The 229,704-nt window shown below is 71.5% G+C and carries 197 protein-coding genes and 8 pseudogenes (2 of these 205 only partly in view); 114 read left to right on the plus strand and 91 right to left on the minus strand.

All coding sequences use genetic code 11. The annotated features are described in order from the left end of the window. The 3 genes in view from DDQ41_RS24815 to DDQ41_RS24825 are tightly spaced (at most 3 nt apart) and all read left to right on the plus strand, a layout consistent with a single transcriptional unit that may run on beyond the window. A protein-coding gene (locus DDQ41_RS24815; protein WP_109296467.1) for a helicase-related protein crosses the window boundary here: on the plus strand, positions 1–93 show its end. It extends 3,039 nt beyond the left edge of the window; the window shows 93 of its 3,132 coding nt (coding positions 3,040–3,132); its start codon lies beyond the left edge, outside the window; the stop codon is at positions 91–93. Further along, the gene (gene drmB / locus DDQ41_RS24820; RefSeq protein ID WP_109296468.1) at positions 90–1,928 is read left to right on the plus strand and encodes a DrmB family protein; all 1,839 of its coding nucleotides are present in this window, start codon (positions 90–92) and stop codon (positions 1,926–1,928) included. The genes DDQ41_RS24815 and drmB overlap by 4 nt, the downstream gene beginning before the upstream one ends. Positions 1,929–1,931: 3 nt before the next feature. Next, complete coding sequence (locus tag DDQ41_RS24825) at positions 1,932–3,020, plus strand: DEAD/DEAH box helicase (RefSeq protein WP_109296469.1); 1,089 nt, start codon at positions 1,932–1,934, stop codon at positions 3,018–3,020. A gap of 623 nt (positions 3,021–3,643) precedes the next feature. On the opposite strand, the gene DDQ41_RS32655 is transcribed toward DDQ41_RS24825, so the two are convergent. Together DDQ41_RS32655 and DDQ41_RS24835 are read right to left on the minus strand one after the other, a co-directional pair. Beyond that, positions 3,644–4,210 carry a hypothetical protein gene (locus tag DDQ41_RS32655; RefSeq protein WP_262508555.1) on the minus strand — a complete coding sequence of 189 codons (567 nt, stop codon included), beginning with the start codon at positions 4,208–4,210 and terminating at the stop codon, positions 3,644–3,646. Beyond that, positions 4,211–4,558 (minus strand): hypothetical protein, encoded by a 348-nt coding sequence (locus DDQ41_RS24835; protein WP_109296470.1) that lies wholly within the window; start codon positions 4,556–4,558, stop codon positions 4,211–4,213. Positions 4,559–4,730: 172 nt separating this feature from the next. Here DDQ41_RS24835 and DDQ41_RS24840 point away from each other — a divergent pair, with 172 nt between their 5' ends. Then, positions 4,731–5,000: a winged helix-turn-helix domain-containing protein gene (locus DDQ41_RS24840; protein ID WP_109296471.1), complete on the plus strand. Its 270-nt coding sequence runs from the start codon at positions 4,731–4,733 to the stop codon at positions 4,998–5,000. Positions 5,001–5,222: 222 nt separating this feature from the next. On the opposite strand, the gene DDQ41_RS24845 is transcribed toward DDQ41_RS24840, so the two are convergent. After that, positions 5,223–6,161 (minus strand): phosphotransferase family protein, encoded by a 939-nt coding sequence (locus DDQ41_RS24845; RefSeq protein WP_162602725.1) that lies wholly within the window; start codon positions 6,159–6,161, stop codon positions 5,223–5,225. 114 nt (positions 6,162–6,275) lie between these two features. Here DDQ41_RS24845 and DDQ41_RS31450 point away from each other — a divergent pair, with 114 nt between their 5' ends. From DDQ41_RS31450 to DDQ41_RS32090, 3 genes and pseudogenes are all read left to right on the plus strand, one after another. Continuing rightward, positions 6,276–6,425: a hypothetical protein gene (locus tag DDQ41_RS31450; RefSeq protein WP_162602726.1), complete on the plus strand. Its 150-nt coding sequence runs from the start codon at positions 6,276–6,278 to the stop codon at positions 6,423–6,425. Positions 6,426–6,652: 227 nt separating this feature from the next. After that, on the plus strand, positions 6,653–7,312 hold the full coding sequence (locus DDQ41_RS24850; RefSeq protein WP_109296473.1) for an MSMEG_1061 family FMN-dependent PPOX-type flavoprotein: 660 nt from the start codon (positions 6,653–6,655) through the stop codon (positions 7,310–7,312). Between the two features lie 308 nt (positions 7,313–7,620). Beyond that, positions 7,621–8,126: pseudogene (locus DDQ41_RS32090) on the plus strand (DUF6461 domain-containing protein); the annotation flags it as partial. A gap of 46 nt (positions 8,127–8,172) precedes the next feature. Here DDQ41_RS32090 and DDQ41_RS24860 read toward each other — a convergent pair. Further along, positions 8,173–8,361 carry a hypothetical protein gene (locus tag DDQ41_RS24860; protein WP_174720322.1) on the minus strand — a complete coding sequence of 63 codons (189 nt, stop codon included), beginning with the start codon at positions 8,359–8,361 and terminating at the stop codon, positions 8,173–8,175. A 742-nt stretch (positions 8,362–9,103) separates the two neighbouring features. On the opposite strand from DDQ41_RS24860, the gene DDQ41_RS24865 reads away from it, so the two are divergent. After that, positions 9,104–10,054, plus strand: coding sequence for an IS5 family transposase (locus DDQ41_RS24865; protein ID WP_109294922.1), 951 nt, complete (start codon positions 9,104–9,106; stop codon positions 10,052–10,054). 7 nt (positions 10,055–10,061) lie between these two features. Here DDQ41_RS24865 and DDQ41_RS24870 read toward each other — a convergent pair whose 3' ends face one another. Beyond that, positions 10,062–10,604 (minus strand): hypothetical protein, encoded by a 543-nt coding sequence (locus DDQ41_RS24870; protein ID WP_109294923.1) that lies wholly within the window; start codon positions 10,602–10,604, stop codon positions 10,062–10,064. Positions 10,605–10,752: 148 nt separating this feature from the next. On the opposite strand from DDQ41_RS24870, the gene DDQ41_RS24875 reads away from it, so the two are divergent. Together DDQ41_RS24875 and DDQ41_RS24880 are read left to right on the plus strand one after the other, a co-directional pair. Further along, positions 10,753–11,739, plus strand: coding sequence for an AAA family ATPase (locus tag DDQ41_RS24875; RefSeq protein ID WP_109296474.1), 987 nt, complete (start codon positions 10,753–10,755; stop codon positions 11,737–11,739). A gap of 133 nt (positions 11,740–11,872) precedes the next feature. Then, positions 11,873–12,220, plus strand: coding sequence for a hypothetical protein (locus DDQ41_RS24880; RefSeq protein WP_109296475.1), 348 nt, complete (start codon positions 11,873–11,875; stop codon positions 12,218–12,220). 183 nt (positions 12,221–12,403) lie between these two features. Here DDQ41_RS24880 and DDQ41_RS24885 read toward each other — a convergent pair whose 3' ends face one another. Further along, positions 12,404–14,092, minus strand: a complete 1,689-nt coding sequence (locus tag DDQ41_RS24885; protein WP_109293617.1) for a hypothetical protein — start codon at positions 14,090–14,092, stop codon at positions 12,404–12,406. A 50-nt stretch (positions 14,093–14,142) separates the two neighbouring features. Further along, entirely contained in the window at positions 14,143–15,063 is a 921-nt protein-coding gene (locus tag DDQ41_RS24890) for a hypothetical protein (RefSeq protein WP_109293616.1), read from the minus strand. 72 nt (positions 15,064–15,135) lie between these two features. Between DDQ41_RS24890 and DDQ41_RS24895 the strand changes: the two genes are divergently transcribed. After that, the gene (locus DDQ41_RS24895; protein WP_109293615.1) at positions 15,136–15,435 is read left to right on the plus strand and encodes a helix-turn-helix transcriptional regulator; all 300 of its coding nucleotides are present in this window, start codon (positions 15,136–15,138) and stop codon (positions 15,433–15,435) included. A gap of 199 nt (positions 15,436–15,634) precedes the next feature. Here the strand turns inward: DDQ41_RS24895 and DDQ41_RS24900 are convergent, their stop codons facing one another. Beyond that, positions 15,635–16,171, minus strand: a complete 537-nt coding sequence (locus DDQ41_RS24900; RefSeq protein ID WP_162602623.1) for a hypothetical protein — start codon at positions 16,169–16,171, stop codon at positions 15,635–15,637. 157 nt (positions 16,172–16,328) lie between these two features. On the opposite strand from DDQ41_RS24900, the gene DDQ41_RS24905 reads away from it, so the two are divergent. Next, on the plus strand, positions 16,329–16,955 hold the full coding sequence (locus tag DDQ41_RS24905; RefSeq protein ID WP_109293613.1) for a DNA topoisomerase subunit B: 627 nt from the start codon (positions 16,329–16,331) through the stop codon (positions 16,953–16,955). A gap of 115 nt (positions 16,956–17,070) precedes the next feature. On the opposite strand, the pseudogene DDQ41_RS24910 reads toward DDQ41_RS24905, so the two are convergent. The 7 genes and pseudogenes from DDQ41_RS24910 to DDQ41_RS24940 all read right to left on the minus strand — a co-directional run. Next, positions 17,071–17,697: pseudogene (locus DDQ41_RS24910) on the minus strand (hypothetical protein); the annotation flags it as partial. Next, positions 17,694–18,152, minus strand: coding sequence for a hypothetical protein (locus DDQ41_RS24915; RefSeq protein WP_109296476.1), 459 nt, complete (start codon positions 18,150–18,152; stop codon positions 17,694–17,696). The gene DDQ41_RS24915 and the pseudogene DDQ41_RS24910, both read right to left, overlap by 4 nt. 40 nt (positions 18,153–18,192) lie before the next feature. Continuing rightward, the gene (locus DDQ41_RS24920) at positions 18,193–19,305 is read right to left on the minus strand and encodes a hypothetical protein (RefSeq protein ID WP_109296477.1); all 1,113 of its coding nucleotides are present in this window, start codon (positions 19,303–19,305) and stop codon (positions 18,193–18,195) included. Next, entirely contained in the window at positions 19,298–19,981 is a 684-nt protein-coding gene (locus DDQ41_RS24925) for a glycosyltransferase family 2 protein (protein WP_262508556.1), read from the minus strand. Before DDQ41_RS24925 ends, DDQ41_RS24920 begins: the two co-directional genes overlap by 8 nt. Before the next feature lie 5 nt (positions 19,982–19,986). Next, positions 19,987–20,505: a hypothetical protein gene (locus tag DDQ41_RS31935; protein ID WP_174720240.1), complete on the minus strand. Its 519-nt coding sequence runs from the start codon at positions 20,503–20,505 to the stop codon at positions 19,987–19,989. Between the two features lie 166 nt (positions 20,506–20,671). Continuing rightward, a complete protein-coding gene (locus DDQ41_RS24935; RefSeq protein WP_109296478.1) occupies positions 20,672–21,220 on the minus strand; it encodes a hypothetical protein in 549 nt (182 codons plus the stop codon). An 8-nt stretch (positions 21,221–21,228) separates the two neighbouring features. Continuing rightward, the gene (locus DDQ41_RS24940) at positions 21,229–22,221 is read right to left on the minus strand and encodes a hypothetical protein (protein ID WP_262508557.1); all 993 of its coding nucleotides are present in this window, start codon (positions 22,219–22,221) and stop codon (positions 21,229–21,231) included. Between DDQ41_RS24940 and DDQ41_RS32660 the strand changes: the two genes are divergently transcribed. After that, positions 22,220–22,354: a hypothetical protein gene (locus DDQ41_RS32660; RefSeq protein ID WP_262508558.1), complete on the plus strand. Its 135-nt coding sequence runs from the start codon at positions 22,220–22,222 to the stop codon at positions 22,352–22,354. The genes DDQ41_RS24940 and DDQ41_RS32660 overlap by 2 nt on opposite strands. A 77-nt stretch (positions 22,355–22,431) precedes the next feature. Here DDQ41_RS32660 and DDQ41_RS24945 read toward each other — a convergent pair whose 3' ends face one another. From DDQ41_RS24945 to DDQ41_RS24980, 8 genes are all read right to left on the minus strand, one after another. Continuing rightward, positions 22,432–23,394 carry a hypothetical protein gene (locus DDQ41_RS24945; RefSeq protein ID WP_262508559.1) on the minus strand — a complete coding sequence of 321 codons (963 nt, stop codon included), beginning with the start codon at positions 23,392–23,394 and terminating at the stop codon, positions 22,432–22,434. 7 nt (positions 23,395–23,401) lie between these two features. Continuing rightward, positions 23,402–24,916 carry a VirB4 family type IV secretion system protein gene (locus tag DDQ41_RS24950; RefSeq protein WP_109296479.1) on the minus strand — a complete coding sequence of 505 codons (1,515 nt, stop codon included), beginning with the start codon at positions 24,914–24,916 and terminating at the stop codon, positions 23,402–23,404. Positions 24,917–24,941: 25 nt separating this feature from the next. After that, entirely contained in the window at positions 24,942–25,406 is a 465-nt protein-coding gene (locus DDQ41_RS24955) for a DUF6238 family protein (RefSeq protein WP_109296480.1), read from the minus strand. Positions 25,407–25,539: 133 nt separating this feature from the next. Then, a complete protein-coding gene (locus tag DDQ41_RS24960) occupies positions 25,540–27,012 on the minus strand; it encodes an SCO6880 family protein (RefSeq protein WP_109296481.1) in 1,473 nt (490 codons plus the stop codon). Positions 27,013–27,093: 81 nt separating this feature from the next. Further along, complete coding sequence (locus DDQ41_RS24965) at positions 27,094–28,470, minus strand: SCO6881 family protein (RefSeq protein ID WP_109296482.1); 1,377 nt, start codon at positions 28,468–28,470, stop codon at positions 27,094–27,096. 36 nt (positions 28,471–28,506) lie between these two features. Beyond that, on the minus strand, positions 28,507–29,202 hold the full coding sequence (locus DDQ41_RS24970; RefSeq protein WP_109297931.1) for a hypothetical protein: 696 nt from the start codon (positions 29,200–29,202) through the stop codon (positions 28,507–28,509). Further along, positions 29,199–29,513: a DUF6112 family protein gene (locus DDQ41_RS24975; protein ID WP_064068923.1), complete on the minus strand. Its 315-nt coding sequence runs from the start codon at positions 29,511–29,513 to the stop codon at positions 29,199–29,201. The genes DDQ41_RS24970 and DDQ41_RS24975 overlap by 4 nt, the downstream gene beginning before the upstream one ends. A 141-nt stretch (positions 29,514–29,654) precedes the next feature. Beyond that, positions 29,655–30,782 (minus strand): C40 family peptidase, encoded by a 1,128-nt coding sequence (locus DDQ41_RS24980; RefSeq protein WP_109296483.1) that lies wholly within the window; start codon positions 30,780–30,782, stop codon positions 29,655–29,657. A gap of 508 nt (positions 30,783–31,290) precedes the next feature. Here DDQ41_RS24980 and DDQ41_RS24985 point away from each other — a divergent pair. The 19 genes and pseudogenes from DDQ41_RS24985 to DDQ41_RS25075 all read left to right on the plus strand — a co-directional run bounded on the left by DDQ41_RS24985 (position 31,291) and on the right by DDQ41_RS25075 (position 46,401). After that, on the plus strand, positions 31,291–32,046 hold the full coding sequence (locus DDQ41_RS24985; protein WP_109296484.1) for a DNA-methyltransferase: 756 nt from the start codon (positions 31,291–31,293) through the stop codon (positions 32,044–32,046). Between the two features lie 213 nt (positions 32,047–32,259). Further along, the gene (locus DDQ41_RS24990; protein ID WP_162602792.1) at positions 32,260–32,817 is read left to right on the plus strand and encodes a DUF4913 domain-containing protein; all 558 of its coding nucleotides are present in this window, start codon (positions 32,260–32,262) and stop codon (positions 32,815–32,817) included. Then, positions 32,814–33,296 carry a hypothetical protein gene (locus tag DDQ41_RS24995; RefSeq protein ID WP_109296486.1) on the plus strand — a complete coding sequence of 161 codons (483 nt, stop codon included), beginning with the start codon at positions 32,814–32,816 and terminating at the stop codon, positions 33,294–33,296. The genes DDQ41_RS24990 and DDQ41_RS24995 overlap by 4 nt, the downstream gene beginning before the upstream one ends. A gap of 17 nt (positions 33,297–33,313) precedes the next feature. Beyond that, positions 33,314–34,018 (plus strand): hypothetical protein, encoded by a 705-nt coding sequence (locus DDQ41_RS25000; protein ID WP_109296487.1) that lies wholly within the window; start codon positions 33,314–33,316, stop codon positions 34,016–34,018. A 15-nt stretch (positions 34,019–34,033) separates the two neighbouring features. After that, complete coding sequence (locus DDQ41_RS25005; protein WP_109296488.1) at positions 34,034–34,777, plus strand: hypothetical protein; 744 nt, start codon at positions 34,034–34,036, stop codon at positions 34,775–34,777. Positions 34,778–34,921: 144 nt separating this feature from the next. After that, positions 34,922–35,275, plus strand: coding sequence for an SH3 domain-containing protein (locus DDQ41_RS25010; protein ID WP_262508560.1), 354 nt, complete (start codon positions 34,922–34,924; stop codon positions 35,273–35,275). A 101-nt stretch (positions 35,276–35,376) separates the two neighbouring features. Beyond that, entirely contained in the window at positions 35,377–35,865 is a 489-nt protein-coding gene (locus DDQ41_RS25015) for a hypothetical protein (protein WP_109296489.1), read from the plus strand. Next, complete coding sequence (locus DDQ41_RS25020; RefSeq protein ID WP_109296490.1) at positions 35,862–36,311, plus strand: hypothetical protein; 450 nt, start codon at positions 35,862–35,864, stop codon at positions 36,309–36,311. Before DDQ41_RS25015 ends, DDQ41_RS25020 begins: the two co-directional genes overlap by 4 nt. Before the next feature lie 10 nt (positions 36,312–36,321). Continuing rightward, positions 36,322–36,732: a hypothetical protein gene (locus DDQ41_RS25025; RefSeq protein ID WP_109296491.1), complete on the plus strand. Its 411-nt coding sequence runs from the start codon at positions 36,322–36,324 to the stop codon at positions 36,730–36,732. A gap of 40 nt (positions 36,733–36,772) precedes the next feature. Continuing rightward, entirely contained in the window at positions 36,773–37,618 is an 846-nt protein-coding gene (locus DDQ41_RS25030; RefSeq protein WP_109296492.1) for a winged helix-turn-helix transcriptional regulator, read from the plus strand. Further along, a complete protein-coding gene (locus tag DDQ41_RS25035) occupies positions 37,615–38,133 on the plus strand; it encodes a regulator (RefSeq protein ID WP_109296493.1) in 519 nt (172 codons plus the stop codon). Before DDQ41_RS25030 ends, DDQ41_RS25035 begins: the two co-directional genes overlap by 4 nt. Next, positions 38,130–39,365 (plus strand): MFS transporter, encoded by a 1,236-nt coding sequence (locus tag DDQ41_RS25040; protein ID WP_109296494.1) that lies wholly within the window; start codon positions 38,130–38,132, stop codon positions 39,363–39,365. Before DDQ41_RS25035 ends, DDQ41_RS25040 begins: the two co-directional genes overlap by 4 nt. A 36-nt stretch (positions 39,366–39,401) precedes the next feature. Further along, entirely contained in the window at positions 39,402–39,704 is a 303-nt protein-coding gene (locus DDQ41_RS25045) for a hypothetical protein (protein ID WP_109296495.1), read from the plus strand. 48 nt (positions 39,705–39,752) lie between these two features. Next, positions 39,753–40,982 (plus strand): ATP-grasp domain-containing protein, encoded by a 1,230-nt coding sequence (locus tag DDQ41_RS25050; protein ID WP_262508561.1) that lies wholly within the window; start codon positions 39,753–39,755, stop codon positions 40,980–40,982. Further along, positions 40,979–41,850 (plus strand): annotated as a pseudogene (locus DDQ41_RS25055) (DUF317 domain-containing protein). Before DDQ41_RS25050 ends, DDQ41_RS25055 begins: the two are co-directional and overlap by 4 nt. Positions 41,851–41,875: 25 nt before the next feature. Beyond that, the gene (locus DDQ41_RS25060; protein WP_109296496.1) at positions 41,876–42,361 is read left to right on the plus strand and encodes a hypothetical protein; all 486 of its coding nucleotides are present in this window, start codon (positions 41,876–41,878) and stop codon (positions 42,359–42,361) included. A gap of 34 nt (positions 42,362–42,395) precedes the next feature. Further along, positions 42,396–43,439, plus strand: coding sequence for a SpaA isopeptide-forming pilin-related protein (locus tag DDQ41_RS25065; RefSeq protein ID WP_109296497.1), 1,044 nt, complete (start codon positions 42,396–42,398; stop codon positions 43,437–43,439). Positions 43,440–43,831: 392 nt separating this feature from the next. Continuing rightward, complete coding sequence (locus DDQ41_RS25070; RefSeq protein WP_449451406.1) at positions 43,832–45,070, plus strand: phosphoribosyltransferase-like protein; 1,239 nt, start codon at positions 43,832–43,834, stop codon at positions 45,068–45,070. Positions 45,071–45,345: 275 nt separating this feature from the next. Beyond that, complete coding sequence (locus DDQ41_RS25075) at positions 45,346–46,401, plus strand: reverse transcriptase family protein (protein ID WP_262508683.1); 1,056 nt, start codon at positions 45,346–45,348, stop codon at positions 46,399–46,401. Between the two features lie 234 nt (positions 46,402–46,635). Here DDQ41_RS25075 and istB read toward each other — a convergent pair whose 3' ends face one another. The 5 genes from istB to DDQ41_RS25100 all read right to left on the minus strand — a co-directional run bounded on the left by istB (position 46,636) and on the right by DDQ41_RS25100 (position 53,583). After that, positions 46,636–47,409 (minus strand): IS21-like element helper ATPase IstB, encoded by a 774-nt coding sequence (gene istB, locus DDQ41_RS25080; RefSeq protein WP_109296500.1) that lies wholly within the window; start codon positions 47,407–47,409, stop codon positions 46,636–46,638. After that, entirely contained in the window at positions 47,409–49,004 is a 1,596-nt protein-coding gene (gene istA, locus DDQ41_RS25085) for an IS21 family transposase (protein ID WP_109296501.1), read from the minus strand. The genes istB and istA overlap by 1 nt, the downstream gene beginning before the upstream one ends. Before the next feature lie 156 nt (positions 49,005–49,160). Next, entirely contained in the window at positions 49,161–50,282 is a 1,122-nt protein-coding gene (locus DDQ41_RS25090; protein ID WP_109296502.1) for a hypothetical protein, read from the minus strand. A gap of 345 nt (positions 50,283–50,627) precedes the next feature. Further along, positions 50,628–52,163 carry a gamma-glutamyltransferase gene (locus tag DDQ41_RS25095; protein WP_109296503.1) on the minus strand — a complete coding sequence of 512 codons (1,536 nt, stop codon included), beginning with the start codon at positions 52,161–52,163 and terminating at the stop codon, positions 50,628–50,630. A gap of 106 nt (positions 52,164–52,269) precedes the next feature. After that, positions 52,270–53,583: a hypothetical protein gene (locus tag DDQ41_RS25100; RefSeq protein ID WP_109296504.1), complete on the minus strand. Its 1,314-nt coding sequence runs from the start codon at positions 53,581–53,583 to the stop codon at positions 52,270–52,272. Between the two features lie 232 nt (positions 53,584–53,815). Here DDQ41_RS25100 and DDQ41_RS25105 point away from each other — a divergent pair, with 232 nt between their 5' ends. The 3 genes from DDQ41_RS25105 (at position 53,816) to DDQ41_RS25115 (ending at position 55,395) form a co-directional block, all read left to right on the plus strand. After that, complete coding sequence (locus tag DDQ41_RS25105) at positions 53,816–54,163, plus strand: DUF317 domain-containing protein (protein ID WP_162602730.1); 348 nt, start codon at positions 53,816–53,818, stop codon at positions 54,161–54,163. A gap of 104 nt (positions 54,164–54,267) precedes the next feature. After that, positions 54,268–54,558, plus strand: coding sequence for a hypothetical protein (locus DDQ41_RS25110; RefSeq protein WP_109296506.1), 291 nt, complete (start codon positions 54,268–54,270; stop codon positions 54,556–54,558). Between the two features lie 15 nt (positions 54,559–54,573). Continuing rightward, entirely contained in the window at positions 54,574–55,395 is an 822-nt protein-coding gene (locus tag DDQ41_RS25115) for a DUF317 domain-containing protein (RefSeq protein WP_109296507.1), read from the plus strand. A 150-nt stretch (positions 55,396–55,545) separates the two neighbouring features. Here the strand turns inward: DDQ41_RS25115 and DDQ41_RS25120 are convergent, their stop codons facing one another. The 10 genes from DDQ41_RS25120 to DDQ41_RS25170 all read right to left on the minus strand — a co-directional run bounded on the left by DDQ41_RS25120 (position 55,546) and on the right by DDQ41_RS25170 (position 64,863). Further along, complete coding sequence (locus tag DDQ41_RS25120; protein ID WP_109296508.1) at positions 55,546–56,247, minus strand: hypothetical protein; 702 nt, start codon at positions 56,245–56,247, stop codon at positions 55,546–55,548. A gap of 78 nt (positions 56,248–56,325) precedes the next feature. Then, complete coding sequence (locus tag DDQ41_RS25125; RefSeq protein WP_109297934.1) at positions 56,326–56,769, minus strand: hypothetical protein; 444 nt, start codon at positions 56,767–56,769, stop codon at positions 56,326–56,328. A gap of 99 nt (positions 56,770–56,868) precedes the next feature. Further along, entirely contained in the window at positions 56,869–57,741 is an 873-nt protein-coding gene (locus tag DDQ41_RS25130; protein WP_109296509.1) for a DUF3800 domain-containing protein, read from the minus strand. A gap of 151 nt (positions 57,742–57,892) precedes the next feature. Continuing rightward, complete coding sequence (locus tag DDQ41_RS25135) at positions 57,893–59,617, minus strand: relaxase/mobilization nuclease domain-containing protein (RefSeq protein ID WP_109296510.1); 1,725 nt, start codon at positions 59,615–59,617, stop codon at positions 57,893–57,895. Then, positions 59,614–60,240, minus strand: coding sequence for a hypothetical protein (locus tag DDQ41_RS32665; RefSeq protein WP_262508562.1), 627 nt, complete (start codon positions 60,238–60,240; stop codon positions 59,614–59,616). Before DDQ41_RS32665 ends, DDQ41_RS25135 begins: the two co-directional genes overlap by 4 nt. Before the next feature lie 317 nt (positions 60,241–60,557). Further along, complete coding sequence (locus DDQ41_RS25150) at positions 60,558–60,749, minus strand: hypothetical protein (RefSeq protein ID WP_007491133.1); 192 nt, start codon at positions 60,747–60,749, stop codon at positions 60,558–60,560. After that, the gene (locus DDQ41_RS25155; RefSeq protein WP_109296512.1) at positions 60,746–62,470 is read right to left on the minus strand and encodes a hypothetical protein; all 1,725 of its coding nucleotides are present in this window, start codon (positions 62,468–62,470) and stop codon (positions 60,746–60,748) included. Before DDQ41_RS25155 ends, DDQ41_RS25150 begins: the two co-directional genes overlap by 4 nt. Beyond that, a complete protein-coding gene (locus DDQ41_RS25160; RefSeq protein WP_109296513.1) occupies positions 62,467–63,108 on the minus strand; it encodes a WhiB family transcriptional regulator in 642 nt (213 codons plus the stop codon). Before DDQ41_RS25160 ends, DDQ41_RS25155 begins: the two co-directional genes overlap by 4 nt. A 160-nt stretch (positions 63,109–63,268) precedes the next feature. Beyond that, positions 63,269–63,964, minus strand: a complete 696-nt coding sequence (locus DDQ41_RS25165; RefSeq protein WP_054100443.1) for a zinc finger domain-containing protein — start codon at positions 63,962–63,964, stop codon at positions 63,269–63,271. Positions 63,965–63,966: 2 nt separating this feature from the next. Beyond that, entirely contained in the window at positions 63,967–64,863 is an 897-nt protein-coding gene (locus DDQ41_RS25170; RefSeq protein WP_109296514.1) for a helix-turn-helix domain-containing protein, read from the minus strand. Between the two features lie 685 nt (positions 64,864–65,548). On the opposite strand from DDQ41_RS25170, the gene DDQ41_RS25175 reads away from it, so the two are divergent. The 4 genes from DDQ41_RS25175 to DDQ41_RS25190 all read left to right on the plus strand — a co-directional run bounded on the left by DDQ41_RS25175 (position 65,549) and on the right by DDQ41_RS25190 (position 68,515). Next, positions 65,549–66,001, plus strand: coding sequence for a helix-turn-helix domain-containing protein (locus DDQ41_RS25175; protein ID WP_109296515.1), 453 nt, complete (start codon positions 65,549–65,551; stop codon positions 65,999–66,001). 180 nt (positions 66,002–66,181) lie between these two features. Continuing rightward, on the plus strand, positions 66,182–66,736 hold the full coding sequence (locus DDQ41_RS25180; protein WP_109296516.1) for a secondary metabolite protein: 555 nt from the start codon (positions 66,182–66,184) through the stop codon (positions 66,734–66,736). Continuing rightward, entirely contained in the window at positions 66,733–67,932 is a 1,200-nt protein-coding gene (locus DDQ41_RS25185) for an MAB_1171c family putative transporter (RefSeq protein WP_109296517.1), read from the plus strand. The genes DDQ41_RS25180 and DDQ41_RS25185 overlap by 4 nt, the downstream gene beginning before the upstream one ends. After that, on the plus strand, positions 67,922–68,515 hold the full coding sequence (locus tag DDQ41_RS25190) for a phosphatase PAP2 family protein (protein ID WP_167450279.1): 594 nt from the start codon (positions 67,922–67,924) through the stop codon (positions 68,513–68,515). Before DDQ41_RS25185 ends, DDQ41_RS25190 begins: the two co-directional genes overlap by 11 nt. 108 nt (positions 68,516–68,623) lie before the next feature. On the opposite strand, the gene DDQ41_RS25195 is transcribed toward DDQ41_RS25190, so the two are convergent. Continuing rightward, positions 68,624–69,193 (minus strand): peptide deformylase, encoded by a 570-nt coding sequence (locus DDQ41_RS25195; RefSeq protein ID WP_109297936.1) that lies wholly within the window; start codon positions 69,191–69,193, stop codon positions 68,624–68,626. A gap of 741 nt (positions 69,194–69,934) precedes the next feature. Here DDQ41_RS25195 and DDQ41_RS31455 point away from each other — a divergent pair. Then, positions 69,935–70,408 (plus strand): hypothetical protein, encoded by a 474-nt coding sequence (locus tag DDQ41_RS31455; protein ID WP_162602731.1) that lies wholly within the window; start codon positions 69,935–69,937, stop codon positions 70,406–70,408. Here DDQ41_RS31455 and fxlM read toward each other — a convergent pair. The 18 genes from fxlM to DDQ41_RS25290 all read right to left on the minus strand — a co-directional run bounded on the left by fxlM (position 70,392) and on the right by DDQ41_RS25290 (position 87,894). Next, on the minus strand, positions 70,392–72,482 hold the full coding sequence (fxlM, locus tag DDQ41_RS25205) for a methyltransferase, FxLD system (protein ID WP_109296518.1): 2,091 nt from the start codon (positions 72,480–72,482) through the stop codon (positions 70,392–70,394). The genes DDQ41_RS31455 and fxlM overlap by 17 nt on opposite strands. A gap of 18 nt (positions 72,483–72,500) precedes the next feature. Continuing rightward, the gene (locus DDQ41_RS25210; protein WP_109296519.1) at positions 72,501–73,760 is read right to left on the minus strand and encodes a lanthionine synthetase C family protein; all 1,260 of its coding nucleotides are present in this window, start codon (positions 73,758–73,760) and stop codon (positions 72,501–72,503) included. Beyond that, entirely contained in the window at positions 73,747–76,845 is a 3,099-nt protein-coding gene (locus DDQ41_RS25215; protein WP_109296520.1) for a lantibiotic dehydratase, read from the minus strand. Before DDQ41_RS25215 ends, DDQ41_RS25210 begins: the two co-directional genes overlap by 14 nt. 86 nt (positions 76,846–76,931) lie before the next feature. Beyond that, complete coding sequence (locus DDQ41_RS25220) at positions 76,932–77,111, minus strand: FxLD family lanthipeptide (RefSeq protein ID WP_109296521.1); 180 nt, start codon at positions 77,109–77,111, stop codon at positions 76,932–76,934. A gap of 37 nt (positions 77,112–77,148) precedes the next feature. Continuing rightward, positions 77,149–77,280: an FxLD family lanthipeptide gene (locus DDQ41_RS25225; protein ID WP_011031314.1), complete on the minus strand. Its 132-nt coding sequence runs from the start codon at positions 77,278–77,280 to the stop codon at positions 77,149–77,151. A 106-nt stretch (positions 77,281–77,386) separates the two neighbouring features. Further along, complete coding sequence (locus tag DDQ41_RS25230; protein WP_007491159.1) at positions 77,387–77,566, minus strand: FxLD family lanthipeptide; 180 nt, start codon at positions 77,564–77,566, stop codon at positions 77,387–77,389. 195 nt (positions 77,567–77,761) lie between these two features. Continuing rightward, the gene (locus DDQ41_RS25235) at positions 77,762–78,229 is read right to left on the minus strand and encodes a DUF6082 family protein (RefSeq protein ID WP_054100456.1); all 468 of its coding nucleotides are present in this window, start codon (positions 78,227–78,229) and stop codon (positions 77,762–77,764) included. Between the two features lie 74 nt (positions 78,230–78,303). Then, the gene (locus DDQ41_RS25240; protein ID WP_109296522.1) at positions 78,304–78,879 is read right to left on the minus strand and encodes a DUF6624 domain-containing protein; all 576 of its coding nucleotides are present in this window, start codon (positions 78,877–78,879) and stop codon (positions 78,304–78,306) included. After that, positions 78,876–79,526, minus strand: a complete 651-nt coding sequence (locus DDQ41_RS25245) for a hypothetical protein (protein WP_109296523.1) — start codon at positions 79,524–79,526, stop codon at positions 78,876–78,878. The genes DDQ41_RS25240 and DDQ41_RS25245 overlap by 4 nt, the downstream gene beginning before the upstream one ends. Further along, positions 79,523–79,996 (minus strand): LuxR C-terminal-related transcriptional regulator, encoded by a 474-nt coding sequence (locus tag DDQ41_RS25250; protein ID WP_262508563.1) that lies wholly within the window; start codon positions 79,994–79,996, stop codon positions 79,523–79,525. The genes DDQ41_RS25245 and DDQ41_RS25250 overlap by 4 nt, the downstream gene beginning before the upstream one ends. A gap of 137 nt (positions 79,997–80,133) precedes the next feature. Next, the gene (locus DDQ41_RS25255) at positions 80,134–81,387 is read right to left on the minus strand and encodes an acyl-CoA dehydrogenase family protein (protein WP_109296525.1); all 1,254 of its coding nucleotides are present in this window, start codon (positions 81,385–81,387) and stop codon (positions 80,134–80,136) included. Positions 81,388–81,473: 86 nt separating this feature from the next. After that, the gene (locus DDQ41_RS25260; RefSeq protein WP_109296526.1) at positions 81,474–82,115 is read right to left on the minus strand and encodes a GAF domain-containing protein; all 642 of its coding nucleotides are present in this window, start codon (positions 82,113–82,115) and stop codon (positions 81,474–81,476) included. Further along, positions 82,115–82,705 (minus strand): GTP-binding protein, encoded by a 591-nt coding sequence (locus DDQ41_RS25265; protein WP_162602732.1) that lies wholly within the window; start codon positions 82,703–82,705, stop codon positions 82,115–82,117. Before DDQ41_RS25265 ends, DDQ41_RS25260 begins: the two co-directional genes overlap by 1 nt. A 43-nt stretch (positions 82,706–82,748) precedes the next feature. Next, complete coding sequence (locus DDQ41_RS25270; RefSeq protein WP_109296527.1) at positions 82,749–83,156, minus strand: DUF742 domain-containing protein; 408 nt, start codon at positions 83,154–83,156, stop codon at positions 82,749–82,751. Next, a complete protein-coding gene (locus tag DDQ41_RS25275; RefSeq protein WP_109296528.1) occupies positions 83,153–83,665 on the minus strand; it encodes a roadblock/LC7 domain-containing protein in 513 nt (170 codons plus the stop codon). Before DDQ41_RS25275 ends, DDQ41_RS25270 begins: the two co-directional genes overlap by 4 nt. 68 nt (positions 83,666–83,733) lie before the next feature. Further along, entirely contained in the window at positions 83,734–85,248 is a 1,515-nt protein-coding gene (locus tag DDQ41_RS25280) for a sensor histidine kinase (protein ID WP_109296529.1), read from the minus strand. 26 nt (positions 85,249–85,274) lie between these two features. After that, positions 85,275–87,176 (minus strand): glycoside hydrolase family 15 protein, encoded by a 1,902-nt coding sequence (locus DDQ41_RS25285; RefSeq protein ID WP_109296530.1) that lies wholly within the window; start codon positions 87,174–87,176, stop codon positions 85,275–85,277. Between the two features lie 232 nt (positions 87,177–87,408). After that, positions 87,409–87,894 (minus strand): DUF6415 family natural product biosynthesis protein, encoded by a 486-nt coding sequence (locus DDQ41_RS25290; protein WP_262508564.1) that lies wholly within the window; start codon positions 87,892–87,894, stop codon positions 87,409–87,411. 189 nt (positions 87,895–88,083) lie between these two features. Here DDQ41_RS25290 and DDQ41_RS25295 point away from each other — a divergent pair, with 189 nt between their 5' ends. Both DDQ41_RS25295 and DDQ41_RS25300 read left to right on the plus strand, forming a co-directional pair. After that, positions 88,084–89,472 (plus strand): tetratricopeptide repeat protein, encoded by a 1,389-nt coding sequence (locus DDQ41_RS25295; protein WP_174720323.1) that lies wholly within the window; start codon positions 88,084–88,086, stop codon positions 89,470–89,472. Between the two features lie 72 nt (positions 89,473–89,544). After that, positions 89,545–90,027 (plus strand): SAM-dependent methyltransferase, encoded by a 483-nt coding sequence (locus DDQ41_RS25300; protein WP_109296532.1) that lies wholly within the window; start codon positions 89,545–89,547, stop codon positions 90,025–90,027. A gap of 194 nt (positions 90,028–90,221) precedes the next feature. Here DDQ41_RS25300 and DDQ41_RS25305 read toward each other — a convergent pair whose 3' ends face one another. Both DDQ41_RS25305 and DDQ41_RS25310 read right to left on the minus strand, forming a co-directional pair. Continuing rightward, positions 90,222–90,758 (minus strand): ATP-binding protein, encoded by a 537-nt coding sequence (locus tag DDQ41_RS25305; protein ID WP_162602733.1) that lies wholly within the window; start codon positions 90,756–90,758, stop codon positions 90,222–90,224. 360 nt (positions 90,759–91,118) lie between these two features. Further along, positions 91,119–91,760 carry a TauD/TfdA family dioxygenase gene (locus DDQ41_RS25310; RefSeq protein WP_109296534.1) on the minus strand — a complete coding sequence of 214 codons (642 nt, stop codon included), beginning with the start codon at positions 91,758–91,760 and terminating at the stop codon, positions 91,119–91,121. A 168-nt stretch (positions 91,761–91,928) separates the two neighbouring features. On the opposite strand from DDQ41_RS25310, the gene DDQ41_RS25315 reads away from it, so the two are divergent. From DDQ41_RS25315 to DDQ41_RS32675, 9 genes and pseudogenes are all read left to right on the plus strand, one after another. Beyond that, positions 91,929–92,372, plus strand: a complete 444-nt coding sequence (locus tag DDQ41_RS25315) for an NUDIX hydrolase (protein WP_109296535.1) — start codon at positions 91,929–91,931, stop codon at positions 92,370–92,372. A 6-nt stretch (positions 92,373–92,378) separates the two neighbouring features. Further along, the gene (locus DDQ41_RS31940) at positions 92,379–93,560 is read left to right on the plus strand and encodes a helix-turn-helix domain-containing protein (RefSeq protein ID WP_174720324.1); all 1,182 of its coding nucleotides are present in this window, start codon (positions 92,379–92,381) and stop codon (positions 93,558–93,560) included. A gap of 261 nt (positions 93,561–93,821) precedes the next feature. Then, complete coding sequence (locus DDQ41_RS25325) at positions 93,822–95,321, plus strand: helix-turn-helix domain-containing protein (protein ID WP_109297939.1); 1,500 nt, start codon at positions 93,822–93,824, stop codon at positions 95,319–95,321. Further along, a complete protein-coding gene (locus tag DDQ41_RS25330) occupies positions 95,318–96,034 on the plus strand; it encodes an HAD family hydrolase (protein ID WP_381310085.1) in 717 nt (238 codons plus the stop codon). Before DDQ41_RS25325 ends, DDQ41_RS25330 begins: the two co-directional genes overlap by 4 nt. A gap of 1,091 nt (positions 96,035–97,125) precedes the next feature. Continuing rightward, positions 97,126–97,332, plus strand: coding sequence for a helix-turn-helix domain-containing protein (locus DDQ41_RS25335; protein WP_079080635.1), 207 nt, complete (start codon positions 97,126–97,128; stop codon positions 97,330–97,332). A 185-nt stretch (positions 97,333–97,517) separates the two neighbouring features. After that, positions 97,518–98,477: a tyrosine-type recombinase/integrase gene (locus tag DDQ41_RS25340; protein ID WP_262508565.1), complete on the plus strand. Its 960-nt coding sequence runs from the start codon at positions 97,518–97,520 to the stop codon at positions 98,475–98,477. 335 nt (positions 98,478–98,812) lie between these two features. Further along, positions 98,813–99,529 carry a DUF4839 domain-containing protein gene (locus DDQ41_RS25345; protein ID WP_109297941.1) on the plus strand — a complete coding sequence of 239 codons (717 nt, stop codon included), beginning with the start codon at positions 98,813–98,815 and terminating at the stop codon, positions 99,527–99,529. Then, positions 99,522–100,185 (plus strand): annotated as a pseudogene (locus DDQ41_RS25350) (ABC transporter ATP-binding protein); the annotation flags it as partial. The gene DDQ41_RS25345 and the pseudogene DDQ41_RS25350, both read left to right, overlap by 8 nt. Beyond that, a pseudogene (locus DDQ41_RS32675) lies at positions 100,166–100,488 on the plus strand ((2Fe-2S) ferredoxin domain-containing protein); the annotation flags it as partial. The pseudogenes DDQ41_RS25350 and DDQ41_RS32675, both read left to right, overlap by 20 nt. Before the next feature lie 164 nt (positions 100,489–100,652). Here DDQ41_RS32675 and DDQ41_RS25360 read toward each other — a convergent pair. Beyond that, positions 100,653–101,927, minus strand: coding sequence for an argonaute/piwi family protein (locus DDQ41_RS25360; RefSeq protein WP_109296537.1), 1,275 nt, complete (start codon positions 101,925–101,927; stop codon positions 100,653–100,655). A 67-nt stretch (positions 101,928–101,994) separates the two neighbouring features. Here DDQ41_RS25360 and DDQ41_RS25365 point away from each other — a divergent pair, with 67 nt between their 5' ends. Continuing rightward, positions 101,995–102,945 carry an IS5 family transposase gene (locus tag DDQ41_RS25365; RefSeq protein ID WP_109294922.1) on the plus strand — a complete coding sequence of 317 codons (951 nt, stop codon included), beginning with the start codon at positions 101,995–101,997 and terminating at the stop codon, positions 102,943–102,945. Positions 102,946–102,952: 7 nt separating this feature from the next. Here DDQ41_RS25365 and DDQ41_RS25370 read toward each other — a convergent pair whose 3' ends face one another. Together DDQ41_RS25370 and DDQ41_RS25375 are read right to left on the minus strand one after the other, a co-directional pair. Then, positions 102,953–103,495 carry a hypothetical protein gene (locus DDQ41_RS25370; protein WP_109294923.1) on the minus strand — a complete coding sequence of 181 codons (543 nt, stop codon included), beginning with the start codon at positions 103,493–103,495 and terminating at the stop codon, positions 102,953–102,955. Positions 103,496–103,735: 240 nt separating this feature from the next. After that, on the minus strand, positions 103,736–104,362 hold the full coding sequence (locus DDQ41_RS25375) for a DNA topoisomerase subunit B (protein ID WP_109293613.1): 627 nt from the start codon (positions 104,360–104,362) through the stop codon (positions 103,736–103,738). Between the two features lie 157 nt (positions 104,363–104,519). On the opposite strand from DDQ41_RS25375, the gene DDQ41_RS25380 reads away from it, so the two are divergent. After that, on the plus strand, positions 104,520–105,056 hold the full coding sequence (locus DDQ41_RS25380) for a hypothetical protein (RefSeq protein WP_162602623.1): 537 nt from the start codon (positions 104,520–104,522) through the stop codon (positions 105,054–105,056). A 199-nt stretch (positions 105,057–105,255) separates the two neighbouring features. Here DDQ41_RS25380 and DDQ41_RS25385 read toward each other — a convergent pair whose 3' ends face one another. Beyond that, entirely contained in the window at positions 105,256–105,555 is a 300-nt protein-coding gene (locus DDQ41_RS25385) for a helix-turn-helix transcriptional regulator (RefSeq protein ID WP_109293615.1), read from the minus strand. A gap of 72 nt (positions 105,556–105,627) precedes the next feature. Between DDQ41_RS25385 and DDQ41_RS25390 the strand changes: the two genes are divergently transcribed. Next, entirely contained in the window at positions 105,628–106,548 is a 921-nt protein-coding gene (locus DDQ41_RS25390) for a hypothetical protein (protein ID WP_109293616.1), read from the plus strand. A 50-nt stretch (positions 106,549–106,598) separates the two neighbouring features. Then, positions 106,599–108,287, plus strand: a complete 1,689-nt coding sequence (locus DDQ41_RS25395) for a hypothetical protein (RefSeq protein ID WP_109293617.1) — start codon at positions 106,599–106,601, stop codon at positions 108,285–108,287. A 487-nt stretch (positions 108,288–108,774) separates the two neighbouring features. Here DDQ41_RS25395 and DDQ41_RS25405 read toward each other — a convergent pair whose 3' ends face one another. The 7 genes and pseudogenes from DDQ41_RS25405 to DDQ41_RS25450 all read right to left on the minus strand — a co-directional run bounded on the left by DDQ41_RS25405 (position 108,775) and on the right by DDQ41_RS25450 (position 118,719). Next, on the minus strand, positions 108,775–110,088 hold the full coding sequence (locus DDQ41_RS25405) for a DUF4365 domain-containing protein (RefSeq protein ID WP_109296539.1): 1,314 nt from the start codon (positions 110,086–110,088) through the stop codon (positions 108,775–108,777). 269 nt (positions 110,089–110,357) lie between these two features. Next, positions 110,358–110,852 (minus strand): annotated as a pseudogene (locus tag DDQ41_RS32945) (nucleotidyl transferase AbiEii/AbiGii toxin family protein); the annotation flags it as partial. 1,909 nt (positions 110,853–112,761) lie between these two features. Then, positions 112,762–113,603, minus strand: a pseudogene (locus tag DDQ41_RS33250) (DUF7676 family protein). A 424-nt stretch (positions 113,604–114,027) separates the two neighbouring features. Next, positions 114,028–114,237, minus strand: coding sequence for a hypothetical protein (locus DDQ41_RS32695; RefSeq protein ID WP_262508567.1), 210 nt, complete (start codon positions 114,235–114,237; stop codon positions 114,028–114,030). Positions 114,238–114,384: 147 nt separating this feature from the next. Beyond that, positions 114,385–115,107, minus strand: coding sequence for an ABC transporter ATP-binding protein (locus DDQ41_RS25435; protein WP_262508568.1), 723 nt, complete (start codon positions 115,105–115,107; stop codon positions 114,385–114,387). Next, positions 115,097–115,606: an iron chelate uptake ABC transporter family permease subunit gene (locus DDQ41_RS32700; protein ID WP_262508569.1), complete on the minus strand. Its 510-nt coding sequence runs from the start codon at positions 115,604–115,606 to the stop codon at positions 115,097–115,099. Before DDQ41_RS32700 ends, DDQ41_RS25435 begins: the two co-directional genes overlap by 11 nt. Before the next feature lie 86 nt (positions 115,607–115,692). Next, positions 115,693–118,719, minus strand: coding sequence for a CHAT domain-containing protein (locus tag DDQ41_RS25450; RefSeq protein WP_162602734.1), 3,027 nt, complete (start codon positions 118,717–118,719; stop codon positions 115,693–115,695). 99 nt (positions 118,720–118,818) lie between these two features. On the opposite strand from DDQ41_RS25450, the gene DDQ41_RS25455 reads away from it, so the two are divergent. Together DDQ41_RS25455 and DDQ41_RS31460 are read left to right on the plus strand one after the other, a co-directional pair. Then, positions 118,819–119,169 carry a hypothetical protein gene (locus DDQ41_RS25455; RefSeq protein ID WP_109296541.1) on the plus strand — a complete coding sequence of 117 codons (351 nt, stop codon included), beginning with the start codon at positions 118,819–118,821 and terminating at the stop codon, positions 119,167–119,169. After that, positions 119,166–120,041, plus strand: coding sequence for a hypothetical protein (locus DDQ41_RS31460; protein ID WP_162602735.1), 876 nt, complete (start codon positions 119,166–119,168; stop codon positions 120,039–120,041). Before DDQ41_RS25455 ends, DDQ41_RS31460 begins: the two co-directional genes overlap by 4 nt. Before the next feature lie 165 nt (positions 120,042–120,206). Here DDQ41_RS31460 and DDQ41_RS32095 read toward each other — a convergent pair. Continuing rightward, positions 120,207–120,314, minus strand: a pseudogene (locus DDQ41_RS32095) (DUF6411 family protein); the annotation flags it as partial. A 450-nt stretch (positions 120,315–120,764) separates the two neighbouring features. Between DDQ41_RS32095 and DDQ41_RS33105 the strand changes: the two are divergent. From DDQ41_RS33105 to DDQ41_RS25475, 3 genes are read left to right on the plus strand one after another with little or no spacing between them, the layout of a single operon-like run. Next, the gene (locus tag DDQ41_RS33105) at positions 120,765–121,040 is read left to right on the plus strand and encodes a transposase (protein ID WP_109296543.1); all 276 of its coding nucleotides are present in this window, start codon (positions 120,765–120,767) and stop codon (positions 121,038–121,040) included. 9 nt (positions 121,041–121,049) lie between these two features. Further along, positions 121,050–121,310 (plus strand): ribbon-helix-helix domain-containing protein, encoded by a 261-nt coding sequence (locus DDQ41_RS25470; RefSeq protein WP_109296451.1) that lies wholly within the window; start codon positions 121,050–121,052, stop codon positions 121,308–121,310. Beyond that, the gene (locus DDQ41_RS25475; RefSeq protein ID WP_109296452.1) at positions 121,307–121,750 is read left to right on the plus strand and encodes a PIN domain-containing protein; all 444 of its coding nucleotides are present in this window, start codon (positions 121,307–121,309) and stop codon (positions 121,748–121,750) included. Before DDQ41_RS25470 ends, DDQ41_RS25475 begins: the two co-directional genes overlap by 4 nt. Positions 121,751–122,119: 369 nt before the next feature. On the opposite strand, the gene DDQ41_RS25480 is transcribed toward DDQ41_RS25475, so the two are convergent. Then, positions 122,120–122,659, minus strand: coding sequence for a hypothetical protein (locus DDQ41_RS25480; protein WP_162602736.1), 540 nt, complete (start codon positions 122,657–122,659; stop codon positions 122,120–122,122). A 131-nt stretch (positions 122,660–122,790) separates the two neighbouring features. Between DDQ41_RS25480 and DDQ41_RS25485 the strand changes: the two genes are divergently transcribed. Next, positions 122,791–127,641 (plus strand): hypothetical protein, encoded by a 4,851-nt coding sequence (locus tag DDQ41_RS25485; RefSeq protein WP_109296545.1) that lies wholly within the window; start codon positions 122,791–122,793, stop codon positions 127,639–127,641. 142 nt (positions 127,642–127,783) lie between these two features. On the opposite strand, the gene DDQ41_RS25490 is transcribed toward DDQ41_RS25485, so the two are convergent. After that, the gene (locus DDQ41_RS25490) at positions 127,784–129,196 is read right to left on the minus strand and encodes a M20/M25/M40 family metallo-hydrolase (RefSeq protein ID WP_167450223.1); all 1,413 of its coding nucleotides are present in this window, start codon (positions 129,194–129,196) and stop codon (positions 127,784–127,786) included. After that, positions 129,193–130,164: an Lrp/AsnC family transcriptional regulator gene (locus DDQ41_RS25495; protein ID WP_262508684.1), complete on the minus strand. Its 972-nt coding sequence runs from the start codon at positions 130,162–130,164 to the stop codon at positions 129,193–129,195. Before DDQ41_RS25495 ends, DDQ41_RS25490 begins: the two co-directional genes overlap by 4 nt. 117 nt (positions 130,165–130,281) lie before the next feature. Here DDQ41_RS25495 and DDQ41_RS25500 point away from each other — a divergent pair, with 117 nt between their 5' ends. The 6 genes from DDQ41_RS25500 to DDQ41_RS25525 are packed head-to-tail and all read left to right on the plus strand — an operon-like array spanning position 130,282 to position 138,070. Then, positions 130,282–132,366, plus strand: coding sequence for a S9 family peptidase (locus tag DDQ41_RS25500; protein ID WP_109296547.1), 2,085 nt, complete (start codon positions 130,282–130,284; stop codon positions 132,364–132,366). A 17-nt stretch (positions 132,367–132,383) separates the two neighbouring features. After that, positions 132,384–134,294 (plus strand): ABC transporter substrate-binding protein, encoded by a 1,911-nt coding sequence (locus DDQ41_RS25505; RefSeq protein ID WP_162602737.1) that lies wholly within the window; start codon positions 132,384–132,386, stop codon positions 134,292–134,294. A 14-nt stretch (positions 134,295–134,308) separates the two neighbouring features. Beyond that, positions 134,309–135,274, plus strand: coding sequence for an ABC transporter permease (locus DDQ41_RS25510; protein WP_109296549.1), 966 nt, complete (start codon positions 134,309–134,311; stop codon positions 135,272–135,274). Positions 135,275–135,297: 23 nt separating this feature from the next. Further along, positions 135,298–136,260 (plus strand): ABC transporter permease, encoded by a 963-nt coding sequence (locus DDQ41_RS25515; RefSeq protein ID WP_162602738.1) that lies wholly within the window; start codon positions 135,298–135,300, stop codon positions 136,258–136,260. After that, positions 136,257–137,282, plus strand: coding sequence for an ABC transporter ATP-binding protein (locus DDQ41_RS25520; protein ID WP_109296551.1), 1,026 nt, complete (start codon positions 136,257–136,259; stop codon positions 137,280–137,282). Before DDQ41_RS25515 ends, DDQ41_RS25520 begins: the two co-directional genes overlap by 4 nt. Continuing rightward, complete coding sequence (locus tag DDQ41_RS25525; RefSeq protein ID WP_109296552.1) at positions 137,279–138,070, plus strand: ABC transporter ATP-binding protein; 792 nt, start codon at positions 137,279–137,281, stop codon at positions 138,068–138,070. The genes DDQ41_RS25520 and DDQ41_RS25525 overlap by 4 nt, the downstream gene beginning before the upstream one ends. A gap of 67 nt (positions 138,071–138,137) precedes the next feature. On the opposite strand, the gene DDQ41_RS25530 is transcribed toward DDQ41_RS25525, so the two are convergent. Next, positions 138,138–139,109: a threonine ammonia-lyase gene (locus DDQ41_RS25530; protein ID WP_262508685.1), complete on the minus strand. Its 972-nt coding sequence runs from the start codon at positions 139,107–139,109 to the stop codon at positions 138,138–138,140. Positions 139,110–139,370: 261 nt separating this feature from the next. On the opposite strand from DDQ41_RS25530, the gene DDQ41_RS25535 reads away from it, so the two are divergent. Next, a complete protein-coding gene (locus DDQ41_RS25535) occupies positions 139,371–140,258 on the plus strand; it encodes a LysR family transcriptional regulator (protein WP_109296554.1) in 888 nt (295 codons plus the stop codon). Between the two features lie 388 nt (positions 140,259–140,646). Here DDQ41_RS25535 and DDQ41_RS25540 read toward each other — a convergent pair whose 3' ends face one another. Then, positions 140,647–142,233 (minus strand): (2,3-dihydroxybenzoyl)adenylate synthase, encoded by a 1,587-nt coding sequence (locus DDQ41_RS25540; RefSeq protein WP_109296555.1) that lies wholly within the window; start codon positions 142,231–142,233, stop codon positions 140,647–140,649. 526 nt (positions 142,234–142,759) lie between these two features. Between DDQ41_RS25540 and DDQ41_RS31465 the strand changes: the two genes are divergently transcribed. The 8 genes from DDQ41_RS31465 to DDQ41_RS25580 all read left to right on the plus strand — a co-directional run bounded on the left by DDQ41_RS31465 (position 142,760) and on the right by DDQ41_RS25580 (position 165,045). After that, positions 142,760–143,509, plus strand: a complete 750-nt coding sequence (locus DDQ41_RS31465; protein ID WP_162602739.1) for a thioesterase II family protein — start codon at positions 142,760–142,762, stop codon at positions 143,507–143,509. Between the two features lie 7 nt (positions 143,510–143,516). Next, positions 143,517–144,602: an isocitrate/isopropylmalate dehydrogenase family protein gene (locus DDQ41_RS25550; protein WP_109297943.1), complete on the plus strand. Its 1,086-nt coding sequence runs from the start codon at positions 143,517–143,519 to the stop codon at positions 144,600–144,602. Continuing rightward, positions 144,599–146,011 carry an FAD-dependent oxidoreductase gene (locus DDQ41_RS25555; protein ID WP_109296557.1) on the plus strand — a complete coding sequence of 471 codons (1,413 nt, stop codon included), beginning with the start codon at positions 144,599–144,601 and terminating at the stop codon, positions 146,009–146,011. The genes DDQ41_RS25550 and DDQ41_RS25555 overlap by 4 nt, the downstream gene beginning before the upstream one ends. Beyond that, the gene (locus DDQ41_RS25560) at positions 146,002–146,334 is read left to right on the plus strand and encodes an antibiotic biosynthesis monooxygenase family protein (protein ID WP_109296558.1); all 333 of its coding nucleotides are present in this window, start codon (positions 146,002–146,004) and stop codon (positions 146,332–146,334) included. The genes DDQ41_RS25555 and DDQ41_RS25560 overlap by 10 nt, the downstream gene beginning before the upstream one ends. A gap of 375 nt (positions 146,335–146,709) precedes the next feature. After that, a complete protein-coding gene (locus DDQ41_RS25565) occupies positions 146,710–154,488 on the plus strand; it encodes a non-ribosomal peptide synthetase (protein ID WP_109296559.1) in 7,779 nt (2,592 codons plus the stop codon). Positions 154,489–154,496: 8 nt separating this feature from the next. Further along, positions 154,497–164,057 (plus strand): non-ribosomal peptide synthetase, encoded by a 9,561-nt coding sequence (locus DDQ41_RS25570; protein WP_109296560.1) that lies wholly within the window; start codon positions 154,497–154,499, stop codon positions 164,055–164,057. 49 nt (positions 164,058–164,106) lie between these two features. Further along, positions 164,107–164,319, plus strand: a complete 213-nt coding sequence (locus tag DDQ41_RS25575) for an MbtH family protein (protein ID WP_109296561.1) — start codon at positions 164,107–164,109, stop codon at positions 164,317–164,319. 243 nt (positions 164,320–164,562) lie between these two features. Continuing rightward, a complete protein-coding gene (locus DDQ41_RS25580; protein ID WP_109296562.1) occupies positions 164,563–165,045 on the plus strand; it encodes a winged helix-turn-helix domain-containing protein in 483 nt (160 codons plus the stop codon). 56 nt (positions 165,046–165,101) lie between these two features. On the opposite strand, the gene DDQ41_RS25585 is transcribed toward DDQ41_RS25580, so the two are convergent. Next, complete coding sequence (locus DDQ41_RS25585) at positions 165,102–165,833, minus strand: tryptophan 2,3-dioxygenase family protein (RefSeq protein WP_162602740.1); 732 nt, start codon at positions 165,831–165,833, stop codon at positions 165,102–165,104. 188 nt (positions 165,834–166,021) lie between these two features. Here DDQ41_RS25585 and DDQ41_RS25590 point away from each other — a divergent pair, with 188 nt between their 5' ends. Next, positions 166,022–167,209: a cytochrome P450 gene (locus DDQ41_RS25590; RefSeq protein WP_109296564.1), complete on the plus strand. Its 1,188-nt coding sequence runs from the start codon at positions 166,022–166,024 to the stop codon at positions 167,207–167,209. Here the strand turns inward: DDQ41_RS25590 and DDQ41_RS25595 are convergent. Further along, positions 167,179–168,990 carry a non-ribosomal peptide synthetase gene (locus DDQ41_RS25595; RefSeq protein WP_245990626.1) on the minus strand — a complete coding sequence of 604 codons (1,812 nt, stop codon included), beginning with the start codon at positions 168,988–168,990 and terminating at the stop codon, positions 167,179–167,181. The two genes, DDQ41_RS25590 and DDQ41_RS25595, sit on opposite strands and share 31 nt — an antisense overlap. Positions 168,991–169,263: 273 nt before the next feature. Then, a complete protein-coding gene (locus tag DDQ41_RS25600) occupies positions 169,264–170,064 on the minus strand; it encodes a TioE family transcriptional regulator (protein WP_216365033.1) in 801 nt (266 codons plus the stop codon). A gap of 57 nt (positions 170,065–170,121) precedes the next feature. Here DDQ41_RS25600 and DDQ41_RS25605 point away from each other — a divergent pair, with 57 nt between their 5' ends. The 16 genes from DDQ41_RS25605 to DDQ41_RS25680 all read left to right on the plus strand — a co-directional run bounded on the left by DDQ41_RS25605 (position 170,122) and on the right by DDQ41_RS25680 (position 189,459). Continuing rightward, the gene (locus DDQ41_RS25605; protein WP_109296567.1) at positions 170,122–172,578 is read left to right on the plus strand and encodes an ATP-binding cassette domain-containing protein; all 2,457 of its coding nucleotides are present in this window, start codon (positions 170,122–170,124) and stop codon (positions 172,576–172,578) included. Between the two features lie 394 nt (positions 172,579–172,972). Then, a complete protein-coding gene (locus tag DDQ41_RS25610) occupies positions 172,973–173,911 on the plus strand; it encodes an NAD(P)/FAD-dependent oxidoreductase (RefSeq protein ID WP_109296568.1) in 939 nt (312 codons plus the stop codon). A gap of 67 nt (positions 173,912–173,978) precedes the next feature. Next, positions 173,979–174,962: an ATP-binding cassette domain-containing protein gene (locus DDQ41_RS25615; RefSeq protein ID WP_109296569.1), complete on the plus strand. Its 984-nt coding sequence runs from the start codon at positions 173,979–173,981 to the stop codon at positions 174,960–174,962. After that, entirely contained in the window at positions 174,959–175,777 is an 819-nt protein-coding gene (locus tag DDQ41_RS25620; RefSeq protein ID WP_109296570.1) for an ABC transporter permease, read from the plus strand. Before DDQ41_RS25615 ends, DDQ41_RS25620 begins: the two co-directional genes overlap by 4 nt. Positions 175,778–175,883: 106 nt before the next feature. Beyond that, positions 175,884–176,600, plus strand: coding sequence for a class I SAM-dependent methyltransferase (locus DDQ41_RS25625; protein ID WP_217364449.1), 717 nt, complete (start codon positions 175,884–175,886; stop codon positions 176,598–176,600). Positions 176,601–176,651: 51 nt separating this feature from the next. After that, positions 176,652–178,022 (plus strand): DoxX family protein, encoded by a 1,371-nt coding sequence (locus tag DDQ41_RS25630; RefSeq protein ID WP_109296572.1) that lies wholly within the window; start codon positions 176,652–176,654, stop codon positions 178,020–178,022. A gap of 273 nt (positions 178,023–178,295) precedes the next feature. Next, positions 178,296–179,678 carry an FAD-binding oxidoreductase gene (locus DDQ41_RS25635; RefSeq protein WP_109296573.1) on the plus strand — a complete coding sequence of 461 codons (1,383 nt, stop codon included), beginning with the start codon at positions 178,296–178,298 and terminating at the stop codon, positions 179,676–179,678. A gap of 179 nt (positions 179,679–179,857) precedes the next feature. Continuing rightward, positions 179,858–180,334 (plus strand): hypothetical protein, encoded by a 477-nt coding sequence (locus DDQ41_RS25640; protein WP_109296574.1) that lies wholly within the window; start codon positions 179,858–179,860, stop codon positions 180,332–180,334. A gap of 354 nt (positions 180,335–180,688) precedes the next feature. Then, positions 180,689–180,970 (plus strand): polyprenyl synthetase, encoded by a 282-nt coding sequence (locus tag DDQ41_RS25645; RefSeq protein WP_109296575.1) that lies wholly within the window; start codon positions 180,689–180,691, stop codon positions 180,968–180,970. Then, positions 180,963–182,015 carry a polyprenyl synthetase family protein gene (locus tag DDQ41_RS25650; protein WP_109297944.1) on the plus strand — a complete coding sequence of 351 codons (1,053 nt, stop codon included), beginning with the start codon at positions 180,963–180,965 and terminating at the stop codon, positions 182,013–182,015. The genes DDQ41_RS25645 and DDQ41_RS25650 overlap by 8 nt, the downstream gene beginning before the upstream one ends. 279 nt (positions 182,016–182,294) lie before the next feature. After that, positions 182,295–183,458, plus strand: a complete 1,164-nt coding sequence (locus DDQ41_RS25655) for an oxygenase MpaB family protein (RefSeq protein ID WP_109296576.1) — start codon at positions 182,295–182,297, stop codon at positions 183,456–183,458. A 343-nt stretch (positions 183,459–183,801) separates the two neighbouring features. Further along, positions 183,802–184,686: a helix-turn-helix domain-containing protein gene (locus tag DDQ41_RS25660; RefSeq protein WP_109296577.1), complete on the plus strand. Its 885-nt coding sequence runs from the start codon at positions 183,802–183,804 to the stop codon at positions 184,684–184,686. After that, on the plus strand, positions 184,683–184,880 hold the full coding sequence (locus tag DDQ41_RS25665; RefSeq protein WP_109296578.1) for a DUF397 domain-containing protein: 198 nt from the start codon (positions 184,683–184,685) through the stop codon (positions 184,878–184,880). Before DDQ41_RS25660 ends, DDQ41_RS25665 begins: the two co-directional genes overlap by 4 nt. Before the next feature lie 249 nt (positions 184,881–185,129). Continuing rightward, on the plus strand, positions 185,130–187,193 hold the full coding sequence (locus DDQ41_RS25670; RefSeq protein ID WP_262508570.1) for a right-handed parallel beta-helix repeat-containing protein: 2,064 nt from the start codon (positions 185,130–185,132) through the stop codon (positions 187,191–187,193). Further along, a complete protein-coding gene (locus DDQ41_RS25675; RefSeq protein WP_262508571.1) occupies positions 187,190–188,161 on the plus strand; it encodes a cupredoxin domain-containing protein in 972 nt (323 codons plus the stop codon). Before DDQ41_RS25670 ends, DDQ41_RS25675 begins: the two co-directional genes overlap by 4 nt. Positions 188,162–188,166: 5 nt before the next feature. Then, positions 188,167–189,459, plus strand: a complete 1,293-nt coding sequence (locus DDQ41_RS25680) for a hypothetical protein (protein WP_109297946.1) — start codon at positions 188,167–188,169, stop codon at positions 189,457–189,459. A gap of 208 nt (positions 189,460–189,667) precedes the next feature. Here the strand turns inward: DDQ41_RS25680 and DDQ41_RS25685 are convergent, their stop codons facing one another. The 3 genes from DDQ41_RS25685 to DDQ41_RS25695 form a co-directional block, all read right to left on the minus strand. Further along, a complete protein-coding gene (locus DDQ41_RS25685; protein ID WP_109296580.1) occupies positions 189,668–190,048 on the minus strand; it encodes a hypothetical protein in 381 nt (126 codons plus the stop codon). 321 nt (positions 190,049–190,369) lie between these two features. Further along, the gene (locus DDQ41_RS25690) at positions 190,370–191,374 is read right to left on the minus strand and encodes a MerR family transcriptional regulator (protein ID WP_109296581.1); all 1,005 of its coding nucleotides are present in this window, start codon (positions 191,372–191,374) and stop codon (positions 190,370–190,372) included. After that, the gene (locus tag DDQ41_RS25695; RefSeq protein WP_109296582.1) at positions 191,361–192,050 is read right to left on the minus strand and encodes a HEAT repeat domain-containing protein; all 690 of its coding nucleotides are present in this window, start codon (positions 192,048–192,050) and stop codon (positions 191,361–191,363) included. Before DDQ41_RS25695 ends, DDQ41_RS25690 begins: the two co-directional genes overlap by 14 nt. Before the next feature lie 671 nt (positions 192,051–192,721). Here DDQ41_RS25695 and DDQ41_RS25705 point away from each other — a divergent pair. The 10 genes from DDQ41_RS25705 to DDQ41_RS25750 all read left to right on the plus strand — a co-directional run bounded on the left by DDQ41_RS25705 (position 192,722) and on the right by DDQ41_RS25750 (position 202,401). Further along, positions 192,722–193,024: a DUF427 domain-containing protein gene (locus DDQ41_RS25705; RefSeq protein WP_109296584.1), complete on the plus strand. Its 303-nt coding sequence runs from the start codon at positions 192,722–192,724 to the stop codon at positions 193,022–193,024. Between the two features lie 405 nt (positions 193,025–193,429). Next, a complete protein-coding gene (locus DDQ41_RS25710; protein ID WP_262508572.1) occupies positions 193,430–194,005 on the plus strand; it encodes a MauE/DoxX family redox-associated membrane protein in 576 nt (191 codons plus the stop codon). A 10-nt stretch (positions 194,006–194,015) separates the two neighbouring features. Further along, on the plus strand, positions 194,016–195,590 hold the full coding sequence (locus DDQ41_RS25715) for a radical SAM protein (protein WP_109296585.1): 1,575 nt from the start codon (positions 194,016–194,018) through the stop codon (positions 195,588–195,590). Next, on the plus strand, positions 195,587–196,378 hold the full coding sequence (locus DDQ41_RS25720; protein WP_109296586.1) for a class I SAM-dependent methyltransferase: 792 nt from the start codon (positions 195,587–195,589) through the stop codon (positions 196,376–196,378). The genes DDQ41_RS25715 and DDQ41_RS25720 overlap by 4 nt, the downstream gene beginning before the upstream one ends. A 371-nt stretch (positions 196,379–196,749) precedes the next feature. After that, positions 196,750–197,238 carry a hypothetical protein gene (locus DDQ41_RS25725; RefSeq protein ID WP_109296587.1) on the plus strand — a complete coding sequence of 163 codons (489 nt, stop codon included), beginning with the start codon at positions 196,750–196,752 and terminating at the stop codon, positions 197,236–197,238. A gap of 191 nt (positions 197,239–197,429) precedes the next feature. Continuing rightward, the gene (locus tag DDQ41_RS25730; RefSeq protein ID WP_262508573.1) at positions 197,430–198,152 is read left to right on the plus strand and encodes a Crp/Fnr family transcriptional regulator; all 723 of its coding nucleotides are present in this window, start codon (positions 197,430–197,432) and stop codon (positions 198,150–198,152) included. 248 nt (positions 198,153–198,400) lie between these two features. Beyond that, positions 198,401–198,982 (plus strand): redoxin domain-containing protein, encoded by a 582-nt coding sequence (locus DDQ41_RS25735; protein WP_109296589.1) that lies wholly within the window; start codon positions 198,401–198,403, stop codon positions 198,980–198,982. 6 nt (positions 198,983–198,988) lie between these two features. Beyond that, on the plus strand, positions 198,989–199,882 hold the full coding sequence (locus DDQ41_RS25740; protein WP_109296590.1) for a cytochrome c biogenesis CcdA family protein: 894 nt from the start codon (positions 198,989–198,991) through the stop codon (positions 199,880–199,882). Positions 199,883–200,392: 510 nt separating this feature from the next. Next, entirely contained in the window at positions 200,393–200,665 is a 273-nt protein-coding gene (locus tag DDQ41_RS25745; RefSeq protein WP_245990636.1) for an alpha-amylase, read from the plus strand. A 986-nt stretch (positions 200,666–201,651) separates the two neighbouring features. Next, positions 201,652–202,401, plus strand: coding sequence for an aldehyde dehydrogenase family protein (locus tag DDQ41_RS25750; RefSeq protein WP_109296592.1), 750 nt, complete (start codon positions 201,652–201,654; stop codon positions 202,399–202,401). 370 nt (positions 202,402–202,771) lie between these two features. Here the strand turns inward: DDQ41_RS25750 and DDQ41_RS25755 are convergent, their stop codons facing one another. Beyond that, on the minus strand, positions 202,772–204,847 hold the full coding sequence (locus DDQ41_RS25755) for a SpoIIE family protein phosphatase (RefSeq protein WP_109296593.1): 2,076 nt from the start codon (positions 204,845–204,847) through the stop codon (positions 202,772–202,774). Positions 204,848–204,976: 129 nt separating this feature from the next. After that, positions 204,977–207,451: a SpoIIE family protein phosphatase gene (locus tag DDQ41_RS25760; RefSeq protein WP_109296594.1), complete on the minus strand. Its 2,475-nt coding sequence runs from the start codon at positions 207,449–207,451 to the stop codon at positions 204,977–204,979. Positions 207,452–207,959: 508 nt separating this feature from the next. On the opposite strand from DDQ41_RS25760, the gene DDQ41_RS25765 reads away from it, so the two are divergent. From DDQ41_RS25765 to argF, 7 genes are all read left to right on the plus strand, one after another. Continuing rightward, positions 207,960–208,373 carry a cell division protein SepF gene (locus DDQ41_RS25765; RefSeq protein ID WP_109296595.1) on the plus strand — a complete coding sequence of 138 codons (414 nt, stop codon included), beginning with the start codon at positions 207,960–207,962 and terminating at the stop codon, positions 208,371–208,373. A gap of 488 nt (positions 208,374–208,861) precedes the next feature. Next, positions 208,862–209,233, plus strand: coding sequence for a nucleotide pyrophosphohydrolase (locus DDQ41_RS25770; protein ID WP_109296596.1), 372 nt, complete (start codon positions 208,862–208,864; stop codon positions 209,231–209,233). Positions 209,234–209,358: 125 nt separating this feature from the next. Continuing rightward, positions 209,359–209,916 carry a DUF6099 family protein gene (locus DDQ41_RS25775; protein WP_223179124.1) on the plus strand — a complete coding sequence of 186 codons (558 nt, stop codon included), beginning with the start codon at positions 209,359–209,361 and terminating at the stop codon, positions 209,914–209,916. Between the two features lie 274 nt (positions 209,917–210,190). Then, on the plus strand, positions 210,191–211,114 hold the full coding sequence (locus DDQ41_RS25780; protein WP_109296598.1) for an LLM class F420-dependent oxidoreductase: 924 nt from the start codon (positions 210,191–210,193) through the stop codon (positions 211,112–211,114). 87 nt (positions 211,115–211,201) lie between these two features. Continuing rightward, complete coding sequence (gene mmuM / locus DDQ41_RS25785) at positions 211,202–212,140, plus strand: homocysteine S-methyltransferase (protein ID WP_109296599.1); 939 nt, start codon at positions 211,202–211,204, stop codon at positions 212,138–212,140. Positions 212,141–212,786: 646 nt separating this feature from the next. Then, complete coding sequence (locus DDQ41_RS25795; protein WP_109296600.1) at positions 212,787–214,037, plus strand: arginine deiminase; 1,251 nt, start codon at positions 212,787–212,789, stop codon at positions 214,035–214,037. A gap of 229 nt (positions 214,038–214,266) precedes the next feature. Beyond that, entirely contained in the window at positions 214,267–215,271 is a 1,005-nt protein-coding gene (argF, locus tag DDQ41_RS25800) for an ornithine carbamoyltransferase (protein WP_109296601.1), read from the plus strand. Between the two features lie 110 nt (positions 215,272–215,381). Here argF and DDQ41_RS25805 read toward each other — a convergent pair whose 3' ends face one another. After that, entirely contained in the window at positions 215,382–215,777 is a 396-nt protein-coding gene (locus tag DDQ41_RS25805) for an ATP-binding protein (protein ID WP_109297948.1), read from the minus strand. A gap of 521 nt (positions 215,778–216,298) precedes the next feature. Between DDQ41_RS25805 and DDQ41_RS25810 the strand changes: the two genes are divergently transcribed. Together DDQ41_RS25810 and DDQ41_RS25815 are read left to right on the plus strand one after the other, a co-directional pair. Continuing rightward, on the plus strand, positions 216,299–217,126 hold the full coding sequence (locus DDQ41_RS25810; protein ID WP_109296602.1) for an enoyl-CoA hydratase family protein: 828 nt from the start codon (positions 216,299–216,301) through the stop codon (positions 217,124–217,126). Continuing rightward, entirely contained in the window at positions 217,123–219,792 is a 2,670-nt protein-coding gene (locus DDQ41_RS25815) for a bifunctional salicylyl-CoA 5-hydroxylase/oxidoreductase (RefSeq protein WP_262508574.1), read from the plus strand. Before DDQ41_RS25810 ends, DDQ41_RS25815 begins: the two co-directional genes overlap by 4 nt. Positions 219,793–219,838: 46 nt before the next feature. Here DDQ41_RS25815 and DDQ41_RS25820 read toward each other — a convergent pair whose 3' ends face one another. Together DDQ41_RS25820 and DDQ41_RS25825 are read right to left on the minus strand one after the other, a co-directional pair. Beyond that, positions 219,839–220,654 carry a PaaX family transcriptional regulator gene (locus tag DDQ41_RS25820; RefSeq protein WP_109296603.1) on the minus strand — a complete coding sequence of 272 codons (816 nt, stop codon included), beginning with the start codon at positions 220,652–220,654 and terminating at the stop codon, positions 219,839–219,841. Positions 220,655–220,658: 4 nt separating this feature from the next. After that, positions 220,659–222,299, minus strand: a complete 1,641-nt coding sequence (locus DDQ41_RS25825; protein ID WP_109296604.1) for an AMP-binding protein — start codon at positions 222,297–222,299, stop codon at positions 220,659–220,661. 143 nt (positions 222,300–222,442) lie between these two features. Here DDQ41_RS25825 and DDQ41_RS25830 point away from each other — a divergent pair, with 143 nt between their 5' ends. Both DDQ41_RS25830 and DDQ41_RS25835 read left to right on the plus strand, forming a co-directional pair. Then, on the plus strand, positions 222,443–223,585 hold the full coding sequence (locus DDQ41_RS25830) for an acyl-CoA dehydrogenase family protein (RefSeq protein ID WP_109296605.1): 1,143 nt from the start codon (positions 222,443–222,445) through the stop codon (positions 223,583–223,585). Further along, positions 223,582–223,980: a RidA family protein gene (locus DDQ41_RS25835; protein ID WP_109296606.1), complete on the plus strand. Its 399-nt coding sequence runs from the start codon at positions 223,582–223,584 to the stop codon at positions 223,978–223,980. The genes DDQ41_RS25830 and DDQ41_RS25835 overlap by 4 nt, the downstream gene beginning before the upstream one ends. Positions 223,981–224,629: 649 nt before the next feature. Here DDQ41_RS25835 and DDQ41_RS25840 read toward each other — a convergent pair. The 4 genes in view from DDQ41_RS25840 to DDQ41_RS25855 are tightly spaced (each overlapping or abutting the next) and all read right to left on the minus strand, a layout consistent with a single transcriptional unit that may run on beyond the window. Then, positions 224,630–226,372, minus strand: a complete 1,743-nt coding sequence (locus DDQ41_RS25840) for an ABC transporter ATP-binding protein (protein ID WP_109296607.1) — start codon at positions 226,370–226,372, stop codon at positions 224,630–224,632. Further along, the gene (locus DDQ41_RS25845) at positions 226,369–227,232 is read right to left on the minus strand and encodes an ABC transporter permease (RefSeq protein WP_109296608.1); all 864 of its coding nucleotides are present in this window, start codon (positions 227,230–227,232) and stop codon (positions 226,369–226,371) included. The genes DDQ41_RS25840 and DDQ41_RS25845 overlap by 4 nt, the downstream gene beginning before the upstream one ends. Beyond that, a complete protein-coding gene (locus DDQ41_RS25850) occupies positions 227,229–228,182 on the minus strand; it encodes an ABC transporter permease (RefSeq protein WP_109296609.1) in 954 nt (317 codons plus the stop codon). Before DDQ41_RS25850 ends, DDQ41_RS25845 begins: the two co-directional genes overlap by 4 nt. After that, positions 228,179–229,704: the 3' portion of an ABC transporter substrate-binding protein gene (locus DDQ41_RS25855; protein ID WP_109296610.1), read on the minus strand. The gene runs 154 nt beyond the window's last position; only the last 1,526 of its 1,680 coding nucleotides appear in the window; its start codon lies beyond the right edge, outside the window — the gene reads right to left on this strand; its stop codon occupies positions 228,179–228,181. The genes DDQ41_RS25850 and DDQ41_RS25855 overlap by 4 nt, the downstream gene beginning before the upstream one ends.

Consider the following 229,704-nt stretch of genomic DNA (forward strand, 5'->3'; position numbering starts at 1 on the left):
TTCGAACAGCACGGAGGGCTGTGGGACACCCTGCACTCCATGCGCAGCGTGGACCGCGAATGCCAGGTGACGGTGAAGGGAGCCGACCAGTGACGCGCAAGCTCCGGGTACGACAGGCCCAGACGGTGCTGCCGTTCGGGGTCGGCGCGGTCTTCGACATCCAGGGCGAATCGTTCGTCGCGACGGGCATCGGCGACTGGCCGCGGCAGCGCCGGCCCGTGGCCTCCCCGCGCCTGGCCGCGCGGCTCGGGGTGAGCGGCTTCTTCGCGGCGCCCGCCGCGCTCGACGACCGCTTCGACCGCGCCGACGCCCCCGGCGCGCCCTACATCCGCTTTCCGGCCTGGCTGTTCTGCGGCTCCTGCCGCCGCATGGTGCGGTGGCGCATCGCCGACGAGAAGCCCGGCACCCCGCCGAGCTGCCCGTCCTGCACACCGGTGCGCCGGCTCGCCCCGATGCGCTTCGTCCAGATCTGCGCCGCCGGACACCTCGGCGACGTCGACTGGTGGTTCTGGGCGCACGCCCGGCTCGACGCCGCAGCCCGGCAGTCCTGCGGCTCGCGCGAACGCCTGCGGTTCCGGGTCGCGGACCGCGTGACGGGCCTGGAAGCCCTGTCCGTCTCGTGCGCGGCACCCGGCTGCCGGGCCTCCCGGGACCTGCTGGACATCCTCGGCACGCACGGCATGCGCTGCTCCGGGAGGAACCCCTGGCAGCGGCTGGGCGAAGCCGTGGACTGCGCCAAGCCCGTGCAGGTCGTCCAGCGTACGGCCGGCAACCTCTACTACCCGCTGGTCCACTCGGCGCTCTCCCTCCCCGAGACCGACCTGCCTGCCGCGGGGGAGGAGGCCCTCGCGGAACGCGTCCGCGAGAGTGAGTACTGGGTGCTGCTCTGCAAGACCGCCGGGACCCCGCGGGCGGAGGTCCTCCGGGACATGATCAAGGAGGACACGGGCGTGGACGACGGCCTCCTCGACGCGCTCCTCGCCGAGGAGACGGGAACCGGTACGCCGGCCCGGACCGGCACCGCGGACGCCGCGCTCGCCGCGGGATCCGACCTGCGCCGTGAGGAATGGGCGGCGCTTACCGCCGCCGAACCGCCCCTGACCGGCGACTTCTCGATACGCGGCACCACCCTCGGACTCGCCGGGGAGAGGACCGGGCCATGGGCCGGGCTGCACCGCCGGACGGGACGGATCGTCCTCGCCGACCGGCTGCGCGAAGTCCGCGCCCTGTCCGGCTTCAGCCGGGTCTCCCCGGACGCCGCCCTCGTCCCCGCCGACACCTCGCGCAAGCTGCGCTGGCTGCCCGCGGTCGAGGTCTTCGGCGAGGGCGTCCTGATCACCCTTGACGCCGACGAGCTCGCCGCCTGGGAAGTCCTTCCCGCCGTCCGCTCCAGGGTGGCCGGGCTCCGGGCCGACCTCGACCGGTCCTTCCAGAAGGACCGGCTCCAGGCGCTGACCGGCCCCGAACTGCCGCCCCGATTCGTACTCCTGCACAGCCTGGCCCACCTGGTGGTGCGCCAGCTGTCCTTCGAGTCCGGCTACGCCACGGCCAGTCTCCGCGAGCGGGTGTACGCCCGGCCCGAACACGGCCAGTGCGGGATCCTCGTGTACACGGCGGCCGGCGACGCCGAGGGCACGCTGGGCGGTCTCGTGCAGCAGGGGGAGCCGCCCCGGCTCGCGGAGACGCTGCTGAGGACGGCGGAGGCAGCCGCCTGGTGCTCGGCCGATCCGCTGTGCTCGGAACACACCGGTCAGGGCTTCGGCAACCTCAACCGGGCGGCCTGCCACGCCTGCGCGCTGCTCCCCGAGACCAGCTGCGAGACCGGGAACACCCTGCTGGACCGCGCGCTCGTCGTGGGCGGGGGAGGCATCCCCGGATTCTTCGAGCCGATCGTGGCCGCCGCCCGTGCGGCGGCCGCCCGGGAGTGAGCCATGACCCTGACGTACCTCGATGCGACGCCGGCCCAGCGGGCCCTGCTCGACGGGCTGCCGTTCGACGGGAACCACCTGGTCAACGGGACGCCCGGGAGCGGCAAGAGCCTCCTGGCGGCGCAGCGGGCCGTGATGCTCGCCCTGACCGGCACCCGTACCGTCCTGCTGACCCGGTCGAACCTCCTGCGGCAGTCGCTGTGGCCGCTGGTGTCGGAGCTCTGCCTGGACAGCGCGGACGTCGGGGTCGAGACGGTGCACGGCTGGCTCGCCCGCTGGTACGGGCCGGACGCCCCGCGGACCGACGACGGATGGTTCGACTGGCCCGCCTTCTACGAACGGGCGGTCCTCACCGAAGAGGACGGCCCCGTTGCCCTGGTCGTCGACGAAGGGCAGGACCTGCCACCGGAGTTCTACCGGCTTTGCCGGATGATCGGCGCGCCCACCACGGTGTTCGCCGACGAGTGCCAGCGGCTGACCGAATCCCGCTCCACCCTGGACGAGATCGCCCAGGGGCTGGGCAACTGCTCCGTCCACGATCTCGACGGCAACCACCGCAACACCCGGCAGACGGCGGAGCTGGCCGCCTGGTTCCACACCGGCAGGCACCCGCCCGCGCTGCCCGGCCGTGACGGACCTCTGCCTCGGCTGCATGCGCTGCCGCACCCGGGAGCGGTGACGGACCTGCTGATCGGGCTTGCCGAGAGGCAGCGCAGCCACACCGTCGGAGTGGTGGTGCACTCGACCCGGACGCAGTTCGATCTGCTGTCGCGCCTGGAACGCAAGGCCCCCCGGCTGAGGCCGCAGACGTACACGGCGCAGGCGACCGGCGGCCGGTACCGCACGCTCGACCTCTCCCGCCCCGGCATCGTCATCGTCCACCGGGCCAGTGCGAAGGGGCTGGAGTTCGACACCGTCGTGGTGCCGGACACCGAGACGGACGCAGCCGTGGACCCCTCCTCGGCGGAGCTGCGTATGACCTACTACGTGCTGGCCACCCGGGCGCGTCACGCACTGCACTTCGTCCATGCGGGAAACCAGGAACCGACGCATCTGAAGGCGATCCCCCGCGATGTGCTGGTCCGCGGGTAGGGCCGAGGCATACCGGTGGCGTACGGGGCAGGCGCGACAGCGCCGGAAGAGGCGCGGCTTTTCTTGCACCTCAGATGGGTTCGGGGCTGATCTCGGCCGGTGGTCGGCGCCGCGGGGCTCGACCGGACCCCTGACGGGCCGAATCCGATCTTGCCGAAAATGAAGCTCGTTTGACGCCCGGGACCCGAATCAGTCCGCACACGGTGGGGTCAAACCCAGTCGGACCAGCGGTTTCTCGCCCTTGCGACGTGTCAACGATGACGGAGTGAGTGGCGATCCTGGAGCGCGCCGAGAAGGGCTGCTGAACTGCGGCTTTGTCGAGTCTGCGTTGCATGCGTTACGGGCGATGTCTGACGCATGTCTCACGCATGTCTGACGCACGTGACGCACGTGCGGCCTACTTGCTGACGTGTCGTCAGCGACAGAAAGCCGCCCTCCCGGCCGGCATGACATCCGGGCTGGAAGGGCGGCTTTCTGCTGTGCGGATACCCATCGTGTGCCGTCTCCCGCCGCATCCGCGGTCAACGGTGATGTGCCACGCTCTGTCCAGGTGCCCCGAGTCGCCCAGGCCCGCCAGGCCGCCCGGGCCACCGCTGACCCCTCGGTGCGACCGCGGGCAACGGTCAGCGCCCCTGTCTCTCCTTCACGGTGGGCACGACACCGCCCTCTGCCGGCACCCCGGGCCCGTCGTCCGGGTCATCACCGCGGTCGCGGTCGCGATCACCATGGTGCTCGGCTCGTCGGTCACCGCGCCTGTCACCGCGCTCGTCGGACCGGTGGCCGCCACTGCCGTCACCGGTACCGCCGTCGGGACGGCCGGTGTGGACGGGGAGGCGCATGCCTCGGGACTCGGCGACCCGCACGGCATCCGCCAGACACTCGGCGAGCCTGATGCCGGCGTATCGGACCTCGCCGTACGGGGACATGGGGTCGGCCAGAACCTTCCCCGCGTCCGCCAAGGTCTGTCTCCCCACCGCCAGTTGCTCGGCCTCCACGTCATCGGCGAACCTCGACAGGTAGCTGCCGGGGTCGTCGGTGACCAGATGGCACGGTTTGCCCTCGGGGGACGACCAGGGCAGCAGACGCCCGGGAACGGCGAGGTCGGGGCCGGGGAGTGGCGCAGCGTCCCGCTTCCGCGCGGGGGCGGAGGCCCTGGGGGACCCCGCCGACGGGTTCTTCGAAGGCTCCATTCAGGCGGTCACCCCTTCGGCACCGATCACATGCCGGTCGAGCTCGATGCCCAGGTCGGCGGCGAGAACGAGGGTGACCCTCCGCCGCCGCCGGAGCGTGCGCTCCCGATCACAGGCGAGGAGGTAGGGGCGTACGAGGGCGCTTGCCCCGCCGTCCAGCGGGACGCCGAGGCCGTACGGTGACCGGGCGGTGGGCAGACGGTCGGCAGGCGGACCGGGACGGATCGCCTCCGTCCGCGGCGCGGGTGCCGGGGGCGCCGGGCGGGCGGGGGTGCGATGCCGCCCGGCGCCGGGGCCGAACCACAGCCCCAGCAGCCACGCGGCTGCCCTGCGGATAAGGTCGTGCATGTCGACGCTCCTCGAAAGCGTTGGCCGTGCCCCGGGAGGTCTGGCCACCTCGCCGGGGTCTCGTCGTCCCGACCATACCGTTAACTGCGTCCCCCTGCACACCTCCGCGTCTCACCGCGTCGGGACGCGTTCTGCATCTGCGTGACGCATCGGGGTGCGCCACGGTGTGGGTATGAGCGACCTCCCGCGCTACGAGTACGTCAAACTCGCCGACACCATTGCGGCCGATATCACGTCCGGCAAGTTGCCGCAGGGCGCCGCGCTACCCGGAGAGCGGGCCATGACGGAGCTGTACCGGGTGAGCATCGGGACTGTGCGCAGGGCCGTCGCGGAACTCCGCAAGCGGGAACTTGTCGCCACGCTGCCTGCGAAGGGGACCTACGTCATCGGAGCACCGCAAGCGCGTCCGGACACCCAGACCGACGACGAGCCAACCGACTGAATCCCCCTCTCCGGCATACCCGGATCGGCGCTACAGCATCGAACTACCTCCGCAGCCGTCCAACCTCGGCGTCGCCGCCCCGGGCCCACCCACCATCCCGTATCCAGGCAGCGTGAACGTCGCGCACCGCGCACCAGGCGAGAGCGGCGCGCTGGAGCGCACGCCACCCGTCCCCCTCGCGGATGCGACGCTCGCGTCCCGCTTCGCGTCGCCGGACTCGCCTCAGCCCAGCAGCGCTCGTACGATGTCGGGCCGGTTCAGGGCCGCCGCGCACCAGGCGAAGTGGCCGTCCTCCCCGGCGGCGTCGTACGCGTTCGCGGTGACCAGCGCGTACGCCGCGCGGTAGACCAGGAGCGCCTCCCGCTCGCAGCCGAGTCGCTCCTCGATCCGCGCGTACAGACCGAGTTCGGTCTCCAGGGCGCGCTCCCCGTACATGTCGAAGATCGAAGCCGCGACCGAGGCGTCGAACACCGGGTCCCCCTCGGTGGTGAGGAAACCCCAGTCGAGGACCGCGGTCGGGGAACCGGCTGCGTCCACCAGGACGTTGCCGGGAGTCAGGTCGCCGTGGACGACGGACCGCCGGCCGCTGTCGACCTCGCACAGACGGCCCCGCAGCGCGGTCACCTTCTTGTCGAGGTCCTCGACGGCCGGTTCGAGCACACCCCTGAACCGGGTGACGCGACGCTCGGCCAGCGCGTGGAGGGCCATGGGGAAGTCCTCGGCCGCGTCGTAGAGCGAAGCCTCCTCGTCCATGACCGGCATGGCCCGCCCCTCGGGCAGCGGCCCGCCCGTCCCCAGCCGGGACAGCACATCGAGGAACGTCGACTGCGCCTCGTCGACGGTGACACCGCCGCTCTCCACGTGGTCGGCCAGGGGGGATCCGCCGAGCCGCCGCTCGATCGTGACGCAGCGGCCCTCGACGACGTGAACCTCGTGGATTCGCGGGACCTCGAACCCGAAGGGACGACCGGCCAGCGCGTCGTAGAACGCCCGGGTCCGCCGCAGGGCCGTCGCCGACTCGCCGAACCAGACCTTGGCGACCCGGTCCTGGTCGATCTCGTAGACCAGCCCTTCCATCCCACGGCCGAGCGGCCGGGGGTCGGCTCCCCGGATCCAGCGGCGCACGAGACGGGCCGCTTCGTCATGGGTGGGGAGGTGCATCAGCCCGCATTCTTCCGGGAGTTCCGATCCTGCTCGGCGATCACCCGTTGGGCCGGCCGCCTCTGGCATCGTCCCACGTGGAACAAGAAGCGGAGCCGCCGAGCCACGGCATCCGTGGCAACGGTCACGGACAGCAGCGGTCAGGACCGCGAGGTCGACGATGAGCGCGACTCGAAGATCTGCACCCAGGAGCCGACGCCCGGCTACCCGCCCGACGGTGGCGTCATCCGCCTGGGCGCCGTATTGACAGGCGAGGACTGCTGACGACCGAACGCCGGCGGTCGCCCTTGACGCCCGGACTCCCGTCGCGCCGTCCAGAGCGAAGCGAGTTCCGCGGCCAACCCGCCCGGACATCGGTGAGACAGCCCGCAAGAGCCACGCGGGGGGACGCCGCACGGGCCTCTTCGATCGTCACACCCCGGTCACCGTGCGTGGTCGTCTCCAAGTCCCGGCCCCACCGACCAAGATCAGTCGTAGGTAGGCTCCCGGAGATGACGACATCACTTGCCGGCAGTGCATTCGACTCGCTCCGCCTCGACGCCGTGCCCGACCGGGAAGCGCTGCGCCGAGTCTACGAACTCCCCGGCGCCGCGGCCTCGCGCAAGCAGATGAACGAACTCACCGAGCAGACGCGGCGGTTGATTGGCTGCTCATCACTGGTCCTGGTCGCCAGCGTGGACGCCGAGGGCAACTGCGACGTTTCGCCGCGCGGCGGCCCCGCCGGATTCGTCTCCGTGCTGGACGCACGAACGGTGGCGATACCGGACGCAACCGGCAACAAGCGACTGGACACCCTGCAGAACGTCATAGCCACCGGGCGGGCCGGTCTCCTGTTCGTCATACCCGGGCGAACCACCACCCTGCGGCTGAATGGCCGGGCCTGCGTCTCCACCCGCCCGGAGCTACTGGCGCAGCTGACCGCAGTGGGCAAGCCGCCGGCCAGCGCGCTGGTGCTGGGGATCGAGGAGGTCTACCCGCACTGCCCCAAGTCGTTGCTGCGCAGCGGGGCCTGGAAGCCGGAGCAGTGGCTGCCTGCGGATGCCCAGCCGACCTCGGCCGAGGTGACGCTGGCCCAGCTCCGGATGCCGGAGCTGACGATCGCCGACATCGAGCAGACGGAGGCGGACTCGTTGAAGTACCGGTACGAGTAACGGGGCGATCTCCGGGTGAACACGAGCCGGCCCCCGCCGCGTGGTGGTGCGGGAAGGCCGCGAAGGCCTCTGTCAGCGGCGCCGTGGATGATCGGGCGCATGACACATGGTTCCCGAGACGCCTTTCGCTCCCTCGGCTCGCAGCATCTTTCGCCCGACTCGTGGTGTTTGCGTGCTGTTCACGAGTGGGGATGACCAGGGACTCGCAAAGCGTTTGGAGATCGCTTCCCGCGAGGCGCGTGATCGCTTCCCACCCTGCTGGCGGCCGACCTCCTCCGCTGTCCGACGCAGGGGCGAGGATGTCCGGCATGACGAAGACCGGAACGGACCACGCGTGGTTCGAGAACGACTTTCCAGACATCGCCGAGGCATACTGTTTCACCTTGGTCCGGGGTCTGTCGCCGACTGAGCTGATGTCCCGGATAGTAGGACGACCGGCTGAGCCCTTGCGAGGGTTATCCGCAGTCGTCGACGCCGCCTTCGCGCAGTACGACCCAGAGGAGCAAGGCCGTCGGCTGATGGCCATGACTGCGGTGGGAGCCTGGACGCCGCTGATCGAGCCCAACGGCACCTCGGGGTCACAGAAGACCGAGCACTGTCGGCCTCCGCCGGAGCCAGCTGGGTCTCCCACTTCGTCAACGTCAACGTCAACGGCGTCGGCATGTTCCTCTGGGCAGAAGACCAGGTCCTGCGCCTGTCCTTCGACCCCATGTTCCCGGAGGGCCGATGGGGCACCGAACCCGACGGCCTCCTCGGCGTCGTGGAGCGGATAGGCTTCCATCTCGATGAGGAGACTCCGGAAACGGATCTGTCCTCCCCGGCAGCGTTCGCTCTGGCGGAACACCTGACCGGCATCGCCATCACTCCGGTGTTCGGCGTTGATAGCCGTGCACCTTCGCCGCCGGCGTGCGGCACACCGGACATGGCACCGCCACGTCCCGGGTCCGGTCCGAGGCCACCACCGCGTCGCTGCCGTCCCCCACGTCCTCGACGACCGGCGCCGAAAGTCCCGAAAACACTGTCCCTATTGGGGAGTTGATATCCACCACAAGATCATGATCAAGGGCGGCTACTCGGCGTCACCACCGACTACGGGCCAGAGTCGATCGTTCTACAGTCCCCTACCAAGGACAACTCGCCCTCGCGGCGTGTCCGCAGCCACCCACCCATCACTCAAGAAGCAACGCACCCCGGCCGTGATGCTGCGGGCGCCCGCTGACCCTCATTGGGGATCCGAAAGCCTCTCTGACCTGCTGTTCTAGCGCCTGCGTCCAGGGTGACATGTTTCCGATGACCCACCACGTAGAGTGCGTCGCGATCCTTGAACCGGCCGCAAAGGGCTCCTGACCTGCGGTTTTGTGCGTGCGCATTATGTGCGTTGTGGGCGTTACGGGCGATATCTTGACGCTGAAATGACGCTCGTGACGCTCATTTGACGCTCGTTCTGATGGGGTGTCAGGCCCGTTGTGTCGCTGTTCAGGCGCTTGATGGCCACTCTGTGGGGCGGGTTGGCCGCATGGGTCTGATCGACAGTGCGCTGCTACGGGCGGTGAGCGGGAACGTCCAGGCAACACTCTGCCGCCTCGAGCCGTACGATGCAGGCGGCACAGGTGCCCATCGGCTCCTGGGTAGACCTCTCTCACTAGCTGTTTCTCAACCGTCGGGCGTTCGATGACGTCCCGTACGGTGTCCTGGATCAGGTGACGGAGTCCGGGAGTGGGCATGGGAACGGGGCCCTGTTCATAGCGTGTCGGTTGTCTAAGCCAGCCACGCGAGGAACAAAGCCCCGTCATGCAGAACGCTACCGTCGTCCTGTCCGATCGTCCGTTGCCCGACCTGCGGTTCGCCGCGGAGTGTGACTGTCTCGCTCACTTGTACGGCAATGCCGGTGACCGGCCGCTGCGGGCCCGCGTCTACGCGACCGATCTGACGGACGAGGAATGGCAGATCGTCCGGCGGGTGATGCCTGTGCCGGGCTGGCTGTGTGGCCGCGGGGGCAACCCGGAGGGTTTCTGCCACCGCGAAATGATCGATGCGGTGCGGTACTTCGTCGACAACGGCATCAAGTGGAGGGCGATGCCGCCCGACTTCCCGCCCTGGTCGGCCGTCTACGCATTCCAGCATCGCTGGCACACGGACGAGCTCCTGGACGTGCTGCACGAGAGGCTGCGGGAGCAGGTACGCATCGTGGAAGGGCGGGACGATCCCGAGCCGAGTGCGGCGATCGTCGATTCCCAGTCCCTGCGCGGCGCCTCCACCCTGACCGGGGAGCGGCGCGGGTACGACGGGGCGAAGAATGTGTCGGGTTCCAAGCGTCACATCGCCGTGGACTGTCTGGGTCTGCTGCTGGTGGTGATGGTCACCGCCGCGGACCTGCAGGACCGCGACGCGGGTGTGGCCCTCCTGGAACGGGTGCGTTCCCTGTTCACGCGGGTGCGTCTGGTGTGGGCCGACAGCGGCTATGCGGGCGCCCTGGTGGATTGGGCCCTGCACGCCCTCGGCATGAAGGTCGAGGTGTCCCGCCGCGGCGACGACAGAGCCGGCTTCGTGGTGATCCCGAGACGTTGGGTGGTCGAGCGCACGTTCGCCTGGCTGGTGAACTGCCGTCGCCTGGTGCGTGATTACGAGCGCACCGCCGCCGCCCACGAGAGCTACGTGAAGTGGGCCATGGTCACCCTCATGACCCGCCGCCTGGCCGCCGCGGACCACGAGGCGGCCGCCGGACGGGCCCGGCGGGTGTGAGCGCCCGTCATCCTGCCGCGGTGAACTCCCGGCCGTCGGCGCTGGTCAGCCAGTCCCGCTGGACGAGCCGCTTGAGCTGACAGCGCACACCCTCCTGCCGACTGCGACCGGCCCCCTCACCGAACAATGCCTGGGCCACCTCCCGAGCCCGCACCGGTTCCTGCGCTTCCCTCACGAACTCGACGATCTTCGAGTAGAGGCCGGGCAGCCTGCTGGGATCGGAGTCCTCCTGCCGTTGCGGCACATACCGCGACTCACCTCCGGCTCCGGTTCCAGCGCCGGCACCTGCGCCGGCAGGGCTCCCTACCTCCGCGTCGGCCGGCGCCTCCCTGTTGTCGGACGGGCTGCAGGAAACAGCAGCCACACCGGCATCACCGCGCAGTTCCTGTTCGACCTCGTCCCAGATCTCGCTGCCGATACGCCAGCGGGCGATCTCCCTGTCCACCTGGGCCGCTTCCTCCTCCAGAGCGGTGATCCGCTGCCGGAGCTCGACGGCACGGGCTTCGAAGGCGCGCAGTCGGCGCGTCATGACAGCGGCGGGCGTGGGCACAGCAGAACCTCCGGGCTCGGCAACGAAGACACCACCACCCTGCACACCCGCCCACGAAGATCACAAACCGCAAACATGCAGCTCAGACACCTGATCGGTTGAGAAACAGCTAGTCACAGATAGCTGGCATCGGAAGGGTGACAGGCGTATGGCGGCAAACGCCGAGCACCTGAAAGCTCTCGTGCGAGCGCACGCCGAAGCCAACGACGACCTCTTCTATAGCGTCGCCCTGCAGGTGGCGGCAAAGTCCGCTCGCCAGGGGCAGGGGAAGTTCGCTGTAGAACTGCGTGAGCTGGTTGAGAGCGCGCAGCAGAAGCAGAGCAGAGCCGGCAGCCGGAATGCCGCAACCCCGGTCGTGCAGCCCCGCGGCGAGCTCACCAGCCTTCTGACAGCGGGCTACCCAGACACCCAACTTGACGACATGACCCTGGACGCGGGGCTACGAGCGTCTCTGGACCGCGTGCTGCACGAGCAGCGTCAGCGCGCCCGGCTGGAGCGTTTCGGCTTCACTCCAGTGCACCGCATCCTGCTGTCCGGCCCTCCAGGAACCGGAAAGAGCATGACCGCCGCAGCATTGGCCGGCGAGCTCAAGCTGCCGTTGTTCACCATCCGCCTGGACGGGCTGATCAGCCGGTTTATGGGCGAGACCGCAGCAAAACTGCGCCTGGTTTTCGACGCGGTCGCGCAGACCCGCGCTGTCTACTTGTTCGACGAATTCGATGCCCTCGGCGCCGAGCGAGCGGCAGGCAACGACGTCGGCGAGGCCCGCAGGATCCTGAACTCGTTCCTGCTGTTCCTGGACGAGGCTCCTTCCGAGAGCCTGGTCGTCGCCGGCACCAACCACCACCAGCTTCTGGACCGGGCGCTCTTCCGCCGCTTCGACATGATCGCCACGTACGGCGCCCCCACGCCCGAGCAAGCCGTGGAGGTCATGCGCCGACGGCTAGCCGGGATGGATACAGGCACAGTACGGTGGGACGCCGTGACAGACAGTGCATCCGGTCTGAGCCATGCCGAGCTGGTCAAAGCGGCGGAAGCGGCAGCCAAGCGGGCCATCCTGGCCGGCCGAGACGTAGTGGACGAGCAGCTGCTGCTGGAAGCGCTGAGCGAGCGGCACGCCTCCCACCATGCCTGAGCCCGCAAGAGCGACTCCGCACTTGGTGGTGCCCTGGCGGGCCGCCACACTGACCCCGCGCTCCGAACCCTCTGGCGGAGGCGGACCTGACCTAGCCCAACGCGAAGACCGTCACGGGCACGCTGCTGCGCTGGTGGACGGTCTTGAGAAGGCCGAACGCGAGTCGGCCCAGCTCATCCATGAGACCCCCGACGCGTTCCAACCTGACGGTTTCGCCGTGCGGATCGAAGCAGCGCGTGACCATCCGCTGTCGCTGGAGCGTCTCGACGGCTCGGGCCTGACCCTCATGAGCAGCCATCCGCAGACCGACGACGGTCCGCAGGATGCGCTGGTCTGGGTCCCATTCGACAAGGTCACCTCGTTCACGCAGCGGATCCGTGCCTTCACCGAGGACACCGACGGGGGCAACCCAAAGCAGGCCCCTTTGGGGACTGTTCTTGAGTTCGCTCAGGAGTGGTTCACGAGATCCCGTCCGATCTAGTCGATTGGGCGGGATCTTGCGGTTTTCGGGGGCGGTTCGGAGGTCGGCCGGGGCTGAGGGGCGGTTCCGGGGCCTGCGGATGGGGCCTTCCGGGGGTGACCGATGCCGTGGAGCGCACGGTGGTGCGGCTGCGGGACCGGGAACGTCTCGTGGCGGTGGTTGGTGTGGCTGTTCACTTGCGGATCATCGTGGTGTGCCGGGTGGGAGGCGTCCGATCGGCCGGGCCGCGGAACGGTCCGGTGGGGTGAGCGGAAGCTCTTCGTAGGCGGTGGCGGGCAGGTGCTCGCCTCGGGTGGTCTGGCAGAAGGCGTCCAAGATTGCCAGGTTCGCGATGGTGATCATGAGCGTGACGAGGAGGGTCTGGGCGACGCGGCCGTGGGCGAGCCGGTTCTTCGGTTCGGAGATGTCGACCTTGTGGCCCTTGAGGATTCCGTTGATCCCCTCGTTCTGAGCCCTGACGACCTTGAAGGTGTCGCGCCAGGTGTCGGTGAGGTAGGGCAGGTCCTGGCGGAACTTGTCCATGGTGCCCAGGTCGCCGGGGTGGATCGTGATCGAGTGCTGGCGGCAGATGTCCGGCGGGGAACCGGCCGCGTGGGGCGGGATGGTCACGGTGGGGCGGGCCGCCGGGTGCGCCTGTGTCTGTCGTGGGTCGGTGAGATCGATGGTGCGTGGCGGAGTGCGGGCGGGTGGTCTGCGCGGGCAGTTGACGGTGGGCGAGGTGCCGGTGGCGGGGCAGGCGAGCCGGATGGCCCCGCCCTCGTCGGGGCCCTGTTTGAGGTGGAGGAAGTACGGCTTGCGGTTGTTGATCTGTGTCTTGGTGAGGTCATCCGGCCGGCGGGCGGTTTTGTCGTCGAGCCGGTGGGTGGCGTTCGCGAGTGCGGGTGGGACGTGGGGGCAGGTGAGGGTGCCGTCGATCATGACGGCGCCGCGGTGGCTGCCCTGGATGCCGCGCTGGTCCTGCTTGTAGTCCAGGGCGAGCCGGTAGCCCAGCTTGCGGGCGGGCAGGGCGAAGGTCTCGGGGCGGGCGTCGGTGTAGAGGCGGTCGACGGCGAGTGTCCCGGCAGGGAGTTGGAGCCTGGTCAGGGGTGTGAGCAGGGTGATCGCGTTAGGGCCGGTGCGGACACCGGGGTAGTCGACGACCAGGCCGAGCGCGATCTGCGCGTCGCGCCCCGAGTGGGGGCGGGAGGCGGCCGCGAGAGCGAGGTGCCCGCTGAGGCCGAAGGTGGGTTCGTTGGAGCCGCCGGAAAAGTGCCAGCCCGCGGTGAGGTCGACGGAGGCCAGGTTGCGTTTGGTGCTGGGCGGCTTGTGCCAGGAGGCCAGGGCGGTGGCGTCGATGCCGACGTCGCCTCGCCAGTGCTTCAGTGCCCCGCAGCGTCGGGCGATCCGGATCGTGTTGGTGATCAGGGCGGTGCAGATCTGCTGCAGCACGGCCCTCTTACGCATGTGTTCGGGATCATTGTCTTCCCAGGCGGCCGCGAAGGTGGCGGCCTCGTCCAGAGGCAGGCGGCGGCGTCGGTCGCAGCGGGCCACATCCAGTGCGGTGGTGACGCGGTCGAAGGCCCGGTAGACGCGGCGGGAGAGGGCCAGCCGGGCCCGGGGGCCGGCGGTTTCGCCGGGCTTGATGCCGAGGCGGCCTTGGGCGGTGGGCGAGAGGCTGAAGGTGAGGATGCGCCAGGCTTCGGCCAGGGTGGCCTTGCCGGTGTAGTGGACGGACAGCAGCAGTCCGGTCAGCACGGTCCGGGGCGCAAGGCCGGCAGGGCCGGGCCGCCCGGACAGTTCGCCGTTGATCAGGTCGAGGGCGCCGGAGCCATCCAGCAGCGCGGCCAGCTGGAAGACCTTCGAGTCCGGGATGCGGGCCGGGGCGTCGGTCACCGGCCGCGGACGGCTGGAGCGGCCGGCCGGATGGTCCGGCGGCGGGGCCCTCACTGCTGGCCTCGCAGCAGGCGGGCCGTCTCGCGGTCGCTGAGCGGGGGCACGAAGTGCTGGTAGCGGGCGAGGGAGGCGGTCGAGGCGAGCCCGGCCGCGGCCGCGATCACTCCGGGGTCGATGCGGCGGCGCATCAGGGAGACGATCCAAGAAGCCCGCAGGCGGCGGGCGTTCAGCTTCGGCAGGGGTGTTGCGGGCCGGTGCTGGTGGGTGAAGGAGGCGATCAGGTTGTCCGGCGGCGGGTCCTTGTGGCCGGGGCGGAACAGGAAGTCGTCCCCGGCCTGTCCCGCGAGCTCGGCGAGGATCTCTTCCCAGCCGGCGTGGGCCACCAGGAGCCGTCCGAGCACCGCGGCGTCGAGTACGCAGGCGCCGGAGCGGGTGCGGCGGATGTCCGTCCCGCGCAGTCGGGCGATTTCTCCCGGTGCGAGTCCCATCCCGTCCGCGAGCGCCATCAGGGCCAGCGCATCCGACCGCGCCCGGGGGCGCAGCTGCCGGGCCCAGGACCGCAAGGCGGCGATCTCTTCGTCCTCATAGGGCGCCGCGGGCGCCGGCGGAGCGGACAACTTCAGCCCCTCCTGCCCGCCATCGTCGAAGACCAGTACCTCTCTCACGCGCCGCAGCCAGGTGCGGTAGGTGCGCAGGGTGCCAGGCTTCAGGCCCGCGCAGCCGGTCAGCACGAACGCGTCGATCGTCTCGTTCTTCAGCCAGGCGGCCGGCTCACGGGCAACCCCCCGCCCCTCTGCCCAGACGGCCAGCCGGGCGACAACGTGCAGCAGGTCCACAACCGAGTAAGGGACACGCTCGACGGTCGCGGTAACCACCGCCTTCACCAGCGGCCCCACCTCAACCCAGCAGGCGGGAGCCTCCCGCGGGGTGTACGCGTCGATGACCGAAGACGTCGCCAGGTCCAGTGCCATGAACCACGAGTAGCGGCAGGACAACCTGCCGCCCAAGTCGCGTACGACATCAACAGACAGGAGCGTGGAAGCATGGTCGGAGGCAGCGCGCGCTCCCGCGCGCCCAGGGAATGCACCCAAGATCCGGAAGCCTGGCCCCACGCGGTCGTCGACGACGTCGCCGCAGCAGTCGTCCAGACCATCGCCCGCCGCCTCGCCGACGCTCTGCGCGAACGCGGTCTGAGCCGCCGCGGTGCCGCTGACCTGCTGGGGGTCAACCGGCAGACCATCGCCGACGTGATCGAGGGCCGCTGCTGGCCCGATGTCGCCACGATCGCCCGCCTGGAGACGGGCCTGAACACCCCGCTGTGGCCCCCGCTTGCGCGCCGGTAGGTGTGCAGACATGCCGCCAAAGCCCTCCCGGCCCGGCCAACAGACTGCAATTCCCGCAGGCCAGAGCCCAGTTACGGCCCGGCGAACCCAACACGGCGCAACAGCACTAACCTGTCGGACGCGCGAGCCTCTTCTTCATGGTCCAGGGCGCTCACGCAACCCCAGGCGCCGCCGGGACGGCCATCCCGACGGCGCCGCCTCACACGTCCCCGCCCGCAGCCTCCACGACCGCACCCGCCGACGCCGGATCCCCGACCCCGGGCGCGATCGCGAACAGCCCCACCTGGTCCTCGGTCAGCCAGCCCTGCTTGACCAGCCGTTTCAGCCTCACCCGCATCCCCTCCACCGGCCGGTGCTCCGTTCCCGCGCCGACCGCCTCGCAGATTTCCCTCGACCGCAGCGGCCGCCCCGCCGACGCCAGCGCGAGCACCACGTCCTCACTCACCCCGGCCAGCACCTCGCCGTCCCCCCGCGTCACCGGCGCCGAGACCACGGCCTGCGGCCTCCTGGCCGCGGCCACCGCCACCGGCGGCAGCCCGGCCGCCGGCTCCCCACCGCCGGCGTCGTCCTCGGCCAGCAGTTCGGCCACCGCCTCCTCGGCAACCGCCCACCGCGACAGCTCCGCTTCCTCGGCGGCGAGCTCCTTCTCCAGCGCGGCGATCCGCGAGCGCAGGTCCTCCACCCTCGCCCGCGACCGTGACGCCCTCGCCCTCAGCCTCTCCAGCAGCGATGCCATCAGCCGCCCCCTTCACCCCAAGGCCGACGCCCGCCAACTCGCAGACAAGGGAGCCAAGTTGGCGGCACTCCCCTCACACTGTAGGAGGTGATCATGGAGTGGGGCAGGCCGGACCCACACATCCCGCGCCCGTGATCACCGGCTCCATACTTCTCGGATGGACACACCAAGGGCTTCCTGGCGCAACACCACGCACGACTGGGCGAGCACCGTCGACCTCGACCACCTTGAACACATCCGCCAAAACCCCGCCGTATTCGCCCCCGGCGGCCTCCGGCACCTGGTTCTCGAAGTCATCGCCTATGCGGCGGACGAGGCCGAGTACAGCAACAGCGGACACTGCCGCATCACGCTCCACTCCGACGGCTCCGTAACCATCGCCGACGACGGACGGGGCACCGACACACGCCTCGACGAACACGGCCAGGCCGTGAAGAAGCCGGTCATGGCGACAAAGGACCTCCGCTTCTTCGACCACCCCGACACGCTCCCACTGCCCGACACCCACCCCCGCCGGGGCATGTCGGTCGTCGCCGCACTCAGCACGTGGCTCGTCCATACCAACCGCCGCCGCAACGGATCCTGGACCCAGCGATACGAACACGGCATCCCCACCACCGACCTGGAACCGATCACCGACGACGGCACGACCGGGACCGCCGTCCATTTCCTCCCCGACGAGCCCCTGCGTACGGCTCACGACTTGACGGCCGACGACCTGGCACGACTCACCGCGGCATGGCCACAGCTCTCCTCCAAAATCGACGACCGGCGCACGGCCTGAGTCATCCCCCACCGCGCGCAACCCCCTGCCGCCGGGCAACGATCTACCCCGCAACGGGCAACGATCTCTGCAACCCTTCCGAACCCCCTGATCAAGCCCACTCAAGAACAGCCCCCAGGTGGGCGAGGGTGATGGGCTGCCCGTCAGCGGCGTACCACGACTCGGTCAGCTCCAGCTCGCCTCGCTGCCGCGCGGCCTGGGCCCGCTCAGTCCACGCCTGCTGTTCGTCATCGGTCAGCGGGGCCTTGTGATGCTGGTGCTGGTTCTGATCGGCGAGGTCACTGGCGATGAAGCCGTGGTCCGCCCAGGCAGCGAGGTGGGGCCACAAGGCCGCATGCTGCGCGCGTTCGGCTGCCGAGCCGGGGGCGGCGGGCCGGTCGAGCGCCCGCCGGATCTCAGCGGCGGAGACGGCGAGACCGTCCAGCACGGCCCGCCACCCGGCCAGGTGTCGGGCGGGCGGCAGCTCGTCGAGCGCACGGCGGGCGGCATCGAGCAGTGCATCGGCGTACGGGGCGAGGTGCGTGGCGTACGCCTCCACGGCCGCCTTGTCCCGGAGGGCGCGCGCGGCTGCCGCGGCGCCTTCGTGGACGGTGCGGCCGTAACGGTCGCGGGTCATGTCGAGCGCGACCTCGGTCTCACGGGCGATGACGGACAGCCGTAGTCGGAAGTCGCGTGCGCGCGTTGCCAGGTCGGGTTCCACGGGCAGCGGGGCTTCGGGGGCCGGGTCGCTTCCGGGCGTCATCGGGATCGCCCGCTACCGGAGGCCGTCAGGTGGACGGTCGGTGCGTAGGTGGGCTTCGGCGGAATCGGCCGGGCCGACGGAGACGAGGTGGTGGGCGCCGTGCCGCGCTGTGTCGTGCGGCCGGCGGCGGCCTGCGCGAGACGGCTGCGGCGTTCCAGGAGCCCGTTCGGCAGAACGGGCCGCGGCGGGCTGGCCGAAGCGGCGGGGTCGAGAGCGATGTCGGCGTGCACGGCGTAGCCCTGGCGCCGCAGGTCGTGGACGGCCTGGCGGGTACGGCGAGGGCCGTCCCGTTCCGGCTCGCTGAGCCTGAACAGCCCGGGCTCGTCGGGGACGGGTTCGAACTCTTCGCGCAGCAGGAACCACTGGGCGAGGTGCGAAGGCATGAAGGAAGTGAAGGAAGCGACGAAGCCGTGTTCTTTGTGGGTGCCGAAGACGAAGTGGGTGCCGGGTTCCAAGAGGGCGGGCAACTCCTCACGAGGTCGGTGGTTGAGCAGGTCAGCGGCGGGGGGCCGGACGGGCCGCAGGCAGAGCGCGCAGCGGCGCGGACACCGCGAGGGCCGGGCGCCGGTGCGGTGCGCTCACGCGGGCCTGGCGCAGGAAGGCTTCTCCATCGGTGAGCCAGGTCTCGATGGCCGGCCACGCCCGCGCGCGGCGTTCCCGGGGTGGGAGAGGCCCGCTGTGGACCGCCGCCTCCAGCAGAACCTCGGCGTCGGCCACGGCATCGGCCAGGCGGGAGAGCGCGGCGGCGTCCTGTGGCCATGGGCTGCGGGCGGGCCGGCACCGGTCGAGCAGAGCCGGGGCGTGGTCCACGACGGTGAGGAAGCTGCGCCAGGCGTGGTCGAGGAAGTCCTCGGCCGCGGCGCCGAGGGCATTGACGCTGAGGGGGGTGGCGTCGCTGTAGTGGGCGGAGGCGGCCATGGCCTGCCAGGTGTCGCGCTCGGAGCGGATGTGCTGGAGCACGGTGGAGATGGCCGCGGTCCGGCGGGCATGGACGGCCTGCTCGTAGGAAGGGAGGTACCGGTCGGCGACGGCCTGGGCCGCACGTCCGGGGAAGGGCGGCAGGACTATGCTGCGCGGGGCGTGCGGATCGCCGTAGCCCTCCTCCAGCCCCTTCGGTGCGAAGGCGCCGACGAGGTAGTCGAGTTGGCAACCTGGGCGCTCGGTGAGCAACAGGGTGGTGCCGTGCACCATGTCGGTGAGCGTGGCGGCGTAGGGGATCCGCTCGGTCTGGAGGGCGCGGCCGAGTTCGCCGCTGTCCCATATCCAGGGAACGAGGTCCTCCTGCCAGAGGGGGTGGGAGTAGATCTCGACCGTCGCACTCCACTGGCCGGGCAGAAGGCGCGCGATGTCGCGAGCGGCGTCGCCGATGAAGCGCCGGCTGCTGGTGGACACGCTGGTGCGGTGCCGCTCGGCGCAGCTGATCAGGCCGGCCACCGTGGCGCGGGAGGCATCCGCGTCGTCGGCCGGAAGGCGGTAGACGCCTGCCTCGCCGCGGTGGAAGCCGGACTCCTCCAGCGCCGTGTGGGCCCAGGGGTACTGCACGCCGCCGGCGATGGCGACGATGCCGGCATCCCGGCTGTAGGCGAGGACGATGTGGGCGTCACCCACGGGCGAGGGCCTCGCGGCTACGAAGGGCGGCCCGCAGGCTGAGTCCGTAGCCGTGCGCGTGCTCGCGGGCCGCCGCCTCCAGCTGGTCGTACGACGCCTGCTGCGTCATCTGCCCCGGGTGCTTGCGGTACCGGTAGACCGGCAGGCGCAGCATGATCCCCGGGGCGAGGGCCGTGACGCCGACGGCCGCCATGTAGTCCTCGCCCTGGACGAGGCCGCCCATCGGGGCCGCTCGTACGAGGTCGGTGCGGGCGAGGATCGTGGTCGGCCCGATCGGGATCGTGTCCTGCGGCCGTGGCCAGTAGTTCATGACGTCGCCGGCCTCGTGTCGGCCTGGCGGCGTGGGGCAGCGCCACAGCGTGGTCGAGCCGTCGGGGTACAGGTCCTCACTCCAGCCGGCGCACCAGCCCACCCCGGTGGATTCGAGGGTGGACAGCCGTGCCGTCATGGCGTCGTCGGTGAACTCATCATCATCGTCGGCCCAGTTCAGGTACTTGGTGCGGACCTGGGTGAGGGCGAGGTTGCGGGCGCAGGCGGCGCCGACCGGGCGGGGCAGGGCGAGGGTACGGATGCGCGGGTCCGCCGCGAGAGGGGCGGGCAGACGGCTCGGGTCGGCGCCGTCGAGGGCGATCACTGCCTCCCACGGCACGGACTGCCGGGTCAGGCTGGCGTGCATGGCGGTCAGGTAATCGAGGCGGTCCTCGCGCAGGCGGCTGGCGATGACGACGGTGATCGGGGGCGTGGGCAGGGAAATCTCCGGGAAGCGCGGGCGGGAAGGGTCAGCGGCGGGCAGCGGTGCGGTGACCGACCGAAGGCGAGGTGGGGGCGGGACGGGCCGGTGGCGCGGTGGCCGGGGCGGGGGGCAGACCAGTGCGCCGGGTGGTTGCTGAACCGGGCGCGGGGGTCGGTGGCCCACGCGATGACGGGACCGGCAGCGGCGTGCAGCACGCTGATCACTTCGATCCCGTGGGGGCGAAGGATGTACCCCCACTGCACGTCCAGATCGGCGGCGGTCTTCTCGGTGACCGTCATGCGGACCGGCGGCGAGCCGTCGGGGGTGACCAGGTGGTCCAGGGTGCTGCTGGACCACTGTTCACCGCCGGTCAGCGCCGAGAGGATCTCGGGCGGGGCACCATCCAGGAGATCAGTGCCCAGCTCGTCCCATCCCACGGCGACGCCATCCACGAGATACCGCGCCATGGCCTCGACGTCACGGCCGAACCGGTACCGGTGTGCGGCGAGGAGGATGGGCAGTTTCTCGCTCGGCTGGCCGTCGAGATGGATGTATATGCCGGTGTAACCGGTCTCGGTGGGGCGGGCGATGAAGGAACCGGTCGACAGGAGGGGCCTCCAGGGCGTTTCAGGATCACCGGCTGGGTGCAGGGCCGGCGGGCGGAACGTGCGGCGGGGTCGGGGGGAGGGCCGTCGAGGCCCGAGCCGGGCCCCGCGGCGGGAAGTTCGGCGTCGGCGCCGGGTCGTACGCAGCGCGCAGAGTCCTGAGATCGGCCTCGTCCGCGATGGCCGCCACGGACAGGCCGCGGCTGGCCGCCTCCATCAGGAGCTTGGGCGGCGAGCCCTTCACCGCGCCGCGGTGCCGGCCGCGCCACTGGGCGGTGGCGAAGAGGTAGTCGCTCACCGCCCGGAGTGCGGGTTCGGCGGCATCCAGAAGATGCTGGGTGACGGCGCTGACCTCGGCAGGGGTCTGGGCCGCGGCGAGCGCGGCCAGGTAGGGGGCGAGGTCAGGGCTGGGCAGGGGCTTGTCCGGCAGCGGATGCTCCGCGAGGAACGCTTCGGAGTCGCGCCGCGCCCACCGGAGCAGATCACCGCGGGTGGCGATGCCGTAGCGGGCGGCGGCGATCTGGTCGGCGTCGCGGCCGACGTTGTCGTACAGCTCGAAGTCGGGGTCTTGGGGCACGGGTCCTTCTAGACGGAGGTGCTGGAGCCAGCGGCCTTGGCGTCGGTGCGTCGGCAGCCGTAGCCCAGGAGGCTGGGCGGCTCCGGCGTGCTCGGGACGGCGGCGATGTCGGAGCAAGTGAACGTGTAGGTGAAGGCAGGGCTGGGGCTGGTGCCGAGCCACGCGCGGTCCTGCTTCTCCGGCACGATCCCCAGGCCCGGGGCGGTCACCGCGTCGTGCTGGGTGTGGGTGTGGGAGAAGATCACGAGTGCGCCCGAGGTGGTCTTCAGCGCGTACGCGTCGGCGAACTGCGGGTCGGCGGCGGCGAAGCGGGTGGTGCCGCGCGGGCCGAACTTCCGGGTCGTCTCGTCGTGGACCTTGATCTGCCGCTGGGAGGCTGTCGACGGGTTGAAGACCTTCTTCCCGGTCGTCTCGCCTCCGGTGGCGAAGTTGTCGGTCACGGCGGAGCGGAGCACGCCGACCGGCGCGGCCAGGGATTGCGAGGCGGCGTCGACCGCGGTGGCGTACCCGTCGTTGTCGAGCACGATCTGCGGGAGCTGCTTCGGATCGTCTATGTCGACGGTGGCGACCATCTCCCACTGCTGCTTGGACTTCGTGCTCTCCGCCAGGATCAGGACGCGGGCGTACTGCTGCTGGCTGCCGGCCCGGGTGACGGCGGCGAACCACCGCTGCTGTCCGTCCTTCAGGCGCGGGATGTAGAGGTCGGTGGCGGCCAGGTCGTACGACCACGGTCGGTACGGCTCACGATCGGCCTGGGGCAGGGCCTCGTCTTGCTTGATGTCGGCCAGCGACATCGCGTATCGGGGTCCGCCCTCGACGGTGTCGAGAAGAGCGCGGTCCTGGCTCTGGCGAGCGAGGTTGTTGGTCTTCGAGTAGTGGGTGAGAGCTTCGCGCGCCTGCGCCTGGGTGATCGAGGGGACCGGCGTCGGCTTCGGCGCAGTGCTGGCTGTGGGGGGCTGCTTGGACTCGGTGGTGTCGCTGTCGTTGGTGCAGCCGGTCATGGCCAAGGAGGCAGCGACGGCACAGGCGATCAGCGGCAGGGCGTTGCGGGTGATGCGGATGGGGGCTCCAGTGGTGCTCAGGGCGGACAGGCCGACGCGTGCGGTGGACGTGGCTGCCGGTGTGGCGGGATGAGGGACGAGGCGCGGTCACCGACGCAGTGCCGACCACGTCGGGTGCACCGGCCCGCAGCGCGGCGAGGTAGCCGGGCGTCAGCGTCTCTGCCGAGGCTGTGCTGACGGGAGGGCGGGCAGGCGCGGCGTACGGGGCGGGGCCGCTGCAGGCCGGCGTGCCGGTGGAGTGGTGTTCAGCGCCCGCATTCGGTCCTCGGCAACGTGCAAAACTTCCCCGAGGTTCCGGATCTCGGCCGCGGCGTCGGCGAGGTCGTACGACAAGTCGAAGCCGTCGTCCTGCTCGGCTTCCTTGGCCTTCTCCCCGGCGGCTTCGAAGAACTCGCCGAGCCGCTCCAGCAGGCCGTCGGTCGGATCCAGGATCTGGTGCAGCATGGCGGCTGCCTCCGCATGCGACTCGGTCCCGTTGAGCCGGTCGGTGAGAGCGAGGAGGGCGTCGCCGTAGACGTACGCGGAGGTGCGGCCCAGGCGGGGGGAGAGGTCCGGAGACTCCTGTGCGCGGGGCTGTGAGGCTGTGGACACGAGCGGGCCTTCCGTGGACGAACGAGGAACGGGCAGCAGCCCGAGCTGGGTGAGCCGCTGGTCGATGGCCTCGACCACGTGCTTGGCGCTTCCGCCGTCACGTGCTTCGGGCCGCTCAGGGGCACCAGGGCCGGTCGATGGGGTGGAGTCGTAGATCACCTCGAACACGGCGTGGTCATCGGGGTGTTGGCGGGTCACGATCCAGCCCTCGGGGTCCCCGGGTGGACGGTTGGAGGAGGGCTCCTGCGGCGGGCCGATGATCAGGTAGCTGCCGTCGGTGAGCGCGACGTGCACGATGTACGCGCTGAGTCCGAACTCGATGTCGCACTCCAGCCCGCGCTGCCGAAGGGGCGTGGTGATGTGCGCGTGGCGACGCCACAGCTCCTGCCACCAGACGGTGTTCACGTTGCCGTGGTCAGGCAGTGGAGCGAGCGAAGCCGTGACAGGCGTACGGCGGGTGCCCAGGGAGTCCTTGCCGTCAGCGTCGCGAGGTATCAACTCGCCCGGGATGTTGGGATCCATGAGCCTCTCAATGCATGCGGGCGTCGGTGTCGAAGAGCGCCAGCTCGTGGCTGTGTAGGAGGTGCTGCACGATGAAAGATCGTCCGGCGACCTTCCACAGGCCACGCCCTCGGTTGAGGTGGGCAATGGCGTCCATCTCGACGGAGGTCAGGCCGAGCAGGGAGGCCGCGGCGTGGAGCTGGTCGGTCTCCTGGCGGTAGATGATGCGGGTGCTGCAGTCGGCGAGGAGGCCCTCGGCCAGGGCGCGGCCCTGGGATCCGGCGTCGCCGGCGGTGAGCAGGTCGCTGAGCCTATGGATGACCATGAGGTTGGCGATGCCGAGGCCGCGGCTCAGCTTCCACTGGGCCTGCATGCGCTGCAGCAGGCCGGCGTGCCTCATCAGGCGCCACGCCTCGTCGTACACGATCCAGCGTCGGCCGCCGTTCGGGTCGGAGAGGGCGGACTCCATCCAGGCGGAGGCGCACGTCATCGCCAGGACCAGCGCCGTGTCGTCGCCCGAGCCGCCGAGTCGGGACAGGTCGATGGTGAGCATCGGTGCGCTGGGATCGAAAGCGACGGTGGAGGGGGCGTCGAACATGCCGGCCAAGTCGCCGTGGACCAGGCGGCGCATGGCGTGGGCCAGGTCACGGGCCGCGTCGCCGAGTTGCCCCGACACCATCCCGGCGGCCTCGTCGAGCGCGCCGGAGTTGTTGAGGGTGGCGGCGACGTCACCGAGGAGCGGGGTGGTCTTGGTGTCGGCGGCGCGGGTGACGACGGCGTCGAGGGCGATGTCCAGGGCCGTGTGCTCCATGGGCATCAGGTCCCGGCCCAGGACCGTACGGGCCAGGGAGCCGAGCAGGAGAAGGCGCCGTTTGCGGATCTCGCCGACCCAGTCGACCTCCGTGACGCCCGCCGGGCGCGGGGCCGCGTCCAGCGGGTTCAACCTGCCGGGCAGTTCGGGACCGAGAGCTACGGATCGGCCGCCGAGGGCTTCCGCCACTGGCGTCCACTCGCCCTTCGGGTCGCATGGAACGTAGACGCGGTACCCGAAGGCGACCGACCGCAACGCGAAGGACTTCGCCAGGGCGCTCTTGCCCTGGCCGATGACGCCGGCGAGCAGGATGTTGGGGTTGGTGAAGCCCTCGACCTTGCCGTACAGCGCGAAGGGGTCGAAGACGAACGACGCCTCGGCGTGCACATCGCGGCCGATGTAGATGCCCTCGGCGCCGAGGCCGCCCTCGGCGAGGAAGGGGTACGCGCCGGCGGCCACGGCGGTGGTCATGCGGTGTGCGGGAAGCTTGAGCCGGTTCTTGCGGGCGGAGGCAGGGCCGGGGCGTCCGCTCGGGGGGTAGAGGGCCGCGGGTGTCTCGTGCTCGGCGTTTGGGCTGTCTGCCGTGTGGGCGCTGGCTTCGGCGCGGGCCTTGGCGGTGGCCTCGGCGAGCTGGCGGCGGGCGGCCTTGCGGCTGGCCCGGTCGGTTCCGTGGGGAGTGAACAGCGGAGACGCGGAGGCGCGGCGGGCGCGGCGAGCGGGCCGGTGGCTCATCGGGGGCCCTCGATTCTGCGGGTGCTCATTGCACGCAGGCCGTGGTGTGCGTACGGAGGTCGGTGGGGGTGGTCTTGCGCCGGATGATGTGTCCGGCGGTGAGGTGGCGTTGGCAGATGGTCAGCACGGGCGGCCCCTCGGGCAGTCGTTCCGGATGGCACGCGCTCGCCTCGGCGCCTTCTGCCGCTGCGTTGATGGGCAGCAGGTGGAAGGCCGAGTGGATCTCGGTGGTGGCCTGCCACATGCGGGTGTGCGCGGTTGCGAGGTGGCGGCCGGCGGCGGGGTGCGGTGGCCGTGTGGACTCGGCGAGCCGGTCGAGGAGCTGGTGCAGGGCGGTGAGGTGGGCGTGCAGCACGTCAAGGTGCAGGCGGTCCACCGGCGCGGGCGAGGTGGCGTCCTGCCGTGCCAGAGCACGGGTGTGGTGGCGGACTCCGGCGCTCGCGGCACGGAGGTAGGGGTGCGCGTCTTGTGGACGCGTGGGAGGGGTCAAAGGTGGTGGTCCTTCCTGCCGAAAGGCAGGGGCGGCAGGCAGCGGTTGCTCTGCCGCGGTGTGATCGAGAAGGGACGGTTCAGGATTCTGACCATCGGGCACCGCTCGCTGCTGGCGAGAAAGTGGGGCCAGGTCACAGGGCTGTGCGGGCGAGCGGCAGCGCGGTGAGGGTGAAGGCGTCGGGCTGCTGGTAATTGAGCCGTCGCAGGTCAACGCCCGAGGTGACGGCGCTGGTCTCGATCTGCGCGCAGGCCGCGTCGAGGAGGGCGTCGGTCTCGGCCGTGACGGTGACCAGGCCGGTCAGGGCCACGTCTGCGTGCCCGGCGATGAGCTGGCGCTCTCGCATCTTGACGTCGGCGTACTCGACGGAGTCTTCCTCGCTGTCGACCTGCCCCCGGCGGGCTCGCTCGTTCGCGTCGGCGATGATCGCGGCCTTTTTCCGCTGGACGTCCCGCAGCGCAGACTCGAGCCCCTGGGGCGCGTATATAAGGGACAGGCTGCGCCGCACTCCGGCCGTGAACATGATCCCGTGCAGGAAGCCCGCGCCCATTTCGGTCCTCGGCCAGTTCTCCACCCAGTACGTGGCGTGGCGGGCGGAGTCGGTGGCCAGCCGGTCGTACTCCTCGACCTGGACGACGGGCCCGGCGGCTGCGGGGTCCGCCTCGGCGCGGCCGGTCTCGGACCACTGCTGGAGCGCGGCGAGGGCCTTGGGGTCGTAGGCGGTGCGGATGACGGCGGCGATCTCCCGCGCGGTCAGCCAGCCGGTGACCATGAGTCCGGCGTTCCGGGCGGCCTGGGCGATGGACGCGGTGGTCTGCTCCATGACGGTGAACGCGCCCGGCAGCCCGCCGCCGGCCTGGCTGATCAGGCGCTTGGCGGCCTTCAGGTCGAGGGAGATGGCGAGGTAGGTCTCGTGCGGGGCGGCGGCGGGGCCGGCCGAGGCGACGAGTTCGGAGTAGATCTGTCCGGCGACCGGGGTCTGGGGCTGCCCGTTCTGGGTCCAGTGGCGGGTGAGGGTGTCGCCGCTGTCGGGGACGGTGCGCTCCAGGACCTGCACGGTGGCGATGTGCCCGCTCCGCGCGATGCCCGCCAGGGCCCGTCCCCAGCTGGCCACGTTGTGGTTCTGGGTGGCGGGGTCGAGGAGGGCGAAGGCACGGCTGCTGACGCGGGCGATGGCGGTCAGGGTCTGCCGGTGCGGGTCGTGCACGGCCGCGGCGCCGTTGGCCGAGTCGCCCGGGGTGACCACCTTGAGGGAGGCGGCGGTGCCGGGCAGATGAAGGACGCCTTCCTGCCGCGGCCGGGTGACGGGCCGGGCGAGCCAGAGCGTCTGGCCGGAACGCCGGCGCTGGGCGAAGCGCGTGACGATCGGTGCCCAGTCGACCAGGGAGCGGCCGTGCCGTCGGATCGCGACGAGAGCACCCGACGCGGCCCATAGCGGGGTCAGGACGACGGCGCCGAGCAGCCCGGTGGAGAGCACCGTCATCAACAGCAGTGCGAGCGTGCACGACACGAGGACGAGTTGAGGGAGGGAGAGGCCGAGGAGGATGCCGCGACGGGACCGGTGCGGGAATTTCACCGTGACCGGGGCGACGGAAAGGTCAGTCATGGGGCGGGTCCTGGAGGCGCGGGTGGGGACCCGGGAGCGGGGCGCGAACGTACGTCCCGCCCCCGGGAAGCGGGCAGAGGATCAGAGGCCGGACGGGGGCGGGAGCTGGCCAGCCGTTCCGCTGGTCGTGGAGTCCTGTGAGCCGGAGGTGGGTGGTGCGCCCTGGGGCGGCGGGGTCGGGGTGGGGGGAGCGGACTGCCATCCGCCGCCCTGCCCGGACGCAGCGCTCGGTCCGGACTCACCCGGGCCAGGAGTGCCGCCCACCTGGCTGCTGGTGTCGTCGGAGACGTTCGTCGGCGGGGGCTGGACGGCCTTTTCCAGGCCGGACTTGAGGGCATCGCCACCGGGCGAGACGCCCGTACCGCCGCCTTGCGCGTCTTCCGTGCCACCGCCTCCACCGGTCGGGTGGGAGGCGATGTCGCCGGGGAGGCCGCCTCCGCCTGCGGCGTCGGGGCCTTGGGGAGCGGCGCTCGCTCCGGCTGCCGCGCCGCCGGTTCCGGCGGTGGCGGCTGCCGCCGCGGCCTTGCGGGTGGCGTTCTCGGCGTGTGCCTTGGCGACTTGGGCTCCGGCGCCGCCGGCGCGGTGGATGGACTCGCCGTCGGTTCCGTCGGCAGCCCAGTGCACGAATTTGAACACCGCGTACGGGCACAGCAGCACCAGGACCATGATCACGATGCCGGACATGACGTCGGCGAGAGCGCCGATGCCGTCCTTGGCCTCGGTCTTGCCCATGGCGGCGATGCCGAGCACGAAGATCACGGTCATCAGGAGCTTGGAGACGACGAGGGTGGCGGTGGCTTCGATCCAGCCCTTGCGCCAGCGGCGTGCGACCTCCCAGCCGCCGCCGGCGCTGGCGAAGATCGCCAGGGTGACCATGACGAGGATGCCGACCTTGCGGACCATCATCACGCACCAGTAGAGGAAGGCGCCGATGGCGGCGCCGAGACCGGCGACGACCGGGACGAGCCAGCCCAGTCCGGCCAGGGCGCCGATCTGGCTGACCTTGACGATGCGGCGTACGGCCGACTCGATGTCCAGGCTCGCGGCCTTGAACAGGCCGTCGGAGATCGCGTCGACCACTTCGACGGCGACCGTGGTGAAGGCGATGGCGCAGAAGGCGAACAGGACGCCCGACATCGTGCCGGTGAATGCCTGGGTGAGGGCTTGGCCGTCGCGTCTGATGGCGGCCCGGACGAGCTGTGCGCAGAACGTCGCGACCAGCAGGACCAGGCCCAGCGGCAGCAGCATCTCGTAGTTGTCGCGGAACCAGCCGGCGTTCAGGTCGACCTTGGTGGTGGTGTTGACGGCCTTGGCCGCCAGGTCGGCAGCAGCGGCGGCCAGTTCACCTGCCGACTTCGCCATCCAGTCGCCGATGGCCTTGCCGGGATCCGATGCGAAGTCGACCGCGTCGCCGACGGCGCACAGCTTGTCTGCCAGGGGGAAATCGCAGAAACCCACGGGAGGTTGCCGCTCCTCTCTTGTGTCAGGCGCGGGTCACTGCGTGACGCTCGGAGCGATGGCGGCCAGGGCGCAGTCGTGGTTGGGCCGGCACTGCACGGCCAGGGTCACGGCGCGTTCTTCGGCTCCGCCGCCGCCCTTCTTCCAGGCGATCTGCTGCTTGCCGTTGACGGTGACGACGTAGATGTACGCCTTGGTGATCGCGGAGGGATCCTCGGCGAGGGCCTGCTTGAACGCGCCGGGGTAGTGGCCTTCGGTGACGCTGGCGGTGGCGTGCTGGTCCTGGTCGGCCATCCGCGACCAGAGGACCGGATCCGGGACTTGGCCGGAGACGGACGCCCAGTCGGCGTACTTGATCTCCTTGGTCATCCAGGCGTGCATGCCGGCGAGCTGCTGGTCGCGGCTGGTGTTGCGGGTGTCGTAGGACCACAGCATCTGAGCCACGGCCTTGGCGTAGGCGACCGGTTCGGCGATCTGCGGGGGCTTGGGCACCGATCCCGATCCGGCAGTCGGCTTCGGGGCGGCTTCGGAGGAGGACGGGCTGCTCGCCGTCGGCGCGGGGGCGGCGTGGTCCGGACCCTCGTGGCCGCTGCCGTTCCCGCTGAGCCACGCGACGGTGGCGGCTGTGGCGAGCAGGACGGTGACGACCAGAGCGACGATCGCGATCCGCTTGCTGGCCGACCAGCCGATGCCGTACGAGGACAGGGAGAGCGAGGGGAATCGTTTCATCAGTGGACCTGCGAGCCGAGGGCCGAGAAGAACGCGACGATTCCGTTCGCGGCGCCCAGGCCGAGAGCGGCGCCCGCGGCGACGACGGCGCCCTTCTTGCCGTTGGCCTCGGCCTGGTGGCCACCGGTGTGGTGGCCCCAGGCCCACACGCCGAGGGAGACGGCGAGAGCACCGACGACGGCGATGATCCCGAACATGTTGATCGAGTTGACGACGTTCTTCAGCACGGCGAGGCCGGGCAGGCCGCCGCCCGCGGGGGTGATGCCGGGATCGAAGGCGAGCTGGATGACGCGGTCTGCGAGAGGGAGGGGCATAGGTGTGGCGAGGCTCCTTGCGAACGCAGGCCAGGCGAGGGGCCGGCGGGAAAGGGGGAAGCGGAGGGGGAGGCGCGCTCGGAGCGCGGGAAGTGGCCGCGTCGGCGGCCCGCCCGGAGCGGTGTCCGGGCGGGAGCGGCGTCAGAGGACGCGGCGGGCGGCGAGGATGTCCCAGTCCTTGATCGGAGTGATCCGGACGGGCTTTCCGGTGCGCGGGGCCTCGATCACGAGGCCCTCGCCCATGTACATGCCGACATGCTCGGGGCGGCTCGCGGTGCCGCGGCTGAAAACGAGGTCACCGGGCTGGAGGTGGCTGGGGGAGACAGCCTTGCCTTCGGCGACCTGCGTGTATGTGGTGCGGGTGAGGGTGATGCCGGCGTGGGCGTACGCCTGCTGCATGAGCGAGCTGCAGTCGCAGCGGCCCATCGGGTCGGGGCCGTGCGCGTTGGTGCAGCTGCCGCCCCACTGGTACTGCGTACCGAGCTGGTGCATCGCCCAGTTGAGGGCTTTACGGGCCTTGGGGTCGGCATCCTTGGGGATCTTGTATCCCTTCGGGACGCTGCCCTCGGGGATGCGGCCGAAGCCGGATCCGTCCTGGGACGGAGCACAGCCGGTGGTGCCGGTGGCGGACTCCTGGTCCGGCTCCTTGTCGTCCTTGTCCTTGCCGGTGCTCGGGAAGGTCTTGGCGATGGCTTCCTGCAGCGCGGTGGCCAGGTCCTCCCACTGGGCGTACGCGTCCGGGTAGCCGGACGCCTGGACCGCCTGTGCTGCCTGGGTGACGGTCATCTGCTGCCACCCGTCGACCTTGAGCAGCGCCTTGTAGAAGCGCTCGCTCGCGTAGACGGGATCGCGGATCTGCTGGGCGGTGCCCCAGCCCTGAGAAGGGCGTTGCTGGAACAAGCCGAGCGAGTCCCGGTCTCCGTAGTTGAGGTTGCGCAGCCGCGACTCCTGCATCGCCGTGGCGAGCGCGATGATCTGGCCCTTCTTGGGCACGTCGAGGCTGATGCCGGTGGCCACGATGGTCCGCGCGTTGGCGACTTGCTCGGCGGGCAGATCCAGGCCCTCGATGTGAACGTCCTTGCCGGACGCGCCGTCGAGGATGTCGGTGACGTGTTTGGCGACCTCGTCGGAGTCGATACCGGTCAGGCACCCGCTGAAAGAGCCGGAGGTCTGCACGGCTTCGGCGGAGGAGGCCATCATCATGGCCGTTCCGGCGAGCAGCAGGGGGGAGAGGAAGACGACGCCGATGCCGGCGGCGACCGCCTTCAACCGGCGCGGACCGCTCGTACGTCAGCGGGTTCGGGCATGGGTGGGGAGCAGGGCGTCATGAACGTGTCCTTCAGGGTGCGGTGTCCGGCGTGCCGCGTGCGCGTGGCGTATCGGAAGGGCGCGGCAGCCGGGGTGGGCGATCGGGAGGCCGGTGCGGGGGAGTTGCCGCTCGCTCCGCGTGGCCGGGTCGTGAGCTAGGTGTGCCGGGGCAGGGGGTACCTCCGTGAGGCGTGGTGGGGAGTAGCCAGCGGCGGTGTTCGCCGGGCGGTTCAAAAACAGTAGGCCCGGATCGGCGGCTGACCAAAAAGTCGGCACGAGGTGCCGGAATCCGGCACCTCAGCACCGGACTTCTTGGTCGTCGGCGTATTCACCCCTACAGTTTTTTAACTCCCCTCGCCCTCCTCAGTCTGCGGCCCGGGCTTCTCCATGCCCAATTCCGGCCTTCGAGGACTCGTATGCGAGACGGGAATTTTCCTCCGCGCTTCGACACCCGAATTGGGGCCTCTCTTTGCCTTTTTCCCTTCACCAGGGCGACGCTCTCAGCGTCCTCGCCGGCCTGCCGGACGACTGCGTCGACTCCGTCATCACCGACCCGCCGTACAACTCCGGCGGTCGAACTGCGAAGGAGCGGACCACCCGCTCGGCGAAGCAGAAGTACACCTCCGCCGACGCCCAGCACGCCCTGCCGGACTTCACCGGCGAGAACATGGATCAGCGGTCGTACGGCTTCTGGCTGACGCAGATCATGACCGAAGCCCACCGCCTCACGAAGACCGGTGGCACCGCGCTGCTGTTCACCGACTGGCGACAGCTTCCTGTCACGACGGACGCGATCCAGGCGGCCGGCTGGCTCTGGCGCGGCGTGCTGGCCTGGCACAAGCCGCAGGCCAGGCCCCAGCGCGGGAGGTTCACGCAAAACTGTGAGTTCATCGTGTGGGCCTCCAAGGGTGCGATCGACGGCTCCCGCAACCCCGTCTATCTACCGGGTATGTACTCGGCTTCGCAGCCCTCGGGAGCGAAGCGCCAGCACATCACGCAGAAGCCCGTCGAGGTGATGCGCGAGCTGGTCAAGATCAGCCCCGAAGGCGGCACGGTGCTCGACTTCTGCGCCGGCTCCGGCTCCACGGGCGTCGCCGCCCTGCTGGAGGGCCGCGACTTCATCGGCGTGGAGAAGACCGAGCACTACGCGTCCATTGCAGCCGACCGGCTCACCGAGACGGTCCGCGAAACCCTCACCCAGGACGCCGTGACCCTCACGGTCTGAGGACGCGGGCACGCTGTGTCATCCCGCCATGGCGCCGTCAGTCCGTCGACCGGTGCGCACATCACTGCTTTCGCTTTCTCCTTTTTCCGCAGCTCGTAGGAGGCCGCGCGTTCCATGTCTGAATCCGTAGAACCCTCGGAATGCGGGGAGTTGGAGCCGGTGCGCATTCCGGACCCCCACCTGGAGGGAATCGAGGCGAGCGTCCGCAGGCTGATGGAGCAGTCGGCGCAGCACGCCCAGCAGCTCGACCATCTCGCCGCGGCCCCGGCCCCGGCCGGATCACCGTTCGCCGCGTTCGGCATGCCGGGGCTCGGCGGACCGCCTCCGGCTGCGCCGCCGGAGCCGCGCCCGATTCTGGAACTGGACGGGGAGGAGCGCGAGGACGAGCTCGACGCCTTGTCCGACTGGGTCGACGACTTCTTCCTCCCGGTCTACGGGGCGGAGGTCACCACCGCGGCACCCTGGTGCCTGCAGTGGCAGGAGCACGACGACGTCGTTGCATGGCTTCACGCCCTGTGGCTCGCATACCAGCAGCACAAGGACCCCGAAGCCGGGCTCTCCGGCCTGTTCGTGTGGCACCGGGACTTCCTCACCCACGCCATCGCGGCGATCCGCGCGCCGGGCGGTCCGCTGTCGGCCTGCATGACCTCACCCGAGCGTCCCGCCCACCGGCTCCTGCCGGGCCCGCCTCCCTCGACACGTACGGAGATGGCGACGGCGAGCGCGGCGGAAGCCGCCGGGTCCCCTGAGCCGGACGAGCCGACGTCGTGAACGGTGGCCAGCAACCGGCTTTCGGCCTGAGCTTCGACCCCCGAGCCCTGACCGATCTCCTCCAGGCGCCCAGCGACATCCGCGATCTCACCCTCGCCTACCTGCAGGAAGTCGTGAACGCGCAGCGCTTCGGGCTCCGGCTCACCGGCGACCTGGAGGGCTACCGCAAGCTGTTCGTGGACTCCCGCAAGGACTGGCGCGTCGTCTACGGCGTCCGCCCGGCGCCCGCAGAGTCCACGCACCAGCGGGAGATCCACGTCGTCGCGGTCCGGCCGCGTGCGGGAAACGACGTCTACGACGAGGTCGGCCGCCGCCTGGGGATGCCCCGCCGGCCGCTGAGCGCCCGCACCCACGCGGCACGCTCCCGCTCCCCGCAGCTCACGACCCGTAGCCCCGCACCGCGGCCCGGTCCGTTTCCCTCCGCGCTGCCGGGCCTTCCCCGCCCCGCGCAGAACCCCTCCCACCATCACACCCGCTGAACAACGGAGCCACGCCTATGCCCCCTGACCCCGCGCCGGCAGCAGCCCGGCGTGCGGTGTCCCCACTCGACCATCGCATCGAAGCTGTCACCGGCCTGGACGTCGACACCCTCTGGGCGTACCGCGACCGCGGCGTCCTCGACGAGGCACATGCCCACCTGGTCGACCGGCACCGCGAGCTGACACAGGCCGAGACCGGCGTTACCTTCTACCGCGTCCTCCTCCACCGCCTGTCCAACGGCGAGTTTCCCGTCGACAGCGCCCTGCTGACGCGCATCGACCGCACCGTGGACCAGCTGGAGGAAGCCGCCACCGCCCGCGACGCCGCCGTCCGGAAGGTGATCACCGCCTTGGACCCCATCGAGCGCGCGGCCACAACGGCCTCGGCGCCCAGCGACAAGCCGCTGTCGACTGCGGACCAGGCGGCGCTGCTCGCCATCGCCGGCGGCGCCAAGCTCTACGAGCACCTCCTGACCGGCCGGATGTCCGTGACCACTGCCTCCGGCACCCGCATCCCTTTCGCCGAGTTGCAGCCGCTGGAGGACGCCGGCCTGGTTTCCCGGGACACCAGCCACCCGGTGCACGCCGGCCAACCCGTCGCACTGACCGACGCCGGACGCGCCGCACTGTCCGCCGCCCGCCGGACACCCACCACGACCCAGGCGCCGAAGCCCCCGGCGCGGTCGGGGGCCTGGCCGTCCACACCCGTACGTCGGCGCTGAACTCCCGAAAGGCCCTTGTTGTCCCCCAGCGAACCGGCATCCGCCCGGAAGCCCCTGCCCGCCGTCGAATTCGACGTGGACGACCTCGATGCCGATGAAGAAGTCTCACTCGACTTCTACCGTCAGGTCGAAGTGCGGTCAGACATGCTCGTCCCCCTCGCGGAGCACCACGCCGGCGTGCACAGCTACTACGTGCTGTTCGACCGCACCGCCACCTGGGGCCACCCCGGCATGCCGCAGTACGTCGCCGTGCACCTGCTACGTGACCAGGAAAAGGAGACGTTCACCTTCGAGAAGGAGCTGCTGCCGCTGCCCGTGATGGCGCAGTCCTGGCTGATCCATCGCGGCTGCCCGGCCGGCGCCATCGCCCTCAACCCCGAACTGGGCCCGCCGCCGGCGGACGAGGCGACGCGGGCGCTGGAGCAACGCCTCGCAGGCGACGGCGACCACTACGCGATGGGCTACTCCTACAGCCGCGACGACCCGGACGACATGGTCACCGTCGTGGCACTGCGCGCGCTCGACGAGCGAGCCGCCTCCCCGTTCCGCGTCGTGGTCGAGGAAGTCGACACCGACGCGTGGACCCACACCCTGCGCGAGGGCGGTTTCGCCACGGTCGAAGAGGCCCTTCAGTGGTGCAACGACCGGCTCACCGGCGAGGCCGGCCCTCTCCCGCCGGTCCGCCTGGCCGCGTCATTCACCCGTCCAGCTGCCCTGCCGAAGGCCCCCGCTCCACGCCCGCCCGGCCGCTCACGCTGAATCCCGGGGCGACCGGCGCGGCGAAACATAGCCGACGATCGCCGGTTAGCCAAACCGGCGATTCTCCGGATTCTTATACAGCCGCCGGGACAACCTCGCGGAACCTTTCCCCGCAATGCCTATGCCTCATGGAGGTTCTTCCGCATGCGCTCCACCCGAATTGCCATATCCGCCGCGATGCTCGGCGCACTCGCTCTGCCGGTGCTGTCCGCCACCACCGCGAATGCAGCCCCCGTCGCCACCGCGGCAACCGCCGTGCCGGCGAGCAGTTGCTCGTCCCTCCCGCCGCTGCCGTACGAGGTGCACACGAAGGCCGTGACCATCCGGTCCAAGGCCACCACGAAGTCCACCGCGGTCGGAGTGCTCTACCGCAGCCACAAGTTCACCGTGCACAAGAAGAGCGGAAACTGGCTCTACATCACGGACAAGACGACCGGCGTAAAGGGCTGGGTCTCCGGCACGTACGTCTACCGCGACGTCCGAATGTGCCTCAGCTGACCGGCCCGCAGCAGCAACCCGCCTACGCATAGCCGAGTTGCCCGACCGCTCGTTTCCCTGCCCCTGCAGTTCCAGGTGCTGCCTTCCGGAAGGAGCTCCCCTTGTCCGACGACACACCCGATGGCACTGAGGATGTCGTGGGCGTGCTCACCGAACGGATCGAAGCCCGCTTCGGAATGGACATCCATCAGTTGAGGGCCGCCGTCGGCCTCAAGCCGACCGCGAATCCTGACGCCACCCAGGTCGTCAAGTGGCACAGCCTTCTCGTCGACTCCCAGGCCGTCCTCGACCGAGCAGAGGACGACCTCCTCGCCGCGCTGGAAACGCAGCCCAGTGAAGTCGACGACCCGACGATGGACCTCGCCCAACGCGTCAACGCGGCCTTCACGGCACGCGACGGCCGGGCCCTGGTCGTGCGGTGGCTTCTCGATCCGGACGCTCCGGGCAAGAAGGGCCTCGCTGCCGAACGCCTGGCCCGTCTCCATCGCGGAGCCCGCAAGGGCCCGGCGGTGCAGACCAGCGCTCCGCACCGCCCCGCGGTCGCACCTGCGCCGGCGTCGGTGCCGCAAGCGGGAAGGGTCGTCCTGTGAGCGTCCGGCTCAAGTCCAGCACCGTGGACGGCCGGCTGCAGGAGATCTTCGGCGCCCCGGTCGTCGAGCTGTACGCGACGGCTATCGGCCCCGATGCCCCTCCCGCGCTTACCCGCGCCCTGGAGCTGCGCTCCTTCCTCGCCCTGGCCGAGGAGCAGGTCGCCCGGGTCCGCGACCGCGTGCACGAGGCGATGGCACCCGACCGGGACATGGGCGAGCTGTCAGCCGCTGACCTCCGCTTCGACGCGCAGTGGCTGGAGGCGGCGCTCGATGCCCGCGACGGCTACCGCGCCGCGCTCGGCGAGCTGCTGCGCACCATGCCTCCGCCCGACCGGCAGCCCCGCCCCGTCCGCACGGCGCAGCCCGTGGTCGCCGCCGTCCTGCCCCCATCCCCCGCCGCTCCGGCACCCGCGCGTGCCGGGGCGGCGAGGGCCCGCCGACCGTGAAAGCCCCCGCTTGCCCCACTCGACGTCCACCGAGATAGCCGGACGGATCGAGGACCTGTACGGCGCACCGCTTGCCGAGCTCAAAGCCCACGCTCAGGACCAGCCGGCCGGCATGCTCTCCGCCCTCCTCGGCATGCACGACGACCTCACCCTCGCCGAGCGCAGCATCGACTTCCACCGCGACCGCCTCGCCCAGCTCATCCACCCCGAGCGGCAGATCGGCGGACCCGAGGTCTCCCACCTTCTCGACGGCGCCCGCCGGCTCGCCGAAGCGGTCGCAGTCCGCGACGTCCAAGTCAAGTCGGTCTCCGCCGTTCTCCAGAGCCTTGCCCGCGTCCCCGCGCCTGCACCGCCCCCGGCCACCGCGCCAGCTGTACCCGCCCCGCCAGTCCCGGCCGTGAGCCCTGCACCAAGCCGCTGACCCGCGGGCATCCCCCTTCACCCACCCAGGAGTTCCTCCCTTGGCCATCACCGGTCTGCCCCCTGACACCGACGCTGACATCGCGCGGGTCACCGAGGCGCTCGCCATGATCACTCCGCGATGGAACGTGCGGATCCTGCTGGCCCTGTCCGGGCCGCCGCTGCGGTACAGCGAGCTGGCGGCCAAGGTGTCCTGGCTGCAGAACGGCCAGCTCCACCCCAAGCTCAAGTCGCTGTGCGACGCCGGCCTCGTCCAGCGCACCGAACACACCTCGCGGCACGTCACCTACGGACACACCGACCGCTGCGCAGCCCTTCTGCCGGTGCTGCCACTGATCGTCACCTGGGCCGAGGAGCACCTCGAGAAGGCGGACCGCCCGCTGCCCGCGATCGAGCAGATCGAGGACAGCCTCACCCTGCTCACCCGGCGGCACGCCGCCGCCATCCTGTGGGTGCTGAAGTCCCGTGAAGAGGTCAGCGGCCGGGCGCTGGCCAGGATCATCATGCCCAGCAGCGACTGGACCAACATCTACCCGCCGCTGCGGCAGCTCGTGGCCGACGGCCTGGTCGACACCGAGGGCATAGGCCAGCCCTACCGCCTGTCGGTGGCGGGCGACGGCCTGGGGCCCGTCTTCGGCGCCCTCTCTGCGTGGTCCGCCGGGCACCCCCTCACCCATGCTGTCCAGCACCCGGTCTGGGGGCGCCCGGGGGCCGCACCCCCGCCGAAGCCGTGGGTCAGCAACGTGTCCCTGCCGGCTCCCACAGCCTCGTCGGCTGTCCGGGCTGCAGGGGCCTCTCGCCCGACGTGGCAGATCCGCGACCTGTTCTCGCACACCGCGACCGCCCGCCCGAAGGCGGCGCTTACGGCGGGAGGTCCGCGCCGATGACCGCCTCCCTCACTCCGGCCGAACTCCGCAACGCCTTCGCCCTGCTGTCCTCGCCGGGCCTGATCCGGCTGATCACCGAGATCGACGACAACGGGCCGATCCCGCCGAGAAGGCTCGCCGGCACCCTGCCCGACCTCTCGGCGCACCACCTTCGCCGAACCACCCACGTCGGCCGCGCGCACGGTCTCGTCCGGGTCGCACCCGGCGCCGGCCTTGCCCTCACCGAGGCCGGCTCGGAGCTGGCCGACTTCTACGACGCCACCGCCCGCTGGGCCCGGCGCCACGCCTACCCGGCCGCCGTCTGCAGCTTCACCACCCGCCTCCAGCACTCCCTCAGCCTCCTGGCCGTCGCACTCGTCGCCGACCGCGCCGATGGCTCCCACCGTCCAGCAGGCGAGGGCACGCCCACCATCGAGGCCGAGGCGGGTCTGTTCAACCCGCGCGCTCTGCTGGTCCAGTGGCTGGACGCCAACCCGCAGGTCACCGTGGGCCTTGAAGCAGAGCTGGTCGCGTGAGCGGAGGCGTCACCCCCCGGCACGCCCAGCACACCGCGGGACTGCTGCGCAGCATCTACCTGCCGCGCACGGTGGACGCCCTCGCGTTCGCCATGTCCACCTACGGCATCCCGCTCCTGGTGCTGGTCACCACGCGCTCCGCGGCGTTGACGGGCCTGGCGTTCGCCCTGGAGTGGGTGCCCAGGTTGGCAGCATTCGGGTGGGCCGGCGGGATTGTTGACCGGCGCGGGGCATCAGTCGTCTTCTTCCTCGCCTCCCTCGGCCGCGCGCTGGTCGTCGCCGCCGGCGCGATCCTTCTGTACCTCCACCCGTCCGGCGCCGTGGCGAGCGTGACGGTGATGGCGCTCGCCGCCGTGACCGGGGTGCTCACCGAGTTCAGTTACATCGCGGCCGAGACCGCGGGCGCAGCCGCCGGCCGCCGAGCGGGTGGGCAGGCCCACCGTGTCCAGGCCGTGCTGCTCGGGATCGACCAGACCGCCACCCTGGCCGGCCCGGCATTGGCAGGTCTGCTGCTGCTCGCCGGACCTCCGCAGATGCTCGCGGTGATCACGGTGTTCTCGCTGCTCGCCGCGCTGCTCGCGCTGTGCACACCGCCGTCGCCGATCCCCCCGGCCCGCGCAGCGAAGGGCAACACGGGTGCGGGGCTGCTCACTGGGTGGCGGACCATTCGGTCTTTGCCCGCGCTCGGCTGGCTTGTGACCGGCCTGACCCTGTCCAACCTCGCCATCGGCTTCCTTCAGGCGGCCGGTCCGGTGATCGTCGTCAACCACTATCGGCAGTCGGCCACGGCTGTCGGTCTGGTCTGGTCTGCCGCTGCCGGAGCGACGCTCCTCAGCGTCACGCTCTGCCGGTTCGCGATCGACCGCCTGGGCCTGTGGCCGGTCGGTGCCGCCTGCGCCGCCTTCGCCTCGCTCGCCACCCTCGCCGCCGCACAGGCCCCCGACTACCTGTCCTACCTGGTCCTGGTTGCGGTCCTGATGGCCGCAGAGGGCGGCATGACGGTGGTCCTGCGCACACTGCGCTCCCGCCTGATCCCCCCGGAGAAGTTCGGCAGCACCTTGTCGGTGACCATCCTCATCCTCCTGCTGCCCTTCCCCGTCGCCGGCGTGCTCACCGCGATCACCCCGCCCGACGCGCTCGGCCACGTCATCACCGCGTGCGCCGTCCTGCAGGCCCTCGGACTGATCCCGGCCTTCGCCCGCCTGCGCACCGATCCCGCCCTGCGCACCTGACCCGTTGCGCTTCCCCAGCTTGTGGAGAACTTCCCTATGCCCGCTGCCTGCTCCAGGGCGAACCGTACGAGCGGTCGCACCATCACCGAGCAGTTCCACGCCTTCGACGCACAGAACCCTCACGTCTACCGCGCGCTGGAGCGCATGGCCGCCCGTCGCCTTGCCGCCGGCGCCACGCGCATCAGCCTCAAGGACCTCTTCGAGGACCTGCGCCGACAACTCCCGTACGGCGTCCCCGGGCTGAACAACAACTTCACCGCCCTCTACGCCAGGAAGCTGATCGCCGCGCATCCCCACTGGACCAGCGCGTTCGAGCTACGCCGCCGTCGTGCCGACTGACAGCCCGCCTTCCCGTACTGCCGTCCAACGATCCGGAGAACTCCTTCTTTGTCCGCTCGCCCCCTCCTGCTCGTCGTCGCTCCCGGCGATGAGACCTATCGCGGCTACTGCCTTGAGCAGGTGGCCGCCGCATACGACGTCGTCCTGCTGACGGGCACCGAGCCGTCATGGGAGAAGCCGTACATCGTCGACCACGCCGTCGTCGACCTCCACGACGACGCCGCGCTGCTCGCCGCGGGCCGGGCTCTGGCGGCACGCCACGAACTCGCCGGCGTTGTCACCTGGCAGGAGTGGCACCTCGTCTCCACCGCCCGCCTTGCCCGCGCGCTCGGTCTGCCCGCGAACTCCATCGAGGTGATGCGGGCCTGCCGCAACAAGGGCACCGCCCGTGCGCTGTTCGCCCGCCACGGGGTGCCGTCGGCCGCCTCGATGAAGGCCCGCACCCTGGCGGAGGCCGGACGGGCGACGGCGACCATAGGCTTCCCCGCCGTCATCAAGCCCGCCGCGTTCGCCGGCAGCATTGGCGTGATCCGCATCGACCGCCCCGAGGAACTGCCCGCCGCATTCGAGTTCGCCTCCGCCGGAGCGAGCCAGAGCCGCGAGGACACCGGTGTCCTGGTTGAGGAGTACCTCGATGGCCCGGAAGTCTCCGTTGAGTGCGTCACCCACCGCGGTGCAACCACTGCCGTCGCCGTGACCCGCAAGAGCCTCGGGCCCGCCCCGTACTTCTACGAGACCGGGCACACCGTCGATGCCACCGACCCGCTTCTCGCACAAGTCGCCCCGGTGGCCGCCGCCGCGGTCAAAGCCCTGGGGATCACCGACGGCGCGCAGCACGTCGAGATGCGCCTGGTCGGCGGCCGGCCCCGGCTGATCGAGGTCAACGCGCGCATCGGCGGCGACTTGATCGGCCACCTCGTTCGTCTCGCCACCGGCATCGACCTGCCGAAGGCCGCCGCCGATCTCGCCTGCGGCCGAACCCCGGACCTCACCCCCACTCACCGCCAGGCCGCAGGCATCCGCATGCTCTACCCGGCCGCCTCCGGCACGCTTACGCAGCGGCAGGTCAACCAGCCGTACGCCGCCCACACCCCGTGGCTGCGGCAGGTGCAGTGGATGCGACACGTCGGCGACCTGCTCCTCCTCCCTCCCAAGGGTGACCTGTTCACCGCCCGCGCCGGGTTCTACATCGTCACCGGCCGCGACACCGCCGAGGTCAATGAGCGCCTCGAGATGGCCGCCGAAGAGATCACCGTGACCACGCGGGCGGAACGATGAGCCACCAGCCCGACGCGCGCCACGACATCGACGGGAACGTCTACGTGTCCCCGCGCTACCTCGCCGCCAGCAACGGGATCGGTGACCCGGCCCTCGCCCCGCTCCTCGACCTCGGCTGGGACGTCCAGCACGACGAGGACGGCAATGTGTATGTGAGCGCGCCCGACCGGCGCGTGCGCCTGGGCTACCTGCCCGAAGGCGAGGACGACGGGCTCTGGCGGATCAACGCCTACCGCGATCCGTTCGGGCCGCCGACGTGGGGCGTCTGCTTCAACGATCGCACTCCCACCGAGTTCGTGGCCGCCTTCACCACCGCTCTCGCCACGGCGTACGAGCAGGGGCCGGACGCCTACCTCGCCAGGCCGGCCGCCGGGAGCGACGTGCACGATCCCTTCCTCGCCGTCGCCCCTCTCCTCAAGCAGCGCTGGCAGATCGACCGGCCCCGCTGGGGCGTCTTCGCGGTCCACGCGCCGGACGGGCTCGCCGGAATGAGTTCACCACCGGCGACCTCGACCCGGAAGCCGAGCTGACCACGCGCGACGCTCGCTGGCAGCTGTGGGCCGGCAAGTCCATCGACCGCCCCGCCTGGTACGCCACCGCCAGCACCGACACCCCCGTCGCCCTGCTCACCGCCGTAACGCAGTGCGTCTCCGACCCGGCCGCGCTGCCCCGTTGGCGTCAGGACACGCTCAGCTACATCCAGGGCATGGCCCAGCTCACCCCGATCCTGCCGCCCAGCCCGTCGGCCCCCACCCCGCTCGACGTGCAGCGGGCCGTCACATCCCGCCGCCCGGCCGCGCTCCCCGCGGCCAGCGTCCCGCGCTGGAGCACAACCAGCCGACCGGGCCTGCCCGGCCCGCGCCGGTAGCCGCCCCGTTGACCAAAGGATCCTCTTGTCCCTGCACGCCCCGGAGTTCTTCGCCGAACTCCGCCTCCCCTTCCCCAGCGGCACCACCGTAGGCAGCACGTACTACGCCACTCCCATCGCGGGCGCACCCCTACGACTGCAGATCGGCTTCACGGACACGCAGTACAGGAACGCGTACGGCGGCCTGCGCCTGACCGTGACGCACATCGAACGGGGCACGATCGACGCGGTGGCGCTCAGCTTCGCCGAGCACGGCACTTTCCGCCGCCGTCAGGGGGCCTTGCACCAGCGCAACATGCCCCACACCTTCAACATCACGCTCGCCAGGCCGGGGCAACCCGCATGGGAAGGGGCCGACTTCACAAGGCTGCGCGATGCCATCGAGCAGTACACCGCCGTCTGGTTCCCCGGCGCGTGGACCGCGTCCGCGTCGAGCCGCACTGTGGGCAGGACCGCCCACAAGGTGCCTGCCCCGCCGCCCGCGCCTCCGGTCGCTGGCCGGACCCGATGAACTCCCACTACCTGATCAAGGAGCACCTCTTCCCGTGCACGCTCGTATCCTCCGTGGCGCCGTCCGATCCGCTGCCGTCGCCGCCGCGGTGACCGGCACCCTCACCTGGGCGCCGACCGCGACCGCCCAGTCGTCCGAGCCGACGCCCTCGACCTCCGCTGCCTCCACCGAGACACCAGCCCCGGATGCCGGCAGCATCGCGATCACCAAGAAGGACGCGGCCGGGGACGTCCTCCCCGGCGCCGAGTTCCTCCTGCTCGACTCCACCGGCAAGGAGACCAGACGCGGGAAGACCGACGCGCAGGGCAAGCTGACCTTCCCCGACCTCGCTCCTGGTGTGTACCGGCTGAAGGAAACGTCCTCCGGCAGCCCGCTCCACGAGGTCGTCGCCGACCAGGACGTCATCGTCACCCCAGGCGCGACCACACCGCTGACGATCACCGACCCGTTCAAGGCCGCCAAGGTCCTCCTCCAGGCCAAGGACGACAAGACCGGAAAGCTGCTGCCCGGCTCCACCGTGAACATCGGAACGGGCAGCGAGACCCTGCTCACCCTCACCACCGGGTCACAGGGCACAGCCACCGGAGAACTGCCCGTGACCAGCCGAAAGGCCGACTTCTGGGTGAAGCAGATCAAGGCCCCCGCCGGCTACGACCTCTACAAGCCGTCGAAGACGTTCACCGCAGGCCCCGGCGCCCCGGTCACCGTGACCGTCACCAACGCCAAGACCGCCACCACGCCGAAGCCTGACCCTTCGGTTGAGCCGACGTCCAAGCCCACCGGCACCCCGTCCACACCTGCGGACAGGCCGAGCGACAGCGGAACCGGGGGGACGAAGCCCTCCCCGACGGGAACCAGCACGCCTAACGCCATCTCCTCGCCCAGCGCAGCAGCCGGGCTCGACGACAACACGACGAAGACTTCGGCCGGCTCCCTCGCTCACACCGGCGCCGACGCCACCCCGTGGATTGCCGGCGGCGCGGGTCTCCTTGTCGTCGCAGGCGCCGTCGCCCTGGTCATCACCCGCCGTCGTACGCCGGCCGAGCCCGAGCCGGACGACAACCGCGAGACCAAATAACCGAAGACCCCACCATCAGCAGGCCCCCGGGACGCCGCCCCGGGGGCCTGCTCACGTCTACCGACGCCGGCCCACCCGGTCCACCTCCCCCACGACCGCCACACCGCCCAGCGGAGCCCCCACAGTCGGCCGAAGCCTGCCCACTGCGGAGGAGCTGGGGAGACGAGCGTGCCGCCGACGATCGCTTCGATGGTGTCGCGGCGGCGGGCACCCTCGATGGGCGTCAGCTGACGGCCTGAGACTCAGCGGACTTGCGTGAACTGCGAAACGCTAACTTCCGGTCTTGGGGCAAGCCCATGGGCCCAGAACTACGCCCACACAGGCTTGGGCAGTCGCTACGGTGGGGTACGCCAGCTCAGATGCGGAATCCGGTACAAGGGGGCGCGGTGCACATGCGTGCCGTGAGGGAGCCAGCGAGGCCAAGCGAAACCCATCAGGGGATCGAGTGGCTGTCCAACTTCGGTCCCAGGGACACTGACACGGCTCAGCAGTTGCTCGACAGCCTGCATATCGTGTCGGAGACGACGTTCAGGCAGGGGCTGCGGGAACATCTGGGGTCAGTCCTAGCTGGTGAAGCCAGCATGGAGAAACCGGCGGCGCTGTATGGCGTCCGCTCGTGCAAGCCGACGGACACGATGTTCATCAACAACGTGTCACCACAGGTTTCCGGTGGCGATGGCGGCGGTAGCGAGTTGATCGTCCAGAACATCATCCGCGATGTGCAGCGGAGCCTGGACACCTCCGTTGTGACGCGCAACGCCATGACGATTGATCTTCTTCGGGCGCGTCGTGCCCGGAGCCTATTGTTCGTTTCTGACTACGCCGGCTCCGGCGAGGAGTCTCTGGCGTACGCGCGGGCCTGGCTGCGTAATGCGACGGTCCGCAGCTGGCGCTCCCTGAAGTTGGTCCGGATGCACCTGGTCCTCTTCGCCGCAACAACCACCGGACTGCGGCGCATCCGTGCCAGTGGGCTGTACGACGGGGTGTCGGTGCTGCACCGCGGGATGGACTTTCCCTCGGCTCAGTGGCATACGGACGAGCTCTGGAGGATCAGGAAGCTGTGCGAAGACTACGCACGGCGGCCCGAAGACAGTGCAGGCTGGTCGGGCAGCGAGGGGCTGCTCGTGTTCGAGCACACCGTGCCGAACAATCTGCCATCCATCCTGCGCCAATCCCGGGGCCGGACTCGGCGTCCCGACGGGAAGTGGGCACCGTTCTTCGAGCACCGCACTGCGCCGCCGGGGCTCATGCGCGACCTCGTCGGATACCGGCCAGAGCGCAACGCAGAACTCGGGCTGCGTGGCATGGGGCGAGTCCAGCCGACAGGATCGGGCAAGCTACACGTGCGCTATCGCGGCGGCATCAGGGACCTTGTTGAGGTCCTTGGCCACATCGCGAAAGGCCATAGGCACCCCGAACAACTGGCGACCGATGTTTCGGTCTCAGTTCCGATGGCCAGAAACCTCGTCTTGCAGGCCCAGAAGCTGGGTTTGGTGGACTCTCAAACGCGGCTTACCGACGCAGGGTGGAAGGAGCTGCGGGCAGTCAAAGCGAAGCCCCGGGTCGTCGTAAGCCGCTTGCAGGGCAGTCAGGAGCCTTACTACCCTGGCACCTTGCGGGAGAGTCGGTGACGGCCTAGCGCAATCGACGAGGTCATCGTCGAGTCAACGATCTGCACTTGCAGGTCAGGCTGCGGTCGTGGGCCGCACGCTGTGGACAAGCTGTCGAACGCCTGGATGGTGCGAGGCGCACGGTCTCCTACGTGGCCTGGCGCGCGACTCGCACCACCCGCCGGGGGCGGGATACACCGAAGGTAGGCCACCCCATCGACTCTCCCGCACACTACCGGAGTCTCGGCCGCAGGAACGGCATCACTTCCTCAGTCATCGACGAGGCTTTGGAGCAGATGCAACGAGTCCGAAGTCAAGGACTCACACCTGTATTGACGCTGGGGCACCTGGCCCATCAGACAGGCGCGCCATACCTCTACCTACGGAAGATCGTCCAGAGGCGACAGGACCCATACACCGAGTTCTCCCGCCCCAAGCGTGAGCCCGGCAAATCTCGCACAATCGCTTCCCCTGCGCCCGTATTGATGGACGTACAACGCTGGCTCCTGGGCAACGTATTCAGCCGGATACCGACGCACGGGGCGAGCTACGCCTACCAGCAGGGACGCTCTGCCGTGCAGTGCGCGCAGCTTCACCTTGGTGCCTCGTGGTTACTGAAGTTCGATCTGCATGACTTCTTCCACTCCGTCGACGAGCGTGCAGTTCAATCGATCCTGCGGGCGGTCGGCTACAACAGTCTCGTCTCCTTCGAAATCGCCCGCGTCTGTACCCGCGTCCCGGGCGGAATCACCTGGCCGCACTTCAGGAGTGCATACCAGGCCATCCCCGGCTACAGTGCGCCGGTCCTGGGCTACCTCCCACAGGGAGGCCCCGTGAGTGGCGCCGTTGCCAATCTGGCCGCCCGCTCACTGGACGAGGCTCTCTCATCCGTCGCCGACCGGTACCGCATGACGTACACACGCTACGCGGACGACATGACCTTCTCTACCTTGAGAAGCCTCGACCGCTCCACGCTCACACGCTGCGTCTCCGAGATCTCGGCAACGGTGTCCGCCTCCCAGTTCCGGCTACACAGGAAGAAGACCCGCGTTGTGCCGCCGGGTGCCCGCAAGATCGTCTTGGGTCTCCTCGTGGACGGCGAGAGACTCCGACTGCCGCGGCACACGAGAAGGGGACTCGAAGATCACGTCCGCGGCGTCGCCAAGTTCGGGCTTGGGGCCCACGTCGAGCACGCTGGCTACAGCTCCCTACAAGGGTTCGTCAACCACATCGACGGGCTGCTTGCGTACGGGCATGGTGTGGACCCTGCGTGGTCGAAGCCACTGGCTGCCCAGTGGGAGCACCTGATGAACGCTGCGGGTCTTACGGCCCAGGAACGCCGCCTCTGGTGAGCAGAAGTCGGCCTTCCCCATCGTGCAGGCCATCTGCACGTCTTATGAGCGGGGGTGCTGCGAGATTTCTCGACAAGACGAACTGCGATCCATCAACGTTCAGTGAGATTCGCTAATGGTTGGTGCGACAGGACAGGGATCGGCTGTGACTCGTGATGTGTGAGTGCTGTGGACGATCGCGTATTTCCCCGGGGCTGAGTTCACGTAATTCCCCAGCCCCGGAGGTGGTGGAGGTTACTTGATCTTGGGGTCGGCTGGCTTGCTGGTGGGGTTCTTGGGTCGCTTGTTCGGACGGTAGCTGGGGCCGTTCATGATGACCTGGTGGCTGGTGTTGATGAGCCGGTCGAGGAGGGACTCGGCGACGACGGGGTTGGGGAAGAGGGGATACCAGTCGCTCGGCGCCCGGTTGCTGGTGATGATCAGGGACCGGCCCTGCCGCTCGGAGACGAGTTCGTAGAGGTCGTCGGCCTGGGTGGCGTTGAGCTGGCGCATCGCGAAGTCGTCGAGGATGAGCACGTCGGGACGTACCAGTTCGCGGATCCGTTTCTCCCACGTGCGGTCCGCGTGTCCGCCAGCGAGGTCCGCGAGGACGCGGCTGGTCTTGGCGAAGCGGACGTGGGCGCCCTGGCGGACAGCGAGGTGCCCGAGGGCCTGGGCGACGTGCGTCTTTCCGACGCCGACCGGGCCGAACAGAATTACGGACTCGCCGGCGTGAAGCCAGCGTAGGGCTCCCAGGTCGCGGATCTGGGCGGCGGGCAGTTTGGAGGAGGCGTTGAAGTCGAACTCCTCCAGGGTGACCTGCTGCTCGAACTTGGCCCGTTGCAGGCGCCGTTGAAAGGCGACGGTCTCGCGGCGGGTGATCTCGTCCTGGCAGAGGACCTGGAGGAAGTCCAGGTGGCCGAGCTCGCCGCCGTGGGCCTGGGCGAGGCGGGCGTCGAGCGTCTCCAGCATGCCGGACAGTCGCAGGGTCTTCAGCGACTCGCGCAGGGCGGCGTCCATCACGGTCATCAGGCTTCCACCTCGGCTTCGTCGCGGTCCTGGTCGTCATGGGTGTCATCCGCTGGGCCGGGGGTCGTGACGGTGGCGAAGAGCCCGGCCGGTCCGTGGAGGAAGGCCGCGGCTCCGGCATCGCCGCTGGTCTCGGGCTCGGGGTCGGTCTCGGTGCCGGCGATGAGGATGCCCTTGATGGTGCGGTAGGACGGGTCGCCGACCGCGATGGCCCTGGCGCAGGCGGCTTCCAGCCGCGTCTCGCCGTACTTCTTCCGCAGCCCGAGGACCCCCTGGGCGGCGCGGAGCCGGTAGAGCGCGTTGACCTCCAGCAGCTGGTCGATGACCTCGCGGCAGGCGTCGCCGATGGTGCTGGCCTGGGTGCGGCACCAGACCGGCGTGCGCATCTGGAAGGCGATCTTCTCGGGTGGGTAGTCGTGGCGGTCGGTTCGTTTGCCCTGGTCAAGAGCCGCGTGTGTCTTGACCAGTTCGCCGTCGTGGAAGACCTGCACCATCGTGGCAGTGGTGCGGACGTCGACCCTGCGGCCGATCAGCTTCCAGGGCACCGAGTAGAGGGTGCGGCCGACCTTGATGTGGATGTCCGGGCCGACCGTCGCGGTCGACCAGCGGGCCAGCACGAACGGCGTCTGCGGCAGGGGCAGCAGCTCGGGTGCCTCGACGGCCTCGAATACCGCCATCGGGGCGGCCCCGGACAGCGGCCTGCAGGGCCGCTGGCCTGCGACCTGCCGGCTCCAGGTGACGGCCTCGGCCTGCATGTGCTCGATGGAGGTGAACTCCCGTCCCCGCCAGAACGAGTCGCGGACATAGGGCATGGGTCGCTCGACCCTGGGTTTGTCCTTCGGCTTCGCCGCCCGGGCCGGGTCCACCAACGCGCCGTAGTGGGCTGCGAGTTCGGCATACGCCTTGTTGATCTTCGGGTCGTAGAGATCGGGCTTGTCGACGCCGGTCTTGAGGTTGTCAGGGACCAGCCGGCGCGGGACGCCGTCGAAGAAGCGGAAGGCCGCGACGTGCGCTTCGGTCCAGGCGTGCTGGTCCAGGTGCAGGACCGGCCGGACGAACATGTGGCGCGAGCAGGGCAGCACCATCACGAATGCCCAGACCCGGTGCCGCTTGCCGGTGCGCGGGTTGATCCACTGGCCAAGGAAGCCGTAGTCGATCTGGGCCTCCGAGCCGGGCTCGATCTCGTCGCGCAACACGGTGACCTGCGATCTCGCCACCTCGTCGGGCAGCGTGGCGTGCACCCAGCGACGGAACGAGGAGATCGACACCTGGAGTTTGTGCTCGTCCCGCAGCCGCTGGTGGATCGTGGAGACGGTGACCGTCCCCAGCAGGTTCTTGATGTAGTCGCGGTGCTTGTCGATCTCCGGCCACGTGACCTGCCGAAGCCGCTTGTCGATCAGCCCCGGGAACCACTCCTTGATCAGCTTGGCCCAGTCGGCCTCGCTCATCGGCGGCCCGCCCGGGGTGATCCCGGATGCCTCCGCCGGGGCCAGGTACTTCCTGACCGTCTTGCGGTCCACCCCCAATGACGCGGCCAGCTCGCTCTTCGAGCGACCCGCGTACCAGTGGACGTAGATCTCGGTGATGTCGACCACGACGAACGTTCTCCTCGCCATCCGGGCCGCCTATCGGCCTGCCGAACCGCGGAACGAGGTACACGGGCGCCTCCGCGACGACCAGGTCCCTCGATCCCGGCCTCCGCGCTACCCATGGCCAATCAGGAGAATTCGTGATGGGGAATTACATGACGCTCAAACCGCCCAAGATGGGGAAAAACTTGATCGTCGACAAGTGCTTCTCAGCGAAGGTTGGAAACGGCGCGGACCGGCCTGCGAAGTAGTAGATCCACCACGCTCGAGCCAGTGGTCGACCCAGGCGGGCACGGAGAGGGCAAGCTGCTGCTGGGCGGCGTGGATCGCAGGGCGGTGCTCCTGGATCCATTTCAAGCGGTCGCCGCGGCGCTGGATGGCGCGAACCTCCAGCACTCCGGGCCGCTCGGCTAGGCCGGCAGCGACGGTGGTGCACTGGTCGCTGTAGCCGGGCGGCAGATGGCAGGCGCAGTGTTCGTCCACGGAGGCGAGGGGCAGGCCCCAGCCGGGTGCCGCGAGCAGCGCCATCAGCCGCCGGTGGCTGGTGGCGCCGGAGCCTTCCGCGAACGTGGGGTCGATGATCCAGCGTTCGCCACCGCCGCGTTCGTGGTGGCCAAGCCAGCCGGTCACGGCCAGCGGTGCCCCGAGGGTGCGGATAAGGCCGACCCGGCGCAGCAGCCCGCTGGTCAGCCAGGCCGATGCCGCGGTGCTGCGGCGGCTCGGCCGCCGGTAGGGACGCTCGGCCGGGTGCCACCGGGCCGGCAGGTCGCGGTGGCACGGCGTCATGCCGTAGGCGCCCATCTGCTGGTCCTGGACGTCGACCGCGCGCAGCCACTCGTCGGGGTCCAGACCCAGCAGGGTGACGGAGGCGGACGTGTCCAGCACGCGGAGCATCACCTGCCCGCGCTCGACGTGGGTACGTGCCCCGGGCACCCCCTTGATGTCGCCGTACTCGTCGGCGCGCGGCAGCAGCGCCTCGGCCAGGTCCAGGGCCTGGGTCTCGTCCGGGTCGCGCCGGTCGACCGGGTCGGCCTCGAATCGGATCAGGAGGCGGTCGGAGCGCGGGTCCACGTATTCGATACCCCAGGGGTGCAGAGTGGTGATCCGACGCCATGCCAGTGCGGCCATCACCCGAGCCTCCAGGAGCAGTTGGTCGACGTCAGGCTGCGGGATCAGCAAGGATCCAGGCGCGGCGGCCTCGACCCGGCGCAGGGCGGACTGCCAGGGCAACCCGGTGTACAGACGCAGCAGTTCGGCGCGACGTTCGACGGCGGTTGTCTTCATGACTCGGAGTCCCTCAACACCGCGGAGCCGTCCCGACACAGCGCGCGGCGGAGAGCCACGAGGAACATGCGGACCGTGCAGCGGTGCCGGCCGAGTTGGCTTCTCCACGGCGTGCTCGATGTCGGGTCGAGCACAGGGCAGGGACCCCGCCGGGCCCACCGCTCTGGATTTGACCACAGCGACCGGGGGCCCCTGGTCGCCGGGGTGACGCGCCGCCGCGTCACCCGAACGTTCGCAGGGGGGTTGATCGAAACATCGAGGGGATCCTGTCTGCAGGCGGAACGCGCGGCCACCTCTGGTGCTCAAAGTGGCCAACTGGGCGCGGCTCAGTCACATCGCCACGGGCTAGGCGCGGATCGGGGGCAGGTCGTAGCGGCTGACGGCCAGGTACGTCTCCGGGGTCGCCGCTTCGAGAAGACCCTCGTTGCCCTCCAGGTCGAGCTCCGGCTCCTGGGGACGGCGCAGCAGGTCGCTCCAGTCGCTCGTCGCACCCCGCTCGTAGGCGTCACGGAGAAGGGGGCGCAGCCGGGGGCGGGCTTCCTCCTGCTGCTCGCGGAAGATCCGCCGCTGGGTGAGTCGCTGTTCTTCCTGAGCATCCTCGCTGAGCCCCTGGTCGACCGCCAGCTGGTCCTCGGCGCGCAGCCCCGGGGTGCGCCGGGCGATGGCGAGATCTTCCTCGTGGAGGCGCTCGCAGGCGGCGAACAGCTTCCGGGACATGCCTAGGTGGACCTCGGTTCCGGGGATTCGACAGGTGAGGAAGTCGTCGAGCCCCAGGGTGCGGATGCCCGCGCGCAGGGTGTGCTGCTCGACGTGGGGCGCTGCTCCGCGGGCGTCAGCCCGCAAGGCGAGGGTAAGGTCGTCGTCCTCCAGAGGGGTGGTCAGCCCGGAGCGCCGGTGTCGGGAAGCGCGGTCGGCCAGCACCGGCACCGTGCGCAGATGAGAGGCGGGAGCCGAGCGCAGCGCCAGGTAGGCGAGCATCTGGGCGCGGGCCGCGCCGATGAGCGCGTCGTCGCTATCGCCGAGGTGGTCTTCGAGGTTGCCCGGGCTCGCCGCTGCCTCGTCATCGGTGCCGGATCCGTCCGGGTGGAGCGGCGGCTGGCCGGGGTGCAGGTCGTGGTCGATGGTGAGGAAGAGGTCGTCTCCGGGCCGCACGGACGCTCCGACCAGGACGGTGCGGTGCGCGTACGAGCCGAGTATCTTGCTGCCAGCCTCCAGTTGCGCCCACCCCTTGCGGAGCGTGCCAACGCCGACGTTGCCGCCCTTGGCCTCGATCAGCCAGTACATCTCCTCCGCCTCGTGCCGTCCCCACAGGTCGGGCAGCTTCTTCTTCGGGTCCTTGAAGGTTTCGCTCAGGGCGGGGATGGGGCCGCCGAGTTCGAGATGTTCGGTCTGCCCGAGGCCCAGCAGCGAACGGCAGGCCCACTCGGTCATCGTCATGCCCAGCCGGTAGGCGGCGGCGTTCTTCGCCGTGCGCTCAGTCCCGTGCGCGTAGACCGGGTTCAGGGTCAGGCGCCGGCCCTTGGCGCCTGGTACGGGGTGCCGCGGCTTAACGGTGTGAGCGCCGAGGTAGGCGTACAGCGGGGAAACCCGGGCGACGAGTTCCCCGTGCGCGTACTGCGGCTGGTTCTGCAGGTGCGGGGTGATATCGCGGCCGACCTCGGTGGCGGCCTTGATGATCTCGCGCCACGTGGTGGTCGGGGCGTACCAGCCGTCCGCTGCCGGAAACCCGTCCGATCCGGTCCACGCCTTGTGCTTGTTGGTCCGCCACTGCCTCTTGGGCTTGTCCGCGGGTCCGTTACGGAACAGGACCGGTATGTCAAAGCTGTCGGCGTAGGTGAGCGGTGGCTCGTCGGGGACGTGTGCGGGGATCATGGGGTTCATGGGGATTACCCTGGCACGGGCCTGGGCCCTCCCGAGGGCCGGGCGGTGGGCTGCCGATCTACATGGCTGTTGTTGGCCTGCCACCCGTCTCCTGGTGTTGTACCGCTCACGGCCGGTCGGGCCAGAAGATCGACAAGGGCAGTCGGATGGAGGGCAGCTGTACCGCCTCGATCGGTCCGAGAACGGCTGCCGCGGCGCGAAGGGCTTCGTTGTAGGAGCCGGAGCCAAGGACTTCGGCGGAACAGGCAGGACAGTCTCCGGGGCGTCGGGCGTGACCAGCACCGCTATCCCTGGAGCCTCGGACGTGCGCGAAGGCGTCGTCTGGGAAGTCGGCCCGCACGGCATGCCAGATCCCGACGCGTTCGTCGTCGGGTAGCCCGGCCGCTACCGCCGGCCGCATCGGCGGCAGCAGGCGTTCGTGGTCCTGGACGAGGAACACTCGGTCAGTGAAGTCGACGCTGTCCACCTCGGGGCGCTCCTGCTCGAGCCACGCCCGGGCCTCCTCTCGGGTGCCCGGTCCCCACAGGTATTCCATGGGGAACCGTGTGGTCTCGTAGCGGGTGTCGAACTCCGCCCAGTGAGCGTCATTCCAGCGACTGCCCGGGATGAAGGGGATGGCCCGTACCACGACGTGCTGGTACTCGTCGCTCTCCTGATCTTCCGTGGGGTCGGGGGCGGTGAGCGCGTCGGCGGGCTCCATCCGCGCCCGCCCGGAACCGTTCCAGCTCAGTACGGCGATCTCCCGGTGGAGAGGTGCCGGGTACAGGCGCCCGTCGGAAGTGGCCTGCCCCCACAACTGGTTGATCAGCTCCGCCAGATCCCGGACCGTCCGGGCCGCACCGACGGGGGTATCGACATGGTGGCCGGAGGGATGGGCAACGTAGTTACGCAGCTTGGCCAGTGCGTCTTCGACCGCGCGGCTGCGCCGCCCGCGGAGCAGACCCGCCGTGCGCGCCCACAGGCGGAGCCCGTGAAGCATCCCGTTGAACTCGATGGCGTGGGTGGCGACGACCAGCTTCGCACGTTGCCGCGTCATCCTGTCCGAGCGCTTCTTGACGTCGTCGTACGACGTGACGGTGTAGGAGACGTCCGGGGCCTGGGGGAGACGGAAGGTGATGGTGCCGGCGCACCACTCCATGAAGCGGTCGCGCAACGCCTGCTCGTAGATGAGGAGCGCCTGGTCGCCGACCATGGTGTACACGTCGTAGCACAGCACGCCGTAGGCGAAGACGGTGCGCAGCCGCTCGAAGGAATCGCGTGTTCCTGCCGCGACACCCTCCGCAAGGTCGCAGTCGGCGATCTGCCGCTGCTGGAACTCCGCAGCGTTTTCGGGCCTCATACGGCCGCCGAGTCCCCAGGGGTTGAACGCCAGCGACAGATCGTCCGCGGCACGCAACTCCTCAAGCGGCCGGATCTCCATGTACTCCTCCTCATGATGGGAAACGGGCCAGCATGCACCTCTGGGCCCCTGGTTGGCCACCCCTTTCCTTCAGGTGACTTCGTGAGATCGACGCGAAAAGGGAGCGGAAGGCAACAGTTCGCCGGCGGCAGACAGGAAAGCGCGCGGAAAGACTGGCCAACGCGGGCGAGACCATGTCAACGTAGACGACCTTGCAAGAAACCCCAGGTCAAAGAGGTGATTGCCCGTGGCCATGGCTCCCGTTGGACCCGGTTTCTCCACCACCATCGAAGCCCTGCGGCTACGCGAGTGGAAGCTCGGTCCTGGCCAGCCCACGCTCGTCATGGACCAGTTCTCTGCGGAGGACTTCAACCTCATCGTGGACGACCGTGCGGACGTGCACGTCAGCAGTAAGGACGGCCGGTTCTACCTCGGCTGGTTCCCGCTCGGTCGCCCTGGCACCGACGGCGAAGGATGGAAGATCGCCGTCAGCGGCACAGCCAAGGTGCGCGGCTACCACCTGTCCTTCGACACCGAGACGCCGGCCGACATCGTCGCCGCTGCAGTGGCACGCGTGCTGGAGACCTCACGGCGGGTGTGACACCGCAGGGGTCGGCCGAAGACCTCACCCGAGGCCGGCCACCCGACTCCCGATGGCAGGCCCGTACCACCGCTCACCGTTTTCCCCACACAAGGAGGCTGTTCGTGACGCATCCCGAGATGACCGTTGACGAGCTCATCGACCTGCTGTCCGCCTGTGACCGGAGCGCTCCGGTCCGACAGGCCATGAACCCGTTCTTCCCCATGGCCCATCGCCTCGCGCAGGTCGTGCAGTCCGTGGACGAGACCGGCCGGACCGTTGTCTACCTGGCAGAAGGGCGGGACGAGGACACACAGCTCGGCCATCTGCCGCCCGAGGTCGCCGTCGCCCTGGCCTGGCAGGGCGCCGTCCAGGCACCACCGCGCCGCCCCCGACGAACCGCCGGCGGCAAGTAGAACCGCACCGAGCCTTTGGAGGCGCCCCTGTACCCCGACTTCCCGCTCGAACCGTCCACCCCGCCCGGCGGCCATCCCGCGTTCTGGGTCGGTCCCCGGCACCTGGCCGGTGACGACAAGCGCCTCTACGACACCGTCGCCGATACGCTCGCCGGCCTGGGCTGGACGAGCCTGACGATCGTCCGCGGTCGCCACGAGCCCGACGAAGCGGATGAGGACCGCCAGGTCCTGCGCAGCACCGTCCTGCACATCAGCCCCGACACCCTCCGGTGGGCCCAGTGGAGCCTGGCTGACGAGCCGTTCCACCTGGGGGATCTGCCGATCGCCTGGCAGATCTCCGCCCGCGCGGACACAAGCAGCCCGCTCGCTCAGTGGTCGGCCTACTTCACCCTCGACGTCCCCGGCGAGTCCGCGGCCGACTTCCTCGTCGCCCTCGATGCCCGCGACCAGCCCGCCGAGCCGATCGCCGGCCCCGAGCTGGTCCTCGACGCCGTCGCCGCACACGGCTGGCTCCGCGACATCGACCAGCCCCAGGCGGCGGCGACGGACCCGACGTTCACCTCGCACATCAGCCTCGGCGAGGTGCCGCCCCTCATCCAGGACGCCGACCCGCGCGCCCTGAACACCGAGGCCGACGAAGTGGGACCGGCTGGGTGGCAGGCGTGGGCCGAGCCCGCGCTCGGCGCACCGTGCCTGTGGGCGGTGTCCTTCGGCGCCAGCGTCCCGCATGATCTCGTCGCGACCTTCGCCGCCTCCCTCAGCTCGACCGCGCCGGTCCTGCGCCGGGTGCTGCCCGAGGCCACCCAGGAGCGGCTCCTGCGCGCGCCGGCCATCTAGCGCTCTGCGGCCCCTTGCCCCCGACGTACACCAGCCCGGCCTCCCGAATGGAGGCCGGGCTTCTTGCTTCTCGGGTAGGGAACGCTTGTACGCGCCACGCGCTGCTGCCCCCGACCGGGACGGTCGGGGGCAGCAGCATGTCCAGGCCGGTCAGCCGACTCTTTCCGCCTTGGCGAGAGCCTTCTCAAGGTGACGGTCTACGAGGGCCGGGGAGCCCGAGACGATCAGCAGCAGACTGCCGTCGCGGATCGCGGTCTGCTTCACCACGGTGCTTTGCCCTCCAGCGGAGAACGTCAGGAGTTGACTCCACTGCTCGTCCCCGAGCTGGTGGGGGGCGGGCAGCTTCTGCGAGGCCATGTCGATCGCAGTGCCGCCCGCGACGACCTGATAGGTGGGGCAGCCGGTCATGGCGTCGAAGATCCGGCCGATGCCGTAGGACAGCTTGTTCGCGCTGTCGCTGTACAGCTCCTCGGTGACCTGCGAGTTGCTGCCTCCGGTGTAGGTGAAGGTGGCCTTCGCCTTGTGCGGGAAGGTGAGCGAGCCGCCGGTTGCCGCATCGCCGCCCAGCTCGCTCAGAGCCGTACAGCCAACAACGGTTACGTCGTCGCGCCGTGACGGACGCTCCGGCTGGCGCAGGTAGCCGCTGCCGAGGTCGCTCTCGTCGAGCAGGCGCGTCTTCAGCGCGGCCGAGGACAGCGGGGCGGCGTCCTGGTCGGCGCCGGCTGACTTTACGACCTGGGCGGAGGAAGCGGCGTCGGGCTTGGCCCCGGCGGTGCCGGTGGAGCAGGCCGGTAGGGCGAGCAGGGTGACGGCGGTGAGGCCGACGGCGGTGGTGGCGACGCGAACGCGCATGAGGAACTGACCCCTTGGTGCTAGGCGACGGGTGGTCAGTGCGGGCCCGCGGGCCCGGTGGGGTTGTAGGGGTGGGGGTCAGTGGCCGAGGTGGCGCAGGCAGTCCTCGAACGTGGCGTGCGTCGCGTCCGCCGGCCCGGCGCTCCGGTTGTACCAGGCCGTGTCGAGGCGCATCTCCTGCTGCTGGTGGCCGGCCCGGCAGCGCAGCCAGATCTGGTCGCGGGTGGAGAGGATGAGCCAGTCCCGGTACGCGCCGCACGCGGCGCAGGCGACCATCTCGCCGTCGAGGACGAGCGGCTGCGCCCAGGGCATCATGCGGCCGTCGAGCTGGTCGTGGCTGGGCACCCGTAGTTCCGGCGGAAGAAAGTCGTCCACCACGGCGGCTGGCTCGCTGTGATCCGGCTCGGCCGGCGCCCCTCCGACCCCTAGTGGGACCTGGTCCTGCAGCCGCGCCGACAGCTCGAAGAATCGGCGCTGCGCCTCGCTGGGCTCCTTAACCCGACGGCGTATCCGGTGAAACACCCTGACGTCCTCCCTTGCCTCTCCCTGCACGCGTCATGATCGTGCCCCCAAGCGAGGGGCGGCTTCAATTCACAAAGTCAACAGCCACGCACGAGGGGGTTACACGCCACCTGGCCGCTTGGACTCGGGGGTCGGCAGGCCGTCGTGATTCTGGAAGAGACGCCCTGGCTGGGAGAAGGGCGAGTCAGTCGGCCCGATGGCGTAAGCGATACCGTTCTTGTGGTAGTCGGTCTCGCCAAGCACCCAGAAGTACAGGTCGATGAGGGGGTCTCGCGGGACGAGTGCGAGGCCGGAACCGCCAATGCGTCCGTAGGCGTTGCGGCGGGCGAGCGGCTTGAGCAGCTCAACGAGCTCCAAGCCGTTGGGTAGACCGGCGATGGCGGCGGTGGTCGCGGCAGTCACGAGGTCGGCGAGCTGCAGGTGCGGGACGTGATCGGATGGGGCGGTCACGATGGGCATCACCACGCGGTCCGGCTTCACGTAGGCGGTGCCGACCGTGGTGAGGTCCAGCGCCTCCGACAGCCACTTCGCGTGGTCCTTGCTGCCGCCGCCAGGTACGTCGGCGATTACGACGCCACGCTCGTCAGTGGTCTGCAGCTCCCTTTCGATTCGCTCGTATAGGTAGCCCAGGATCGTCGTGGCCACCTCCTTCTTATCCCAATCTGCTCGGCCGCGGTCCCAGATCACCACGGCCGTACGGACGCCGCACTGCCCCGCAATCTCCAGCATTCGGCGGCGCGCGCCCTTCACTACTTCACCGCCGGAGTTCGCCAGCCAGCTACCTTTGAACGGCTTCCACTTGAACTCCTCGCCGTCCGGCATGCCGATCTCGGACCGGAGCTGGTCGATCGCGCGGCTGTACACCACCATCTGATCCTCCGGGAACATGACAGCGCCCACCGACACGAGCTCGCCGAGGTGGTCCCGACGAGGGCGCTCCTGCCCGCTGTCGTCGATGAAGATCAGTTGCACTCGTTCTCTCCCGTCCCTGGCCGAGCCGCATCGGCCTGCGTCGCCCTCTTGGCGCGGGCATTCGGCTCAGGAGCGTACGACGGGCCCTGGCGGAAGGGAGCCGCGGGCCCTCGCCGATCTCGACCGCCAGCTGCTCCGTTCTCCGGAGGGTTCAGCGTATGTTGCTCACTGCCTCTTGGCCGCGATGACGGCCAGGTGAGACGGGGCGGGATGCGGCTCGGCGCTTCGCCTTGCCCTGATCGGGGACTCGGGAGGCATCGGCAGGCAGATCGGCCAGCCGCCGCAGCCGCCAGACCAACACGTCACTTACCGAGTCCGCGGTGTCGAGTTCCCGGCGTCCTACGGCCTCGGACAGAAGAGCGACTGGGTCATTGCCAGCGGCTTCGGCGTCCGTGATGGTCGCGGCCAGTGCGTACCAGCCGGGCTCGGCGAGGATCTGCTCGGCCAGCCCGGGCAGCGCCTCGCGCAGCAGCACCGTCTGCCGCTGGAGCAGCGCCCGGTTCAGGCGCCGCCCCCGCTGGTAGAGCACGCCGAGAGGCTGGGCGGCAGCCTCCTGGTAAGCGGAGCGCAGGTGCTCGGCGGCCTGACGGGCGGCGGCGGCCTGCTGCGCGTGGCCCTTCCTCGCGTGCCAGTGCACGGCGGCGGTGATCAGGAAGAACAGCATGTCGATCGCCATCGCGGTGCTCGCACCGTCCTCGCCGCGCCCAAGGGCGGGGCCGCCGTGGACGAGGTCGCGGGCCGCCTGCCGCAGTGCCCGGTCGTGTCCGCGTACGGCGCGGACGTGGGAGCGCGAGGCCCGTTCGAAGGCCGTTGCGGCGTCTCGCAGTTCGCGGCGGGTGTGGGCGGCGGACGTCTTCGCCAGGGCGTCTAGGACTTCGCCGGCCGCGGCGATGTGGGCGGCGGCGACCGCGTCCTCGCCGTGTTCGACGACGAGCACGGCCTGCCACGCGGCCGACGCCGTCCTGCGGCGGGCAGCGGCCGGACTGCCTCGCCACGTACGGACTGCATCCTCCTGCCGGCGAGCGGGGTCCTTCTGGGCGCCGCCGGACCAGCGCTCCCGGATGCGAGGCAGTGAGAGGTCGGGGGCGAGGCGCGCGCCGGGGTAGAACACCGGCTCGCCGTCCTTGTTCCGGTCGTCGGGAAGGGCGACCTTGTACCCGAGGAGGTCCCCGGAGGGCGCGACGCGCTTGCGGATCAGGAGGCCAGCAACGGCGAGCCGGTCGAAGAACTCCTCCTCGCTCGTCGCGCCGGCCACCGCCCGGCGTACCGTCTCGCGCAGTTCTTCGCGGGCAGTGCGCTCGCGACCCTGGCGTTCGGCTTTGTGGCGCTCGGCGCTGGTGGGCCGTTGAGCAGCTGTGCCGTCGCCGGGGGCGACCTCGTGGAGTCCGAGTTCCCGCTCGATGAGCCGGGCTTCGGCCTGGGCACGCGCGCCGGAGCGGTAGTCGTCGGGGCGACGGCCGTCCTCTCGTACGAGGGTGGCGACGATGTGGATGTGGTCGTCCGCGTGCCGTACGGCGGCCCAGCGGCAACCGGGCTGTCCGTCGCCGGGATCGATGCCGGTGGCGGCGACGATGCGGCGGGCGATGTCGGCCCACTCCTCGTCGGACAGGATCCGGTCGCGCGGATCGGCGCGGACGGAGGTGTGCCACACGTGCTTGGCTGGACGGGCGTGCTCGGCGAGGGCCATCACGGGCTGGTCGAGGAGCTGCTGGAGGTTCTTGAGGGTGGCGTTCGGGTCGCGGCCGGGGTCGGGCGACATGCCGTCGAAGGAGGCCACGAGATGGGGGTCGGTGTGTTCCTCATGCTTGCCCGGGCCGTAGAGGTAGGCCAGGAGCCCGATGGTCCGGGAACCCGAGGAGTTGACGCTGGGGATCATGAGCCGCGGCGCTCGATCAGCCGTGCGGCGGCTTCGTGCGCGGTGTCGGCGGCACGCCGTACGGCGGCGACGGCCGCTTCGAGCTGGGGAGCGTCCGCACCGGAGTTGAGCGCCTTGACTGCCTGGTTGAGGTTGCTGCCGGCCCAGCCGAGCCGCCGCCGGCTCTCGAACAGGGCGGTGATCACTTCGCGCTCGTCGGCGATCTCGGCGCTGGTGCGGTCGAGGTCGCGGGCGGCGGCGAGCGCGGAACGGGCGAGGAACCCGGCGAGGGACAGGCTGCACCGGGCGGCGGCGGACTTGATCAGGGCGAACTCTTCTTCATTGAAACGTGTGTTGGGCTGGTGCAGACGCTTCTTCTCGGGCGGCTGGCGCGGACGCTGGCGGGCGCGAGCGGCGCGCTCTCGGCGGGCACGGCGATCGGTCTGCTTCTCCTCCTGCCCCGGCTTCGCCCCGCCCTCGGTCGAAGACGGAAGGACCTGCGCCCCCCGGTGCAGGTTCTCTCCCGCCCCCTCGGGGGCGGGTTCGGCGGAAGCTACGCTTCCGCCCCAACTTGCTCGCCCCGAGACCGAGTTGGAGCCGGGATCAGGTTCCGGGCTGGTGCCGTTCTTGGGCGCGTTCGTCATCGGGATTCGGGCCTCGTAGAGCGGGTGCGTTGCTGGATGGTTGCGGCCAGCGCGAGGACATCGGCTGGGCTGGCAAGGACGCGAACCGGTCTGTTGGGACGGTCCTGGACGAGCCACTGCCCGGTCGGCGTGAGGACGACGGCGTGGAGGAGTTGCCGGCGGACCAAGACGTCCGCCCAGGCACCGGCTTCGGCGGTGGTGGGCCCGGAAAAGCGAGGGGGACGAGGAATCATGGCGTACCTCCTAAGCGGGGCGGTGGCCCGGCGTGGAGCCGGGCCACCTTTACGGATACGGGCTTTGAGCTGGGATTTGCCGGTTCAGCCGCACTCGGGGCAGCGCCCGACGTGGCTGTTGAGCGCGCGAGCCATCCGCTGTTTCGCCGAGGCAGCCTGCTTCGCACTGGACTTCGCCGCCGGCCTGCCCGCATGCCGCTCGGAGTGAGCGAGCATGAATCCGATCTCGCGCTCGTACTCCGCGCGGACCGTCTTGAACTGGTGGCAGGTCTTCATCGGGCGGTGCTCCTCGTCGTCTTGATGTCCGCGTTCCGCAGCTCCTGGAGGACCAGGCCGAGTCGGTCGTTACCGACACCCGTCAGGCCCTGGCGGCGGATGATTTCGCGCAGCTGCACTCGGGTGATCGCGCCGTTGCCGTCCCGTTCGAGCAGAGCCGGCACATGGGGACGCACCTCACGGACAAGCTGGCGCTCGGATTCACCCAGCTCGCGTGCCTGGCGCTCCGTCTGCGAGCGGGACCGTGCACGCCGGTCCTTGTTCTTCGACCCGGTCGTCCTGGCCGGCTTCCGGCGAAGCGGGACCTTGTGACCTCGGTCCTGGGTGGTGTCGGTCCCGGACTGTGGGGCGGTCGGTCCTCGGTCCTGGGTGGTGTCGGTCCCGGACTGTGGGGCGGTCGGTCCTCGGTCCTGGGTGGTGTCGGTCCCGGACTGTGGGGCGGTCGGTCCTCGGTCCTGGGTGGTGTCGGTCCCGGACTGCGGGGTTGCCGGTCCCCGGCCCTCGGGGGTCGCGGTCCTCGTCTGCGCGATGCCCGGTCCCCGATGATCCGGGTCCTGAGCTGCTACTTCTCGCGTGCTGTGGCCGGTCCTCATGGCCGCTGCGTCCCGAGCTGCGGCTTCCGGTCCGGCGAGTTCGGTCCCTGGGACCGCACCGTCTTCAGAGGGCTTGGTCCCCGCGGGCGTTCCCGATTCGTCGCCCCCGGTCCTTACGCCGACCTCGGCTTCCGGGTCGGCCTTCTCGGGGACCGGTCCCCGAGGAGCCCTCGGTCCTCGGTCCCGGACCGGCTCGTCGGAACCGTCGGAAGTGGGGACGGGGACCGGCACAGTCGACGTCGGCTGTGCGGGGACCGTGGCCGTCGATGCGCTGCTGTGCGCCGGGGACCAGGGAGAGGGGAGCGGGACCGTGGCGAGCGCCAGCGCGTGTCGCCGGGCGGCGAGCTGGTCGAGCAGCTGCGCCCGCTGGAGAGGGTCGGTGCCGACCGAAGCCCTGCCGACCGCCTTTGACAGGCGTCGCGTCAGCCGCCGGCCGCGACGGCTCTGCTGCTGCTCGGGTGTGCGCTCGGCGAGGCGGGCGGCGAGGGTGACCGCACGGGCGGTGGCCCGGTCCCGGGTGATCTGCGCGGCGTCACGGTCCCGTGCGGCGATGCCCAGGCGGGACAGCAGCCGCTCGCGTGCCTCCCGGCCCAGGACGGCGAGCAGTCCGTTGGAGGCTGCACCCGGGGTGCGCAGGCGCAGCTCGATGCCCATGGCCAGGTGCCACAGCATCGCCGCCATGACCGGGCCGACGAAGGCGCGGACCGTGCCTCCGACGGGGCCACTCTCGGCATAGGCGGGGATCACCTGCACTGTGGTGATCACCCAGACCAGCGTGCCCGGCAGGCCGGGAGCGCCCTGGACGGCCAGATTCTGCCGTGCCATCAGCGCGGTGGCGAACAGGGCGAGTTCGGCGGCGGCGAACATGCCGGCACGCTCGGCGGTGCCGGCCATGTCGAGGTAGTCGGCCGCGAAGCGCCAGCTGGTGTCGGCGCTGTAGGCGGTGCAGCCCAGGGCGGCGACGGCGGCGACCTTGACCGCCGGGCCGCCGAGACGTTTCTGCGAGCGGGCCCCCCGGCGCCGGATGGCCCAGGCGGTCAGCACGAGCGCGAGGGCGGCGGGCACGACGGCGGCGAGGAGGAGAGGGAGGTCCGAGGTAGCACCGAAGGCGAGGACAGGGTGGGTCATGCTGCCTTTCCGAGAGGGGCGCGCGCCGGGGTCGACGCCGCCGGGCGGCCTGTCGGCTGCTGAGTGCCGGGAGCTGTGGGCGCGGTGGTGCCCTTGGCCTTGGAGGTCTTCTTCCGCTTCTTCTTGGAGCGGGGCACGCCGTAGTTGCGGTCGCGGTCGAAGACCTTGTTGGCCGCTTGCCGGAGCAGGTCGCGGGCGTGCTTGTGGCTGATCTGCAGGGCGGCGGCGAGCCGGTCGGGCTGCCAGCCCCGGACGTATGCGTGGTCGATGGCCACCTGCCGCTCGGCTTCCGTCAGGTGCACGTCGCGTCCCTGGAAGAAGGCGGTCACACGTCGGTAGTCCAGGCGCCGGTGCAGGTTGTCGTGCAGCGGGCGCCGCTCGGCTTCGGTGAGCCCGCCCCAGACGCCCTCCTTGAGGACGTTCTCCAGGGCGAAGTCCAGGCACGCGCGGCGTACGGGGCACCAGCCGCACAGCTCCTTCGCCTCCGCGATCTCCTCGTGATCCCGAGGGCCGGGGAAGAACACGGCGTTGGCGTCCTCGACGTCCATGCCGTGGCAGGCTCCGCGAACGTGCCAGCTGGTGTCTCCGATGCCGCGCAGGCCGGTGGCCGGCGCGTCATGGGTGGTGATGTGGCGCAAGGCGAGTCTCCGATGTGCTGCCACACCGGCCGGCTAGCGCAGTGCTCGGCGGGTGCGGCGTCGGGTGCCGGCTGCGGCGCGTGGGCGTGCGCCGCAGCCGGTGCGGGACGGTGAGGTTGCGGCGGTGCAGCGGACGGGATGCACGCGCCGGAGGCGCCGGTCAGGCCAGGGCGGGCTGCTGGGCCTGCTGGGCGGCGAGGTCCACACGGCCGGGGTGCGGGGTGGCGCGCGGCGTGATGGCGCGTACTCCGTCGTTGGGGCCGATCCGGCGGCGCCGGCATGGCTCGCCGACCGGGGCCAGGCACCACTCGCACCGCACGCTCAGTGCGTCAGGCAGCCCCTGCGCGACGGCGGCTTCGCGTGCTGCCCGGGCAGGCCGGAACGGTGCGAGAGCGGCTCGGGCGGCGGGTGGTATGCAGGAGCCGATCTGCTCCAGTCGAGCCTGCAGCCTCGGGTTGATCTCCTCCTGGCCGCTGGTGATGGCCCGGGCCTGTGCGGGTTGCGCTATGCCGTTGGCGACGGCGCGGCGGGTGCCGACCAGCTCGGCGGTCCAGGCGGCCTGGTCGTCCGGGTCCGCGGACGGTGTGGGGTCGGAGTGGAGGGCCAGGCGGTTGCGCCGGTAGCTCTCCCAGGGGCGGACCACGTCCGCGGGCTGGATCTGGTACGGCGAGGCGCGGTAGTGCTGGCGGACGGCGACGCGGGCGTCCCAGCCATGCGGGGTGGCCATCGGCACGTCACCGAGCAGCTCGTTCCACTGCGCGAGCTGGTCGCGGGCCTCGCCCTCGTCGGTGCGGATGCTGCGGGGGTCGAGCCTGCCGATGTAGGCCAGCAGGGCAGCGATTTCACGGCGGTCCACGGTCAGCCCTCCGTTCCGGTCGGCTCGTCCAGGGCGGCGAGAAGGGCAGCGGTGTGCTTCTCGGCCCGCGTCATGCCACCGGGCGCGGCGGAGTTCTGGCCGGGCACGGCGTAGAGGTTCGGGCGGCTGGGGGCGTGCTCCCGGGTGATCCAGGCTCGCCAGTCGGCCGCCCAGGCTTCCGCCGGCCTCGGAGCATGGCCTGCTCGATGTGCACGCCACTTCGCGTCGGCGGTCTGCAGGCCCTGCTCGCCGAGGCGGTCGAGGTGTCCCTGCTGGCGGGCCCAGGTGTGGGTGGCGGGGTCGACCTGCCACTCGGCAGCCGAGGTGACAGCAGCACCACCACTGCTGTACCTCCGGTTCAAATCAGGTTCACTACGGTTCTGTGTGCCGGTGGCCGGTACATCGCTGTGCCGGTGGCCGGTACGCCGCTGTGCCGGTTTCCGCCTGGGCCTGCCGGTTTCCGGTACTGCCGGTTTCCGGACCCTCGCGGGGGATTCCGGCACCTCACGCGGGCGGATTCCGTACCGCCGCAGGGCCGACAGCCGGAGCTTGGCAGGGCCGACGGGCTCGTCCGGCACCGCCGTGCCGCCCGCTTCCTCCCGCTGCTCGCGCAGCGCCTGGGCGACCGCTTCGGCGGCGAGCGGCAGGCGGTAGACCGTGCTGCGTTGCGGGCCCACCAGGTCGTCGAGCTGTTCCAGCTCGCCGGCGAGGACGAGGCGCTCGACGGCTTCGCGCACCGTGGAGACCGAGGCGTTCGTGCGCTTGGCCAGGCTGGACAGCGAGGCCCAGGAGATGCACTGCTCGTCGGCCACCCGGTCGGCGATCGACAGCAGGACCAGCCGTGCGGCCCCTCGGCTGGTGCTGTGCTCCCACACCCATTCGCGGGCTTCGCTGCTCATCGGCCGCTCCCGGCAAGCGGGCGGGCGGGGCGGCTCGCGGGGGCCAGGGTGGTGTTGTCCGGCTCGGGGGGCTGAGGCGCCGAGGCGGAGCTAGCTGCCGTGCAGGCCGGACGGTAGGGCCTTTTGCGCAGGGCGGAGCGCATGCAAGAATCTCCTTTGGTGTTGCCACGCTGAGACGCCCCGTGGAAGGGATCAGCGTGGTGATGGTGGCGATCTCCGCCCTTGCCGGGGCGGTACAGCCGTTAGGCGTCCGGCGTCCGGGAGTTGCAGCTCTCGGGCGCCGTCGCTGTGTCCTGGGGCCTATGAGGTCCGGAGGTTGTGCACGTCATTGCTCCTGTGCTCGTCCGTGCGGGCGCTCTGCCCGGCGGGGGACGACGAACATACGCACGGCTCCGCGTCAAGGTCCAGAGTTGGTTCTTAAACCCTGTAGAAGTCGCGTGAGCTGCTGCGACGGGGGTGGAGCGAGCATGGGCGAGTCCTAGCGCGTACGTAGGTCACGACGGCCGGGCAAGGAGCGCGTACCGCACCCTGCTGGCGTCGCAACACTTCAGTGAAGCTGTGATCGAAAACCTACGCCAGAGTGATCCCAGTCTGTCAACACTGAAGTGAAGCGTCTCGGTCTTTGGCCCTGGGAACTACACTGCAGTACAGTCCGGAGTCGGCGTCTAGATGAGAGGAGTCGGTGATGGTGGAGTCCAGCGGGCCGGCGGAGGCGCCCGGCGGCGCGGCCGACGCTCGGCGCTCATTCGCCGACAAGCTCAATCACCTATTCGAGACCAAGAAGAACCCGGAGACCGGCAAGCGCTACACCAACGCCGAGGTCGCCCGGGCGATCTCCGTGTCTGAGAGCGCGATCTCACAGCTGCGGACCGGCGCGAAGCCCAACCCCACCTACACGACGGTGGAACGACTTGCCGGCCACTTCCACGTCAAGGAGCAGTACTTCTTCTCGGACTATGACGCCGAGGAGGCCGAGAGGGTGCGTGCTTCCTTGGAACTCATCGAGGCCGTAGCCGACAGCGACGTGCGCGGCCTTGCGCTTAGAGCCAACGGCCTCTCGGCGGACAGCTTGCGGATGATCACGGATGTGATCAATCAGGCGCGACGGTGGGAAGGGCTCGACAAGCCCGGGCAGTGATGTGACCTCGCTCACTCGCTGGGCGGATTTGACTGGTATGCCGTGCATGGTCCTTCAAGATCGCCTTGGGCAACCATCAGGACGTATGTAAAGCTCCGCACGAACCACGCGGAATGGTGGGTTCCGGTTAGCGCAGGCCGGGTCAGCGCTCATTCGGGGGCTACAGCAAGGATCTCGTCCATGTTCAAGCGGCATTTCGCGCGCAGAGAGGCGCAGCTGAGGCGACTGTGTGAGGAGCAGTTGCGGGGGATCGAGATATCCGATCCCTACGCGGTGGATGAAATATGCCGGCAGCTCGCCATCAGGCGTGGCCGCCCCCTGCACCTCCACGAATTGCCTGAGACCGGAGGGGCCAACGCTCCCTGCGGAATGGTTCTCTCGTTCGACCACGGGGATTACGTCTTTCACGTCGCGGCTACCAGCGAGCGGCATCGTGCGCAAATCGTGCGCCACGAGCTAGCGCACCTGCTGCTCGGGCACGCCGGGAACAACGAGAGCGTCGTCACGTCTCTACTGGGAGTCCTCCCTGACGGGGTCGACCCCTCTGCCGTGCTCTCCGCTCTCGGCCGGACGAGCTACGACAGCGAGACCGAGTACGACGCCGAAATGGCCGCCTCCTGCCTGGGAGAACTCTTTCACGATCTTGCCCACTCGGGCCGGGAACGCGGTCGGTCCGGTGCCGTGGCGCGGCTCGACGACGCCCTGGTCCACCCACGGAGGAACCGCCGCTCATGAGCACATCCACCTTCATCGCCGGCGTCCTCTGGCTGGTGGCGCTGTGGCGACTGCCGTCCCTCCGGCACTCTCGCAAGCAGCGAAGCCTGGCGCTGACCCTGGTGGCTCTCGCGGCTGCCATGACGTTCGAGGTTCCGCAGGTCAAAGAGGCAGTCGATGCCGCCGTCGGCTCAGACGCCAGGCTGTCGCCGCTGCTGAAGCACCTGCTCGGCGTTACCTCGGCGGCATATCTGCTCGACTTCGTCATCGCAGTCGTTCGACCGCAGGGCCTGGCAAGTCGCACCCGGCTGGTGGCCGCCGGCGTGACGTTGCCCCTCATGCTCGCCTTCTACGCCCTGGCCAACTGGACGTCAGGAGGGCCCGTCAGGCTTGGGGAGGGCCGTGGCGCCCTCTTTCCCGTCCTCTACATGACGGTCTTCACGCTGTACATCGGCATCGCCATGGTCGTCGCTACATGGCTGTTCCTCGGCGGCGTACGTCACAGCCGGACTCTCCTGGGGAAGGCCGGCCTCGGATTTCTGGGCTTGGGAACCCTGCTCGGAAGCCTGTACGCCCTCCAGCGCATCGTCTTCGTGACGGTTCAGCTCGCCTCCGGCACCAGCTATCCAGCCTTGGAGAACCTTCTCTCCACAACGCTCAAGCAAGCCACCGTCCTGTCGGTCGCAGTCGGCGTCTGCTTGCCTCCTCTCTCCGTCGCCGTGGAATACGTCGCCGCGTGGAGCACCCTGCGGAAACTGCGTCCGCTCTGGGTGCAGCTCACGGAAGCAGCCCCGTATGTGGTGCTGGCGACATCTGTAGGCAGGTGGCGTGTCCGCTTCCGGCTGGAGCGGTGCGTCATCGAGATCGAGGATGCCTGCCTGGCGCTTCGCGAGTACGTGTCAGTCGACATGCACACAAAGGCCCGGAGATTCGTCCGTCAGGAAGGGGTCGCTGCGCAACTCTCTGACGCAGTGGCGGAAGCCTGCTGGTTGCGTGCAGCCGTCCAGAGCGCACGAAATGGGGAACGGCTGCGGGGAGTTGAATATCCACCCCTCGGCGTCACTGGCCGAGACAGAGCGAGCGAACTGTCATGGTTGCGCACCGTTGCCCGCGCGTACCTCTCCTCGCCAGTCGTTTCCGAGTTCGTCCGGCAAGAACATTCGTCCATTTCCCGCGAGCAGGGCGCTTCGGAAAGGATCTCCTCAAATGACAACTGATGTCCGCCCCAGCGAGTCGCGGCTGGCCCGCCGCATAACAGACTGGCTTGAGCCGAAGAACTGGATCATCGCTGTCACGCTGCTGGTCGGCTGGCACGCCGCACAATGGACAGGTGTTGCCTGGGGTGTGGTCGGCGCCCTCTTCGCGGCCGTCATCCCGATCACCTTCATCAAGTACGGCATTCGCAAGGGTCACTGGGGCGACAGACACGTCGGAGCGAAGCCAGCACGGCTAGTCGTGATGGCCGTCATCCTGCTCTCCGTAGCCACCGGCATCGTCCTGATGCTTGTCGCGGGGGCGCCGCGCACCATGGTTGCCCTCATCGTCTCGATGCTCGTGACGCTCGCGATTCTCACCGCGATCACCTTCGCCTGGAAGATCTCCGTCCACCAGGCCGTGTCCGCAGGTGCCTGCGCAATGCTCGTGCAGACCTACGGCCCGTGGATGGCCCTTGGCTTCCTGTTGGTCGTCGTCGTCGGCTGGTCCCGCGTCGAGCTGCGGGACCACACACGCAACCAAGTGATCGCAGGCACCATCCTCGGCACCATCGTGGCCGCAGCCGTCTTCCACCTGGCACGCTGATCCGAGGGAGGGGCGTGGTAGAGGGCGACAGCTACGCCTCTCAGGTATCTCACACCCGACTTCCGGGCCCCCGCATCCCCGAGCGCGGGGGGCCGGCAGGATCGGGTTTCAGTGCTCGTAGGACCAGGCCCGTCCGGTCTGCCGGTACTCGGTCACGGAGATGGGCTGCACTCCGGGGCGCATCCGGGCGGTGTACAGGTGGCCGTCGAGGTGGTCGATCTCGTGTTGGACCAGACGGGCGAGGCCGCGTTCGTAGTCAGTGGTCACGGTCGTCCCGTCGAGTGTCGTGGTCTCGACCGTGATCCGGAGGGGGCGAGGGACGAGGCCGCGTACGTCGAAGAAGCTCAGGCATCCCTCGTACTGGTCGTCGGTCTCCTGTGAGGCGGCGATGACCTGGGGGTTGAGCAGTACGATCGCGCCCGCTCCTGGCTCGGCGGGCTGGACGACGGCCGCGGCCCGGCCGATGCCGATCTGTGGGGCTGCAATGCCCATGCCCTTGGCGAACGTGTGGACGCCTGCGATGCGCTCCATGGAGGTGAACAGGCTCTCCACGGCTTGCTCGGCGGCCTCACGTTCGGCAGGGAGTGAGAAGGGGCGTGCTGGCTCGGCAAGGACGGAGGCGCCTTCCTGGACTACGCCGAGGTTGCGCATCTGCTCGCTGGGCTGCACCTCGTTCACGAGAACTCCTGTTGATTCGCGTCGTGTTCGCACGGCCAACCGCGGTTGCAGCGGACATACGACGGGGTGCGCCGCTCGGGGTGCCGGCCATGCAGGCCAGGCGTTAGCTCGGCAGCTATCGTGGCGTTGCCAGACATCCGCTGCGACTGTAGAAGCGTCCCGTATGGCCTGAGCCAGAGGGTCGGGGATGCTGCCTCGTCCGAGGCCGGCGGAGGCGACTGCAGTGGAGAGCGTTCTGAGCTCGTCCTGGCTCAGCCCTTCGCGGCACACAGGGTGGGCCAGGACGTCTCGGGCGATGTACCCGTCGGGATGCGTCGTCGCTTCGCTGGTGAGGCGGCGCATCATTTCGGCTTGTCGGGGCCCCGGGGAGAGGTCGAGCACAACTAGTCCTACACGAGAGCGGAAGACGGCAAGGTCGGGGGCCGAGTCGAGAGCCAGGTAGTGCTGCACCATCTTGTTGATCGGCTCGACTGGCTGCTCGTCGGCTGCCCTGTGGCAGAGGACGGCAAGGGCTGCCGCGACGGCGTGCTCCCATGGCTCCACCAGGGTGCTCTCGTGTAGGAACTTCAACGCATCGCTGGGCTGCTCGCCGAGGCAGCGGACGAGCACCTCGACTTGGCGCCCGTCGAAGAGGCGCTGTCCCACGCCCCGGTGTTGCCTACTGTGCGCCCGGGCGTAGTCCCATTCACCTGCTGCGACGAGGGCACGGGTTCCGTCGCCGAGGAGTACGGCCCACAGCCATTGGCATACCTGTTGATGGTCGGAAGCCGACTTCGTGAGGCGCTGGAAGGACGTGGCGCGGCCGTCGATGACCGCTTCCGACTTCGATCTGACTGCTCGGTTCAGGGAATCGAGCAGATGATACGCGCCAGTCCCGTCACCGTCGCGGATGCGCAGTCGGGCCAGGTTGACCAGGGGTTCCAGGGCGTACCGGGCGTCCTGCGCGCCCAAGGGCTGGGCGCGCAGGACGGCCTCGGCGTGACGCCAGCACAGAGAGCGTGCCAGGTCCGGCATGCCGCAGTCGCTCGCGATCAACGCCGCCTTGTTCAGGGCAACGGTCGCGGAGGTCACGTTGCCGTCGCGCTCGGCGGCGGCAGCGAGGTCGGTGATCTCGCGGACCCGTTCAGCAAGGGGCGGGCACGCTGGACGTGGACGGGCAACGAGCGGGAACCGCTTCGCTATCTGGCTGACGTCCATGTCACTGCCATTCGATGACGATGCGGTTCAGCGGGTTGTCGAAGGCGAAGCGGCCGGGCTTCGGGGCGAGCGGGGTCGCGTCGAGTGGTTGGATTTCGAACCCGACGTCGAGCGCCCGGAAGCCCTGGTTCCAGGTGCGGACCTGGTCCGCGACGTCCGAGGCGAGGGCTTCGGCGTCAGGGCCGTGGCCGATGACGCCGAACTCGTACAGGCTGGCGCCATTGGGGGCCTTCTTCGCGTAGGGGCGCCGGGTGAGGTAGGTGAGCGTGCCACCCTCGAAGACCGCGGTCGAGGACGGGTAGGGCGCGGTGACCAGGCCCTTCTCGATGGCCTCGTTGTTGGCGGGCATCCGGCTCAGGCCGTTCGGCATGGCGCAGGCGAGCCACAGCTCCAGGTACTCCGCCGATTCCGGGCCCCGGAAGGTGACGTCCGTCCACGCCTCGGCGCGCGGCTGGCGGAAGATGTCGCGCAGGGCGTCCGCGTCGACCTTCTGGTCTCCGTTGGTGACGAGCGTGACGGTGTTGTCGGTGTCCAGGGGAACGAAGACGCGCGGGTCGTCGGCGATGCCCCTGCGCAGCGGCATGAACGTGTTCATCTGGCTGCCGACGCTGCGCCAGGCTCCGTCCTGGTTCTCGAAGGCGATCGAGCGGGAGACGCTGCCGCGCAGGCGTAGTGGCGTGAGGAGTCGTCCGCCGGGGGCGAGCTGGTCGAGCCAGGCGTGCGGAACGCCGTGGGCGCCGACGGTGGCTTCGATCCGGTCGTACGGCGCGTTGGAGGCGTGGCCCACGGCTCCGTCTCCGAGGACCACTTCGACGTTGTGGATGCCGGCGGCGGCCAGCCCGCCGCGCGCTCCGTCCACGATGTCCTCGTCCACGTCGATCGTGGTGACGTGTCCCGTCTCGCCGACGAGGTAGCCGAGGAGTCCGGCGTTGAAGCCGGTGCCGGCCCCCAGCTCCAGGATCTTCTGGCCGGGCTGGACGTCGAGTTGTTCCAGCATCATGGCGACGATGTCGGGCTGGGAGGCGCAGCTGATGGAGCGGCCGGATCCGTCGAACTTCGTGTCCACGGGTGTGTTGCCGTACGCCTTTTCCAGGGGGGCGTTGGGGACGAAGAGGTGGCGGGGTACGGTCCGCATGGCCTCCTCCACCCGGGGCGTGCGCACGCACCCGGTCTCGACCAGGTGGTCGATCAGCTGGGCGCGCAGACGGTCTGCGGAGGGGGCTTCGATGGTGTCACTGTTCACCCCGTTGACCGTAGTGCTCGCCGTCCCCTCAGCTCGGGTGGACGCGGTGTTGTCGCTCGTTCCCATGACTACCTCTTTCGCGAGTGTTGACAAGGTGCGCTGGTCCTGGGCGGGGAGGCCCAGGCGGTTGAAGTGGAAGATGCCGTGGTGGGCGATCACGGCCCGCAACCCTCGTTCCAGGCGGCCCTGACGGTTGAGGTCTGCGAGCTGCTGGCCAAACCACTCGAACGTGGCTATCCACTCGGCCAGCGGCGCGAGTCGGCCCTGGGTGACGCTGCGGCTGGTGGTGCTGACGTCGACGGTCATCAACCGGTGGACAGCGGCCCGGTGACGTTGCGGACTGCAGACCTCGTCGCCGGGGCGCTCGGCCGCGATCCTCGCCCAGACGTCGCCCTGCTCGTACCAGTCGAGACCCGCCGCGCGCATCGCCACGCTGAGCAGGAGCACCGCCAGCTCGCGGCGGCCGAGCTGGGGACCGGTGACTGCCTGCTGGCGGGCCGCCTCCTCCAGCAGGTAACGGCTGTCGTAGTGGAACAGGGTGTGGGCGATCTTCATCGCGGCGGGGCCGCCGAAGGCTGTCTCTTCCGGCTCGTAGATGCCTCGCGTCCAGGAAGCGAGGACGCCGGCGTCGACCAGCTCGTCCAGGGCAGCGTCCAGGGCCTTCGCCGTGTCCGGGCCCGCGGCCCGGTATCGCAACCGCCACCAGGGGAACTTTCGCAGGAATGACCACTGGGCCAGTTCCGACTCCTGGGCGATCAGCACTGGGAGCAGATGCTCCACGGCGGTGGCCTCCGCGCGGCTCCAGTCGGTGAACCGGATGAGGCGTTGCGGCCATTCGTCCGCTGCCATGTTTCCTCTTCTCGTCGGCTAGTTGATCAGGAAGCAGGTGTCCCACCCGGACGCGGACGGCGTTCCGGTGTGGAAGGAGTGCAGGGCGAGGGCGGTGCCGGCGGCGCCTTCGAGGAGTCCGATGTCGCCGCCGCCGGGAGGGTTGATCAGGGAGTCCGCCAGGGCGCCGGGCGTGGTGTCGGTGATTGGTGCCAGGAGCCGGGGCAGGCATTCGGTGAGGCCGGGAGTGAGGGCGTCGGTGGCAGCGAGTTGTGTGATGTGCGCCAGGCCGGCGAAGCCGTGGCACAGGGAGACGTCCACGGTCGCGTCGAGTTGTCCGGGGTCGGTCATGGCGCGCAGGAGGGCGAATTCGGCGGCGTGTTGGCGCGCCGGGTCCTTGAGGGCGAGGGCGGCGAGCTGCTGGGCGCGGGCGAATCCGGCGGTGCCGTAGCACCAGGACGGCCGGGATGGTCCGGGGCCGATCGTGCCGGAGCGTAGTTGCTCACGGGTGATCCAGTACGGCCACCACGGGCCGGCGGGGCCGTCCTGCTGCCAGTGGTCGAGCCAGGCCAGGATGCGGGTGATCGCGTCGAGGTGCCCCTCGACGGTGACGCTGCGGCGGGCTGCGAGGGAGAGCACAGCGAGGGGGCCGCCGATGCCGTGGGCGACGCCGTTGTTGGCATGCCCTTCCGGATACTCCGGGGAGGTCGTGCCGGAGGGAGCTAGGGAGCTCCACCAGCCGGGCAGAACTTCCCCGTCGTGCTTGACCGGCTCGGTCAGGCGGACCAGGTAGGTCAGGATCTCGCGGACGACGTCGGTATGGACGTCGCGGTGCAGCAGGAGCCCGCCCAGCCCGCTCAGGCCGCGGATCGCGTCGAACTCCGCCAGCGCGGGCATCTCGCCGCGGTCCATGCGTGCGTGGGCGTCCGCGAGCCGGTCCCGGATCGCCTTCGTGACGTACCGGTCGAGGGTGTCCAGGGCGCGGGCGTAGCGTCCGGGGCGGTCGGCGGCGGCATGCAGGGCGAAGGCGAGCGCGGGCGCCCCGTAGTAGAGGTGGCTGTCCGGGCCGCCGACAGCGGGTTCGGCTGCGGCGCAGGCGAGCCAGTCGTGGGCGCGCTGCCACGGCCCCTGGTCGGTAAGGGCCCGCTCGATGTGCAGCAGGGCGACACCGGCTGCGCCGTGCGCGAGCGACTGCGGCCACCAGCCCTGGCGGTGATGCAGCTCCCGTACGTCCTGCGGCGAGGCAAGCCGCTCGGCGATCGTGTCGGCGGCTGCCCGCGCGCTTTCACGCAGATTCATGGTGATCTCCTCGGTGAGTCCAGGCCATGGCGGCGGCGTGGGCCAGCCGTACGCACATCCGCTCGTCGTCCTTGTCGATGCCGGCGGCGCGGATGTGGTGGGCGTGCAGGAGCGAGTCGAGAACGAGGTCTAGGTCTATGCCACCGAACGCGTCCAGCTTCTGCCGGTAGCGGGCCAGGGCCGCGTCGCGCTCGCTCCAGGCGCTGGCGATGGCGTCGCCGCCGGGAGCCGCGCGCAGGGCCGCCCAGCCGTCGGCTGGGTCGGCTAGGCGCAGCGCCTGACCGCGCACGGTCCGGTCCATAGGGCGCGGGTCGGTGATCCGGCTGTGGGCGATCAGCCAGTTCATGCCGGCTGCGGTGCTGCCGGTGAAGGCGGCGGCGACGGAGACGAAGTTCGCTGCGGCGAGGACCTGTTGGTGCGGACGGGAGCTTTGGGCGAACTGGACGGCCAGGGCTCGGGAGTCAGCGGCGAAGACGTCCTCGGCCAGGCTCATCAGCGGCCCGGGGCCCCACCGGCCGGTCTCCGGGTAGGAGGTCGCGAACTGCATGTCGGTGAGGAGCCCGGCACGGCGCAGTCCGTTCGCCCAGGCGCTCACGCGTTGTGCGGTGAGGGCGAAGTCCTGCTCGCTGGGGACCGCGATGCGCAGGCGCATGTGCCAGCGGGGATCGCGGTAGCGCATGTACCACCAGGTCGGCGGCTCGTTCCACTGGCCGAGCAGCGCGGGCAGGTGGTCGGCAAGGATCTCGGGCTGCCGTTCGACGTGCCCGTACAGCTTGACCAGCAGCCGGGAGGCGGTGCCCGGAAGGTGGCCGTGGTCGCGGGTGACGAGTTGGTCGGCGGTGACGGGAGGGACGGCCGGCCACTGCGGCGGGTGGACGGCCGTCATCGGGGCGATGATCTCGTGGGCCCGTCCGTCGAACCAGCCCCTGTCGGATTCCGCTTCCGTCAAGATCACAGATTCGTGGGTGTCCAGGTGGGCGCGCAGCAGCGCGAGGTGCGCGCGCTCGGAGAGGTCCAGCGGCAGAAGCTGGTCGCCCTCGGCCAGCGCGACTTCGTCCGGAACTCGGCGGCGTGCGCGCCACTCGTCGGCCGCCTTGTGCCATTCCCCCCAGGAGGCGCGGCGGTCGGGCAGCTCCGACCGGTTCAGTCGCCACCTCGCCGGAGAGAGGATCGCGCGGCCGTAGCGCACCCGCGGCAGGTACGGCAGTGCGGTAGCGGACGCCCAGGGGAAGACGGTCAGGACGGCGGTCTGGGCCCGGCTGATCTCGGTGAGGAAGCGTGCGAGCGGCGGCGTGTGGCCGCGCAGGTCCAGCGCGTGCAGCGTCATGGGGTCCAGCAGGCAGGCGCGGGAGAGGGAGACGAGGTAGAGCCTGCGGCGGTCGCAGCCCACGGCGAGGTCGTCGAGCGGGATGGTGCGCGCGTCGACCGGACGGTGCTCCGCCAGGCTGATGACGGCCGGCAGGAGTTCTGTAACGCGGGTGACGTTGGTGTCGCCCCGGTCGAGTGGGGTGAAGGAGATCTGCGTGGGCACCGCGCCGGGCGTGTTGACCGGCAGCTCTTCCAGCATGACGGCCACGCGGGCCTGATCGTCTGATGCGAGCAGCCCCAGGCTGCGGCCGATCGTGGTGCCGATCCCGCGGGACGGGGCGATGCCGTGGAGGTCGAAGTCTCCGCTCTCCAGGGCCTCTTGCGAAGCGGCACGGATTCGAAAGCGCAGCTCCGTGTGGGCCGGTACCTGCGGGGCGTTGCGATCTCCGACCGTCAACGTGCGGATCAGGTCCTCGTCCAGGCGGATCTCGTTGCGGCCGTCGAGGACGGCCGCTTGGGCGAGGGAGAGCAGCCGCTGTTCACGGGCGGTCAGGGCCTCACGCTGTTCAGGTTGCGCATCGCGGTATCCGACCGGGAACCCGAGGCCGACATCGGGGTCCACCAGGTCCCGGACCGGGACGAGTGAGTTGATGCCGTACCGCTCGAAGAATCGGTTGTGGAAGTCCTTCCATGCCGGAGTGCCGAAGGGGTACGCGCTCAGCCGGGCCAGCACCGTGGCGGCCTGCTCCGCCTCGCGGGCAACCTGTGGGGGCAGAGTGAGGGAGCAGTCCATGCGAAGGTCCAGCGTGAACGGCTGAGCCTTGACGCTACTCAAGGCGGTCATTTTCCGACGTAAGGCGGTACGCAGGCGCCGGCCGTCCGCCGGGGCCAGTACCTGGTTGTGCCGGGCGATGGCGTCGCGGACCGTCCGCAGGTCGGCCACGAGGTCCGTGGCTGATGAGGCGGCGGCTGCTTCGGCCTGCTCGACCAGGTGGTCCAGGGCGTCGAGGGTGGCAGAGGGCGCGTGCAGGCTGCTGATGAGCACACCGCGTTCGACGAGGCTGCTGACGAGCCCTTCCACCCGGTCCGCGGGAACGTCGGGGAACTCGCTCCTCATCAGTGCGACCACCGCATGGACGGGGACGGGCGAAACGGTGGCATCAACGGCGATACGTACGGCGCTGGTGTACCGGAGGGACACTTCGGCCGCTGGGCTGCCGTCGGTACGGCATGAACGGGGCGGGTAGGGCACGATCAGCCGATCGCCCCGTACGAAGATGGTGTTGTTGGCCATCACATGCAGGTGCCGCAGGAGTTCAGGATCTGCTTCCAGACGGGCGACCAGGTCCGCGATCCAGTCGCCGTCGGCACGGATGACGGGTCGATGCCACTCACCCCAGGACCATCCCGGTCGTTCCCCGAACGAGGCGGAGGCGATACCGGCGAACAGACCGTTCGGGGTCGCCCGGCCCGTCATACGCAGCAGGTACCGCATGACCGACACCACTGCGCGGCGCAACTGACGGGTCTCGGGACTGGCCACCGAGCACAGGGTCTGAACCTGCTGCGCGAGCAGAGGGCTGGCCTGCTCGATGGAGTCAGCGGCCTCGGACAGCGACCAGACGTCGCGCAGCCACGTCTGCCACCGCACCTCGCAGTCCGGGGTGTCGTCGGTGAGGTCCGGCCACGCGGGAAGCCGCAGTCTCGAGGAACGGGCGGCGCGCACCAGCGCAGTATCCGCGCACCGGTACAGCGGGCCGTCCTTTCGGGAACCCATGCACCCTCCCTGGTTGTGGTGTGTTGGGGTGGGTGCCAGCCCGCGCGGCGCAAGGCCGCGCGGGCTGGCAGATCAACGCGCCGAGGTCAGGCCACGTTGGTGGCGCAGGACCCCTGGCAGCTCGGCTTGCAGCCGTCGTCCGTCAGGTTGATCACCGTGGCGGAGCCGTCGTCGGACTCCAGGACGCTGATGTCCAGGTCGAACGCGTCACCGCCCGCCGTGGCGGCCGGGGACTGTGCCTGGCCCTTGATCGTGTTCGCGTTCATACAGGTTTCTCCCTACTCGTCGTGCGGTGGAAGATGATCAGGCCACGTTGGTGGCGCACGGGCTGGAGCAGGTGCTGCCGCAGCCGTCGTCGGTGAGGTTGATCAGCGTGGCGGAGCCGTCGTCGGACTCCAGGACGCTGATGTCGAGGTCGAATTCGTCGTTCTGCATGTGGTGATTCCTCCGTTGTCGTGCGCGGCTCTGATCGAGCCGCGAGGGACGTGCCGCGTGGGCGGCGCCGACAGGACATGGGCGTCGTGCCGGTGGTCTGGTGCGGTCAGGAGCCGCTGGAGATACAGGCGTTGCCACCGCAGGTTGAGCCGCAGCCGCCGTCGGAGGCGATACTCGCCCCGACCGTGCCACCCGATTCGATGACGCTGATGTCGAGGTCGAACGGGTCCTGCGCGGCAGAGGCCGAGGCGGTCCTCATGCCCTGGTCGGTCACCCTGGGAGTCACGGGAATCCTCCTGATTGGTCCGGTGGAACACTTCGATTCGGTGTGTTGCGGTACGGCCGACCCCGGTGGGCAGCAGCTGTGTGGCCTGCGCCAGTCGGGTCCTCGCCGGCCACCTCTTCAGACACGAGAACCGCTGTCCGGAAGAGGAGTTGGGGACGGGACACGGAAGTCCGAAAGGTGAACCGAGATACGCCGTCAGGCTGCCGCGGGCTGCGCTTGAGGATGGTTCTTCGCGGCCTGGTCCAGCACCCGGGTGAAGTGCTCGGCCCGCTTGTCGCCCTCGGCCTCCTGAGCGCGGAGGTCGCCGAAGCGCTGCCAGTAGCGCCGGCAGACGTCACTGCTCATGACCATCTCGGCGTAGAACGGCAGCTGTCCGTCGCGGACGCGGCCGAGGCAGTGTCGGAGGCTGAGGGCGCAGATGAGTCGGTTGGCCGACATGAGCTGCATGTACTCCTCGGCCTTCATGTCCTCGGGCTTCCACAGCTCGGCGAGGTCGGCGTTGGTGGACACCCGGTTCAGCCAGTCGAGCTGGTTGCCCGCGAGGAGCGCCTCGTGCCGCTCGGCCTGGTGCCGTGCGTTCTGCCTGAGCCGGGCGGCTCCGACCACGGCGGTCGTGAGGGACAGGGCAACACCGGCAGCGAGGACGGCGGTAGGGAGCTTCATCGATCAACAACCCTTTCGCAGAGCGGATGTGCGGCATGAAGGCCGAATGGTGGGGACCGCGGTGTTCCGCTTGTTCACGCGGCCTCCGCGAGGACGACGCTCGGGACTTCATCGGTAGAGCCGTTAGGCATGTACCGGCTACGCACCGTCTCCAGTGCGACAGCGATCGGCAGCAGACCGACCGTGGCCCTTCGTTTGTCGACGGATCCCGGCGCGCGCAGTGGGCACAGCTCGATGCGGTCGGAGCTCAGCAGGAGCTGGGTGCCGTACTCCTGGTCCTGGCCGGTGTTGATGAGGGTGCGGTCGTGCAGGTGTGCCCAGTGGTGGACGAGCGCGTCACCGGCCTCGACCGCACGCCCGAGCAGGATGGTGGCGGCGCGCTGGAAGACGAGATCGTGGTCGCTGTGCAGGGCGATGCTCCAGGCGGCTCGGGCAGCAGCAGGGCCGACGAGGCGGTGGCCGGGCCACTCGTATTCGCCCAGGACGCGGTGCAGAAACTTGGCGTTGGCGTAGTCGGTGTGCCGACCACGGCCGAGTTGGACGCCGTCGAGCTGGTTGCGCACGCGTGTGGCCCGGTGCGCGGCCGATTCCGTGGCGCGGGCGATCAGCTCGCGGGCGATGTCGGGCCGCTGCGGCTTTTCGGTTGTCACGTGCTGCTCCCTTCTTCCGCGGCAAGATGGGGAGCTTGGGTTTGGCAGCTGATTAGTGTGCTGAGTCGGGGGCGGTGCTCGGCGGCCAGTTCGAGGCGGGCGACCCGGTCCCCCTCCCGTCCCGGACCGGAACCCAGCACGTCCCAGCCCATGTCCGTGAGCCGACGCAGCAGGGCGGCGATGGGTTCGGCTTGCAGGGTGTGGCCTGCCAGGATTTCGGCCCGTACGAGCGGGAGGCTCTGCCGGGCGGCGAAGTCGGAGGCCCACAGGGTGATCAGCCGGGTGATGTCGTCGGGCTGCTCGGGCAGGGTGTGGACGTGGCCCAGGCGGAGGCAGGGGCCTTCGCCCCAGCTGAGTCCGGGGTCGCGCGCGGGGACCATGCAGGCGAGCAGCTTTCCGTCCTCGAACAGACCGACCGACGTCGTGTGCGGGTCGCGGAACAGGGCCGGCACGTCGGCTTGGGCGGGCACGGGGAGACCGCTCAGGGTGAGCCAGCGCTGCCGGTCCTGCGCGAGGGCAGCGGCTTCCGCGCGCTCGGCGTCCGTACGTAACCTGCGCACCGCGTACACAGCGCCCGGGTACTTCGCTGCGAACGAGGTGGAAGCCGGAGCCTCCTCGTTGGCCAGGGGAGTGGGGGGCCTTCTCACTGGCTCGCTCCGCTCCGCGCCGCCGGGTCGGTCGGCAGCAGCTTCCAGCCGTGGGCAAGGATCACCAGGTGGGTGGTGTCCCGCGCGCCCGTGTCGGCGAGGAGTTGGTCGAGTGCGGCGCGCTGGTCGGCGGGGGCGAGCTTGGCGGCGACGGCGATGTCACGGGGGTCGCTGTGCTCGGCGACGGCTCGGAGCAGCAGCCGCTGCTCCGGGGTGAGGGATGGCGCTGGCCGGCCCGCCGTGGGCGAGGCCACCTGCTGGGTGGTGAACAGGCGGTGCACGATCACCGGGGGCTTGCAGCGGGGCGGGCAGTGCAAGCTCTCACGGATGTCGCGAAGGTACTGGCGGACGGTCACGGCCGACAGGCTGGTCTCTGCCGCAATCTCCTTGGCCGTGGAGCCGTTCGCGAGGTGCTGGGCGACGCGCTGCAGGGTCGGCGTCAGGGGCGTGATCGGTGCGCTGGTCGTCACGGGCGGGGTCACGGTGTCTCTCTCGGCTGAGTGGATGGTCACTGGGAGGGGTGCCGCCGGTCCCCGCGGGGGACGGGGGCCGGCGGCACGGGCCCGTGCGCGGCGGTGGGGGGTCACGGGGTGCCGCGCACGGGGGCTCATGCGGCGGTCGGGTCGGGTCGTGCCCAGGCGGCTTCGGCGGCGAGGCGCTCGGACCACTGGATGTGGTCCTCTGCGAAGGCGGCGTCGGCCAGGCGTATGCGCTGGACTTCGCCGGTCCCGGCCGGTGGGTAGGTGTGCTGGATGTCGCGCCACAGGCGCTGGACGATGTAGTCGCCATCGAGGGCGTTGGCGCCATGCAGTTCCATGGCGTCCTGGGCGGACTGGACGGCCCACTGGTGGCCGAGGTATTTCGAATTGATCAGGTCGGCGTCGCAGGGCAGGCCCTGGTCGAGGAGGTGCACGGCCTGGTAGGCGAGTATCCGGGCGGCGCGCAGGCGGGCTTCCATGCCGCCGACGCGGTCCCGCAGGACCGGCAGGTCGGACAGGGCGCCCTGGTAGCGGGGGCGGGTCTTGAGCCGGGCGGTGGTGGTGTCCACGACGGCTTCGTGGATGCCGAGGCTGACGGCGGCCAGGTTGGGGCGACCGTAGAGGATGCTGCTGCTCTGGGCCACGGCCAGTCCCTGGCCGATCTCCCCGACCACGTTGTCCTCGGGGACGCGGACGTGATCGAGGTCGAGGCGGCCGGCGGAGAAGCCATGCAGACCGAGCCCGGCACGGTGGTCGGAGACGGAAAGTCCGGGGCGGTCGGCTTCGACCATGAACGCGGTCAGCGCCTGTGAGGTGCTTACTCCCGGCCCGGCGGTGCGGGCGACGACGAGGTGGGCTCCGGCGAGGTGGCTGTTGCCGATATGGATCTTGCTGCCGGTGATCACCCATTGGTTGCCGATGTGTTCGGCGGTGGTCTCGATGCCGCCGATGTGTCCGCCGGCAAGCGGTTCGGTCACGGCGATCGACAGCAGCATGGACCCGTCCGCGACCCGGGGAAGCCAGCGGCCCTTCTGCTCGTAGGTGGCGAAGTGCAGCAGAGCGCCCACAGGGATCAATGTGGCCTGCAGGATGGCCGCGGCAGCCGCCGAGACCCGCGCGATGCGGTGGACCAAGACGGTCCTGGCCACGTGTCCGGCGCCCAGCCCGCCGAAGACCGCCGGGACGGTGACGGCGAACCAGCCCTGTGCGGCCATCAGGTCGGCGACCTTGCGCTCCACCCTGCCCGGAGCGGCCTCCATCCGCGCGGCGCGCGGCGCGACGTGCTCGGCCGCGAAGGCGTCCGCCTCCTGCCACAGCAGATCGTGGCGGGCGGTGAGGTAGGGACGCAGCGCCGGTGGAGGCGTGGTGGGTGTGGCGGACATGGTCTCCCTCTCCCTGGATGAAGGTCGCAACGCGTGGAGCGGCCGGGGAACGCCTACGGCTCCCGGGTGGGAAGTTGTGGAACGGCCTAGCGGACGGGGGCGCGGGCGATGTGGTCCATCACCTGTGCACTGGCGTTGATGACGATGTCCCGCAGACGACGTGCCTCGGACAGGGGCCGCTTCTCGGGGTCGATCACACACACCGTGCCCAGCACCGTGCCGCTGTCGTGGATCAACGGAGCGCCGAAGTAGGAGCGGATCCCGACGGCGTCGACCACCGCGTTGCCGCTGAAGCGCGGGGACGCGTGCACGTCGTGCAGCGGGAGGGCCTTCCTGCGGGCCATGACCTCCGGGCACCAGCCGTGGTCCCGGCTCATGGTGCGGCCGACGATTACGAACCCGCTGTCCGCCGGCGGCTGGTGCAGCCCGACGAAAGTCTGCTCCTCCAGGAACAGGTTGACGAACCCGTACAAGAACCCGGCCTGTGTGGCCATGTCGCGGGCCAGCTCGTCGAAGTCCTCGTTGGCCACCGGGGGCACGCCCAAGCGGTTGAGCAGCTCGTAACGCTGAGCCAGCTCCAGCGACTGCTGAGGTCGCTGGCTGGTGAGGGCGGTGCCGGGCGGGGTGAACGGGCCGGGGGTGGTGTCCCGCATGTCGCGCCGAGGCAAGGACCGGGCGGGCGGGGCAGTCTGCGGCGTGCGGTAGGGGTCGCGGGGGTGCTGTGACATCAGACGTCCTGGAGGGTGGTAGAAGGGGCGTGACCAGCGCGATTGGTGGTGGCGGCGCAATTCACGGCGTGGTCGACGAGGGCCAGCAGAACGCCGGCGACGTGATTCGTGTCGCGGGCGTCGCAGGTGACCACCGGCACGGCAGCGGGGAGTTCGAGAGCGGCGCGGACCTGCTCGGGGTGGTAGGGGTGCGCCCCGTCGAACTGGTTGACCGCGACGACGAAGGGCAGGCCGATGTCCTCGAAGAAGCTGACGGGCGTGAAGCTGCTCTCCAAGCGGCGGGTATCGACCAGGACGACCGCGCCGACGGCGCCGCGGGAGAGGTCGTACCAGAGGTCGACGAACCGGTCCTGGCCCGGCGTGCCGAACAGAAACAGTTCCAGCGGCACGGGCGCATCGGGCAGGCTCAATCGGCCGAAGTCGAAGGCGACCGTGGTGGTCCGCTTGGACGCCAGGCCAGCCAGGCTGTCGACGTCCGCGCTCGCCTCGGTCAGGTACTCCTCCGTACTCAGCGGCGTGATCTCGCTGACGGCGCCCACTGCGGTGGTCTTGCCCGCGCCGAAACCGCCGGCAATCACGATCTTCAGCACAGTCGGCGCACCGGCCTGCGAGTGCGGCGAAACCGTGGACGGGTCATCCGGCCTGGGGATAGGCGACGGCATCAGGCCACTTCCTCTTCAAGCTGGCGGAAACCGCTGCCAGCAGTTGGACAGACGGACCGGACCCTGCGCCGGTATCGGCATAGGACTGGGTCAGGGGGACGACGAGGGCGCCGGCGTCCAGGAGGTCGGAGACGAGCACTTTGACGGCGGTCACGGGCCGGCCGAGGCGACCCGCCAGCTCGACCACCGACCGCCGGCGCTCCCGGCACAGGGCGAGAATCTCCCCGCACTCCTCGGCCTGTGCCGGGCCCGGCCGTCCCTGCCCGGCCTCCAGGACGGTTTCCAGAGCGAGCAGGTGCCGCGGCTTGGTACGCCCGCGCGTCACGGCGTAGGTCCGCACGAACGCCGACTCCTCGGCCGCGCGGCCGTACGTGGTCACCGGACCTCTCCGCCCGTGCCAACGCGGACGGGGATCAGCATGTACGGGGCGAACTTCTGGACCAGGCGCCCCATCTCGAAGCCGACGGTGCCCACATCGGCGTCCCTGGTGGCGATGACAGTGAGGATCGTGTCCACCTCACCGCGTTCGGCACCGGGGTGGGTGTCGAAGGCCGCGCTGCGCCCGGCGCTCTGGACGAAGAACAGGCAGTCGTCTCGCTCGATGATGACCTGCCGGGCCGGCCTCTTCTTGTGGCTGGGGCCGGTGATGTTCGCCGCGAGGGAGGCGACCCCGCTGAAGGCGGCCGACAGTTCGTCCGCCCAGTCCTTGTCGACGTCGCTGTCCAGCAGCCGCAGTCCGTCGCGCGAGAGCAGGACGGCGTGCGTGACGCCCGGCGTCTCGGAGGCGAACTGACGCAGCAGCCAGGCCATGCTGTCCCGCTGTCCGCTTGTCGTCGCGGATGCGGGCGTGCCGTCGGTCACGTTGTTCATCGCGGGGTGGGTGCTCATGGGGATCGCTCCAGAAGGGGGAAGGGCCAGTGGGTGTACTGGGCCGCCGGGAACGCGGAAGAAGCGGGTCAGGGGGTGGGGTCTTCTGTCGAGGCTGGAGGGGGACTGGCGGTGCCGCCGGCCTGGAGGCCGCTGCGGAAGGCGGCTGCCAGCCCGGGCGTCGCCGCGGACACGGGGGCTTGCTCCCGCTCCTGTGGCGGACGGAAAGGTTCCGACCGACGCGTGCGCGTGGGAAGAGCGGGCGCGTCGGCCGAATGACCCGCCGAGGTCGATGCCCCAGCGGCGCCGGGGCGTGCGACCTGCCCCACCCCTGGGGCGGCAGGAGCCGCGGCCACCTGATGCGGCTGCTGCCCGGACATGCGAGCTTCCTCGGGCTGCGGCGCACCCGCGTCCTCGATCGATGGAATGGCTACCAGGAGCCGTGCCGGTATGACGACCAGGGCGGTGGTGCCTCCCGTCGCGTTCTCCTGCAGGAGGACGGACAACCCGTGTGACTGGGCGATCTTCGCGGCGACCAGCAGGCCGAGCTGTCCAGCCCGGACCTGGCCGCTGACGTCGACCTCGTCCGGGGCTTTGAGTAGGTCGTTCATCTGTGCCCGCGTCTGCGGGTGCATGGGAATGGCGCGGTCCTCGACCTCGATGGCCAGCCCGTGTGGCACCCGCTGCGCGCGCACCATCACCCGCGTCGCTGGATCCGAGCACTCGCAGGCGTTCTCGATCAGCTCGGCCAGCAGGTGCGTCATGTCCGGCCCCACATGGCCGGGCAACCCCAGCTCGGCGCCCACGGATCCGGCCGCGACGGCCACCCGCGGATACTGCACAACCTCGGAGACAGCGCCACGCAGGGCCGTCGTGACGGGAACGGGCCGGCGCACGCTGCGCAGGGACTGCCCGCCCAGCACCGCCGTGCTCTCGACCTGACGGCGCATCCGCGTCACGAGGTGATCGATCTCGAAAATCTTGGCCAGCAGCTCCGGGTCGTCGGTCAGCATCTCCAGCTGGCTCAGTGCCTGGAGTGCCTTGCTGACCAGGGCGTGCTCGCGCATGGCCAGGCGGCGAAGCACTTCCAGGAGGACCACGGACTGGGACTCGTCGTGCACGCGGATCAGCGACATGATGGCCTGCGCCTGGAGGGCACTCAGCGCGTTGTCGATCCCGGCGTTCGCAGTGGGCGACTGCGCGGTGTGCGGGTCAGGCAACGCTGGACGTTTTCCGCGGCACAGCTCGTCCGCCGACCACTGCATCGACTTCTCAACGGCTGCCGCTGCCCCTGTGACCGCTGTCAGCGCTGCTGACTGGGACTCCTCCACTGCCGACCGCACGGCACTGGCCACGGTGCGCGTTCCGTGTGCCGCCACCGCGACGACCGCCGCCAGTCCGCAGACCAGGCCGGCCAGGACCCAGCCGGGGCCTACGACGGACCCCGACCGGAGAGCGAAGGCGGCGAGCAGCAGCGCGGCAAGGAGTGCCAGGGGCAGTGCCACGGCGCGACGGGCGAGGTACAGCGTGGTCGCGTCGACCGGAGGCCGCCGTCTGCGGTGGCCGGTCGCGGCCGGCCGTGCCGGGAAGGCGCTGTCAGGCATGGGAATCCTCGTCAGGGGTGGGGTGGCTATGCGTGCTGCGGCGTCAGGTCGGCGGTGGACTGGCGCGTGCTGCGGGAGGTTGAGCGGGGGGCGGGGACCGCGAGCGCGGCGTGGCGGGGGGAGGACTGCGCCGCCCTCTGCTGAAGGAGCAGGGCGCTTTGGATCAGGCCCATGTGGCTGAACGCCTGCGGGAAGTTGCCGAGCTGGCGCTGCTGGACGGGGTCGTACTCCTCCGCCAGGAGCCCGAGGTCGTTGCGCAGAGCCAGGAGGCGTTCGAACAAGGCACGGGCCTCGTCGGGGCGGCCGGTCAGGGCGAGGCCGTCGACGAGCCAGAAGTTGCACAGGAAGAAGGCGCCCTCGTCGCCGGTCAAGCCGTCCACCCCGACGTCCTCACCGCAGGTCGGGTACCGGTACACGAGCCCGTCCTCCGTGGAGAGTTCACGACGGACCGCATCCACGGTGCCGATGACGCGCGGGTCGTCGGGCGGCAGAAAGCCGGTGCGGGGGATGAGTAGCGTGGCAGCGTCCAGCTCCTGCGAGCCGTAGGACTGCGTGAAGGTGTTGCGCACCGGGTCGAAGCCCTTGTCACAGACCTCCCGGTGGATCGCCGCCCGCAGCTCGACCAGCGGGGCCACGTCCATGTCGAGCGCGCCGGCCTCGGCCAGGCGGATAGTGCGGTCGACCGCCACCCATGCCATCACCTTGGAATGGACGAAGTGCCGGCGGGCCCCGCGGATCTCCCAGATGCCCTCGTCGGGCTCCCGCCAGCGCTGGACCAGGTGCTCGATGAGCCGCTGGTGCAGGACCGCGGTGTCGGCGCAGTGGGCGACTCCGCTCTGGTGCGCGAGGTACAGGGTGTCGATGACCTCGCCGTACACGTCGAGCTGCAGCTGGTTCGCCGCCCCGTTCCCGACCCGTACCGGAGCCGATCCCTCGTACCCGGGAAGCCAGGGAAGCTCCCGCTCCCGCAGGTCACGCTCCCCGGTGATCCCGTACATGATCTGCAGGTTCTCCGGGTCCCCGGCCACAGCGCGCAGCAGCCACCGCCGCCATGCCTGTGCCTCCTGCCGGTATCCGGTCCCCAGCAGCGCGGCAAGCGTCGTGGCGGCGTCGCGCAGCCAGGTGAAGCGGTAGTCCCAGTTCCGGTCGCCGCCGATCTCCTCGGGAAGCGACGTGGTCGGAGCCGCGACGATCCCGCCGCTCGGCCCGTAGGTCATGGCCTTCAGCGTGATCGAGGACCGGACCACGGCCTCGCGGTAGGGCCCGTCGTAGGTGCTCTCCTGCACCCAGTCCTGCCAGAAGGCGAGCGTCTCGGCGAGCGCGGCCTCCGGGTCAGGAACGTCCGGTGCGGGGGCGTGGGACGGGCACCAGCTGAGCACAAACGCCACGCTCTGCCCGGCGCTGATGGCGAAGGCGCTGACGACCACACCGTCCTTCTCCAACTGCGGGACGCAGGTGTCGAGCCACAGAGCGTCCGCGCCGGCCTCCGCGACCATGCGCCCACCGACCTCGTGGTTCCACGGGCTGACGCTGCCGTACCCCGGCCGAGGACGCATGGCCGAGACCATCTCCACTTCGCCAGTCAGGCCCTCAGCGATCCGGATCACCTGTGGGGCCCCGTCGCGCGGCGGCATGAAATCCAGGACCCGGACCGAACCAGTCGGGGTGCGCCACAGCGATTCGAGAACGAGCGAGTCACCTCGGTACCGGCGTTCAGCCACTCTTCCGGAGCCGGACCCGCCTGCGGACGAAGCCGGAGCGATCTGCCAGGTGCCGTGCTTCTGTGTGCCGAGCAGACCGGCAAACACGGCCGGTGAGTCGAAGCGGGGCAGGCAAAGCCAGTCGATCGTGCCGTCGTCGCAGACGTGGGCGCTGGTCTGCGTGTCGCCGATCAGGCCGTACTGCTCGATACGCGGAAGGCGTTTCATCGTGTGGATCTCCGTTAGGCCCCGCTGGTCTGGGGGTGTTATCGGGGCCGCCGAAGCGGCCGGGGACAGGCCGGGAGTCAAGGAGTCAGCGGTCAGCGCGGGGACGCAGGCTCGCTCGGAGGTGGTGTAGAGGCCCTGTCTGCGGGATCGAGGCCAGTCGCACGAGTGCCTCGGCACACCAGCCACGCCATTGCGACGAGGATCAGTCCGATGAGGAGCGCTCCGGTGAGGGTCATGTCCGGGGCACCGAAGCGGCCCACACCAGGCAGGTGAGGGCGACGGCGAAGACCGCACCGCGCAGCACGTTGATCTGCGGCGTCCATCGAGCCAACCTCCGTGCCGGTCGACTCGCTCCGAAGTCGTCCAGCCGGATCTTCGCGATGAGTTCCTGCGTGGCCTCGGCGAGTCTGACGAGGTGCACCCGGCTGGGCAGATAGCCCTCCGGGAGCCCGACCGAGCAGAGTTGCTGCGCACGGAGCAAGGCCGGCTCCTGCGAAGGCATCAGGGTTCCGAGCTGGTTGACGTGCCCTCGCAGCCGCAGGACGAGGTCCTCCACATCGGCGGCGGTCTCGGGCACCGGGGAGTCCTCGCCCAGCACGAGCGTCACCGTCTCCGTCGCGGACACCGCTTGGTCACGCCCGGCACCCGGATCACCGAGACTCCGGCCCTGACCACTGCGCTGGCAGAACGCCCGGCGAGGGGCCAGCGAGAGACGCATGACACAACTCCTATGTGAATCAAGCCAAATTGAGTGAGAGACGCCGTGCACCACAGTCGGTCGGCGTGCATGGTGAGTGATCCGGCCGCTACGTTGAGCGAACCGCGAATCCCCGCTGGGGGGTATGCCTGTGCGGCCCGCAAGGCCGTCAAAGGCGTCAAAGATCATTTCGGACCCGAGGGGCAGCCCATGGCCCGTGAGCGAAACGTCGCCCTCGCCGCACTCCTGCGCGAAGCGGGCTGGTCCCAGCCCCAAGCAGCCGCCGCGGTGGCTCGTGTCGCCGCGGAGAGCGGTGCTCGCGAATTGGAGGCCATCTCGCGCTCGCACATCGCCATGTGGGTCCAGGGCACCAAGCCCAGCGGACGAGCGCCTCATATCCTGCGTGAGACGCTGTCCCGCAGGCTCAGTCGCCCCCTCACCCTCGCTGACCTCGGGCTGGAAGACGGGCCGACAGGCTCGCCCGACAGCAGTTCCGACTGGAGCGTCGACCCTCTGACCGTGCTGGCCGAGCTGGGAAGCGACGACCTGGACATGCACCGACGCAAGCTGCTGGCGACCGCCGCGTACTCGGCCGCCGGCCTCACTCTGCCCGCGAGTTCGTGGTGGACAACCGCCCCAGCCGCTGCAGCATCGCGCCCAGCAGTCTCCCCACGGTTGGTGACCCAGGCCGACATCGATGACGTCCGCAACCTGACAGCCTTCTACTCCGCACGGGACCAGCAGCGTGGTGGAGCCTCTGGGCGCTCGGCTCTGGCCGGCCACCTTCGCGACGAAGCGGTGCCCCTGCTGGGCAGCAGGTTTCGAACGGAACGGCACCGACGGGACACGTACTCGGCCGTGGCAGAGATGACCTACATCGCCGGCTGGATGGCGTTCGACGCCTCGGAGCACCGCACCGCCCAGCGCTACCTCACCCTCGCCGCCCGCATAGCGGCCGAAGCCGGAGACGGACCACTGGGCGGCCACATCCTGCGCGCCCTCGCCCACCAGGCAGTCGACCTCGGACACCCACGCAGGGCCCTCGACCTGGCCGATGCCTCCATGGCCCGCACTCACTACGGCCAGGCCAGCTCGCGCGAGAAGGCCCTGCTCTCCATCGTCCACGCCCGCGCCCTGGCCGCCGACGGCGACAGGCCCGGCACCCTCGCGGCCATCAGCCGAGCAGAGCGGGACCTCGCCCGCGCCGACAACGAGGACGCCCCCGACCGCGTCGGCTTCTTCCAGGAAGCCTCTCTCGCCCACGAAACTGCCTGCGCCCTGCGCGACCTGGGCAACCCCGTCGAGGCGGAGATCCATTTCCAGCGCAGCGTCCGCACCCGCCGCCGGCAGCAGTACGCCCGCACCCACAGCGTGACACTCGGCTACCTGGGCGCCGTCCAGGTCCAGCAAGGACGTCTCGACGAGGCATGCGGCACCTGGGGACAAGCCCTCGATGCCATGGTCGGCGTCCAGTCCGGCCGCGCCCGCGACGTCATCGTCCGCATGCAGAGCGACCTGTCGCCCGTGAGGCAACGCGGAGGCCGCCACGTTGTTGAATTGGACCGCCGGGCACGGGAAATGCTGCGCGCCATAGGCTGACCACAGGGCAGGTTCGCAGGTGCGGCCGGCGGTTGCTGCACACGCGACTTCATGGGAGAGGAACGAGCGCCGATGGCGACGTACGAGGTCGAACCGATCGCAACGGTCATTGGGGGCCACACCCGCGTCCAAGACGACTACCAGGGCGGGGTGGAATCGATCATCCGGCTGGACGACGCCTTCCCGCTCGAAACGCTGCAGGGCATCGAGGAGTTCTCCCACCTCACAGTGACCTGGCACTTCCACCTGGCGCGGCCCGAAGACGTGCAGCTCCACGCCCGCAGCCCAAGGGGAAACCCGATCTGGCCGGCAACCGGAACCTTCGTCCACCGCAACCACCGACGCCCCAACCAACTGGCGATCAGCTATCCGCGACTGCTCAAGACAGACGGCCGGGACCTCGTCGTCACCGACCTGGACGCTGTGGACGGCACTCCCGTCCTCGACATAGCGCCGTACTTCACCCAGATGGGGCCCCGAGGACCGGTTCATCAGCCAGCCTGGCCGGCCGAAATGCTTGCCACGTACTGGCTGGATGTCTCGGAGCGTCCGTAAGCCGACCTGCCGTAGTGATCTGTCGCTCGCGGCAGCGCTCATGAGGGCCCCGCTCGCAGAGATGAGAGGGGCGCACCAAGTAGTCGGCCGTCCTCGCTGATACTCCGCTCCCCGAACGGGAATTCGGTCAAAGCCTCCGGCCGGTACCGGCAGAACGGACCAGGCGGCTGTGCGAGCGCCGCGGCTGAGGAGGTTCACGACGTAGTCCCTTCACCGGGGACGTCCAGCTCCATCCAGACCGTCTTGCCCCCGCCCGGGCCAGGTCGGACTCCCCAGTTCGCGGCCAACGCGTCGACCAGGAGCAGGCCCCGGCCTCCCTCACACTGGTCGCTCGGTAGGCTCTGGAAAGGCTGTCTGCCGGAGGGGTCCTGCACTTCGGTCCGGAGACGTCCGCTGGAGTGGGTGACCTTCAGCGTGAATGCCTTCACCGCCTGGTGACGGCACCCGCGGGTCACTGCATTCGCCATCAGCTCATGGGCTCCCAGAGCAACTGCGTCCGCGATGGCCGCCAGTCCCGTTACCAGCATCAATTCGTGAAGTTCGCGCCGGCCCCGCGAGACTGCTGCCACCTCCGCCGGGTACACCGCCACAATCTCGAAGGCACGCCTCCGATCCGCGATCGGCACGGTTTCGACGGGGGCACTGGGATGGGGACCCACGAGGTTGTGAACCGCCACGTCAAGAACTTCGTCCGGCCGCTGAAGAGCGGCGCCGGAGAAATGCACGTTCATCAGCTCCCCTAAGCGGTCCCGACAAGGCACAAATCCGGTCACCATCTGTGCGTGAAGGCGTTTCTCGACCGGCACCGGGTGAGCTGGTCGACGTCGAAAGTCACGTCGCGCTCCTCCGGGCGGTTTTGGACTGAGCAGGGGCGGCCGGGGACTGCACCTGCGGCGAGACCGTGTCGTGCGGGTCGCTCCACGGCAGCGTTCGGCCGTTAGGCGCCGACGGGCCCGTTAGTCACGGCGCGGGCCAGTGGATCTGAGACGGGAAGCCTGGGGGTATCGGGGTGCGGGGGTCGCCCAGGGCCCGCAGACACACACGGTCGTCGGAGAAGCCGGTGCGGGCGTGGAGCCAGCGGCTGTTGTCGATCAGATAGCCCTGGCAGGCGTCGAGAGTGACGCGCTGCTGGAGCGCTTCGATCGCCGTGCGGAGGTGGGGCAGGTGGGGGGTGAGGAGGGGCTGAACGCGGCGAGGGCGTCCTGGCGCAAGCGGATGGAGACCCGCTCGCCTCGGTGGCGGGTGAAGATCCGAGAGGGGTGTCCGCCGCCGTCGCCGTAGAAGGCGGTACCGGGCGCGGCCATCACTTCCAAAGCCCGGGGCGCGCGTTCCATGAGGAGGGCGTGCAGGGCGCGGCCGTCGGTCAGGAGCACGTCTCCACCGAACGCGGCGGGCTGCTGGCAGACCAGGAGCATCAGACGGGGCGGACGGGGAAGACTGGAGCGCTCGGTATGCGCGAGGAGTTCCCCGGTGCCCAGCCCCGCCAGCCCGGGGCGTCGGGAGGCGGCGCCTCTGTCACGGATAGTGGTCAGCGCATCCGGGTCGCTGTCGGGGTGCGGTACCAGCGTCATCACCCGCTGGGCGAAGGCGAGAACCTTGGCCCGGGTGTCCAGTCCCTCGACGGTGGCGACACCCCGCGCCCGCAGGAGTTCCATCACGGCGGAGGTTCGGCCGAAACCGCCGATGAGGGGCGTGACGTGTGCCTCGAACAGGGTGAGCGAACGGGTCGTCATCGACGTGCTCCTCTGAAATCGGGCTGGACGTCCAGCGTCCGGACGAATAGCGGGCGGCGTAAAGCGACAAACTGTCGACCCGGACAAAGGCGGCAAGCCCGACTTCGTCTTGCGGACGGGTGCTACGTTCCGGAGGACAAGCCCGCCCTCACGACTCAGGGACAGCCCATGTACAAGCCGTCGTTGTGGCCGGTGTCCGTCAAGGGTGTTGCTCTCGATGCCCGCGAACGCGTGTTGCTGCTGCACAACGAGCGCGGCGAGTGGGAACTGCCGGGCGGCCGGCTGGAGATCGGTCCCGCAGGTAATGGGTCGGCGCCGGCCGACGTGAGTCCCGGTGCGGCGCTGGAGCGCGAGGTGGCGGAGGAGAGCGGCTGGATGGTGAAGGCCGGGCCTCTGCTCGGCGGCGGGACCTGGATTTACGAGCCGATCCCCGACCGTCGGGTCCTGATCGTCACCTACGGCTGCACGGTCCTGTCTCCAGACCGTGTGCCGGTCCTGAGCCACGAGCACAAGGAGATCGGGCTCTTCGACCGGCACGAGGTCGATGGCCTGACCATGCCCGAGGGCTACAAGCAGTCGATCGCGGCCTGGTACGACCACCCCGGAAGGTGACCCGGCATGGACGCCTTCACTTCTGTTTCCGGGCCGGCCACGCGCGGGTCGGCGCGGCTGGTCTCCTGGCGCTGGGCGACGCCGGAGGCTCAGGCCGTCCTCGCTACGCGCGACCTTGCTTCGATCCTGAAGTACTACCGGCACGTCCACGGCACCAGCCAGTTGGAGACCGGTGAGCTCCTGGGCTATGACAAGACCTACATCTCGGCCCTGGAACTGGGCAAACGGCATCTGAGCGATGTCGGGAGCTTGCGTCACGTCGCCGAGCGACTCGCTTTGCCCGCGCATGTCCTGGGCGTCACCGATCCGGCCGACACCGACCACCGGGCGATGATCCAGTTCGGCACCTCCACCGTGCGGCTCGCCGAAGTCGCCCGCCAGTGCGGGCGAGCGGCCGAGACCGTCGCCGAACTGTGGCCGCTTGTGGCTCGCTTGGAAGCCCGCGCCCGGGACGGGAGCACCGAACGAGATGTCCTTCGGCTCCTTGCGCACGCCCGGCTGAGTCTCGGGACGGCTCTGGGAAACGTGCTGCCCGAGGAACGGCTGGCCACCGCCGCGCACTGGACCGCCAAGAGCCGGGACGTGGTGCGCGCCTTCGATGACCGGGCTTTGACTACCACCGCTCTGCGCATGCACGGCAACGAGCTGCGCAAGGCCGGCCTGCTCGGTGCGGCCGTCGACCGGCTCAACCAGGCCGCGGTCACCGCACCCGGCACCGAGCAGCGAGCCGCGGTGCTGCCGCTCTTGGCCCGTGCTGCCGGTGCCCTCGGCAACGCGGTGCTGTTCGACCAAGCCGCCCGTGAGGCCCACCAGCTCCTTGACACGGTCGAGCACACCAGCCTCGTCAACCCCAGTGCTCTCTACGAAATCCATCTTCGGGGCCTTATCTCCACCGGCCGCATCCGCGATGCGATACGGCATACCGAGGCGGCTCCGCCCGCCCCGACCATCGCGGTCGCACCTCGGTGGCGTGTCATCGAACTCATCACCACGGGCCGCGTCCGCCTTCTCGCCGGCGACAGCCACGGTGCTACCCAGCTCCTGGCCGCGGCTGTACGGGAAGCACAGGCCCAGCGCCTTCCGCACCAGCTCCAGCGCGTCCAGCGCACCACTGTTGGCAGGCTCCCCGATATCCATGACGCCGCCACCCGTGCCCTGGCCCAGCTCCGCACGGAGATCGCCGCATAGCCGAGGGCAGGTGCCATGCGACGGGGACACAGCCAGGTGTCCTGTTCCCACCGGGCATCTCCTCTCTGAGTCGGCGCTTCAAAACGGCCTGCCACCAGCGCAGTTGGACGCTGAGCGGCCGGTGCAGTGCCATGAGTCTGGAGCCGCGTCGGCTTCGAGGGCATCGCTGTGGCGATATCGCTGCAGCGATATCGATCTCCACCTAGCCTGGTTCTCACGGCTGGGGCGAGCTGGATCGCGAGAAGGAGAGCCGAGGTGACCATGCCAGGGGGACCAGGGCGCACGTGCGTGCGGTGCGGACTGCCGATCAGCCGGTACAACCCGGATACCCGCTGTTCCACCTGCGCCCGGACCGATGCGACACCGACGATCCCGGACCGGGCCTGGCGCGACGAGGAAGTGCACAGGGCCCTTGCTGCCTGGGATTTCGGAACGGTTGTACGTCTGGTCCGCCGCCGCTCCGGGCTTTCGCAGAAGGCCGTACGGGAGCTGACCGGACTCACTCAGGGCTTCATCTCGGACCTGGAGCGCGGCCTCAAACAGGTCAACGGCCGCGAGACGATCATCGACCTCCTGACCGGACTGGGGCTTCCCGCCGACCTTCGCCCGCTCCTCCTCGCCCCTTTCGCGCAGGCCGAATCGCAGCGACTTGTCGAGGTCATCGACCCGGCTCTGCCATGGACGGCGGCTCGTATGGTGACGTCACTGGAAGCAGCAGTCGGAGGAGCCATGACCGGATTGAACCGTCGCAGCGTGATTGCCCTGGGCGGGGCCGGCCTCACGCAGTACATCCTGCAAGCAGCCGTCGCCCCTCCCGAGGCCGTCGCCTCCACCGCCCGAAACGGAATCAGCGTCTCCGACCAGCTCCTCACCAGCCTGCAATCCACCACCGACGCTCTGCGCCAAGCCGACGCCAGCCATGGCAGCGGTAACCTTGCCCGAGCCGCCACAGCGCACCTCAAGGTCCTCCTCCGGTTCCTGAAAGAAGGGGACTTCAGCGAGGCGACCGGGAAGCGCCTCGCAGCGGTGACTGCGGACACCGCCATCCAGACCGGCTGGTACCACTTCGACAGCGGCGCCCACACCGTCGCCCACAACCTCCTGGTGGGAGCCCTCCGCGCCGCTCATGCCAGCGGCGACAGCAGGCTCCGGGCTGGGGCGCTGTCCTTCATCGCCATCCACGGCTACTCCGCCGGCGACCCCCGCGACGCGGTCACCGCCGCGCGCACCGCCCGCCAGGTGATTGCCGACCAGGACGCGCCCGCCCTGCACGCGATGCTCCTCACCCGTCAGGCCCGCGGGCACGCCCGTCTACGCGAGGACCGCCAGGCTCGCACTGCCCTGGAAGAAGCACAGGCACTGTGCGCCCGCGGACGCGGAGAGGACGACCCTCACTGGCTCTACTGGATCAACCCCGGCGAGATCATGGGCCAGACCGGCAGCTGCTTGCTCGACCTCGGCCGCTCCGACCAGGCCGCCCAGGCGTTCGCCGACGCCCGCAATGCCTTCAGCCCGGACGAGATCCGCACCCGTGCCCAGTTCCTCTCCCGCGCCGCCACCGCCCAGATGCGCGCTGGCGACGTCGACGCCGGATCTGCCACCGGACACGAAGTCCTCGCTCTCGTCTCCGGAGTCCGCTCCGCACGCTTGGACGACAACCTGGACACGATGCTCGCCGAAGCCCGCCGCTACTCCTCGGCGGCTCCCGCCCAGGAGCTCTTGGAACGCGGTCAGGCCGTCATGGAAGAACGCGCCGCATGAAGCGCATGATCCTGGTCCTGTGGGATATCGACCGCACCCTCCTCTACACGGGTGACATCGACCGGCGCGTCTACAAGGAGACCTTCACCAGCGTCGTCGGCCGTCCCCCGGCAGCCCTGCCGGCCCGGGGAACCGGAGTCACCATGCCCCTGGCCGTCCGTGAACTCCTGCGCGTCAACCAGGTACCCGAACAGGACGTGGAGACGTTCGCAGCCCGCATCGTCGACGAACTTCCCGAACGCCTCGCCGGCCACCGGGAGCTGCTGTTCAACGACGGGGTCATCATGCCGGGCGCCATGGACGCGCTCGCCGCGGTCCAGCAGGCAGAGCACCTGATCCCGACCGTCGTCACCGGAAACCTACGGGGTAGCGCCGAGACCAAGCTGTCCGCGCTGGGCCTCATCGGCTACCTCGACACCACCATCGGCGGCTACGCGTCCGACGACCCTCACCGCCCGGCTCTCGTACGCATCGCACAAAAGCGGGCAGCCGCGAAGCATGGAGGCCCGTTTAATCGCGACAACACAGTGATCGTGGGTGACTCCCTGGAAGACGTGCGCACCGGCCTGGAGGGGGGCGCCAGGGTGATCGCGGTGGCTTCGGGCACCACCCCCGAGCAGCAACTACGCGCTGCAGGTGCACAACACGTTCTGGCCGACCTCACCTCCACCACGACCCTGCTCCGCCTCATCGACCAGGACGAGGCTCTATAGGTCTCATCTGACCGGGGTGGTTCCCTGCGGACCGTGTTGTCGCGCCAGTCGAGCCACGGTCCTTCCTTCGTGACCGGCCAGCCATTGGTGAGGCAAGCAGCACGCTTCCTCATCGCTGTGACCGGCACACGCGTCCACACAGGGGAAACTCGCTGCGGCGTTGAGGAGCTCGCGAGCAGTGATGTCGCGCCGCCGGGAACACCGAGTATTCCGGGGGCCAAGTAGAGCGCAGCCGCTTCGGTTTCGCACATTCTGGCTTTTCGGACGGTCTGTTCAGGCAGAAGGATTTGCCGGGGGATCACGATCGTCTGGCGGACCCGGTCGAGGCGCAGTCCCCGTCGGGAGCGCTGCGCGGCAGGCGGTTAACGGAATTGAACCGGGGTCTTCGTAGTACGCCGAGCCCGGCTTGACGCCCCGTGTCCAGCACGGGAAGTGCTTGTTCTTGTAACCGAAGCGGGCTTCGTGGGCGGCCTGGCAGACAGTCATAGCTGGTGATGTCGTGCACGGACATCCGTCTGGCTCGGCCGAAAGCGAGGGCGGCCTCCGCGTGCTCGAAGAACACCCGGGAGGGTTTCCAGCCGAGCCGGAAGTGACATTCGCCCACGGCAGACAGCTCCTCACTGCCCGGCGCTGGTGAAGCTGGCAGTATCCCAACGCGGTGCTTGATTGTGCTGATTCGCCGACGGCAGACACATTGAGGGCGCATTTGACTGGAATGACGCGTCGAAGCAAGCAAACCTAGAACAGTCCGCAGTAGCGCGACTACGCGCCGCTTTCACGCGTGTGCGTCAGGGGGGGCGAGGGCATCGAGCCGGGCGCAACATAGCCGACGATCGCCGGTTAGCCAAACCGGCGTTTCTCCAGACCATTGAACTACCCGCTGATCTGCCGGGCGTGTTCCGTCGTTCCCGCAAGGAGTTCAAAAGTATGTCGGTCGAAGTCATGGAAGAAGAGTGGCTGTATTCCGAGGAGCAGGTTCGAGCTCTGCTTGCCCTGACAGGGTTGACTGACCGCGCCTTACACCGGCCGACGTTCTGATAGCCGTCTCGCCGGATGCCCAGCCCTTCCCCCAGTACTTCGAGGCCCCCGCTATGCCCGCACGCCTGCTGTCCATACCCACCGTCGCCGCTGCCCTGGACGTCGACCGTCGGACCGTCTATCGCTTCATCGCAGCCGGCGACCTGCCTGTCGTCGACCTCCGCACCGGGCCAGGCCGCTCCCGTGTGCGGGTCCCAGCGGCCAGCTTGGACGAGTTCCTCAGCCGTCGCGCCGTTGTCATGCCGACGACACGCCGCTGATCCCGATCACGGCAGCCCCGTAGTCGAGCAAGGAGTAGAACCTGTACCTCCGCAAGTTGAAGTCCGGCAACTGGCAAGTAACCGTACGCAACCGGGCAGGAGGCCGGTACAGCGAGTCGTTCCCCCTCAAGGCGCAAGCCCGCGCCTGGGGCACCGAGATGGAGACACAGTCCGCTCGCGGAGGCATGCGCGACCCACGCGCCGGCGAAATCACCTTCCGTGAGTGGCACGATCGCTGGTGGGATGCCCGCATCGTTGAGCCCCGCACCCTGCGCGGCGACGCCTCCACCATCAAAAACCACGTCATGCCCCACTGGGCGGACTGGGAGATGCGGGCCGTTACTCGCATGGACGTCCAGAGCTGGATCCGCTCCCTGGTGGAGAAGGGCGTGGGCGCCGCCGCAATCAAGCGGGCGTACAACCTGACCTCGTCCATCATGCGCGCGGCCGTGGATGACGATGTGATCGCGTTGAGCCCGTGCCGCCGCATCGACCTGCCTCAGATCGCCGTCAAGCCGCCGCAGTGGTTTACGACCGACCAGGCGCAGAGCATCCTCGACGAGCTTGCCGCCCCCTGGAAGACGATGTGCCTACTGGGCGTCTATACAGGACTGCGATGGGGCGAACTTTCCGGCCTTCACCGTCACCGCATCGACCAGCGTCGCTCGCGCCTCTTCGTGGTCGAGGTCAACACCAAGCGGGGCATCAAGGAGTATCCCAAGAGCTCCAGGAGCCGCCGGGAGGTCCCACTCCCGGCCCATGTCCTTGAAGCACTTGAACGTCACATATACCGGCTCGACCGGGACTCCGTGGTGTTCACCACCGTCACCAAGGGCCGGTCCGGACGGCTTCTCGACGACGGTAACTGGCGCCGACAGACCTGGTGGCCAGCCATCGAGGGAGCCCGCTACTTCGATGACGACGGCGAGCAGCAACTCGTCCCGCACTACCCGCCCCACTCCATGCGCCACACCTGCGCCTCATGGCTGGTCCAGAAAGGGGTCTCCCTCTACGAGGTCCAACACCTCCTTGGCCATGAGAGCTTCCAGACGACCCAGCGCTACGCCCACCTGCAGCCGGATGCGCACAAGGCCGTCCTCGGGGCTTGGGAACGGATGGAAACCTCGCTCACGATCGCCGCATAAACGGTACCTTCGCCCCTGTCCTGCTTGGACAGGGGCGAAGCCGGTTGCGAGCGGAACATGGACACGATCACGCTCACGATCGCGACTTCGAGTCGGGCGGCTCATCGTGGGGAGCACCCTGCGGCCGACAGCGCCGAACGGCCACGGATAGGCGTAGGCATCGACGTCGTCTCTATGCCCCGCACCCGCAACCGAGACGCGCCGCTCAGGCGCGGCAGCGAGCGACCCGGCCGAGCGGGAGAGCAGGGGCCGAAGGCGACGTTCGTCTCCCGCGGAGTCATCTATGCTCGCGCCCAGTCGGTATGACCAGTTCGCTTCAGGGGGCAGAGAGCCGCATGGCCGATGAGATCAAGTACGAGTACAAGGCCGTGCAGACCGTTCGGGGCACCGACGGTTTGGTGATCTCGAAGATGCAGAAGGACGGATGGGAGCTCGTGGAACAGCTCCCAGGCAGACTTCGCACCACCCTCAACTTTCGTCGGCCGAAGAGGCCACTGCCTTGGCGTCTGATCGGGGCGGGGGCCGCCGCCCTCGTGGTCTTGGCCGCCATCGTCGGCACAGGCGTTGCACTTGGCGACGGCGACGAGGAGAAGGGCGCGTCAGCCAGTTCGCCGGCCGCCAGTGAGAAGTCTTCCGCTACGCCGCCCGCAGACGCCCCGACCACCGCTGAGGTGATCACGGCGCAGAACAGCCCCGAGTTCGCGACGTTGTTGAAGGCGGATCCGTGTGGCGGAGCGAACGTGAACTTCGCCACCAAGCACGCGGGGCAAACGGTCGCCTTCGACGGGTCAATCAGGCACATGGCGGCCCACGCGGATGACCGGACCCGCTACGACTTCCTTCTCGGCCCGGGCGACAAGGGGCCGCAGACGACGGACGGCCCGAACTTCAAGTATGAGGACGTCAACACCGGCAATCTGCACCTGACCGGCAAGCAGGTCCCTGCCACTGTTGCCGTTGGCGACAAGTTCCGCTTCGTCGCCGAGGTGATCGAGTTCAACACGGTCCAGTGTGTCTTCCGCCTCGCCCCGGTCTCGACGGAGACCCGGTAGCCTCGCTCCCACCGCCGGAGTCGTGACCCTGGACAGACGTCCGCTCGCCGAGGTCGGACGCCGGGCCACCGCCCGCCGCATCGGACCGTCGAACAACACGCCGACACCCAGACCGAACTGACCGTCCGGGATGTCGTCGCCCTCGGACGCATTCCGCACCGGTGCACCTGAACGCCCGCTACGGCTGGCGACGCGGAAGCCGTCACTGAGGCCCTCGCGCGCACCGACCGGGTCGACCAGTTATGGCACACCCTGTCCGGTGGCGAACGCCAGTGCACCCAGATAGCCGGCGCCCTCGCCCAGCAACCCCGAGAGCTCCTCCTGGACGAACCCACCAACCACTTCGACATTCAGCACCAGCTTGACCTGCTGGACCTCGTTGCGAGCCTGTCGGCCACCAACGTGATCGCCCTGCACGACCTCAACCTCGCCGTGACGTACTGCGACCACCTGCTGGTCCTGCGCGACGGCCAGGCTGTTGCGAAAGGTACCCGACCGAGGTCCTAACGCCCGCCCTCATCGAGCAGGTCTACCGGGTTCGTGCTGAGGTCACCCACGACCCCGGCCACCGCGCGATCCGCTTCCTGCGTCCCGCAGCCCGCGAGGGATCACTCCGCAAGAGGAACACGACGAGCGATGCCCCGACGGCAACCTGAAGAACGACGTTCCGCGCACGCCCCGGCGGCACCGGCACCCTTCCGCACCGTTGTCTGCCGGGACTGCTGCTGGGGAACCTCCAGCGTGCCCGAAGCCGATCACGACTGGCAGATCGCGTGCCTGGCCAACGCCCCCGTTCGCGTCTCGGACTGCCTCGACGTGTGCGAATAAGCCAACGTGATCGTCGTCCAGCCTCCGCCGCCGCACACGCCGCTGGCGCCCGCCCTGTTTGGCTCGGCCTCGGCAACGACCTCGACGCCACCGAGGACATCGCTGCCTGGGTCCAGGATGTCGGCCCCGGGTAGCGCCCCTGCCCCGACATCCTCGACCTATACGTCTTTACGCCGCCCCGGAGGGCGCGTTGAGCGTGGAAGCCGGACCGGTACCGACCTACAGAAGCCTGGCCTGGCGTGCCGCGCCGCGAAAGCGCTGTTGAGGATGCTCGGGCTGTTGAGGGCGCCCTTGCCTACATGTAGTAGGCGTAACGGGTGGCGATGCGGGCATTGGGCGGGACGTGCTTGAGGATCGAACCGACTCGGTAAGCGGTGCGCAAGGTGAGGGGGTCACGTTCGTCGAGTTGGGCGTTGTTCCAGTTCATCTTAGTCAGGGCGAGGATGTCCATGCCGGCGGTCAGTAGATCCGTGCCGTGTGTTGCGGGCCGGATCAGCAGTGGCTGGGGGACGTACAGGCCGGGGTAGGTCCGGAAGTACGGCACTGAGCCGCGGGTGTACAGGAGCAGGGAACGAGCGTCCAGTTGGACGCTGGTGCCGCGCAACGGGGGGAGTTGGCCGGTGCGGTACAGGTGTGGGGCACCGCGCCGCTGAATCCACAGCAGGTCGACATGGTCGATCTCACGCAGGTCGGCGGCTTCGTGGAATCCGTCGACCTCACTGGCGGTGAAGTTCGAGGTCTTGTGAACGACGATGCGTGCGGGCTGGTGGCCGTGCGTGGTGCGGTACTCGGCTAGGGCGTCCATCAGCAACTGCCGGGCGTCTGAGAGCGTCAGGTGGGGCTGGCGGTCGGTCTTGGAGATCTGCGCGGTTCCGCCGCGGACGACGACGCCGTCGCCGCGTTCGTTGAACACCTGGGCGACGGCCGTGTGCAGCTCGTTTCCACTCGCGCTGCGGTAGAAGCTGACCCCGACGTAGCAGGTGGCCAGGTCGGAGCTGTGGCGCTGCATGCGCCAGGGGGTCCCACCGGCCTTGTAGTACAGGGCGGTATGCAGGTTCCAGGCCCGTGTTGCCTCGTCCTGCAGCGGGCGGACGGTTTGACCGTTGGTCTTGGCCGGGATCCCGGTCCAAGTCTCCTTGCGCATCAGTTGCAAGGGGGCCGGCAGCGTTAGTGCGGCGGCCTTGAGCAGGTCGTGGAAATCACCTCCGGCCCCTTGCTCGCCCTGTTCCTCCTGGCGGTCGGTCAAGACCTCCTCCGAGGGAAGATGGTCTTCTCTGTCCCGCAGTTCTTCAGGGCGAGCGCAGATGATGACCCGGCAGCGCCCGGTCTCGGCCAGCGACCGGGCGGCGTCGGCGTAGAGCTCGACCGCATCGGCGGTGGCGGAGGCAATGTCGACGCGGGCAAGGCGGCGCAGCTGGCGTTCGGGGATCTCGCGGACGAGGGCGTCTTCGAAGACGAGCTGGGCACCGAACGGGGAGTCGCCGCTGACTAGCTGTTTCTCAACCGTCGGGCGTTCGATGACGTCCCGTACGGTGTCCTGGATCAGGTGACGGAGTCCGGGAGTGGGCATGGGAACGGGGCCCTGTTCATAGCGTGTCGGTTGTCTAAGCCAGCCACGCGAGGAACAAAGCCCCGTCATGCAGAACGCTACCGTCGTCCTGTCCGATCGTCCGTTGCCCGACCTGCGGTTCGCCGCGGAGTGTGACTGTCTCGCTCACTTGTACGGCAATGCCGGTGACCGGCCGCTGCGGGCCCGCGTCTACGCGACCGATCTGACGGACGAGGAATGGCAGATCGTCCGGCGGGTGATGCCTGTGCCGGGCTGGCTGTGTGGCCGCGGGGGCAACCCGGAGGGTTTCTGCCACCGCGAAATGATCGATGCGGTGCGGTACTTCGTCGACAACGGCATCAAGTGGAGGGCGATGCCGCCCGACTTCCCGCCCTGGTCGGCCGTCTACGCATTCCAGCATCGCTGGCACACGGACGAGCTCCTGGACGTGCTGCACGAGAGGCTGCGGGAGCAGGTACGCATCGTGGAAGGGCGGGACGATCCCGAGCCGAGTGCGGCGATCGTCGATTCCCAGTCCCTGCGCGGCGCCTCCACCCTGACCGGGGAGCGGCGCGGGTACGACGGGGCGAAGAATGTGTCGGGTTCCAAGCGTCACATCGCCGTGGACTGTCTGGGTCTGCTGCTGGTGGTGATGGTCACCGCCGCGGACCTGCAGGACCGCGACGCGGGTGTGGCCCTCCTGGAACGGGTGCGTTCCCTGTTCACGCGGGTGCGTCTGGTGTGGGCCGACAGCGGCTATGCGGGCGCCCTGGTGGATTGGGCCCTGCACGCCCTCGGCATGAAGGTCGAGGTGTCCCGCCGCGGCGACGACAGAGCCGGCTTCGTGGTGATCCCGAGACGTTGGGTGGTCGAGCGCACGTTCGCCTGGCTGGTGAACTGCCGTCGCCTGGTGCGTGATTACGAGCGCACCGCCGCCGCCCACGAGAGCTACGTGAAGTGGGCCATGGTCACCCTCATGACCCGCCGCCTGGCCGCCGCGGACCACGAGGCGGCCGCCGGACGGGCCCGGCGGGTGTGAGCGCCCGTCATCCTGCCGCGGTGAACTCCCGGCCGTCGGCGCTGGTCAGCCAGTCCCGCTGGACGAGCCGCTTGAGCTGACAGCGCACACCCTCCTGCCGACTGCGACCGGCCCCCTCACCGAACAATGCCTGGGCCACCTCCCGAGCCCGCACCGGTTCCTGCGCTTCCCTCACGAACTCGACGATCTTCGAGTAGAGGCCGGGCAGCCTGCTGGGATCGGAGTCCTCCTGCCGTTGCGGCACATACCGCGACTCACCTCCGGCTCCGGTTCCAGCGCCGGCACCTGCGCCGGCAGGGCTCCCTACCTCCGCGTCGGCCGGCGCCTCCCTGTTGTCGGACGGGCTGCAGGAAACAGCAGCCACACCGGCATCACCGCGCAGTTCCTGTTCGACCTCGTCCCAGATCTCGCTGCCGATACGCCAGCGGGCGATCTCCCTGTCCACCTGGGCCGCTTCCTCCTCCAGAGCGGTGATCCGCTGCCGGAGCTCGACGGCACGGGCTTCGAAGGCGCGCAGTCGGCGCGTCATGACAGCGGCGGGCGTGGGCACAGCAGAACCTCCGGGCTCGGCAACGAAGACACCACCACCCTGCACACCCGCCCACGAAGATCACAAACCGCAAACATGCAGCTCAGACACCTGATCGGTTGAGAAACAGCTAGTGAAACCGGGGAAGGGCTGTTCTTGAGTGGGCTTGATCAGGGGGTTCGGAAGGGTTGCAGAGATCGTTGCCCGTTGCGGGGTAGATCGTTGCCCGGCGGCAGGGGGTTGCGCGCGGTGGGGGATGACTCAGGCCGTGCGCCGGTCGTCGATTTTGGAGGAGAGCTGTGGCCATGCCGCGGTGAGTCGTGCCAGGTCGTCGGCCGTCAAGTCGTGAGCCGTACGCAGGGGCTCGTCGGGGAGGAAATGGACGGCGGTCCCGGTCGTGCCGTCGTCGGTGATCGGTTCCAGGTCGGTGGTGGGGATGCCGTGTTCGTATCGCTGGGTCCAGGATCCGTTGCGGCGGCGGTTGGTATGGACGAGCCACGTGCTGAGTGCGGCGACGACCGACATGCCCCGGCGGGGGTGGGTGTCGGGCAGTGGGAGCGTGTCGGGGTGGTCGAAGAAGCGGAGGTCCTTTGTCGCCATGACCGGCTTCTTCACGGCCTGGCCGTGTTCGTCGAGGCGTGTGTCGGTGCCCCGTCCGTCGTCGGCGATGGTTACGGAGCCGTCGGAGTGGAGCGTGATGCGGCAGTGTCCGCTGTTGCTGTACTCGGCCTCGTCCGCCGCATAGGCGATGACTTCGAGAACCAGGTGCCGGAGGCCGCCGGGGGCGAATACGGCGGGGTTTTGGCGGATGTGTTCAAGGTGGTCGAGGTCGACGGTGCTCGCCCAGTCGTGCGTGGTGTTGCGCCAGGAAGCCCTTGGTGTGTCCATCCGAGAAGTATGGAGCCGGTGATCACGGGCGCGGGATGTGTGGGTCCGGCCTGCCCCACTCCATGATCACCTCCTACAGTGTGAGGGGAGTGCCGCCAACTTGGCTCCCTTGTCTGCGAGTTGGCGGGCGTCGGCCTTGGGGTGAAGGGGGCGGCTGATGGCATCGCTGCTGGAGAGGCTGAGGGCGAGGGCGTCACGGTCGCGGGCGAGGGTGGAGGACCTGCGCTCGCGGATCGCCGCGCTGGAGAAGGAGCTCGCCGCCGAGGAAGCGGAGCTGTCGCGGTGGGCGGTTGCCGAGGAGGCGGTGGCCGAACTGCTGGCCGAGGACGACGCCGGCGGTGGGGAGCCGGCGGCCGGGCTGCCGCCGGTGGCGGTGGCCGCGGCCAGGAGGCCGCAGGCCGTGGTCTCGGCGCCGGTGACGCGGGGGGACGGCGAGGTGCTGGCCGGGGTGAGTGAGGACGTGGTGCTCGCGCTGGCGTCGGCGGGGCGGCCGCTGCGGTCGAGGGAAATCTGCGAGGCGGTCGGCGCGGGAACGGAGCACCGGCCGGTGGAGGGGATGCGGGTGAGGCTGAAACGGCTGGTCAAGCAGGGCTGGCTGACCGAGGACCAGGTGGGGCTGTTCGCGATCGCGCCCGGGGTCGGGGATCCGGCGTCGGCGGGTGCGGTCGTGGAGGCTGCGGGCGGGGACGTGTGAGGCGGCGCCGTCGGGATGGCCGTCCCGGCGGCGCCTGGGGTTGCGTGAGCGCCCTGGACCATGAAGAAGAGGCTCGCGCGTCCGACAGGTTAGTGCTGTTGCGCCGTGTTGGGTTCGCCGGGCCGTAACTGGGCTCTGGCCTGCGGGAATTGCAGTCTGTTGGCCGGGCCGGGAGGGCTTTGGCGGCATGTCTGCACACCTACCGGCGCGCAAGCGGGGGCCACAGCGGGGTGTTCAGGCCCGTCTCCAGGCGGGCGATCGTGGCGACATCGGGCCAGCAGCGGCCCTCGATCACGTCGGCGATGGTCTGCCGGTTGACCCCCAGCAGGTCAGCGGCACCGCGGCGGCTCAGACCGCGTTCGCGCAGAGCGTCGGCGAGGCGGCGGGCGATGGTCTGGACGACTGCTGCGGCGACGTCGTCGACGACCGCGTGGGGCCAGGCTTCCGGATCTTGGGTGCATTCCCTGGGCGCGCGGGAGCGCGCGCTGCCTCCGACCATGCTTCCACGCTCCTGTCTGTTGATGTCGTACGCGACTTGGGCGGCAGGTTGTCCTGCCGCTACTCGTGGTTCATGGCACTGGACCTGGCGACGTCTTCGGTCATCGACGCGTACACCCCGCGGGAGGCTCCCGCCTGCTGGGTTGAGGTGGGGCCGCTGGTGAAGGCGGTGGTTACCGCGACCGTCGAGCGTGTCCCTTACTCGGTTGTGGACCTGCTGCACGTTGTCGCCCGGCTGGCCGTCTGGGCAGAGGGGCGGGGGGTTGCCCGTGAGCCGGCCGCCTGGCTGAAGAACGAGACGATCGACGCGTTCGTGCTGACCGGCTGCGCGGGCCTGAAGCCTGGCACCCTGCGCACCTACCGCACCTGGCTGCGGCGCGTGAGAGAGGTACTGGTCTTCGACGATGGCGGGCAGGAGGGGCTGAAGTTGTCCGCTCCGCCGGCGCCCGCGGCGCCCTATGAGGACGAAGAGATCGCCGCCTTGCGGTCCTGGGCCCGGCAGCTGCGCCCCCGGGCGCGGTCGGATGCGCTGGCCCTGATGGCGCTCGCGGACGGGATGGGACTCGCACCGGGAGAAATCGCCCGACTGCGCGGGACGGACATCCGCCGCACCCGCTCCGGCGCCTGCGTACTCGACGCCGCGGTGCTCGGACGGCTCCTGGTGGCCCACGCCGGCTGGGAAGAGATCCTCGCCGAGCTCGCGGGACAGGCCGGGGACGACTTCCTGTTCCGCCCCGGCCACAAGGACCCGCCGCCGGACAACCTGATCGCCTCCTTCACCCACCAGCACCGGCCCGCAACACCCCTGCCGAAGCTGAACGCCCGCCGCCTGCGGGCTTCTTGGATCGTCTCCCTGATGCGCCGCCGCATCGACCCCGGAGTGATCGCGGCCGCGGCCGGGCTCGCCTCGACCGCCTCCCTCGCCCGCTACCAGCACTTCGTGCCCCCGCTCAGCGACCGCGAGACGGCCCGCCTGCTGCGAGGCCAGCAGTGAGGGCCCCGCCGCCGGACCATCCGGCCGGCCGCTCCAGCCGTCCGCGGCCGGTGACCGACGCCCCGGCCCGCATCCCGGACTCGAAGGTCTTCCAGCTGGCCGCGCTGCTGGATGGCTCCGGCGCCCTCGACCTGATCAACGGCGAACTGTCCGGGCGGCCCGGCCCTGCCGGCCTTGCGCCCCGGACCGTGCTGACCGGACTGCTGCTGTCCGTCCACTACACCGGCAAGGCCACCCTGGCCGAAGCCTGGCGCATCCTCACCTTCAGCCTCTCGCCCACCGCCCAAGGCCGCCTCGGCATCAAGCCCGGCGAAACCGCCGGCCCCCGGGCCCGGCTGGCCCTCTCCCGCCGCGTCTACCGGGCCTTCGACCGCGTCACCACCGCACTGGATGTGGCCCGCTGCGACCGACGCCGCCGCCTGCCTCTGGACGAGGCCGCCACCTTCGCGGCCGCCTGGGAAGACAATGATCCCGAACACATGCGTAAGAGGGCCGTGCTGCAGCAGATCTGCACCGCCCTGATCACCAACACGATCCGGATCGCCCGACGCTGCGGGGCACTGAAGCACTGGCGAGGCGACGTCGGCATCGACGCCACCGCCCTGGCCTCCTGGCACAAGCCGCCCAGCACCAAACGCAACCTGGCCTCCGTCGACCTCACCGCGGGCTGGCACTTTTCCGGCGGCTCCAACGAACCCACCTTCGGCCTCAGCGGGCACCTCGCTCTCGCGGCCGCCTCCCGCCCCCACTCGGGGCGCGACGCGCAGATCGCGCTCGGCCTGGTCGTCGACTACCCCGGTGTCCGCACCGGCCCTAACGCGATCACCCTGCTCACACCCCTGACCAGGCTCCAACTCCCTGCCGGGACACTCGCCGTCGACCGCCTCTACACCGACGCCCGCCCCGAGACCTTCGCCCTGCCCGCCCGCAAGCTGGGCTACCGGCTCGCCCTGGACTACAAGCAGGACCAGCGCGGCATCCAGGGCAGCCACCGCGGCGCCGTCATGATCGACGGCACCCTCACCTGCCCCCACGTCCCACCCGCACTCGCGAACGCCACCCACCGGCTCGACGACAAAACCGCCCGCCGGCCGGATGACCTCACCAAGACACAGATCAACAACCGCAAGCCGTACTTCCTCCACCTCAAACAGGGCCCCGACGAGGGCGGGGCCATCCGGCTCGCCTGCCCCGCCACCGGCACCTCGCCCACCGTCAACTGCCCGCGCAGACCACCCGCCCGCACTCCGCCACGCACCATCGATCTCACCGACCCACGACAGACACAGGCGCACCCGGCGGCCCGCCCCACCGTGACCATCCCGCCCCACGCGGCCGGTTCCCCGCCGGACATCTGCCGCCAGCACTCGATCACGATCCACCCCGGCGACCTGGGCACCATGGACAAGTTCCGCCAGGACCTGCCCTACCTCACCGACACCTGGCGCGACACCTTCAAGGTCGTCAGGGCTCAGAACGAGGGGATCAACGGAATCCTCAAGGGCCACAAGGTCGACATCTCCGAACCGAAGAACCGGCTCGCCCACGGCCGCGTCGCCCAGACCCTCCTCGTCACGCTCATGATCACCATCGCGAACCTGGCAATCTTGGACGCCTTCTGCCAGACCACCCGAGGCGAGCACCTGCCCGCCACCGCCTACGAAGAGCTTCCGCTCACCCCACCGGACCGTTCCGCGGCCCGGCCGATCGGACGCCTCCCACCCGGCACACCACGATGATCCGCAAGTGAACAGCCACACCAACCACCGCCACGAGACGTTCCCGGTCCCGCAGCCGCACCACCGTGCGCTCCACGGCATCGGTCACCCCCGGAAGGCCCCATCCGCAGGCCCCGGAACCGCCCCTCAGCCCCGGCCGACCTCCGAACCGCCCCCGAAAACCGCAAGATCCCGCCCAATCGACTAGATCGGACGGGATCTCGTGAACCACTCCTGAGCGAACTCAAGAACAGTCCGGGGAACGGTTGGTGAAGATTCTCCTGCCCGGGCTTCGTCTCCTTCGCTTCGATTGGGTCCTGGCAGCGCTGCAGCCAACTCCGGATGCCGTCGACCGCATGGGCGGGGCCGACCAAGCCGATGGGGATCTGACGGGGTCCGGTAGGGGAGTCGGCGTCGGCCGGGCCGAACACGCTGATGCCGTAGCGGGGATCGATGTGACGGTTTCCGGCGCGGAACTCTAGTTCCGGCTCATGAAGCACTGGTGCTTTCATTGCGGCAGCTCCCACAGTCCCTCGGCCAGCCCGTTCACGCTCGGCTTCGGCGCTGGTTCTTGCGGAATCCAGACGCTTTCGTCGATGGCGGCATCGCAGTCGAGCTGTAGGAGCTGGCCGAATCGGATGCGCTCATCCCGGCTCCTGAACAGGGTGTCATCGCCTTGCAGATAGTCGGCCCAGGCGCGTACGAGCTGGTAGACGGCATTGTTGCGTTCCAGCCGCTTGATCTTCTGGACGTACTCGGCGTCGAACAGGGAGTCGCGGTGACCGTCGATGGTGAAGTGGTAGGTGGGGTTGATCTCCAAAAACCACTGCTCACTCCAGCGGCGGAAGTACAGGCTGGCAGCGTAGTGACGGCAGAAGCTGATCTTGGTCTGGTCGTCCTTGCCGAAATACGGGGTGAAGAAGGTGCGTCCGCGGCTGCCTCGGTAGCGGCCTTTGATCTTCCGGCGGGACCGGTCGGGCGGGGCCTGCATATAGACGACCTTCTTGGTGGGATGCCAGACCAACTCGGGATGGTGGGCGGAGCGCAGCGTGAAGTTCAACAGGGACACGAAGCGCCGCTGCAGGTCGGAGTCCTCGGTGGTCGCCCATTCCTCAGTGAGGACGGAGGTGACCGGCCCGTCGCAGAGCACGGCCAGCGGGCCCTCGTCCAGTCGGCACAGCGAGAAGATCCGTCCGGCAGCCAGGACGAAGCCGCTCTCGAACTGGTTGCCGTTCGATCGCATCCGCTCCCAGGCATCGCCGCGGTCACGACAGGGCGTGGACGCCTCGTAGATGAGTGGGGCGAAGCCCTCAACCTTGAGGAGGTTCGAGACCAGCTGTTCGCTTCCTTCGAGCCGCGGCAACGGCTCCCCCACGGGTACGCCCAGGGCCGACAGCCGGCTGAAGGCGTCGGGGTCGAAGCGGTCTGCGGCCTTGTCGAACTGAACGACCCGCCGGGCTTTGCGTTCAGGGTCGGCGAACCAGGTGTCGACGCGCTTCCACCATGCTTGTTGGATACGCAGGTCGACGCAGATGAGCACGACTGGTCGCCTCAGCCGAAGCCAGTAGGCGATGTGGTCGGCCTTGCACGTGAACTTGAATCCCGTCGCCGTCTCGCCCCGAAATCCGACTTCTGTGCCTTTCACTTGAGCCAGGACGGCGACACCGGTGACTTCCCGGTCGACATCCACGAACTCGATCTGCCCGTCGACGGCGAAGTCACGTTTGGTGTCGTTCCACACATGGCCGGCATCGGAGACGGCCTTGTCGACGAATGCTTCACCCCGGTACCCAGCCCGCTGCTGGACACTGCGCTTCGGCATCCGATCAGTGCTCCGAGAAACGCACACATGTGCGCTCCGCAGCCCTGCTGAATCTGGGCGGCCGACGGCGCGCTTTGTTGTCCCACCCCATGCAGTGATCCTCCGTCGTTCGCGCGTGGTCCGAGTCAACTCAGGATAAGAGGGACCACTGACAATGACCTGTGCACGTCCTTCGGGAAGAGTGAACCCGGAGGCTGGGTACCTGAAAGTTTCGGGGTCCACACGGCAGCGGGGCCTGCTGAATGATCAACCTTTGTTTGGCTTGGGGCGAAGCGGCCGCGGGCGCGGCGACGGCCGAACTCCTCGAGTTCGGCCGTGGTCAAGAGGCGGCACGCAGCGAACACGTCGATCAGATCACGCGGCTCCGCAGTCGGCGAGAGCGCGGATCTTCGTCCCGATCACGTCCTCCTCCGCGAGGACAAGCCTGTACGGGTTCTGGGGGACGGCCGCCAGAAGATCTCCTTGAGAATGCCGACCTCACGTCCTGCCCGGTGGCTGGTCCGGTTACGGTTAAACGGGGGGCCAGCGGGGCGGTCTCGAGCGCCTGCACCTTCCAGTCCCGGCTTCCAGACCCCTACGGAGGGGCTGCGATGGCGGCCGCGGGCGCCGGGTTGTCGGTGGCGACATCGAGGTCCTGGCGGGGGCGGTTTACAAGGTGGTGCGCCCGCACGGTGTATCCGCCAGTGAGGACCAGGGGCGTACGGGGAGCCGAGCGCAGTCACATCCGCCAGCAGCCACGTGTGGAGCCCCGGCATGTCCGTCACGTGGCTGCCCGAGTGCGGGAGGCGAGCTCGGGGAAAGTGTCCTCCCAGACAGTGCGCACGGTGCGACCGACGAGTGTGCATAGCATTGGCCACAGCTGGAGGAGCAGGTCCTGGTTGAGATAGAGGGGCAGATCATCGTGCAGGCCCTCGTGTAGGGCGGTGCGCTGCAGGCCCATGCGCTGGCGTGGCTTGCTGAGGTCGTGCGAAGTCATCCCGGACCAAGCCATGTGCGGCGGCAGCGCCACGCCCCCTGAGTGGGTCCCTGCAGCTCGGCCAGCGACTCCGGTAGGCGCCGCCGCAACTTCTCCCGGTACAACGCGAGATCCTCGGCGTTCGCTCCCGAGAGGGCCCTCGGCGCGGGTGCGGGGCGCTGTGGGCTGGAAGGCATGACTCCATTGTCGTGGCCGGCCAAGTGGTGCGGATCATGATGTGCGAGCCGGTGTCCGCAGTGAACGCAGTCGAGCTCACGCAGGGGGAGCTGGTCGTGCCAGCCAGTTCCGCCCCCAGGAGAGATGGCTAGGTCGTCATGACGCTCGTTTGACGCTCTGGGCGTCCGTACGCAGGACAGCGAGCCGAGAAAGAGGCTTTGACCTGGCCTTTTCCGAGACTCGCTCAGGCCGACATCTTTCCGATGACCTCGCATGTGGAGTGCGTGGCGATCCTTGAGCCTGCGGTGAAGGGGCTCTGACCTGTGGTTTTGTAGGTTTCTCAGGCGAGGCCGGGCGCGCTCGACCTGTTTCCCGAAGTCCATGATGTGCCTGCGTTCGACAGAAGTCGGTTCGCCTAAAGATGCAAAGTGGGCCATGACCTGCAGCTTCATCGCCTCACGCCCGAATTGCCCGTGTCTCTAGGCGCTGACATTCCCGCTGGTCAAGGAGTTGGCGAGAGAGGCATGATTCTCTGACAATGCCACAAGATCCGAGGGTGATTCATCACCTTTCGCCACTTTTGCGGGCTTGCCTCGGCGTAGCGCGATGGGGCTAGAAACCCGCTATGTGATCGGATAGCGTGGTTGCAACGCCCCAGCATCAAGGGGCCCTTGGCGGTCATCACCGCGCTGACCAGCAAGAATGTCAGAGCCTAGAGACACGCCCCCTCTCCATGACCTAGTGCATCCTCCCTGGTCAGACCTCACCTTGTGACTCTAGGTGATGGGAATTCTGTCGAACCCAGGATGTGGAGGCTTGCCGTATGTTTGGGAGAGCTTCCGACTAGCCGTTTCGACAGCTGCCAGGAGGGCCCCGGGCTGCGGACCGCGATATTCGCATGGACGGCCGGTGCCACTCGTGACGCTCACCTGACGCTCGTTCTGATGGCATGTCAGGGATTTGTTGCTGGGCGGTCCGGAGGTCGAAGAGCAGGGGAAGGAGGTCGCCCGAGGCGGGGTGCGGCTGTTCCTGTCGGAGCACAGTGGCAATGCCGACACATCGGCCTCCCTCCGCATTCGGAATGTCGAAGCCTAGCTTCCGAGTTCGGAGTGCAGGCGAAGGACGCTCCGTGGGCGCGGGAGATTGACGCTACATCACCTGCGAAACCGTCAAGCCCCCGACGGTGGCTACCGGGGGTCGAGAACGCAGCCATTGCCAGATGCGGCACTAAGTCTGTCAAGGCCCCATGGGCAGCGGATGATCTGGAACTCCTTCAACGACCAACGCCCTCAGAGCGGCGGCCAGGTTCTGCGGGCCGAACAGCTCCGCGCCGCGGTACTCGGCGATCTCCTTCACGTCCCACCGTCGGATCGCCGTGCTGCTCTCCGCCGCGAGCTCATCCTCCGAGAGGGCGCCGACCGGTTCGAACGCACGGGTACCGCAATCCGTCTCGGGGTGAATATGGTTTCGCGTGCGCCCTGTTGCCAGCGACAACCCGTGTCCGGGTCGGCGGTACGGCGCCGCGGGGTCTCGGGCTGCGGTCAACCGCTGTGCTTGAAACCCTTGCTTGTGCGGTCGAGCGGGTCGTCGGGCAGTGAGAGGAAGCGGGCCCGCAATGCGTCCCACGCGTTGAGCCGGGTGAAGTCGGGGGTGTCGAGAATCTCCTGGCGGTCAGTGAGGAACGGGTTGGGCAGCAGGACGGTCATCATCTGCTCGTCGCGGCCGTTGAACAGGCGGATCCCCCAGCTGACGGGTGAGCCGTCGGAGCCGATGCTGCGGTAGAGCTCAGTGTGGGAGCAGCGGCGGATGCGGCCGAGTTCGGGGCCGGAGGCGGTGTGCTCGCCGATGCACAGGTGGAAGTGCCAGGCACCGAAGTCGACGGTGGCGTAGCGGTCGTTCATGGTGATGGCGGTGGGCGCGTTCGGGGCGCCGACCTCCCAGTCGGCGCCTTCGATGATGGGCCGAAGTGGATGTGCTGCCAGTGGTCGGTGAAGACGGTGGTGACGAGGTCGAGGAGGGTGGCCTCGTCGACCGGGAGGGGCCAGACGTGCTGGGTGCCGCCGCCCGGGTTTCGACGACGGTCGGCTCGGTGGTGGTCATGGGGTCTTCTCCTTTCCTTGGGGTTGAGGACGCAGTCGCCGCAGGTGCCCGTGCCTGGCACGCGGTAGTACAGGCAGCAGCTGCGGCGTCGGAAGGCGAGTGGTCCGGGAGGAGTGAAGCGGTAGGTGCCGGTGCCCGCCAGCGGTGGCCGGTCCAGCAGGCCGCGGACGAGACGTACGAGGGGGAGCAAGGGGGCCGTCGTCTTGGCCAGCAGGACGCGGTGGGCTCCGATCAGCGCCGAGGCGGCGTTGCCGCGCAGGGTGTGCGGGGATACGCCCGGCACGTGCCGTACGGCGTCGGCCCAGGGGGCCAGGTTCTGGACGGCGACGGTGTGGAGCAGGGCCGGGAGCGGTTCCTGGTCGACTGCTCTGAGGTCGGGGAGTCACAGGTCGAGGGGGCCGGAGGCGGGCAGGCGCCACCACAGCCGGTCGGGCGCCAGGTCGGGGACGCGGCCAGTGAGCGCGGCGCAGGCCAGGGCGACCGACCAGAGCCGGGAGGCGGTGCCCAGGTGCAGGATGGAGGCCGCAACCCTGGGCTGGTCGATGCCCAGCCGCCCGGAGACGGCTTCTACGCAGCTCCAGCGTGCCGCTGTGTTCGTACAGGTCGGTCAGCGGACGGAAGCCCTCCGCTTCGGGGCGCGGGCGGGTGGCCACGGCGAGGGCCAATGGTGGAGATCCGTGCCAGGGCGTCGGGGGTGAGGGTCGTGGTCACCACGTCCGCACCGTCCGCGTGAGTACGTGGAAGCCTCGGACGTGGACGGTCTGTCCCTCCGGTCCGGTGAGGGCGAGCCGGTCGGTGCCGTCCCAGCGCACCTGCCGGTCGGCGGGTGGGTCCACCCGGTAGGCGACGGCCAGTCCTTCCCGGGCGAGGGCGCGTTCGAGGAGGGGGAGCACATCGGCCGGTGCATCCACCGCCACCGCGGCGCGTGCGGTGCGGCGCAGGCCGAAAGGTGCGGACGCCGGGTCGAAGGCGAGGTGGTCGGCGTCGAAGGCGGCGGCGACCGCGCCGCTGCGGATCAGGTCCTCAGGCGCCCCGGCATGGACACGGGATTCGTGGTCGACGAGCTAGACTGCGTCGGCCACCCGCAGGGCCAATTCCAGGTCGTGGGTGCTGACCACGATGGTCAGGCCCCTGTCCCGGGCGAGGTCGCGCAGCAACACCGTGAGCGCCACGCGTGAGGGGACGTTGAGGAAGGCGGTCGGCTCGTCGAGGAGGACGAACTCGGGTTCCTGGGCGAGGGCGCGGGCGGTCAGGACGCGCTGGCGCTCGCCGTCGGAGAGCTCGGCGGCCGGCCGGTCCGCCAGATGTCCCGCGCCCACTGCCCGCAGGGACCACTCGACGGTCGCGTGATCGACCGCCGTGAGGCGTTCTGTGAACCCGGTGTGCGGGTGGCGGCCGAGCCCGGCCAGTTCCCGTACGGACAGCAGCCCGGGGTCCACCCGGTCGGTCAGGACGACCGCCAGTTGCCGAGCGAGCGAGGACGGTGACGCCTGCGCAAGGTCGGTTCCGCCGATCCGTATCCGGCCGTCGAGCGGCGGCAGCAGTCCGCACAGAGTCCTCATGAGCGTGGACTTGCCCGCGCCGTTGGGGCCGAGTAGGACGGTCAACTCGCCGGACCATGCTTCGAGGTCGAGCCCCGCGAGCACGGCCCGCTCCGCTCCGCGCCCGCGTCGCGGCGACCGGGTGCGGTAGCCGACGGCGAGCCCCTGCGTGACCAGGCCGCCGGAGCGGACCGGCCCGCCGGTCGTGTCCGTAGCGGCTCGGTCATGGTGTCGGTCATGAGGCAACTCCTTGTACGCCTCGGCGGCTGCGGATCAGGAACGCGATGACGACGGGGGCGCCGAACAGCGAGGTGATGGCGTTCAGCGGCAGCACGGAGTCGGTGTCGGGCGGCTGGCTCAGCGGCGCGCACGCCAGCGCCAGGAACGCTCCGGCGAGCATGGACGCGGGGATCAGCGCCCGGTGGTCCGAGGTGCCCAGCGCCACCCGCGTCAGATGGGGGACCGCCAGGCCGAGGATGGAGTGTGCCGTAGAACATGCAAGAGGGGCTGTGGCTGGGGCGGAAGCTGCGCGCGTAGGTCGGAACTCGCGCCCGGGCCCGGTTCGGCGGCGACCGGGAAGCGGCGGACCCTGGAAGTAGGAATCCTGGAGGCTGCCATGGAGATCGTGGAGGAGCGCCCGTACCGCTACCGCATCGATCCGCGGCGCGACATGAGGGTGTCCGGGATCGTGTTCGCCTCGAGCGCTGCTGCGGGACGCCGAGAAGTCGTTGGAGCAGGTCGCCAACGTGGCGCGCCTCGTCTACCGCCGCGTACCCGGTGGGTCCACCTTCGCCAGTCCCCAGGTCGTTCGGTCACCAACCGAACGACCTCTTACGGGCCTACATGGACGTACGGTGCCCAGCCCATCACGTCGTCGGGGTGATGTGCCCGTACGGCGTGCAATGCGGCGTGGAGCGCGGTCGCCGGGTTAGGCGCGGGCCGACGAGACATGTGCTCGTACACGAGGTCGGTGATGTCCGACGCGAGGGTGTCGTCGATGGACCACAGGGTGCCGACGACGTCCCTGAAGCCGGCGAGTTGGAGTGCTGTGGCGAAGCTGATGGCCTCGTCGGCCAGGACGATGCCGCCGCGCGAGGTTTCGCAGGCTGAGAGGAAAGCGAACTGCGCATGCGGCAACCGGAGATTCACGATGTCGCGCAGTGTCAGCGGACCGTCGTGCAGGATGAGCGCGCCGCGCGACGGGTGACCGAGGTCCTGCCTGCCATGGCACGCGAAGTGTGCCCAGGAGCAGTGGGTGAGGGCCTCTCGAACCGACGGCGCCGTGGCGGCGGGGCCGGTGACGAGTTCGGCGTCCGGGTGCCGCCGGTGCACTGCCCGGGCTTCCTGCTCGGCGGCCGGAAGGTCGGGCCAGCCCGGAGTCGAGGGCATGGAGACGATGAGGCCGCGTGCGGCCTCCCTGGCGCTCGGCGGCCGGGGGTGCGTCAAGGGGTGCTTCGGCGGATGCGTTCGGGTGTACAGCAGGGCCCGCAGTGTGGGGGTGTAGGACGAGACGACGCGGTCCAGCACCGCGTCACCGCCGCTCTCCGGGCGATGATGTCCCGCAGCGTGCATGGGCAGCAGCGTGAACAGTCCGGTGGGGCACCACCACAGACGGGGCCACTCGGTCCCGGGGCCGATCGGCTTGGTGTGGCCCAGCGCTTCCAGCACCGGCTTGGCGACGACTGCCCACAGCCAGGACAGGCCGTCCACGAGGGCCTCACTGGCCCTTAGCGGTGACGGTTCGCCGTCGACAGCGCGGGTGAAGCGGATGACCCGGTTGGCCACGTGCCGCTCGTCCAGCTTGAGGTCGAGCACCTGCACCCCCGCCCCGCTCAGGAGCAGGGCGTAGCACCCGTATCGGCTCGCGCACAGGAGGACCACCGGCCCGCGCTCCGCGGCGACGAGTAGCTTGGCGAAGGGCCGCGGCCGCAGGAAGTCGGCAAGGTCGGATACTTTGCGTATGTCGGCGAGGACCTCCTCCCGCTCCCGGGCGAGGGCCGCGCGTCGGTCGTTCGCACGCCGGCGCTCGTGCACCTCCTCCGCGGCCGTGCTGTACGAACCGTCGGGCAGCCGGTCCAGTTCGTCGAGGACCTGACGGAGCCGGTGGTCGAGCTCCGGCGCCAGGGCGCGCAGCTCGCTATGGTCGGTACGGGCTTCCAGGGCCTGGGCGAGCAGGATGCCACGGCCCTGTTCGATGAGTTCCACCGCGCGTTCCGCCCGGTCGGCCCGTACGGCGACGGCGGCGGCGTGCGCGACCAAGTTCGGGTGTTCCGCGATCAGGCGCTCCCGGTCGGCCCGGTCCAGGCCGCGCCAGGCGGTCAGCTCCAGCTGCTCCAGGGCGAGGGTGAAGGACTCGACAGCGCCGGTGAAGTCCTCCGAGTCGGCCGCGAGGTACCCGGCCGCGACGGCCGCCCAGGCGCGGTCCCGGGCCGGTGCGGAGGTGATCGAGGAGGCGTCGCGCAGTGCCTGCAGCGCCTGCTCGCGGTCGGCGGGGTCTGCGCCGGCGCGGTCCCGCAGTGCGTACCCCAACGTCATCAGGGTGTCCCTGCGGTACGGGTGGTCTTTGGGTAGGAGCGCGTCGGCCTCTCTCAGCGCCCCGATGGCCTCGTCGAGCTGGTCCACCGCCGAGAAGTGGTCGGCGTACGCCATCAGGGCCTCGGCGAAGCCGCGCAGCAGGTACGGCCGCTGGTAGCTGCCGACCCCGCACGCCTCGACCGCCGCCCGGCCTGCCTCGACGGCATCGGTGAGATCGCGGGGGTCGTGTTTCGACGTGAAGCGCTTCTGTAGGACACCGGCCAAGAGGCGCAGGCCGCGGGGCCGGTCCGGATGGCCATCTGTGGTGAGCGAGAGGGCGTGCCGTATGTGGGCGGCGGCTTCATCATGTCGGTCGACTCCGTTCGGGACCGTTCCGGGGTGGCCCTGGAGCGCCGCCGCCAGGTTCATCAGTCGGCTCGGCAGGTCCGGATGGTCGCGCGGGGTGGTCCGGACCGCCTCGAACTGTGCTTCCAGCGCCTCGGTGGCGGATTCGAACCGACCGGTGTGACCGTAGTGCTGGCTCAGGGCCGTGGCGAGGTTGGTGAGGTAGGCGGCGCGGTACTGGTCGTAGCCGGGGGCACCGTACGCTGCCTCGCGTAACGCCCGGATGGCGAGGTCCAGCCTGTCCAGGTCCCCTTCGCGCTCGTACAGTCTGATCGCGATGTGCCCGAGAGTCGAGAAGCACTTCGGGCGGTACGGGTCACCCTCAGGGAGCACGTCTTCGGCCATGAGCGTCACGTTGTAGGCTCGGGTCAGGGAATCCGCGTCGCCCGTGTACTCGTACCGGCGGGTGAGCACATTCCCGAGCATGATGAGGGACTCCGCCCACACTACGTCCTGCCGTGGGTTCGCCCGTACGGCGAACAGGCACAAGGCGACGGCGTCGTCGAGTAGCCGGGCATCTCCGTTGATCTCCGCCTCTTTGAGCAGGTTGACGCCCCGGGCCGTCAACGCGGTCAGTTGACTTGTGGGCGTGTCGCGTATCGGTTCCCCTTGCTCCATAAACACTTCCAACAGGTCGGTGGGTACGCAGTGCGGGGCCACCTGGCTCACCATCTTGTAGAACAGACCGCCGCGCCCGGCGTCCGCGTCCGAGCCGTCGTACTGGAAGCGTTGCCAGTGGAAGCTGGCCAGCAGCACGGCGACGTTGAACGCCCGCGCGGTCTCCACCTTCTCGGTCTGGGGAGCCAGCCAGTCGATGGCGTAGTAGAGGCGCTCGGCGAGCTGTTGTGCCTCGGGGCCCCGCAGGACTGCGGGGTCGCCGCTGGCGGAGAAGGCGGCGAGCCGGTCCTCCATGGCGAAGGTGAGTGTTTCGATGCTCATGACGCCCCTGGGTGGCCGCGTGGAATGCCGCCGAACTCATGACTCACACGTATGACCAATGAGACTATTCCGTGAAGGGCGTGTAGAGGGGGCGAACAGGTGGAACCCACCGCTGCGGACATCAGCGAACTCACGTGGATCTGCGATGACCTGCCGCAGCTGCGCACATGGGCGGCAAAGAAGGAGTGGGCCGTCGATCTGGACAGGGCCGTCGACGAGTTGCGCAACGGTACGCGGACGGCGGCAGCCGTGGCGGAAGAGGTCCGCCGACGCCTGGGCTGGCCGGTGCGGCGGCGGGGGTACGAGCCGGCACCCGGCCAGGCGCCCGCACCGCCACCGGCCGGCTTCTACACCTGTCCGGGCCGGCGCTGTTCACGTTGGAAGCACCGCGCGCCGGGCGGCCCGCTGCCCGAATGCGCCCTGTTCGGCGAGCCGATGTCCTTCGGATGAACACCTTTCTGTCCGAGCTGGGCAAGAAGCTCGCCGAACGCTGGGTGAGCGTGCTGGCCCTGCCCGGCGCGCTCTTCACCGCCCTTGTGACGGCGGGGTCCGTGCTCGGGCACCGCGACGCCCTGGACTGGCGGCGACTGGCCCGCGCCGCCGAGGACTTCATCGCCCACTTCGACCTCCGCCCGGTGCAGGCTGTCCTGCTGTCCGTGGTGATCCTGGGGGTCGGGGCCGGCATCGGGCTGCTGGCGCGCGGACTCGGCGGCGTGGTGGAGAGGGTGTGGTTGCTCTCAGGTCCGGTGTGGTTGACCGGCCGGCTCATCCGACGACGCCAGGACCGGTGGCGTCGCGCGCACTCCGCGGTCGAGAGCGCATCCACGGACGAGCGTGTCTCCGAGGTCGACAGAGCCGCTCTCGCCGAAGCCCGCAACGCCATCGCGCTCACCCAGCCGGCCCGACCGACGTGGATCGGTGACCGGCTGCGAGGCGTGGGAGTCCGCGTCCACGGCCAGTACGGGCTCGACTTCCCGTACGCCTGGCCACGATTGTGGACCTTGCTGCCTGAAACCTGCCGCAACGATCTGATCGCGGCCCGCGCGGCACTGACCGGCGCGTCGATTCAGGGCGGCTGGGGCCTGCTCTACCTGTGCCTGGGTACACAGTGGTGGCCAGCGGCCCTGGTCGGCGCCGTTCTCCTGCTCATCGGCTGGCGACGCGGCCGGGAAGCGGCGACCAACCTGGCGGACCTCACTGAATCGGCCGTGGACTTGTACGCCGCCGACCTCGCGCTGTCGCTCGGTGTGGACCTTCCATCCGGCTACCTCACACCTGCTCTGGGGAGGCAGATCAGCGAACGCCTCCGCAAAGGGACGTGAGATATCGGACCGCACCACTGAAGCCCCATAAGTGGGACGAAAACAGCCTAGTACTACGGGACGCCGCGGCGGCCCGATCGCAGGACGTCGGCCTACGTGCCGCCCCGGGGGCCCGAAGACTCGCGGGTGAGTGGTTCGAAACACTTCTGATGTGCGGCCGGAAAGCATGCGGCCGCGAGCCCGGCGGCCGGCTGAGCCGCTGCGGCCCACGGCGCGGGAACTGGTGTGGAAGGGCTTGCTCAGGAGCCGACCCAGGATGCCGGGCGCCTTCCCTCACGGTGAGTTAGCCCGCGTCCAGCTTCGGCCCCGGCTCGGGCAGCAACGGTTCGATCAGCGACCCCCTCTGCGGCTGTGACGCTCATTCGACGCTCCGGGCGTCCGATAGCCTGCTGGCGGGACCGTAAACCCAGGCTGACCTGCACGTTCTCCCCCGATGGCACATCGTGACATGTTTCCGATGACCTCGCACGTGGAGTGCGTGGCGATTCTTGAGCCTGCTGAAAAGGGCCGCTGACCTGCTAGTTTGCTGATCGTACAGTTTCGGGTGGGTCGCGCCCACATGTTTCCATGGGCATACGACGTGAACGTGCGTCGCTTGTCGGGCAAAAACTTCTGACCTGCGGTTTCGACCAGGGAACGGGGGGATCGCAGTGATGAAGTCCCCCCGTCGGCTGGACGGCTTGCTACTGGGACGGACAGTCCCGGAGGAAACAGTCACAGGTAGTGAGCAAGAAGAGCAATACGAGTAAGCGGTACACGGCCGAGTTCAAGCGGGACGCGGTCGCCTTGGCGTTGTCCTCGGAGAAGACAGTCACCGAGGTGGCGAGGGATCCTGGCGTGAGTCCGGAAGGGCTGCGCAGGTTCTTGCGCTCGGCGCCGGCCGGGTGCTGCGGCATTGGATGCGTCAGGCGGGGGGCCGGTTCTGCTGCACGATCGGGATGCATCGCTCATCGAGCGCTCGGGCGCAATAGACATACATCATTGTGGTACATACGCTAGTCTTGGTACATGTCGATGAAGCGCACTAATGTCTACGCCGATCCGGAAGACCTCGCGATCATCAAAGAGGCTGCGAAGCGGCGCGGTATCAGCGAGGCCGAGATCATCCGCCAGGGCATCCATCTCGCGGCCATGGCCAACCGTGTATGGGACGAGCCTCTCTTCTCCCGCACCTTCCGGGGAGCGGGACGCACTCCCGGTAAGCCTGACGTGCGTGACGCTGTCGCCGACGCGGTGCGCCGCGAGACCGGGACCGGGACCGCTGCGTGATCGTCGTCATCGCGGACACCTCCGGGCTGCTTGCGGCGCTCGACTCCGGCCACCCCGAGCACCAGGCGTCGAACGAAGCCATCATGGTTGCCGGGCTCCTGGTGATGTCCCCGCTGCTGCTCGCGGAGATCGACCACGTCGCCACGCGCGAGCTCGGTCGTGAAGCGGCCCTCAGCGCGGTCGACGACATCCGCCACTGGGTGCGCCGAGGCCGCGTCGTTCTGCCCGAGATCACGGAGGATCACCTGGGTGTCGCCCAGTCGGTGCGCGCCCGCTGTCGCGACTTGGACCTGGACCTCGCGGATGCGGTGAACGTGGCCCTTGCCGCTGAGTACGACACCGACGCGGTACTCACGCTCGACCGTCGCGATTTCCGGGCTGTGCGCCCGTTGGGCCGGCACAAGGCGTTCCGGGTGCTGCCCGACGACCTTCCGATCTGATGTTGGATCTGTCCGGCTGTGTCGTCAGATTCCGTTGGTCGTGACGCTCGCATGACGCTCGCGGCGCGCGTGGACTCTCCGATGAGGCGGGAAGACCTATCTGACCTGCAGTTTCCCGGATGCGGTTCCGGCTGACGTCTTTTCGATGACGCACCACGTGGAGTGCGTGGCGATTCTCGAACCGGTGCGGGAAGGCGTTTGACCTGCGGCTTCCTGGGCCTTCAGGTGGGGCAGGACGTGCTCGACCTGTTTCCCGAAGCGCACGACGGCGAGCGCCTCTTCGGCCTGTGGAGTGGCTGTCCGACCGCTGCCGGAGGAGCGCGATGGTTCCGCGCCCGCCGATCCGCAGTCCCCGGGCCGGCGGGCGGGCTACGAGATCTCGTCGGCGCGTGTCCTTGTGGAATCGGGGGGCTGCCGGGGTTCCGGCATGCCGGGAGATGCGGAGACGCTCCGCAGCCCCCTTGGGGCTGCACCCCACGGCCGGCGGAGCCCCATCGCCTTCTGGGCCGCAGACACCATGTCGTGGCGTCCCGCCGACGCCGCCGCCAGCGCCTCCGCTCGCTCGGAAGCGGACCCCGCGTCCTTCACTGCGCGCTGTAGCCGGAGGAGCGCCTCGCCGGCGCGCACCACGTCGGGGGGCGACAGCAGACGTAGCCGCGTCAGCTGATTGCGCATCTCGCCGTACTGCCCGTCCATCGCCTCGGCCGACGAGGTGTCGGGCGGGGGCGCCGACATCTTCGCGAGGTCGGAATGCTGCCAACTCGCCGCCAGGAACGCTACGAAAGCGTCCGTCAGGGCCTCGCGCGCCCACTGGCGCTTCTCCCTGCGTCCCCCGACGACCGTCGTCACCATCAGCGTGGCGACACTTGTCACCGCTGCGGCCCACGCCGCGTACCCACCCGCGTCCATCACCCCAGTATTCTCGACCGCGTCCCGCTGTCCAACTTGAGTAGACGCCTCCGGAGCCACCTCGCACGATGGTGGTCAAGTCGCCCCGAACACCGGATGGTCAAGAGGCCAAGGATCTACGATCGGGAGGTATGACGCGCCTCTTCGAGCAGGACGGTACCGGCACCGTGGACGAGGAGGAGGTGAAGCGGCGGGAACGGGTGGCACAGATCGTCGAGCGTGAGCTGGGCACACCCGTGAAGATCACGTACCTGGACGACTTCGCCGACGGATTCACGGCTGCCCGGGTCACCCGCTGCGACCTGATGACCGAGGGCCGGGCGCGTCTGGAGGGCCAGTACATCCTGAAGGTGTCGGACGACCCCAACGACCGTCAGAGCGAGGCACACCGGCTTTTCACCGAGAGGCTTGTCCCCTTCGCCGATCGGCGCGTGCCGCCCCTGGAACTCTCCGGGCACGACGAACAACTGCGTGTCGACATCTACAAAGTCGCCGGTGAGACGCGTGGCGTGCGCCCGGCCCGGGTGGCGACGACTGCGGTCTCGATCGACGCGCTGTCGGAAGTGAGCCGTGAACTGCTGGAAGCGCAGTTCGGGAACTACGCCGGCGGCCGGCCCATGACGGTCCGGCAGACCCTTGAATCTTGGATGGGAGCGGGGTTCTTCGCCGGCCAGAAGGGGGAGGCGCTTCACGAGGCTCGGCGTTTGGCCGAAATCGCCGGTCCCACGTTCGCCTTCTCCACTCAGATGCTGCCCGACCCCGTATCCGTACTGGAGCAGGACAACGAACTCTCCGACGAGACCGAGTTCGTCATGCTGGGTTACAACCACGGCGACCTGCACACACGCAACATCCTCCTGGACGGGGCGAGTGCGGAGGACGTGGCGTACTGGCTGATCGACATCGCCTGGGACGGCGACGCGCCGCTTCTGTACGACCATGCCTATCTGGAGACGGCCACTCTGCTCGTCGGGCAGCAGCTGCTGAGGCAGCAACTCCCGCTCGAAATCCTCCAGGACTGTGACCTCCGCGACCCGAGAAGGGCCGGGCCCCTTGCGTGGGAAGGCAACGTCAGGCTCGTCGAGAGCATCCGCCGGGGCAAGGACGAAGCGATCGAGGCGTTCCAGCCAGCCCGCAAGGAATCGCTCAGGCATCAGTACCTGGTCGCGCGGCTCGGCGCCGCGCTGAACTACGCGGCCAAGCGGCGGTCACCGGCGGAGCAGCGTGTCACGGCGTACCGGCTGGCCGGATGGGCTACGCATCGTCTCCTCACCGAATATCATCCCGAACTCCTGGCACGGGTCCTGGCTGACGCGCACCAGCCGCAGACCTCCGCGCCGGGCAGCGCGGTCGCGACGGTCGGCGCGAAGGCGGCCGCAGAGGAGATGGCGGAGCAGGTCAAGCCGTTCATCGCGGACACGCAGAACGGGTTCGACCGCTTCCTTGTCGTCGAGAACGGTGTGACACACGAGGACCTCGCCCGCCTGCCCGACCACCGATGGTCGGTCATCATCGATCTCAACCCCGACAGCGAGACGACCGGCCTCGCCCACGGATTCGACTCGGAGACGGCCGAGCACCAGATCGTCGTCTCGGGCCGGCACGGGGCGCCGGCGCCCGGCCGCAACACGGTGTCATGGTTGATGGCGGGTGGCCGGGAGCGCCTGGGCGAACAAGCGCCGCCGGACTTCCGGAGCTGGCGCTTCATCTATCAGGATCTCGTCCGCGAGGTCCTTGAGCGGCACAGCAGGAACAGCGTCAACCGTGTGGCAGCGGTCATGTGCCTCACCGCCGGAGACGAGCCGGACCGACGCGCGGAGCGCGTGCTGGAGTTTATCGACGACCTCTATGAACCGCCGGTGCAGGTCCTTCGCGCCAGCCCCGGCGACGGACGGTTCGAGGCTCTCCTCAGCGTCTTCGCGGATACCGGAGCCCTGACGCGCCCCGAACGACTCGCCACGCTCCCCGGCGCGAAGGGGCCGATCCGCTTCTCTCGCCCCTGGCTCGCCGAACTGGAAGCCGACCTCGTCGTTCTGCACTCCCAGATCCTGGATGAGGAACTGCACGACCAGGCGGTCGATGCTTTCTGGCGGGGCCGCCCGGCGAACTGGCTGGACCTCGATGCCGGTCAGGACGTCCCCCGGACACTGCAGCCTTCGTTGCAGGCGGCGATCGCCGATGTCCTGGGGCGTCAGAGCTCGGCCAGCTTCGAACTGTTCCACGCGCCCGGCGCGGGCGGCACCACGCTGGCCCGGCGTATCGCCTGGGACTTACACCGCGAACATCCGGTGCTGCTGCTGCGTCACTACAGCCCGGACACGGTCGAGCGCGTCGACAGCGTCTACCGCCGCACCGAGCGATCGCTCGTGCTGGTGGCGGAGAGCGCCGATGTGGGGCAGAGCGAGCGGGAGGACCTCTACCGCAAGCTGCACGAGCGCAACACCCCGGTCGTGGTGCTCTGGGTGACGCGGAGCAACGACCCGGCGCCGGACGAGAGGGGGAGGCACTCCAGCAACGTCATGTACCGGCTGGCCGAGCCGATGACCCGCGAGGAGGCGCGCGGGTTCCGCAACAGCTTCGGCCCCCGCGCCCGCACTCCCAGGGCGAAGGCTGCGGTGGAGACGCTTGTCCCCTACGACGTACCGGACCAACAGGTGACCCCGTTCTACTTCGGCTTGTGCGCCTTCGAGACGGAGTTCTCGGGCACGGCGAGGTACGTGGAGAGCCACGTCAACCAGTTCACCGAGGAGCAGCGGCGCGTGGCCGCCTACCTGGCCCTCGTCTCCCGGTACGGACAGATCGGGTTGCCGTACTCGCTGGTCCGCCGGTGGATCACCGGGGAGTGGGGCGGGCATGCCGCGTCCATCGCGGAGTACACGGCCGACCTTGAGAGCGTCCTCGGCGCGGACCTTCGGCACTTGGTCGTCGAGGACAATCGGCAACTGCGCATCCTGCACCCGTCCATCGCCGACACCCTCCTGGAGGTGCTGCTTGAGGCGAGGACGGGGGACGCCAGGTGGCCGTCGAGGCTGGCGAACACGGCGATCGAGTTCATCGGACAGCTGGTCGGTCACCTCGGGTCCGCCAACGTGGGGACGCGGGCGATCCTCGACAACCTCTTCATCCGCCGTGACAGGTTGGGCTCGGGAACGCACCAGTTCGCCGAACTGATCAGGGCTTTCGGCACCGGGCAGCAGCCGGGCCGGGAGCAGGCGTACCGGATCTTCCAGGAGCTCACGCGGCGGTGCTCCGAAGAGCCGCACTACTGGCTGCACTTGGCTCGCTACCATCTGGACTTCAAGAAGCACGAGGACGGTCAGGCGGAGAAGTTCATCAACCGGGCGATCGAGCTCTCCAACGAACAGGACCACGTGCAGTTCCACGCCCTGGGGATGCTGCACCGAGACTGGGTGTACGCGGGACTGCGCCAATTCAGTACCGGCACCGGCCGCGAGGCCGCCGTCATCGAGCACGTACGCGTCCGGTACGACGCGGCACTCAGCGTGTTCGGCAGGGCTCGCAAGCTCAAGCCGGAGGACGAGCACAACTACGTCTCGGCGATCCAGATGATCGTCAGGGTACTCAACAAGCTGGTCGTGGTCTCCACGCACAAGAGCCTCGTCCACCTCTTGACCGCGGGCGGTGACGCCGGGAGCTGGGCGGACGAGCAGCTGGGGGTCGCGCTCTCGCTGCTGGACGAGTGCGAGTCGGTACGTCCCGACAGCGCAGACAGCCCGTACCTCCAGCGCTGCCGCGAGGACATCGAGATTGCGCATGGCGAGATCGAGACCATGGTCCGGGCCTGGCGGGACGTGATCGTGAACTCCCGCAGTCGCTCGGGGTTGGCGCTGGTCCTGGCCCGCAGGTTTCTCCAGGAGCAGGGCGGCGACTGGAAGGACACGCCCACCGAGGTCTTCCAGACCGTCGTGGAGTTCTTCGACGCGGCGTTCGAAGACCGAGGAGATCTCGCCGACCATGACGTGGAGCTGTGGTTCCGCTGCTACCGCAGACTTCCGGAGTACGACGACCTCGCCGCACTCGAGCGTCTCTCCATCATCGCCGGATCGCGTACGAGCCCGGTGTGCAGTTACTACCTGTACGTCGTGCACTTCCTGCGCTGGCTCAATCAGGAGGAGTACTCGCAGGACGAGGCGCAGCGCCGCTGCGGCGAGGCCGCGCAGCTCAACCCCGGCCGCAGCAGGCGGTGGAACTACGAGTGGGTGGCGAAGGGCGTGTCCGGCGGTCATGCGGCTGCCCGTCTGGCGAATTTCAGGGAACTCGGGGACTACCGGCCCGCGAGCCGGGACTGGCAACTCTCAGAGCAGGTGTGCCAGCGGGTCCGCGGCGTGGTCCGGCAGATCGAAGGACAGCGGTCGGGGCAGGTCGCAGTGGAGGACGGAGGCATGAAGGCGTTCTTCGTACCCCGCGAGGACTTCACGAACTTCGCGCATCACGGGAAGGTGGTCGAGTTCGACCTCGGGTTCGCCCATGACGGGCTGAGGGCCTGGCGCGTGGAACTGGCCCAGGAGCAGAAGTTGTTCCGCAACGGCGGTGTGCGGCTTCCGGAGGTGGCCGTCCCGCCGGTGCCGCTGCCCTCCCAGGTTGGTTCTGCGCGAGCTGCCGGGCAGGTGGGTTCCACAGGACGAGTGCCCAGGCCCTCTCAGACGTCGTCACCGGTGCCCCGTCCGAGGCCCTTGGTGCCGACGCCGGAGGTCCACCGGGAGGCCCGTCGGCTTGCGGAGGCCGACGGTCCCGAGGCGGCGGGCCGGTTCGTCATCGACCACTTGCTGACCACCGCGACCGGCGGACTCGATGTCACCTCCTTCCAGGTGGGCAAGGCCCTTACGGACACCCTTGGGAAGGAGCCCTATCGGCAACTGCGCGGCGGTTCCTCGCTCGGTGCCCTCGTGGAACGGCTCGGCTTCGCCGTGCGGCCCACGCTGAACGGACAGTTCGTGGTGGAGCCCGCTACGACGGGCTGACGGGTATCTCCGGCGGGCGGTCCCGTGGGTCGCGCGACGGCGGGCGGGGGCGCCGTGCCGGAAGGTACTCCCGTACCCGGGCGTGGAACGCACGATGGGCCCGGCCGGGAAGGAGGGCCGGAGGTCCTCCGCCTCCGCCCGTTCAGTACCGGGTGAGCAGGTCGTCGAGGACGCGCAGGCCGAAGGCGACCGAGGATTCGGGCACCCGTTCGTCGACGCCGTGGAAGAGTGCGGCGAAGTCGAGGTCCGGGGGGAGTTGCCGGGGGACGAATCCGTAGCCGGTGATGCCCGCCGAGGCGAACGACATGTTGTCGGTGCCGGCCGAGAGGCAGTAGGGGACGGTTCTCGCACGGGGGTCGTGGCCGAGCAGGGCCTCTGCCATGGCGGAGACGAGCGGTGCCTCGAACGGTGAGGAGACGGCGGCGTCGCGCTCGATGGTCTCCCAGCGCACCTTCGGGCCGGCGAGCTCGGTGAGTGATCGGAGGAACTGGTCCTCCAGCCCGGGCAGGAACCGGCCGTCGATCTCGGCCGTGGCGCTTCCCGGTACCACGTTGGTCTTGTATCCGGCGGTCAGCCGTGTGGGGTTGGCGGTGTGGTGGAAGGACGCGCCGATGAAGCCGGCGAGCGGGCCGAGGCAGTCGAGCACCTGGGAGGGGTCCGGGCGGTCCGGGTCGAAGGGCACCCCGAAGGCGTCGGCGGCCTCGGCCAGGAAGTGCCGCGTGGTGGGGGTGAGGACCAGCGGCCAGCGGTGTGCCGCGATCCTGGCGACCGCCCCCGCGAGTTCGGCCACGGCGCTGTCGGTGTGCAGCATCGAGCCGTGGCCCGGTCTGCCCTCGGTGGTGAGCCGCAGCCAGTGCAGGCCCTTCTGCGCGGTCTCGATGAGGTACAGGCGGTGTTCGGCGCCCGTGTCGACGGAGAACCCGCCGACCTCGCTGATGGCTTCGGCGCAGCCGTCGAAGAGGTCGCGGTGGTGTTCGACCAGGTAGCGCGAGCCCAGGGTGCTGCCCGCCTCCTCGTCGGCCATCCACGCGAACACCAGGTCCCGGCGGGGGCGCCGGCCCGTGGCGGCCCAGGAGCGGGCGAGGGCCAGCATCATGGCGTCCATGTCCTTCATGTCGACGGCGCCGCGTCCCCAGACCGCCCCGTCGCGGTGTTCCCCGGCGAAGGGCGGCAGGGTCCACTCCGAGGCGTCGGCGGGGACGACGTCGAGGTGGCCGTGGACCAGGAGGGCGGGCAGGTCCGGGTCCCGGCCGGGAAGGCGTACGACCACGTTCCCCCGCAGCCGCTCGGATTCCAGGTACACCGGTTCGAGGCCGGCGTCGCACAGCTTCTCGGCGACGTACTCGGCCGCGCGGCGTTCTCCCGGGCCGCTCCCGTCGCCGGGGTTGGAGGTGTCGATCCGCAGCAGGTCGGTGAGGAGCGCGAGGGCGTCCCGGGTGAGGGCGTCCTGGGTGAGGGCGTCCTGGGTGAGGGCGTCCCGGGTGAGGGCGTCCCGGGCTGGGGTGTCCTGGGCTGGGGTGTCCCGGGTGAGGGCGTCCCGGGTGGGAGGGGTCACGTCTTCACCACGAATCCGCGCTTGTGGGCCCGGGTGACGAGGGTGGCCTCGCTGCGCACCAGGCCGGGGAGCCGTCCCAGTACGTTCACCTGGAAGTCGAAGAGGTCCTCCATCCCGGGGAGCACGACATGGATGTTCACCGCCTGGCCGCTCACCAGCACGCCGCAGTAGCGGACGGCTGGATGGTCCGCCAGGGCCGCGGTGACGGGCTCTATCGCGGAGGGTGCTGATTCCATCCACAGTTCGGCCTCGACCGCGTATCCGAGGAGTTCGGGTTCGATCTCCGCGCGCAGGGCCACCGCTCCACCGGCCAGCAGCCGCTCCGTCCAGCGGCGCGCGGTCGCCGGGACCACCCCGAGGTGCTCGGCCAGTTCGACCCAGCCGTAGCGCGCGTTCTCGACGAGCAGTCCGATCAGGGCCTGATCGGTCGGCTGGAGGTCGATCGGCGGGCGCCGCTGCCCGGGGGCGGTGGTGGTGGACGCCACCCGGGCGGCCTCCTCGGGGGTGAGGTGGTCCGCGTGCCATGCGGTGGTGGGCTTGACGTGGCGCAGCACCGGGTAGCTGCGGGTGCTGCGGATTCCGGCGATGCACGGAAGTTCCTCGGCGACGACCCGGTGCAGCGCCGCGCGCCCGTCGGCGACCAGCTCGCAGGAGATGTCCGCGTCTCCGGTGACGGCGGCCACCCAGCGGGTGTCACCGCGCAGCGACAGCGCTTCCGCGACCTGGTCGACGCTGCCGGGCTGGACCCGGACCCGGATGTTGACCGCCTGGCCGAGCCCGGTCCGGAGTTCGTCGACGAAGGCGGTGAGACGGAGTGCCTCCGCGTCGATGAGCCGCTGGACGCGGCGCGAGACCGTGCGTTCCACCTCGCCCAGGGCGCCGGCGAGGGCCCCGTAGGGGATGCGGGGGTTGATCTGGAGCGCGGCGACGATCCGCCGATCAAGGTCATCGAGGCTGTCTGAATCCATCACGGCAAGAACGATAGATGCCCGATATGACAATTCTCAAGAGACCTCTTGTCTGAAAATGGATGCCCTGGCAGGCTGTGCGCCACCCCCCGACGAGCCGGACGAAGGAGTTCCCGGATGATGTCCAGCGCGCCGAACCGTTTCCTCGGCCCCGAGCTCCTGCACGGCCAGGTGGCCGTCGGCCGGCTCGCGGTGCATGCCGCGGCGGGTCGCGGGGGCGGCGGACTGGTGGTGTTCACCCGCCGGGCGGTCGTCGGCGGGCGGGACCGCACGGGGCTGTGGGCGGTGCCCCACACCGGCGGCGGGGAGCGGCCGCTCACCGACGGCGCCTGGAACGACACCCTTCCCCGGTTCTCGCCAGACGGCACCCGGCTGGCGTTCCTCCGCGACGGGCAGCCCTTCGTGATGGATCCGGCCGGAGGCGAGGCCGGCCGGCTGGCGGCCTTCCCGCACGGCGCCCGCGACCTCGACTGGGGGCCGGGCGGCGACTGGCTGGCCGTTGTCGCCGAGGACGAGCACGCACCGGAGGAGCACTGGGGTGACGGGACCGGCGGGACCGGCGGGACTGACGGAGACGGTGGGACCGGTGGGACCGGTGGGACCGGTGGGACCGGTGGGACCGGCGGGACCGGCGGGACTGACGGAGACGGTGGGACCGGTGGGACCGGCGGAGACGGCGGGCAGCCCACCTGCCGGGTGCTGGACCGGGCCGGCTGGCGGCTGGACGGCGAGGGGCTGGTGCTGCGCCGGCGGCATGTGCACCGGGTGTCCCTGGACGGCACCGTGCGGCGGCTCACCTCGGGCCCGGTCTCCCACGAGCGGCCGCGCGTCGGCCCCGACGGGACGGTGTACGTGCTCGCGGCCACCGGGCCGGACTCGGATCTCGCCCCCCGTCCTCAGGTCCACGCGCTGACCGCGCACGGCATCCGTCAGGTCACCGCGCTCCCGGGCGGCGTCGTCCGCCACCACGTCCGGGCGGACGGCACGCTGACCGTCATCGGCAGGGACGCGGCCGAACCGAGGGACGCCGACCCCCCGCAGGCGTTCCACGTCGACCCCGTCTCCGGCGCGTCCGAGCGGCTGCTGCCGCAGTGCGCGAACCGGTGGGTCGGCGCCCTGGGAGGCGAGAGCGATCTCCACGACTGGTGGACCGAACCGGACGACTGCGCCGAGGTGACCGCCGTCGCGCACGACGGCGCGGTGCGGCCCTACGATCTGCTCGCCGGCCGCCCCCTCACACCCCCCGGTGCCACGGTGGCGTCCCTGGCCCGCCACGGTGGGCTCACCGTCGCCGTCCTCGTGCCGCCCGGAGCCGTCACCGGCCCCGAGGTCTACGCCCTGAGGAGCGACTGCCCTCCTCGCCGCCTCACCACCACCGGCTCCCGGTGGCTCCGGGGACTGGCGCTTCCCACGGTGGAGCGGACCGAGGCACCGGGCCCCGCCGGGCCGATCACCGTGTACCTGCTGCACCCGCCCGGAGCCGCTCCGTCCACCCCGCTGCCGACCGTGGTCTCGCTGCACGGCGGGCCGACCGGGCAGTGGGGCCCGCTCCCGAACATCGAGGCCCTGCTGCTGGCCTCCGCCGGCTACCGCGTGGCGCTGCCCAACCCGCGCGGTTCCACCGACCGGGGCAGCGCCTGGGTCGACGGGCTGCACGGGGGCTGGGGGCGGGCCGACGCCGACGACGTGCACGCGGTGGTCGACCACCTGGAAGCCACCGGGCGGTCCGACGCCGGACGACTCGGTGTCTGCGGTCTCTCCTACGGGGGATTCCTCACCCAGTGGCTGGTCGCCACCAGCGACCGGTTCGCCGCCGCCGTGGCCGAGAACGGGGTGAGCAACCAGCTCTCCGCCTGGGCGAACTGCGACATCGGCCCCGCGTACGCAGCGGAGTCCGGCATGGGAGACCCCCTCACCGACAAGGGCGCGGCCCGGCTCTGGGAGGCGTCCCCCCTGCGCCTGGCCCGAGCGATCCGCACCCCGCTGCTCATGCTCCAGGCCGAGGACGACCTGCGCTGCCCGGCATCGGACAACGAGCAGCTGTTCCTGGCCCTGCGGAGCCTGCGGCGCACCGTCCGCTATGTGCTGTATCCGGAGTCCGGTCATCTCTACCAGGGCGGCGGCCGGTTCGACCGCCGCCTCGACCGGCACCGCCGGGTCCTCGACTGGTTCCGCACCCATCTTCCCCTGGACAGCAAGTGAGAGAGGCCCGCACCGCCATGAACCGGTGGAACAAGAACCGCGCACGACGGGTCGTACCGCTCGTCCTGGGGCTCGTCCTCACCACGACGGCCGCCGCGCCCGCAGCCGCTACCAGCCCCTCCCCGCCGACGGCCGAGGCCGCGGCTCCGACCCCCGCCCCGACCCCCGCCCCGGCCGCCGGCGACTACCGGATCGGGCACTCCCAGCCGATCGACAGCGTCAACCCCTTCGGGCAGCAGAACGCGATCTCGAACTCGGTGAGCCAGCTCGGCTACGACCTGCTCCTCAACTACCGCACCGAGGACGGCCGGCCGGACCTGGACAGGTCGCTGGCCAGCGCGTACGAGACCTCACCCGACGGCCGCACCTGGACGTTCACGCTCCGCCCCGGCATCACCTGGTCGGACGGGAAGCCGTTCACGAGCGCGGACGTGAAGTGGACGTACGAGGCCGCGCTCACCAACGAGACCAACGTCCTCGGCGGCTACGTCACCAACATCGAGACGGTCAGCGCGCCGGACGCCCACACCGTCGTCATGCGCCTCGAGAAGGCGGACGCACGGCTCGAATCCGTCTTCATACCGATCCTGCCCCGGCACGTCTTCGCCTCCCGGCCGGTGGAATCGCTCGACAAGGCGCCCATACCGGTGCCCGCGGTGACCACCGCGCCCTTCCGCCTCGTCTCCTACAAGAAGGGCGGCACCACCGTCCTGGAGGCGAACCCGCGCTTCCGCGGAGAACGGCCGCCGATGAAGCGCGTCCTGTTCGTCCACTACCAGGCCGGTGAAGCGGCCCTCCGCGACATCAAACTGGGCAGCCTGGACATGGTCGCCGACGGAGAGGCCTCCTGGGTGTCCAAACTCGGGACCGAGCCCGACATCACCGTCTGGAGCGCTCCCGCCCCCGGCTTCTCCGAGATCGCCTTCAACTCCTGCCCTCCCGGCGGCGCGGGGGCCTGCACCGGGCCCGCCGACAACGTCAGGACCAAGGTCGTCCAGGACCCCGCCATCCGCCGCGCCCTGGCCTGGGGCATCGACCGCGACAACCTCTCGCGCACCCTCCACGCCGGGCAGAACAAGCCGGCAGACGGTCTCGTCTCCCCCTACTACACGGCGTACTACCACAGCTTCGCCGAGGACCCCGAGATCGGCTACGCCTACGACCCCGCCAAGGCCCGCGCCATCCTGAAGGACGGCGGCTGGACGTGCGGCACCAAGGGACCCTGCGCCAAGGACGGAGTCAGGGCCGAGTTCGAGATGATGGTCCGCTCGACCTCCACCCAGGACCAGAACGCCGTCCGCCGCATCAGGGCCTGGGCCGCCGAGATCGGCATCACCATCCACATGAGCGTCGTCACCGAGGACGCGCTCAACAACACCATCTACAACCCGGGCGCCCGCACCGACACCTACGCCCCCAGCTTCGACGCCTTCTACTGGGCCTGGAGCGGCGACGTCGCCACCCCCGACCTCAACCTGGAGGTGCTGCGCACCGGCAACTCCTGGTCCGACACCTACTACTCCAACCCCGCCTACGACCGCGCCTCGCTCACCGCCCTGCACACCGTGGACCTCCCCCGCCGCACCGCGGCCATGCGGGAGGCCCAGCGGATCGCCCTCACCGACCTGCCGTACATCCCCACCGTGTACGCCGCCGCCGTCGTCCTCACCCGCGACGACACCTGGCACGGCTACCAGCCCTCACCCGCTACCGGCGCCGGATCCCCCTTCGGCACCAACTGGGGCCAGCTCACCGGGCTCCGCCCGGGACCGGAGCCCGGAACCACCGCGGCCACCGCCTCCCGGGGCGGCCTCCTCAGCACACCCGCGTGGCTGGCGGTCGCCCTCCTCACCGCCGGCGCGGGCTACGGCATCGGACGCCGGAGCGGCGCCCGCCCCGCCGCGGTCCGCGACTGGACCGACGAGTAGGACGACGACCCGACATGCGCACACTCCGCCGTACCGCCGCCCGTCTCGGCACCGCCCTCGGGACGCTCGCCTTCGTCCTGGTTCTCAACTTCGCCATCTTCCGCGCCATGGGCGACCCCCGGCACGACCTGGCCCGCAACCCCAACCTCACGGAAGCCGCGCAGACGGCGCTCATCAGGGAACGGGGACTGGACCAGAGCCAGTGGGTGCAGTTCGTCCGGTACCTCCAGGACACCCTCGGCGGTGACCTCGGCACGTCCTTCATCACCAACCGCCCGGTCAGCGCCGAACTCCTCCAGGCCCTCCCCAACACCCTGATCGTGGTCGGCGTCTCCACCGTCCTGGCGTCCCTGCTGGGCCCGTGGATCGGCCTGCTCGCCGCATGGAAGCGCGGACGCACCCGGGACACCCTGCTCACGCAGGGCTCGGTGGTCCTCTACTCGATGCCGAGCTTCTGGCTCGGCATGGTCCTGATCGCCGTCTTCGCCCAGTGGTGGCAACTCCTGCCCACCGGCCTCGCCACCACCCCCGGCTCCTCGGCCACCGGCTGGGCCCACGCCGCGGACGTCGCCCGGCACGCCGTCCTGCCGGTCGCCACGCTCACCATCGGCCTGCTCGCCCAGTACGCGGTCAACATGCGCAGTGCCGTGGTCGACACCATGCGGGAGGACTACGTACTGACCGCCCGGGCCATCGGTCTCACCCCCCGCGCGGTCCGCGACCGGCACATCGTCCGCAACGCCATGCTTCCCGTGGTCACCGTCATCGGCCTCAACCTGGGCTTCGTCCTCGGCGGCGCCATCACCGTGGAAGCGCTGTTCTCCTGGCCGGGGATCGGGCAGCTGACCATGGAGGCCATCCACGGCAAGGACTACCCGATGCTCCAGGGACTGTTCCTCCTCTCGTCCGCCCTGGTCATCCTCATGAACCTGGCCACCGATCTGCTGTACGGCAGGCTCGACCCCAGGATCCGGAACTGATGGCGCCCACCAAGGAGGGAACCGTGAACCCGACCGCACCCGTCGCCGACGAGGGCGCCCCGGCGGTGGCGCGCAGCATCCTCGCGCACACCCGAGGCGGACGCCGCGCGCGGGCCGCCGCAGCCGTCCGGGGCCTGCTGCGGGACCGCCGCGGCGCCGTGGGCGCCGGCCTGCTGGCCTTCTTCGCCGCGGTCGCGGTCCTCGCGCCCTGGCTCGCCCCGCAGGACCCCAGGGCCGCGGGCTCCTTCTCCACCGACATCCTCGCCCGGCCGAGCGGCTCGCACTGGCTCGGAACCGACGAGAACGGCCGCGACCTGCTCTCCCAGCTCATCCTCGGTGCCCAGGACACCATGCTCGTCGGCTTCACCGCCGCCCTGGTCTCCTCGGTGATCGGCACCGCGGTGGGCGTCGCCTCCGGCTACTTCGGCGGCTGGACCGACCGCCTGCTGAACGTCCTCAACGACTGGTTCCTGGTGCTGCCGATGATCCCCGTGACGGTGCTGGCCGCGAGCCTCCTGGGAAACCGGGCCGCCGGCCTCCCGCTGGGCCGAACCAGCGTACTGATCCTGGTCATCGGGCTCTTCGGCTGGGCGGGGACCTCGCGCATCGTCCGCGCGGAGGTCATGTCGCTCCGGGGCCGGGCCTTCGTGGAGCGCTCCACGGTCCTCGGCGCCGGCCGCCGGCGGGTGATCCGCACCCAGATCCTGCCGAACGTCATGCCCCTGGTCCTGGCCAACGCCGTCATCTACGTGGCGCTGGCGGTGCTCACCGAGTCGACCCTGTCCTACCTCGGCCTCGGCGACCCGGACCGCTTCTCCTGGGGCGGGATGCTCCAGTCGGCCCAGGACGCCGGGGCCATGGGCAGCGGAGCCTGGGGGTACTTCCTCGCCCCGGGCCTGTGCATCACCCTGGTCGTGCTGGGGTTCTCCCTGCTCGGCCACGCCGTCGAAAGCCGCGTCGACCCACGCACCAGGGAGCAGCGATGACCGTGCCCGACCCCGTAGACCGCCCCCTGCTGTCGGTCCGCGGACTCACCGTCGCCCGCCGCGGCCTCCCGGCCGCCAGGCTCGTCGACGGGGTGAGCTTCGACCTCCGCCGCGGCGAGGCCCTCGGCCTGGCCGGCGAGTCGGGCTGCGGAAAGACCACGACGGCGCTGGCCCTGCTCGGACTCCTGCCCGACGGACTGGTACGCGCGGGCGGCGAGATGCACCTCGACACCGAGCACGGGCCACGCCCCCTGCACACCCTGTCCGGCCGCGGCATGCGCGCGGTGCGGTGGCGCCGCATCTCCATGGCGTTCCAGGGCGCCATGAACGCCCTGGACCCGGTCATGCGGGTCGGCGACCAGATACGCGAGGCGATCCGCCTGCACCGGCCCGAACTGGACCGCACGGCGGCCGACACCCGGGTCGGCACGCTCTTCGAACAGGTACGCCTGGACCCGCGGCGGGCCCGCGCCTACCCGCACGAGTTCTCCGGCGGCCAGCGCCAGCGCCTCATGATCGCCCTCGCGCTCGCCTGCGACCCCGACCTGATCATCGGCGACGAACCCACCACCGCCCTGGACGTCATCACCCAGCGGCAGATACTCGACCTGCTGGACGAACTCCGCCGCGAACTGGGCCTCTCCGTGCTGCTGATCACCCACGACCTGTCCGTCCTCGCCGAGACCTGCGACCGCATCGCGGTGATGTACGCCGGGCGCATCGTCGAGACGGGCTCCGTGGACGAGGTGTACCGCGATCCCCGGCACCCCTACACCCGGCGTCTGCTGGCCTCCTTCCCCGCGGTGGGCGGACCCCGCGAACTACCGCCCCCGATCCCCGGCTCCCCGCCCGACCCGGCCGCCCCCGAACCCGGCTGCGCCTTCGCCCCCCGGTGCGACCGCGCCGACGACGTCTGCCGCACCTCGCCACCGGCGGCACGCACCGCACCCGACGGCACCCGAACCGCCCGCTGCCACCTGCTGCCCTGGCCCGCCACCTCGACACCGGAGCCCGCACGATGACCGACCACCCGCTCTTCGAGACCCGGGGCCTCGGCGTGACCTACCCCGGCCGAGGCCGCCGTGACGCCCCCGTCCACGCGCTGCGCGAGGTGGACCTCACCTGGGCCGAGGGAGAGGTACTCGGCCTCGTCGGAGCATCCGGCAGCGGCAAGTCGACCCTCGGGCGCACGCTGACGGGACTGCGGGAGCCCAGCCACGGCACCCTGCTGTTCGGCGGCGAGGAACTGACCGGCCGACGGGACCGGACCTTCCGGCGGCAGGTCCAGATGGTCTTCCAGGACCCCTACCAGTCGCTCAACCCGCGCCGCACCGTCGGCTCCCAGGTCATGGAGGGCCTGGACATCCACGGCATCGGCGCCTCGGAGGAGGAACGCGTCACCCTCGCCGTCACCGCCATGGAGCGCTGCGGACTGGCGCCGGCGGACCGCTACTGGCACCGCTACCCCCACGAACTCTCCGGCGGCCAGCGCCAGCGCGTCGTCATCGCCGCCGCCGTGGTCCTCGGACCGCGCGCGCTCATCTGCGACGAGCCGGTCTCCGCGCTCGACGTCTCCATCCGCTCCCAGGTGCTCGGCCTGCTCGCCGAACTCCGCCGAACCGAGGGGATCAGCCTGCTGTTCATCACCCACGACGTCGGTCTCGCCTGGGCGCTGTGCGAGCGGGTCGCCGTCCTCCACCAGGGCTCCGTCGCCGAGTACGGGGACACGGAGCAGGTGCTCGGCTCCCCCCGGCACCCCTACACCCGGGAACTCCTCGCGGCGGCACCCGCGCCCCCGGTACGGAGGTGACGCCGGCGGCACGCAGGCCGTCCGCCGGTGCGAGCCTGACGAAGGCCCGGCGGGCGGACGTCCCCGGTCACGGGCTGAGCGCCGGAGCCGCGCCCTCGCCCAGTGCGGTGCCGTCGCCCAGTGCGGCGATGTCGCCGGCGGAGGCGTTGCCGCCGGTGCAGACCACGGCGACGCGCTGTCCGGCGAACTCCTGCGGCCTGGCCAGCACGGCGGCCAGGGCGGCGGCCCCGGCGCCTTCGGCGAGGGTGTGCGCATGGCCGGCGAGCAGCCGCTGCGCCGCGGCGATCTGCGGGTCGGAGACGAGGTGGAAGCCGGCGAGCCCGGAGCGCATCACGGCTTGCGGCAGTGTGAAGCCCCGCCCGGTGGCCAGGCCCTCCACGGTGGTCCGGTCGGGGCGCCGGACGCAGGCGCCGTCCCGCCACGAGTCGTGCGCCGCCGGTGCCGCGGACGACTGCACCGCGATCACCCGGCAGTTCGGGGCGAGTTGCTCGGCGACCAGGCAGGCCGCGGCGGCTCCGGTGCCGGAGCCGACGGGCACCACGACCGCGTCGAGGTCGGGGCGGGCTGCGAACACCTCCAGATACAGGGTGCCGACGCCGGCCAGCAGGGCCGGGGTGTCGCCGGGGCTGACCAGTTGCCGGCCGCCGCCGGCCGCCAGTTGCTCGGCCCGCTCCTGCGCGGCGCCCATGTCCGCGCCGTGCAGGACCACCTCGGCGCCGAGCGCCCGGGCCGCCCGCGCCTTCGCCTCGGGGACCGTCCTCGGCATCACCACCGTGCAGGAGGCGCCGAAGGCGGCGCAGGCGTAGGCCAGCGACTGCGCGTGGTTCCCGGTGGAGTAGGTGACCAGGCCGCGGGCGCGCTGCTCCGGCGTCAGCCCGGCCAGCAGGGTCAGCCCGCCGCGCACCTTGAACGCTCCGACGGGCTGGACGTTCTCGTGTTTGACGTAGACGGTCGCGCCGGCCATCGCGTCCAGTACGGGATACGACCACATCGGCGTCGCGGGCAGATGGCCGGCCAGCAGGTCCCGGGCGGCGAGGATGTCGGCGAAGGCGGGAGGCCGTGGAGCAGGAGGCTGTGAGTCAGGAAGTCGTGAGTCAGGAGGCCGAGGGGCAGGAGGCTGTGAGTCAGGAGGCTGTGGGGCAGGAGGCTGTGGGGCAGGAGGTTGTGGGGCCCGAGGTTGTGGGGCCCGAGGTTGTGAGTCAGGAGGCTGTGGCATGCCGCCATCGTCCCGGCATGCCGTCCCATCGGTCCAATGCCAGTTCTCGCGGGCACCCATCAATCCCGTTGATATGTTTCCCCCATGCTCGACGTCACCCGCCTGCGCGTGCTCGCCGCGGTCGCCCGCCATGGCTCGGTCACCGCCGCCGCCCGCGCCCTGGGCTACGCGCAGCCGTCGGTCAGCCACCATCTGGCCCGGCTGGAGGCCGAGACGGGCAGCCGACTCGTCCAGCGAGTGGGGCGCGGCGTCCGGCTGACCGATGCGGGCCGGATGCTGGCCGAGCGGGCCGAGGAGATCCTGGGGCGCCTGGAGTCGGCCGAGGACGAACTCGCCGCCCACGCCGGACTGCACGCCGGACGGGTACGCCTGGCCGCGTTCCCCTCGGCCCTGGGCACGTTCGTCCCCCGGGCCGCGGCCGCCTTCGCCGCCGCCCACCCCGACGTCGAACTGCGCTTCACCGAGGCCGAACCGCCCGACGCGGCGCGGCTGCTGCGTTCGGGCGAGGTCGACATCGCCCTGCTGTTCAGCTACTCCGGCGCACCACCCGCCGACGACGGGCTGCGCCGGACGCCCCTGCTCACCGAACCCATCTACCTCGTGACCCCGGCCGGCCTGCCGGGCGACCGGATCGGCGACCACGCCGCCCGGCGGTGGATCACCGGGTGCGAACGGTGCCGCACCCACCTGGTGCGCTGCTGCGAGGCCGCCGGCTTCACCCCTGACATCGCCTTCACCACCGACGACTACGTCGCCGTCCAAGCCCTCGTCGCCGCCGGGCTGGGCGTCACGGCACTGCCCGGCCTGGCGCTGGCGGCCCAGCTCAACCCCGCTGTCAGGCCGGTACGCCTGCCGGGGCACGAGAGGGTGGTCAGCGCCGCCGTCCACGGGGAGCCACCGGACCCGCCGGGCGTCGCGGCCCTGCTCGGGCACCTCGCGAGGGCGACGGCCACGGCACTGACTCCGCTCTGAGGGACCGCCCGTCTGCCCCTCTGCCCGCCCGGCCGCCTGCCCGCCCGGCCTGACCCGGCCCCGGCACCAGGCGCGGCGCGCGTGCACCGGTATGCCGCCGCGCGGGCACGCGGGCACGCGCACCAGAAGCCCCCCGGAGTCGACTCCGGGGGGATGCCACCGCGCGGGCACGCGGGCAGACCGGCACGTGGGCAGACCGGCACGCCGGCACGTGGGCACGCTCGCACCGGTCGGTGGTGAGCGGGCGGGAACCCCGCCCCCGGTTCGGGCCCCGCTCCGGGACCAGCCCGGGAACCCGCTCCGGGACCAGCCCGGGAACCCGCCCCGGGACCAGCCCGGGACCCGCCCCGGGAACCCCTGGTGCGGAACCCGCCCGCCCCGGCCGTCGTCATCGCGCCGACGCGGCGGCCAGCGCGCGCAGCGCCTTCTTGTCGACCTTGCCCATCGGTGTGCGCGGCAGCCGCGGCACCGGGACCAGGCGGTCGGGGATCTTGTAGGTGGCTATGCCGCGTCCCCGGAGGTACTCCTTCACGGCGGCCGGACGGATGCCCGCCTCGGTGAGGACGACGAAGGCGTACGTCCGCTCGCCGAGCACGGTGTCCGCCACGCCTATCACGGCCGCGTCCTGTACGGCGGGGTGGGTGCGCAGCTGCCGCTCCACCTCCTCCGCCGAGACCTTCTCGCCGGCCCGGTTGATGACGTCCTTGATCCTTCCGACGATCGTGATGTTGCCGTCCGGTCTGCGCCGGACCAGGTCGCCGGTGCGGAAGAAGCCGTCCCGGGTGAAGGAGCGGGCGTTCTCCTCGGGGGCCCGGTAGTACCCGCGGATCGTGTACGGGCCCCGGACCTGCATCTCGCCCGCCTCCCCGTCGGGCACCGGGTTCCCGGACCCGTCGACGATCCGGATCTCGTCCTCCTTCGACATGGGGCGGCCGTCCGTGTTCACGGCTACCTCTTCCGGGTCGTCGAGCCTGGTGTGGGTCAGCAGCCCCTCGCTGATGCCGTACCACCGCTGGATCCGGCAGCCCAGGACCCGGCCCGCGCGGCCGGCCAGGTCCGGGTCGAGCGGGGCGCTGCCCACCTGGATCAGCAGGCGGGAGAGATCTCCGGGCGGTCGTCCGGAGTCGGCCCACAGTCGCAGCACCGAGGGCACGACCGTGGTCACCGTGACTTCCTCGCGGTGCATCAGCGGGAACACCTCGTCGGGCCGCACGCTGGAGGTGAGGACGGCCCTGCCGCCGAGCAGGAGACTGCCGAGCACCCCCGGGCAGGCCAGGGCGGCCTGGTGCGCGACGGGGTTGACGGCGAGATAGACCACGTCCCGGCCGACCCGCATCGCCTCCGCGGTGGCCCGCATGACGTACCCGTAGTCGTCGTGGGTCCGCGGGATCAGCTTCGGCAGCCCGGTGGTGCCCCCGGAGAGCAGGAACAGCGCGGGGCCGGACGGGTCCACCGGGGGCAGGGGGACGCCGTCGGCGCCCAGCGACTCCAGTGCGGTGAACTCCTGGGCGTCACCGCTGACGAGGACCCGAGGGCCCGGTGTGATCTCCCGGGCGACAGTGCGGAAGTCGAACCCGCCGAACTCGTCCTTCACCACGTAGGCCACCGCACCCGAGTGCGCGCACAGATGCTCGATCTCGGCCTTGCGGTGTCCGGGCAGCGCCAGCACCGGGACGGCTCCGGCCCGCAGCAGCGCGAAGACCAGGACGACGAACTCCGGGATGTTGGGCAGGTGCACGACCACCCGGTCCAGGGGCCTGACACCCAGCCCGATCAGCCCGCCGGCCAGCCGGTCCGCCCGCCGGGACAGCTCCGCGTAGGTCGTCCTGTGCCCGCCGCAGACCACGGCCACCCGATCGGCGTTGCGGGCGCACGACTCGTGCAGCAGGTCGCCGATCGGCCGGCCGAGCCAGATCCCCGTTCGCCGCAGGTCGGCCGCGAGGTGTTCGGGCCAGGGCACAAATCCGTCGAGCATGGTCGTGTTCCCTTTCGGCAGGAGCCGGGCGCGGACCGCCGGGCGCGGCGGCGGGCCGGTGTCCGGCTGCGGCGGTGGGCGCCGGCGTCCGCGTACGGCGGTGAGCCGGTGCCGGTGTACGGCGGTGGGCCGCCATCGGCTGCGGTGCGCCCGCCGGGTCCCTTCCTCCCGTGTGGTCGTCCCTCCCGCATCGTCTTCGCCGCGGCACTTCGCCCCGCGATCTCTTGCCGACATCTGTCGTGCGCCCGGCGAATCCGCGGCGAGCGGAAAGCAGCTGCGGCGGTGGGCGCCGGCGTCCGCGTACGGCGGTGAGCCGGTGCCGGTGTACGGCGGTGGGCCGCCATCGGCTGCGGCGCGTCCGCCGGGTCCCTTCCTCCCGTGTGGTCGTCCCTCCCGCATCGTCTTCGCCGCGGCACTTCGCCCCGCGATCTCTTGCCGACATCTGTCGTGCGCCCGGCGAATCCGCGGCGAGCGGAAAGCATGGGACGGGCGCGACGACGGACGGCCGACGAGAAGGGCGGAGACGATGAGCCGGATACGGGAACGCAGCTGGGTGCGGTCGCTGAACGCCGTCGACCGCCCCGACGCGCTTGCGGTGTGCTGCTTCCCCCACTCCGGGGGCTCCGCGACCACCTTCGGCGGGTGGTCCGCCGCGGTGCCCTCCGACGTGTCGCTCACGGCCGTGCAGTACCCGGGCCGCGGCGACCGCTTCGCGGAACCGCCGGTGGACGACGTGGCCGCGATGGCCGGCTGCGCCGCGGCGGAGCTGCTGCGGCTCCCGCCGGCCCGCCGGGTGCTGTTCGGGCACAGCCTCGGCGCGCTGGTCGCCTACGAGACCGCCCTGCTGCTGCGGGACGCCGGTGAGGAGCCCCTGGCGCTGTGCGTGTCCGCCGCGCTGCCGCCCGGGGAGATGAGCGACAGCGGTGTCCACCTGGCGCCCGACGACGAGTTCTGGGCGACGCTGTGCGCGCTGGGCGGCATCGAGCCCGCCGTCGCCGACAACGCCGAGCTGCGCGAACTCCTCCTGCCCACGCTCCGCTCGGACCTGCGGACCCACGCGGAGTACCGGCCCCGCCCCGGCACCCGTCCGCTGTCCTGCCCGGTGCGCTGCTACCACGGCGTGGGCGACCCGCTGGTGGACGTGGAGCGGCTGGCCGGCTGGGCGCGCGTCACCTCCGGCGGGTTCACCCGGACCGTGCGGCCGGGCGGGCACTTCCATCTGACCCGTGACGTCGGGGGACTGGTCGCGGACGTGCTCGGCCAGGGCCGGGCGTGAGGCGGCCGTGACCACCGTCGCCGTGATTCCCGGGGACGGCATCGGCCCGGAGGTGGTCGGGCCGGCGCTGGACGTCCTGGACGCCCTCGGCCTGGGTGTGCGGACCGACGTCCTGGACCACGTCAACGCGCGGACGTATCTGCGCACCGGGGCGGCCATGACCGGGGACGACCTCGACCGGGTCCGGCGCAGCGGGGCGACGCTCCTCGGCGCGGTCGGGGATCCCCGGCTCAGCGGCACCGGGTATGTGCGCGGCGTGCTGACCACCCTGCGCGCCGAACTCGACGTCTATGTCAACTACCGGCCCGCCAGGCTCTGGCACGACAGGCTCAGCCCGCTGCGCGACCCGGCGCGTCGGGCGGTCGACTGCGTGATCGTCAGGGAGAACACGGAGGGGCTCTACAGCGGCATCGGCGGCGGCTCGCGCGCCGGGACCCCCCACGAGATCGCCATCGACGTGGACCTGAACACCCGTCGGGGCGTTTCACGCGTGCTGGAGTTCGCCTTCTCCGTGGCGCGCAGGTCGGTGTGCCTGGTGGACAAGGCGAACGCGGTGCGCAACGGCGGACGGCTGTGGCAGCGCTGCTGGAGCGAGGCGGTCGCGCGGTATCCGCACGTCGAGGCGTCCCACCTCTACGTGGACACTGCCGCGATGCGGCTGGCCACCGATCCGGCCGCCTTCGACGTCATCGTCACCAGCAACTCGTACGGCGACATCCTGAGCGACCTCGCCGCCGCGCTCGCCGGGGGCATCGGCATGGCCGCGTCGGCGAACCTCAACCCCGCGACCGGGCAGGGGCTGTTCGAGCCCGTGCACGGCAGCGCCCCGGACATCGCGGGTACCGGCACCGCGAACCCGCTCGGCGCGATCCTCTCCGTGGCGCTGCTGGCCGAGCACCTGGGGCGGGCCGAGGAGGCGGACGCGGTCCGCCGGGCGGTCGCCGCGGCCGTGGCGGCGGGCCGGGTCACCGCCGATCTCGGCGGGTCCCTGAGCACCGGGGAGGCGGGCGGCGCGGTCCTGGCGGAACTCGGGCAGCCGGCGGGGCGGGCGCGTACCCGGCGGCGGAACCACCGGCTCGGGGAGGACGGATGAGCGGCCGTGACGCCGCGGACGGGAACGGCACCCGCCGCACGGAAACGGAAGGGGACCCGGAGACCGTCGTCGTGGGGGCCGGCCCGGTGGGCGCGGTCACGGCGCTCTACCTCGCGCCCCGCTTCGGACCGGTCACCCTGCTGGAGAAGCGGGAGGATCCGCGGCGGGCGCCCGGCGGACAGGGCCGGTCGCTCGTCGTGATGCTGTCGGCGCGCGGCTGGCGCGCCCTGTCCGACCTCGGCGTCGCGGACGCGGTGCGCGGGATCTGCGTCCCCCTGCACGGCCGCCGCGGGCATCTGCCGGACGGCCGGACGCGGTTCACCCCCTACAGCCGGGACGGCCGGCCCATCTGGGCGGTGGAGCGCGAGCGGCTGCACCGCATCCTGCTGGACGCGGCGGAGGCGGCCCCGGGTGTCCGCATCCGCTTCGGGCAGCGCGTGCGCTCGGTGGACCTGGACGAACCCGCGGTACTGGTGGAGGACCGGCACGGGCGGTACCGGCTGACGTGCCGCCGGGTCCTGGGCTGCGACGGCGCGCACTCCGCCGCCCGGGCCGCCCTGGTGGCGCGCGGCACCCGGGCCGAGGTGCGCACGCTGGACCTGGCCTACCAGGAGATCGACGTGCCGGGCGGCCGGCTGGACGGGGCCATGACGCACTACTGGCCCAGCGGTAGGGCGATGTTCGCCGCGCACCCCCTGCCGTCGGGGAGGTTCTCCGGTTCGCTGTTCATGCGCCGCGAGGGCCCGGCCCCCTCCTACGCCGCGGCCGCCGGCGGACGGGACCTGTACGGGATGTTCGCCGCCCACTTCCCGGAGCTGACCGGGGCCGTCCCCGACATCGCGGAGCAGCTCGCCGTCAAGGCGGTCTCGACCCTGACGGCCGTCCGCTGCGACCGGTGGGTCTGGCAGGACACCTTCGCGCTGCTCGGCGACGCCTGCCATGCGATGGCGCCCTTCATGGGACACGGCATGAACTGCGGCTTCGAGGACGCCCGGGTCCTCGCCGGCTGCCTCGGCGCCGCAGCGGGCCGGGCAGCGGGCCTGGCGGCGGGCCTGGCCGCCTACGAGAAGTCCCGGATCGAGGACGCCGACGCGATCTCCCGGCTCTCCTACCGGCACTACTTCACCATGGCCGACCCGCGCCGCGCGGAGACCGCCGTGGACGTGCTGCGCGGGCGGCTGACGGCCCTCTTCCCCGACCGGTTCGTTCCGCTGTACGAGCGGTGCGCCTTCACCGAGGAGGGCTATGCCTCCGTACTGCGCGACGAGCGGCGTCTGGACCGGCTCGCGGCGGACCTGCTCGAACGGCACGGCACCGCGCTGGTCTCGGCGTCCGACGACCGGTTGAGCGCCTGCACCCGATCCCTCGTCCCGGACACAGCCACCCTGGAGGACACCGGATGTTCGTGATCCTGTTCACGTCGCGCCTCTCCGAGGAGGCGGGCGAGGAGTACTACGCCACCGAGGAGCGGTTGCAGGAGCGGCTCCGGGCCGTCACCGACTCCGACCCGGTGGAGGTCAGGCACTACACCGGGGAGGACGGCGAACGCCTCACGGTCATGCTGTGGCGGGACGCGGAGACCCTGGAGAGGTGGCGTGCCGACCCCGGGCACCGGGGGGCGCAGCGGCTGGGGCGGGAACGCTGGTACTCCGCCTACGAACTCACCGTCGCCGAGGTGCTCCGGACCAGCGCGGGCGGGGCCGGCGGCACGGTGCCCGGGGAGCCGCGCTGAGGGCTGTCCCGTCGCCGGGCGCCCGCCGGGGCCCGGTGCCGGGTCCCGGGTCCCGGCGGTGGTCCGGTGCGGCCCCGCGGCGTCCGGTGGCGGCGATCCGTCCGGCGTGTGTTTCCGGTCATGTCGGCGGGAGGCGGAGGAGGCGTGCGGGAAAGCGGGGACACGTGGTCCGCGGACGTGCTCGGGAACGGCGCGGCGGGCCGACCGCGGCCGGGCCGCGGGGTCCGGCCCGCGGGCTTCGGGGGTGGCCGAATTCTGTTCGGATCTCTGGCCAACATCTTTCATCCCCGTTGATCAGCCCTGTGGCCGCGGCAAGCATCGGCACCGTGAGTGGCCGTTGACCTGGAACCACCGTCTAACCGGAGGGAAGGCCTGATGGGTTGCAACGGCGCCACGACCGCGCAGGAGGCCATGTGGCTGGCGCAGGAACTCGCTTCGGACGTACCGAACAACGTCGCCACCCTCTGGGACGTCGACGGCGACCTGGACACCGCCCTGCTCGCGGAGGCGCTCCGGGCGGCCGTGGCGGAGGCGGGCGCGCTGACGGTGAACTTCCGCCGGGACGACGACGGGCTGCGGACGGTCCCCCGGGACCCGGCGGGGTGGGAGCCGTTCCGCCTCGACGTCGGCGGGGCCGCCGACCCCGCGGACGCGGCCCGCGAGATCGTCGCCGGCCTGGTGCGCCGGCCGTTCGACCTGGCCGGGGAAGCCCTCTGGCGGATCGGCACGATCCGCACGGGCCCCGGGCGCCATCTGCTCGTGCTGGTCTTCCACCACATCCTCACCGACGCGTTCGGCGTCCTCACCCTGCTGTCCGGGCGGATCGCCGAGATCTACCGCGCGCTGCACGCGGGTTCCGCGCTGCCCGGGGGCGCCCCGAACCCGCCCGCGGACGCGGCCGGAAAGGACGCCGCCTACCGGGTGTCGAAACGTTTCGCCGACGCCGAGCGGTTCTGGCGGGACTACCTCGCCGGCGAACTGCCCGCCGCCCGGCTGCCCACCGGCGTCCGCCCCGATCCCGACGGCCCCGCCGGCGGGCCGGGGTACTGGGACGGGCTCACCGCACCGCAGGGAATGGCCACCCGCACCGCGACGGTCCCGGCCGGTGAACTCGCCGCCTGGGAACACGCCGCCGAGGCGGCCGGGACGGCGCTGCCCGACCTCGTCGCCTCGGCCGCCACCGCCTTCCTGCGCCACCTGTGCGGTCCCTCCGAGCCGCTGCTCACCATCACCGTCAACCACCGGGTCGGCGCCCTGCGCCGCTCCCCGGGCCTGCTCTCCAACCGCGTACCGCTGCGAGCGCGGGTGGACCCCCAGGCCGACTTCGTGGAGCTGGCAGAGTCGCTCGGCCGGGAACGCCGCCGCGTCCTGCGGCACTCCCGGCACGACATCTCCCTGATCAAACGGGCCACCGGCCACGCCGGCGACGTACGCAGCCCGTTCGGCGCGGTCGTCAACGTGCTCCCCTCCGTCGAGGCGCTCGATCTCGCGGGTGCCCGCGCCCGTTTCGCAGGCGGTACCTTCGGCGTGATCGACGAGGTCATGGTCTGCGTCTACACCGACGGCGGACCCTGCAGCGACCTGTACGTCCGCTTCGACGCGCCGCGGGCGGAGTACGACGACCAGGACGTCGCCGGGCTCGCCGGCCGGTTCGTGACCTTCCTGCGCGCGGCCCTGGCCGACCCGCGCACCCCGGTCGGGGACGTGTCGGTGCTCGGTGCCGCCGAACGCCGCGCGCTGCTCACCGCGTACGCCGGGCCCGCGGTGGCCCCGCCGCCCGCGACCCTGGCCGAACTGCTCGTCCGGCAGGCCCGCGCCACCCCGGACGCCGTCGCGGTGGTTTTCGAGGACACCCGGCTGACCTACCGGGAGCTGGACGAGCGCGCCGGCCGGCTCGCCGCGCTGCTCCGCGAGCGCGGTGCCGGGCCCGAGCGGTTCGTCGCGGTGGCCGTACCCCGCTCCCCGGAACTGGTCGTCGCCCTGGTCGCGGTGCTCAGGGCGGGCGCCGCCTATGTGCCCGTCGACCCGGACTACCCGGCCGCCCGGGTCGCGTACATGCTCGCCGACGCCGGGCCGGCGCTGCTGCTCACCGTCAAGGACACCGCGGACCGGCTGCCGCGCACCGGCGTCCCCCTGATCACGCTCGACGAACTCCCGGTCACCGACGCTCCCGTCCCGGTCGCCCCGCACCACACCGGGCACCCGGCGTACATGATCTACACGTCGGGATCGACCGGGCGGCCCAAGGGCGCCGTCGTCACGCACGCCGCGATCGTCAACCGGCTGCGCTGGATGCAGGACCGCTACCGGCTGGACGGCTCCGACCGGGTCCTCCAGAAGACCTCCGCCTCGTTCGACGTGTCCGTCTGGGAGTTCTTCTGGCCTCTGACCACCGGCGCCACCCTCGTGGTGGCACCGCCGGACGGGCACCGCGACCCGGGCTACCTCGCCGGGCTGATCCGGCGGGCCGGCGTCACGACCGTGCACTTCGTCCCCTCGATGCTGGCCGAGTTCGCCACCGAGGAGACGGCCGCCGCCGCCACCGCTCTGCGCCGCGTCCTCTGCAGCGGCGAGGCGCTCCCCGCCGGGCTGGCGGCGCGGTTCCACCGGCTCTTCGGGGTGCCGCTGCACAACCTGTACGGCCCGACGGAGGCGGCCGTGGACGTCACCGCCTGGCAGTACCGGCCCGGCGCGCGCACGATACCGATCGGCGCCCCGATCTGGAACACCGCGCTGTACGTCCTCGACGACCGGCTCCGGCCGCTTCCCCCCGGGGTCTTCGGCGACCTCTACATCGAGGGCGCCGGACTCGCCCGGGGCTACCACGGCCGCCCGGCCCTGACCGCGGAGCGCTTCGTGGCCTGCCCGTTCGGCCCGCCCGGGCGGCGCATGTACCGGACCGGCGACCTGGCCCGCTGGAACGCCGGCGGCGAGCTGGAGTTCGCCGGCCGCGCCGACGACCAGGTCAAGATCCGCGGCTTCCGGGTCGAACCGCAGGAGATCGAGGCCGCCCTGACCGACCACCCGGGAGTGCTGCGGGCGGCCGTCGTCGCCCGGCCCGGCCGGGGCGCCGACGGGGCCCTGCAGCTCTTCGCCTACGTCGTCCCGGACACCCGCGGCGGCACGGAGTGGGACCTGCACGCCGGTCTCGACGTCGCCGGGCTGCGCGGCTTCGCCGCGGCCCGGCTGCCCGCCCACCTGGTGCCCGCCGCCTTCGTCGCACTCGACCGGCTGCCGCTGACCGCCAACGGCAAACTGGACCGGGCCGGGCTGCCCGAGCCGGAGTTCGCCGGGCGCGCCCACCGGCCGCCCCGGACCGGTGGGGAGCGCCTGCTGGCCGCCGCGTTCGCCGAGGTGCTCGGCCTGGGCCGGATCGGCGCCGACGACGACTTCTTCACCCTCGGGGGCGACAGCATCCGGGCGATCCAGGTGGTGGCCCGCGCCCGCGCCGGCGGCCTCGCGCTCAGCCCGCGCGCCGTGTTCGAGTGCCGCACCGTCGCCGCGCTCGCCCGGGCCGCGGTCCGCGACACCGCCCCGGCGCCCCTCGCCGAACTCGACGGCGGCGGGACCGGTCCGCTGCCACTCCCCCCGATGGCCCGGCTGCACGCCGAGCGCGGCCCCGGTCTGGACCGGCTCGCACAGTGGCTGGTGCTGGAACTGCCCGCGGGGGTGCACCTCCCCGGTCTCACCGCGACCCTGCGCGCCGTCCTCGACCGGCACGACGTGCTGCGCTCCCGGCTCACGGACGACGGCCTGCTGGTGCCGCCGCCCGGCACCCCGGACCCCGCCGCACTGGTCAAACGGGTCGGCTGCCCCGGGGACTGGGACGGTGAGGACTGGGGGACCCTGCTCCGCGCCGAGGCCGCCGACGCCGTACGGCACATCGACGCCCGGGCCGGCCGGATGCTCCGGCTGGTCTGGTTCGACGCCCCCGGCGGACCCGGGCGGCTGCTGGTCGCGGCCCACCACCTGGCCGTCGACGGGCTGTCCTGGCGGGTGCTGCTGCCCGACCTGGCCGCGGCCTGGTCCCGGGTCCGGGACGGCCGGACGCCCGAACTGCCCCCGGTGGGGACCTCCCTGCGCCGCTGGCTGCGGGCCCTGGCGGACGAGGCGGCCCGGCCCGGACGCGCCGCGGAGGTGCCGCTGTGGCGCGAGCTGCTCACCCCGCCCGTCGCCCCGGTCGGCTCCCGGCCGCTCGACCCCCGGCGGGACCTGACCGCCACCACCGGCACCGTGCGCGTGGAACTCCCGGCCGACCTCACCGAGGCCGTCCTGACCTCCGTACCGGCGGCCTACCGCAGCGGCGCGGACGACGTACTGCTCACCGCCCTCGTCCTCGCACTGGCCCGGCGGCGGCGAGGCGTCACCGACGGCGCCACGGTCGTACGGCTGGAGGGGCACGGCCGGCAGGAGGAGTTGGTCCCGGGCGCGGACCTGTCCCGCACGGCCGGATGGTTCACCACGGTCACCCCCGTCCGGTTCGACGTCTCCGGGATCGACGTCGACGCCGCGATCGCGGGCGGGGCCGCCGCGGGCGACGCCCTGCGGAGGGTGAAGGAGCAGCGCCGCGCCCTGCCCGAGGGCGGCATCGGCTACACACTGCTGCGGTACGTCAACGACGAGACCGCGGCGCTGCTGCGCCCGTACCCGGCGGACGAGATCGGCTTCAACTTCCTGGGCCGCTTCTCCTTCGAACGTCCCGGGCCGGCGCCCGGCCCGGACCGGGACGGCGGCTCCGGATGGACCCCGGCGCCCGAATGCGCCGAACTGGTCGCCGCACCCGCGGCGGACATGCCGGCCCCCTGCGCGCTCGAACTGAACTCGCTGGTGACCGGCACCGGCGGCGGCGCCCGGCTCACCGCCCTGTTCACCTTCGCCACCGGAGTGCTGACCTCCGGCGAGGTCCGCGCCCTCGCCGGCACCTGGTGCGACGCCCTGCGCGGGTTGCAGGGCCTGGTCGCGGCCGGCGGGCACGGGCTGGCCCCGTCCGACGTGCCGCTGGTGAGCGTCCGCCAGGACGAACTGGACGGCTGGGAGCGGCGCTTCGGGCGGGTCGGCGACGTATGGCCGCTCACCCCGCTGCAACACGGCCTGCTGTACCACACGATGCTCGCGCGGTCCGCGTCCGAGGCGTACCAGACGCAGTTCGTGTTCCGGCTCGAAGGCCCGCTGGACGCTACGCGCCTGCGGGCCGCGGCCCGCGCCCTGCTCCGACGGCACCCGAACCTGCGGGTCGCGTTCCTGCCGGGCGCCACCGGCGAGCCCGTGCAGATCGTCGTGGAGGACCTCCCGCTCCCCTGGCGGGAGGTGGACCTCACCGGCCGGTCCGGCGCCGGGGCGCGGCTGGCGGAGATCCTCGCGGAGGAGCGGGACACCCGCTTCCGCCCCGACAGTCCGCCGCTGCTGCGCCTCACCCTCGTCACGCTCGGGCCCGGACGCGCCGAACTGGCCCTCACCGCGCACCACGCGCTGTTCGACGGCTGGTCGGTGCCCCTGATCGGGCGCGAACTGATGGACCTCTACGCCGCCGGGGGCCACGACGGCGCACCGGCAGCCCCGCACGGCTACCGGGACTTCCTGAGCTGGCTGTCGCGGCAGGACAGGGCACGCTCCGCCCGGGCGTGGGCCGGGGAGCTGGCCGGGGTGGCGGAGCCCACGCTTCTGGCGCCCACCCGGCCGGCGCCCACCCTGCCGGCGGCCCGCCCGGCGGGCGGCAGCGATCAGGTCGACGCGGCGCTGGCCGGCGAGGACGCCGCCCGGCTGGCGCGCCGGGCCGCGGAGTGGGGCGTCACCCCCAACACCCTGGTGCAGGGCGCCTGGGCGGTGGTGCTGGCGCAGCTGACCGGCCGTGAGGACGTGCTGTTCGGCGCCACGGTCGCGGGGCGGCCCGCGGGGCTGCCGGGAGCGGACTCGACGATCGGCCTCTTCATCAACACGGTGCCGGTACGGGTGCGGTGTGCGCCGGGCGACGGGGTCCGGGAACTGCTCGGGCGGCTCCAGGACGCCCAGGCGGGCATGCTGGACCATCACCATCTCGGGCTCGCGGACATCCAGCGGGCGACCGGTCTGAGCGCCCTGTTCGACACGCTCGTGGTGTTCGAGTCGTTCCCCGTCGACCGGTCCGGCCGCCCGTCGGCGGACCTGGCCGTGACCGGCATCCGCCCGTACGCCCCGCCGCACTACCCGCTGACCGTGATCGCGGCGGCCGACCCGCTGCTGCGGATCTCCTTCCAGTACCGGCGGGACGTCTTCGAGCGGACCGCCGTGGAGGCGGCCGCCGGCCGGCTGGTGCGGGTGCTGCGGCAGATGGCCGCCGATCCGCACACCACCGTCGGCGCGATCGACGTGCTGTCCGGTGCCGAGCGCGAACAGGTGCTGCACGGCTGGAACGACACCGCGGTCCCGCCGCCCGAGCGGACCGTTCCCGAACTCGTCGCGGTTCGGGCGGCGGCGGCGCCGGACGCGGTCTGCGTCGAGTTCCGCGGGCGGCGTCTGACCTACCGGGAGCTGGACGAGCGGTCCGGCCGGCTGGCGCACTGGCTGGCCGGGCAGGGGGTGGGCCCGGAGTCGCGGGTCGTGGTGCTGCTGCCCCGCTCGGCTGACCTGGTGGTGGCCCTGCTGGCGGTGTGGAAGGCGGGCGGCGGCTATGTTCCGGTGGACCCGGACTATCCGGCGGCCCGGGTGCGGGCCGTGGTCGAGGACTGCGCACCGGTGCTGGTCCTCGACGAGGAGCGGCTGGCCGGGGTCGACCTGTCGGCCGGATCCCCCCACCCCGTCCGCGGCCCGCGTGTCGCCGTCGGCGCCGACCACGCCGCGTACACCGTCTACACCTCCGGCTCCACCGGGACCCCCAAGGGCGTCGTGGTCCGGCACGGCTCCCTGGCGACCCTGCTGACCGCGATGCAGGATCGTTTCACCCTGACGCCGGAAGACCGGCTGCTGGCCTGCGCCACCGTCGCGTTCGACATCGCGGCGCTGGAACTCTTCCTGCCCCTGACGACCGGTGCCCGGGTGGTGCTGGCGGGCAGGGAGGACATCACCCAGCCCTCGGCCCTGCTCGACCTCGTCGAGCGGTCCGGAATCACCGTCATGCAGGCCACCCCCGCGCTCTGGGAGACCCTGGCCGCCCATGTGCCGGCCTGCCTGACCGGGCTGCGGGTGATCTCCACCGGAGAGGCCCTGCCGCCGGCCCTCGCCGAGACCCTGTGCGAGCACGCCGCCGAGGTCACCAACCTCTACGGTCCCACCGAGACCACCGTCTACGCCACCGCCGCCCGCCTGGTCCCCGGCACCCGCGGCATGCCTCCCTCCGTCGGCGGTCCCGTCGCGGGAACCCGGATCCTCGTCCTGGACCGCACACTGCGCCCGGTGCCGCCCGGCGCGACCGGCGACCTCTGGATCGCCGGCGAGGGCCTGGCCCGCGGCTACCACGGCCGGCCGGGGCTGACCGCGGAGCGCTTCGTGGCCTGCCCGTTCGGGCCGCCCGGCACGCGGATGTACCGCAGCGGGGACCTCGCCCGCTGGACGGACTCCGGAGAGGTGCAGTACCTCGGCCGGTCCGACCACCAGATCAAACTCCGCGGCTTCCGGATCGAACCGGCCGAGATCGAGCAGACCCTGACCCGCCACCCCGCGGTCCGCCGGGCCGTCGCCGTCGCCCGCGAGGACCGGCCCGGCGACCGGAGGCTGGTGGCCTACGTGGTGCCGGAGGCCGGCACCGAGCCGCCGGGCGCGGAAGCGCTGCGGGAGGCGGTGGGGGAGCGGCTCCCGGGCTACATGGTCCCCGCCGCTTTCGTGGTGCTCGAGGAACTGCCGCTGACGCCGAACGGCAAGCTCGACCGCCTCGCGCTGCCCCGGCCGGAATCCGGAGGGGACGTGCACCGTGCTCCCCGCACCCCCCGGGAGAAGGCCCTGTGCGCGCTGTTCGCCGAGGTCCTGGGGGCTGAACGGGTCGGCCTCGACGACGACTTCTTCGTCCTGGGCGGGCATTCGCTCCTGGCCACCAGGCTGGTGGCCCGGGTGCGCGCGGAGCTGGGCGTGGAGATCCCCATGCGGACCCTCTTCACCGCCCCCACCGTCGCCGGACTGGACGGCCGCTGGGCCGAGATGTCGGCCACTTCCCGAAAGCCGCTGCGGAGAATGACCGGAAGGTAGGAAACACCATGATTCCCCTGTCGTACGCGCAGCGGCGGATGTGGTTCGTCAACCGCTTCGAAGGCCCCTCCTCCACCTACAACATCCCGCTCCTCCTGCGATTCCGCGGCCCGCTCGACACGGCCGCCCTGCGGGGAGCCTTCCAGGACGTGATGGAGCGCCACGAGGTCCTGCGAACGGTCTACGAGGAGGTCGACGGCCAGCCCTTCCAGCGCGTTCTCGACCCCGCCGGCATCGAACCGCCCTGGAAGGACTGGGGGCGGGTGGCCCCCGACCGGGTACCGGGAGTGGTGGCCTCGGTGACCGGCAGCCATTTCGACCTCTCGGCCGACGTACCGCTGCGCGGGTGCGTCCTGCAAACCGGTGACGAGGAGTTCGTGCTGGTCCTGGTGATCCACCACATCGCGGGCGACGGCGGGTCGCTGGCGCCGCTGGCACGCGACGTGTCGGCGGCCTACCGGGCGCGGGTGTCCGGCGCGGCACCGGACTGGTCCGAACTGCCCGTGCAGTACTCGGACTACGCCCTGTGGCAGCGGGAGATGCTCGGCGACGAGGACGATCCGGGCAGTGTGCTCGCGGTGCAGACCGCCTACTGGCGGGAGGAACTGGCGGGTGTCTCCCGGCCCCTGCCCCTGCCCCTGGACCGGCCGCGTCCGGCGGTGGCCGGCTTCCGGGGCGAGTCGGTGCCGGCCGGGCTGCCGGCCGGACTGTTCGCCGAGGTGCAGCGGCTCGCCCGTACCCGCGGTGTGACCGTGTCGATGGTGCTGCAGGCCGCGCTGGTGGTGTTGCTGCACCGGCTGGGAGGAGGCAGGGACGTGACCCTCGGCTCGCCGATCGCGGGCCGCACCGACGAGGCGCTGAACGACCTGGTGGGCTTCTTCGTCAACACCTGGACGCTGCGGGTGCGGCTGACGGCCGAGCGGTCCTTCGACCGGGTGCTGGAACAGGTCCGGCGGAAGGCACTGGCCGCCTACGACAACCAGGACGTGCCGTTCGAGCGGCTCGTGGAGTCGCTGCGCCCGGAACGCTCGACCGCGCACCACCCCCTGTTCCAGGTGGTGTTCGCGTGGCAGAACAACACCGCTCCGCACCTGGACCTGCCGGGGATCGCGGTCACCATGGAACCGCTTCCCACCGGCAGCGCGAAGTTCGACCTGTTCTTCAACCTGGCCCCCGACGAGTCCACCGGCTCGGTCGGGGGCGAGATCGAGTACGCCACCGACCTCTTCGACCGCGCCACGGTGGAGGAGATCGCGGCCCGGTTCACGGCGGTCGTCGAGGAGGTCGTGGCCGACCCGGCCACCTCGGCCGGAGGGCCGGACGAGGGCGGGGACGGGGCCCGGGAGCGGCTCGACGCCGCCGAGCGCCGGAAGATCCTCGTCGAGTGGAACGACACCGCCCGGGCGTTCCCCTGTCCGGGACCGGTCCATCTGCTCTTCGAGGAGCAGGCCGCACGCCGCCCGGACGCGATCGCGCTGCGCTGGGCCGGCGGCACCATGGCCTACGGCGAGCTGAACCGGTGGGCGAACCGGATCGCCTGGGACCTCAAGGGGCGCGGTGTCGTCCGGGAGACCGTCGTCGGCGTCGGCGTCCGGCGCGGACCGGCCATGGTCGCCGCCGTACTGGGCGTGCTCAAGGCGGGCGGCGCCTATCTGCCGCTCGAACCGGCGCTCCCCGCCGAACGGGTGGCCGGCATGCTCGCCGACGCCGGGTGCGCCCTGGTGCTCTCCACACCGGACACCGAGCGCTGGGACGTGCCGGACGGCGTCGAACTCGTCGAACTCGGCGGGCTCGGCGGGCTCACCGGCGCCCGGCTGCCCGGCGCCGACCACGACCCGGAGCCGGCCGGGGGCCCGGACAGCACCGCGTACATCATCTTCACCTCCGGCAGCACCGGGAAGCCCAAGGGCGTCGCGGTCACCCACCGCCCGGTGCACAACCTGCTGAACTGGTGCTACCGCACCTTCGCGTTCGGCCCCGACGACGTCGCCCTGTGCGTGACCTCGCTGGGCTTCGACCTCTCCGTCTTCGACATCTTCGGCCTCCTCGGCTGCGGCGGCGGCGTCTACATCGCGGACGCCGCCCAGCAGCGCGATCCGCGGCTGCTGCTCGACGTCCTGCTCACCGAGCCGATCACCTTCTGGGACTCGGTGCCCACCACCCTGAACCAGGTCGCCTCCCTGCTCCCCGGGACGGCCACGGGCACCGGACCCGCCACGGGCGACGGACCCGAGGGCGACGGACCCGAGGGCACCGGACCCGCCACGGGCGACGGACCCGAGGGCGACGGGTTCGAGGGCACCGGACCCGAGGGCAGCGGAGCCGAGGGCACCGGCGACCTCCGGCTGGTGTTCCTCTCCGGCGACTACACCCCGCTGTCCCTGCCCGGCGAGGTCCGCCGGGTGTTCACCGGAGCGGAGATCGTCAGCCTCGGCGGCGCCACCGAGGCGACGGTGTGGTCCAACTACTTCCGCGTCCGGGAGACCGACCCCGCCTGGCGCAGCATCCCCTACGGCCGCCCGATCGACAACGCCCGCTACCACATCCTCGACGAGGACATGGAGCCGTGCCCCGTGGGCGTCGAGGGCGACCTGTACATCGGCGGGGACTGCCTCTGCACCGGCTACGTCAACCGGCCCGAACTGACCGCCGAACGCTTCGTACGCGACCCGTTCAGCGCGCGCGAGGGCGATCGCCTCTACCGCACCGGCGACCGCGCCTGCTACTTCCCGGACGGCAACATCTGCTTCCTCGGCCGCGCCGACAACCAGGTGAAGCTACGCGGGTTCCGCGTCGAGCCCGGCGAGGTCGAGCACGTCCTGCTCCGCCACCCGGCGGCCCGCCAGGCCATCGTCACCACCCGCGAGGACCGGCCCGGCGACGTGCGGCTGGTCGCCTACGTCGTCCCGGACACCGCCGCCCTGGAGTCCGCCGGCGGTCCCGGCGACCGGGTGGGGGAGTGGCGGGAGGTCTACGACCAGGCGTACTCCCACGACCGGGAGGACGCCTTCGGCGAGGACTTCACCGGCTGGAACAGCTCCCACACCGGTGAGCCCATCCCGCTCGACGAGATGCGCGCCTGGCGCGACGCCGCCGTGCGACGGGTCCTGTGCCGGTCCCCGAAGCGCGTCCTCGAAATCGGAGCCGGCACCGGCCTCCTGCTCGCGCACACCGCCGGCCGGGTCGAGGAGTACTGGGCCACCGACCTCTCCCGGGTCGCGACCGACCGGCTCCGCGACCGGGCAGCCCGGGCAGGCCTGGCCGACCGGGTCCGCCTGAGCTGCCGGCCCGCCGACGACTTCACCGGCCTGCCCGCTGGGTACTTCGACACCGTGGTGCTCAACTCGGTCGTGCAGTACTTCCCCGGCGAGCGGTATCTCGCCCGGGTCCTGGACGGTGCCTGGGAACTGCTGGCACCGGGCGGCCGGATCGTCGTCGGCGACGTCCGGCGGGCGTGCTCCCTGCGCACGCTCCAGACGGGCGTCCAGCGGGCCAGGCACCCGGACGCGGCACCGGACGTCCTGCGGACCGCCGTGGACCAGGCCGTGCTGCTGGAGAAGGAACTGGTGGTCGATCCCGAGTGGTTCGCGCGCTGGTCGCAGCGGACCGCCGCGGCCGGCGTCGACGTCCGCACCAAGGACGGCGCCTTCCACAACGAGCTGACCCGGTACCGCTACGAGGTGGTGCTGCACAAGCCCGGCACCGGAGCGGCGGGCGGGCCGCGCCGGGTCGACGGCGTCCCCGTCCTGGCCTGGGAGGGCGACCTCGACCTGCTCGCCGCCCGGATGCGCGACCTGACCGAACCGGCGGTACGCGTCACCGGCGTCCCGAACGCCCGCCTGACCGGGGAGGCCGCGGCCGCCCGCGCCCTGGGCACCGACGACTCCGCGGCACCGCAGCAGCCGCCGCTCGACCCCGCCGGGATCACCGCGTGGGCCGCGGGCCACGGCTGGGGCGCGGTGCCGACCTGGTCGGCCCGCGCGGTCGACCTGCTCGACGTCATCCTCCTCCGCGACGGCCCGGCGGCCGGCACCGACCTGGCCGGCACCTACCTCCCCGGCACGGACGAACGCGCCGCGGCCAACGACCCCGCGGCCAACGACCCCGCGACCGCCGCGGCCGTCACCGCGCTGCTGCCCGACCTGCGCACCCACCTCCGGGACAGCCTGCCCGAGTACATGGTCCCGGCCGCGATCGTGCCCATAGCCGCCGTGCCCCTCACCGACAACGGCAAGCCCGACCGGCGCGCCCTGCCCGCCCCCGACTACGCGGCCGGCAGCGGCGGCCGGGCCCCCTCCACCCCGGAGGAGGAGTCGCTCTGCGCCCTGTTCGCCGCGGTGCTCGGGCTGGACCGGGTCGGCGTGGACGACAACTTCTTCACCGCCGGCGGCCATTCGCTGCTGGCCACCCGGCTGGTCAGCCGCATCCGCGCCGTGCACGGCGTGGAGATCCCCATCCGGGTCGTCTTCCAGTCGCCCACCGCCGCCGAACTGGCCGCCCACCTCACCACTCCGGGCACCGTCCGCCCACCGCTCGGGCCCCGGGCCAGGCCGGAGCGGCTGCCGCTGTCCTACGCCCAGCGGCGGCTGTGGTTCATCCACCGCTTCGAGGGCCCCTCGGCGACGTACAACGTCGCGCTGGCCCTGCGGATGCGCGGCGAACTCGACGCGGCCGCACTGCGCCGCGCCCTGCACGACGTCGTCGTGCGGCACGAGTCGCTGCGCACCGTCTTCGGCGAGGCGGACGGCGAGCCGTACCAGCGGGTTCTGGAACCGGCCGCGATCGAGGTCCCGTGGGAGGAGCGCCGGGTCACCGAGGCCGGGCTGCCCGACGCGCTGCGGGCGGCGGCGCGCCGCCCGTTCGACCTGACCGCCGAGATCCCCCTGCGGTCCTGGCTGCTGCGGACCGGCGAGCGGGAGGCGGTGTTCCTGATCGGCGCCCACCACATCGCCGCCGACGGCTGGTCGGCCCTCCCGCTCGCCCGGGACCTCACCGCCGCGTACCGGGCCCGCCGTACCGGCCGGGCGCCCGACTGGGAGCCGCTGCCCGTGCAGTACGGCGACTACACGCTCTGGCAGCGGGAACTGCTGGGCCGGGGTGACGCCCCGGGCAGCCTCTACCGGCGGCAGCTGGACTACTGGACGACGCGGCTGGCCGGCCTGCCCGAGACGGTCACCCCGCCCGCCGACCGGTCCCGCCCGGCCGTCGCCTCGTACGCCGGCGACGTGGTGCCGCTCGCCCTCGACCCGCAACTCACCGACGGTGTGCGCCGGCTGGCCCGGGAGACGGGCGCCACGGTGTCGATGGTGCTCCAGGCGGCCCTGGCCGCGCTCCTCACCAGGCTCGGCGCGGGCACGGACGTCCCCATCGGCTCGCCCATCGCCGGACGCACCGACGAGGCGCTCAACGGGCTGGTCGGCTTCTTCGTCAACACATGGGTGCTGCGCGCCGACACCTCCGGCGACCCGTCCTTCGCCGAACTCGTCGGCCGCGTCCGCGAGAGCAGCCTCGCCGCCTACGACCACCAGGACATCCCGTTCGAGCACCTGGTCGAGGTCCTCAACCCGGTGCGCTCGCCCGCCCACCACCCGCTGTTCCAGGTCTGCCTGGCGCTCCAGAACAACGCGCGCCCGGCGTTCGACCTGCCGGACCTGACCGTGACCGAGGAGCCGTTCTCCCCGGGCACCTCCCGCTTCGACCTGTTCATCAGCGTCACCGAGCTGGACGAGGACGGGGCGCCGGCGCGCATCGAGGGCTTCGCCGAGTACGCGGCCGAACTGTTCGACGCCGGTACGGTCACCTCGCTGCTCGACCGCTGGCTGCACTTCCTGCGCCAGGTGGTCGCCGCGCCGGACACGCCCATCGAGGCGGTCGGCGTCCTCACCGAGGACGAGCACGCGGCCCTGACCCGCTGGGGCGGTGCGGGCCGGGGCGCCCGGTCCGCGGCGGGCACCCTCCACGAGCGGTTCGCCGCGGCGGCCCGCGCGACCCCGGACGCGACCGCGCTGGTCTCCGCGGACGGCGCACTCGCGTGGTCCTACGCCGAACTGGACCGCTGGGCCAACCGCCTCGCCCACCACTTCGCGGCCCGCGGCGCCCGCCCGCACAGCCGCGTCGCGCTCGTGCTGGAGCGCTCGCCGCTGCTGGTCGCCGCCGTCCTCGGCGTCCTCAAGACGGGCGCCGCCTATGTGCCGGTCGACCCCACCCACCCGCCCGAGCGCATCGGCTTCCTGCTCACGGACCTGGACCCGGCCGTCACCGTGGACCAGGGCCTCGGCGACGAGGACCTCGACGGGCTGCCCGACTCGCCGCCCGGGAGCGGGGGAGTGGGCCCGGACGCCGTCGCCTACGTGATGTACACCTCCGGTTCGACCGGCCGCCCCAAGGGGGTGGAGGTGACCCACCGGAACGTGGCGGACCTGGCGCTCGACGGCTGCTTCGGCACCGGAGCCCACCGCCGCGTCCTCGTCCACTCACCGCACACGTTCGACGCGTCGACCTACGAGATGTGGGTGCCGCTGCTCGGCGGCGGCACGGCCGTGGTGGCCCGCGCCGGCCGCCCGGACACCGCGGAACTCGCCCGGGTGATCACCGAGCGGGAGGTGACCGGGCTGTGGCTGACCGCCGGACTGTTCGCCGTGATGGCCGAACAGCACGCCGAGTGCTTCGGCGCCGTACGGGAGGTGTGGGCGGGCGGCGACGTCCTCTCGCCGACCGCCGTCCGCGCGGTCCTCGGCGCCTGCCCCGGCATCACCGTGGTCAACGGGTACGGCCCCACCGAGACCACCACGTTCGCCACCCGGTACCGGGTGGCCTCCGTCGCCCGGTGCACCGACCCGCTGCCCATCGGCACCCCGATGGACGGCAGCAGGCTCCTGGTCCTCGACGGCCGGCTGCGGCCGGTGCCGCCCGGAGTGGTGGGCGAGCTGTACATCGGCGGCGACGGCGTGGCCCGCGGCTACGCGGGAAGGCCGGGCCCGACCGCCGCCCGCTTCGTCCCCGACCCGTCCGGTCCGCCCGGAGCCCGCATGTACCGCACCGGCGACCTGGTGCGCTGGAACACGTCCGGCCGCCTCGAGTACGTCACCCGCAGCGACGACCAGATCAAGCTGCGCGGCCACCGCGTCGAGCCGGGCGAGCTGGAGTCGGTGCTGCGCGAACAGGACGGGGTGGCGAACGCGGTGGTCGCCGTGCGCCGGGACCGGCTCGGCGAACGCCGCATGGCCGCCTACGTGGTGCCCGACGGCTCCGCCGCGGACGACCGCGACGCCGCCGAGCAGGTCGGCGAGTGGCGGGAGGTCTACGACACCATGTACGGCGGGACGGAGGTCGACACCGGCGAGCTGGGCGAGGACTTCACCGGCTGGAACAGCTCCTACACCGGCAGCCCCGTCCCGCTGCCGGAGATGCGGGCCTGGCGCGAGGCCGTGCTGCGGCGGGTGCGCGCCTTCGGGCCGCGCCGGGTGCTGGAGATCGGTGTCGGCTCCGGACTGCTGCTCGGCCCGCTCGCCCCGGAGGCCGAGGAGTACTGGGGAACCGACTTCTCGGCGCCCGTCGTCGAACGGCTGCGCGCCCAGACCGGTGCCGACCGGCGGCTGGCGGGCAGGGTGACGGTGCGCTGCCAGCCCGCCGACGACCCCGAGGGCCTGCCCGCCGGGCACTTCGACACGGTGATCCTCAACTCGGTCGTGCAGTACTTCCCGGACGCCGGCTACCTCACCCGGGTGCTCGACCTGGCGATGGACCGGCTCGCACCCGGCGGACGCGTCGTGGTCGGCGACGTCCGCAACCACCGCACCCTGCGCGCGTTCGCCGCCGCGGTGCACCGCTGCCGGCAGCCCGGCGACGGCCCCGCCGCGGTGCGGGCAGCGGTCGAACGCGCGGTCCTCGGCGAGAAGGAACTCGTCGTCGACCCGGGCTTCTTCACCCGCTGGGCGGAGCACCGGCCGGACGCCGTCGCGGCCGACATCCGCCTCAAACAGGGCACCCACCGCAACGAGCTGACCCGGCACCGCTACGAGGTGGTGCTGCACAAGGCGCCGGCCAGACCGCTGGACCTGCGCGACCTGCCCGAGGCGGCCTGGGGAGGGGAGGTACGCGAACTGGCCGGCCTGGAGGCCGCGTTGGCCCGGCACGGCGGCCGGCTGCGCCTCACCCGGATTCCCAACGCCCGCCTGGCCGGCGAGGCGGCCGAGTGGGGTGCCACCGCCGAGCCGGGCGGCACCCTCGACCCCGCGGAACTGGAGGAATGGGGCGCCCGGCGCGGGCTCGCGGTGTACTGCACCTGGTCTGCGCAGGCGGGTGACTGCTTCGAGGCGGCCGTCCTGCCCGACGTCGGCGCCGTCTGCTGCGACGGCGTCTACCGGCCCGCCGAAACCCCCTCGGCCCGGGCGGCGAACGTGCCCGCGGTCTCGCGCCGCGTCTCCCGGCTGCCCTCCGTGCTGCGCGAGCGGCTCGCCGGCCGGCTCCCCGAGTTCATGATGCCCGGCGACATCGTGGTCCTCGACCGGCTGCCGCTGACCGAGAACGGCAAGGTGGACCGTGCCGCGCTGCCCGACCCGGACCCGGCCGGCGGCGGCTACCGGGCCCCGCGCACCCCGCGCGAGGAGGAACTGGCGGCGCTCTTCGCCGAGGTGCTGGGCATGGACCGGATCGGCATCGACGACGACTTCTTCGCCTGCGGCGGCCACTCCCTGCGGCTGACCCGCCTCGTCTGGCGGATTCACGAGAAGCTGGGTGTCGACGTCCCGATCCGCACGGTGTTCCAGTACCCGACCGTGGCCGAACTGGCGCCGCGGCTGTCCGCCGGCACCGATGCGGTCTTCGAGGACCCGTTCGCCGTCCTGCTGCCGATCCGCACCGAGGGCCGGCGGCCCCCGCTGTGGTGGCTGCACCCGGGAGGCGGGCTCAGCTGGCCCTATCTGGGCTTCGCCCGCCATGTGGACCCGTCCTGGCCGCTCTACGGCATCCAGGCGCGCGGCTTCGACGGGACCACCCCGCCGGCCGGCTCCATCGAGGAGATGGTCGAGGACTACCTCGGCCAGGTGCTCCGGGTCCAGCCGAGCGGCCCGTACCACCTGCTGGGCTGGTCCTTCGGCGGCACCCTGGCGCACGCCATGGCGGCCGAACTCCAGCGCCGCGGGCACGAGGTGGCGTTCCTGGCCCTGCTGGACGCGGCGCCCTCCGGCCACTTCGCCGACCTGGAGGCCCTGGACGAGTCCATGGTCCGCCGCTTCCTGGCCAACTACATGGGGCACCTCGCGGGGATGGAGGAGTACCCGTCGCTGGTCGCCACCGCCTCCTCGATCTTCATCGGGCAGATGGAGCAGATGCGCCGGTTCACCTCCCCGCGGTTCCGCGGCGACGTCGTCTTCTTCAACGCGCTCCTGGACCCGGAGACCCACGACAAGCGGCAGCTGGAGGCGGAACTCGACGTGCTCTGGCAGGAGCACGTCGACGGCCGTGTGCAGCGGGTCGACATCGCCTGCGCCCACAACGAGATGTACTGGCCGCGGAACGCGGCCGAGATCAGCCGGGCCGTCAACGGCATCCTGCGGGCGCCCCGGTGACCCCGTCCGAACCACCGACCCGATAGACCACGAGATCTGGAGGACACGGGTGAGCACCAATCCGTTCGACGACGAGAACGGCCGGTTCCACGTGCTGGTCAACGACGAGGAACAGCACTGCCTCTGGCCTGCCTTCGCCGAGGTGCCTGCGGGCTGGCGCAGTGTCCTCGGCCCCGCGGGAAGAGCGGAGAGCGTGGCCTACGTGGAGGAGAACTGGACCGACCTGCGGCCGCGAAGTCTTCGGGAGGCGATGAACGCCTAGGGCTGTGCCACGAGGCGCGTCCTCCGGAGACCCCGGGGGACGGGCCGCGAGGTGCGGGGCTCCGGAGATCCCGGAGGAACCGGTGCCTCCACGGGTTGCGGGCCGTGCCGGGCGAACCACCACGGCCCGCGGTCCCTCACGCCGCAGGACGGACGAGATGCGCCCGGGTGCCGGCGAGGGGAATGAACAACCGTCTGCGTCAACGGGGAGGCGTGTGCTGTGTTAGGCACGAAGACCGATGTCATGTTCATACGCTGGCCGGCCCAGACGGACCTGCGGAACCGGTGCCGGAGGAACGGCGTACCACGCCTCCTCGTGGTCGAGGGCGGCGCCCGTCCGCCGGTGTGCAACGACCCCTTCGAGGACTGGGTCCGCGCACCCATCTCCCGGCAGGACCTGGAGGCGCGGGTCAGGGCGCTCCAGAACAGGCTCGACGACCAGCAGGTCCCGACCCTCGACTCGGCCGGCACGCTCTGCTTCGGCCCGCACTCGATCACCATCTCCAACGTCCAGACCGACCTGATGGAGCTGCTCATCGAGCACTTCGGGGAGGTGGTGTACCGCAACGAACTCACACAGCGGCTGGCGGAGCGCGTGCAGCGGCCGACGAGGAACTCGCTCGACCTCCACATCATGCGGCTCCGCCGCCGCCTGTCCCCGATCAACCTGGCCATCCGCACGGCCTGGGGCCGCGGTTACCTGCTGGAGACCGAGGACGGCCCCTGAGGCCCGTCCGGCGGTCCGGACAGCCCCGGACGGCCCCCGGCCGGCGTCAGCCGGCGTCAGCCGGCGGCCGAGTGCTGCGAGTGGTGCGAGTGCTGCGAGTGGTGCACCCTCCCCCGCAGCCGGCGCAGCTCGGGAAAGGGCCTGGTGACGCGGCGGGCGAGGAAGTCGACGCCGCTCGACCCGCCGGTTCCGCCCAGTTCTCCGACCATCCCGGACACCAGCGCGAGATGGGCCACCTTCCAGTGCCAGTAGCCGTTCCCCAGGTCCACCAGGGCCTCCGCGATGCGGTGCAGCACCCCGCACTCCGCACCGCGCCGGCACACCTCCGGTACCGACTGCCCGTGGTATCCGGCGGCCCCCGCGAACGCCTCGTACAGGGAGCCCTGGTGGTGCTCGTTGCCCAGCAGCGCCGTCAGCCGCCGGAACTGCGCCGACTGCGCCCCGCTCGCCGTGCCCAGACGGGGCCGGAACTCGGCGAAGTGGCGCAACGGGAGCTTCTCCAGCACCACCACGTGCTGCTGAAGCAGCCGGGTCAACTCGACCGCCCGCAGCAGGAATTCGAGTCCCACCTCCAGTTCGTGCGCGTCACACGGCGGTACGAGCTTCTCGGCGGTGGCGTCCAGATCCGCCCCGACCTGCTTCAGCCACAGCTCGCAGGACTGGTGGGCGATGATGAAGAACTGCTCGGCCAGCACGACCGCGCGGCCGGCCGAGTGCGGGGACCGCGGCTCCTGTAGCGAGAGCAGAGGCTCCGTCCGGAGGTAGTCCGCGTACGTCAGAGCGCTCAAGGCGCCGCCTCCTCGTCGTGGGTGACCGGCCGGCCGCCGCCGGGCGACCCGGCGGCCTCGGCGACACGCGCTCCGGAGCATGGCACGGGAGGCGATCCGCCCGTCGCCAATCTTTCGGCTCTCATTCACCGGGAAAGACCTGGGCAAGAAAGCCCCGCTGCCGCCCCCGAGGCCGCCACCATTTCGGTATGACCACCCGGCCCGAGCTGGATCTGACCGACGGCGGCACGTTCGTGCGGCACGACGCCCGCGAGTTCTGGCGCGAGGTGCGCGCGTCCCGGCCCGTGTACCGGCACGACGGGGACCCCGGTTTCTGGGTGGTCGCCCGCCACGCCGACGTGCTCTCCTGCTACGCCGACGTGCGCTCCCTGAGTTCCGCCCGCGGGACCGTGCTGGACGTGCTGCTCGGCGGCGGTGACTCGGCCGGCGGGAAGATGCTCGCCGTCACCGACCGGCCCCGCCACCGCGAGCTGCGCAACCTGATGCTGCGCGCCTTCTCGCCGCGGGTACTCCGCGCGGTCGAGCAGAGCCTGCGGGTACGGGCCTCCCGGCTCATCGGGAACGTCACCCGGCAGGGCGAGTTCGACTTCGCGGCGGAGGTGGCCGAGCACATTCCGATGAACACGATCTGCGACCTGCTCTCCGTTCCGGAGGCGGACCGCGAGAAGCTGCTGCGCTGGAACAAGTCGGCGCTCTCCTCGGACGACGCCGAGGCCCGTCCGCTGGACGCGCTGGAGGCCCGGAACGAGATCGTCGGCTACTTCATGGACCTCGCCCGCCACCGGCGCGAGGACCCGGGCGGCGACGTCGTCAGCATGATCGCGACGGCCCGGGCCGGCGACCGCCCGCTGACCCTCGAGGAGGTCGCGCTCAACTGCTACAGCCTGGTGCTCGGCGGGGACGAGTCCTCCCGGGTGTCCGCGGTCTGCGCGGTGAAGACCCTGGCCGAGCACCCCGCCGAGTGGCGTGCGCTGCGCGACGGCTCGGCGGGGATCGACACGGCCGTCGAGGAGGTGCTGCGCTGGGCCACCCCCGCCATGCACTTCGCGCGCACCGCCACCCGCGATCTGGAGATCCGCGGCAGCCGGGTGCGCGCGGGCGACATCGTGACCCTGTGGAACACCTCCGCCAACGACGACGAGGAGGTGTTCGCCGAGCCCCGCCGCTTCGACCCGGCCCGGTCGCCCAACAGGCACGTGTCGTTCGGCCACGGACCGCATTTCTGCGTCGGCGCGTTCCTCGGCCGTGCGGAGCTGCGCGCACTGCTGGCGGCGCTCACCGAGACGGTCCGCGAGATCGAGGTGTGCGGGACGCCGGCACCGATCTACTCGAACTTCCTCAACGGCTACGGCAGCCTGCCCGTCGCCTTCCGCTGACGGCCGCCTTCCGCTGACGGCGGCGTGCCGCGCAGGCGGCTCTCGACGGACGCGGCCAGCTCGCCGATCGTCGCAGCCTCCAGCACGGCCCTGATCGGCAGCTGGACCTCGAACCGCTCGCGGATGCGGACGGCCAGCCGGGTCGCCTGCACGGAGTGCCCGCCGAGCCGGAAGAAGCTGTCGGTGACCCTCGCCTCCGGGACCCCGAGGACGTCCTCCACGATCGCGCAGACGACGGCCGCGCAACCGCCGGCCTCGCCGGAGCCGAAGTCCCCTACGCCGTCCGCCCGGACGGCCGCCGCGGCAGGCTCCGGCAGGGCCTCCCGGTCGATCTTCCCGTTGGCCAGCGTCGGGAACCGGTCCAGCACCGTGATGCGGGCGGGCACCATGTGCGCGGGCAGCAAGCCCCGGAGATGGGCGCGCAGTTCGCCCGGCTCGACCGGCGCCGTGGTGGTGACGTAGCCGACCACATGCGCGTCGGCCAGTTCACCCCGCACCACGGCGACGGCCACCTCGACCGCCGGATGGGCGGCGAGCCGGGTCTCGATCTCACCCAGCTCGACGCGGAAGCCGCGCAGTTTGACCTGGCCGTCCGCGCGGCCGGTGAAGAACAGCTCGCCGTCCGGCTCCCTGCGGCCCCGGTCGCCCGTGCGGTACATCCGGCTGCCGGGCGGCCCGAACGGGTCGGCCACGAACTTCGCCGCGGTCGCCGGGAACCGGTTCAGGTAGCCGCGCGCCAGCCCGCTGCCCGCGATGTACAGCTCGCCCTCCGTGCCGGGCGGCACCGGGCGCAGCCGCTCGTCCAGCACATGCACCTCGTTGCCGATCCACGGTGTGCCGATGCCCGTGTCGCCGGCGTCGCGCACGGGTCCGCCGATCGTCGCGCCGACGGTCACCTCGGTCGGGCCGTAGCCGTTGAACATCCGCCGTCGCGGCGACCACTTGCGCACCAGCGTCGGCGTGCAGCTGTCCCCCGTGGACATGACGGTGCCGCCGGCCAGGACGTCCTCGGCGTCGGTCTCGCTGAGCGCCGCGGGGGGCAGCACGGCGTGCGTGATGCCGTACTTGAGCAGGGTGTTCCACAGCGGCCGGCCCGGCAGCAGGTCCTCGGCGGGCACCATCACCAGTGCCGCCCCGGACAGCAGCGCCAGGGTCACGTCCCAGAAGGCGGCGTCGAAACTGATCGACGCCCACTGGAGCACCCGGTCCCCCGGGCCCGCCCGCAGTACGGCGGCCTGGGTGGCCGCCATGTCCCGCACACCGCCGTGCGGCACGGCGACGCCCTTGGGCGTTCCGGTCGACCCCGAGGTGTGGATGACGTACATCAGATGCTCGGGCCGCAGTTCGGCGCGGCGTTCGTGCCGGGCGACGTCATGCCCCGGCAGCGCCGCGCACTCGGCACGCAACGCCGGTTCGTCGAGCACGAGTTCCGGCAGTCCCGCGCCGAGGGACGCCACCTGGGACGACCGCAGCAGCAGCACCGGCCGCGCGTCGGAGAGCATGAACGCCAGGCGTTCCGCCGGGTAGCCCGGGTCGAGCGGGAGGTAGGCGCCGCCGGCCTTGAGCACCGCCATGATCGCCACGATCAGGTCGTTGCACTTCGGCATCGCGATCGCGACGAGCGCGTCGGGACCGACACCGTGCGCGATCAGCCTGCGGGCCAGCCGGTTGACCCGGATGTTCAGCTCCGTGTACCCGAGGGTGCTCTCGGCGTCGACGAGGGCGGTCTCCCCGCCCCGCCGGGCGACGGTGGACTCGAACAGTTCCGGAACCGTGTTCAAGCGCAGTCAGCTCCTTCGGGAGAGTCCCTCGTCGACGGCGAATCTAACCTCCGCCGCCCGGTGCGCCCGGTGATTCCTTCCCGTCTCTGTCAGTCAGCCCGACCCGGGCCGCCTCCCCCGGCACTGGCGGCCACCCGGGCACCGTCCAGGGCCCGTGCGGCGGCCGCGCCGTCGCTGACGTGCGGCACCGCGTCGGCCGTGTCCAGGGTGGCCCGGTCGAGCGGGAAGCAGCCCTGCTGCGGGGGGAGCGCGGAGCCGCCGTGCCGCGGGGTCTCAGACCACCGCCGGGGACCCCGGCACGGGTGCCGGTCCGGGGGCGGTCCGCCGTCCGGCCGGTGCGGCGTCCAGCAGGGCCACGTACCCGGCGAGCCGGGCGGCGGCGTCGAGCATCGCCACACCGCGGGCGGTGAGCCGCCGGCGCCAGTCGTCGAGGGCGGCGGACAGCGCCTCGGTGCCGCCGGCCGTGCGGATCTGCCGGACCACCGTGCGGATGTGCTCCAGCGGGTAGCCCCCGCGCCGGAGGAGATGGGCCAGCTCGGCGTCGCGTACGTCGGCGGTGCCGAACGAGCGGTGCCCGGTGACCGGCTCCCGGACCGGGGTGAGGATGCCCACCGCCTCCCAGTTGCGCAGCGTCGCCGCGGTGACCCCCAGCCGGCGGGCGAGTTCGCCGATGCTGAGCGGGGCCCGGTCGGCGGGCGGGTGCTCGGTGACGCCGGGGCCGGAGGTGAGGTGCTCGACCGCCCGCCCCACCGCGTCCAGGGTGCTCCGGTCGCGCAGCAGCTGGGCGTGGCCGCGGTCGACGGCCGTCAGCGCGGCGTCGAGGTCGCCCGCGTTGAGCGACCGCATGATCTCCCCGCCCACGGCGTAGCCGTACGCCTGGACGAGCGCCAGATAGGACCGCAGGGCCGCCGCGTGCGTCCGGGTGTAGGTCCGGTAGCCGGACGGGGTGCGCTCGGCGCGGGGGAGGAAGCCGTCTCGCTCGTAGTTGCGGACCGCCTGGGTGGAGATGCCGTGCTCACGGGCCAGGTCGAATGGGCGCAGGTACTTCACGGTTTGAGACTTTATCCCAAGCATTCCTGGCTTGTTTGCGCAGAAGTCTCAACCGACTTTGCAGGTATACGCTTGAGTGTCATGAACCGGGATGCTCAGGAACTCGTCACCGCGCCGCAAGACGGCGGCGTGCCGCGTCCGACACACGGGAGGGACACCACGACGGTCGGCACGGGGGCGGACACCCAGCCGCCCGCGCCGTGTGCCGCCGACGGCCACGACCGGATCCGGGTGCACGGGGCACGCGAGAACAACCTCAGGAACGTCCATCTCGAGATCCCCAAGCGGCGGCTGACGGTGTTCACCGGAGTCTCCGGCTCCGGCAAGAGCTCCCTGGTGTTCGACACGATCGCCGCCGAGTCGCAACGGCTGATCAACGAGACGTACAGCGCCTTCGTCCAGGGCTTCATGCCCACCCTGGCACGGCCCGAGGTCGATGTGCTCGACGGCCTGACCACCGCGATCCTGGTCGACCAGCAGCCGATGGGCACCAGTCCCCGCTCGACGGTCGGCACCGCCACCGACGCGGGCGCGCTGCTGCGGATCCTCTTCAGCCGGCTCGCCGAGCCCCGTATCGGCTCCCAGAAGGCGTTCGCCTTCAACGTCGCCTCGGCCGACGCGTCGGGTGTGCTGGTGGTGAACGGCAAGAAGATCGAGAAGGGGTTCAGCGTCGTCGGCGGCATGTGCCTGCGGTGCGAGGGCATGGGCTCCGTCTCGGACATCGACCCCGCCCAGCTCATCGACGACTCCAGGTCGCTCGCCGACGGCGCGGTCACCGTCCCCGGCTGGAAGCCCGACGGCTGGGTGGTGCAGTCGTTCACCGAGTCCGGCTTCCTCGACCCCGCGAAGCCGGTCCGCGACTACACCGAGCAGGAGAGGCACGACCTCCTGCACCGGGACCCGGTCAAGGTCAAGGTGAAGGGGGTCAGCACCACCTACGAGGGCCTCCTCGCGCGGGTGAGGAAGTCCTTCCTGAGCAAGGACAAGGAGACGCTCCAGCCGCACATCCGCGCCTTCGTGGAGCGGGCGGTGACGTTCGCCGTCTGCCCCGGATGCCACGGCACCCGGCTCAGCGAGACCGCCCGGTCCGCCAGGATCGACGGCATCAGCATCGCCGACGCCTCCGCGATGCAGATCAGCGACCTCGCCTCCTGGACCCGCGGTCTGAGCGACCCTTCGGTCAGGACGCTGCTGGCCGTGCTCGGCCAGACCCTCGACTCGTTCGTCTCCATCGGCCTCGGCTACCTCTCCCTCGACCGGGCGTCGAGCACGCTCTCGGGCGGTGAGGCGCAACGCGTCAAGATGGTGCGCCACCTCGGGTCCGCGCTCACCGACGTCACCTACGTCTTCGACGAACCCACCGTCGGGCTGCACCCGCACGACATCCAGCGCATGAACGAGCTGCTGCTGCAACTGCGCGACAAGGGCAACACGGTGCTGGTCGTCGAGCACAAGCCGGAGACGATCACCATCGCCGACCATGTCGTCGACCTCGGACCGCACGCCGGGACCAAGGGCGGCGAGGTGGTCTTCGAGGGCACCGTCGAGGGCCTGCGGACCAGCGGCACCCTCACCGGACGGCACCTCGACGACCGGGCCTCGGTGAAGCCGGCGGTCCGCGAGCGGACCGGGGTGCTGGAGGTGCGCGGCGCCGACGCCCACAACCTGCGCGATGTCGACGTGGACATCCCGCTCGGCGTGCTGACCGTGGTCACCGGGGTGGCCGGCTCGGGCAAGAGCTCGCTGATCAGCGGATCGGTGGACGGCCGGGACGGCGTGGTCACGGTGGACCAGTCGCCCATCAAGGGCTCCCGGCGCAGCAACCCGGCCACCTACACCGGCATGCTCGAACCGATCCGGAAGACGTTCGCCCGGGCCAACGGCGTCAAGCCCGCCCTGTTCAGCCCCAACTCCGGGGGCGCCTGCCCCGCTTGCAAGGGGGCCGGCGTCATCTACACCGACCTGGCGATCATGGCCGGTGTCGCCACCACCTGCGACGAGTGCGAGGGGAAGCGCTTCGAGGCGTCGGTGCTCCGGTACCGCCTGGAAGGACGGAACATCAGCGAGGTGTTCGAGATGCCGGTGGCCGAGGCCGCGGAGTTCTTCCGCACCGGTGCCGCGCGCACCCCGGCCGCGTACGCCGTCCTCGACCGGCTCGCCGAAGTCGGCCTGGGCTACCTCAGCCTCGGCCAGCCGCTCACCACCCTCTCCGGCGGCGAGCGCCAACGCCTCAAGCTGGCCGGGCACATGGCCGGGGAGGGCAGCGTCTACATCCTGGACGAGCCGACCAGCGGCCTGCACCTGGCCGATGTCGAGCAACTGCTCGCCCTGCTCGACCGGCTCGTGGACGCCGGCAGGACGGTCATCGTCGTGGAGCACCACCAGGCGGTCATGGCCCATGCCGACTGGATCATCGACCTCGGTCCCGGCGCCGGCCACGACGGCGGCAGGGTCGTCTTCGAGGGCACTCCGGCGGAACTGGTCGCCGCCCGCTCCACCCTCACGGGCGAGCATCTCGCGCAGTACGTCGGCGGCTGACCGGCGCGGCCGTACGCCCGCCGCCGTGCCACCGCCCCGTCCCGCCTCGCCGCGGCCCCGCCCTGCCCCGCCCCGGCGACCGGGGGCGGGAGCCGGGGCGCCGGCTACGGGAGGCGAGGGTCCGCCGGACGGGACTCCGCCCGCCCCGGCCGGGCACGCCGCCCGCACCCGCGCCGCCACCACCACACGACACCACACCACCCCGCCCCGGCGGCAGTCCGGCCCACCTCTGTCACCCGCACCGCACCGCACCGGACCGCGGACGCGGCCACGATTCCGGCCGGCGGCCTCCGCCCGCCGACAGCGCATCCGGCGCCCCGCCCACCGCGCCTCCGGCAGACCGCCGCAGCGGTGGGCGGCCCCCTCGCGCCGCCCGACGGAAGGGACCGTACCGATGCCCACGCACACCGACCACACGACCGTCGTCGTGGGAGCCGGCCCCGCCGGACTCACCGCGGCGCTCGGGCTGGCCAGATACCGCCACCCGGTGACCGTCGTGGACGGCCCCCGGCCGGCGAGGAACAGCGCGTCCACCGGTGTCCACGGCCATGTCGGGATGGACGGCGCCACCCCCGCCGAGTTCCGGGCGCGCGCCTGGCGCGAACTCTCCCGCTACCCGGCCGTCGAACGCCTGGAAGGCGAGGCCGCCGGCGTGTGCCCCACCGGGGCCGGCGGCTTCCGAGTCGTCCTCGAGGACGGCGCGGCCGTCGAGGCCCGGACCGTTCTGCTCGCGACCGGTGTCGTGGACGTCCACCCCGCGGACGTGGACGGCTTCGCGGCGTGCTGGGGCCGCACCGTGATCCACTGCCCGTTCTGCCTCGGCGAGGAGAACGCCGGCCGGCGCTGGGCGACGGTCGCCGGAAACGCGGAACTCGCGGGACTGTCCGCCGTGGCCTTCCGCGCCTGGAGCCAGGACACGATCGCCATCTGCCCGCCGTCCATGCCCGGCCTGGAGACCGCCCGCGCGGCCGCGCGAAGCAGCGGAGGGGACGTCGTCACGGGAACGGTCCGCCGCCTGCACCACCGGGAAGGTGCCCTGTACGCAGTCGAGTTGGACGACGGCCGGCTGCTGGATCGGGAGACCCTGGTGTGGACGCCGCGGCAGCGGCAGCAACCCGTCGTGCAGCGGGCGGTCGACGAACTGAAGCTGACGGTCGACGACGCCGGCTTCGTCGGCGTCGACCCGGTCCAGTGCACCAGCGTGCCGGGCCTGTACGCGGCCGGCGACCTCACCAGCCGGTGGAAGCAGTCGGTCACCGCGGCGGCCGCGGCGGGCGCGGCGGCCGCCGACGCCATCCACATGGCGGCGCTGCTCGGCGCCGCGCGCCACTGAACCGGTCGCCGCCCCTCCCACCAGTCGTCCCAGGGCCGCGTCGGATCCGGGAAGGAAGACACCTCAGATGCCAGCAGCGATCACAACGGCCGGGCTGTGCAAGCGCTTCGGCTCGCTCACCGCGCTCGACCACCTCGACCTCACGGTGCCCGAGGGCACGGTGCACGGCGTGCTCGGCCCCAACGGGTCCGGCAAGACCACCACCGTCCGGATCCTGGCCACCCTCATCAGGCCCGACGCGGGAACGGCCGAGGTGTTCGGCGTGGACGTGCGCAGCGACCCCCGGCGGGTCCGGTCGGTCATCGGGCTCACCGGCCAGTACGCCGCCGTCGACGAACTGCTCACCGGCCGCGAGAACCTGCACATGATCGGCAGGTTGTTCCGGCTGTCGAGACCCGGCAGCCGGGCACGCGCGGCCGAACTGCTCGAACGCTTCGGCCTGGAGGACGCGGCCGACCGGCAGCCCAGGACGTACTCCGGCGGTATGCGGCGCCGGCTCGACATCGCCGCCAGCCTCATGGCACGGCCCAGGCTCGTCTTCCTCGACGAACCGACCACCGGCCTCGATCCGCGCAGCCGCATGGAGGTGTGGCGGCTCGTGCGCGAACTGGTCGCCGACGGTACGACCGTACTGCTCACCACCCAGTACCTGGAGGAGGCGGACCAGCTCGCCGACTCCCTCTCCGTGATCGACCACGGCAGGGTCATCGTCAGCGGCACCCCGGACGAACTCAAGGCCCAGGTGGGCCAGGACCGGGTCGGGATCACCCTCCTCGAAGCCGGCGCGATGGAGCGGACGGTGCGGCTCCTGCGGGAGCGGCTGGGCACCGAACCGGTCGCCGACCCGGACAGGATGATCGTCCACGCGCCGCTGTCCGACGGCGGCACCCTGCCCGACCTGCTCCACCTGCTCAGGGAGTCCGGGATCGCGATCGGCGACGTGGCGCTCCGCCGGCCCACCCTCGACGACGTCTTCCTCGCCGTGACCGGCCGGTCCCCCGAGCAGCGCCCCGACCAGCGGAACACCGGGAAGGAAACCGAGCGGCCATGACCTCCGTCACCCTGACCCGGGAGAGCGGCACGTCGAGCACGCAGGCGCGCAGCGCCCTCGCCTGGTGGCTCTCCGACGTGCGGGAGATGACCGTACGCAACGTACGGCACGTACTGCGCAGCCCCGAGCTGGTGATGTTCTCGCTCGTCCAGCCGGTGATGTTCATCCTGCTGTTCACCTATGTCTTCGGCGGCGCCATCGACGTCGGCGGCGAGCGCTACGTCCAGTTCCTGCTGCCCGGCATCCTCGTCCAGATGGCGCTCTACGGCTCGGCCGCCGGCACCACCATCGGCGTCGCCGCGGAGATGCGGGAGGGCCTCATGGACCGCTTCCGCTCGATGCCGATGAGCCGCAGCGCCGTGCTCGTCGGACGCACCCTGTCGGAGATCTTCCGCAACGTCGGCGTCGCCGGGGTGACCGTCGGCATCGGGGTGCTGGTCGGCTTCCGGTTCCGGGGCGGCCTGCTGCCCGCGCTGGCCGGACTGCTGCTGTTGCTGCTCTTCGGCTACGCGGTGTCCTGGTTCGCCGTCTACCTCGGGCTGTCGGTCGGCAACGCGGAGGCGGCCCAGGCGGTCGGCGGTGTCTGGATCTTCCCCTTCACGCTGATCTCCTCGGCGTTCGTGCCGACCAGCACGATGCCGGGCTGGCTGGAGGCGTACGCCGCGAACAGCCCCATGACCGCGGCCGTGAACGCGCTGCGCGCACTGCTCTCCGGCGGCCCGGCGACGAGCTACGTACTCCAGACCGTCGCCTGGTCGATCGGGCTGATCGTGGTGTTCGCCCCGCTCGCGGTCCGCAAGTACGGCTCGCGATGACCCGCGGGCGGTGCCGCTCCGCCCCGGCGAGGGCGGTACCGCCCGCCACGACAGAAGTCCGCAAGAGATCGCCGGCACACCGAGAGGCGGCGCAATCATGGCCCCCATGACCGAACCTGCCGGACCACCCGAGGGAACCGCCGCGACGGCCGAGGTCTTCGACGCCGTCTACCGCGGCGAGAGCCCGTTCGGCAAGCGCCCGCCGTGGGACATCGGGGCGCCCCAACCCGCCTACGTCGCCCTGGAGGAGGCCGGACTCATCGCCGGCGCGGTGCTCGACGCGGGATGCGGCACCGGCGAGGACGCCCTCCACCTGGCGGACAGGGGCTACGCGGTGACGGGGCTCGACCTGTCGCCCGAGGCGATCGCCCTCGCCCGGGAGAAGGCCCGGGCACGCGGGCTCGACGCCGTCTTCGAGGTCGCCGACGCCCTCGACCTCAAGGGCTACCGGGGGCGCTTCGACACCGTGATCGACTGCGGCCTCGCCCACACCTTCGAGGCCGGCCGGCTGCGCACCTACGCGGCCGCCCTGCACCGGGCCTGCCGCCCGGGGGCCCTCGTGCACGTCCTCTCCGTCAGCGACCGGGGGGCCCGGGAGATGCAGGCGCGGCTCGCCGCGGCCATCGACCGGATACCGGAGCCCCTCCCGGACGGGGAGTCGGCGGAGCCCGCCCTCAGGCGCTCCGCCGAGCACCTGCGCGAGGGCTTCGCCGACGGCTGGGCCGCCGAGTCGATCGACGAGGCCCTCATCCGCGGCATCGTCCCGACCACCGCGGAACTGCTCGACGTGCACGCCTGGCTCGGGCGGTTCCGCCGCGCCTGACCACGACCGTCCGACACGGCTAGCGCGAGGGGACGAAGGATGAGGGTGCGAGTGGGCACATGGCTGCGGACCCTCGCGTCCGCACCGGCCGGCCGGGCGGCCAGACGGACACCCCGGCCGGCCGGCGGCTCCCCGGCCGCACCGCACTGGAGCGGGGCCACCCGCACCGCCTTCCGGTTCGGCTTCGTCTACGCCGGCCTCTACTGCCTGACGACCCCGCAGATCTATCTCGCCCTGCGCGGCGGCGGGATGGGCCGCCTCCAGGAGGCGGCCGACTCCTGGGCGAAGCTCTGGGAGATACGTCCGGTGCGCAACCGGGTGTCCGTCCGCGTCCTCGGCAGGGAACTCGGCGACCGCTTCGACGGCGGAGACGACCCGCACACCTGGGCCGGGCAGCTCTGCTGGCTGGCGGGCGCCGCCGCGGCGACCCCGCTCTGGTCCGTGCTGGACCGGCACCGGACGCACTACACGGCACTGGACAGGTGGTTCCGCCTGGCCGTGCGCTTCTGCCTCGCCGCGCAGATGTTCTCCTACGGCGCGGCCAAGGCCGTCCCGCTCCAGTTCCAGCTGCCGCCGTCGAAACTCGTCGAGCCGCTCGGCGACCTCAGCCCGATGGGCCTGCTGTGGGCGCAGACGGGCTTCTCCAAGCCGTACCAGATGCTCCTCGGCTGCGCGGAGATCGCGGGCGGGCTGCTGCTCGTCGCGCCGCGCACGGCGACCGCGGGCGCGCTGCTGTCGGCGGCGGAGATGAGCCAGGTGTTCCTCCTCAACATGACCTTCGACGTCCCCGTCAAGGTCCACTCCTTCCATCTGCTCCTGCTGAGCCTGCTGCTGCTGGCCCCGGAGGCGCCCCGCCTGGCCGGGGCCCTCCTCACCTCGCGCCCGCTGCCCCCGTCCGCCCCTCCGGACCTCTTCCGCTCCCGCCCGATGAACCGGATCTCCACGGCCCTTCAGCTCGGGGCGGGGCTCTGGCTGCTCGGCGCGCAACTGCGCAACGACTGGTCGTTCTGGAGGAATTACGGTGACGGACGGGAGAAGCCCGAGTTGTACGGCGTCTGGGACGTCACCGACTTCTCCGTCGACGGCGAGCGGAACCCGCTCTCGGCGGCAGGCGGCCGCCGCTGGCGCCGGGTCGTCGTGGACTCCGCCGACGCCGTGGCCGTCCAGCGCACGGACGACTCGCTCGACCCCTGCACGGCGGTGATCGACATGGACGCCCGCACGATCGCACTGACCAGCACGGCCGATCCGGGGTGGCGGGCCGCTCTCGCCTTCCGGCGCCCGGCGGACGACCGCCTGACCCTGGAGGGCGAAGCCGGCGGCCACCGTCTCCGCCTGCACCTGCGCCGCCGCGAACTCGGCACGTTCCCGCTGGTCGGCAGGGGGTTTCACTGGGTGCAGGACAACTCGTACCTGCGATAACCGTCCTGCCGTCCTGCCCGCCCGCTCGTCTGCCTGCCTGTCCGCCTCCCCGCCTCCCCGCCTGCCTGTCTGCCTGCCTGCCCGTATGTCCGTATGTCCGTATGTCCGATGTCCGCCCGCCTGCCAGCCTGTCTGCTCGTTCGCCCGTCTGTCTGTCTGCCGGATGGCCGGGCGGCCGGGCGGCGCACGCGGCGCACGCAGGACGCGCGGTGCACGCGGGACGCGCGGGACGCGCAGGGCGGTGGTCCACCCGCCACGGAAGGAAGCCGGCCCATGAGCCTGGACGTGGAAAGACTGGCCGCGGCGGTGCGAGGCCCCGTCCTGCTGCCCGGCAGCGCGGAGTACGAGAGGGAACGGGCCGGTTTCCAGACCGGTTTCGGGCACCGTCCCGCCGTCGCCGTCGGCGCCACCCGCGCCGGGGACGTCCGCGCCGCGGTCCGCTTCGCCGCCGAGCGCGGGCTGCCGGTCGCCGTGCAGTCCACCGGGCACGGCATCGTGACCGCCCTGGACGGCGAGGGCGTCCTCATCAGCACCCGCCGGATGAAGGCCGTCGCGGTGGATGCGCAGGCGCGCACCGTCAGAGCCGAGGCCGGCGTGCTGTGGGGAGAGGTCATCGAGCGGACCGCCCCCCACGGCCTGGCCCCCGTCAGCGGCTCGGCCCCGCACATCGGCGTCGTCGGGTACCTCCTCGGCGGCGGTGTCGGTCTGCTCGGCCGCCGGACCGGCTACGCCAGCGACCACGTTCGCGCCTTCGACATCGTCACCGCCGACGGCCGACTGCGCCGGGTCACGGCCGGTTCCGACCCCGAACTGTTCTGGGCGCTGCGCGGTGGCGGCGGCAACTTCGGCGCCGTGACCGCCGTCGAGACCGCCCTGCTGCCGGTGGCGCGCCTCTACGGCGGCGGCCTCCGCTTCGCCGCGGACAGCCCCGCCGACGTGCTGCGCGCCTACCGGGACTGGACGATGACGCTGCCCGAGGAACTCACCTCCTCGATCGGCCTCATGACCTGCCCCCGGTCGCCCGCCCTCCCCGAGCCGCTGCACGGACGCTACGCCGCCCATGTCCGGATCGCCTTCACCGGTTCCGCCGAGGAGGGCGAACGGCTCGTGGCGCCCCTGCGCGTGCTGGGGCCGTGCGTCACCGACACCGTCCGGGAGATGCCGTACACGCAGGCGGGCACGATCTACCAGGACCCGCGTGTTCCGCACGCCTACTTCGGCGGGAACGTCCTGCTGCGCGAACTCGACCCCGACGTCCTGCGGACCGTCGCCGACCTGGCGGGACCCGGCGCCGCCGTGCCCTGCGCCGTCGACGTCCGCCACCTCGGCGGCGCGTTCGCCCGGCGGCCCCCCGACCCGGGCGCCGTGGGCGGCCGCGAAGCCGCCTACATGCTGCGGGTGATGACCGGCGGCACAGCCGCGCCGCCCACTGCGGCCCGGCCGGTCCACCAGCGCGTCTACGAGGCCCTGAAGCAGTGGACCGTCGGCCGCAGCCCCAACTCCGTCTACCACGACGGCGCCCCGGTCCCTGGGGATCGGGTGCGGGAACTCTTCGCCGCCGGGGACTTCGAACGGCTGCGGCGGGTGAAGACCCGGCACGATCCGCACAACCTGTTCCGGTTCACCCACAACATCCCACCGGTGGACGGGAACTGACCACGTGGGCCGGCGCCGCCCGCCGGTGCCCGAACGGGGTGGGCGTCCCCGGCGGTACGGCCCCGCCGGTGCCGTTCCTCCCCTCCGTCCCGGCCGGGGCCGACCGCGCACCTGCGGCGCGCCTTCCGGCCGGTCGGCGCCGCGGCGGTCGCCGAGGAGGCGCCCGGCCCGCCGGGTGCGTGGACATCCGGCGGGGACAGCTCCCGGACGCCTCCGGGCACGGCCGGCACGGGATGCTGCGCGGCAACCCGGCCGGGACCGAGGCCCGGGCCCGGGGCTACCGGCTGGTCTACGGACCCGGCGACCGGGCGGTGCGCAGCCGCGAGGTGTTCCCGGCCGGGGAGTGGACGCACCCGGCGTCCGCGTTCGACCGGTCCCGGGCGGTGCGGCCGGACGGCTCGGGGCGACCGGAGTCGGACGACGACTCGCTCCACCTCGCCGAGGACCTCACCCGGGAGGCCTTCGGCACGCTCGACCGGCTGGGTGACACACACCGACTGACCACCCGGGGCCGGCTGGGGTCCGGTGACGGGACGGTGCCGTACCGGCTGTCCGTGCCTCCGGACGGCAGGGTGGGGTTCGCCCGCCGGGAGGCCGGGGCAGTGCTTCGCGGCACCGCGTACTCAGGCGCATCGTTTCGCCTGCCGGGGCGGTGACGGGTCCTGTCCCACGAAGGGGTGGTTTGGGAGGGGAGGTCGGCACCGCCGGCGTCTGGTCGGGTCTCCTGGAGACCGGGCGGTGCGCACCAGTGCCGCCGTGACCGGAGGAGGAGGGTGGGGGATCAGTCGGCCGGGTCCGACCGAACTCGGGCTGTCCGCGCGGACCGCGGCGTCGCCGCGGCTTCCGTTCTGGGCGCCGCAGCCGGTGCGGCGGTGGCAGCGGGACCGGGCCCGCTGCCTTCGCGGTCCGAGGGAAGCACCCCGGTCACTCAGGCGGCGGACACCGCATGCGTGCGGGACCGCCCTCACGTTCGCCGCCAACCGCAGACGAGGACAGCACAGGGGGATCGGATGACACACACTCCGCGCGGCGGGCCGGGGCCGGACGAGCGGGCGGTACTGCTCGCGGCGGGGCTGGCGGACCTCGTGGTGAGCGCCGCCGGCTCCGTCGCCGGGACCGTGCAGCAGTTGCTGCGCCGCTCCGACGGACCGGAACTGGCCCGGGACGCGCAGCAGGACCTGATCGCCCGCGGCCGTATCACGGTCGACCGCCTCGCGGCGCCGCCCGCCCATCTGGAGGTGCTGGCCCGGCACGCCGCGGCGAGGCGGGCGGCGTCCGGTGGCGATGCCTGAGCGCTGGGACCCGGCCGGGTTCAAGGGCCGGATCGACGCACTGCTGGCCGACTTCGTATCCGAGGAGGCCGGACGGCTCCTCGCCGTCGACGAGGCGTTGCGGCCGGTGGCGGACCAGTTGCGGGCCTCGGTAGGGCACGGCAAGCGACTACGTGCCGCCTTCTGCTACTGGGGGTGGCGTGCCGCCGGCCAGCCCGACAGCGACACGATGGTCCGGGCGGCCGCCTCGATGGAACTGGTCCACGCCGCGGCGATCGTCCACGACGACCTCATCGACGACAGCCCGCTGCGCCACCATCTGCCCACGGCGCACATGGCGCTGCGGTCCGCCGTCACCGGCCGCCCCCGGGCGAACGCCGCCGCCCGGTCACTTGCCATGCTGGTCGGGGACCACCTGATGGCGCTGGCGGGCCAGCTGTTCGCCACCAGCGGTCTCCCCGCGGCCTACCTCGCCAGGGCCCGGCCCATGTGGGGAGAACTCGCCCGGGAGCTGATCGCGGGCGAGTGCCTGGAGATCCTCAAGTCCGGCACCCGACCCGACACCGGCGTGTCCCTGAAGGTCGTCCGCTTCAAGACGGCCAAGTACACCGTCGAGCACCCCCTGCTCATCGGTGGTCTGCTCGCGGGCGCCGCCCGGGAGCTGCGTGCCGGCCTCTCCGCGTACGGGCTGCCGCTGGGGGAGGCGTTCCAGCTGCGTGACGACCTGCTCGGCCTCTTCGGCGAGACCGAACGCACCGGCAAGGCCGCCCTGGACGACATCCGCGGTCACCGGCCCACCGCCCTGCTCGCCCAGGCCTGGGAGTCCGCCGGGCCGGGGCAGCGCGGGCAACTCGCGCTCCTGCTGGGACGCCACGACCTCGACGAGGGGCACCTGCGTCGGGCGCGGGAGCTGATACGCGCGCTCAAGGCGCCGGAACAGGTGGAGGACATGATCGCTTCCAGGGTGGGGGAGGCCGTCGGCCACCTGGACGGACTCGATCTTCCCGGCGCGGCGAGACAGGCCCTGACCGAACTGGCCCGGCTGGCCACCGACCGCCGGCACTGACCGACACCGACGGCCGACGCCGACGGCCGTCACCGACGCCGACCGCCGTCACCGTCACCGACGCCGACCGCCGTCACCGTCACCGACACCGACCGCCGTCACCGACGCCGACGGCCGTCACCGTCACCGACGCCGACCGCCGTCACCGACCGCCGTCACCGACGGCCGTCACCGGCACTGACCGTCACCGACCTACACCCACCGCCGACACCGACACCGACCGACCGCGCGGCAGGACCGCTCCCCACCAGGCGCGGCCTGACGGGAAGGACTTCCGACATGACCTGTACCGAAGCCTCGATGGACGCCCTGCGCCGGTCCGGGGACGAACTCGCGGACGCCGTCGTGGCCACTCTCTTCGAACGCGGCGAGGTCGGCACGTTCAACTCGCTGATGCGCCACGTCACCACCGCCGGATCACCACTGCCCGAGGGACTGCCCGACGTCGCCCGAGAGTACCTCCAGGCGACCAGCGCCCCGCCCTCCTGGGTGGACTGGGGGGAGATGGAGAGGGCGCGGCTGTTCTTCATCGACAACAACGTCCACATCGCCACCGCGCTCTCCTTCGCCTCCATGCCCGCCTGCTACGTCGTCCCGCACGTCGCCAGGCTGCTCTCGGCCACCCACGGTCTGGACTACCCGTCGAAGCGGATGGCCGAGACGGGCCAGTTCACCGTCTACCTGATGCAACCCGACGCCTTCGAGGCCGGCAGCCGGTTCATCCCGGCCGCGCAGAAGGTGCGTCTGCTGCACGCGTCGATCCGCCACCACCTCAAGCGTGAGGACCGCTGGGACACCGCGGCGCTCGGGACGCCGATCTGCCAGGAGGACATGATCGGCGGGCAGATGTTCTTCTCCCTCCTGGTCCTCGACAGCCTGCACCGCCTGAACATCCACATGTCCACCGAGGGCGCCGAAGCCTACTTCTACGCCTGGCGCGTGGTCGGCGCGATGCTCGGCGTCGACCAGGACGCCGTACCGAAGAACCTGGAGGAGGCCCGGCGGTTCCTCGACCTGTACATGCTGCGCCACATGGGCCCCTCCGCAGAGGGCGCGCACCTGACCCGGCAGCTGATCGACCTCTACGAGGAAGTCGTCCCCGGCACCTTCTTCGACCCCGTCGTCTCCGCCCTCATCCGCTACCTCATCGGCGACACCTGCGCCGACTGGCTCGAAGTGCCCCGCACCGCCTGGGACAACGTCGCCAAGATCGTCCCGACCCTGCTGGGTGTCCTGGAAAGCATCGAGGACCGCTCCCCGCTCGGCGCGTGGGCCCTGGACCGCCTCGGCCACCTCACCACCGTCCTCGAGCTGTCCTCCCTCACCCGGGGCCGGGTCATGCACTACGCCATCCCGGAGCAGCTGAAGAAGGACTTCGGGGTCGGCGGCAGCGTGCCGCGCACCCACCGCTGGACGCCACCCGCGCCGACCGTGGCCGGGTGAGGACGCCGCCGCATCCCCGCCACGGCCTCCGCAGCCCCGGTAGGGCCTCCGCGTCCGCCGTCCCGAACGGGCGGGCGGCAGGGGTGCGTGGCCGCTGTGCCGAACGGGCCCAGCAGAGCGCCTCATGGCGCGCCCACGTTCGCTGCGAGTTCGGCGGTGATCAGCGTGAGCGTGTCGTTGGAAGCTCCACTGTTCATGTGGTCCACGCTGTCGGTGCCGTCCTGGCGTGACCGGATACGACACGCACACGGGGCGTCGCTGTAGGTGTGCGGCGGGCGGGTGTGGGCGGGACGGAGCGTGACGGCCGGTGCGGGGGTGCGTTGGCCGGGGGAGGTGGTAGTGGATGGGTGAACCGACGGGTCTGGTGCACGAGATGACGGGCGGCGGAGACGGCCGCGGTGACGGCGGCGAACGGCACCCCGAACCGGAGGCGGGTTCCGGTGTGCTGCGGGTCTTCGGGCGGCAGTTGAAGCGGTTCCGGGTGCGGGCGGGCTTGGAGCGGCCTGAGTTCGGGTCGCTGACGGGGTATTCGGTGTCGACGATCGCCGCGTACGAGCAGGGGCGCCGGGTGCCGCCGTCGAGGTTCATCGACCGGGCGGACGAGGTGCTGGACGCGGGCGGTGTCCTCCAGGAGATGAAGGAGGAGGTGGCCCGGGCTCAGTATCCGGCGTTCTTCCGGGACGCGGCACGGCTGGAGGGGGAAGCGGTCGAGCTTCACGTGTACGCGACGAAGGCTGTGCCAGGGCTGCTTCAGTCCGACGAGTACGCACGCGCCGTGTTCACCATGTGGCGGCCGTTGCTTGCGCAGGACGTCATCGAGGAGCGGGTGGCGGCCCGCCTTGCCCGGCAGGGGGTCTTCTCCGGCATGCAGCAGCCCACGATCAGCTTTGTCATCGAGGAGTCGGTGCTCAGGCGGCCGCTCGGAGGCCGGGCCGTCATGCGAGGCCAGTTGGAGCATGTTCTGCTAACCGGTCAGCTTCGTCATGTCGAAATTCAGGTGGTGCCGACCGAGTTGGAGGAGCACGCTGGATTGGAGGGGCCGTTCACCTTGATCGAGACGCGAGACGGGCGCAGGATCGCTTACGTGGAGGGGTACAAGGACAGTCGCCTGCATACCGAGCGTCAGGCGGTCCGGGAGCTTGAGGAGCAGTACGGAATCCTCAGGGCCCAAGCACTCACCCCTCGTGCGTCACTGGCCTTCGTCGAAGAGTTGCTGGGAGAACAATGAACGCCGAGAAGTGCCCCGAGTCCGCGTTGGCGTGGTTCAAGAGCAGTTACAGCACCGGCTCAGGCGGGGAGTGTATCGAGGTCGCGATTCGTTCTCACGCGGTGCGTATACGCGACTCCAAGGACGTGGCCCGTCGCGGCCTTGCGGTCGGTACCGAAGCATGGGCCGCGTTCGTCGGCTTCGCCGTTCGGTGAGCGACGGCTGTGCCCCCGGTTCTGCACCGGGGGCACAGTCATGCCGCCTGCCCTCGACCGGCGAAGCCACCGCTGCGCCGGGTCGACCGAACGGCAGTCCGGCCAGGGACCGGGTCGGTTGGCGGGGAACGGCGGTCAGCGGACGGCGATGTCAGGACGGCGATGCCGGGACGCCGGCTCCGGTCGCGATTCGGCCGGACCGTGACCTTCACAAATTCTGAGACACGTTCTACTTTTCAGCGCATGTGGATGACGTGGACACGTCGAATCATGACGGCCCTCGCCGTCGCCGCCGCGCTGCTGCTGGGCACGGCGACGGCGGCGCCGGCCCACGAGGAGCGCGAGGTCACCTTCCCCGACGGCACCGGCAGCGTCCCCGAGTACCGCGACGGCCCACCGGACCTGCTGGTCTGCAAGGACGACAGCGGCGACTTCCAGCGGCGTGTCGCCCGGTTCCCCGACGCGCTGCGCGCACACAACCTCCGGCTCTACGAGCGGTGCCTCCGGGACGGCTACCGCCATATCCAGCAGGCGGTCGACGCCGTGGACCGGCCGGGAATGACCATCGCCGTACTGCCCGGCCGCTACGAGGAGGAACCCTCGCAGCCCGAACCGGCCGGAGAATGCGCCCGCCTGAAGGCCCCCCGGGCCGCGCAGGGCTACCAGGTCCTGTCCTACGCGCAGCAGAAGCAGTGCCCGCACAACCAGAACCTGGTCGCGATCCTCGGGAAGCGGGACCTCCAGATCGAGGGCACCGGGGCCGGACCGCTCGACGTGGTCGTGGACGCCGGCTACCGCAAGCTCAACGCCGTCCGCGCCGACGGCTCCGACGGCGTCTACTTCCGCAACTTCACCGCCCAGCGCACGACGTTCAACGCGCTCTACGTGCTGGCCGTGGACGGCTTCGTCATCGACAAGGTGCTCACCCGCTGGAACGACGAGTACGGCTTCCTCACCTTCGCGAGCGACCACGGCCTGTACCGCGACTGCGAGTCGTACGGCAACGGCGACTCGGGCATCTACCCGGGCAGCGCCTCGGACATCAACGACGGCCGCGGGTACGACGTACCCCGCTACTCCATCGAGATCACCGGCTGCCGCAGCCATCACAACCTCCTCGGCTACTCGGGCACGGCGGGCGACTCGGTCTGGGCCCACGACAACGAGTTCGACCACAACATGGCCGGCGCGTCCATGGACAGCGTCTTCCCCGGGCACCCCGGTCTGCCGCAGAACCACGCGCGGTTCGAGCGCAACCTCATCCACAGCAACAACCAGAACTACTACCGGTACGTCGTGGACGGCACCTGCGCCAAGCCGCCCGCCGAGCGCGGCTACGAGCGGGGCGTGGTGTGCCCCCAGACGTCCGTACCACCCGGCACGGGCGTCATGGTGGCCGGCGGCAACTGGAACGTCTTCGAGGGCAACTGGGTCTACGGTCACCAGCGCGCCGCGTTCCACCTCAACGCCGTACCGGCCTACATCCGCGGCGACGAGTCCTGGTCGAGGCAGACCGACACCTCCCACCACAACCGCTTCCACGCCAACAAGCTCGGCACCGACCGGGACGGCAAGGCGGCCCCCAACCGCGTCGACGTCTGGTGGGACGGCCAGGGCGAGGGCAACTGCTGGCAGGACGACACCTCCGGCAGCACCCCCCGCACCCTGCCGGTGTGCGGTGAGGAGCCGGGGGCGGTGTCCGGCGGATCGCACCGGATCCTCGGAGAGCCGGTCAAACTCGCCCAGTTGATCGTCTGCTCCGACTACAGCGTCGGGGCGCGGCGGCTGCCCGCGGGCTGCGACTGGTACGGGGCGCGCGGGATCGAACGCGTCGAGGTGCAGACCGCCCTCGCGATCGCCGGGGTGCTCGCGCTGGTCGGCGGCCTGCTGTGGTGGCGCAGACTGCGCGGGAACCGCTGGGTCGCCGCCGCCACCGCGCTCGGCGCGGCCGGCCTGGTACTCGACGTCGCGGGCGAGACGCTCTCCCTGTCCACCGGTCTCGTCCCGGCGCTCGCCCTGCTGCTCCTGGGGATCTGGTGGACCGCCACCGGGCTCGCCCTGCGCACCGGCAGCCCCGCCTTCGGCTGGACGACGGTGGCGATGGGCCTGCTGACCCTGGTCGACGCCTTCGACCAGGCGGTCGTCATGGTCCCGTGGACGCCGCTCGGCCCGGCGTGGTTGCGCGGGCTGCTGGGCCTGGTGTGGGTCGTGTGGGCGGTGGTGGCCGCGGCACGGCCGGTGGACGCTTCCCGGTCCGCCGCCACGAACGACCCGGACGCAACCGGTGCGGTACGGCCTGGGGCCGCGTCATGAGGCCGGGTCAGGACCGCCGTCCCCGGCGGGCGTCCCCGGCGCTGGTCACGGCGCTGGTCACGGCGGCCCTGGTCCTCGCCGTGGGCTCCTGCACCGAGCGCCCCACCACGCACCACGGGTCGGGCACGGGCCACGAGGTGGTCACCGGCCCCGCCGGGACGCTGCTGCCCGGCGGCCACGGAGAGCACCCTCACGACCGCCTGCGGCAGGTACCCGCACGGGACGCCCCGACCGTCACCCTGACCGTCCGGCCCGACGCGGAGGACGGCTGGAACGTACGGCTCGCCGTCGGGCGCTTCCGCTTCACCCCGGACAGCGTGGGCGGCGCGGCCGTCCTGGGCACCGGCCACGCCCATCTGCTGCTGGACGGCGCGAAGATCGCCCGGGTGTACGGCGGCAGCTACCACCTGCCCGCCGAGCGGATACCCGCCGGCGGCGGGACGCTCACCGCCCGGCTCGTCGCCGACGACCACACCGCCTGGGCCGTGGAGGGGCGCCCCGTCGAGGACACCGTGCGGCTGTCCGGAGTGTCGCCCGGTGCGCCGCCCGGCGCGACCCCGGAGCCCGGGGACCAGCCGACGGACCAGTCCGGGCAGCCTCCGTCCGGTCAGTCCCGGTCCGGCCAGCCTCCGTCCGCCCAGCCTCCGTCCGCCCAGCCTCCGTCAGGTCAGTCGCCGTCCGGTGGGCCAGACCAGACCGGCCAGGCCGCCCAGACCGTCGCGATCAGCATCGCCGAAGGCAGGATCAGTCCGGCACCCGGGCGCATCGACGTGCGGAAGGGCCGGCCCGTCGACCTCCGGGTCACCAGCGACACCGACGACGAACTGCACGTCCACGGAGTGGACCGCTCGGCCGAACTCAAGGCCGGCCGCACCACCACCCTCCGTGTCGTCATGGACCGGGCGGGGCTGTTCGAGGTCGAGACGCACCGCTCGGGCCTGGTGCTGGCACAGCTCGCGGTCCGGTGAACGGCGTGCACGTTCTCGCCCACGGAGTCGGCTCCCGGCACGATCTGCCCGTCTCGGCCTTCCACGCCTATGCGGGTGCGTTCGCCGCGCTGCTGTTCTCCTTCCTGGCACTGGGCCTGCTCTGGCCGGAGTCACGCTTCCGCGGAGACCGCTCCGGGCGACCGCTGCCCGCCGTCCTCCAGCGTGCGGCGGACTCCCGCGCCCTACGCGGCGGGCTCCGGGCACTGGGACTCGTCGCCGCCACCGCCGTACTCGTCCACCTGGTGGCCGGTCCGGACGACCCGGCACGCAACCCCGCGCCCGGCGCGGTCTATGTGCTGCTCTGGGTGGGGCTGATACCGGCCTCGATGCTCCTCGGCCCCGTGTGGCGGCTGCTCAACCCGCTGCGCACGGTGCACCTGCTCGGCTGCCGCGCCCTGCGCAGATCCCCCGACGCCGGACGGCGGGAGCCGGCCCTGCGGCTCGGCCACTGGCCGGCGGCGGCCGGGCTGCTGGCCTTCACCTGGCTCGAACTCGCCTCCCCCGCCCCCGCTTCCCGCACCGCCCTGCTGCTCTTCCTGCTCTCCTACGCGGCCGTGCAACTGGCGGGCGCGGCCGTCTGCGGCCGTGTCTGGTTCGACCGGTGCGACGCGTTCGAGGTCTACTCCGCACTGCTCGCCCGGCTCGCGCCCCTGGGGCGTGGAGCCGACGGGCGGCTCGTCCTCCGCAACCCGCTGCACGGACTCGACGGCACCCCCCGGATCCCGGGCCTGGTGGCCACGGTGTGCGTGCTACTCGGCAGCACGGCCTACGACGGCTTCTCGGACACCCCGTGGTGGATCAACACGCTTCAGACGTCACCGCTCGGCCGCACCGCGACCGCGACCGCCGGACTCGTCGGCACCGTGGGCGGCATCGCCCTCCTCTACGTCGTGTGCGCGGGCAGCGCCCGGCTGATCGCCGGGCCGGTGCCGCGGCCGCTCGGCGCCTTCGCCCACTCCCTGCTGCCGATCGCCGCCGGCTATCTGGTCGCCCACTACTTCTCCCTGCTGACGACCGAGGGACCCCGGACACTGGTGCTCGCCCTCGACGGCGCCGGGTCCGGCGGGGTGTCCGCGCCGGACCCGCCGCTCGGGCCGGCGGGCCTGGCCACCCTCCAGGTGGCGGCCGTGGTCACCGGCCACGTCCTCGGTGTCGTCGCGGCGCACGACCGGTCCGTACGCCTGTTCCCGCCGGCTCGGGCGGTCGCGGGAGGGATTCCCCTGCTGGTGCTCATGATCGGCTACACCCTCTGCGGCATCGGACTGCTCGTCGCATGACGCCGCCCGCGCCACCCCTCGTGGCGTGCGCCGCCTCGTGCACGGATCGTTTCATCGGGTGTGGCCGCCGGGCGATCGGGAACCAGCAGCGCCTGGGGCCAGTACCGGTAGGAGCCTGGGGTCATGGGGTCATGGGGTCATGGGGTCATGAGGTGATGGGATCGGTGGGATCAAGTGGCCTGTGGTCGAGGGCTTTCGCTGCTTCCGGTTACCGGGGGCACCTGTCGGGGCGGCCTCGGGTGGTCCTTTGCACGGCGGTGTCGGGATCGATGCCGTGGAGCAGTAGTCGCGCGTGGACCCTCTCCCACCGCACGGCAGGCAGCTTCCATCCGATCACCGATCCGGTGTCACTTGCGGAGAAGGAGACTTCTGATCCCGTCTGCCCCCAGATCTCGGCGGAGATGGTGTGTGGTACGAGGGTGATGAACCATTCGAGCTGCCGTTCGTCGGTCAGGTCCAGGGCCACGGCGGTCTCCCCTTCCCGGGCCCCCGTCGCGTCGAGGATGGCGGTGAGGGCGGCCTCGGCATCCGAGGGCCAGGGGATATCGGATATGAGATCAATGTCCGTTGAAGCCGCGTCAGGTGCCATTTCCCGGATCACCTCTGCGATTACTCTTCGCGACGTTTCGGGGGCGGTGTCTTCCAGAAGGAGGAGGTCAAGCGGATGTGGCCGCTGGCCGCTGCGGTTTCCAAAGGGCCGAGCGAACTCGGTGAGCGCGCGTATGAGTGAGCGTTCGGCGGACATCGGGCTGATCGGTCCCTTCCGGTGAGGTTCTGCACGATCGTTTCATCGGGTGTGGCCGCCGGGGGCGTACCCATTCCAGGCGGGCGCCTCCGTCGGCGGACGGCGACGCGATCGGGACCCCTCCGTTCCGCCGCGCCTCGTGCGGGGCACCCGGGGAGTGATCCGTCACCCCGCCTCGCGCAGCCGGAGAAGGTATGCGGCAGTCAGCGCGACGGCACGGTCCCCGTCATGCGACAGCTCCCCGAGGGCACGGGTAGCCGTGGCCCCCGGGATGTCCGCAAGCGCCTGGGTCAACCGTCCACGCGCGGGCGCCTCGGTGATGTCGTGGGCGAGGCGGTCGGCGAGCGCGGTCGCGATCCGATCGGCCGTCGCGGTGTCGGTCGCCAGCGCGCCGAGTGCGTCGGCCGCGTCGGTGTCGTTCCTTCCCACCACGATCATGTCGATGAGCGTCGGGACCGCATCGGCCACCCCACGCGCCCCGAGCGCCAGAGCCGCGATCGCGCGGACCGCGAACTCGGGGTCCGCGAGGGCGCCGCGGAGCCGCGTGGCAGCCTCGTCACCGGGCATCTCCGCGAGGGACCGAACGGCACGTTCCCGCACGGCGGCCGCCGGTGAGCCGAGACCCTCCGCGAGCAGGGCCGTGCCGCCGTCGCCCGCACGCGCCAGCGCCCACCGGAGGGCTCCGGCGACGTTCGGCTCCGTCTCACCGAGTACGGCCTCGACCAAGGCCTCCACCGGCACCGGAACCTCTTCGCCCGAGGAGAGGGCCGCGCGCTGGCGAGCGTCGGCGCTCTTCGACCCGAGTGCCTGGAGGAGCGCGACGACCCGGAGGACGTCCTCCCAGCCGGCGGGTTCCGCGGAACGGATCCGGCGGAGCCGCCTGAGCAGCTCGGTCTCGGCCGCGATGCGGTCGCTTGTCTGGCGGATGAGGTCGTCGACGAGCGCCGAGGCCGTGAAGCCCGGATCGTCGAGCGCGCGCCCGATCTCCCGGAGCGACAGCCCCAGCGACCGCAGGCTCTCGATGTGGAAGATCCGCCGGATGTCCTCCGCGGAGTACTCCCGGTAGCCGGAGCCCGTGCGACCCGAAGGCCGCACCAGACCGAGCGATTCGTAATGCCTGAGCATGCGGGCGCTGACCCCGGACCGTCTCGACACCTCACCGATCAGCACGGTTCTCATCGTCCGTCCTCGGGGCCCCGGCGAGGGCCACGACGCGCTTGGCCTCCTCGACCGCCGACTCGAATCCGGCGTCCGGGTCGCGCAGCAGCCGTTGCGTGGCGAGCGCGTGTGCGCGCACGTGCGGGCCGGACGCCGTCGCCGCAGCACACAGCGCGGGCACGATCACGTCCCCGAGCGCGACCAGCGCCTGGCTGAGACTCAGCCGCGTCTCCTGCCCACCGCGCCCCAGCTGCTTCGCCAGCATCGTGGCCAAGGCGGACTTCTCGCCATCGGGCACGAGCACGACCGCGGCCCGCCAGGCACTCCGGGCCACCTCGTCGTCGGCGTCGGACAGCAGCGCCCAGGTGATCGCCGGCCACGCCCGCCGGTCCCCGATCTTGGACAGCGTGTGCAGCGCCTGGCTCCGTGCCCGCGCACGCTCCGAGCGGACTTCGCGCAGCAGCTCGGGAAGCGTCAGGGCCACCGGGTGGCGGGTGAGCGCCCAGGTCAGCATGTCCCGGACGAAGAACTCCGGCTCGCTCGCGCACCGCTCGACGAGTTTGCCCACGAAGCGCGGGTCAGGGGACGTACCCGCCGCCAGCGCAGCCCGCAGCCGCACCGACGACCGTCCGTCCTCCAGTCCCCGGAGCGCTCGCATCGCATCCGTGTCCCGCCTCGTCGCGGCCATCGGGACCACCTCCTCGGGAAGCAGTGAAAACCCTGTCACCGTGTCAAGGTCAAACGGAAACGGGAGCAGCCGCCCGTGTCACGAGTCGCCGGGAGGATCCGGCTCCCCGGGGTCCTCCGTCCGGTCCGGCTGCCCGGTCCTCCGTCAGGCCGCACAGCGGACTGCCCGCTTCCGGGGCGTACGCCGTGCATGAGGAGGGCTGGACGCACTGTTTGCAGTGGCCGGCCGCCCGCGCGGAGGGCGGTGACCCGGACCCGGGACGGTGGGCGTGGCCGACCCCACCGGGCAGCCGCCGGTGTGAACGCCCGCGCCCGCGCCCGCGGTCGCCCGACGTGTGGCCGGGACGGAGACACTGCCGGTGCACTCATGTCCGCGTCTGCACTCATGTCCGCGTCCGTACTCATGTCCGCGTCTGCACTCATGTCCGCGTCCGTACTCATGTCCACGTCTGCACTCATGTCCGCGTCCGTACTCACGTCTGCGTCTGTACTCATGTCCGCGTCCGTACTCACGTCCGCCCGCGGCGTTGACACCGGCAGCGCGTACCGCCCCCGTCGCGCACCGCGCACGGTGAGCGTCGTCACGGAACCCTGACGTCGGCCAGGCATAGCGTGGGACGCAGCAGAGGACACCGGGGACGTCCCGGTCGGCGCACGACGAGGAGCATGCCCATGCTGCGTGCCATCTGGAACGGCACCGTGATCGCGGAAGCGGAGCGCACGGTGGTCGTCGAAGGCAACCACTACTTCCCGCCCCAGGCGTTGCACCGCGAGTACTTCACCGAGAGCCGCTCCCGGTCGCTGTGCTTCTGGAAGGGACTCGCCCGCTACTACACCGTCACCGTCGACGGGCGGACCATGCCGGACGCGGCCTGGTACTACCCGCGCCCCAGCCCGCTCGCCCGCCGGATCAAGGGCCATGTCGCGTTCGGACGGGGCGTGCGGGTCGAGGGTGAGCCGGGACCGGCGGCGTAGGCGGCCGCTCGCGCTCTCCCGCGGCGTAGTCTGCCGCGACCCGCTGTCCGTGACGGCCGGCACCCGCCGGCTCCCTTCCCGCGGCGACCGGCACCCGCCGGCTGTCCGCTGTGCCACCTCCAGCGCCCCTCCCTCCCGCCGCCCCTCCCTGTGGTGACCCGCTGTGCGCGGCGTCGCCCGTCAGGCCCCGTCAGGCCCCACCGGGGTCCGCCGGGGTCCACCGGGGTCCGCCGGGGTCCGCCGGGGTCCGCCGGGCTCCGCCGGGGTCCGCCGGGCTCCGCCCGGGTCCGGCGGACCCGCTGCCCACCCCGCTGCGCACACGTCCGGGGGATCCCCGTGCCGGGGTTCCGCTTCGGTGAGCGCGCTTACAGATATCGGCGGCACCGTCGGCATAGCGTTCTAGGCATGGTGTTGCGGCTCGTGCTGGGCGCGCTGTTCGTCGCGATGGCGGCCGGGCAGCTCGCGTCCCTTCGGCAGATGCCCGGGATCCTGGCCGGGTACGGACTGGTCGCCGGATCTGCGGCGGCCGTGCTCGCCGTGGCACTGATCGTCGGCGAGCTGGTGTGCGGGGTGTGGTTTCTCGCCCGCCCGCGCTCCCGAGCGCTCGTGCCGGTGCTGGTGTTCACCGGCGTCGCCGTGGTCTGGGCCCTGCTGGCCGCGCAGGCGTTCGCGCGCGGGCTCACGGTGGCGAACTGCGGCTGCTTCGGCGTCTATCTCGTCCAGCGCCTGAGCTGGTTCGTCCTCGTCCAGGACGCGCTGCTGCTGCTCTACGCCGGTGTGCTGCTCCGCACGGCCCTGGGCACCCCGCCCCCGACCGCCGCACGGCCCCCGACCGCCGGACGACCCGCGGCGGCCCCCGGCGGTGGTTCCGGGTCTGGTCCTGGTTCCGGGTCTGGTTCCGGGTCTGGTCCTGGTCCTGGTCCTGGTCCTGGTTCCGGGTCCGGCGCCGGGGCGCCCGACCGTCAAGACCGTTCCGAGTGAGGAGTTGGCCATGCCCGAGCCGTCCCGAGCCCCCGCGCCCCGGCGCAAGGCGGACCGCGACGAGGTGTTCGTGGAGTTCACCAAGTCGATCTGCCCCGTGTGCAAGACGCCCGTCGACGCACAGGTCAACATCCGCGAGAGCAAGGTCTATCTGCGCAAGCGGTGCCGCGACCACGGCGAGTTCGAGGCCCTGGTCTACGGTGACGCGGAGGAGTACCTGACCTCGGCGCGGTACAACAAGCCCGGTACGATCCCGCTGGCCTTCCAGACCGAGGTCAGGGACGGCTGCCCGCTCGACTGCGGGTTGTGCCCGGACCACAAGCAGCACGCCTGCCTCGGCATCATCGAGGTCAACACCGGCTGCAATCTGGACTGTCCGATCTGCTTCGCCGACTCCGGGCACCACGGCGACGGCTACTCCATCACCCGCGAGCAGTGCGAGCGGATGCTCGACGTCTTCGTGGAGTCGGAGGGCGAGGCGGAGGTGGTGATGTTCTCCGGCGGAGAACCCACCATCCACAAGCACATCCTCGACTTCATCGACCTCGCCCAGGCACGCCCCATCGCGTGCGTCAACCTCAACACCAACGGCATCCGCCTCGCCACCGACCGGGACTTCGCCGCCCGGCTCGGCGAACGCAACCGGACCCCGGGCCGGTCGGTGAACGTCTACCTCCAGTTCGACGGCTTCGACGAGCGCACCCATCGGGAGATCCGGGGCCGCGACCTGCGCTCGTTCAAGCGGCGGGCCCTGGACAACTGCGCCGAGGCCGGTCTCACCGTCACCCTCGTCGCCGCCGTCGAGCGCGGTCTGAACGAGCACGAACTCGGGGCCGTCATCGAGTACGGCATCGACCACCCCGCGGTGCGCTCCGTGGCCTTCCAACCGGTCACCCACTCCGGCCGGCACGTGGAGTTCGACCCGCTGAACCGGCTCACCAACCCCGACGTCATCCGGCTGATCACCGAGCAGCGCCCGGACTGGTTCCGCAAGGGCGACTTCTTCCCCGTCCCCTGCTGCTTCCCCACCTGCCGCTCCATCACCTATCTGCTGGTCGACGGCGAACCGGGCGACCGGACCGTCGTGCCGATCCCGAGACTGCTCGACGTGGAGGACCACCTCGACTACGTCGCCAACCGCGTCATGCCCGACACCGGTATCCGCGAGGCGCTGGAGAAGCTGTGGTCGGCCTCCGCGTTCATGGGCACGGCGACGACCGAGGAGAAACTGCGGGCCACCGCCGAGGCACTGGACTGCGCGGACGGCTGCGGCATCGACCTGCCCCAGGCGGTGAAGCAGCTCGACGACAAGGCCTTCATGATCGTCGTGCAGGACTTCCAGGACCCCTACACCCTCAACGTCAAGCAGCTGATGAAGTGCTGCGTCGAGGAGATCACCCCCGACGGGCGCCTCATCCCCTTCTGCGCGTACAACTCCGTCGGCTACCGCGAGCAGGTGCGCGCCCAGATGTCCGGGGTGCCCGTCGCCCAGGTCGTCCCCAACGCCCTGCCGCTCGCCCCCCGGCTCACCACGACCCCGTACGGCTCGAAGACCGTCCGCACCGTCGCCCGGGAGCAGCCGTGAACAGCGACGAGATCAAGAGCTGCTGCGCCGACGCCTACTCCAGGGACGTCGTCGCCCTGCTGCTCGGCGACTCCTACCACCCCGGCGGCACCGCCCTGACCCGCCGCCTCGCCGACGTGCTGGGGCTCGCCCGCGACGGCCGCGTGCTCGACGTGGCCTCCGGCCGGGGAACCACCGCGCTGCTGCTCGCCGGCGTCTACGGCGTGCGCGTGGACGGCGTCGACTACTCCGCCGCCAACACCGCCCTCGCCCAGGGGGCGGCCCAGGCCGCCGGACTCGCGGAGCGGGCCGGGTTCGTCACCGGCGACGCCGAGCACCTGCCCTACGACGACGGCGTGTTCGACGCGGTGGTGTGCGAGTGCGCCCTGTGCACCTTCCCCGACAAGGCGCGGGCGGCCGCCGAGTTCGCCCGGGTGCTGCGCCCGGGCGGACGCGTCGGCATCACCGACGTCACCGCGGCCCCGGACCGGCTCCCGCCCGAACTCAGGAGCGCCGGCGCCCGGGTCGCCTGTGTCGCCGACGCCCGCCCGCTGACCGAGTACGCGGCCGTCCTGGCCGGCGCCGGCCTGCGTACCGTCACCACCGAGCGCCACGACGCCGCCATGCTCCGGATGATCGACCAGATCGAGGCCCGGCTGAACCTGCTGCGCATGACCTCGCCCGCCAGGCTCGCGGACGCCGGCGTGGATCCGGGCGCGGCCCCCGCCGTCCTGGGGGCGGCGCGCGCCGCCGTGGCCCGCGGCGCTCTCGGCTACGCCCTGCTGACAGCCGTGAAGCCGGTCTCGTGAAGCCTGCCGGTCCCGTGGTGCCGGTCTCGTGAAACGGGTTCCGTGGGGTCTGTCCCGTGGTGCCGGTCCCGTGAAACGGGTTAAGTGGTGCCGGCCGGTTCCGTGAAGCCTGCCGGTCCCGTGGTGCCGGTCTCGTGGTGCCGGTCTCGTGGAGCCGGTCTCGTGGAGCCGGTCCCGTGAAACGGGCTCCGTGGAGCCTGCCGGTCCCGTGGAGCCTGCCGGTCCCGTGGTGCCGGCCGGGCCCGTTGAGCCGGCCCGGCGCGCAGATCTACCACCGGGTACGTAAGCGGCCTCACATACCCGCCGCGGGTGCCGCCCCTAGCGTGGATCGCCAGAGACACACACCACTCCCACATGAGGGGGCGCTCACCATGGCAGCCACAATGCACGTATCCCCGAGCACGGCCGTCATCCCGGTACACGCGGTCTGGGGAGCCGCGGCCGGTCTGGTCGGCGGGGTCGGGATGGGCATCTGGATGTCGGTGTCGAGGCCGATGGCGGACACCGCGATGATCACCATGGTCGCCGGGCTCCTCGGCTCGACCAACGCCTTCGTCGGCTGGATCGTGCACCTGGCCATCGCGCTCTTCGCCGGTGGGGTGTTCGGCGTACTGGCCGGGCAGTACGCCCAGCGCCTCGCCGCCGGTGCCGCTCTCGGTCTGGCCTACGGCGTGCTGTGGTGGTTCGTCGGCGCGCTGTGGATCATGCCCGCCAACATGGGCATGCCGGTCTTCGAGTGGAACGCCGTCACCGCGTCCAGCTTCGGCGCCCATCTGGTGTTCGGGCTGCTCGCCGGTCTGACCTACGCCGCGATCGCCCAGACCGCGAACCACCGGGACCAGGGCCCGGCCGTCCGATGACCCCTGCACCGCCGCCCGCGCCCGCCCCCCGCCCCGATGGCCCACGGCCGGGCGCCGCGCCGCGTCGGTCACGAGACGACGGCATCGCGGTGTCCTACTGTCTGGCCGACAGCGCCGACGCGCTGGCCGGCCCGGCGTGGGGCGCCGCGCCCCCGCCCTGGGCCCCGGGACGACGGGAGGAGACGCACACGATGACCCACGCCTACACGGACAGCGACGGGGGCGGGCAGGGGACGTGGTGCATGGCCGAGGTGGACATCTTCTGCGACCTGTCGGAGCAGGAGATGGCGGCCATCGCGGAGGCGGCGCCGATGAAGACCTACGGCGCGGGTGAGATCCTCCACTCGCCGGACCAGCCCAGCGAGGTGCTGTTCATCCTCAAGAAGGGCCGGGTGCGGGTCTTCCGGGTCTCCGCCGACGGACGGGCGCTGACCACGGCGATCATCACCCCGGGCACGATCTTCGGGGAGATGGTCCTGCTCGGGCAGCACATGTACGACAACTACGCCGAGGCCCTGGACGACGTCATCGTCTGCGTGATGAGCCGCGCCGACGTGAACCGTCTGCTGCTGTCCGACGCCCGTATCGCGGCCCGTATCACCGCGATCCTGGGACGCCGGCTGGCCGAGCTGGAGCAGCGCCTGTCCGACAGCGTCTTCAAGACCGTCGCCCAGCGCATCGCCACCACCCTGGGCACCCTCACCGCCGCCCAGCCCCCCGCCGGTCCGCTGCGTCCCGTCGGGCGCCATCCGCAGATCGCGCTCACCCACGAGCAGATCGCCGCCCTGGCGGGGACCTCCCGCGAAACCTGCACCAAGGTGCTCCACGACTACGCGGACCAGGGGATGATCCGCCTTGCCCGGGGGCGTATCACCGTCATCGACGCCGCCCGGCTCAGGGACGCCGGGGGCTGACATCCGCCGGCCGCCGCCGTGGTGGACCGTTGCCGGATTCGGCCGCCGCCTTGCCGCCGCCTTGTCGGCGCCGGGTCGCCGCCGGGCCGTCACCGGATTCGGCCGTCACCGGATTCGGCCGCCGCCGGAGTCGCCCGTCACCGCGGCGGCACGTCACCGAACCGTAAGGACCCTACTCCGCACCCGGCGGCCCGGTGGGATCTACAGTCACACCGGAACCGAGCCGAGTACCCCGACAGGAGTCCGCCATGCGCGCCCGCACCCTCCTCCCCGCCGCCCTGGCCGCCACGCTGCTGACGCTCGCCGGATGCGGCGCAGAAGGCGGCTCCGGCCCGGACGGCGACACCGGGGAGGCATCGTCGGCGGCGCCGTCAGCGGCCCCGCCCGCCGCGTCGGACGGCGGTGACACCGGCGGCGCCGAGGTGCCCGAGGCGCTGAGGTTCACCGGCACCACCGTGGACGGGGAGCCGTTCGACGCGAAGACGCTCGCGGGCAAGCCGACCGTGCTGTGGTTCTGGGCCCCCTGGTGCCCCAAGTGCAAGGCGCAGGCGGCCGAGACGGCCAGGGTCGCCGCCGAGTACGGGGACAGGGCCAACGTGGTCGGCGTGGCGGGCCTGGACCGGACCGCCGCCATGAAGGACTTCGTCGCGGACACCGAGACGGGCGGCTTCACCCACCTGTCGGACGAGGCCGGCGACGTGTGGAAGCGGTTCGACGTCACCGAGCAGAGCCGCTACGTCATCCTCGACGAGAACGGCGGCACCGTCTACGAAGGCGTCCTGCCCGGCGGCGAGGGACTGGCCGAGAAGGTCGCCGGACTCGCCGGCTGAGCCCCGATGTCCGATCTGCCTCTCGCCCTCGCACTCACCGCGGGCATGCTCGCCGCGGTCAACCCCTGCGGCTTCGCCCTGCTCCCCGCCTATCTGTCCCTCCTCGTCCTCGGCGACGACACCCCCAGCCGCACCGTCGCCGTCGGCCGTGCGCTGACCGCGACCGCCGCCATGACCGCCGGATTCGCGGCACTCTTCGGGATCTTCGGTCTGGCCGTGCAGCCCGTAGCGGGCCAGGTGCAAGGGCACCTGCCCTGGTTCACCATCGTCTTCGGGCTTCTCATGGCGGGCGCAGGGGGGTGGCTGCTCGCTGGCCGCCGGCTGCCCTCCCCGGCGCCGAAGGTCCGCCGGGCGCCCGGTCTCACCCGCTCCGTCCCGTCCATGGCGCTGTTCGGGATGGCGTACGCGGCAGCCTCCCTCGGCTGCACCATCGCCCCGTTCCTGGCGATCGTGGTGTCCGCCGTCCGCAGCGGGTCCACCGGCGAGGGAATCGCACTCTTCGTCGCCTACGCCGCCGGCATGGGCCTGATCGTCGGAGCCGCCTCCCTCACCGTCGCCCTCACCCGCACCACCGCCGTGACGCGGCTGCGCCGTCTCGGTGCCGCCGCCCCCCGCCTCGGCGGCGCGCTGCTCCTGCTCGTGGGCGCGTACGTGGCGTACTACGGCTGGTACGAGATCCGGGTGCAGGGGGACCCCGCCACCCGGGATCCGGTCATCGACGCCGCGGGCGCCGTCCAGCGCACCATCGCCGACGGCCTGGACACCGTGGGACCCGCAGGGATCGCCGCCCTGTTCGCGGCCCTGCTGGTCACGGCGGTGGCGCTGGTCCGACTGCGGCGGACCCGGCGCCCGCGGGCCCGGGAAGCCGTCGCCCCGCCCGCGGCCGACCGCTCCCGCTGAGGCCCGGCCGCGGCGGGGGCGGGCCCGGGGCGGACCGGTGACGAGACCGGTGCCGCCCCGGCCGCACTCCAACTCCACATGCTGCTGACGGACCGTGAGCCGGTATGCGGTGCAGGGTGGCTCCGGGGCGGTCCGGGGCGGTCCGGGCTTGTCGCGCCCCGTCCCGCGTGCCGTCGCCTCGCGTCTCGCATGCCGTCGCATGCCGTCGCGTCCCGTTCCGCCCGGCCATTCCCGGCCATTCCCGGCCGGTGGGGTGCTGGGTGGGCCGGTGCGGGGCGGAATGGAACGCTACTGGTCCGTGGGGCGGTTGACCGGCGTGCGGCGGGGCGGGTTCGCCGGGGTGACGGCGCCGGGGGACCTATTCGAACAGTTCATGAACTGAAAACAACGGGCTGACTGAAACCCCTCCATCCTGCACGCTCCTGGGAGCAGACTGTCTCCGTGCATTCAACTTCTGAATTAGGAGTCTCGATGTGGCGGATATCTGCTTCAGTAGTCGGTGCAGCGGTCATGGCAGTGCTGACCACGGCCGGTGCGGCCGCGGCGGCACCGGCGGCCGGGGAAGGCGAGTCGGCTCCCGGGTGCGTCCAGTACGCGGCGACCTGGCGCTACACCCATGTCACCAACGCCTGTGACACCGCGTACCGGTTGACGGTGGAGTACACCGACGGCACCGCAGTGCCCTGTCGCGACGCACAGCCGGGTGCGACGGTCACCTTCCCCGGGTACGGACCCGGCGGCAACGGCGTCCTGCGGGTCCGGCTGTGCCAGCCACCCCGGTGATCCACGCCCCGCGCGGGACTCGCGGCGGCTGACCGGCCGCCCCTCGCACCCGGCAGGCCGTTCCCCGGCGGCAGACCTGCCCGTCGGGGACCGGACCCCGGGAGGGCCGAGGGCGCCGACCGCTTTGACGAGCGGGTGCCCACCGGCGGCCTCACGGCGCGGGAGGCGGCCGCGGTGCGGGCGGCGGCCTCCGGGTCGCCGGTCTCCGTCGAAACGCGGTGGGTGCTGGGACCGGTGGTGGGACCGGTGGTGGAAGTGTCGGCGGGAGTGCCGGCGGGAGCGGGCGCCGCCCGGCCGGGTGGGAGAAGCCCGCGGCCGGCGCCCTGACGGACGGGCGGCATACCGGGCGCCCGCTGACGGCCGGCCGGATTCCGGGAGCGGTCGCAGGGACGGGAGCGACAGTACGGTCCGGATCGCCCCGACGGCCGGACCGGCGCGGATCGCCCCGACGGCCGGACCGGCGCGGATCGCCCCGACGGCCGGAGCCGCGCGGATCGCCCCGACGGCCGGACCGGTCCCGATCGGCGTGCGACGGGAGCCCGGGACCGGGGCGCGGCGTGCGACGGGAGCCCGGACCCGGCACGTCGCGGGCTCGCGTTGCGCGCCTCCCCCAGGGGCGGCAACATGGTCGGACGGCCCACGGCCAGGGCCCCGCCGGTGAACCGGCGGTGACCGCCGGAAACCCCCGGCGTGCAGGCGATGCGGCGATTCCTCCAGATCAGCCGGACATCCCCGGACCGGCTGAGCGGGCGCCTCTGGCGCCATGGAAGTCCGAGCGACTCCACCACGAGACCGATCAGCGTTCTTGCACGAGACGGATCTGCCACTCGGGTACACCGGCGGCGTCGCGGAGGCGGCCGACGCGGACCGTGGTGCGGCACGTCGCGCCCGGCGCCGTCCGGTACGGCGGCCATGTCGGACCGGCACTGCACCGAACGACGACGTGTCCGTTCACTCATCGCTCCGGACGAAGCTGGGAGTGAGCCATGACCACTGGGACCGCGTTGCACTGGATCGACGGCACCTGGGTCGGCGGACCGGGAGGCCGGGACGGAGCCGCAGCCCGTCCGGCGCCGGGGGAGCAGGGGGCGGACGGGCGCGAGATGGCGGCACGGGCGCTCGCGGCGGCCCGGCGGGCCTTCGGCGAGACCCGCTGGAAGGACGACCGGCACCTGCGCGCCAGGACCCTGCACGAGATGGCCGACCTGTTCGCCACCCGCCGCGGGCAGCTCGCCGACGCACTGGCCCAGGTGGACGGCAACAGGCGGCGCGCGCGCTTCGAGGCGGAGACGGTGCCGTCGCGGCTGCGGTACTTCGCCTCGCTCGTACGCACCGAGCACGGCCGCGCCCTCGAAGCCGCCCCGGGGCAGGGCTCCCTCGTCCTGCGGCGCCCCCGCGGGGTGGTGGGAATCGTCGTGCCGCGCCGGTCCCCGGTCGTCCTGCTCGTCTGCTCCCTGGCCCCGGCCCTGGCGGCCGGCACGACGAGCGTGGTGCGGATGCCGGGGCAGACGGCCCGCGTCAACGCCCTGGTCTTCGGGATCTTCTCGGAGACCGAGTCGCTGCCGCGCGGCGTCGTGAACGGCTTCACGGAGGACGACGGGGCGGGCGCGCGGTATCTGGTCGCCGCCGCCGATGTGCCGTGCGCCCCCGACGGGGCCGCCCGGGAAGCGTCGGCGATGGACGACTTCGTCGAGTGCGAGCGGGTGACGATCACCCCGGGGACCATCCAGCGATAGCGCCCCCTCATGGCCCGCCGGTCGCCGGTCGCCAGCCGCCAGCCGCCAGCCGCCGGTCGCCGGCCTCCGGTCGCCGCGCCCGCCGCCGGTGCCGCTCGGTCCACCCGAAGCGCTCCGCGCCCGGGCGCGGACAGGCGGCCGGCTTCCGGGAGCTGAAGGGCCGTTCGCCGCGGCGGGCCTACGGGGACGTCGTCGCGCAGCCGCAGCCGCAGCCGCAGCCGCAGTTCGGCGGATCGGGGGGATCGGCGGATCGGCGTGATCGACGGGATCGGCGGCCGGCCCCGGACCGCTCGCGGTCGTCGGCAGCCTCACTCCCGCACGCGTGCGATGAGCAGCCCTGACGGACTTGTCCTCGGCTGCCCCGGCCGGCTCACTCCCGCACGCGTGCGATGAGCAGTGCCACGTCGTCCTCCACCGTCCCCCGCCGCAGGGCGCGCAGCAGCCGGTCGCAGGTCTCCTCCAGCCCCGCGGCCGGCCCCGCCATCAGGGTGAGCAGCACATGCAGCCGGGCGTCGATGTCCTCGTCGCGGGTCTCCACCAGGCCGTCGGTGTAGAGGACGAGCGTGTCCCCGGGGCGCAGGGCGAAGCAGACCGAGCGGAACTCCACTCCGCCGACGCCCAGCGGCACCCCGGTCGGCAGGTCGAGCAGCACCGGCGCCTCACCGGGCCGCAGCAGCACCGGCGGCAGATGCCCGGCCGTGGAGACGCACAGCCGGCCCCGGTGCGGGTCGTACAGCGCGTACAGGCACGTCGCGATGTACGGCTCCAGCCCGGCGGTGATCGAGTCCAGGTGCCGCAGCACCTCCTCGGGCCCCAGACCCAGCGAGGCGAGGGTCTGGGTCGCGGTGCGCAGCCGCCCCATCGCCGTCGCCGCGTTGATCCCGCTGCCCATCACATCCCCCACCACCAGCGCGGTCTTGCCGTCGCCGAGGGGGAGGATGTCGAACCAGTCGCCGCCGACCTCGCTGACCGCCCCCGCGGGCTGGTACCGGGAGGCCACCTCCAGCCCCACCAGGTTGGGCGGGTGCCGCGGCAGCAGACTGCGCTGGAGGGCCAGCGCCGCGTCGCGCTGCTGCTGGTACCAGCGGGCGTTGTCGATGCACACCGCCGCCCGGCTCGCCAGCTCCCCGGCCAGCAGCACGTCGTCGGCGTCGAACGGCACCGGGTTGCGGAACCGCTTGAGGTCGAGCGCACCCAGCACCACCCCGCGGGCGATCAGCGGCACCGCCAGGTACGAGTGCACCCCCGCCGCCGCCAGCAGCACCGACGCGGCCGCGTCCCGCGCGATCCGCGGCAGGTCCCCGCCGGCCACACGCGGCACCACGATCGGCTCACCCGTCCGCACGCACCGGGTGACCAGCCGGTCGGCGTCGTAGCAGGTGAGTTCGCCCGGCGGGTCGGCCGCCTGCACCGCGACGGTCGGGTGCGCCGCCGACACGGCGAGCGCGCGGAACACCGCCGTGCCGTCGGCCGGCACCGACTCGCGCCGCCCCTCGACCGCCGAGTCGAGCACGTCCACGGCGGCGATGTCGGCGAGTTCCGGCACGGCCACGTCGGCCAGTTCCCGGGCGGTCTCCCACAGATCCAGGGTGGTGCCGATCCGCATCGACGCGTCGGCGACCAGGGCGAGCCGGTGCCGGGCCCGTTCCGCCTCCCTGGCGGCATGGTGCCGGTCCGTCACGTCCACCACGGACAGCGCGACGCCGAGGATCCGGCCGCGGGCGTCCTCCAGCCGGTAGAGGGACACCGACCAGGCGTGCTCGGTGTCCTGGTCGGACGGTGTGCGCCCCAGCACCTGGCGGTCCACCATGGGCGTGCCGGTCTCCAGCACCCGGCGCATGGCCGCCTCGAGCCGGACGGCGTCCAGGAACGGCAGGGTCTCGCTCACCCGGCGGCGCACATGCTGCTCCGCCGGAAGCCCGCTGACTGCCGCCAGCGCCGGGTTGACCGTCACACAGCGCAGATCGGGGTCGAGCACGGCGAGGCCGATCGGCGACTGGTCCACCAGCCGTACCGACAGCGCCAGGTCGCGCTCCACCTGGCGCAGGGCCTCCTGACTGGTGGACAGCCCCAGGGCGTAGAAGCCGCCGTGCCGGTCCTGGAGCCGCATGTTGCGGAACTCCAGCAGCCGGACCGCGCCGTCCTTGTGCCTGACGGGGAACACCCCGGCCCAGTTCTCGCCGCTCTCCATCACGCTGGAGAAGAGGTCGAAGACGGTCCCGAAGTGCTCCTCCTCGACCAGCAGCCGCAGCGCGTACTGCCCGAGCGCCTCCTGAGCGGTGTAGCCCAGCAGCTCCTCGGCCTGACGGCCCCACAGGGCGATCCGCCCCTCCGCGTCCAGTACCACCGGCGCCAGTCCGAGGACGTCGAGCAGCCCGCCGGGCGGTGCGGGGCCGGCCTCCACGCTCGGTACCGGGTCACCGGGGAACGCTTCGGTGCCACCCATCCGCAGCCGCTCCTCCCGCCACCGTCACAGGGCTTTTGCGCAGGTCATGACCGCCCCGCCGGAAACCTGGGCGCTTGCGCTCTCCATCGTCCCCCCGCGTCCGGATCCGTGCAGCCCCGGACCCACCGGTCAGCCCGGCAGCTCCTGCTCGGTCCAGACGGTCTTGCCCTCACGCGCGTGGCGGGTCCCCCACCTCGACGTCAGTTGGGCCACGAGCAGCAGCCCGCGGCCGCCCTCGTCGGTGCTGCGGGCCCGCCGCAGATGCGGCGAGGTGCTGCTGGGGTCGGAGACCTCGCAGATCAGCCGGTGCAGACGGATCAGCCGCAGGGTCACCGGGCCGCCCGCGTAGCGGTAGGCGTTGGTGACGAGCTCGCTCACCACCAGCTCCGTCGTGAAGGCCATCTCCTCCAGACCCCACTCGGTCAGCTTCCCGGCGGTCAGCGCCCTGGCCCGGGCCGGGGCGGTCGGCTCGGCGGGCAGCACCCAGGTCGCGACCTGCTCGGGCGCCAGGGTGCGGGTCCTGGCCAGCAGCAGCGCCACGTCGTCGGCGGGCCGCGCGGGCAGCAGCGTGTCCACCACCGACCGGGCCATGTCCTCCAGCGGCCGGACCGGGCCGCCGAGGGCCTCCGACAGCCGGTCGAGACCGGCCTCGATGTCGTGCGCGTCGCCCTCGACCAGCCCGTTGGTGTAGAGGGCGAGCACGCTGTTCTCCGGCAGCTCCAGCTCCTCGGACTCGAACGGCAGCCCACCGAGGCCCAGCGGGGGCCCGGCCGGCAGGTCGGGCAGGCTCACCCGGCCCTCCGGCGTGACGAGCGCGGGCGGCGGGTGGCCCGCGCGGGCCACGGAGCAGATCCGCGACACCGGGTCGTACACGGCGTACAGGCAGGTGGCGCCCACCACCTGCTCGCCGGGACCGTCGTCGTCGCCCTGCTCCTGCTCACCGGCCAGCCGCGTCACCAGGTCGTCCAGGTGGGACAGCACCTCGTCAGGTTCCAGGTCCAGATCGGCCAGGGTGTGCACCGCCGTCCGCAGCCTTCCCATCGTCGCCGCGGCGTTGATGCCGTGTCCGACGACGTCGCCGACGACCAGCGCCACCCGGGCCCCGGAGAGCGGGATCACGTCGAACCAGTCGCCCCCGACCCCCGCGGAGCCGCCCGCCGGCAGATACCGGTGCGCCACCCGCACCGCCGGCTGCGAGGGCACCTCGCGCGGCAGCAGACGGCGCTGCAGAGCGAGCGCCGTCCGGTGCTCCTGGGTGTACCGGCGGGCGTTGTCGATGGCGACCCCGGCCCGGGCCGCGAACTCGTTCGCCAACGTCAGGTCGTCCTCTTCGAACGGCTCCGGGACGGCGTACCGCCACAGGCACACGAGTCCCAGCACCAGGCCCCGGGCGGTCAGCGGTACGACCATCAGCGAATGGACGCCCAGCGCTCGCGCCCGCCCGGCCCGCTCGGGGTCCAGACCCAGCTCCGCGCCGTCCCCGTCCAGGCGGGCCACCAGCACCGGGCGCCTGGTCACCAGGGCCCGGGCCTGCGGTGAGTCCGCGGGGAAGGACCTGAGCGTTCCCACCGGGTACATCACCCGCTCCGGAAACGGCGCGACCGACTTGAACGCGGCCCGCCGCAGGGGGTCGCCGCGCTCCGGGAGCAGCGCCTCGCCGAGCCCGACCGCCGGCAGGAGGTCGACCGTCACACAGTCGGCGATACCGGGCACGGCGACGTCCACCAGCTCCTGCGCCGTGGCCTCCACGTCCAGCGTGGTGCCGATGCGCTCGCTCGCCTCGTTCAGCATCGCCAGCCGGCGGCGTGCCCGGTGCCGGTCGGTGACGTCCTCCACCAGCTGGGTCACCCCGAGCGTGCGGCCGGCCGAGTCCTCCATACGGAACGCCGACACCGCGACGTAGCGCTCGGCACCGGGATCGGCGAGCAGCCGGCACGACTGCTCCGTGAAGATCATCGGCCTCCCGGTCTCCAGGACCTCGCTGAGCCGGGACTCGATCGTCTCGGCGTCCGCGGCCACCAGGAAGTCACCGATGCGCCGTCCCCGGGCCTGGTCGGAGGTGATGCCGCCGATGTGCGCTATCGGCCGGTTGACCCGCAGGATCGCCAGCTCCGGGTCGTGCACCGACAGGCCGATGGGGGAGCGGCGGAACAGCCCCTCCATGACCGACCGGTCGATCTCCCACCGGGCGACCTCCTCCGCCGGCGCGCCCAGCAGCAGCCACTCGTCCGTCTGGTCCGCCTGGTCCGCCCGGTCCGTTCGGCCCGCCCGTGCCACCCGTGCCACCCGTGCCACCCGTGCGGCCCGGACACCGAAACGGGACCTTCGGCCCTCCCGGTCGAGGACCGGCAGCACCCCGAACCAGCTTCCGTCCCGCACACAGCCCGCCGCGGCCTCCCGTACGAGGTCGCGGTCGCGGACGGCGACGAGGAAGTCCTCCGCGCAGCGGCCGAGGGCCTGCTCGTCGGTGAATCCCAGGAGTTCGCGCGCACGCTCGCTCCAGCCGACCACCGATCCCCGCCCGTCCAGTACGACGGAGAGGGCCCGCCCCAGCGAGAACGGGTCCTCCGGGCTCTCACCGATCAGGGTCACGGATCCGGTCATCACTCCCATGCTCCACCGGCTCCGATGGTTGCGCACGCCCCGTGGCCCGTCCGGCACCGCCTCACCGGGCGGTTCCCGGTACGGCACCCGCGGGCACGCCGCGGCGGACCGGCGCGGGCGCGACGCGGGCGGGGCCTCGGCGAGGTGCTCCCGCATGCGGCCTCGACCGCAGCGGCGCACCCCGGAGCCCTGGCGGCCGCCCGCCCGTGCAGTGTGCTCCCCGGCAGCCACCGCTGCCAACGGGTGTGCACGCACTCGTCCTCCACCGGGGGTGGGCGCGAGGCATTCGTCCTCTCCGGGACGTGTCGGGGCGCACTCGTCCTCCCCGGTGTCCCGGGCCGGGTCGCCTCCCCGGGCCGTCGCCCTCCCGGGCGGTGCGTCGCTTCTCGGTCCGTGTCGCTTCCCCGGGCGGTGCGTCGCTTCTCGGTCCGTGTCGCTTCCCCGGGCGTGGTGCGACTCGCCCGTGTCGCTGTTGGGCCGAACGGGTGAGGGGCGCGAAGATGGTCGCATGAGCAGGTACGAGAGGTTCGACGTCACCGACGAGCAGTGGGAGGGCCTGGCCCAGGTCGTGCCGCTGCGGGGCCGCAACGAGTGGCCGTCACACGTGGACCACCGGACGCTTCCCCGCGACGGCGTCGCCGCGCAGGCCGCCGAGGCGGAGCAGCGCCGGATGGTCGTGCTGCGCGTGCAGGTCTTCGCCGACGCCCGCGAGGTCGCCGAGTACCTCCTCGCCCGGGTCCCGGTGCTGCTCGACCTCACGAGCGCGGACACCGAAGTCGCCAAGCGCATCCTCGACTTCAGCAGCGGGGTCGTCTTCGGGCTCGGCTGCGGGATGCACCGTGTGGACCGCAACGTGTTCCTGCTCGCGCCCGTCGGCACGGAGGTCGACGGTCTCGCGGAGACCGCCGTCCCCCATTCTTAGGAAGCGCTTCGAGAGGTACCGGTTCGGCGTCCGGACCTGTGCGGCGTCCGCCGCGTGGACCCATCCGCCGGCCGCCCCGTCGTCACCGAACCGCGCCACCCCTCCTTCGCCGCGTGCCGGGGGAGGGGCGGCGAGGTCGCGGCGCCCTGGCGGTCGCGCTCCAGCGGACCCGCCGCGAGTGCCCCGCCGCCAGGTCGGGCCGGCATCGGCCGTTCGTGCGGGATGCGCCTTGGCTGCCGCACGGTTCGGGACTCTGATCGGGCCGGCCGGCGCGACCGTCTGCGCGGAGAGGCATCCGAGGCTGGCGGGAGATGGGAGAGGCAGGAGAGACCGCAGAGGTGGCAGAGACCGCAGAGGTGGCAGAGACAGGTGAGGTGGGAGAGATGGGAAGGCAGGAGAGGGCCGGAGAGGCGGGAGAGGCGGGAGAGAGTGGGGAACGTCGCGGCCGCCCGGGAGATCCGCGGTGTGGCGGTGGCAGACCTGGTGCGTTGACGGAACCGGACGTGCGGGCGTTGCAGCGCAGACTGGCCGAGTTCGCCGCGGCGCGGAACTGGCAGCCGTACCACACACCGAAGAACCTCGCCGTGGCGCTGACGGTCGAGGCGGCGGAACTCGTGGAGATCTTCCAGTGGCTGACGCCGGAGGAGTCGGCACGGGTGATGGACGACCCGCAACAGGCCCACCGGGTGGCCGACGAGGTCGCCGACGTACTCGCGTATCTGCTCCAGTTCTGCGAGGTGGTCGGGGTCGACGTGCTCCGGGCGCTCTCGGACAAGATCGACCGGAATGAGCTCCGTTTCCCGCCCGCTGAACGGGCGTCCGGCGGTCCCGCAACTCGAGATCGTCACTCTCCGGAGTGATTGACCTTTCCTCAAGCGGCCACCTGTCCACAGATTTCCGAATTCCCCTGGCTTTTCGTCTGGAGGTCATTCACTCTGGGTAGTGACTCAGTGGGCAGAAAGTCGTACGAACGGGGGCGGCGTCCATGGATGCGGAACGGCTCGTGGCGATCGGCAGGCGCGCACTCGCGGAGTGCCGCGTGGCGTTCGACGTCGTGGCGGAGGCCTGGCAGGCCCAGGCCCTCGCGCAGGCGGTCGGAGGCCTGCTGGCGGTGAGCGGGCCCCAGGAGCTGAGAGGCGAGGCGCGCGGGTTGAGCGAGGCAAGCGGCCGGGCCGGCATACTCGCCGACCCGGCCGCCCTGCGCTCGGGTGGCCCGAGAGCCGCGCAGCTCACGGAAGTCGCCAATCCCTGGCGGGCGTTGGATGCTCTCGGGACCCTGCTCGGCGAGGTCGGCATAGCGCTCGTCGGCGTCGCCTGCGACACGGACGAGGAGGGCCTCTACTGGCAGTGCATCGAGGCGATCGACGCCGCGGACGAGTCCAGCGACCACGTCCGCGCCATGCTCCAGCGCCTCGCCCTGTGCGAGCGCGACCGGGAGCGCCGAAGAGACCGCGACCGGGAGTGGGCGGCCGGTGCGGCGCTCGGCGGTGAGAGAGCCGCCCGCAGCCCGGACCCGGCGGAGCCGACGGCAAGCCCTCCCTGAGCCGAAGGCGCCCGTGCACTGTGCCGAGCGTGCACTGCCCCGCCCGTGCGCTGCGCCGAGCGTGCGCTGGCCCGCCCGTGCACTGTCCCGCCCGTGCACTGCGCCACGCGGCCGGGGCTCCGCGGCCGCCGTGTGGCCCACCGGGACCCGGCACGGCGCGACCACCCGGGTGCGGTGCGACCGGGTGCGGTACGACCGGTGGGGCGGTCCCGTTGCCCGGCCCTGCCCGGGCACGGGCTGAGCGGCGACCCGCGGTGCGGGGCAGGATGGATGAATGGACCTTCGCATCTTCACCGAACCCCAGCAAGGCGCCTCCTACGACACCCTGCTCACCGTGGCCAGAGCCACTGAGAACCTCGGCTTCGACGCCTTCTTCCGCTCGGACCACTTCCTCAGCATGGGGTCGGCAGACGGCCTGCCCGGACCTACCGACGCCTGGATCACCCTGGCCGGGCTCGCCCGCGAGACCAGCCGGATCAGGCTGGGCACGCTGATGACGGCCGGCACCTTCCGGCTGCCCGGTGTGCTCGCCATCCAGGTCGCGCAGGTCGACCAGATGTCCGGCGGCCGCGTCGAACTCGGGCTCGGCGCCGGCTGGTTCGAGGAGGAGCACCGGGCCTACGGCATCCCCTTCCCCAAGGAGAGATTCGCCCGCCTCGAGGAGCAACTCGCCATCCTCACAGGCCTGTGGGGCACGGAGACCGGCAAGACCTTCAGCCATGACGGGCGCTACTACCGGCTGGAGGACTCTCCGGCGTTGCCCAAGCCCGCCCAGCGGAAGGTCCCCGTGCTGATCGGCGGCCACGGCGCCACCCGCACCCCGCGGCTGGCGGCGCGGTACGCCGACGAGTTCAACATCCCCTTCGCGTCGCCACAGGACACGGAGCGCCAGTTCGGCCGCGTCCGCGCGGCTGCCGAGGCGGCCGGGCGTCCCCCGGGCGACCTCGTGTACTCCAACGCCCTCGTCGTCTGCGTGGGCAGGGACGACGCGGAGGTCTCCCGCCGCGCCGCCGCCATCGGCCGCGAGGTCGACGAACTCAGGTCCAACGGCCTCGCCGGGTCGCCCGCCGAGGTCGTCGACAAGCTCGGCCGGTACGCCGCCGCCGGCTCTTCCCGTGTCTACCTCCAGGTCCTCGACCTGCACGACCTCGACCACTTGGAGCTCATCTCCTCGCAGGTCCGGTCCCAGCTGGACTGAAGCCACCCGCTGTCCCACCCGCTGTCCCACCCGCTGTCCGGGACGCTGTACGGTACGCCGCCCCGGACGCCGTCAACGGAGCCGCCAGTGAAGCCCGCCCGCAGTCTCGCCGCCGCCCTCGCCGGGGACGGCCCGCTCGTCCTCGACGGCGGACTCTCCAACCAACTGGAGGCACAGGGCTGCGACCTGTCCGACGACCTCTGGTCGGCACGGCTGCTCGCCGACCGGCCCGAGCAGATCGAGGCCGCGCACACGGCTTATGTGCGGGCGGGCGCCCAGGTGCTCGTCACCTCCAGCTACCAGGCCACCTACGAGGGGTTCGCCCGGAGCGGCGTCCGGCGTGACGAGGCGGCCGGGCTCCTCGCCCGCAGCGTGGCGCTCGCACGCGCGGCCGCGGAGCGGGCGGCCCGGGAGGTGTGGGTGGCCGCTTCGGTGGGACCGTACGGCGCGATGCTCGCCGACGGCAGCGAGTACCGGGGCCGCTACGGACTGACGGTGCGGGAACTGGAGGCCTTCCACCGTCCCCGTGTCGAGGCCCTCGCCCGGGCCGGCCCGGACGTCCTCGCCCTGGAGACCGTGCCGGACAGCGACGAGGCGACGGCCCTGCTGCACGCCACCGCGGACACCGGCGTGCCGGTCTGGCTCTCCTACACGATCGAGGGCGGACGCACCCGCGCAGGCCAGGACCTCGGGGCGGCCTTCGCTCTGGCCGCGGGCCACCACCATGTCATCGCCGTCGGCGTCAACTGCTGCGAACCCGCCGACGCGGACCGCGCCGTGGAGACCGCCGCCCGCGAGACCGGCAGACCGGTCGTGGTCTATCCCAACAGCGGGGAACGGTGGGACGCCCGCGCCCGTGCATGGTCCGGCGGCATCACCTTCGACCCGGCACGGCTGCCCGAATGGGCCGCCGCCGGGGCCCGCCTGGTCGGCGGATGCTGCCGCGTCGGACCGGACCGCATCGCCGCCCTCGCGTCGCGCACCCGGGCCTCACACCGGTCGAGCGGGGACGACGCCCGGACATGAGCGCGACCAGGATTCCCGGACCCGGTGCGAACGCGGCCGTCTGCCGCAGAGCGCGCGGCTTCAGCCAGGCCGCCCTCGCCCGGCGGTGAGAAGCAGCGGCCGGCCGCCGACGGGCGAGCCCCACCGCTGCCACGGTGGCTCCCCGCGACGAGGCCGGAACCTTCCGGAACTCGGTTGACCTCGGGGTGGCCCGGCCATCGTGGACCGCGCCGTCGTTGAGGCCGAGTCCACCCTTGAGTGCCGCGACCGCGCGTTCGGCCCGGCTCGCCCCAGGACCCGGTACCGTCGCGCCCCCGGACCGTAACCCCCTTCCGTAACCCCCCTCCGCGAGCCCTGCGCGAGCACCGCGCGGGCCGTCGCGGGCCGTCGCGGGCCCGCCCGAGTCCCGGTGGCCCGCGTGCCCGCCGCACGCCCGGGAGGACCGGCCGTGGGACCGGCCGTGGGACCTGCCGCAGACCGGTCGTGGGACCGGTCGTGGGACCTGCCGCAGACCGGTCGTGGGACCGGTCGTGGGGCCGGCCGGTGGAGCCACCTCGCCTGCGGGCCCGCCGGCGAACGCTCCGCACGTCCGCCCGCTGACCGGGACGACTGCGACGGTCCGGGCGTTCTCCGAGTGAAGTGACCTCCGGACGGCCAGGATGGGGGCATGGGATTCCATGTCGACTCCGAGACCGGGCTTCTGCGCCGGGTCATTCTGCACCGGCCGGATCTGGAGCTGAAGAGGCTCACGCCGAGCAACAAGGACGCGCTGCTCTTCGACGACCTGCTCTGGGTCCGGCGCGCCCGCCAGGAGCACGACGGCTTCGCCGACGTGCTGCGCGACCGGGGTGTCGCCGTCCATCTCTTCGGCGATCTGCTGCGGGAGTCGCTGGAGATCCCCGCGGCGCGCGAACTCGTCCTGGACCGGGTCTTCGACGAGAAGGAGTACGGTCCGCTCGCCACGGACCATCTGCGCGCCGCCTTCGACGACATGGACACCCGGGCGCTCACCGAGGCGCTCATCGGCGGCGTGACGAAACGGGAGTTCCTCGCCGGCCACTCCGAGCCGTCCTCCGTCCGATTCCACGTCATGGATCTCGACGACTTCCTGCTCGGTCCCCTGCCCAACCACATCTTCACCCGCGACACCTCCGCGTGGATCTACGACGGCGTCTCCATCAACGCCATGCGCTGGCCCGCCCGCCGGCGAGAGACCGTGCACTTCGAGGCGATCTACAAGCACCATCCGCTGTTCACCGGCCCGGAGGCGGGGGAGTTCCACCACTGGTCCGAGGGCCAGGACGACTACCCCTCCACCATCGAGGGCGGCGACGTACTCGTCATCGGCAACGGAGCGGTGCTCATCGGCATGAGCGAGCGCACCACCCCCCAGGCCGTGGAGATGCTCGCCCGGGGACTGTTCGCGGCGGGCTCCGCCCGGACGATCGTCGCGCTCGACATGCCCAAGCGCCGAGCGTTCATGCACCTGGACACGGTGATGACGATGGTGGACCACGACACGTTCACCCAGTACGCGGGGCTGGGCATGCTGCGCTCGTACACGATCGAGCCGGCGGCGGGCGACCGGGCCGTGTCCCTGCGGGTCACCGACCATCCGCCGGAGCACATGCACAGCGCGATCGCGGCGGCCCTCGGGCTCAAGGACATCCGGGTGCTCACCGCGACGCAGGACGTGCACTCGGCGGAACGGGAGCAGTGGGACGACGGCTGCAACGTCCTCGCCGTCGAGCCCGGGGTGGTCGTCGCGTACGACCGCAATGTCACGACCAACACCCATCTGCGCAAGCAGGGGATCGAGGTGATAGAGATCCCGGGAAGCGAACTCGGCCGCGGCCGGGGCGGTCCGCGCTGTATGAGCTGCCCGGTCGAGCGGGGCGCCGTCCAGCCGCCCTCCTGACGCCTGCCCGTCGGCACCCGGCCCCGTCCCGTGCCCGCCGCCCTCCTGACGCCTGTCCGTCGGCACCCGGCCCCTGCCCGTCGGCACCCGCCCCGTCCCCTGCCCGCGGGCACCCGCCCCCTGACGTCCGCCGCCTGACGTCCGCCCGCCCCACCCACCCCGTCGTATAGCAATACGGGAGTACGTATAGACTTCCAGTGTCCCGTCAGCAATCCAGGAGCAGCCGACCATGGCGACACAACTCGAAGGCCGCCACTTCCTCAAGGAGCTCGACTTCACCGCCGAGGAGTTCCGCGGCCTGGTCGACCTGGCCGCGGAACTCAAGGCCGCCAAGCGAGCCGGCGCCGAGGTGCAGCGCCTGCGCGGCAAGAACATCGCCCTGATCTTCGAGAAGACCTCCACCCGGACCCGCTGTGCTTTCGAGGTCGCCGCCGCCGACCAGGGCGCGTCGACGACGTACCTCGACCCGGCCGCCTCCCAGCTGGGGCACAAGGAGTCGGTCAAGGACACCGCACGTGTGCTCGGGCGCATGTTCGACGGGATCGAGTACCGGGGCGAGAGTCAGGCGGCCGTCGAGGAACTCGCCGCGTACGCGGGAGTCCCGGTGTTCAACGGTCTCACCGACGACTGGCATCCCACCCAGATGCTCGCCGACGTCCTCACCATGACCGAGCACACCGGCAAGCCGCCCGCCTCGACCGCCCTGGCCTACCTCGGCGACGCCCGCTTCAACATGGGCAACTCCTATCTCGTCACCGGCGCGCTGCTCGGCATGGACGTACGGATCGTCGCCCCCAGGGCCTACTGGCCCGCCGACGACGTGGTCGCCGCGGCCCGCCGGGCCGCGCGGGCGAGCGGTGCGGCGATCACCCTCACCGACGACGTCGCCCAGGGCGTCGCGGGCGCGGACTTCGTCGCCACCGACGTCTGGGTCTCCATGGGTGAGCCGAAGGAGGTGTGGGACGAGCGCATCGAGAACCTCGCCCCCTACTCGGTGACCATGGACGTCCTGCGCGCCACCGGCAACGCGGACGTCAGGTTCCTGCACTGCCTGCCCGCCTTCCACGACCTCGGCACCCTCATCGGCCGCGAACTCCACGAGCGGCACGGGCTGACCGCGCTCGAGGTCAGCGACGAGGTCTTCGAGTCCGCTCACTCGGTCGTCTTCGACCAGGCGGAGAACCGTATGCACACCATCAAGGCCGTCCTCGTCGCGACCATCGCCGGGGTCTGACGGCCCCGACGAGGTGGGCGGGATGCCGGACGCGGGTCGGCGGCGTGTGCGCATCCGCGATCCGGGGCCCGTCTCGTCCGGCAGGCGGGAACGGCCGCCGAGGGCTGTGGTCACGCCTGGGCGGGAGCCCGGGGAAGCCTGAACCAGACCGCCTTGCCCCGCGCGGTGGGGCGATGCCCGCACGCCGTGCTCAGCGTGCGCACCAGCAGCAGCCCGCGGCCGTGCTCCTGCCAGGGGTCGGGCATCCGGTGCGGAGGCTGCCCCGCCAGATCGCCCGGTGGCGACGGGTCCGGGTCGTGCACTTCCACCCGGCAGCCCTCCGGCAGCAGCTCCACCGCCAGCTCGATAGGGGTGGAGCCGTCGGTGTGCTCCACGGCGTTGGCGACCAGTTCCGCGGTCAGCAGTTCCGCCGTGTCGCAGTCGGCCCCCTCGTCCACGTCCGCCAGTGCCGTACGCACCAGGGCCCGAGCGATCGGCACCGCAGCGGTGGTGTGCGGCAGCGCGATCCGCCATAGGCCGGCGACCTCGGCGGCGGGGGTGCCTCCCGGGGTGCTTCCGGAAGCGGTTCCGGGGGTGCTGCCGGGGGCGTACCCGGGGGAGTGGGACAAGGCTCTGTTTCCAGGTTTCCAGGTTTCGAGGTTTCGAGGCCTCGGGGCTTCCAGGTCTCGAGACCTCCGAGACCTCCGAGACCTCAAGGTTCCCGAGGTTCCCGAGGTTCCCGAGGTTCCCGAGGTTCCCGAGGTTCCCGGGACTTTCGAGTTTCCGAACTCTCCGAGGTTTCCGGTCATGGCGAGCATGCGGCCGGTACCGCGTCCGCTGCGGGCCCCCACCTTACGAGACGCGCCCGGCGGGGCCGGCAGAGGCCGTCCGGGCCGGCCGCGGACCCCGTTCCGCTCATGCCCGGACCTCCGCCGGCGCACCTCCCGCCGTATCGCGTACTCATGACGGAAGTCACGGAAGAGTGATAAATTCGGGAGGCAGGCAGACGCGGGGCACGACTCGCCCCGCCGAAGGAGGCCACACGTCCATGAGCCCCTTTCCCAGCTCGGCACCCCGCACAGAGCGGTGGCACCACATCCGCCTGACCAGGCACGACGGCGTTGCCACCGTCACCCTCGACCGCCCCGGGAAACTCAACGCGCTCACCTTCGGCGCCTATGCCGACCTGCGTGATCTGCTCGCCGAACTCTCCCGGGAACGCTCCGTACGCGCCCTCGTGCTCGCCGGCGAGGGCCGCGGCTTCTGCTCCGGCGGCGACGTCGACGACATCATCGGCGCCACCCTCGCCATGGACACCGCCCAGCTCCTCGACTTCAACCGGATGACCGGCCAGGTCGTACGCGCCCTGCGTGAATGCCCCTTCCCGGTGATCGCCGCCGTCCACGGCGTCGCCGCCGGAGCCGGGGCCGTGATCGCCCTCGCCGCCGACTTCCGCGTCGCCGACCCCACCGCCCGGTTCTCCTTCCTCTTCACCAAGGTCGGACTCTCCGGCGGGGACATGGGCGCCGCCTACCTGCTGCCCCGTGTCGTCGGTCTCGGCCACGCCACCAGGCTGCTGATGCTCGGTGAACCCGTCGGCGCCACCGAGGCCGAACGCATCGGGCTCATCAGCGAACTCGCCGGGGAAGGGCAGGCCGGCAAGGCCGCCGCGGATCTCGCCCGCCGCCTCGCCGACGGCCCGGCCCTCGCCCACGCCCAGACGAAGGCCCTGCTCACCGCGGAACTCGACATGCCGCTCGCCGCCTCCGTCGAACTCGACGCCGCCACCCAGGCACTGCTGATGAACGGTGAGGACTACGCCGAGTTCCACGCCGCCTTCACCGAGAAGCGCGCCCCGAACTGGCGCGGACGATGACCCCGTCGCCGGCCCCGGGCGCCGCGCCCCGAACCGTCCCGCCCCGAACCGTCCCGCCCCGCTCCGGCACCAGCGCTGCCGGAGCCCCGCACTCCGCCACCTCCGGTGCCCCCGCCGCTCCGGACGCCCCGCGCGCCGCCTCCGGTGCCCCCGCCGCCCCGGATGCCTCCGGTGCCCACACCACCCCCGCCACCCCCGGCGCCCACACCACCCCGGACGCCCCCGCCACCTCCGGTGCCCCCGCCACCCGGGACGCCCCGCGCGCCACCCCGCTCCCCGGTGCGCCACCCCGCCGGAACGCGCCCCTGCGGATCGCCGTCATCGGCGGCGGTCCCGGCGGCCTCTACGCCGCCGTGCTCCTCAAACGCCTCGACCCCGCACGCGACATCACGGTCTGGGAGCGCAACGCGCCGGACGACACCTTCGGCTTCGGCGTGGTCCTCTCCGACGAGACCCTCGGCGGCATCGAGCACGCCGACCCCGCCGTGCACCGCGCACTCCAGCGCGTGTTCGTCCGCTGGGACGACATCGACATCGTCCGCGGCGGCCGCACCCTCACCTCCGGCGGACACGGGTTCGCCGCACTCGGCCGCCGCACCCTCCTGCGCATACTCCACGAGCGCTGCGCGGAACTCGGCGTACGCATCCACTTCCGCACCCCGGCCCCCACCGCGGCCGAACTCGCCGGCCGCCACGACCTCGTCATCGCCGCCGACGGAGTCAACAGCACCACCCGAACCGCGCACGCCGACGCCTTCCGCCCCCGCGTCACCACCCACCGCTGCCGCTACATCTGGCTCGCCGCCGACTTCGCCTTCGACGCCTTCCGCTTCGAGATCGCCGAGACCGAGCACGGCGTCATGCAGCTCCACGGCTACCCCTTCGAACGGCCCGCACCCGGCCCCCACCCGCCGGCCGGACCCTCCGGCGAGCCGGGTCCGACCGGCGCCTCCACCGTCATCGTCGAGATGCGCGAAGAGGTCTGGCACGCCGCCGGACTGGACGCCTGCGACGAGCGGCAGTCCGCGGATCGCTGCGCCGAGATCTTCGCCGAAGCCCTCGGCGGACGCCCCCTGCGGGGGAACAACTCCGCCTGGACCGCCTTCCGCACCGTCGTCAACGCGCACTGGTCCCACGGCAACACCGTCCTCCTCGGCGACGCCGCGCACACCGCCCACTTCTCCATCGGCTCCGGCACCAAACTCGCCGTCGAGGACGCCCTCGCCCTCGCCGCCTGCGTCGGGGAACACGCCACCCTCCCCGAGGCCCTCACCGCATACGAGGCCGAACGCCGCCCCGTCGTCGAATCCACCCAGCGCGCGGCCGCCGCCAGCCTCCGCTGGTTCGAGGACGTCCGCGCCTACCTCGGCCAACCGCCCCGCCAGTTCGCCTTCAACCTGCTCACCCGCAGCCGGCGCGTCACCCACGGCAACCTCAGGCTGCGCGACCCCGCCTTCACCCGCACCGTCGAGGACGACTTCGGCTGCCCGCCGGGCACCCCGCCCATGTTCACGCCCCTGCGGCTGCGCGGGCTGACCCTGCGCAACCGCGTCGTCGTCTCGCCCATGGACATGTACTCCGCCACCGACGGCGACCCCGGCGACTTCCACCTCGTCCACCTCGGCGCCCGCGCCCTCGGCGGCGCCGGACTCGTCATGACCGAGATGGTCTGCGTCAGCGCCCAGGGCCGCATCACCCCCGGCTGCGCCGGCCTCTACACCGACGCCCACGCCACCGCATGGCGCCGTGTCACCGACTTCGTCCACAGCCAGGCCCCCGGCACCGCCATCGGCGTCCAGCTCGGCCACTCCGGCCGCAAGGGATCCACCCGGCTGATGTGGGAAGGCATCGACCAGCCCCTGCCCGACGGCAACTGGCCCCTCGTCGCCGCCTCACCCCTGCCGTACCGGCCCGGTGTCAACCAGACACCCCACCAACTCGACCGCGCCGGACTCACCGTCGTCCGCGACCAGTTCGCCGCCGCCGCCCGCCGTGCCGCCGACAGCGGCTTCGACCTGCTCGAACTCCACTGCGCCCACGGCTACCTCCTCTCCGGCTTCCTCTCCCCGCTCACCAACCACCGCACCGACGCCTACGGAGGCAGCCTCGCCAACCGCCTCCGCTACCCGCTGGAAGTCTTCGACGCCGTCCGGGCCGTGTGGCCAGGCGAACGGCCCATGACCGTCCGGATCTCCGCCACCGACTGGGCCGCCGGCGGCACCACGGCCGACGACGCCGTCGAGATCGCCCGCGCCTTCGCCGCCCACGGCGCCGACGCCATCGACGTGTCCACCGGCCAGGTCGTCCCCGGTGAACGCCCCGAGTACGGCCGCTCCTACCAGACCCCCTACGCCGACCGCGTCCGCAACGCCCTCCGCGTCCCCGTCATCGCCGTCGGCGCGATCTCCTCCTGGGACGACGTCAACTCCCTCCTCCTGGCCGGCCGCACCGACCTGTGCGCCCTGGCCAGGCCCCACCTCTACGACCCCCACTGGACGCTCCACGCGGCCGCCGAGCAGAACTACGCGGGCACTGCCGCGCCCTGGCCCGCGCCCTACCGCGCCGGCAGCCGGACACCCCCTACCGGCCGCACCGACGCGCCCAGGCCGCGCCTCGGCCTCACCGGTCTCCGCGAGGGGGCGCAGTCGCCGGCGCCCCGGCCGTGACCCAGCGGGCCCGGGCGCCGGGGAGACCGGCGTCCGTACCCGCCGCTCAGCCGGCGTCGGGCCGGACGTACCGCGCCCCCGGGTCCCGCAGCCGCCGGTGCAGCCCGCGGAACACGGCCGCCGAACGCCCGCCCGGCCAGTCTGCCGGCAGCAGCTCCGCGGGCAGCCCCGGATCCGCGTACGGCAGCCGCCGCCACGAGTCCAGCGCCAGCAGGTAGTCCCGGTACGCCTCCTCGGCCGGCGTCGCCCCGCGCGTCTGCCACGCCCGCAGCACCGGGCCGTGCACATCCAGGAACTCCTCGTGCTGCTTGGCCACTCCCGCCAGGTCCCACCAGCGCCCCACCGCCTCGGCCGTCGCCGCGAACCCCAGGTGATCGCCCCGGAACAGATCCACGTAGGGATCCAGCTGGAGCCGCCGCAGCGTGTGACGCGTCTCCTCGTGGAAGCGCGCCGGAGCGATCCACACCCCCGGCGCAGCCGTGCCGAAACCCAGCCTGCCGAGACGCGACCGCAGCAGATGCCGCTTGTGCCGCTCCGCCTCCGGCACCGAGAACACCGCGAGCACCCACCCGTCCGACAGCGGCGCCGCGCGGTGGCCGAAGATCCGCTCGTCGCCGTCGTCCAGCAGCTGCCGGGCATCGGCCGACAGGGCGTAGCCCGCCGCCCCGGCCGCCGTCCGCCGCGCGACGAGCAGCCCCCGCCGCTTCAGCCGCGACACCGAGGAACGCACCGACGGGGCGTCCACCCCCAGCGCCCCCAGCAGCCGGATCAGCTCGGCCACCGCGAACGGCCCCGCCGTCTCGCGTCCGTACGCGCCGTACAGGGTGACGATCAGGGAACGGGGAGTGTGCTGCTCGGCCACGTGATCACTCTAGGCCCCGCAACCGGAACCGCTGCAGCTTCCCCGTCGGCGTACGCGGCAACGCGTCCATGAAGACGATCGCCCGCGGGCACTTGTACGGCACCAGCCGCGTCCTCACGAACTCCCGCAGCGTCTCGGCCTGCGCCTCGTCCCGCGCGGCACCGTCCCGCAGCACGACGTAGGCCGCCACTATCCGGCCCCGCAGCTCGTCGGCCCGGCCCACCACCGCGGCCTCCACGACGTCCGGATGCGCCAGCAGTGCGTCCTCCACCTCGGGGCCCGCGACGTTGTAACCCGCCGAAATGATCATGTCGTCGGCGCGGGCCACATAGCGGAACCATCCGTCCGGCTCCCGTACGTAGGTGTCGCCCGTGAGGTTCCAGCCGTCCCGCACGTACCCGCCCTGCCGCGGATCCGACAGATAGCGGCAGCCGACCGGCCCCCGTACCGCCAGCAGCCCCGGCTCGCCGTCCGGCACCGGTTCCCCGGAACCGCCGTCCACCACCCGGGCCTCCCAGCCCGGGACCGGGATCCCCGTCGTCCCCGGCCGGATGTCCCCGTCCGCCGCCGAGATGAAGATGTGCAGCAGCTCGGTCGCCCCGATGCCGTTGATGATCCGCAGCCCCGTCCGCTCCCGCCACGCCTCCCAGGTCGCGGCCGGCAGGTTCTCCCCGGCCGACACACAGCGCCGCAGCGAGGAGACGTCATGGCCGGCGACACCGTCCAGCATCACCCGGTACGCCGTCGGCGCGGTGAACAGCACCGACACCCGGTGCTCCGCGATGGCCGGCAGCAACTGCCCCGGCCCCGCCCGCTCCAGCAGCAGCGCCGACGCCCCGGCCCGCAGCGGGAACACCACCAGACCGCCCAGACCGAAGGTGAAGCCGAGCGGCGGGCTGCCCGCGAACACGTCGTCCGGGGTGGGCCGCAGCACCCGTGCGGAGAACGTGTCGGCCACCGCCAGCACGTCCCGGTGGAAGTGCATGCAGCCCTTCGGCCGGCCCGTCGTGCCGCTCGTGAACGCGATCAGCGCCACGTCGTCCGCCGCCGTCTCCACCGCCCGGTACACACCCGGCGCGTCCGCCGCCAGCCGCAGCAGGTCGCCGGGCCCGTCCCCGCCGAACGCCGTGACCCGCAGCCCCGGCACCTCCGCCTCCACCAGACCGTCCAGCGAGCGGAAGTCGCACAGCGCATGCGTCACCTGTGCGATGTCGCACATGACCGCCAGTTCCCGGGCCCGTTGCTGGGCGAGGACCGTCACCGCCACCCCGCCCGCCTTCATCACCGCGAGCCAGCACGCGGCCAGCCACGGGGTCGTCGGACCGCGCAGCAGCACCCGGTTCCCGGGCACCACCCCGAGTGCGCCGGTCAGCACGTGCGCGATCCGGTCGACCCGGTCACGCAGCTCCGCGTACGTCCAGACGGCGCCGTTCCCGTCGCGGAACGCGGCACGGTCGCCCCCGTGCCGTTCGATCGTGGTGTCCAGCAGTTCCGCGCCGCAGTTGAGCCGCTGCGGATAGCGCAGTTCCGGCAGCTCGAACAGCAGCCGCGGCCACTGCTCGGGCGGCGGCAGGCGGTCCCGCGCGAAGGTGTCGTGATGAGCCGAAGGTGTCGGCTCCGGGCCGGCCGAGGGTGTCAGCACCATTCCGCCCCCTGTCGTGGTGGGGTCGCGCATCGAGCGTAGCGTGATGGTGACGACAGTCAACGGTTCGCGATAATCTGCTTCGGGGGCCGCCGCGCGGCGCCGCCGCCCGCCCCGTACCCCGGCCGCAGGAAGTGGGGAACCGGATGCCCGCATTCTCTCTCGAACCGGCACAGACCGCCTGGTGCGCCGAACTGCGCGGCCTCGCCGCGCAGCGACTGCGCCCCCTCGCGGAGAAGGGCGAACCCGGCCGCGTCAACCGCCCACTCCTTTCCGCACTCGGCGAACTCGGCCTCCTGGAGCGGCTGTTCAGCGCAGGAGCGCTCGACCTCTGCCTGATGCGCGAATCCCTCGCCCACGGCTGCACCGAAGCCGAGACCGCCCTCGCCCTCCAGGGACTCGGCGCCCACCCGCTGCACCGGTCCGGCACCCCCGCCCAGCGCGACCGCTGGCTCCCCGGCGTCATCGCCGGCCGCACCGTCGCCGCCTTCGCCCTCAGCGAGCCCGGCGCGGGTTCCGACGCCGCCGCGCTCACCCTCCACGCCGCCCCGGCACCCGACGGCCCCGGCTGGCGGCTCACCGGTGAGAAGCTCTGGATCTCCAACGCCCCCGAGGCGGACTTCTGCACCGTCTTCGCCCGCACGGGCGAAGCCCCCGGGGCCCGCGGCATCACCGCCTTCCTCGTCCCCGCCGACCGACCCGGCCTCACCGGCCGGCCCCTCGACATGCTCTCCCCGCACCCGATCGGCGCCCTCGCCTTCGACCGCGTCCCCGTCACCCCCGACGACGTCGTCGGACGGCCCGGCGACGGCTTCCGCGTCGCCATGGACACCCTCAACCTCTTCCGGCCCAGCGTCGGCGCCTTCGCCGTCGGCATGGCCCAGGCCGCCCTCGACGCCACCCTCGACCACACCGCACACCGCCACGCCTTCGGCGGCCCCCTCAGGGACCTCCAGGCCGTCTCCCACCAGACGGCCGAGATGGCCACCCGCACCGAGGCCGCCAGGCTCCTCGTCCACGCCGCGGCCTGCGCCCACGACGCCGGCGCCCCCGACGTGCGGCTCCGCTCCGCCATGGCCAAACTGTTCGCGACCGAGACCGCCCAGTACGTCGTCGACACCGCGGTACAACTGCACGGCGCACGCGCACTCCAGCGCGGCCACCTCCTCGAGCACCTCTACCGGGAGGTGCGCGCCCCGCGCATCTACGAAGGCGCCAGCGAGGTCCAGCGCGGCATCATCGCCAAGGAGCTGTCCGCCGGCATCCGCACCGAGGAGACCCCCCGATGAGCCTCGAACGCATCAACCCGCCCGGGCTGTCACCCGCCGGGGGCTTCTCCCACGCCGTCGCCGCCACCGGCTCCCGCGTCATCTTCCTGGCCGGCCAGACCGCACTCGACACCGCCGGCAAGGTCGTCGGCGACGGCCTCGTCGAACAGTTCGAGACCGCCCTCGCCAACCTGCTCGCCGCCCTCGCCGCGGCCGGCGGCACCTCCCACGACCTCGCCCGCGTCACCGTGTACGCCACCGACGTCGCCGACTACCGCCGCCACACCGCCGAACTCGGCCGGGTCTGGCACCGGCTCGCCGGCCGCGACTACCCCGCCATGGCGGTCATCGGCGCCGTGCGCCTCTGGGACGAGGAGGCCCTCGTCGAACTCGACGGAATCGCCGTACTGCCCTGACCACTGACCACTGACCACTGACCACTGACCACTGACCACTGATCAGTGACCACTGACCACTGATCACGGCCGGAGGGGCGACCTCCTCGGCCGGCGGCGGGTGTTCATCACCGGCGTGCCGGTGTTCGTCCTCGCGCCACCGCTCGGCGGGCTCGCCCGGAAAGGCCAGGCCCCGACTCCTCGCCGCTCCGGCACACGACCTACGAGGCGGCGGCCGTGCACGGAGGGCGGGACCGGGCGGCACCCGGGGACGATCCCGACCGGTGGGCCCACCGGCGGCCGCGCCACCCCCGACGGCAGCGGCAGGGGAGCTGACATACCCGGCTTCCACGCATGGTCGGCCTCCAGGCGTATGCGGCCTCCATGCATGGTCGGCCTCCACGCGTATGCGGCCTCCACGCGTTCCCGGCCGCCACGCCCGGCCGGTCCGTCCGACCGCCCGTTCCCCGGATGCGCCGCCCCATCGAAGCCGACCGGGCGAGACGCCCTGTCCCGGCCACGGCGGGCGGAGGCGTGCTGCGGTCCCGGGTGGCGGGGATCGGCTCGCTCCCGCAGCCCGGGCGCCGGGGCGCGGGCGGTCCGTGTGAGCCGGGCGCGTGACCCGGGGTTGCGGGGATCGGCCGGAGTGACGGGCATGCGGTGGTGGTGGTCACCGGGGCAGTCCTCTGCTGCCTTCGACATGATCGTCGTGGTGAGGGGCCGGCGTCGGCCGAGGGGCCGGCGAGGCGGCGTTCGGCGGGCGTGCCGGGCGCAGGAGCGGCTCAGGGCCCCGCGCCGAACGCTCCGCCGCTCCCGCGGAAGTCCCGCCACCGTCCGGCCGGGTGCCCGGGCCGGCCGCCAGACGTGCCGTGGTTTCCATGAGCGAGACGGTGAACGGGTGTTCCGGGACGGTCAGGATGCGCTGGGCGGTGTTCTGCTCGACGATTTCGCCGCCGTCCAGGACGGCGATGCGGTGGGCCAGGGCCGCGGTGCCCAGATCGTGGGTGATCAGTACCAGGGACAGGTCGTCGCGGTCGCGGACCAGTGCCGTGAGGATGTCGAGGATGCCCCGGCGGGTGATGGTGTCCAGGCCGGACGTGATCTCGTCGCAGATGAGGACGCGAGGGTGGGCGAGCAGCGAACGGGCGAGGGCGGCGCGCTGGAGTTCGCCGCCCGAGAGCTGTCCGGGGAGCCGAAGGACGAGGTCCGCCGGAAGTCCGAGGCGGCTCAGGGTGTCTCGGGCTTCCCGTGTCGCGGTGTCCCGGTCGGCGCCGCGCAGGCGGATCGCGGTGCGGGCGACCTGGTGGAGCACGGGGCGGTGTTCGTCGAAGGCGGCGCGCGCGTCCTGGAAGACGTACTGCACGGCTGCGAGATGCGGGCGGCTGCGGTCGCGCAGACTGCGGGGCAGCGGTGTGCCGTCGAGGAGGATCTCCGCGTCGTGGTCGCGGTGGAGGCCGGCGAGGCACCGGGCGAGGGTCGTCTTGCCGCTGCCGGAGCGGCCGACGACGGCCAGGCACTCGCCCGGGTACAGGTCGAGGCGGGGGGTGCGCAGCACCACGGTCCGGCCGCGCGCGCCGGCGCGGTGGCGGGCGGTGAGGTCGCGGACCTGCAGGACGGGCGGCCCGGTGCCGCTCGCGCGGTCCGGTTCCGGGGACCTCGGCTGCTCACCCAGCAGTGCGCGGGTCCACTCGTGCCGGGGCGCGGGCCAGACGCGTGGCGCCGGGCCCGCCTCCACGACCCGGCCCGCCCGCATGACGACCACGTCGTCGGCGAGTGCGCGCGCCACGTCCAGGTCGTGACTGAGCAGGACGACCGCGATGCCGCGGGCCGCGACCGCCGCCAGCTGCTCGACGATGCGGCTCTTGGTCAGGGCGTCCTGGCCGGTGGTGGGCTCGTCGGCGACGACCACGCGGGCGCCGAGCAGCAGGGCCTGGGCGAGCACGACGCGTTGCTGCTGGCCTCCGGAGAGCTGGTGGGGGTAGCGCCGCAGCAGGGACTCGGCGTCCGGGAGCTGGGCTTCGGCGAGGGCCCGCAGGACGCGTTCGCGGGCCGCCGCCCGGCGCTGCCCCGGCGAGAGGTGGCGGACCTGGGCGCGGGCGATGTCGGTCAGCAGCGCGGAGATCGAACGGGCCGGATTGAGGACGGCCGCCGGGTGCTGGGGGATGTAGCCGGCCAGGCCGTCGGCCGTCAGGCGTACGTCCCCGGTGACCCGGGCGCCGGGCGGGTACTCCCCGAGCAGGGCGAGGCCGGTGGTGGTCTTGCCGCTGCCGGAGGCGCCGACCAGTGCGGTGACCCTGCCGGGCAGGGCCTGGAGACTGACGCCGTCGACGATCGCCCTGCCGCCGATCTCGACGCGCAGGTCGCGGATCTCGGCTACCGGGTCCGCGGTGGTGGCCTCCTGCTCGTGGTTCACGGACGTGCCTCCTTCTCCGCCCGGCTCCGGAGGGTTCGGCTCGCGGCGGCGCGGGCGGGGGCGAGCCGTCCGCCGCCCTTGTGGAGCGCGGCGTCGAAGAGGAGGTTCGTGCCCGTCGTCAGGCCCACGATCAGCAGGGCGGGGACGACGACGGCCCACGGCTGGACGAACAGGCCGGTGCGGTTGCGGTCGACCATGACCGCCCAGTCAGCGGCGTCGGGTGCCACGCCGACGCCGAGGAAGGCGGCCGTGGCGACGAGGTACAGCACGCCGGTCAGCCGGGTGCCGGCGTCGGCGGCCAGGGTGCGCAGCATGGAACGGCCGACGTAGCCGACGGCCATGCGCCACCATGTCTCGCCCTGCATGCGCAGTGCCTCGACCGCGGGGCGGGCGGCGGCCTCGGTGGCGGCGGCGCGCACGAGGCGGGTCGCGTCGGGCACGTTGACGACCGCGACCAGCAGGGCCAGCCCCACGGCGCCGGGGGAGAACACGGTCGCCGCCAGCAGGATCAGCAGCAGCGAAGGGACGGCGAGCAGCACGTCCAGGGGCCGCATCAGCAGTTCCTCCAGCAGGCGGCGGTGGGTGAGCGCGCTGAACAGACCGACGGGCAGGGCCACGAGGTAGGCGAGGGCGGTCGCGGTGAGGGCGGTCAGCACGACCGGGCGGCCGCCGTGCAGTACCTGGTGCCAGACGTCCCGGCCGACGAAGTCGGTGCCGAGCCGGTGGCCGTCGCCCAGCACGAAGGATGCGGCCCGTGGACCGGGGTCGCCGGCGAACTCGGGGCCGAGGAGGGCCAGGACGAGGGGCACCGCGACGACTCCGGTGCCGAGGGCGAAGCGGCCCGTGCGCGAGCCCTTCACGCGGCCACCCCCGCCCGGGGCGCGAGGCGGTGGGTGACCAGGTCCGCGCCCAGGTTGAGGATGACGGTCAGGGCGCCGAAGACGACGGCGAGGCCCTGGACGACGGGTACGTCGCGTTCGGCGACGGCGTTGAGCAGGACGGTGCCGAGTCCGGGGATCACGTACAGCGCCTCCACGACGATCACGCCGCCCAGCAGCCAGTCGATGGTTCGGGCGAGTTGCTGGGCGGCGGGGGCGAGGGCGTTGGGAAGCGCGTGCGTGTAGCGCACACGGGCGCCGGAGACGCCGTAGCGGCGCGCCTGTGCCACGTACGGGGAGGCGAGCGCGTCGATCATGCCGGCGCGTACCAGGCGCGCCAGGGAGCACACGGGCCGGGAGAGCAGGACGAGGACGGGCAGGACGAGTGCCGCCGGGTGGGCGAGCAGGTCGGTGCCGTATCCGACCGCGGTCGGCGGCAGCCAGCCCAGCCGGATGGCGAGGACGGTCACCAGCAGCACGCCGAGGGCGAACTCGGGCACCGCGTAGACGACGAGCGTCATCGAGCTGACCAGCCGGTCCACCAGGCGCCCCTCGTGGCGGGCGGCCAGCACGCCGAGGCCGAACCCGGCGGGGACGAGCAGGGCCGCGGTGAGCGCGGCCAGCACAAGGGTGGGGCCGAAACCGTCGGCGATGTACTGGCTCACCGGGCGGCCGGAGGCCAGGGAGGTGCCGAAGTCGCCGTGCAGCAGGCCCGCCGCCCAGTCGGCCAGCCGCTCCACCGCGGGCCGGTCCAGCTCCATGGCCTCGCGGATGGCCTCGATGCGGGCGGGGTCGGGCTGGTCCCCGGCCAGGGCGACCGCGGCGTCACCCGGCAGCGCCTCGGTCAGCGCGAAGACCAGCAGCACCACGGCCGCGGTCTGCGCGACGCCGAGGAGCAGCCGCCGGGTGACGAAGGAGCGGAATCCGCTCACGCGAGCCACACCTTGTCGAAGCGGGCCCAGTCGAGGGTGTTGGCGGGTGCCTCGGTGTCGACCCCGTTGACGGTCTTCGCCGTTCCGATGATCCAGTCCGCGAAGCCCCAGATCAGGAAGCCGCCCTCGGAGTACAGGCGGCGCTGCATGCGCTCGTAGACGGCGGCGCGGTCGGTCCTGTCCGGGGTGGACTGGGCCTGCTGGTACAGGGCGTCGAAGTCCTTGTGCCGCCACTTGGTGGCGTTGGTGGTGGAGCCGGTGAGCAGGCGCTGGGAGATGTGGGCTTCGATGGGCATGGCTCCGGAGCGGTAGCAGCACAGGGTGCCGTTGTCGAGGATGTCTGCCCAGTAGGAGTCCTTGCTGCCCATCCTGACGTCGACGGTGACGCCCGCCTTCTTCGCCTGGTCGCGGAAGATGCTGGCGGCTTCGGTGAATCCGGCGGCGACGGCCGAGGTGTCGAGGGCGACCCTGAGGTTCTCGGCGCCTGCCTGCTTGAGCAGGGCGCGGGCCCTGTCGAGGTCCTGCTCTCGCTGGGGAAGGCCGTCCGGGTAGTACTCGTAGCCCTTGCCGAATAGGTCGTTGCCGGTCTCCCCGGCGCCGGACAGGGCACCGTCGACGAGTTCCCGGCGGTCGGCGATGAGGAAGAACGCCTGGCGCACCCGCTTGTCGTCGAAGGGCGCCCGGTCGGTCTTCATGCAGAACCCCTGCATGGAGCTGCCCCGCAGTCGCACGATCTCGATCCGGCCCTTGCCCTCGTGGGCGCGGGCGGTGGCGGGGTTGAGTTCGTGGGCGTACTCGACCTGCCCGCCGACGAGGGCGTTGACACGGGCGGACTCCTCGTTGGCCACGACGAACTCGATCTCGTCGAGGTGCGGGGCGCCCTCCCAGTAGTCGCCGTTGCGGCTGAAGACCGCCGAGCGGCCGGGTGTGAACGACACGAACCGGAACGGGCCCGATCCGATCGGGTTCCTGTCGAACTCGTTTGCGTTCTCGGGCACGATGTACGCGCCGAACGCGGCGAGGATGTTGGGGAACTCGGCCGTCGGGCGTTTGAGGACGAACTCGACCGACCGTTCGCCGGTGGCACGGCTGGCCTTGAGGTCGATCGGTTCCAGGGACGCCTTGGCCCTGAACGCCCGCTTCGGGTCGGCGATGCGGCGGTAGCTGTGGAGGACGTCCTTCGCGGTGACCGGCCTGCCGTCGTGGAAGGCGGCTTCGCGCAGGGTGACCTGCCACCGGTCCAGGGTCCTGTTGGACTCCCACTTCTCGGCGAGACGGGGCCGGGCGGACAGGTCGGCGCCGTAGTCGGCGAGTTTGTCGAAGAGCGCCTTGGCGCGGGCGACGTCGGCGAAGAGGTTTGCCAGATGCGGGTCGAGGGTCTCGCTGGCGCCGCCGCCCGCGAACGCGGCGCGCAGGCGGCCGCCCCGCTTCGGTGTGCCGTCGCCCTTGCTCCCGCCGCTGCCGGCCCCGGAGTCCGAGCCGCCGCATCCGGCGAGGACGAGTGCGCCGAGGGAGGCTGCAC

The sequence above is a fragment of the Streptomyces spongiicola genome (genome assembly GCF_003122365.1).
GTDB lineage: Bacteria > Actinomycetota > Actinomycetes > Streptomycetales > Streptomycetaceae > Streptomyces > Streptomyces spongiicola.

What these genes read in the sequence shown, in the direction of transcription:
- DDQ41_RS25070 (WP_449451406.1), top strand. Translation starts at nt 43,832, where the DNA reads ATGCGTGCCGTGAGGGAGCCAGCGAGGCCAAGCGAAACCCATCAGGGG.
- DDQ41_RS25375 (WP_109293613.1), bottom strand. Translation starts at nt 104,362, where the DNA reads ATGGACACACCAAGGGCTTCCTGGCGCAACACCACGCACGACTGGGCG.
- DDQ41_RS25695 (WP_109296582.1), bottom strand. Translation starts at nt 192,050, where the DNA reads ATGGCCGCGACGAGGCGGGACACGGATGCGATGCGAGCGCTCCGGGGA.
- DDQ41_RS25495 (WP_262508684.1), bottom strand. Translation starts at nt 130,164, where the DNA reads ATGGATTCAGACAGCCTCGATGACCTTGATCGGCGGATCGTCGCCGCG.
- DDQ41_RS25105 (WP_162602730.1), top strand. Translation starts at nt 53,816, where the DNA reads ATGGCTCCCGTTGGACCCGGTTTCTCCACCACCATCGAAGCCCTGCGG.
- DDQ41_RS25825 (WP_109296604.1), bottom strand. Translation starts at nt 222,299, where the DNA reads ATGGTGCTGACACCCTCGGCCGGCCCGGAGCCGACACCTTCGGCTCAT.
- istB (WP_109296500.1), bottom strand. Translation starts at nt 47,409, where the DNA reads ATGACCGTGATGGACGCCGCCCTGCGCGAGTCGCTGAAGACCCTGCGA.
- DDQ41_RS32665 (WP_262508562.1), bottom strand. Translation starts at nt 60,240, where the DNA reads ATGACGAACGCGCCCAAGAACGGCACCAGCCCGGAACCTGATCCCGGC.
- DDQ41_RS25580 (WP_109296562.1), top strand. Translation starts at nt 164,563, where the DNA reads ATGTTCATACGCTGGCCGGCCCAGACGGACCTGCGGAACCGGTGCCGG.
- DDQ41_RS25620 (WP_109296570.1), top strand. Translation starts at nt 174,959, where the DNA reads ATGACCTCCGTCACCCTGACCCGGGAGAGCGGCACGTCGAGCACGCAG.
- DDQ41_RS24850 (WP_109296473.1), top strand. Translation starts at nt 6,653, where the DNA reads ATGACGACATCACTTGCCGGCAGTGCATTCGACTCGCTCCGCCTCGAC.
- DDQ41_RS25380 (WP_162602623.1), top strand. Translation starts at nt 104,520, where the DNA reads ATGGCATCGCTGCTGGAGAGGCTGAGGGCGAGGGCGTCACGGTCGCGG.
- DDQ41_RS25605 (WP_109296567.1), top strand. Translation starts at nt 170,122, where the DNA reads ATGAACCGGGATGCTCAGGAACTCGTCACCGCGCCGCAAGACGGCGGC.
- DDQ41_RS25100 (WP_109296504.1), bottom strand. Translation starts at nt 53,583, where the DNA reads ATGGAGATCCGGCCGCTTGAGGAGTTGCGTGCCGCGGACGATCTGTCG.
- DDQ41_RS25220 (WP_109296521.1), bottom strand. Translation starts at nt 77,111, where the DNA reads ATGAACGCGAACACGATCAAGGGCCAGGCACAGTCCCCGGCCGCCACG.
- DDQ41_RS25345 (WP_109297941.1), top strand. Translation starts at nt 98,813, where the DNA reads ATGGCCGATGAGATCAAGTACGAGTACAAGGCCGTGCAGACCGTTCGG.
- DDQ41_RS25535 (WP_109296554.1), top strand. Translation starts at nt 139,371, where the DNA reads ATGCTCGACGTCACCCGCCTGCGCGTGCTCGCCGCGGTCGCCCGCCAT.
- DDQ41_RS25325 (WP_109297939.1), top strand. Translation starts at nt 93,822, where the DNA reads ATGCCAGGGGGACCAGGGCGCACGTGCGTGCGGTGCGGACTGCCGATC.
- DDQ41_RS31460 (WP_162602735.1), top strand. Translation starts at nt 119,166, where the DNA reads ATGAACACCTTTCTGTCCGAGCTGGGCAAGAAGCTCGCCGAACGCTGG.
- DDQ41_RS25780 (WP_109296598.1), top strand. Translation starts at nt 210,191, where the DNA reads ATGGACCTTCGCATCTTCACCGAACCCCAGCAAGGCGCCTCCTACGAC.
- DDQ41_RS25500 (WP_109296547.1), top strand. Translation starts at nt 130,282, where the DNA reads ATGATGTCCAGCGCGCCGAACCGTTTCCTCGGCCCCGAGCTCCTGCAC.
- DDQ41_RS25635 (WP_109296573.1), top strand. Translation starts at nt 178,296, where the DNA reads ATGAGCCTGGACGTGGAAAGACTGGCCGCGGCGGTGCGAGGCCCCGTC.
- DDQ41_RS25330 (WP_381310085.1), top strand. Translation starts at nt 95,318, where the DNA reads ATGAAGCGCATGATCCTGGTCCTGTGGGATATCGACCGCACCCTCCTC.
- DDQ41_RS25275 (WP_109296528.1), bottom strand. Translation starts at nt 83,665, where the DNA reads ATGAGCACCCACCCCGCGATGAACAACGTGACCGACGGCACGCCCGCA.
- DDQ41_RS25295 (WP_174720323.1), top strand. Translation starts at nt 88,084, where the DNA reads ATGGCCCGTGAGCGAAACGTCGCCCTCGCCGCACTCCTGCGCGAAGCG.
- DDQ41_RS24865 (WP_109294922.1), top strand. Translation starts at nt 9,104, where the DNA reads ATGCAGAACGCTACCGTCGTCCTGTCCGATCGTCCGTTGCCCGACCTG.
- fxlM (WP_109296518.1), bottom strand. Translation starts at nt 72,482, where the DNA reads ATGGCAGCGGACGAATGGCCGCAACGCCTCATCCGGTTCACCGACTGG.
- DDQ41_RS24840 (WP_109296471.1), top strand. Translation starts at nt 4,731, where the DNA reads ATGAGCGACCTCCCGCGCTACGAGTACGTCAAACTCGCCGACACCATT.
- DDQ41_RS25315 (WP_109296535.1), top strand. Translation starts at nt 91,929, where the DNA reads ATGTACAAGCCGTCGTTGTGGCCGGTGTCCGTCAAGGGTGTTGCTCTC.
- DDQ41_RS25555 (WP_109296557.1), top strand. Translation starts at nt 144,599, where the DNA reads ATGAGCGGCCGTGACGCCGCGGACGGGAACGGCACCCGCCGCACGGAA.
- DDQ41_RS25175 (WP_109296515.1), top strand. Translation starts at nt 65,549, where the DNA reads ATGGTGGAGTCCAGCGGGCCGGCGGAGGCGCCCGGCGGCGCGGCCGAC.
- DDQ41_RS25540 (WP_109296555.1), bottom strand. Translation starts at nt 142,233, where the DNA reads ATGCTCGACGGATTTGTGCCCTGGCCCGAACACCTCGCGGCCGACCTG.
- DDQ41_RS25285 (WP_109296530.1), bottom strand. Translation starts at nt 87,176, where the DNA reads ATGAAACGCCTTCCGCGTATCGAGCAGTACGGCCTGATCGGCGACACG.
- DDQ41_RS24895 (WP_109293615.1), top strand. Translation starts at nt 15,136, where the DNA reads ATGGTCGGAGGCAGCGCGCGCTCCCGCGCGCCCAGGGAATGCACCCAA.
- DDQ41_RS24990 (WP_162602792.1), top strand. Translation starts at nt 32,260, where the DNA reads ATGGAGCAGTCGGCGCAGCACGCCCAGCAGCTCGACCATCTCGCCGCG.
- DDQ41_RS25760 (WP_109296594.1), bottom strand. Translation starts at nt 207,451, where the DNA reads ATGACCGGATCCGTGACCCTGATCGGTGAGAGCCCGGAGGACCCGTTC.
- DDQ41_RS24825 (WP_109296469.1), top strand. Translation starts at nt 1,932, where the DNA reads ATGACCCTGACGTACCTCGATGCGACGCCGGCCCAGCGGGCCCTGCTC.
- DDQ41_RS25090 (WP_109296502.1), bottom strand. Translation starts at nt 50,282, where the DNA reads ATGAAGACAACCGCCGTCGAACGTCGCGCCGAACTGCTGCGTCTGTAC.
- DDQ41_RS25235 (WP_054100456.1), bottom strand. Translation starts at nt 78,229, where the DNA reads ATGAAGCTCCCTACCGCCGTCCTCGCTGCCGGTGTTGCCCTGTCCCTC.
- DDQ41_RS31465 (WP_162602739.1), top strand. Translation starts at nt 142,760, where the DNA reads ATGAGCCGGATACGGGAACGCAGCTGGGTGCGGTCGCTGAACGCCGTC.
- DDQ41_RS31935 (WP_174720240.1), bottom strand. Translation starts at nt 20,505, where the DNA reads ATGGCGCGGTATCTCGTGGATGGCGTCGCCGTGGGATGGGACGAGCTG.
- DDQ41_RS25450 (WP_162602734.1), bottom strand. Translation starts at nt 118,719, where the DNA reads ATGAGCATCGAAACACTCACCTTCGCCATGGAGGACCGGCTCGCCGCC.
- DDQ41_RS25650 (WP_109297944.1), top strand. Translation starts at nt 180,963, where the DNA reads ATGCCTGAGCGCTGGGACCCGGCCGGGTTCAAGGGCCGGATCGACGCA.
- DDQ41_RS25260 (WP_109296526.1), bottom strand. Translation starts at nt 82,115, where the DNA reads ATGTCACAGCACCCCCGCGACCCCTACCGCACGCCGCAGACTGCCCCG.
- DDQ41_RS25335 (WP_079080635.1), top strand. Translation starts at nt 97,126, where the DNA reads ATGCCCGCACGCCTGCTGTCCATACCCACCGTCGCCGCTGCCCTGGAC.
- DDQ41_RS31940 (WP_174720324.1), top strand. Translation starts at nt 92,379, where the DNA reads ATGGACGCCTTCACTTCTGTTTCCGGGCCGGCCACGCGCGGGTCGGCG.
- DDQ41_RS25655 (WP_109296576.1), top strand. Translation starts at nt 182,295, where the DNA reads ATGACCTGTACCGAAGCCTCGATGGACGCCCTGCGCCGGTCCGGGGAC.
- DDQ41_RS25505 (WP_162602737.1), top strand. Translation starts at nt 132,384, where the DNA reads ATGAACCGGTGGAACAAGAACCGCGCACGACGGGTCGTACCGCTCGTC.
- DDQ41_RS25665 (WP_109296578.1), top strand. Translation starts at nt 184,683, where the DNA reads ATGAACGCCGAGAAGTGCCCCGAGTCCGCGTTGGCGTGGTTCAAGAGC.
- DDQ41_RS24975 (WP_064068923.1), bottom strand. Translation starts at nt 29,513, where the DNA reads ATGCCCCTCCCTCTCGCAGACCGCGTCATCCAGCTCGCCTTCGATCCC.
- DDQ41_RS25565 (WP_109296559.1), top strand. Translation starts at nt 146,710, where the DNA reads ATGGGTTGCAACGGCGCCACGACCGCGCAGGAGGCCATGTGGCTGGCG.
- DDQ41_RS25190 (WP_167450279.1), top strand. Translation starts at nt 67,922, where the DNA reads ATGACAACTGATGTCCGCCCCAGCGAGTCGCGGCTGGCCCGCCGCATA.
- DDQ41_RS25715 (WP_109296585.1), top strand. Translation starts at nt 194,016, where the DNA reads ATGCCCGAGCCGTCCCGAGCCCCCGCGCCCCGGCGCAAGGCGGACCGC.
- DDQ41_RS24925 (WP_262508556.1), bottom strand. Translation starts at nt 19,981, where the DNA reads ATGCACGCCAGCCTGACCCGGCAGTCCGTGCCGTGGGAGGCAGTGATC.
- DDQ41_RS25365 (WP_109294922.1), top strand. Translation starts at nt 101,995, where the DNA reads ATGCAGAACGCTACCGTCGTCCTGTCCGATCGTCCGTTGCCCGACCTG.
- DDQ41_RS24835 (WP_109296470.1), bottom strand. Translation starts at nt 4,558, where the DNA reads ATGCACGACCTTATCCGCAGGGCAGCCGCGTGGCTGCTGGGGCTGTGG.
- DDQ41_RS25280 (WP_109296529.1), bottom strand. Translation starts at nt 85,248, where the DNA reads ATGCCTGACAGCGCCTTCCCGGCACGGCCGGCCGCGACCGGCCACCGC.
- DDQ41_RS25340 (WP_262508565.1), top strand. Translation starts at nt 97,518, where the DNA reads ATGCGCGACCCACGCGCCGGCGAAATCACCTTCCGTGAGTGGCACGAT.
- DDQ41_RS25310 (WP_109296534.1), bottom strand. Translation starts at nt 91,760, where the DNA reads ATGACGACCCGTTCGCTCACCCTGTTCGAGGCACACGTCACGCCCCTC.
- DDQ41_RS25675 (WP_262508571.1), top strand. Translation starts at nt 187,190, where the DNA reads ATGAGGCCGGGTCAGGACCGCCGTCCCCGGCGGGCGTCCCCGGCGCTG.
- DDQ41_RS24875 (WP_109296474.1), top strand. Translation starts at nt 10,753, where the DNA reads ATGGCGGCAAACGCCGAGCACCTGAAAGCTCTCGTGCGAGCGCACGCC.
- DDQ41_RS25185 (WP_109296517.1), top strand. Translation starts at nt 66,733, where the DNA reads ATGAGCACATCCACCTTCATCGCCGGCGTCCTCTGGCTGGTGGCGCTG.
- DDQ41_RS25255 (WP_109296525.1), bottom strand. Translation starts at nt 81,387, where the DNA reads ATGTCCGCCACACCCACCACGCCTCCACCGGCGCTGCGTCCCTACCTC.
- DDQ41_RS24945 (WP_262508559.1), bottom strand. Translation starts at nt 23,394, where the DNA reads ATGGATCCCAACATCCCGGGCGAGTTGATACCTCGCGACGCTGACGGC.
- DDQ41_RS25405 (WP_109296539.1), bottom strand. Translation starts at nt 110,088, where the DNA reads ATGCCGAAGCGCAGTGTCCAGCAGCGGGCTGGGTACCGGGGTGAAGCA.
- DDQ41_RS25710 (WP_262508572.1), top strand. Translation starts at nt 193,430, where the DNA reads ATGGTGTTGCGGCTCGTGCTGGGCGCGCTGTTCGTCGCGATGGCGGCC.
- DDQ41_RS25610 (WP_109296568.1), top strand. Translation starts at nt 172,973, where the DNA reads ATGCCCACGCACACCGACCACACGACCGTCGTCGTGGGAGCCGGCCCC.
- DDQ41_RS25685 (WP_109296580.1), bottom strand. Translation starts at nt 190,048, where the DNA reads ATGGCACCTGACGCGGCTTCAACGGACATTGATCTCATATCCGATATC.
- DDQ41_RS25075 (WP_262508683.1), top strand. Translation starts at nt 45,346, where the DNA reads ATGCAACGAGTCCGAAGTCAAGGACTCACACCTGTATTGACGCTGGGG.
- DDQ41_RS25470 (WP_109296451.1), top strand. Translation starts at nt 121,050, where the DNA reads ATGTCGATGAAGCGCACTAATGTCTACGCCGATCCGGAAGACCTCGCG.
- DDQ41_RS25835 (WP_109296606.1), top strand. Translation starts at nt 223,582, where the DNA reads ATGAGCCTCGAACGCATCAACCCGCCCGGGCTGTCACCCGCCGGGGGC.
- DDQ41_RS25360 (WP_109296537.1), bottom strand. Translation starts at nt 101,927, where the DNA reads ATGCCCACTCCCGGACTCCGTCACCTGATCCAGGACACCGTACGGGAC.
- argF (WP_109296601.1), top strand. Translation starts at nt 214,267, where the DNA reads ATGGCGACACAACTCGAAGGCCGCCACTTCCTCAAGGAGCTCGACTTC.
- DDQ41_RS24845 (WP_162602725.1), bottom strand. Translation starts at nt 6,161, where the DNA reads ATGCACCTCCCCACCCATGACGAAGCGGCCCGTCTCGTGCGCCGCTGG.
- DDQ41_RS24960 (WP_109296481.1), bottom strand. Translation starts at nt 27,012, where the DNA reads ATGACTGACCTTTCCGTCGCCCCGGTCACGGTGAAATTCCCGCACCGG.
- DDQ41_RS25180 (WP_109296516.1), top strand. Translation starts at nt 66,182, where the DNA reads ATGTTCAAGCGGCATTTCGCGCGCAGAGAGGCGCAGCTGAGGCGACTG.
- DDQ41_RS25385 (WP_109293615.1), bottom strand. Translation starts at nt 105,555, where the DNA reads ATGGTCGGAGGCAGCGCGCGCTCCCGCGCGCCCAGGGAATGCACCCAA.
- DDQ41_RS25135 (WP_109296510.1), bottom strand. Translation starts at nt 59,617, where the DNA reads ATGATCCCCAGCGTCAACTCCTCGGGTTCCCGGACCATCGGGCTCCTG.
- DDQ41_RS25045 (WP_109296495.1), top strand. Translation starts at nt 39,402, where the DNA reads ATGCCCGCTGCCTGCTCCAGGGCGAACCGTACGAGCGGTCGCACCATC.
- DDQ41_RS25615 (WP_109296569.1), top strand. Translation starts at nt 173,979, where the DNA reads ATGCCAGCAGCGATCACAACGGCCGGGCTGTGCAAGCGCTTCGGCTCG.
- DDQ41_RS25735 (WP_109296589.1), top strand. Translation starts at nt 198,401, where the DNA reads ATGCGCGCCCGCACCCTCCTCCCCGCCGCCCTGGCCGCCACGCTGCTG.
- DDQ41_RS25600 (WP_216365033.1), bottom strand. Translation starts at nt 170,064, where the DNA reads ATGCTTGGGATAAAGTCTCAAACCGTGAAGTACCTGCGCCCATTCGAC.
- DDQ41_RS25290 (WP_262508564.1), bottom strand. Translation starts at nt 87,894, where the DNA reads ATGCGTCTCTCGCTGGCCCCTCGCCGGGCGTTCTGCCAGCGCAGTGGT.
- DDQ41_RS25815 (WP_262508574.1), top strand. Translation starts at nt 217,123, where the DNA reads ATGACCCCGTCGCCGGCCCCGGGCGCCGCGCCCCGAACCGTCCCGCCC.
- DDQ41_RS24940 (WP_262508557.1), bottom strand. Translation starts at nt 22,221, where the DNA reads ATGACCGGCTGCACCAACGACAGCGACACCACCGAGTCCAAGCAGCCC.
- DDQ41_RS25000 (WP_109296487.1), top strand. Translation starts at nt 33,314, where the DNA reads ATGCCCCCTGACCCCGCGCCGGCAGCAGCCCGGCGTGCGGTGTCCCCA.
- DDQ41_RS25765 (WP_109296595.1), top strand. Translation starts at nt 207,960, where the DNA reads ATGAGCAGGTACGAGAGGTTCGACGTCACCGACGAGCAGTGGGAGGGC.
- DDQ41_RS25775 (WP_223179124.1), top strand. Translation starts at nt 209,359, where the DNA reads ATGGATGCGGAACGGCTCGTGGCGATCGGCAGGCGCGCACTCGCGGAG.
- DDQ41_RS25755 (WP_109296593.1), bottom strand. Translation starts at nt 204,847, where the DNA reads ATGGGTGGCACCGAAGCGTTCCCCGGTGACCCGGTACCGAGCGTGGAG.
- DDQ41_RS25645 (WP_109296575.1), top strand. Translation starts at nt 180,689, where the DNA reads ATGACACACACTCCGCGCGGCGGGCCGGGGCCGGACGAGCGGGCGGTA.
- DDQ41_RS25170 (WP_109296514.1), bottom strand. Translation starts at nt 64,863, where the DNA reads ATGAGCAGCGAAGCCCGCGAATGGGTGTGGGAGCACAGCACCAGCCGA.
- DDQ41_RS25660 (WP_109296577.1), top strand. Translation starts at nt 183,802, where the DNA reads ATGGGTGAACCGACGGGTCTGGTGCACGAGATGACGGGCGGCGGAGAC.
- DDQ41_RS25725 (WP_109296587.1), top strand. Translation starts at nt 196,750, where the DNA reads ATGGCAGCCACAATGCACGTATCCCCGAGCACGGCCGTCATCCCGGTA.
- DDQ41_RS25120 (WP_109296508.1), bottom strand. Translation starts at nt 56,247, where the DNA reads ATGCGCGTTCGCGTCGCCACCACCGCCGTCGGCCTCACCGCCGTCACC.
- DDQ41_RS25510 (WP_109296549.1), top strand. Translation starts at nt 134,309, where the DNA reads ATGCGCACACTCCGCCGTACCGCCGCCCGTCTCGGCACCGCCCTCGGG.
- DDQ41_RS24950 (WP_109296479.1), bottom strand. Translation starts at nt 24,916, where the DNA reads ATGAGCCACCGGCCCGCTCGCCGCGCCCGCCGCGCCTCCGCGTCTCCG.
- DDQ41_RS25705 (WP_109296584.1), top strand. Translation starts at nt 192,722, where the DNA reads ATGCTGCGTGCCATCTGGAACGGCACCGTGATCGCGGAAGCGGAGCGC.
- DDQ41_RS25625 (WP_217364449.1), top strand. Translation starts at nt 175,884, where the DNA reads ATGACCGAACCTGCCGGACCACCCGAGGGAACCGCCGCGACGGCCGAG.
- DDQ41_RS25305 (WP_162602733.1), bottom strand. Translation starts at nt 90,758, where the DNA reads ATGAACGTGCATTTCTCCGGCGCCGCTCTTCAGCGGCCGGACGAAGTT.
- DDQ41_RS25210 (WP_109296519.1), bottom strand. Translation starts at nt 73,760, where the DNA reads ATGAATCTGCGTGAAAGCGCGCGGGCAGCCGCCGACACGATCGCCGAG.
- DDQ41_RS24890 (WP_109293616.1), bottom strand. Translation starts at nt 15,063, where the DNA reads ATGGCACTGGACCTGGCGACGTCTTCGGTCATCGACGCGTACACCCCG.
- DDQ41_RS25730 (WP_262508573.1), top strand. Translation starts at nt 197,430, where the DNA reads ATGACCCACGCCTACACGGACAGCGACGGGGGCGGGCAGGGGACGTGG.
- DDQ41_RS25525 (WP_109296552.1), top strand. Translation starts at nt 137,279, where the DNA reads ATGACCGACCACCCGCTCTTCGAGACCCGGGGCCTCGGCGTGACCTAC.
- DDQ41_RS25485 (WP_109296545.1), top strand. Translation starts at nt 122,791, where the DNA reads ATGACGCGCCTCTTCGAGCAGGACGGTACCGGCACCGTGGACGAGGAG.
- DDQ41_RS25010 (WP_262508560.1), top strand. Translation starts at nt 34,922, where the DNA reads ATGCGCTCCACCCGAATTGCCATATCCGCCGCGATGCTCGGCGCACTC.
- DDQ41_RS25480 (WP_162602736.1), bottom strand. Translation starts at nt 122,659, where the DNA reads ATGGACGCGGGTGGGTACGCGGCGTGGGCCGCAGCGGTGACAAGTGTC.
- DDQ41_RS25520 (WP_109296551.1), top strand. Translation starts at nt 136,257, where the DNA reads ATGACCGTGCCCGACCCCGTAGACCGCCCCCTGCTGTCGGTCCGCGGA.
- DDQ41_RS24905 (WP_109293613.1), top strand. Translation starts at nt 16,329, where the DNA reads ATGGACACACCAAGGGCTTCCTGGCGCAACACCACGCACGACTGGGCG.
- DDQ41_RS25830 (WP_109296605.1), top strand. Translation starts at nt 222,443, where the DNA reads ATGCCCGCATTCTCTCTCGAACCGGCACAGACCGCCTGGTGCGCCGAA.
- DDQ41_RS25095 (WP_109296503.1), bottom strand. Translation starts at nt 52,163, where the DNA reads ATGAACCCCATGATCCCCGCACACGTCCCCGACGAGCCACCGCTCACC.
- DDQ41_RS32655 (WP_262508555.1), bottom strand. Translation starts at nt 4,210, where the DNA reads ATGGAGCCTTCGAAGAACCCGTCGGCGGGGTCCCCCAGGGCCTCCGCC.
- DDQ41_RS25740 (WP_109296590.1), top strand. Translation starts at nt 198,989, where the DNA reads ATGTCCGATCTGCCTCTCGCCCTCGCACTCACCGCGGGCATGCTCGCC.
- DDQ41_RS25750 (WP_109296592.1), top strand. Translation starts at nt 201,652, where the DNA reads ATGACCACTGGGACCGCGTTGCACTGGATCGACGGCACCTGGGTCGGC.
- DDQ41_RS32660 (WP_262508558.1), top strand. Translation starts at nt 22,220, where the DNA reads ATGGCCAAGGAGGCAGCGACGGCACAGGCGATCAGCGGCAGGGCGTTG.
- DDQ41_RS25810 (WP_109296602.1), top strand. Translation starts at nt 216,299, where the DNA reads ATGAGCCCCTTTCCCAGCTCGGCACCCCGCACAGAGCGGTGGCACCAC.
- DDQ41_RS25795 (WP_109296600.1), top strand. Translation starts at nt 212,787, where the DNA reads ATGGGATTCCATGTCGACTCCGAGACCGGGCTTCTGCGCCGGGTCATT.
- DDQ41_RS25590 (WP_109296564.1), top strand. Translation starts at nt 166,022, where the DNA reads ATGACCACCCGGCCCGAGCTGGATCTGACCGACGGCGGCACGTTCGTG.
- DDQ41_RS25670 (WP_262508570.1), top strand. Translation starts at nt 185,130, where the DNA reads ATGACGTGGACACGTCGAATCATGACGGCCCTCGCCGTCGCCGCCGCG.
- DDQ41_RS25150 (WP_007491133.1), bottom strand. Translation starts at nt 60,749, where the DNA reads ATGAAGACCTGCCACCAGTTCAAGACGGTCCGCGCGGAGTACGAGCGC.
- DDQ41_RS25560 (WP_109296558.1), top strand. Translation starts at nt 146,002, where the DNA reads ATGTTCGTGATCCTGTTCACGTCGCGCCTCTCCGAGGAGGCGGGCGAG.
- DDQ41_RS25570 (WP_109296560.1), top strand. Translation starts at nt 154,497, where the DNA reads ATGATTCCCCTGTCGTACGCGCAGCGGCGGATGTGGTTCGTCAACCGC.
- DDQ41_RS24900 (WP_162602623.1), bottom strand. Translation starts at nt 16,171, where the DNA reads ATGGCATCGCTGCTGGAGAGGCTGAGGGCGAGGGCGTCACGGTCGCGG.
- DDQ41_RS25155 (WP_109296512.1), bottom strand. Translation starts at nt 62,470, where the DNA reads ATGACCCACCCTGTCCTCGCCTTCGGTGCTACCTCGGACCTCCCTCTC.
- DDQ41_RS25225 (WP_011031314.1), bottom strand. Translation starts at nt 77,280, where the DNA reads ATGCAGAACGACGAATTCGACCTCGACATCAGCGTCCTGGAGTCCGAC.
- DDQ41_RS25300 (WP_109296532.1), top strand. Translation starts at nt 89,545, where the DNA reads ATGGCGACGTACGAGGTCGAACCGATCGCAACGGTCATTGGGGGCCAC.
- DDQ41_RS25215 (WP_109296520.1), bottom strand. Translation starts at nt 76,845, where the DNA reads ATGGGTTCCCGAAAGGACGGCCCGCTGTACCGGTGCGCGGATACTGCG.
- DDQ41_RS25390 (WP_109293616.1), top strand. Translation starts at nt 105,628, where the DNA reads ATGGCACTGGACCTGGCGACGTCTTCGGTCATCGACGCGTACACCCCG.
- DDQ41_RS25745 (WP_245990636.1), top strand. Translation starts at nt 200,393, where the DNA reads ATGGCAGTGCTGACCACGGCCGGTGCGGCCGCGGCGGCACCGGCGGCC.
- DDQ41_RS25035 (WP_109296493.1), top strand. Translation starts at nt 37,615, where the DNA reads ATGACCGCCTCCCTCACTCCGGCCGAACTCCGCAACGCCTTCGCCCTG.